Annotated in this window: 202 protein-coding genes, 6 tRNA genes and 3 pseudogenes (1 of these 211 cut by a window edge); 84 read left to right on the plus strand and 127 right to left on the minus strand. The window is 71.7% G+C overall.

The genetic code is table 11. The annotated features are described in order from the left end of the window. The coding region (locus tag ACZ5WG_RS11240) for an aggregation-promoting factor C-terminal-like domain-containing protein (protein WP_450315969.1) at positions 1-92 on the plus strand (92 nt) is incomplete at its 5' end. A gap of 122 nt (positions 93-214) precedes the next feature. Here ACZ5WG_RS11240 and ACZ5WG_RS11245 read toward each other — a convergent pair. Then, the gene (locus ACZ5WG_RS11245; RefSeq protein WP_468722309.1) at positions 215-1,384 is read right to left on the minus strand and encodes a steroid 3-ketoacyl-CoA thiolase; all 1,170 of its coding nucleotides are present in this window, start codon (positions 1,382-1,384) and stop codon (positions 215-217) included. A 241-nt stretch (positions 1,385-1,625) separates the two neighbouring features. On the opposite strand from ACZ5WG_RS11245, the gene ACZ5WG_RS11250 reads away from it, so the two are divergent. Together ACZ5WG_RS11250 and ACZ5WG_RS11255 are read left to right on the plus strand one after the other, a co-directional pair. Next, the gene (locus tag ACZ5WG_RS11250) at positions 1,626-2,870 is read left to right on the plus strand and encodes a cytochrome P450 (RefSeq protein ID WP_468722311.1); all 1,245 of its coding nucleotides are present in this window, start codon (positions 1,626-1,628) and stop codon (positions 2,868-2,870) included. 205 nt (positions 2,871-3,075) lie between these two features. After that, on the plus strand, positions 3,076-3,459 hold the full coding sequence (locus ACZ5WG_RS11255; RefSeq protein WP_468722313.1) for a DUF6193 family natural product biosynthesis protein: 384 nt from the start codon (positions 3,076-3,078) through the stop codon (positions 3,457-3,459). 141 nt (positions 3,460-3,600) lie between these two features. Here the strand turns inward: ACZ5WG_RS11255 and ACZ5WG_RS11260 are convergent, their stop codons facing one another. Then, positions 3,601-5,619: a bifunctional glycosyltransferase 87/phosphatase PAP2 family protein gene (locus ACZ5WG_RS11260; protein WP_468722315.1), complete on the minus strand. Its 2,019-nt coding sequence runs from the start codon at positions 5,617-5,619 to the stop codon at positions 3,601-3,603. 120 nt (positions 5,620-5,739) lie between these two features. Between ACZ5WG_RS11260 and ACZ5WG_RS11265 the strand changes: the two genes are divergently transcribed. After that, positions 5,740-6,066 carry an antibiotic biosynthesis monooxygenase family protein gene (locus tag ACZ5WG_RS11265; protein ID WP_468722317.1) on the plus strand — a complete coding sequence of 109 codons (327 nt, stop codon included), beginning with the start codon at positions 5,740-5,742 and terminating at the stop codon, positions 6,064-6,066. Positions 6,067-6,138: 72 nt separating this feature from the next. Here ACZ5WG_RS11265 and ACZ5WG_RS11270 read toward each other — a convergent pair whose 3' ends face one another. After that, the gene (locus ACZ5WG_RS11270; protein ID WP_266629627.1) at positions 6,139-6,534 is read right to left on the minus strand and encodes a nuclear transport factor 2 family protein; all 396 of its coding nucleotides are present in this window, start codon (positions 6,532-6,534) and stop codon (positions 6,139-6,141) included. A 106-nt stretch (positions 6,535-6,640) separates the two neighbouring features. Between ACZ5WG_RS11270 and ACZ5WG_RS11275 the strand changes: the two genes are divergently transcribed. Then, positions 6,641-7,174: a GNAT family N-acetyltransferase gene (locus ACZ5WG_RS11275; RefSeq protein ID WP_468722319.1), complete on the plus strand. Its 534-nt coding sequence runs from the start codon at positions 6,641-6,643 to the stop codon at positions 7,172-7,174. 47 nt (positions 7,175-7,221) lie between these two features. On the opposite strand, the gene ACZ5WG_RS11280 is transcribed toward ACZ5WG_RS11275, so the two are convergent. Beyond that, complete coding sequence (locus tag ACZ5WG_RS11280) at positions 7,222-9,288, minus strand: DHA2 family efflux MFS transporter permease subunit (RefSeq protein ID WP_468722321.1); 2,067 nt, start codon at positions 9,286-9,288, stop codon at positions 7,222-7,224. Between the two features lie 127 nt (positions 9,289-9,415). Between ACZ5WG_RS11280 and ACZ5WG_RS11285 the strand changes: the two genes are divergently transcribed. Together ACZ5WG_RS11285 and ACZ5WG_RS11290 are read left to right on the plus strand one after the other, a co-directional pair. Beyond that, the gene (locus tag ACZ5WG_RS11285) at positions 9,416-10,345 is read left to right on the plus strand and encodes a peptidoglycan-binding domain-containing protein (RefSeq protein WP_468722322.1); all 930 of its coding nucleotides are present in this window, start codon (positions 9,416-9,418) and stop codon (positions 10,343-10,345) included. A 128-nt stretch (positions 10,346-10,473) separates the two neighbouring features. Further along, positions 10,474-11,157 (plus strand): HAD-IA family hydrolase, encoded by a 684-nt coding sequence (locus ACZ5WG_RS11290; protein ID WP_468722324.1) that lies wholly within the window; start codon positions 10,474-10,476, stop codon positions 11,155-11,157. Positions 11,158-11,768: 611 nt separating this feature from the next. Here the strand turns inward: ACZ5WG_RS11290 and ACZ5WG_RS11295 are convergent. Both ACZ5WG_RS11295 and ACZ5WG_RS11300 read right to left on the minus strand, forming a co-directional pair. Next, positions 11,769-12,290, minus strand: a complete 522-nt coding sequence (locus tag ACZ5WG_RS11295) for a DinB family protein (protein WP_468723031.1) — start codon at positions 12,288-12,290, stop codon at positions 11,769-11,771. Between the two features lie 119 nt (positions 12,291-12,409). Further along, the gene (locus tag ACZ5WG_RS11300) at positions 12,410-13,003 is read right to left on the minus strand and encodes a TMEM165/GDT1 family protein (RefSeq protein WP_468722325.1); all 594 of its coding nucleotides are present in this window, start codon (positions 13,001-13,003) and stop codon (positions 12,410-12,412) included. Between the two features lie 547 nt (positions 13,004-13,550). Between ACZ5WG_RS11300 and ACZ5WG_RS11305 the strand changes: the two genes are divergently transcribed. The 4 genes from ACZ5WG_RS11305 to ACZ5WG_RS11320 all read left to right on the plus strand — a co-directional run bounded on the left by ACZ5WG_RS11305 (position 13,551) and on the right by ACZ5WG_RS11320 (position 17,628). Next, positions 13,551-14,213, plus strand: a complete 663-nt coding sequence (locus ACZ5WG_RS11305; RefSeq protein WP_468722327.1) for a GmrSD restriction endonuclease domain-containing protein — start codon at positions 13,551-13,553, stop codon at positions 14,211-14,213. Positions 14,214-14,376: 163 nt separating this feature from the next. Then, a complete protein-coding gene (locus ACZ5WG_RS11310) occupies positions 14,377-16,044 on the plus strand; it encodes an alkaline phosphatase D family protein (protein ID WP_468722329.1) in 1,668 nt (555 codons plus the stop codon). A 278-nt stretch (positions 16,045-16,322) separates the two neighbouring features. Further along, the gene (locus tag ACZ5WG_RS11315; RefSeq protein ID WP_468722330.1) at positions 16,323-16,943 is read left to right on the plus strand and encodes a DedA family protein; all 621 of its coding nucleotides are present in this window, start codon (positions 16,323-16,325) and stop codon (positions 16,941-16,943) included. Positions 16,944-17,118: 175 nt separating this feature from the next. Further along, on the plus strand, positions 17,119-17,628 hold the full coding sequence (locus ACZ5WG_RS11320) for a hypothetical protein (RefSeq protein ID WP_468722332.1): 510 nt from the start codon (positions 17,119-17,121) through the stop codon (positions 17,626-17,628). Between the two features lie 46 nt (positions 17,629-17,674). Here the strand turns inward: ACZ5WG_RS11320 and ACZ5WG_RS11325 are convergent, their stop codons facing one another. The 4 genes from ACZ5WG_RS11325 to ACZ5WG_RS11340 all read right to left on the minus strand — a co-directional run bounded on the left by ACZ5WG_RS11325 (position 17,675) and on the right by ACZ5WG_RS11340 (position 20,102). Then, entirely contained in the window at positions 17,675-17,914 is a 240-nt protein-coding gene (locus ACZ5WG_RS11325; RefSeq protein WP_468722333.1) for a DUF2277 domain-containing protein, read from the minus strand. Between the two features lie 15 nt (positions 17,915-17,929). Continuing rightward, complete coding sequence (locus ACZ5WG_RS11330) at positions 17,930-18,421, minus strand: TRADD-N-associated membrane domain-containing protein (RefSeq protein WP_468722335.1); 492 nt, start codon at positions 18,419-18,421, stop codon at positions 17,930-17,932. 222 nt (positions 18,422-18,643) lie between these two features. Next, positions 18,644-18,997: a hypothetical protein gene (locus tag ACZ5WG_RS11335; protein ID WP_468722336.1), complete on the minus strand. Its 354-nt coding sequence runs from the start codon at positions 18,995-18,997 to the stop codon at positions 18,644-18,646. Positions 18,998-19,340: 343 nt separating this feature from the next. Further along, on the minus strand, positions 19,341-20,102 hold the full coding sequence (locus ACZ5WG_RS11340; protein ID WP_468722337.1) for a hypothetical protein: 762 nt from the start codon (positions 20,100-20,102) through the stop codon (positions 19,341-19,343). A 406-nt stretch (positions 20,103-20,508) separates the two neighbouring features. Between ACZ5WG_RS11340 and ACZ5WG_RS11345 the strand changes: the two genes are divergently transcribed. After that, a complete protein-coding gene (locus tag ACZ5WG_RS11345; protein WP_468722339.1) occupies positions 20,509-21,405 on the plus strand; it encodes a hypothetical protein in 897 nt (298 codons plus the stop codon). 648 nt (positions 21,406-22,053) lie between these two features. Here ACZ5WG_RS11345 and ACZ5WG_RS11350 read toward each other — a convergent pair. Next, positions 22,054-22,230: pseudogene (locus ACZ5WG_RS11350) on the minus strand (YdcF family protein); the annotation flags it as partial. A gap of 1,516 nt (positions 22,231-23,746) precedes the next feature. Between ACZ5WG_RS11350 and ACZ5WG_RS11355 the strand changes: the two are divergent. Further along, positions 23,747-23,911: a hypothetical protein gene (locus ACZ5WG_RS11355; protein ID WP_468722340.1), complete on the plus strand. Its 165-nt coding sequence runs from the start codon at positions 23,747-23,749 to the stop codon at positions 23,909-23,911. A 23-nt stretch (positions 23,912-23,934) separates the two neighbouring features. Further along, a pseudogene (locus ACZ5WG_RS11360) lies at positions 23,935-24,579 on the plus strand (tyrosine-type recombinase/integrase); the annotation flags it as partial. 68 nt (positions 24,580-24,647) lie between these two features. Here the strand turns inward: ACZ5WG_RS11360 and ACZ5WG_RS11365 are convergent. Further along, a tRNA-Val gene (locus ACZ5WG_RS11365) sits at positions 24,648-24,722 on the minus strand. Positions 24,723-24,827: 105 nt separating this feature from the next. Between ACZ5WG_RS11365 and ACZ5WG_RS11370 the strand changes: the two genes are divergently transcribed. The 3 genes from ACZ5WG_RS11370 to ACZ5WG_RS11380 all read left to right on the plus strand — a co-directional run bounded on the left by ACZ5WG_RS11370 (position 24,828) and on the right by ACZ5WG_RS11380 (position 27,165). Next, complete coding sequence (locus tag ACZ5WG_RS11370) at positions 24,828-26,072, plus strand: hypothetical protein (protein ID WP_468722342.1); 1,245 nt, start codon at positions 24,828-24,830, stop codon at positions 26,070-26,072. Between the two features lie 71 nt (positions 26,073-26,143). Then, entirely contained in the window at positions 26,144-26,866 is a 723-nt protein-coding gene (locus ACZ5WG_RS11375) for a DUF4383 domain-containing protein (protein WP_468722343.1), read from the plus strand. A 95-nt stretch (positions 26,867-26,961) separates the two neighbouring features. Beyond that, on the plus strand, positions 26,962-27,165 hold the full coding sequence (locus ACZ5WG_RS11380) for an FmdB family zinc ribbon protein (protein WP_266629577.1): 204 nt from the start codon (positions 26,962-26,964) through the stop codon (positions 27,163-27,165). A gap of 34 nt (positions 27,166-27,199) precedes the next feature. Here the strand turns inward: ACZ5WG_RS11380 and ACZ5WG_RS11385 are convergent, their stop codons facing one another. The 4 genes from ACZ5WG_RS11385 to ACZ5WG_RS11400 are packed head-to-tail and all read right to left on the minus strand — an operon-like array spanning position 27,200 to position 32,443. Next, positions 27,200-27,862 carry an O-methyltransferase gene (locus ACZ5WG_RS11385; RefSeq protein WP_468722344.1) on the minus strand — a complete coding sequence of 221 codons (663 nt, stop codon included), beginning with the start codon at positions 27,860-27,862 and terminating at the stop codon, positions 27,200-27,202. Then, complete coding sequence (locus ACZ5WG_RS11390; RefSeq protein ID WP_468722345.1) at positions 27,859-28,713, minus strand: HAD family hydrolase; 855 nt, start codon at positions 28,711-28,713, stop codon at positions 27,859-27,861. The genes ACZ5WG_RS11385 and ACZ5WG_RS11390 overlap by 4 nt, the downstream gene beginning before the upstream one ends. Beyond that, on the minus strand, positions 28,710-31,241 hold the full coding sequence (locus ACZ5WG_RS11395; RefSeq protein ID WP_468722347.1) for a phosphoribosyltransferase: 2,532 nt from the start codon (positions 31,239-31,241) through the stop codon (positions 28,710-28,712). The genes ACZ5WG_RS11390 and ACZ5WG_RS11395 overlap by 4 nt, the downstream gene beginning before the upstream one ends. 35 nt (positions 31,242-31,276) lie before the next feature. Further along, on the minus strand, positions 31,277-32,443 hold the full coding sequence (locus ACZ5WG_RS11400; protein WP_468722349.1) for an HpcH/HpaI aldolase/citrate lyase family protein: 1,167 nt from the start codon (positions 32,441-32,443) through the stop codon (positions 31,277-31,279). Between the two features lie 204 nt (positions 32,444-32,647). Between ACZ5WG_RS11400 and ACZ5WG_RS11405 the strand changes: the two genes are divergently transcribed. Next, positions 32,648-33,427, plus strand: coding sequence for a TerD family protein (locus ACZ5WG_RS11405; protein ID WP_468722351.1), 780 nt, complete (start codon positions 32,648-32,650; stop codon positions 33,425-33,427). 84 nt (positions 33,428-33,511) lie between these two features. On the opposite strand, the gene ACZ5WG_RS11410 is transcribed toward ACZ5WG_RS11405, so the two are convergent. From ACZ5WG_RS11410 to ACZ5WG_RS11435, 6 genes are all read right to left on the minus strand, one after another. Further along, a complete protein-coding gene (locus tag ACZ5WG_RS11410; protein WP_468722353.1) occupies positions 33,512-34,252 on the minus strand; it encodes a TerD family protein in 741 nt (246 codons plus the stop codon). 132 nt (positions 34,253-34,384) lie between these two features. After that, on the minus strand, positions 34,385-35,500 hold the full coding sequence (locus tag ACZ5WG_RS11415; RefSeq protein WP_468722354.1) for a DUF475 domain-containing protein: 1,116 nt from the start codon (positions 35,498-35,500) through the stop codon (positions 34,385-34,387). A 25-nt stretch (positions 35,501-35,525) separates the two neighbouring features. Then, complete coding sequence (locus ACZ5WG_RS11420) at positions 35,526-36,101, minus strand: TerD family protein (protein ID WP_053688414.1); 576 nt, start codon at positions 36,099-36,101, stop codon at positions 35,526-35,528. A gap of 157 nt (positions 36,102-36,258) precedes the next feature. Continuing rightward, entirely contained in the window at positions 36,259-36,834 is a 576-nt protein-coding gene (locus ACZ5WG_RS11425) for a TerD family protein (RefSeq protein ID WP_030160471.1), read from the minus strand. Between the two features lie 167 nt (positions 36,835-37,001). Continuing rightward, positions 37,002-37,460 (minus strand): peroxiredoxin, encoded by a 459-nt coding sequence (locus ACZ5WG_RS11430; RefSeq protein WP_266633570.1) that lies wholly within the window; start codon positions 37,458-37,460, stop codon positions 37,002-37,004. Positions 37,461-37,610: 150 nt separating this feature from the next. Then, the gene (locus ACZ5WG_RS11435; RefSeq protein ID WP_383515902.1) at positions 37,611-38,036 is read right to left on the minus strand and encodes a DUF3052 domain-containing protein; all 426 of its coding nucleotides are present in this window, start codon (positions 38,034-38,036) and stop codon (positions 37,611-37,613) included. Between the two features lie 448 nt (positions 38,037-38,484). On the opposite strand from ACZ5WG_RS11435, the gene aceE reads away from it, so the two are divergent. Both aceE and ACZ5WG_RS11445 read left to right on the plus strand, forming a co-directional pair. Further along, a complete protein-coding gene (gene aceE, locus ACZ5WG_RS11440) occupies positions 38,485-41,217 on the plus strand; it encodes a pyruvate dehydrogenase (acetyl-transferring), homodimeric type (protein WP_468722355.1) in 2,733 nt (910 codons plus the stop codon). Between the two features lie 162 nt (positions 41,218-41,379). Continuing rightward, positions 41,380-42,198 carry a potassium channel family protein gene (locus ACZ5WG_RS11445; RefSeq protein WP_468722357.1) on the plus strand — a complete coding sequence of 273 codons (819 nt, stop codon included), beginning with the start codon at positions 41,380-41,382 and terminating at the stop codon, positions 42,196-42,198. On the opposite strand, the gene ACZ5WG_RS11450 is transcribed toward ACZ5WG_RS11445, so the two are convergent. Continuing rightward, positions 42,179-42,580 carry a peptidase inhibitor family I36 protein gene (locus ACZ5WG_RS11450; protein WP_468722359.1) on the minus strand — a complete coding sequence of 134 codons (402 nt, stop codon included), beginning with the start codon at positions 42,578-42,580 and terminating at the stop codon, positions 42,179-42,181. The two genes, ACZ5WG_RS11445 and ACZ5WG_RS11450, sit on opposite strands and share 20 nt — an antisense overlap. 379 nt (positions 42,581-42,959) lie before the next feature. On the opposite strand from ACZ5WG_RS11450, the gene ACZ5WG_RS11455 reads away from it, so the two are divergent. The 3 genes from ACZ5WG_RS11455 to ACZ5WG_RS11465 all read left to right on the plus strand — a co-directional run bounded on the left by ACZ5WG_RS11455 (position 42,960) and on the right by ACZ5WG_RS11465 (position 45,851). Continuing rightward, positions 42,960-43,604, plus strand: a complete 645-nt coding sequence (locus ACZ5WG_RS11455) for a TetR/AcrR family transcriptional regulator (RefSeq protein WP_468722361.1) — start codon at positions 42,960-42,962, stop codon at positions 43,602-43,604. A 168-nt stretch (positions 43,605-43,772) separates the two neighbouring features. Then, positions 43,773-44,924 carry an alpha/beta hydrolase gene (locus tag ACZ5WG_RS11460; protein ID WP_468723032.1) on the plus strand — a complete coding sequence of 384 codons (1,152 nt, stop codon included), beginning with the start codon at positions 43,773-43,775 and terminating at the stop codon, positions 44,922-44,924. A gap of 66 nt (positions 44,925-44,990) precedes the next feature. Beyond that, positions 44,991-45,851 carry a DUF4429 domain-containing protein gene (locus ACZ5WG_RS11465; protein WP_468722363.1) on the plus strand — a complete coding sequence of 287 codons (861 nt, stop codon included), beginning with the start codon at positions 44,991-44,993 and terminating at the stop codon, positions 45,849-45,851. Between the two features lie 108 nt (positions 45,852-45,959). Here ACZ5WG_RS11465 and ACZ5WG_RS11470 read toward each other — a convergent pair whose 3' ends face one another. Together ACZ5WG_RS11470 and ACZ5WG_RS11475 are read right to left on the minus strand one after the other, a co-directional pair. Beyond that, positions 45,960-46,976 (minus strand): aldo/keto reductase, encoded by a 1,017-nt coding sequence (locus ACZ5WG_RS11470; RefSeq protein ID WP_468722364.1) that lies wholly within the window; start codon positions 46,974-46,976, stop codon positions 45,960-45,962. Beyond that, positions 46,973-47,368: a MerR family transcriptional regulator gene (locus ACZ5WG_RS11475; RefSeq protein ID WP_266667342.1), complete on the minus strand. Its 396-nt coding sequence runs from the start codon at positions 47,366-47,368 to the stop codon at positions 46,973-46,975. Before ACZ5WG_RS11475 ends, ACZ5WG_RS11470 begins: the two co-directional genes overlap by 4 nt. 70 nt (positions 47,369-47,438) lie before the next feature. On the opposite strand from ACZ5WG_RS11475, the gene ACZ5WG_RS11480 reads away from it, so the two are divergent. Then, positions 47,439-48,257 carry a serine hydrolase domain-containing protein gene (locus ACZ5WG_RS11480; protein WP_468723034.1) on the plus strand — a complete coding sequence of 273 codons (819 nt, stop codon included), beginning with the start codon at positions 47,439-47,441 and terminating at the stop codon, positions 48,255-48,257. Between the two features lie 11 nt (positions 48,258-48,268). On the opposite strand, the gene ACZ5WG_RS11485 is transcribed toward ACZ5WG_RS11480, so the two are convergent. Continuing rightward, complete coding sequence (locus ACZ5WG_RS11485) at positions 48,269-48,922, minus strand: pirin family protein (protein WP_468722366.1); 654 nt, start codon at positions 48,920-48,922, stop codon at positions 48,269-48,271. 81 nt (positions 48,923-49,003) lie between these two features. Here ACZ5WG_RS11485 and ACZ5WG_RS11490 point away from each other — a divergent pair, with 81 nt between their 5' ends. The 5 genes from ACZ5WG_RS11490 (at position 49,004) to fabF (ending at position 53,908) form a co-directional block, all read left to right on the plus strand. Continuing rightward, positions 49,004-50,209 (plus strand): PucR family transcriptional regulator, encoded by a 1,206-nt coding sequence (locus ACZ5WG_RS11490; RefSeq protein ID WP_030291420.1) that lies wholly within the window; start codon positions 49,004-49,006, stop codon positions 50,207-50,209. A gap of 89 nt (positions 50,210-50,298) precedes the next feature. Then, a complete protein-coding gene (locus tag ACZ5WG_RS11495) occupies positions 50,299-51,231 on the plus strand; it encodes an ACP S-malonyltransferase (protein WP_468722367.1) in 933 nt (310 codons plus the stop codon). A gap of 19 nt (positions 51,232-51,250) precedes the next feature. Further along, on the plus strand, positions 51,251-52,255 hold the full coding sequence (locus tag ACZ5WG_RS11500) for a ketoacyl-ACP synthase III (RefSeq protein WP_363181318.1): 1,005 nt from the start codon (positions 51,251-51,253) through the stop codon (positions 52,253-52,255). Between the two features lie 59 nt (positions 52,256-52,314). Then, positions 52,315-52,563, plus strand: coding sequence for an acyl carrier protein (locus tag ACZ5WG_RS11505; RefSeq protein ID WP_385583237.1), 249 nt, complete (start codon positions 52,315-52,317; stop codon positions 52,561-52,563). A gap of 79 nt (positions 52,564-52,642) precedes the next feature. After that, positions 52,643-53,908 carry a beta-ketoacyl-ACP synthase II gene (fabF, locus tag ACZ5WG_RS11510; protein ID WP_468722369.1) on the plus strand — a complete coding sequence of 422 codons (1,266 nt, stop codon included), beginning with the start codon at positions 52,643-52,645 and terminating at the stop codon, positions 53,906-53,908. 159 nt (positions 53,909-54,067) lie between these two features. Here fabF and ACZ5WG_RS11515 read toward each other — a convergent pair whose 3' ends face one another. Beyond that, a complete protein-coding gene (locus ACZ5WG_RS11515) occupies positions 54,068-54,562 on the minus strand; it encodes a DUF3145 domain-containing protein (RefSeq protein WP_401448800.1) in 495 nt (164 codons plus the stop codon). Positions 54,563-54,811: 249 nt separating this feature from the next. Between ACZ5WG_RS11515 and ACZ5WG_RS11520 the strand changes: the two genes are divergently transcribed. Beyond that, entirely contained in the window at positions 54,812-55,708 is an 897-nt protein-coding gene (locus tag ACZ5WG_RS11520) for an SGNH/GDSL hydrolase family protein (protein ID WP_468722371.1), read from the plus strand. A gap of 91 nt (positions 55,709-55,799) precedes the next feature. Here ACZ5WG_RS11520 and ACZ5WG_RS11525 read toward each other — a convergent pair whose 3' ends face one another. Continuing rightward, positions 55,800-58,277: a beta-glucosidase gene (locus tag ACZ5WG_RS11525; protein WP_468722373.1), complete on the minus strand. Its 2,478-nt coding sequence runs from the start codon at positions 58,275-58,277 to the stop codon at positions 55,800-55,802. A 195-nt stretch (positions 58,278-58,472) separates the two neighbouring features. On the opposite strand from ACZ5WG_RS11525, the gene ACZ5WG_RS11530 reads away from it, so the two are divergent. Next, positions 58,473-59,051 carry a TetR/AcrR family transcriptional regulator gene (locus tag ACZ5WG_RS11530; protein WP_468722375.1) on the plus strand — a complete coding sequence of 193 codons (579 nt, stop codon included), beginning with the start codon at positions 58,473-58,475 and terminating at the stop codon, positions 59,049-59,051. A 98-nt stretch (positions 59,052-59,149) separates the two neighbouring features. Beyond that, a complete protein-coding gene (locus ACZ5WG_RS11535) occupies positions 59,150-59,863 on the plus strand; it encodes a carbon-nitrogen hydrolase family protein (protein WP_468722377.1) in 714 nt (237 codons plus the stop codon). 40 nt (positions 59,864-59,903) lie between these two features. On the opposite strand, the gene ACZ5WG_RS11540 is transcribed toward ACZ5WG_RS11535, so the two are convergent. The 3 genes from ACZ5WG_RS11540 to ACZ5WG_RS11550 form a co-directional block, all read right to left on the minus strand. After that, a complete protein-coding gene (locus ACZ5WG_RS11540) occupies positions 59,904-61,493 on the minus strand; it encodes a DUF2142 domain-containing protein (protein ID WP_468722378.1) in 1,590 nt (529 codons plus the stop codon). Between the two features lie 13 nt (positions 61,494-61,506). Beyond that, entirely contained in the window at positions 61,507-63,222 is a 1,716-nt protein-coding gene (locus tag ACZ5WG_RS11545; RefSeq protein WP_468722380.1) for a hypothetical protein, read from the minus strand. Positions 63,223-63,470: 248 nt separating this feature from the next. Next, positions 63,471-64,055, minus strand: a complete 585-nt coding sequence (locus tag ACZ5WG_RS11550) for a DUF1707 and DUF4190 domain-containing protein (RefSeq protein ID WP_468722382.1) — start codon at positions 64,053-64,055, stop codon at positions 63,471-63,473. Between the two features lie 163 nt (positions 64,056-64,218). On the opposite strand from ACZ5WG_RS11550, the gene ACZ5WG_RS11555 reads away from it, so the two are divergent. After that, positions 64,219-64,944 (plus strand): hypothetical protein, encoded by a 726-nt coding sequence (locus tag ACZ5WG_RS11555; protein WP_468722384.1) that lies wholly within the window; start codon positions 64,219-64,221, stop codon positions 64,942-64,944. A gap of 26 nt (positions 64,945-64,970) precedes the next feature. Here the strand turns inward: ACZ5WG_RS11555 and ACZ5WG_RS11560 are convergent, their stop codons facing one another. After that, the gene (locus ACZ5WG_RS11560; RefSeq protein WP_468722386.1) at positions 64,971-65,342 is read right to left on the minus strand and encodes a winged helix-turn-helix transcriptional regulator; all 372 of its coding nucleotides are present in this window, start codon (positions 65,340-65,342) and stop codon (positions 64,971-64,973) included. A 97-nt stretch (positions 65,343-65,439) separates the two neighbouring features. Here ACZ5WG_RS11560 and ACZ5WG_RS11565 point away from each other — a divergent pair, with 97 nt between their 5' ends. Beyond that, positions 65,440-66,336: an NAD(P)-dependent oxidoreductase gene (locus tag ACZ5WG_RS11565; RefSeq protein ID WP_468722388.1), complete on the plus strand. Its 897-nt coding sequence runs from the start codon at positions 65,440-65,442 to the stop codon at positions 66,334-66,336. A 33-nt stretch (positions 66,337-66,369) separates the two neighbouring features. On the opposite strand, the gene ACZ5WG_RS11570 is transcribed toward ACZ5WG_RS11565, so the two are convergent. From ACZ5WG_RS11570 to ACZ5WG_RS11580, 3 genes are all read right to left on the minus strand, one after another. Next, positions 66,370-67,218 (minus strand): EI24 domain-containing protein, encoded by an 849-nt coding sequence (locus tag ACZ5WG_RS11570; RefSeq protein ID WP_468722389.1) that lies wholly within the window; start codon positions 67,216-67,218, stop codon positions 66,370-66,372. Between the two features lie 81 nt (positions 67,219-67,299). Beyond that, the gene (locus ACZ5WG_RS11575) at positions 67,300-67,722 is read right to left on the minus strand and encodes an organic hydroperoxide resistance protein (RefSeq protein ID WP_266629515.1); all 423 of its coding nucleotides are present in this window, start codon (positions 67,720-67,722) and stop codon (positions 67,300-67,302) included. 64 nt (positions 67,723-67,786) lie between these two features. Further along, positions 67,787-68,806 carry an NADP-dependent oxidoreductase gene (locus ACZ5WG_RS11580; RefSeq protein WP_468722391.1) on the minus strand — a complete coding sequence of 340 codons (1,020 nt, stop codon included), beginning with the start codon at positions 68,804-68,806 and terminating at the stop codon, positions 67,787-67,789. Positions 68,807-68,906: 100 nt separating this feature from the next. Between ACZ5WG_RS11580 and ACZ5WG_RS11585 the strand changes: the two genes are divergently transcribed. Further along, positions 68,907-69,329 carry a MarR family winged helix-turn-helix transcriptional regulator gene (locus ACZ5WG_RS11585; RefSeq protein ID WP_053785306.1) on the plus strand — a complete coding sequence of 141 codons (423 nt, stop codon included), beginning with the start codon at positions 68,907-68,909 and terminating at the stop codon, positions 69,327-69,329. A gap of 47 nt (positions 69,330-69,376) precedes the next feature. On the opposite strand, the gene ACZ5WG_RS11590 is transcribed toward ACZ5WG_RS11585, so the two are convergent. Then, entirely contained in the window at positions 69,377-70,096 is a 720-nt protein-coding gene (locus ACZ5WG_RS11590) for an SCO2400 family protein (protein ID WP_468722393.1), read from the minus strand. 78 nt (positions 70,097-70,174) lie between these two features. Between ACZ5WG_RS11590 and ACZ5WG_RS11595 the strand changes: the two genes are divergently transcribed. After that, the gene (locus ACZ5WG_RS11595; protein ID WP_468722395.1) at positions 70,175-70,756 is read left to right on the plus strand and encodes a hypothetical protein; all 582 of its coding nucleotides are present in this window, start codon (positions 70,175-70,177) and stop codon (positions 70,754-70,756) included. Between the two features lie 24 nt (positions 70,757-70,780). Here the strand turns inward: ACZ5WG_RS11595 and ACZ5WG_RS11600 are convergent, their stop codons facing one another. Next, entirely contained in the window at positions 70,781-71,467 is a 687-nt protein-coding gene (locus ACZ5WG_RS11600) for an esterase/lipase family protein (RefSeq protein WP_468722396.1), read from the minus strand. A 220-nt stretch (positions 71,468-71,687) separates the two neighbouring features. Between ACZ5WG_RS11600 and ACZ5WG_RS11605 the strand changes: the two genes are divergently transcribed. Next, complete coding sequence (locus tag ACZ5WG_RS11605; RefSeq protein ID WP_383515838.1) at positions 71,688-72,725, plus strand: rod shape-determining protein; 1,038 nt, start codon at positions 71,688-71,690, stop codon at positions 72,723-72,725. Continuing rightward, positions 72,722-74,320 carry a sensor histidine kinase gene (locus tag ACZ5WG_RS11610; protein WP_468722399.1) on the plus strand — a complete coding sequence of 533 codons (1,599 nt, stop codon included), beginning with the start codon at positions 72,722-72,724 and terminating at the stop codon, positions 74,318-74,320. Before ACZ5WG_RS11605 ends, ACZ5WG_RS11610 begins: the two co-directional genes overlap by 4 nt. A 172-nt stretch (positions 74,321-74,492) precedes the next feature. On the opposite strand, the gene ACZ5WG_RS11615 is transcribed toward ACZ5WG_RS11610, so the two are convergent. Further along, on the minus strand, positions 74,493-74,936 hold the full coding sequence (locus ACZ5WG_RS11615; RefSeq protein WP_468722401.1) for an Lrp/AsnC family transcriptional regulator: 444 nt from the start codon (positions 74,934-74,936) through the stop codon (positions 74,493-74,495). A gap of 1,271 nt (positions 74,937-76,207) precedes the next feature. On the opposite strand from ACZ5WG_RS11615, the gene ACZ5WG_RS11620 reads away from it, so the two are divergent. From ACZ5WG_RS11620 to ACZ5WG_RS11630, 3 genes are all read left to right on the plus strand, one after another. Then, positions 76,208-76,708, plus strand: a complete 501-nt coding sequence (locus ACZ5WG_RS11620) for a hypothetical protein (RefSeq protein WP_468722402.1) — start codon at positions 76,208-76,210, stop codon at positions 76,706-76,708. 112 nt (positions 76,709-76,820) lie between these two features. Then, on the plus strand, positions 76,821-78,176 hold the full coding sequence (locus ACZ5WG_RS11625) for a carboxyl transferase domain-containing protein (RefSeq protein WP_468722404.1): 1,356 nt from the start codon (positions 76,821-76,823) through the stop codon (positions 78,174-78,176). Between the two features lie 55 nt (positions 78,177-78,231). After that, positions 78,232-78,876 (plus strand): hypothetical protein, encoded by a 645-nt coding sequence (locus ACZ5WG_RS11630; protein WP_468722405.1) that lies wholly within the window; start codon positions 78,232-78,234, stop codon positions 78,874-78,876. 131 nt (positions 78,877-79,007) lie between these two features. Here the strand turns inward: ACZ5WG_RS11630 and ACZ5WG_RS11635 are convergent, their stop codons facing one another. Continuing rightward, positions 79,008-80,282 carry an MFS transporter gene (locus ACZ5WG_RS11635; RefSeq protein ID WP_468722407.1) on the minus strand — a complete coding sequence of 425 codons (1,275 nt, stop codon included), beginning with the start codon at positions 80,280-80,282 and terminating at the stop codon, positions 79,008-79,010. A gap of 295 nt (positions 80,283-80,577) precedes the next feature. Here ACZ5WG_RS11635 and ACZ5WG_RS11640 point away from each other — a divergent pair, with 295 nt between their 5' ends. Then, the gene (locus ACZ5WG_RS11640) at positions 80,578-81,744 is read left to right on the plus strand and encodes a carboxylate-amine ligase (protein WP_468722409.1); all 1,167 of its coding nucleotides are present in this window, start codon (positions 80,578-80,580) and stop codon (positions 81,742-81,744) included. A gap of 189 nt (positions 81,745-81,933) precedes the next feature. After that, entirely contained in the window at positions 81,934-83,550 is a 1,617-nt protein-coding gene (locus tag ACZ5WG_RS11645; RefSeq protein WP_468722411.1) for an MFS transporter, read from the plus strand. A gap of 125 nt (positions 83,551-83,675) precedes the next feature. Here the strand turns inward: ACZ5WG_RS11645 and ACZ5WG_RS11650 are convergent. The 3 genes from ACZ5WG_RS11650 to ACZ5WG_RS11660 form a co-directional block, all read right to left on the minus strand. Next, positions 83,676-83,749, minus strand: a tRNA-Ile gene (locus tag ACZ5WG_RS11650). Positions 83,750-83,934: 185 nt separating this feature from the next. Beyond that, positions 83,935-84,007 (minus strand) — tRNA-Asn (locus tag ACZ5WG_RS11655). A 5-nt stretch (positions 84,008-84,012) separates the two neighbouring features. After that, positions 84,013-84,085 (minus strand) — tRNA-Asn (locus ACZ5WG_RS11660). Positions 84,086-84,230: 145 nt separating this feature from the next. Between ACZ5WG_RS11660 and ACZ5WG_RS11665 the strand changes: the two genes are divergently transcribed. The 4 genes from ACZ5WG_RS11665 to ACZ5WG_RS11680 all read left to right on the plus strand — a co-directional run bounded on the left by ACZ5WG_RS11665 (position 84,231) and on the right by ACZ5WG_RS11680 (position 89,882). Then, the gene (locus ACZ5WG_RS11665) at positions 84,231-84,533 is read left to right on the plus strand and encodes a YtxH domain-containing protein (protein WP_468722412.1); all 303 of its coding nucleotides are present in this window, start codon (positions 84,231-84,233) and stop codon (positions 84,531-84,533) included. Positions 84,534-84,616: 83 nt separating this feature from the next. After that, positions 84,617-86,071 (plus strand): FGGY family carbohydrate kinase, encoded by a 1,455-nt coding sequence (locus tag ACZ5WG_RS11670; protein ID WP_133898121.1) that lies wholly within the window; start codon positions 84,617-84,619, stop codon positions 86,069-86,071. Between the two features lie 158 nt (positions 86,072-86,229). Beyond that, the gene (locus ACZ5WG_RS11675) at positions 86,230-87,963 is read left to right on the plus strand and encodes an ABC transporter ATP-binding protein (RefSeq protein ID WP_468722414.1); all 1,734 of its coding nucleotides are present in this window, start codon (positions 86,230-86,232) and stop codon (positions 87,961-87,963) included. Beyond that, complete coding sequence (locus tag ACZ5WG_RS11680; RefSeq protein WP_468722416.1) at positions 87,960-89,882, plus strand: ABC transporter ATP-binding protein; 1,923 nt, start codon at positions 87,960-87,962, stop codon at positions 89,880-89,882. Before ACZ5WG_RS11675 ends, ACZ5WG_RS11680 begins: the two co-directional genes overlap by 4 nt. A gap of 151 nt (positions 89,883-90,033) precedes the next feature. On the opposite strand, the gene ACZ5WG_RS11685 is transcribed toward ACZ5WG_RS11680, so the two are convergent. Then, positions 90,034-91,179 carry an RNA polymerase sigma factor gene (locus ACZ5WG_RS11685; RefSeq protein WP_468722418.1) on the minus strand — a complete coding sequence of 382 codons (1,146 nt, stop codon included), beginning with the start codon at positions 91,177-91,179 and terminating at the stop codon, positions 90,034-90,036. Between the two features lie 114 nt (positions 91,180-91,293). Here ACZ5WG_RS11685 and ACZ5WG_RS11690 point away from each other — a divergent pair, with 114 nt between their 5' ends. Beyond that, positions 91,294-91,908, plus strand: coding sequence for a hypothetical protein (locus ACZ5WG_RS11690; RefSeq protein ID WP_468722419.1), 615 nt, complete (start codon positions 91,294-91,296; stop codon positions 91,906-91,908). Then, on the plus strand, positions 91,905-92,876 hold the full coding sequence (locus ACZ5WG_RS11695; protein WP_468722420.1) for a nucleotidyl transferase AbiEii/AbiGii toxin family protein: 972 nt from the start codon (positions 91,905-91,907) through the stop codon (positions 92,874-92,876). The genes ACZ5WG_RS11690 and ACZ5WG_RS11695 overlap by 4 nt, the downstream gene beginning before the upstream one ends. Positions 92,877-92,957: 81 nt before the next feature. Here ACZ5WG_RS11695 and ACZ5WG_RS11700 read toward each other — a convergent pair whose 3' ends face one another. The 3 genes from ACZ5WG_RS11700 to ACZ5WG_RS11710 form a co-directional block, all read right to left on the minus strand. Continuing rightward, positions 92,958-95,048 (minus strand): molybdopterin oxidoreductase family protein, encoded by a 2,091-nt coding sequence (locus ACZ5WG_RS11700; protein WP_468722422.1) that lies wholly within the window; start codon positions 95,046-95,048, stop codon positions 92,958-92,960. A 142-nt stretch (positions 95,049-95,190) separates the two neighbouring features. Next, positions 95,191-96,000 (minus strand): glucose 1-dehydrogenase, encoded by an 810-nt coding sequence (locus tag ACZ5WG_RS11705; RefSeq protein ID WP_468722423.1) that lies wholly within the window; start codon positions 95,998-96,000, stop codon positions 95,191-95,193. Between the two features lie 32 nt (positions 96,001-96,032). Beyond that, positions 96,033-96,716, minus strand: a complete 684-nt coding sequence (locus tag ACZ5WG_RS11710; RefSeq protein ID WP_468722425.1) for a SanA/YdcF family protein — start codon at positions 96,714-96,716, stop codon at positions 96,033-96,035. 330 nt (positions 96,717-97,046) lie between these two features. On the opposite strand from ACZ5WG_RS11710, the gene ACZ5WG_RS11715 reads away from it, so the two are divergent. From ACZ5WG_RS11715 to dnaG, 4 genes are all read left to right on the plus strand, one after another. Then, positions 97,047-97,793, plus strand: coding sequence for a sirohydrochlorin chelatase (locus ACZ5WG_RS11715; protein ID WP_468722427.1), 747 nt, complete (start codon positions 97,047-97,049; stop codon positions 97,791-97,793). Between the two features lie 65 nt (positions 97,794-97,858). Then, positions 97,859-99,199 (plus strand): deoxyguanosinetriphosphate triphosphohydrolase, encoded by a 1,341-nt coding sequence (locus ACZ5WG_RS11720; protein ID WP_468722428.1) that lies wholly within the window; start codon positions 97,859-97,861, stop codon positions 99,197-99,199. Between the two features lie 93 nt (positions 99,200-99,292). After that, positions 99,293-100,558, plus strand: a complete 1,266-nt coding sequence (locus ACZ5WG_RS11725) for an NAD(P)/FAD-dependent oxidoreductase (RefSeq protein ID WP_468722429.1) — start codon at positions 99,293-99,295, stop codon at positions 100,556-100,558. 77 nt (positions 100,559-100,635) lie between these two features. After that, positions 100,636-102,531: a DNA primase gene (gene dnaG / locus ACZ5WG_RS11730; RefSeq protein WP_468722431.1), complete on the plus strand. Its 1,896-nt coding sequence runs from the start codon at positions 100,636-100,638 to the stop codon at positions 102,529-102,531. 2 nt (positions 102,532-102,533) lie between these two features. On the opposite strand, the gene ACZ5WG_RS11735 is transcribed toward dnaG, so the two are convergent. Both ACZ5WG_RS11735 and cutA read right to left on the minus strand, forming a co-directional pair. Beyond that, positions 102,534-102,953 carry a gamma-glutamylcyclotransferase family protein gene (locus tag ACZ5WG_RS11735; protein ID WP_468722433.1) on the minus strand — a complete coding sequence of 140 codons (420 nt, stop codon included), beginning with the start codon at positions 102,951-102,953 and terminating at the stop codon, positions 102,534-102,536. Next, the gene (gene cutA, locus ACZ5WG_RS11740) at positions 102,950-103,273 is read right to left on the minus strand and encodes a divalent-cation tolerance protein CutA (RefSeq protein WP_468722435.1); all 324 of its coding nucleotides are present in this window, start codon (positions 103,271-103,273) and stop codon (positions 102,950-102,952) included. Before cutA ends, ACZ5WG_RS11735 begins: the two co-directional genes overlap by 4 nt. Before the next feature lie 249 nt (positions 103,274-103,522). Here cutA and ACZ5WG_RS11745 point away from each other — a divergent pair, with 249 nt between their 5' ends. The 4 genes from ACZ5WG_RS11745 (at position 103,523) to ACZ5WG_RS11760 (ending at position 107,039) form a co-directional block, all read left to right on the plus strand. Next, positions 103,523-104,230, plus strand: coding sequence for a hypothetical protein (locus tag ACZ5WG_RS11745; protein WP_468722437.1), 708 nt, complete (start codon positions 103,523-103,525; stop codon positions 104,228-104,230). Next, a complete protein-coding gene (locus tag ACZ5WG_RS11750) occupies positions 104,227-105,501 on the plus strand; it encodes an ATP-binding protein (protein WP_468722439.1) in 1,275 nt (424 codons plus the stop codon). The genes ACZ5WG_RS11745 and ACZ5WG_RS11750 overlap by 4 nt, the downstream gene beginning before the upstream one ends. A gap of 235 nt (positions 105,502-105,736) precedes the next feature. After that, positions 105,737-106,279: a hypothetical protein gene (locus ACZ5WG_RS11755; protein ID WP_468722441.1), complete on the plus strand. Its 543-nt coding sequence runs from the start codon at positions 105,737-105,739 to the stop codon at positions 106,277-106,279. Positions 106,280-106,418: 139 nt separating this feature from the next. Next, entirely contained in the window at positions 106,419-107,039 is a 621-nt protein-coding gene (locus ACZ5WG_RS11760) for a class F sortase (RefSeq protein WP_468722443.1), read from the plus strand. Between the two features lie 88 nt (positions 107,040-107,127). On the opposite strand, the gene ACZ5WG_RS11765 is transcribed toward ACZ5WG_RS11760, so the two are convergent. Further along, positions 107,128-107,904 carry a sulfite exporter TauE/SafE family protein gene (locus ACZ5WG_RS11765; RefSeq protein ID WP_383515788.1) on the minus strand — a complete coding sequence of 259 codons (777 nt, stop codon included), beginning with the start codon at positions 107,902-107,904 and terminating at the stop codon, positions 107,128-107,130. 294 nt (positions 107,905-108,198) lie between these two features. On the opposite strand from ACZ5WG_RS11765, the gene ACZ5WG_RS11770 reads away from it, so the two are divergent. The 3 genes from ACZ5WG_RS11770 to nirD are packed head-to-tail and all read left to right on the plus strand — an operon-like array spanning position 108,199 to position 112,426. Next, a complete protein-coding gene (locus ACZ5WG_RS11770) occupies positions 108,199-109,530 on the plus strand; it encodes an NAD(P)/FAD-dependent oxidoreductase (RefSeq protein WP_468722445.1) in 1,332 nt (443 codons plus the stop codon). A 2-nt stretch (positions 109,531-109,532) separates the two neighbouring features. Then, positions 109,533-112,085, plus strand: a complete 2,553-nt coding sequence (gene nirB / locus ACZ5WG_RS11775; protein WP_468722447.1) for a nitrite reductase large subunit NirB — start codon at positions 109,533-109,535, stop codon at positions 112,083-112,085. Further along, positions 112,082-112,426 carry a nitrite reductase small subunit NirD gene (nirD, locus tag ACZ5WG_RS11780; protein ID WP_468722449.1) on the plus strand — a complete coding sequence of 115 codons (345 nt, stop codon included), beginning with the start codon at positions 112,082-112,084 and terminating at the stop codon, positions 112,424-112,426. Before nirB ends, nirD begins: the two co-directional genes overlap by 4 nt. A gap of 29 nt (positions 112,427-112,455) precedes the next feature. On the opposite strand, the gene ACZ5WG_RS11785 is transcribed toward nirD, so the two are convergent. Further along, the gene (locus tag ACZ5WG_RS11785; protein ID WP_468722451.1) at positions 112,456-112,860 is read right to left on the minus strand and encodes a VOC family protein; all 405 of its coding nucleotides are present in this window, start codon (positions 112,858-112,860) and stop codon (positions 112,456-112,458) included. Between the two features lie 128 nt (positions 112,861-112,988). After that, the gene (locus tag ACZ5WG_RS11790; protein WP_468722453.1) at positions 112,989-113,453 is read right to left on the minus strand and encodes a group III truncated hemoglobin; all 465 of its coding nucleotides are present in this window, start codon (positions 113,451-113,453) and stop codon (positions 112,989-112,991) included. A 201-nt stretch (positions 113,454-113,654) separates the two neighbouring features. Here ACZ5WG_RS11790 and ACZ5WG_RS11795 point away from each other — a divergent pair, with 201 nt between their 5' ends. Continuing rightward, positions 113,655-114,815, plus strand: coding sequence for an alkaline phosphatase PhoX (locus ACZ5WG_RS11795; RefSeq protein ID WP_468722455.1), 1,161 nt, complete (start codon positions 113,655-113,657; stop codon positions 114,813-114,815). Positions 114,816-114,871: 56 nt separating this feature from the next. Here ACZ5WG_RS11795 and ACZ5WG_RS11800 read toward each other — a convergent pair whose 3' ends face one another. The 3 genes from ACZ5WG_RS11800 to dusB all read right to left on the minus strand — a co-directional run bounded on the left by ACZ5WG_RS11800 (position 114,872) and on the right by dusB (position 120,542). After that, a complete protein-coding gene (locus ACZ5WG_RS11800) occupies positions 114,872-115,924 on the minus strand; it encodes an ArsR/SmtB family transcription factor (RefSeq protein WP_468722456.1) in 1,053 nt (350 codons plus the stop codon). A 390-nt stretch (positions 115,925-116,314) separates the two neighbouring features. Further along, the gene (gene ppdK / locus ACZ5WG_RS11805) at positions 116,315-119,023 is read right to left on the minus strand and encodes a pyruvate, phosphate dikinase (RefSeq protein WP_468722458.1); all 2,709 of its coding nucleotides are present in this window, start codon (positions 119,021-119,023) and stop codon (positions 116,315-116,317) included. Between the two features lie 376 nt (positions 119,024-119,399). Next, positions 119,400-120,542: a tRNA dihydrouridine synthase DusB gene (dusB, locus tag ACZ5WG_RS11810; protein WP_468722460.1), complete on the minus strand. Its 1,143-nt coding sequence runs from the start codon at positions 120,540-120,542 to the stop codon at positions 119,400-119,402. 64 nt (positions 120,543-120,606) lie between these two features. On the opposite strand from dusB, the gene ACZ5WG_RS11815 reads away from it, so the two are divergent. Continuing rightward, entirely contained in the window at positions 120,607-122,061 is a 1,455-nt protein-coding gene (locus tag ACZ5WG_RS11815) for an MFS transporter (protein WP_468722462.1), read from the plus strand. A 24-nt stretch (positions 122,062-122,085) separates the two neighbouring features. Here ACZ5WG_RS11815 and ACZ5WG_RS11820 read toward each other — a convergent pair whose 3' ends face one another. Continuing rightward, positions 122,086-122,541, minus strand: a complete 456-nt coding sequence (locus ACZ5WG_RS11820; protein WP_468722464.1) for a MarR family winged helix-turn-helix transcriptional regulator — start codon at positions 122,539-122,541, stop codon at positions 122,086-122,088. A gap of 91 nt (positions 122,542-122,632) precedes the next feature. Between ACZ5WG_RS11820 and ACZ5WG_RS11825 the strand changes: the two genes are divergently transcribed. The 4 genes from ACZ5WG_RS11825 (at position 122,633) to ACZ5WG_RS11840 (ending at position 125,542) form a co-directional block, all read left to right on the plus strand. Beyond that, positions 122,633-122,977: a DoxX family protein gene (locus ACZ5WG_RS11825; protein WP_468722466.1), complete on the plus strand. Its 345-nt coding sequence runs from the start codon at positions 122,633-122,635 to the stop codon at positions 122,975-122,977. A 57-nt stretch (positions 122,978-123,034) separates the two neighbouring features. Further along, positions 123,035-124,063, plus strand: coding sequence for an aldo/keto reductase (locus ACZ5WG_RS11830; RefSeq protein ID WP_468722468.1), 1,029 nt, complete (start codon positions 123,035-123,037; stop codon positions 124,061-124,063). Positions 124,064-124,084: 21 nt separating this feature from the next. Beyond that, positions 124,085-124,678, plus strand: a complete 594-nt coding sequence (locus ACZ5WG_RS11835) for a TetR/AcrR family transcriptional regulator (RefSeq protein ID WP_468722469.1) — start codon at positions 124,085-124,087, stop codon at positions 124,676-124,678. 219 nt (positions 124,679-124,897) lie between these two features. Then, the gene (locus tag ACZ5WG_RS11840; RefSeq protein ID WP_468722471.1) at positions 124,898-125,542 is read left to right on the plus strand and encodes a VC0807 family protein; all 645 of its coding nucleotides are present in this window, start codon (positions 124,898-124,900) and stop codon (positions 125,540-125,542) included. An 83-nt stretch (positions 125,543-125,625) separates the two neighbouring features. Here the strand turns inward: ACZ5WG_RS11840 and ACZ5WG_RS11845 are convergent, their stop codons facing one another. Further along, complete coding sequence (locus tag ACZ5WG_RS11845) at positions 125,626-127,008, minus strand: glycine--tRNA ligase (protein WP_468722473.1); 1,383 nt, start codon at positions 127,006-127,008, stop codon at positions 125,626-125,628. 155 nt (positions 127,009-127,163) lie between these two features. On the opposite strand from ACZ5WG_RS11845, the gene ACZ5WG_RS11850 reads away from it, so the two are divergent. The 4 genes from ACZ5WG_RS11850 (at position 127,164) to ACZ5WG_RS11865 (ending at position 130,352) form a co-directional block, all read left to right on the plus strand. Beyond that, the gene (locus ACZ5WG_RS11850) at positions 127,164-128,126 is read left to right on the plus strand and encodes a metal ABC transporter substrate-binding protein (RefSeq protein WP_468722474.1); all 963 of its coding nucleotides are present in this window, start codon (positions 127,164-127,166) and stop codon (positions 128,124-128,126) included. Positions 128,127-128,149: 23 nt separating this feature from the next. Then, a complete protein-coding gene (locus ACZ5WG_RS11855; RefSeq protein ID WP_468722475.1) occupies positions 128,150-128,941 on the plus strand; it encodes a metal ABC transporter ATP-binding protein in 792 nt (263 codons plus the stop codon). Continuing rightward, the gene (locus tag ACZ5WG_RS11860) at positions 128,941-129,807 is read left to right on the plus strand and encodes a metal ABC transporter permease (protein WP_389409607.1); all 867 of its coding nucleotides are present in this window, start codon (positions 128,941-128,943) and stop codon (positions 129,805-129,807) included. The genes ACZ5WG_RS11855 and ACZ5WG_RS11860 overlap by 1 nt, the downstream gene beginning before the upstream one ends. Positions 129,808-129,914: 107 nt before the next feature. Further along, entirely contained in the window at positions 129,915-130,352 is a 438-nt protein-coding gene (locus ACZ5WG_RS11865; protein WP_468722476.1) for a Fur family transcriptional regulator, read from the plus strand. 6 nt (positions 130,353-130,358) lie between these two features. Here ACZ5WG_RS11865 and ACZ5WG_RS11870 read toward each other — a convergent pair whose 3' ends face one another. The 5 genes from ACZ5WG_RS11870 to ACZ5WG_RS11890 form a co-directional block, all read right to left on the minus strand. Continuing rightward, positions 130,359-130,904 (minus strand): YcxB family protein, encoded by a 546-nt coding sequence (locus ACZ5WG_RS11870; RefSeq protein WP_468722477.1) that lies wholly within the window; start codon positions 130,902-130,904, stop codon positions 130,359-130,361. A gap of 97 nt (positions 130,905-131,001) precedes the next feature. Beyond that, entirely contained in the window at positions 131,002-131,826 is an 825-nt protein-coding gene (locus ACZ5WG_RS11875) for an isoprenyl transferase (RefSeq protein ID WP_468722478.1), read from the minus strand. Between the two features lie 11 nt (positions 131,827-131,837). Further along, a complete protein-coding gene (recO, locus tag ACZ5WG_RS11880) occupies positions 131,838-132,584 on the minus strand; it encodes a DNA repair protein RecO (RefSeq protein ID WP_030162779.1) in 747 nt (248 codons plus the stop codon). Positions 132,585-132,670: 86 nt separating this feature from the next. After that, on the minus strand, positions 132,671-134,254 hold the full coding sequence (locus tag ACZ5WG_RS11885) for a nucleobase:cation symporter-2 family protein (RefSeq protein ID WP_468722480.1): 1,584 nt from the start codon (positions 134,252-134,254) through the stop codon (positions 132,671-132,673). 486 nt (positions 134,255-134,740) lie between these two features. Beyond that, complete coding sequence (locus ACZ5WG_RS11890; protein ID WP_266667189.1) at positions 134,741-135,436, minus strand: TerB family tellurite resistance protein; 696 nt, start codon at positions 135,434-135,436, stop codon at positions 134,741-134,743. Between the two features lie 203 nt (positions 135,437-135,639). On the opposite strand from ACZ5WG_RS11890, the gene ACZ5WG_RS11895 reads away from it, so the two are divergent. Then, positions 135,640-136,398, plus strand: a complete 759-nt coding sequence (locus ACZ5WG_RS11895) for an SDR family NAD(P)-dependent oxidoreductase (RefSeq protein WP_468722483.1) — start codon at positions 135,640-135,642, stop codon at positions 136,396-136,398. Positions 136,399-136,456: 58 nt separating this feature from the next. Here ACZ5WG_RS11895 and leuA read toward each other — a convergent pair whose 3' ends face one another. After that, positions 136,457-138,220: a 2-isopropylmalate synthase gene (gene leuA / locus ACZ5WG_RS11900; RefSeq protein ID WP_468722484.1), complete on the minus strand. Its 1,764-nt coding sequence runs from the start codon at positions 138,218-138,220 to the stop codon at positions 136,457-136,459. 365 nt (positions 138,221-138,585) lie between these two features. On the opposite strand from leuA, the gene ACZ5WG_RS11905 reads away from it, so the two are divergent. The 3 genes from ACZ5WG_RS11905 (at position 138,586) to ACZ5WG_RS11915 (ending at position 140,777) form a co-directional block, all read left to right on the plus strand. Next, on the plus strand, positions 138,586-139,650 hold the full coding sequence (locus ACZ5WG_RS11905; RefSeq protein ID WP_468722485.1) for a M4 family metallopeptidase: 1,065 nt from the start codon (positions 138,586-138,588) through the stop codon (positions 139,648-139,650). Positions 139,651-139,678: 28 nt separating this feature from the next. Further along, entirely contained in the window at positions 139,679-139,948 is a 270-nt protein-coding gene (locus ACZ5WG_RS11910) for a protealysin inhibitor emfourin (RefSeq protein WP_468722487.1), read from the plus strand. A 157-nt stretch (positions 139,949-140,105) separates the two neighbouring features. After that, positions 140,106-140,777 carry a class I SAM-dependent methyltransferase gene (locus ACZ5WG_RS11915; RefSeq protein WP_468722488.1) on the plus strand — a complete coding sequence of 224 codons (672 nt, stop codon included), beginning with the start codon at positions 140,106-140,108 and terminating at the stop codon, positions 140,775-140,777. 118 nt (positions 140,778-140,895) lie between these two features. On the opposite strand, the gene era is transcribed toward ACZ5WG_RS11915, so the two are convergent. The 3 genes from era to ACZ5WG_RS11930 all read right to left on the minus strand — a co-directional run bounded on the left by era (position 140,896) and on the right by ACZ5WG_RS11930 (position 145,292). Continuing rightward, positions 140,896-141,846 (minus strand): GTPase Era, encoded by a 951-nt coding sequence (gene era, locus ACZ5WG_RS11920; RefSeq protein ID WP_037635384.1) that lies wholly within the window; start codon positions 141,844-141,846, stop codon positions 140,896-140,898. Positions 141,847-142,805: 959 nt separating this feature from the next. Beyond that, positions 142,806-144,113 (minus strand): WxL domain-containing protein, encoded by a 1,308-nt coding sequence (locus tag ACZ5WG_RS11925; protein ID WP_468723036.1) that lies wholly within the window; start codon positions 144,111-144,113, stop codon positions 142,806-142,808. A 108-nt stretch (positions 144,114-144,221) separates the two neighbouring features. Further along, entirely contained in the window at positions 144,222-145,292 is a 1,071-nt protein-coding gene (locus tag ACZ5WG_RS11930) for a GlxA family transcriptional regulator (RefSeq protein ID WP_468722490.1), read from the minus strand. Positions 145,293-145,363: 71 nt separating this feature from the next. On the opposite strand from ACZ5WG_RS11930, the gene ACZ5WG_RS11935 reads away from it, so the two are divergent. After that, the gene (locus tag ACZ5WG_RS11935; protein ID WP_468722492.1) at positions 145,364-146,695 is read left to right on the plus strand and encodes an MFS transporter; all 1,332 of its coding nucleotides are present in this window, start codon (positions 145,364-145,366) and stop codon (positions 146,693-146,695) included. A gap of 34 nt (positions 146,696-146,729) precedes the next feature. Here the strand turns inward: ACZ5WG_RS11935 and ACZ5WG_RS11940 are convergent, their stop codons facing one another. From ACZ5WG_RS11940 to ACZ5WG_RS11965, 6 genes are all read right to left on the minus strand, one after another. After that, positions 146,730-147,086, minus strand: coding sequence for a cytidine deaminase (locus ACZ5WG_RS11940; RefSeq protein WP_468722494.1), 357 nt, complete (start codon positions 147,084-147,086; stop codon positions 146,730-146,732). Positions 147,087-147,272: 186 nt separating this feature from the next. After that, a complete protein-coding gene (locus tag ACZ5WG_RS11945) occupies positions 147,273-147,626 on the minus strand; it encodes an MmcQ/YjbR family DNA-binding protein (protein ID WP_468722496.1) in 354 nt (117 codons plus the stop codon). Continuing rightward, the gene (locus tag ACZ5WG_RS11950) at positions 147,623-148,921 is read right to left on the minus strand and encodes a hemolysin family protein (RefSeq protein WP_468722497.1); all 1,299 of its coding nucleotides are present in this window, start codon (positions 148,919-148,921) and stop codon (positions 147,623-147,625) included. Before ACZ5WG_RS11950 ends, ACZ5WG_RS11945 begins: the two co-directional genes overlap by 4 nt. Next, on the minus strand, positions 148,918-149,415 hold the full coding sequence (ybeY, locus tag ACZ5WG_RS11955) for an rRNA maturation RNase YbeY (RefSeq protein ID WP_468722499.1): 498 nt from the start codon (positions 149,413-149,415) through the stop codon (positions 148,918-148,920). Before ybeY ends, ACZ5WG_RS11950 begins: the two co-directional genes overlap by 4 nt. A 13-nt stretch (positions 149,416-149,428) precedes the next feature. Beyond that, positions 149,429-150,475: a PhoH family protein gene (locus ACZ5WG_RS11960; RefSeq protein WP_468722500.1), complete on the minus strand. Its 1,047-nt coding sequence runs from the start codon at positions 150,473-150,475 to the stop codon at positions 149,429-149,431. A gap of 142 nt (positions 150,476-150,617) precedes the next feature. Then, positions 150,618-151,715 (minus strand): carbohydrate kinase family protein, encoded by a 1,098-nt coding sequence (locus ACZ5WG_RS11965; RefSeq protein ID WP_468722502.1) that lies wholly within the window; start codon positions 151,713-151,715, stop codon positions 150,618-150,620. Positions 151,716-151,927: 212 nt separating this feature from the next. Between ACZ5WG_RS11965 and ACZ5WG_RS11970 the strand changes: the two genes are divergently transcribed. Beyond that, positions 151,928-153,247 (plus strand): MFS transporter, encoded by a 1,320-nt coding sequence (locus tag ACZ5WG_RS11970; protein ID WP_468722503.1) that lies wholly within the window; start codon positions 151,928-151,930, stop codon positions 153,245-153,247. Here the strand turns inward: ACZ5WG_RS11970 and ACZ5WG_RS11975 are convergent. The 6 genes from ACZ5WG_RS11975 to hrcA all read right to left on the minus strand — a co-directional run bounded on the left by ACZ5WG_RS11975 (position 153,244) and on the right by hrcA (position 158,748). Next, the gene (locus ACZ5WG_RS11975) at positions 153,244-154,149 is read right to left on the minus strand and encodes a ribonuclease Z (protein WP_468722505.1); all 906 of its coding nucleotides are present in this window, start codon (positions 154,147-154,149) and stop codon (positions 153,244-153,246) included. The genes ACZ5WG_RS11970 and ACZ5WG_RS11975 overlap by 4 nt on opposite strands. Positions 154,150-154,152: 3 nt before the next feature. Further along, entirely contained in the window at positions 154,153-154,512 is a 360-nt protein-coding gene (locus tag ACZ5WG_RS11980; protein WP_468722507.1) for a histidine triad nucleotide-binding protein, read from the minus strand. 100 nt (positions 154,513-154,612) lie between these two features. Then, the gene (locus ACZ5WG_RS11985; protein WP_468722509.1) at positions 154,613-155,359 is read right to left on the minus strand and encodes a 16S rRNA (uracil(1498)-N(3))-methyltransferase; all 747 of its coding nucleotides are present in this window, start codon (positions 155,357-155,359) and stop codon (positions 154,613-154,615) included. Beyond that, complete coding sequence (locus ACZ5WG_RS11990; protein WP_468722510.1) at positions 155,356-156,447, minus strand: nitronate monooxygenase; 1,092 nt, start codon at positions 156,445-156,447, stop codon at positions 155,356-155,358. Before ACZ5WG_RS11990 ends, ACZ5WG_RS11985 begins: the two co-directional genes overlap by 4 nt. Before the next feature lie 147 nt (positions 156,448-156,594). Continuing rightward, a complete protein-coding gene (gene dnaJ / locus ACZ5WG_RS11995; protein ID WP_468722512.1) occupies positions 156,595-157,731 on the minus strand; it encodes a molecular chaperone DnaJ in 1,137 nt (378 codons plus the stop codon). Further along, positions 157,732-158,748, minus strand: coding sequence for a heat-inducible transcriptional repressor HrcA (hrcA, locus tag ACZ5WG_RS12000; RefSeq protein WP_030297170.1), 1,017 nt, complete (start codon positions 158,746-158,748; stop codon positions 157,732-157,734). A gap of 149 nt (positions 158,749-158,897) precedes the next feature. Here hrcA and ACZ5WG_RS12005 point away from each other — a divergent pair, with 149 nt between their 5' ends. Both ACZ5WG_RS12005 and ACZ5WG_RS12010 read left to right on the plus strand, forming a co-directional pair. Then, the gene (locus ACZ5WG_RS12005; RefSeq protein ID WP_468722513.1) at positions 158,898-159,623 is read left to right on the plus strand and encodes an MBL fold metallo-hydrolase; all 726 of its coding nucleotides are present in this window, start codon (positions 158,898-158,900) and stop codon (positions 159,621-159,623) included. A 28-nt stretch (positions 159,624-159,651) separates the two neighbouring features. Further along, positions 159,652-160,452, plus strand: a complete 801-nt coding sequence (locus tag ACZ5WG_RS12010) for a DUF3097 domain-containing protein (protein WP_468722514.1) — start codon at positions 159,652-159,654, stop codon at positions 160,450-160,452. A gap of 6 nt (positions 160,453-160,458) precedes the next feature. Here the strand turns inward: ACZ5WG_RS12010 and ACZ5WG_RS12015 are convergent, their stop codons facing one another. From ACZ5WG_RS12015 to lepA, 4 genes are all read right to left on the minus strand, one after another. Continuing rightward, positions 160,459-161,013 carry a Uma2 family endonuclease gene (locus tag ACZ5WG_RS12015; RefSeq protein WP_468722515.1) on the minus strand — a complete coding sequence of 185 codons (555 nt, stop codon included), beginning with the start codon at positions 161,011-161,013 and terminating at the stop codon, positions 160,459-160,461. Positions 161,014-161,113: 100 nt separating this feature from the next. Next, on the minus strand, positions 161,114-162,346 hold the full coding sequence (gene hemW, locus ACZ5WG_RS12020) for a radical SAM family heme chaperone HemW (protein WP_468722517.1): 1,233 nt from the start codon (positions 162,344-162,346) through the stop codon (positions 161,114-161,116). Positions 162,347-162,436: 90 nt separating this feature from the next. Beyond that, positions 162,437-164,326, minus strand: a complete 1,890-nt coding sequence (locus ACZ5WG_RS12025) for an AMP-dependent synthetase/ligase (protein ID WP_468722518.1) — start codon at positions 164,324-164,326, stop codon at positions 162,437-162,439. A gap of 248 nt (positions 164,327-164,574) precedes the next feature. After that, positions 164,575-166,440 (minus strand): translation elongation factor 4, encoded by a 1,866-nt coding sequence (gene lepA, locus ACZ5WG_RS12030; protein ID WP_468722519.1) that lies wholly within the window; start codon positions 166,438-166,440, stop codon positions 164,575-164,577. Positions 166,441-166,651: 211 nt separating this feature from the next. On the opposite strand from lepA, the gene rpsT reads away from it, so the two are divergent. Further along, a complete protein-coding gene (gene rpsT / locus ACZ5WG_RS12035; protein WP_030159297.1) occupies positions 166,652-166,918 on the plus strand; it encodes a 30S ribosomal protein S20 in 267 nt (88 codons plus the stop codon). Between the two features lie 640 nt (positions 166,919-167,558). Here rpsT and holA read toward each other — a convergent pair. Then, positions 167,559-168,551: a DNA polymerase III subunit delta gene (gene holA / locus ACZ5WG_RS12040; RefSeq protein ID WP_266667139.1), complete on the minus strand. Its 993-nt coding sequence runs from the start codon at positions 168,549-168,551 to the stop codon at positions 167,559-167,561. Between the two features lie 76 nt (positions 168,552-168,627). On the opposite strand from holA, the gene ACZ5WG_RS12045 reads away from it, so the two are divergent. Further along, a complete protein-coding gene (locus ACZ5WG_RS12045) occupies positions 168,628-168,870 on the plus strand; it encodes a hypothetical protein (RefSeq protein WP_468722520.1) in 243 nt (80 codons plus the stop codon). 32 nt (positions 168,871-168,902) lie between these two features. Here the strand turns inward: ACZ5WG_RS12045 and ACZ5WG_RS12050 are convergent, their stop codons facing one another. The 14 genes and pseudogenes from ACZ5WG_RS12050 to ACZ5WG_RS12115 all read right to left on the minus strand — a co-directional run bounded on the left by ACZ5WG_RS12050 (position 168,903) and on the right by ACZ5WG_RS12115 (position 183,091). Beyond that, positions 168,903-169,784 carry a YceI family protein gene (locus ACZ5WG_RS12050; RefSeq protein WP_468722522.1) on the minus strand — a complete coding sequence of 294 codons (882 nt, stop codon included), beginning with the start codon at positions 169,782-169,784 and terminating at the stop codon, positions 168,903-168,905. 136 nt (positions 169,785-169,920) lie between these two features. Then, a pseudogene (locus tag ACZ5WG_RS12055) lies at positions 169,921-172,266 on the minus strand (ComEC/Rec2 family competence protein); the annotation flags it as partial. Between the two features lie 23 nt (positions 172,267-172,289). Then, positions 172,290-173,282 (minus strand): ComEA family DNA-binding protein, encoded by a 993-nt coding sequence (locus tag ACZ5WG_RS12060; RefSeq protein WP_468722523.1) that lies wholly within the window; start codon positions 173,280-173,282, stop codon positions 172,290-172,292. 98 nt (positions 173,283-173,380) lie between these two features. After that, a complete protein-coding gene (locus ACZ5WG_RS12065; RefSeq protein WP_468722524.1) occupies positions 173,381-174,226 on the minus strand; it encodes a DegV family protein in 846 nt (281 codons plus the stop codon). A 254-nt stretch (positions 174,227-174,480) separates the two neighbouring features. Continuing rightward, complete coding sequence (locus ACZ5WG_RS12070) at positions 174,481-175,233, minus strand: hypothetical protein (protein WP_468722525.1); 753 nt, start codon at positions 175,231-175,233, stop codon at positions 174,481-174,483. Between the two features lie 161 nt (positions 175,234-175,394). After that, positions 175,395-178,265 (minus strand): leucine--tRNA ligase, encoded by a 2,871-nt coding sequence (gene leuS / locus ACZ5WG_RS12075; RefSeq protein WP_468722526.1) that lies wholly within the window; start codon positions 178,263-178,265, stop codon positions 175,395-175,397. A 248-nt stretch (positions 178,266-178,513) separates the two neighbouring features. Beyond that, a tRNA-Ala gene (locus ACZ5WG_RS12080) sits at positions 178,514-178,586 on the minus strand. Positions 178,587-178,759: 173 nt separating this feature from the next. Beyond that, a complete protein-coding gene (locus tag ACZ5WG_RS12085) occupies positions 178,760-178,993 on the minus strand; it encodes a hypothetical protein (protein WP_008738908.1) in 234 nt (77 codons plus the stop codon). 144 nt (positions 178,994-179,137) lie between these two features. Continuing rightward, positions 179,138-179,210: transfer RNA gene (locus tag ACZ5WG_RS12090), tRNA-Ala, on the minus strand. 112 nt (positions 179,211-179,322) lie between these two features. Then, entirely contained in the window at positions 179,323-179,979 is a 657-nt protein-coding gene (locus ACZ5WG_RS12095; RefSeq protein WP_468723038.1) for a histidine phosphatase family protein, read from the minus strand. Then, positions 179,976-180,422: a ribosome silencing factor gene (rsfS, locus tag ACZ5WG_RS12100; RefSeq protein ID WP_030297201.1), complete on the minus strand. Its 447-nt coding sequence runs from the start codon at positions 180,420-180,422 to the stop codon at positions 179,976-179,978. The genes ACZ5WG_RS12095 and rsfS overlap by 4 nt, the downstream gene beginning before the upstream one ends. Before the next feature lie 120 nt (positions 180,423-180,542). Then, positions 180,543-182,213, minus strand: a complete 1,671-nt coding sequence (locus ACZ5WG_RS12105; RefSeq protein WP_468722527.1) for an LCP family protein — start codon at positions 182,211-182,213, stop codon at positions 180,543-180,545. A 24-nt stretch (positions 182,214-182,237) separates the two neighbouring features. Then, a complete protein-coding gene (nadD, locus tag ACZ5WG_RS12110; RefSeq protein WP_468722528.1) occupies positions 182,238-182,855 on the minus strand; it encodes a nicotinate-nucleotide adenylyltransferase in 618 nt (205 codons plus the stop codon). A 68-nt stretch (positions 182,856-182,923) separates the two neighbouring features. Beyond that, complete coding sequence (locus tag ACZ5WG_RS12115) at positions 182,924-183,091, minus strand: hypothetical protein (protein WP_037635354.1); 168 nt, start codon at positions 183,089-183,091, stop codon at positions 182,924-182,926. A gap of 141 nt (positions 183,092-183,232) precedes the next feature. On the opposite strand from ACZ5WG_RS12115, the gene ACZ5WG_RS12120 reads away from it, so the two are divergent. Next, positions 183,233-184,324 (plus strand): M48 family metallopeptidase, encoded by a 1,092-nt coding sequence (locus ACZ5WG_RS12120; RefSeq protein WP_468722530.1) that lies wholly within the window; start codon positions 183,233-183,235, stop codon positions 184,322-184,324. Here ACZ5WG_RS12120 and ACZ5WG_RS12125 read toward each other — a convergent pair. The 7 genes from ACZ5WG_RS12125 to ACZ5WG_RS12155 form a co-directional block, all read right to left on the minus strand. Continuing rightward, positions 184,308-185,456 carry an SCO2583 family membrane protein gene (locus ACZ5WG_RS12125; RefSeq protein WP_468722531.1) on the minus strand — a complete coding sequence of 383 codons (1,149 nt, stop codon included), beginning with the start codon at positions 185,454-185,456 and terminating at the stop codon, positions 184,308-184,310. The genes ACZ5WG_RS12120 and ACZ5WG_RS12125 overlap by 17 nt on opposite strands. 68 nt (positions 185,457-185,524) lie before the next feature. Continuing rightward, positions 185,525-186,073 carry an SCO2584 family spore wall biosynthesis protein gene (locus ACZ5WG_RS12130; RefSeq protein ID WP_468722533.1) on the minus strand — a complete coding sequence of 183 codons (549 nt, stop codon included), beginning with the start codon at positions 186,071-186,073 and terminating at the stop codon, positions 185,525-185,527. 77 nt (positions 186,074-186,150) lie between these two features. Then, on the minus strand, positions 186,151-187,428 hold the full coding sequence (locus tag ACZ5WG_RS12135; protein WP_468722535.1) for a glutamate-5-semialdehyde dehydrogenase: 1,278 nt from the start codon (positions 187,426-187,428) through the stop codon (positions 186,151-186,153). Positions 187,429-187,664: 236 nt separating this feature from the next. Then, positions 187,665-188,084, minus strand: a complete 420-nt coding sequence (locus ACZ5WG_RS12140) for a hypothetical protein (RefSeq protein ID WP_443047543.1) — start codon at positions 188,082-188,084, stop codon at positions 187,665-187,667. Positions 188,085-188,145: 61 nt separating this feature from the next. After that, on the minus strand, positions 188,146-189,273 hold the full coding sequence (proB, locus tag ACZ5WG_RS12145; protein ID WP_468722537.1) for a glutamate 5-kinase: 1,128 nt from the start codon (positions 189,271-189,273) through the stop codon (positions 188,146-188,148). A gap of 90 nt (positions 189,274-189,363) precedes the next feature. Next, on the minus strand, positions 189,364-189,786 hold the full coding sequence (locus ACZ5WG_RS12150; RefSeq protein ID WP_468722539.1) for a GtrA family protein: 423 nt from the start codon (positions 189,784-189,786) through the stop codon (positions 189,364-189,366). Positions 189,787-189,789: 3 nt separating this feature from the next. Beyond that, complete coding sequence (locus tag ACZ5WG_RS12155; protein WP_468722541.1) at positions 189,790-190,818, minus strand: glycosyltransferase family 2 protein; 1,029 nt, start codon at positions 190,816-190,818, stop codon at positions 189,790-189,792. Positions 190,819-190,976: 158 nt separating this feature from the next. Here ACZ5WG_RS12155 and ACZ5WG_RS12160 point away from each other — a divergent pair, with 158 nt between their 5' ends. Together ACZ5WG_RS12160 and ACZ5WG_RS12165 are read left to right on the plus strand one after the other, a co-directional pair. Then, the gene (locus ACZ5WG_RS12160) at positions 190,977-193,865 is read left to right on the plus strand and encodes a bifunctional glycosyltransferase/CDP-glycerol:glycerophosphate glycerophosphotransferase (protein ID WP_468722543.1); all 2,889 of its coding nucleotides are present in this window, start codon (positions 190,977-190,979) and stop codon (positions 193,863-193,865) included. Further along, on the plus strand, positions 193,862-195,055 hold the full coding sequence (locus tag ACZ5WG_RS12165; protein WP_468722544.1) for a glycosyltransferase: 1,194 nt from the start codon (positions 193,862-193,864) through the stop codon (positions 195,053-195,055). The genes ACZ5WG_RS12160 and ACZ5WG_RS12165 overlap by 4 nt, the downstream gene beginning before the upstream one ends. 84 nt (positions 195,056-195,139) lie before the next feature. On the opposite strand, the gene galE is transcribed toward ACZ5WG_RS12165, so the two are convergent. The 20 genes from galE to folC form a co-directional block, all read right to left on the minus strand. After that, positions 195,140-196,141, minus strand: coding sequence for a UDP-glucose 4-epimerase GalE (galE, locus tag ACZ5WG_RS12170; protein WP_468722546.1), 1,002 nt, complete (start codon positions 196,139-196,141; stop codon positions 195,140-195,142). Positions 196,142-196,220: 79 nt separating this feature from the next. Continuing rightward, positions 196,221-197,840 carry a glycosyltransferase family 2 protein gene (locus tag ACZ5WG_RS12175; protein WP_468722548.1) on the minus strand — a complete coding sequence of 540 codons (1,620 nt, stop codon included), beginning with the start codon at positions 197,838-197,840 and terminating at the stop codon, positions 196,221-196,223. 77 nt (positions 197,841-197,917) lie between these two features. Further along, the gene (obgE, locus tag ACZ5WG_RS12180) at positions 197,918-199,363 is read right to left on the minus strand and encodes a GTPase ObgE (protein WP_468722550.1); all 1,446 of its coding nucleotides are present in this window, start codon (positions 199,361-199,363) and stop codon (positions 197,918-197,920) included. Positions 199,364-199,540: 177 nt separating this feature from the next. Next, positions 199,541-199,795 carry a 50S ribosomal protein L27 gene (rpmA, locus tag ACZ5WG_RS12185; protein ID WP_008738950.1) on the minus strand — a complete coding sequence of 85 codons (255 nt, stop codon included), beginning with the start codon at positions 199,793-199,795 and terminating at the stop codon, positions 199,541-199,543. 13 nt (positions 199,796-199,808) lie between these two features. Then, the gene (gene rplU / locus ACZ5WG_RS12190; RefSeq protein ID WP_030159347.1) at positions 199,809-200,129 is read right to left on the minus strand and encodes a 50S ribosomal protein L21; all 321 of its coding nucleotides are present in this window, start codon (positions 200,127-200,129) and stop codon (positions 199,809-199,811) included. Positions 200,130-200,408: 279 nt separating this feature from the next. Next, on the minus strand, positions 200,409-204,416 hold the full coding sequence (locus ACZ5WG_RS12195; protein ID WP_468722551.1) for an Rne/Rng family ribonuclease: 4,008 nt from the start codon (positions 204,414-204,416) through the stop codon (positions 200,409-200,411). 234 nt (positions 204,417-204,650) lie between these two features. Then, positions 204,651-205,430, minus strand: coding sequence for a TIGR03936 family radical SAM-associated protein (locus tag ACZ5WG_RS12200; protein WP_468723039.1), 780 nt, complete (start codon positions 205,428-205,430; stop codon positions 204,651-204,653). 127 nt (positions 205,431-205,557) lie between these two features. Beyond that, positions 205,558-206,538: a hypothetical protein gene (locus ACZ5WG_RS12205; RefSeq protein WP_468722553.1), complete on the minus strand. Its 981-nt coding sequence runs from the start codon at positions 206,536-206,538 to the stop codon at positions 205,558-205,560. A gap of 48 nt (positions 206,539-206,586) precedes the next feature. Continuing rightward, positions 206,587-207,018 carry a PIN domain-containing protein gene (locus ACZ5WG_RS12210; RefSeq protein ID WP_468722554.1) on the minus strand — a complete coding sequence of 144 codons (432 nt, stop codon included), beginning with the start codon at positions 207,016-207,018 and terminating at the stop codon, positions 206,587-206,589. Beyond that, entirely contained in the window at positions 207,006-207,236 is a 231-nt protein-coding gene (locus ACZ5WG_RS12215; RefSeq protein WP_468722556.1) for a type II toxin-antitoxin system VapB family antitoxin, read from the minus strand. The genes ACZ5WG_RS12210 and ACZ5WG_RS12215 overlap by 13 nt, the downstream gene beginning before the upstream one ends. Before the next feature lie 159 nt (positions 207,237-207,395). Next, positions 207,396-209,321, minus strand: a complete 1,926-nt coding sequence (locus ACZ5WG_RS12220) for a TIGR03960 family B12-binding radical SAM protein (protein WP_468722557.1) — start codon at positions 209,319-209,321, stop codon at positions 207,396-207,398. A gap of 80 nt (positions 209,322-209,401) precedes the next feature. After that, on the minus strand, positions 209,402-210,925 hold the full coding sequence (locus tag ACZ5WG_RS12225; RefSeq protein ID WP_468722559.1) for a CYTH and CHAD domain-containing protein: 1,524 nt from the start codon (positions 210,923-210,925) through the stop codon (positions 209,402-209,404). Between the two features lie 82 nt (positions 210,926-211,007). Then, positions 211,008-212,207 carry a rod shape-determining protein RodA gene (gene rodA / locus ACZ5WG_RS12230; protein ID WP_468722561.1) on the minus strand — a complete coding sequence of 400 codons (1,200 nt, stop codon included), beginning with the start codon at positions 212,205-212,207 and terminating at the stop codon, positions 211,008-211,010. Between the two features lie 15 nt (positions 212,208-212,222). Beyond that, positions 212,223-214,400, minus strand: a complete 2,178-nt coding sequence (mrdA, locus tag ACZ5WG_RS12235; protein ID WP_468722563.1) for a penicillin-binding protein 2 — start codon at positions 214,398-214,400, stop codon at positions 212,223-212,225. Positions 214,401-214,413: 13 nt separating this feature from the next. Further along, positions 214,414-215,118: a rod shape-determining protein MreD gene (gene mreD / locus ACZ5WG_RS12240; protein WP_468722565.1), complete on the minus strand. Its 705-nt coding sequence runs from the start codon at positions 215,116-215,118 to the stop codon at positions 214,414-214,416. A gap of 12 nt (positions 215,119-215,130) precedes the next feature. After that, complete coding sequence (gene mreC, locus ACZ5WG_RS12245; protein WP_468722567.1) at positions 215,131-216,081, minus strand: rod shape-determining protein MreC; 951 nt, start codon at positions 216,079-216,081, stop codon at positions 215,131-215,133. A gap of 127 nt (positions 216,082-216,208) precedes the next feature. Beyond that, complete coding sequence (locus tag ACZ5WG_RS12250) at positions 216,209-217,228, minus strand: rod shape-determining protein (RefSeq protein WP_008738981.1); 1,020 nt, start codon at positions 217,226-217,228, stop codon at positions 216,209-216,211. Positions 217,229-217,521: 293 nt separating this feature from the next. Further along, entirely contained in the window at positions 217,522-217,935 is a 414-nt protein-coding gene (gene ndk, locus ACZ5WG_RS12255; RefSeq protein ID WP_266629291.1) for a nucleoside-diphosphate kinase, read from the minus strand. 75 nt (positions 217,936-218,010) lie between these two features. Then, on the minus strand, positions 218,011-218,355 hold the full coding sequence (locus tag ACZ5WG_RS12260) for a DUF4233 domain-containing protein (protein WP_468722568.1): 345 nt from the start codon (positions 218,353-218,355) through the stop codon (positions 218,011-218,013). Positions 218,356-218,358: 3 nt separating this feature from the next. Continuing rightward, positions 218,359-219,888: a bifunctional tetrahydrofolate synthase/dihydrofolate synthase gene (gene folC, locus ACZ5WG_RS12265; RefSeq protein ID WP_468722570.1), complete on the minus strand. Its 1,530-nt coding sequence runs from the start codon at positions 219,886-219,888 to the stop codon at positions 218,359-218,361. 117 nt (positions 219,889-220,005) lie between these two features. On the opposite strand from folC, the gene ACZ5WG_RS12270 reads away from it, so the two are divergent. Further along, positions 220,006-221,055: a rod shape-determining protein gene (locus tag ACZ5WG_RS12270; protein WP_468722572.1), complete on the plus strand. Its 1,050-nt coding sequence runs from the start codon at positions 220,006-220,008 to the stop codon at positions 221,053-221,055. A 6-nt stretch (positions 221,056-221,061) separates the two neighbouring features. On the opposite strand, the gene ACZ5WG_RS12275 is transcribed toward ACZ5WG_RS12270, so the two are convergent. The 4 genes from ACZ5WG_RS12275 to ACZ5WG_RS12290 all read right to left on the minus strand — a co-directional run. After that, positions 221,062-222,210 (minus strand): sensor histidine kinase, encoded by a 1,149-nt coding sequence (locus ACZ5WG_RS12275; protein WP_468722574.1) that lies wholly within the window; start codon positions 222,208-222,210, stop codon positions 221,062-221,064. 96 nt (positions 222,211-222,306) lie between these two features. Beyond that, complete coding sequence (locus tag ACZ5WG_RS12280; RefSeq protein ID WP_468722576.1) at positions 222,307-223,593, minus strand: glycoside hydrolase family 113; 1,287 nt, start codon at positions 223,591-223,593, stop codon at positions 222,307-222,309. A gap of 8 nt (positions 223,594-223,601) precedes the next feature. Continuing rightward, the gene (locus ACZ5WG_RS12285) at positions 223,602-225,050 is read right to left on the minus strand and encodes a glycosyltransferase family 2 protein (RefSeq protein ID WP_468722578.1); all 1,449 of its coding nucleotides are present in this window, start codon (positions 225,048-225,050) and stop codon (positions 223,602-223,604) included. A 21-nt stretch (positions 225,051-225,071) separates the two neighbouring features. Further along, positions 225,072-225,241, minus strand: the final stretch of a protein-coding gene (locus tag ACZ5WG_RS12290) for a hypothetical protein (protein WP_468722579.1). It continues 628 nt past the right edge of the window; the window shows 170 of its 798 coding nt (coding positions 629-798); the start codon falls outside the window, past its right edge; the stop codon is at positions 225,072-225,074.

The raw sequence follows: 225,241 nt of genomic DNA on the forward strand, positions 1-225,241 counted from the left end.
CCCAGATCAAGTGGGGCCTGGACTACATGAACTCCCGCTACGGCAGCCCGGTCGGCGCCTGGAACTTCTGGCAGGCCAACCACTGGTACTAAGCCACCAGTAGCCGCTCGGCACCGCGAGCAGTGCGAAGGCCCCGGTGGCCGGACCTCCCCAGGTCCGGCCACCGGGGCCTTCTGTTTCCCATCCCACAGGGTTCAGTGCGCGCCGCGCGCGCTCACAGCCGCTGGATGATCGTCCCGGTCGCCAGCGCGCCGCCCGCGCACATGGTGATCAGCGCGAATTCCTTGTCGCGGCGCTCGAGCTCGTGCAGCGCGGTGGTGATCAGCCGGGCTCCGGTCGCGCCGACGGGGTGGCCGAGTGCGATGCCGCCGCCGTTGACGTTGACCTTCTCCAGGTCCTGTTCGAAGACCTGGGCCCAGCTGAGGACGACGGAGGCGAAGGCTTCGTTGATCTCGACCAGGTCGATGTCCCTGAGGGACATCCCGGCCTTGCCGAGCACGGCCCGCGTCGCGTCGATCGGCCCGTCGAGGTGGTAGTGCGGGTCGGCGCCGACCAGGGTCTGGGCGACGATCCGGGCGCGCGGCTTGAGCTTGAGCGCGCGGGCCATCTTGCGTGACGCCCACATCACGGCGGCGGCCCCGTCGGATATCTGCGAGGAGTTCCCGGCGGTGTGCACGGCGGTCGGCATGACCGGCTTGAGCCGGGCCAGCGCCTCCATGCTGGTGTCGCGCAGCCCCTCGTCGCGGTCGACGAGCCGCCACATGCCCTGCCCGGCGGCCTGCTCCTCCTCCGTCGTCGGGACCTGGACGGCGAAGGTCTCCCTCTTGAACCGCTCCTCGGCCCATGCGGTGGCGGCCCGCTCCTGGGAGCGCAGCCCGAGCCGGTCGACGTCCTCGCGGGTCAGGCCCCGGTGGCGGGCGATCCGCTCGGCGGCCTCGAACTGGTTCGGGAGGTCGACGTTCCACTCGTCCGGGAAGGGCTTGCCGGGGCCGTGCTTGGATCCGGAGCCCAGCGGCACCCGGCTCATCGCCTCGACGCCGCAGGCGATGCCGATGTCCATGACACCGCCGGAGATCATGTTGGCGACCATGTGGTTGGCCTGCTGGGAGCTGCCGCACTGACAGTCCACGGTGGTCGCGGCGGTCTCGTACGGGAGGCCCATGGCGAGCCAGGCATTGCGCGCCGGGTTCATGGACTGCTCGCCGGCGTGGGTGACGGTGCCGCCGACGATCTGCTCGACGCAGTCGGGCTGGATTCCGGTCCGGGCGAGGAGTTCGCGGTACGTCTCGCCGAGCAGGTAGGCGGGATGGAGGTTGGCGAGCGCGCCCCCGCGCTTGCCGATGGGGGTGCGTACGGCTTCGACGATGACGGGTTCCGCGGCCATGAGCTCGTCCTCTCCTGCACTGTGCCGGCGCGGCGGGCCGTCCCGGCGCCCCGCCCGAACTAGTACGCGTTCTAGTTCCCCTCGCAGTCTTATGAACCGGAGGCCCGGCACGCAAGGGTCTTGCACGCGGCTTACACGGATTCCACACGCAACAGTTGACGCGAGGACCCTTGTCACTTCTAGAACTCGTTACTACCTTCAAGCCAACTTCTGATGGGCCGTCAGACTTTGGAGTCGCCCGATGCCCTGTCCCGCGCTGCCCGAAGGCTTCGACGCCACCGACCCCGACCTCCTCCAGGACCGGGTCCCCTTCCCCGAGTTCGCACAGCTGCGGCAGACCGCACCCGTGTGGTGGTGCCCCCAGCAGCGCGGCATCACCGGCTTCGACGACGAGGGCTACTGGGCCGTGACCCGGCACGCGGACGTCAAGTACGTATCCACGCACCCGGAGTTGTTCTCCTCCACCACCAATACGGCGATCATCCGCTTCAACGAGCACATCCAGCGCGAACAGATAGATGCCCAGCGCCTGATCATGCTGAACATGGACCCGCCGGAACACACCCGCGTACGCCAGATCGTGCAGCGCGGTTTCACCCCGCGGGCCATCCGCGGCCTGGAGGAGGCCCTGCGCGACCGGGCCCGGAAGATCGCCGCGCAGGCGCTGGAGGCCTCGGCCGACGGCAGCTTCGACTTCGTCACGCAGGTCGCGTGCGAGCTCCCGCTGCAGGCCATCGCCGAACTGATCGGCGTACCGCAGGAGGACCGCCTGCGCATCTTCGACTGGTCGAACAAGATGATCGCGTACGACGACCCCGAATACGCGATCACCGAGGAGGTCGGCTCCAACGCGGCCGTGGAGCTCATCGGCTACGCCATGAACCTCTCCGCCGCCCGCAAGGAGTGCCCGGCCAAGGACATCGTCACGCAGCTGGTGGCGGCCGAGGGCCAGGGCAACCTGGGCTCCGACGAGTTCGGATTCTTCGTGCTGCTCCTGGCGGTCGCCGGCAACGAGACCACGCGCAACGCCATCAGCCACGGCATGCACGCCTTCCTGACCCACCCCGACCAGTGGGAGCTGTACAAGGCGACCCGGCCGGCGACGGCCGCCGAGGAGATCGTCCGCTGGGCCACCCCGGTGGTGTCCTTCCAGCGCACGGCCACCCAGGACACCGAACTGGGCGGGCAGAAGATCAAGGCGGGCGACCGGGTGGGGCTGTTCTACTCCTCCGCCAACCACGACCCCGAGGTCTTCACCGACCCCGACCGCTTCGACATCACCCGCGACCCGAACCCGCACCTGGGCTTCGGCGGCGGCGGCCCGCACTTCTGCCTCGGCAAGTCCCTGGCCATCATGGAGATCGACCTGATCTTCAACGCGCTGGCCGACACCCTGCCCGGCCTGCGGCTGACCGGTGAGGAACCGCGCCGGCTGCGCGCCGCCTGGCTCAACGGCATCAAGGAGCTCCGGGTCAGCCACGGTTGAGCACGGGTCCGTGGCCGTACCGGTTCCACGGCGGCAGGGGCCGCTCCTCCCACGCCCCGGCCCCTGCCGTCCCTGGAATGCCGCCGGGGAACAAACGCCGGGGGTACGCCCGGCGCGCAGGTGGGGCGCATCAGGGGCGCACGTATGCCGGATCGTTGGCTTCCGGACCATTGTCCTGAGACCGGTGGGGCGTCACACTGCGCGGATGAACCTTCACGCTGCCGATACAGACACCGCTCACCGGGTGGATGCCCGCTGGCAGCGGCTGCCCACGACGTGGCGGCTGATCCAGGAGCGCGGCGGGTCCGAGACGCTCTGCCGCGGCGTCATCGACCTCATCGAGGCCGCCTCCGCTCAGCCGCAGCTGCGCCGGCTGTATCCGTTCACCCGCCAGTGGACCCTGTGGTTCAGCTCCCGCACCAGCCACCCCTTCGAGGTGGAGGCACCGGCCGCCGAGCCCACGCCCGACGGCCGCTTCCGGGTGCGCAGCCCCAGCCTGAACACCGTCATCGCCGAGACCGACACCGCCGAGGCCGCCATCGCGCTCGTCGTGGACCGGCTCTCCGCGGGCGGTGCGGAGGCCCGCTGATCGCCCCGGGTGGCGCAGGGGCCCGCGACGGCGGATCCTGACAGGACGCGGCGATCCACCGAAGGGGTGCCGGGACGGCCACACGGCCTGCCCCGGCACCCCTTCGCGTTGCGGAATCCGCCGCTCAGGGGGCGCGGCTGCTCAGGCGCGGCTGCGCGAGGCGGCACCCACCCGCTCCGGCTCGCGCGGCCGCGGCACGCCCAGCCCGGCCGGCAGGGCGGCGCCGCGCGGCCCCGACAGTACGTACACGAGCCCGAACCCACCGCCGATGACGACCGCGCCGCCGACCGCGTCGAGGACCCAGTGGTTGGCGGTGGCGACGATCGCGCACACCGTGATCAGCGGGTGCAGCGCCCCGAGGAGCTTCTGCCAGCCCTTCGGCGCGAGCGTGATGATCACGATCCCGCACCACAGCGACCAGCCGAAGTGCAGCGAGGGCATCGCCGCGTACTGGTTGGAGATCGCGGTCATCGCCCCGTACTGCGGATTGGCCAGATCCTGCGGCCCGTGCACGGTGTCGATGAAGCCGAGCGCGGGCATCAGCCGCGGCGGCGCCAGCGGGTACAGCCAGAAGCCGACGAGCGCGAGGACGGTGGCCAGGCCGAGGGAGGCGCGGGCCCAGCGGTAGTCGCCCGGCCTGCGCCAGTACAGGACCGCCAGGATCGTCAGCGGCACCACGAAGTGGAACGACGTGTAGTAGAAGTTGAAGAACTTCTCGAGCCAGGGCAGGTTCACGACGGCGTGGTTGACGGCGTGCTCGATGTCGATGCCCAGCGCCCGCTCGACGGCGTGGATCTGATTCCCGTGCCCCTCGGCGACGCTGCGGCTGCTCGGCGCGGCGGCCCGGATGTGCGAGTACAGCGAGTACCCCACCCGTATCAGCAGCAGCTCCAGCAACAGGTTGGGGCGCGACAGCACGCGCCGCCAGAACGGCAGCAGCGGCACCCTCGACCACCGTGCGGCGGCCGGACGGCTGTACGCCGTCGCGACGGGCTCGCGCCAGTACGGCGAGGAGCGCGGCAGGAACGGCACCGCGCAGGCCGCCGCCAGCGCGGCGAGGAGCAGCACGTTGTCCCGTACGGGGGCCAGCGCGGCCAGGTTGGGCAGCAGCACATCGCTGGGCAGCGTCATGGCGAGCACCACGGCCACCGGCCACACGGGCCGGTCCGCCGCCCGCTTGCCGACCTTGCCGGCCACCGCGAGCAGCACCCACAGCAGCTGGTGGCGCCAGCCGGCCGGCGCCACGGCGACGGCCACGCAGCCGGTGACGGCCACGGCGAGCAGCAGCTGGCCGTCGCGGGCGTAGCGGGCCGCGCGGCGCAGGCCGACCCAGGCGATCCCGGCCGCGAGGGCCACGTACAGCAGGATCTCGAGGGGGCCGCTCAGGCCGAGGCGCAGCAGCGCGCCGTGCACGGACTGGTTGGCGAGGCTGTCGGGGGCGCCGCCGAGGCCGGTGCCGGCCAGGTGGTGGACCCAGTACGTCCAGGAGTCGCGCGGCAGGGCCGCCCAGGACAGCGCGGTGGCTCCGGCGAACGTCACGGCGGCGGCCTTGGCGGTGGGGCGGCGGCCGGTCAGCCACAGCAGCGGCGCGAACAGCAGCAGGGCCGGCTGGAGCGCGGCGGCGAGGCCGACGAGGAAGCCGGCCGGGCGCTCGCCGGGCACCCGGAACACGGCCAGGAGCACCAGCAGCACGGGCAGGACGGCGGTCTGGCCCGGCGAGGCGGCCGCCCTGACGGGCAGCGACACCATCATCAGGGCGACCAGCACGGGCGCGGCGAGCAGCGCGGTGCGCCTCGGCACGGGGTCGGGCAGGCCGCGCGCGGCGACCAGCCCGACGGCGGCGACGAACAGCAGCGTCACACAGGTCCAGGCCACCTCCAGGGAGGGCGCCGCAAGGCTGAGGAACGGCCGCAGGACCATCCCGGCGAAGGGGGTCCCGGTGAACTGGCCGCCGTCGTAGAGCGAGCCGGGAAAACTGCTGGGGATCTGGAACTCGCCGAGCCACTCACCCGGTGGCACGCGCAGCACTGCGGCGGCCTGTCTGACGGCGAGGACACCGGCCAGCGCCCACAGGAGGAACCGTGCCGCCCCCAGTCTGCCGCTACCGCCTATGACCCCGGCATGTCCGTTCGCACCACTGTGCTCCGCCGCGTTAGCCACGCCTCGCCGGCCTCCCGCCCTGTTGACCGCAACCTTGACTTCGCCTGGCTGCCGCGTTTCATGCACCGCTTCATTACCTGGGAGGACGATATCCCGCACGGGATCCCTAGGATGGCGGGCATGAGCATCGTGAAGATCAACGCACTGACCGTGCCCGCCGAGCAGCGGGAAGTACTGGAGCAGCGGTTCGCCTCGCGGGCGGGCGCCGTGGAGGGTTCGGACGGGTTCGAGTGGTTCGAGCTGCTGCGTCCCGTCGAGGGGACGGACCAGTACCTGGTGTACACGCGGTGGCGGTCGGAGGAGGACTTCCAGGCGTGGATGGAGGGGCCCATGAAGGCGGCCCACCAGGGCGGGGGCTCGGGCGAGCGCCCGAAGCCGGCGGCCTCGGGGTCGGCGGTGTGGTCGTTCGAGGTCGTACAGCAGGCGGCGCCGAAGCCGCAGGGCTGAGCGCGGAAGCCGCAGGCCTGAGCCGGGGCTTCGCCGGGGCCTGCGCCGGGGCGGGGCGAGGAGGTCCGGGGGTCAGCCCCAGAAGCGGTCCTCCTCGTCGATGTCCTGCGTGCACTGGTCGACGTCGGTGATCTTCCCGCCGACGATCGTGAAGAAGAGGCCGCCCTGGATCTCGATCCCGTGGTCGCCGCGGTCGCCGCGCGCCGTGTGGAAGGTCATGGCGTGGCCGCGCCCGTCGACCAGCACCGAGTGCAGATCGACCTGGAACGTGCCGTTCGTCTCCTCGCCGAACCGCCGGTACAGGTCGAGGACGGCTTCACGGCCCTTGTGGTGCCCCGAGAGCGGGTTGCTGCCGGGCACGTGGTGGATGACGTCGGCCGTCATCAGCGTGCCCAGCGTCTCCATGTCGCCCTTGCCGAAGGCCTCGTAACCGCGGCGGATCAGGGCAGCATCAGGGTGCTCGGACATGGCGTTTCACGCCCTCCGTGTGAGTGATATGCGTCTTTTCCTATCATCGGCCCGTACCTGTGGATATTCCACGCGACGAGCCGCGCACGGACTCCACAATGGCGCCATGAACATCAACAGCACGACCAGCAGCTCCACCCCCGCCGCCGCCACCGCAGCGGGCGGCTGGACCGTCACCGCCGAGCACTTCGCCACCGCCGACGCCACCGCGCTGCGCCGCGCGTACTACGCGGAGGTCGCCGGCCGGTACTGGAAACGGTCCGTCACCGAGGCCGAGATCGACAAGGGCCTGCGGGACGACCCGGACGACGGGCTCGTCCCGCCGACGGGCCGGTTCGTCGTCGGCCGCTTGGACGGCACGCCCCGGGCCTGCGGCGGCATACGGCTGCTCGACCCCGTCACCGCCGAGCTCACCAGGGTGTACGTGGACCCTGCCGCCCGCGGCACCGGCGGCGGGGCGGCGCTGCTCGCCGCCCTGGAGGACGAGGCCCGCGCACTGGGCGCCGGGCGGGTCCGCCTCGACACCCGGTCGGACCTGGTCGAGGCCCGCGCGTTGTACGCACGGCACGGGTACGCGGAGATACCGGCGTACAACGCGGGCCGGTACGCGGAGCACTGGTTCGAGAAGCCCCTGGTCTGAGCCCGGCCGGCGCCCTGACCGACTGCCCCTCCGGCCGGCCGTCGGGGTCAGTGCGCGGCGTGGTCCCGGCGCGGCAGGGAGTCGTAGGGCTCCTCGGCGTCGGATCCGCAGAGCTCCGCGTTGATCTCCTTGACCAGCTTGACCAGGTCGGTCGGGCGGTCCGGGCCCCACCAGTCGCCGAGCAGCTCGGCGAGCGACTCCTCGCGGGCCGCGGCCAGCTTCTCGGCGTACTCCCGCCCGCGCCCGGTCAGGACCAGCGGCAGTCCGTCCCGTACGGCGAGCCCGCGCTCCTCGACCTGGCGGGCGGCGTCCGTGATCACCTTCAGCGGCACGGTGGTCCGTTCCGCGAGCATCGCGGGCTCGGTCGATCCGTACTTCTTGATCCGCAACAGCAGCCAGCTGGCCGCGGGCAGCAGGTCGAAGCCGGCCTTCTCGGTGATCTTCTCGTAGACGTGGCGGCGGCCCTCGCGGGTCCCGAGGACGGTCAGCGCGCGGGCGACCTCGTCGTGGGAGGAGCGGTGGACGGGGTTGGAGGCGAGGGTCTCGGTGACATCGGGCGCGGTGACCGAGCCGCGGAGCACGTCCTCCTTGAGGAACCAGGCGACGACGAAAGCGACGAGGACGACGGGCACGGCGTAGAGGAAGACGTCGGTGATGGAAGAGGCGTACGCGTCGAGCACGCGCGGCCGTACCTCGGCGGGCAGCCGTTCGACGGCCCGCGGATCGGCCTCCACCAGCGCGGCCGAACCGGGCGGCACCGGCAGCCCGGTGAAGGCGGTGGAGAGCTTGCCGTCGAGCCGGTTGGTGAAGACCGTGCCGAAGATCGCGACGCCGAAGGAGGCGCCGATGGAGCGGAAGAACGTGGCGCCGGAGGTGGCGACGCCGAGGTCGGCGTAGCTGACGGCGTTCTGCACGACCAGCACCAGCACCTGCATGACCAGACCCAGCCCGGTACCGAAGACGAAGAAGTAGATGCTCATCTCCCAGGTGCCACTGGTGCGCTCCAGCTGGTGCAGCAGGAGCAGCCCGATCGCGGTCACGGCCGTGCCCGCGATCGGGAAGACCTTCCACCGCCCGGTACGGCTGACGATCTGGCCGGACGCGGTGGAGGAGATCAGCATGCCGAGCACCATCGGCAGCATGTGGACGCCGGACATCGTGGGCGAGACGCCCTGGACCACCTGGAGGAACGTGGGCAGGTAGACCATCGCGCCGAACATCGCGAAACCGACGACGAAGCTGATCACCGAGCAGAGGGTGAACGTGCGGATCCTGAACAGCCCCAGCGGCAGGACGGGTTCGACGGCCCGCCGCTCGACGAGGAGGAACGCGGCGAGCAGCACGGCGCCGAGGACGGCCAGGCCGATGATCCGGGCCGAGCCCCAGCCCCAGGTGCCGCCGAGGGAGGCGACGAGTACGAGGCAGGTGGCGACGCAGGCGATGAGGAACGTGCCGAAGTAGTCGATGGTGTGCTTCGAGCGGCGCACCGGGATGTGCAGGGCCGCGGCGATGACGGCGAGCGCGACGAGACCGATGGGGAGGTTGATGTAGAAGACCCAGCGCCAGGACAGGTTGTCGACGAACAGGCCGCCCAGCAGCGGTCCGAGGACGCTGGTCGCGCCGAAGACGGCGCCGAAGAGGCCTTGGTACTTGCCGCGCTCGCGGGGCGGGACGATGTCGCCGACGATCGCCATCGACAGCACGATCAGTCCGCCGCCGCCCAGGCCCTGCAGGGCGCGGAACCCGATGAGCTGCGGCATGTCCTGGGCGATCCCGCAGAGCGCCGATCCGATGAGGAAGAGCACGATGGCGCCCTGGTACAGCTTCTTGCGTCCGTACTGGTCTCCGAGCTTGCCCCACAGGGGCGTGGCGGCGGTGGAGGCGAGCATGTACGCGGTGACGACCCAGGACAGGTGGGCCATCCCGCCCAGCTCACTGACGATCGTCGGCAGGGCCGTGGAGACGATGGTCTGGTCGAGGGCGGCGATGAGCAGGCCGAGCAGCAGCGCGCCGATGGAGACGAGGACCTCGCGGGAGGTGTGTTCGGCCGCCGGGCCGGACTTCTGCGGGTGGGGAGCGGGGTCCGCGGCGTCCGCGGTCACGTCCTGAGCCATCCGTTCCTCCTCGGGCCGGATCAACATGTCCATCCTGAGCGGTGTGGCCGGTTATGGCCTCTCGGGCGGGTTGGGCGGACCTCGGAGGGTCTGCATAATCGCAGGCAATGGCCAGGGAGGGATTCCAGTGAGCGCTGAGCGCTGTCCAGAATGCGGCGCCGTGGGCGTCGACTGCGGGTGTGCGCCGGTGGCCGGTTTCGAGCCACTGCGCATCCGTCCGTACGTGACGCTTCCCGACCCCGGCCAGTCCGACGACCCGCCGCCCACGCAGCCGGTGCGGGGCGTGGTGGCCGGTCCCGCGGGCGGGTACGCCCGTCCGGCCGAGGCGCCGCCGGGGGACGACACCCCGGCGTACGGCGTACCCGTGGCCTGGCCGGACGCGCCGCCGCAGGCGCTCTGGCCCGCCGAGACGGTCCAGCTCCGGGCGGCCACCCCGGCAGCCGGCACGAGGGGCGGGGGGAGGGGAGGGGGAGGGGGCCCCGAGAAGCGGACCGGCCCGTCCCGCCGACGGCGGCTCCCGACGGTCCTGGCCGGCGCGGGCACGGTGGTCGCCGTCGGCACGGCCGCCCTGGCGCTGGGGATGCTCCCGCGCTCCGGTGACAGCGACACCGTCCTGCTGGACGCCAAGCCCTCCGCGCCCGCAGTGAGCCTGGCTCCGGCCGGCCCGACGCAGCCGGCCGCCACGAGCAGCCCGTCCCGCTCGGCCTCGGCTTCGCCGTCACCGAGCGCCTCCAAGTCGGCATCCGCCTCGCCCACCGCCTCCCGCAGCTCGGCACGTCCGTCCCCGACCCCGTCGGCGAGCGCGAGCAGCAGCAAGCCGAGCGCCCCGGCACCACCTCCGCAGGCGCCGACACTGCGGTTCGGGGATTCGGGCCCGGAGGTGGAGAAGATGCAGCGGCTCCTGGCGGGGCGGGGCTACTACCGCGGGAAGATCAACGGCAGGTTCGACGGCCGCACGGAGGACGCCGTCTCGGATTTCCAGTGGCAGAACTACATCGACGAGGACTGGGGCGTCTACGGTCCGCAGACCCGTCGGGCACTGGAGGGCACGGGCTGATTCCTCGCGGAGTGGCGCGGACCGCCCCAGGTTTTGTATCGTGTGGAAACAAAGTGGTTCCGCCCGCACTCCCTGACCGGTGGGCGGAGCCGCTTGTTCTCTTTCCCGCCCCGTCTGGAGCACCGCCGATGCCGGCCAGCACCACCACCGCACCCGTCGTCCTCACCGCCAGGGCTCTGCTCCTGGACATGGACGGCACCATCGTCAACTCCGACGCGGTGGTCGAGCGCTGCTGGCGCGACTGGGCGGTGTCCCACGGGCTGGATCCGCAGGAGGCCCTCAAGGTGGTCCACGGCCGCCAGGGCTACGCCACGATGGCCATCCTCCTGCCGGAGCGCCCGATGGAGCTCAATTACGCCGAGAACACCGCGATGCTCGCCCGCGAGACCGCCGACACCGACGGTGTGGTCCCGGTCGGCGGAGCCGCGGAGTTCATGGCGGCGATCGGCGGACTGCCGCACGCCCTGGTGACCTCCGCCGACGCGGCCCTGGCCACGGCCCGGATGACCGCCGCCGCCCTGCCGATGCCCGAGGTACGGGTCACCGCCGAGTCGGTCCGGGCCAGCAAGCCCGACCCCGAGGGCTTCCTCAAGGGCGCCGCCGAACTGGGCATGGACCCCGCCGACTGCATCGTCTTCGAGGACTCCGCGGCAGGCATCGCCGCGGGCCTGGCTGCGGGCATGCGCGTGATCGGCATAGGCCCCCGGGCCGCGGCCCACGCCCCGACGGCCCACGTCCCCGACCTCACCTCGGTCCGCGTGACCACCACCCCGGACGGCTCGATCCAGCTGACGCTGACGCCGGGGGTCTGAGTCCGGGTCGGGGTGGGGGCTCGGGGACCGGGGTCGGCGTGAGCCGCCGGCTCGGCGACGGAGACGCCGGTGGGGGCTCCGGGGTCGGTCCGCGTACGCCGCGTTGAAAGCCGGCCGGGACCTCCGGGTCGGGGTCTTTGCACTCCGCGTCGCAGAAGCGTCCGGGGGCTTCCCGGCAGTCCACTGTCCTTCCGGGGCGGGCCGGGCAGTCAGGGGCGCTCCTGCGTCGCGTCGCTTCGCGATGACCTTCGGCCACCCCTGACTGCCCGGCCCGCCCCGGAATGCCACTAAGACTGCCGCGAAGCCCCCGAAGGACGGCCAGTGGGTTCGTGTTCCGATGAGGGCCGGTCAGAGATGCCGTCCGGCAGCCCCTGCCATCCGCACCCTGCCCAACAGGGGCACCGCGCCGGGCCGGTGAGCGGGCCGCGGGGAGGGGCACGGCCCGCTCAAGGGCCCATATGACACCCGTCCCGGGTCAGGGCGGGGTCGACCCGCACAAGACGGGGTCCAGATGCCCGTGCCGGTAGCCGCAGGTCCGCGGACGCAGCACATCGCTACGCGCTCCGCCCGGCTTGGCGTCCACCGGTCGTCCGGGGCCGGCCATGGGCCGGCTACTGCCCCACCCGTCCGTCGATCCGCTCGCGCAGGAAATCGGCATGGCCGTTGTGGCGGGCGTATTCCTCGATCATGTGGACCAGGACCTCGCGGAGCTCCATCGGCTGTCCGCCGCTGTCGCCCGTGACGTCGAGGTCGGGGGCCTCGGCCACCAGCTGTTCCGCGAAGGCGACCTCGGCCCGCCAGGTGGCCCACGCGTCCGCGACCACCGCCGGGTCGGCCACCGCCTCCGTGAAGTCCGCCGCCGGATCCTGCGCCGAGCGGTAGTGCCGTCGTACGTCCTCGCCCGCCATCACATGCCGGAACCAGTACTGCTCCACCCCTGCCAGGTGCCGTACGAGCCCCAGCAGGGAGAGGTTCGACGGTTCCACCGAGCGGCGGGCCATCGCCTCGGCGTCGAGTCCGGCGCACTTCAGCTCCAGCGTCAACCGCTGGTCGCGCAGGTAACCGGCGAGGACGGCGCGTTCGCCCCGGAAGCCGCCATCGGTACGGGTGTCCTCGTCGGGGTGGACGAACATGTTGGACCAGCCGAAGCGTCGGTCGGGCGCGGAGTCAGTGCTGTCGGTCACGCCCGCGAGCGTGCCCCGTACGTCCGCCAACCGCAACGGGATTTCCCCGCGCCCGGTCCGCACGCCCGTCAGCCCGCAATGGCCTCGTACAGCGAGAACGCGGCCAGCGCCGCCATCACGCCCGCTGCGACCTTCGTGATCAGGCGCAGCGGCACGTACTTCATGAGGGTCTTCCCGCCCAGGATTCCGATGCCCGCGACCGCCCACAGGGCGAGGACGGCGCCGATGCCGACCGAGACGGGGTTGTCGTAGCGTGCGGCGAGGTTGGCGGTCATGATCTGGGTCAGGTCACCGAACTCGGCCACCAGGATCAGCATGAATCCGGCCCCGGAGACCTTCCAGAAGGACTGGTCGGCAGGTGCCTTGACCTCCTCGTCCCCGTCGCTCTTCTTGAGGAGCAGCACGGCCGCGCCCGCGAGGAAGAGGACTCCGACGACGGCCTGGACGAGCCGGTGCGGGAGCAGGGTGAGCACGCTGCCTGCGGCGATGGCGAGTGCGACGTGTACGGCGAAGGCGGCGGCAACCCCGGCGAAGACGTACGAGGCGCGGTAGCGGGTGCCGAGCATCAGGCCGGCGAGGGCCGTCTTGTCGGGGAGTTCCGCGAGGAAGACGACTCCGAAGGCGATCGCCGTGACGGTGATGCTGAACGTGCTGCTGAACACGGGGGCGGAACCTCAATCGGTCGGGCAGGACGCCATCGACACCGAGAGACCTGGGGTTGTTTCAGGGGTCGCTTCGGCTCGGCGGCGCCCTGACTGCGTCCACGCACCCGTGTGTGGACGGGTGCAGATGAACCGGAACAGGACACTGCGGCCGAAGGTCTCGCTGGCCGGCCGCTGCGTGCGGCCTGCCTCCGGGCGCCGGCTGGGGTGACCCAGCAGTATGTCGACGGTCCGGCGAAGAGCTACTCCCCTTCTGCTTCCCACAGAATACGCGACGGTCGGCGGCGACCGGAATAGGCCCTTTGTCACATCCCGGCTCCATCCTGCTCGCCGCACCCGCCCGGTCACTCGGCCGTGCACCCGCCACCGCTCCGACTGGAAGTGCAACTTCCGCTTAATCCCGGCGAGTTGCCCGTGCACACATGTGACGTGCTCATGTCGCAAGCCTGTAACCTTGCGCCCGCCGCCACGCAATCTGGCGCCGCCACCATGGCCGCGCCCCTCCGGGGCTGACCGGCCACACCCCCCCACCCAGGGAGCCCCCGTCATGGCCCTCAAGACCCTCATATCCACTGTCTACGCGCGTCGAATCGGCGTGCTCGCGTCAGCAGCCACGCTCGCCGCCCTCACCTCCCTCGTGAACGCGCCCGTCGCCCAGGCCGCCCCGCCCACCCCCATCAGCGCCGCGGCCGCCCGCTCCTACCTCGCCACGGTCACCCCGAAGACCGAAGGCTCCCTCAGCGGCTACAGCCGCAGCCTCTTCCCGCACTGGAGCACCGTCTCCGGCACCTGCAACACCCGCGAGACGGTCCTCAAGCGCGACGGCGTCAACGTCGTCACCGACTCGGCCTGTGCTTCCGTGAGCGGCAGCTGGTACTCCGAGTACGACGGCGCCACCTGGACCGCCGCGGGCGACCTCGACATCGACCACGTCGTCCCGCTCGCCGAGGCCTGGCGCTCCGGGGCCAGCTCCTGGACCACCCCCCAGCGCCAGCAGTTCGCCAACGACCTCACCCGCCCGCAGCTCATCGCGGTCACCGACAACGTCAACCAGGCCAAGGGCGACCTCGACCCGGGCAAGTGGCTGCCGCCGCGGACCGCCTACCGCTGCACGTACGCCCGTATGTGGGTCCAGGTGAAGCAGTACTGGGCCCTGAGCATGGACTCCGGCGAGAAGACGGCCCTGGTGAACATCCTCAACGGCTGCTGATCCGCCGACGGGGCCAGGCCGGACCGGAAGCCGAACCGGCCACCCGGCCGGCTGCCGGCCCCGCCGCCGGCCATTCACCCGGCCTTTCCCCCGCCAGGGGGAGGCCACGCTCCCCCTGGCCGTCGTACCGTGATCGAAAGGGCTACGGAGGAGGGGGAGTTGCATGGCCGGATTGCGTCTGGGGCCGCTGCTTCGCTACGTCGACTGGGACACGGGCGGTTCGGCCACGATATGGGTCGAGGCCGATCGCCCGTGCACGGCCGAAGTGCGCTGCGCCGACGGGGCCGGCGGCAGCGTGCGTACCTTCCAGGTCGCCGGGCACCACTACGCCCTGGTGCCGGTGACCGGCCTGACCCCGGGGAGCACCACGGCGTACGAGGTGCTGCTCGACGGCGTGCACGTCTGGCCTCCGGCGGGGACGGCCTTTCCGCCGAGCACGATCACCACGCCCGCCGTCACGGCGGCCGGGCGGCCGGCCCCGGGGCTGCGGGTGACGTTCGGGTCGTGCCGGCAGGCTGCGCCTCCGGCCGGCCGGCACGGGCCGCACGGTCCGGATGCGCTCGACACCCTCGCGGCGCGGCTGGCCGCCGATCCGGACGAGGTGCGGCCGGATGTGCTGCTCCTGCTGGGCGACCAGGTGTACGCGGACCAGCTGTCCCGGGAGACCAGACAGTGGATCGCGGCCCGTCGGGACCTGCGGGATGCCCCCGGCGCGCAGGTCGCGGACTACGAGGAGTACACGCGGCTGTACTACGAGTCCTGGCTCGACCCTGAGATCCGCTGGCTGCTCTCCACCGTCCCCAGCCTGCAGATATTCGACGACCACGATGTCGTGGACGACTGGAACACGAGCGCTGCCTGGCTGGCGGAGATGCGGGCGACGCCGTGGTGGCAGGAGCGGGTGCTCAGCGGGCTGATGTCGTACTGGGTGCACCAGCACCTGGGGAATCTCTCGCCGGCCGAGCTCGCTGCCGACCCGCTGTACGAGGCCGTACGGGAGACCCCGGACGGTACGGATGCGCTGCGGGCGTTCGCCGCCGCGGCGGATGCCGATCCGGGCTCGGTGCGCTGGAGCTACCGGCGCGACTTCGGCCGGTCGCGGCTGCTGATGGTGGACACGCGGGCGGCGCGGGTGCTGGCTGAGGACGGGCGGGCGATGCTCGACCCGGCGGAGCAGCAGTGGCTCCGCGACAACGCCCTCGCCGGGCACGGCGGTTACGACCACCTCCTCATCGGTTCGTCGCTGCCGTGGCTGATGCCGCCGCTGATACACGACGCGGAGGCGTGGAATGCCGCGCTGTGCCGTGGTGAGCGGGGGACGCGGTGGGCGCGGATCGGGGAGGGGTTGCGGCGGCGCAGCGATCTGGAGCACTGGGCGGCGTTCCCGGCCTCGTTCGCGGCGCTCAGTGATCTGATCGAGGAGGTCGGGACGGGGCCGCGGGCGCCGGCGACGGTGTGCGTGCTGTCCGGGGACGTGCACCACGCGTACGTGGCCGAGCCCCGAATACCGAGTACGGCGCGGGTGTTCCAGTTGACGTGCTCGCCGGTGCACAACTCGATCCATACGGTGGTGAAGTGGGGCTTCCGTCTGGGCTGGTCGCGGGCGGGGCGGTGGTTGGGGCGCGGGTTCTCGCGGCACGGGCGGACGGGGCGTCCGCCGCTGAGCTGGCGTCGTACGGGTGGGCCGTGGTTCGGGAACCAGCTGATGACGCTGGCGCTGGCGGGCCGGTCGGCCCGGCTGCGGCTGGACCAGGCGCACAAGGCACGGAAGGGGCAGCAGGCGGCCCGGTTGGTGACGGTGCTGGACCGCGAGCTGACGGCCGCGGACTGAGTAGAGGGGCCGGACGGCACGGCCCGAGCCGGCAGCGCATGCGCGCCGGACTGCACGGACCACGCTGGCGGCACAACAGGCGCGAAAGCTGCACACCGCAACTCACAGACCGGGGCGGACAGACGGGGCTGACACACTGTGGCCCCGGGAAGCCCCCGGACGTACGGCGCACCAACGCCAGGCGTACGCTGTATGGCTGTCAAGCCGCCCCTGCCGCTCCCCCGCGACGTCGCGGCGCTTCACGCCGAAGCACGTCAATCGGACTGGGGAGTCCCGCTTTGTTTGAGACTCTGGGGTCGCTGACCACGAGCCCATGGATCTACGCCGTGGTGGCGCTGTCCGTCGTGCTCGACGTCTTCCTGCCGGTGCTGCCGAGCGGGGTTCTGGTGATCACCGCTGCGGCGGCTGCAGCAGCCGCAGGGGCGGCCGGGCCGGTGCCGGTTCCGGCGCAGGTGCCGGACATCATGGCGCTGCTGGTGATCGCCACGACCTCGTCCGTACTGGGTGACATGGCCGCGTTCCGGCTGGCCCGGCGCGGCGGGGCCCGGCTGGACCGCGCCATCGCCCGGTCCCGGCGCCTGACCCGGGCCCAGGAACGCCTGGGCGCGGCCCTGGCCCGCGGCGGCGGCGCCCTGGTGGTGATCGCCCGCTTCGCGCCGGCCGGCCGCTCGGTTGTGTCCCTGGGCGCGGGCAAGACCCACCGCAAGGTCATGGAGTTCCTGCCCTGGTCGGTGCTGGCCGGCATGGCCTGGGCCGGGTACAGCGTGGCCCTCGGCTACTTCGGCACCCAGTGGCTCGGCGCCGCCTGGCTCGGCACGGCGGTCTCCGTGATCGCCCTCTTCGCCGCGGGGGCCCTGGCGGCGTTCGTCGTCCGCCGCCCCGCCCCGGCACCGGCGTAGCCCGCAGCCCTCCCGTACCGATTCCCCCGGGCGGAGCAGCGGCTCACCCGTTCACCCGGCCCCGATCGCCGACCTGGTCCCGGGCTCCTAGCGTCCACAGCACGGTGCGCATCCGAATCCGCGTCACATCCGTGGCCTGGCCGTGCCGTTTCGAGGAGCCCGAGGAGTTCTCTCCATGCCCGCCAAGCCGCTCGCCCAGCTGCCGAACCACCGCCTCCTTGCGAGGGCCGCGGCTGCGACCCTCGTCCTCGCCGCGGCCACTCCCCTCACGGTCGTCCACGCCGCCTCCCCCTCCGCCGGCGTCTCCCCCACCGCCGTCGCCCCCGGCGGCCGGGTCAGCCTGAACGTCAGCGGCTGCGGGACCAAGACCGGACTTGCCTCGTCCAGCGCCTTCGGCGACGTACGGCTGACGCCGGGCAACCTCGAGGCCACCAACCTCTTCGGCAACGCCACCGTCTTCAGCAACGCCAACGCCGGCGCGCACTCCGTCACCTTCGAGTGCGGCGGCGCCGGCGGGCAGCGCGTCACCGTCTCCCTCCAGGTCACCACGGGCGCGGCCCGCGGCGGGCTGGGCGGCAGCATCGGCGCGATGAGCCCCGGTCAGATCGCCCTGGGCGCCGCGATGGCCGCAGGCGCGCTGGGCACCGGCGTCTGGGTACTGCGCCGCCGCTCCCGCATGTCCTGACCACCGGCACACGACGAGAACGGGTCCCAGCGGGGGCGGGGCGGACCTAGGCGGTGACGGTGGTGGCGGCCGCCACCCCGGCTCTGACCTGCAGCCCGTCCAGCAGGTCCCGCGTGGCCTCGGCGATCGCCTCCACGGCGGCCTCGAAGACCTCCTGATTGTGCGCGGCGGGCGCCCGGAACCCGGACACCTTCCGTACGTACTGCAGCGCGGCGGCGCGGATCTCCTCCTCGGTGGCCTTCTCGGGGATGGCGGGCGGGCGCAGGGTCTTAATGGAACGGCACATACCCCCACTATCGCGCTACTGCGGCAGCTCGGCCCCGGACAGTTTCATGATCAAACCGGCTTGCAGCCGCGCCCGCAGAACGGGATCCGTGACCTCGTCGAGCAGCTCGACGGCCTGTTGCATGGCGGCGGCGGCCCGCCGGTCCTCGCGCAGGGAGGCGGTCTGATCGGCCATGTGCCTGAGCGCGATGTCGGCCCGCCGGTGGAACAGCTGCCCGACGAGCGTGACGACGACGCCCACCGAGCTCATGACCACGCCGAGGTAGAGATCCCCGCTGCTCTCGGCCTTCCACACGGCCAGCGCCACCCCGAGCAGCAGTATGGCGGCGCCGGCCCCGGCGAACCGCTGGCTGGTGGCGAAGCTGCTGCGCGCCTGCGTCAGCCCGTACGCGTAGTACTCCACGAGCACGGAGGTGAACTCGGCGTCCCCGTGCCCCTCCCGTCCGGCCGGTATCCCCCCGACATCGGCGTACTTAGGATCCCCGGCGACCGCCGCAGGCTCCGCCACCCGCGCCAGCAACCGAGCCCGCTCATCATCCCGCCGCCGCTCAAAACTGCGGATCTCCCGCCCCCACCCGACCAACACCACGGCGACCAACAGAACCGCCGCCCCACCCACTGCCAGCCACTCCCCCATCCCCGCCCCCTCCCCCACCCAACAGCCCCCAAACCCCGCGGGGTTCGCCGGACTGTGGCTGAAGCATTCGGCCGCTGTGCGGTCACGCTGCCGTCACCCGACATTGCCGGACCCGTCAATGGAGCCGGGACCACCAGGCGCCCCATGAATTTTGAGACGATAGATGCCATCCAGGTCAGGCATGCCCGGGAAAACGCCGTCTCCGCCTCGGCCCGGGTCACTGTAGTCGGGACCGCCGGGTGCCCCATGGACCGTGAAGTGGTAAATGCCGTCTGCATCAGGAGCGTTGGGATCGCCATCCAGGAGGGGGGCCGCCATCGCCATCGCGTTCCCGGGGCACGGCGCGGCCGAGGCCGTGAAAGCGGCGGAGGACAGCGAGACACCTCCGACGGCCAGGCCGGCCGACGCGGCCAGCAGAACAAGACGCCGGGTTCGGTTGCGGGTCATGGGAATGCTCCTAGCGAGGATGGTCGGATGCGCCCCTGTCGGGCTGCGTGAACCTGTGCCTCCATTGAGCCCCGGCAAGCACATCGCGGTCATGCCCCTGGATATCGGGACTTGACACCCCCTGAACCACCGGCTCGCACGACCTCGACGAGGGACGCAAAAGACCCCCGGCCATGATCGGCCGGGGGTCTTCCCACCGGTGGGCGTGGACGGTTTCGAACCGCCGACATCTGCTTTGTACGCTCGCCCAGCCGCGAGCGGGGCCTGGGAGCGGCGACCTATTCCTTTGAAAGAGGCACCCCTACGGTCAGTACCAATCTACTCACGTCCGTTGCCGTTGCCGTCAACGACTGCCGTCAGGCATCGCGCAGAGCCCTGATCTGTTGCGATGGACATGGTCCAGAGAGGTCGGCATTATCCATTTGCTAATATTCATCACCGCGTCTCGTTCTGGCGACGTGCGCAGGATGAAGCGCTCCATGGAGATTTTAAGAAGCCTCCGATCTTCTACGCAATAAAGCACGAACGAGCGATCGTTATTACCCAGATAAGTGAGACCGCTGGCGGAGATCGATACTGATGCATCGGTCACTGAAATGATTTCACTGACAGGCTGAGCTCGAACATCAAAAAGCATCAAACCGGTGAGGCGGATCGGCGCTACCGCCTTACCCTCCGCACCCATTCTCCCTTCATCGCTCACGATTACATTTCCCTCATGCCCGGCCAGAAAAAGCGCTAGGAAGATGGCTAGCCCATACACCACCTCCCCCGCCCAGTTGAACGGGGTGAATTGCTGCTCAGCTCGCCTTGAGGAAAATATCCGAATCAGTTTGCGAAGCAACCCAAGTGCCAGCCACGTGAAAAGCACAGTGGTAAGCACCAATGCAGTTAGCACGATGATGGTTCCCCACGAGCGGACTAGGACGTCTGCCCGCGACATCCCTACATCCGTCGAGCTGATGCCGAACTCGCGATAGAACTCGTCATACATGCATGCCATGAACGCGAAAGACAACGCCGCCGAAATTGCGGCGACAACACGGTAATGCGGTGCGACTGACGCCCATAGCGACTTTTTCGGTGGCTTCGGAGCTTCCTCCATACCTAAACAGTGCCCCGATCGCATCCCGCCTTAGCCCCACGCCCTACTGTTTCACCTACCCAGCCGATCGACATCCGTCCAAGGGGCTATTTTGCAGGGATGGGCGGCTTCAGGCTCCCCCATAAGCAGTGGATCGCGATCAGGCGTTGAGAGCAGTCAGCGCATCGGCCATCGGCCACTGACTGCATGCCGAGCACCACGAGATCAGCTCCTGCCTCGGAAGGGTCAGCCTCGCCGGCGCTGTTTATTGTCACGCCTTCCTCGGGCCGTCGGCACACTCCTGGCAGGCCCCGAGGGTGGTGTCAGTGGTGTGAGCTACACGCTGTCACGACACCCATGCGGATGCTTCACAGATGCAGGAAAGGACTGATGTCCGTACCGTCGTTTCGGGAAGGAGGCGGGGAAGTTGGATTCACCAGCTGAAGATTCGAGCAGCCGTAGCGATCTGAGCGCCGGAGAGCGAGTTTCGCAATTTGCGCGGCGCAATGTACTTCTGGTGACTGTTTTCCTATTGTCCAACATGGTCACTTCTGTCAGCGCACTGGCCACGGCGCTAATCACATATCGGGATTCTCGATCCGACTGGCGGCCCACAGAGTACAAGAAGCTGAGAGAACTCCGCGCGGGATACTCGCTTGAAAAATTCAAAAAAGAGCTAGGCGTGCCCGCCTTTAGAATCCCCATGGGTACCGGCTGGAGCGGCGACCTTCCGAATGGCGAGTATACCAGGAATATCTTCCGACCTCGTCGAGAGTATTGGGTTGAGGTCATTTCTGATCGCGCGGGCGGGACCGTCACCTATTCAGTCACGAGCTGCCATGTAAATTTCAACCCGAAATTCTCCTTTCGCGGCGGAAAGGAGATGATCGGGGAGTATAAAGAGTTCCAGCTTACGCTCAACAAGACACCGATGTCGGATGTAATTCCTATCAATAGGGAGTTGCCGGTCTCGACGCAGGCATGGTTCGCGATCACAGGGGGGCGCGCCGGTTTCGTCGGCCAGAGCCTTGCTCTGGGCGAAGATACCGATTATCGAGAATTCAGCTGGGGGCTCAACGATGTCTGCAGGCCCTGGATTTACAGCGATTCGAAAGTTGACTCATTCTCGGCCTGGGATGATTGGTATGCGAAATATCGCTACTACACGGAGGCTGAACTACCATTCCCTGCAGCGGCACAGAAAGAGACTCGCAATCTAATGTCTCGGTCGCTGATCAACACCTATACAGAATCCGCTAAGGATGCGAATGTTCATCGCTTCTATCCCGGCTTGGTCGGTGTCAATCGGCTTGATGTGAGATAGGGTCACGCCGGCACGGCTCTTGGTCCAAGACTCCAGGTACCCGGGCGGTCGGCGCGCGACGCCGCCTTGGCAGCGGAAGCGCCCATGAAGGGAGACATGATTGTTGGGCCATGCAACCGAGACCACGGAAGACGGCTGGTGAAACCGTCGGCGCATAGACGCCCATATCGGCCAACACATCGTCAGGCACCGGGATGGCGACCATAAAGCCTTGTTTGGGATAGCTAGCCCAGCAGGGCGCACGACCAGGGGGATGACCACTCGCCCCAAGGAGCACGCACTCCCAGGGTCAGCACAGATCCGCTCGCGTCCGCTGCTGTTGCCGTCAGACACCTCGCCGCCGTGCACGCGGCTCCGGAGGGCACTCGCCGTCATCGAGATAGACGGCACCCACCTGCGGGAACACTCTACGGCGAGCTGCAAGTCAGAAGCCCCACTCGCCTCTCACGCACACGAGCCTGGGGCGCGTTCTACTCGGCTGAGCTCAGCGAAGGGATGGACGGCATGGGCGCCACCGTCCTGAATCGGTCCTGTACGTGGAGATGCTGCTGGTACCCGATAGCGGGGCGGGTGCCGCGGACGATGGGGTCAACGTACTGACGGCACGTCATTGAGGTTGAGGGCGCTGCCCATCTCAACCTCGGATCAGAGCTTCCGGGCCGTAGCGTATGCCCGGCGTTCCTCGTACGGCTTGCTGACCAGGAGGACGGACCCGGCCTCGACGCCCTTCTCCTCCAGGAGCGCCCAGGTGAAGTGGATGTTCTCACCGGTGTTCGTAGCCCTCGGTTCCGCGAGGACGGTGGCCGGGGGGACGCCGAGTTTGATCCGAAGGAACGCATTCATCTACTGGAACTCCTCGGGGCTCGACCGCCCGCCATCTGCACGCCTCAATCTGGCTCACAACCAGCAAAAACGGGGCACAAGAGAGAACCCTGGGGCCCCACTGGCGCGGGCCGTTGACTGCTGTTCCCCGCCCTGCCTGACCCATGGCTTGCGCGCCGCAGCGGCAGCAGGCCTTTGTCAGTGGATGGGTGTACTCTGCGCCGCCCGCGGCCTACCTGAAGCATGTCCATATTCTGATATACGCAAATCGACACCATTTGACTTCGAAGAGGTGTGCACCGCATCACCGATTCGATGTGACAAGCATCACATTCACATGGGCGCGAGCTCGCTGAGCAGGCCGTTTGTTGATCCGCCTTCACGCGTAATGCGTCTGCCCGGGTGATCGACATCCCTGTCGGTGTCGCTATCGACCTCGCACGCAAGGCAAGATGGGATCGCCGACTGAAGTATTGGTGACCTACGTCACACTTCCCGCTGCTCTGCTTGCGTGAGAAAGCCGCTGTTCCGGGAAGGGTGAAGGCCCCACCTCCCGTCGCCTGGCAGCAGCGGAGATGAGGCCCTCGGCAAACATCACATTGCAGTGAGGGGCCCCGGCCGTCAGGTCGGGGCTTTCCCTTACTGGCTCAGGAACTCCTTCACGATCTTGTAGACCGTGTAGATCGGTCCGAGCCAGCGGACGCGGTTGTAAGCCCTGTCCGCCTTACTGCTGTGGTGCCCCTCTGACTGTGGCGCCATCGGGCCGCCCCCTTTCTGGACCCACGACTTTCGCGGACCCCGCGGGGAAACCCACGACCGTACTCGGCCCCGGGGAGCGGTTGGCGACTTAGATTACCGGTGCCGCGCGACACCATGGTTCGGCCACCACAGTCGACGACTGGGGCACGCAGTGCCATGCAACTTCCGTGCACTGTGCGGGCATTGACGATCATTCATCCGACCTGGGATCTTCCTTCGCCAGGGGTAGGAACTGCGTGCCACTTTGGGGGCTTCAGTCACTTAAAACGCAGACGGCGTGTGTGCTGAGTCACCCAGGAAATTCGTCGCCGCGTTCGGTGTCGTAAGCGGTGGTTGTCCCGGATCATGCCTGCCACCTGCAGGAAGGCTGAATCTCTAGAGGTGCGGAATCCCGACCTAGGGTTGAGATGGCGTACTGGCAGGCAGCCCGAACACGGCCGGAGGTCGTTCAAACGGCTTTGGTCGGTGCTCTGTCCTGGCTGGCAACTCGGTCAGGTCTTGACGCGACGCGCTCATCGGCCAGAGTCGACGCGGAGCGTCCACGCCGGCCGACGCCACATCGCGGTAGCAGCTGCTCCCCGCCCGTTTCCGGTGGTGCGGTTGCCTGCGCACCCGTCATCCGCGATGCCGGGTGTACGACGCCCTGCCCAACTGGTCTCTGGTGGATGGCCGACCGTGTGCAAGAAGCCACCCCTTCCTCGGCGCTGGCCGCCTTTGGGTACCCCGTCCCCGCCGCAGTCGGCAGCGCTCCCGGCCACGCATGCCAGTGACGGTTGCCGCACACGCGCCGCGCATCCTGCGGCTGCGGCCCACCTCGACCGGCCTGGTGCTGCGGTTGAAACTCCGGCCCGGTCAGGACGCGTTCGGCTTCTCCGCCTCCTCGGAGCGGCTACGGCACTCCTTTGACCTCCACAACGTCGTCTAGCGTGAGATCCGCTCTGGCGTCCCAAGGTCCAGTCCCGCGAGATGTCGCCGTGGGAGCTGGACGAGACCCTCGACTTCCTCGCCGCCGCCCGCCAGGACCTGCTGTATCCCGCCTTCGTACTCGCCATCGCCCTCGGCCAGCGACGCGGTGAACTCGTCGGGCTCCGTTGGGAGAACGTGAACTTGGAGAAAGGGAGATCCGACTTCGGAGCCAGCGACAGCGTGTTCGTGGAGAGGCCTATGAGGACGACCCCAAGGGGCGCCGCCGCCGACAGCCCCTCCCCCTGCCCGGGATATGTCGCTCCCCTGCGCTGGCAGCGGATGAAGCAGGCCGAGATGCGGGCCAAGGCCGGGGACACCTGGCAGGAGACCGGGTACGTGTTCACCACGCGAACCGGGCGGCCCATCGAGCCGCGGAACGTCTACCGGTCCTTCACCCGCGTGGCCAAGGACGCCGGTTTGAGGGTCATTCGACTGCACGACGCGCGGCACGGGACAGCCACGTTGTTGACTGCCGCCGGCGTTCCGCCGCGGGTCGTGATGGAGATCCTCGGGCACTCTCAGATCGCGGTCACGATGAACGTGTACGCGCACGTCGTCCAGGACACGCAGCGCGAGGCGATCGGGCACATGGACCGGCTGTTGCGGCAACGTCCCGGCCGTACCTGACCGCTCCCGTTGATGTCACTTGTGGATGCAGAAGACCCCCCGCCACGATCGGCGAGGGGTCTTCTTGCTGGTGGGCGTGGACGGTTTCGAACCGCCGACATCTGCTTTGTAAGAGCAGCGCTCTACCCCTGAGCTACACACCCGTGGATGAGTGGACAGCCTACATGGCGGGCGCACCCCCCACGCAAACCCGTTCCCGTGGGAGAGAATGGACCGGGGCATGGCGGAGGCGGTACGGGAGAGGGATTGTGACGACGGCATCCCGGCGGTGGTTCGGCGGGCGGGACGAGAGTCGGCGGGCGGATGCGCAGGCGGCGAAGGATGCCGCCGCGGCCGCGTTCTACGAGCTGGATACCGCGCAGCGGGATCTGCGGATTTCCATGGAGACCATCGCGGCCGCCGACGGGTCGCCCGCGGCCCGGCAGGCCGGGGAGGGGTTCGCCGCGCTCGGGCAGCGGATCGACCAGGTCAGCCATGTGTACATCGAGGCCGTCGACGCGCACGACCTTGACCGGGTGGACCTCGAGGGGTCCGTCGCCGGGCGGGCGCGGGAGCAGCTGACGCGGGCACGGGACGAGCTCGTGCGGGTCAAGGGTGAGCTGGACCGGTTCGCGCAGGGGCTGCAGCCGCTGCTGGACAAGGCCGAGACGCAGCTGGCGCGGGTGGCGCCCGCCCGGGAGCGGGCCAGGGCCGCGCTGCTCGCGGCGAGCACGGCGCTGGACGACGTACGCGGCAAGGGGATGCGGGCCGACGAGTTCGCGGCGCGACTGGCGGCGCTGGGACCGGAGCTGACCCTGCTGAACCAGGGCGCCGCCCGGCACGGGGTGCAGGAGACCGTCCAGCGCGCTGACCGGATCCTGCGTGACGCGGAGGCGATACGGGCCGAGGTCACGCGGCTCCCGGAGCGGGCCGCGGAGATCGACCGGCGCCTGGTGAGCCTGCGGACCCGGGCGCAGGCGCTGCGCAACCGGGCGGACCGGGTGGACCCGGTCCTCAGTGAGCTGCGCCGGCGGTTCAGTGCCGCGTGCTGGCAGGACCTGCAGCAGGTGCCCGACCAGGCCGTACGCGACGTGGCGCGGGCCGAGGAGCAGCTGGGGGAGGCCGCGCGGGCGCGGGAGGAGCAGCGCTGGGCGGACGTCGGGGCGCTGGTCGAGTCGGTCCGGGGTGCGCTGGATGCGACCGACGAGGCGGTGTCGGCCGCGCAGGACCGGCTGTCGCGGCTGGAGGCGGTGGCGCGGGACCCGCAGGCGGAGGTTCAGCGGACCCGGTTCGCGATCCGGGATGCGCAGCGGCTGGCGATGGAGGGCCGCAGCGTGCCCGATCCTCGGCATGCGCGGCCGCTGGACGAGTCGGTGGCCCGGATGGAGCGGGCGCTCGCCGGGCTGGAGGAGCGGCATCCCGACTACTGGCATTTCCTTCAGGAGATGGAGCAGGTGCGGGGAGACGTGGGGCGGGTCGTCTCCGATATCCGCGGCAGGCGCGGGAGCGGCTGAGGCCCGCGCTTGTCGCGGGGTGGGCATGGGCGGATGCTGGAGGTGGCTGGCACAGAGCCTAGGAGGGCGTGATGGCTGCCCACACTTCGCATACGTCTCGTGCGCCCGGCGCACCGCGCGCGACCGCACCCCCCGTGACCGCACCCCCCGTGACCGCGCCGCATGCGGCCTACGGGTGTCACGAGCCCCATGAGCATTACGCGCCGTACGTGTCCCATGCGCCGATCGAGCTCCCCGCACCGCACGTCCCCTACCTGGTGCGGCGCATCGCGCATCCCGTCAATGCCCGGCTCGACGAGCACCTGCCCTCCGACCACAAGCTCAGCAAGGTGTACCGGGTGGGCGCGGGCCTGACGGGTCTGCTGCTGGTCGTCTTCGGGATCCTCGGGCTCATCGACCAGATCGGGTTCTTCGACACCGGCGGTGCCACGGTGCTCGCGCTGAACACCAACGGCGCGCTGAGCATCCTGTCGATCTGCATCGGGCTGCTGCTCTTCGCCGGGATGGTGATCGGCGGGAACTTCGCCTCCACCCTCAACATCGTGCTGGGCCTCGCCTTCATCGCCAGCGGGTTCGTGAACCTGGCCCTGCTGGACACCGGCCTGAACTTCCTGGCCTTCAGGATCCAGAACGTGCTGTTCAGCTTCGTCGTCGGCGTGATGCTGATGTGGTTCGGGATGTACGGGCGGGTGGGCAGCGCCCTGCCGCACGACAATCCGTACTGGCGCGCCCGCAACCCCCAGCAGGCCGCACGGGAGGACCGGGCACGCGCCGCCGTCCTGCACGGGATCTGAGGCTGTCGCCGGACTCCGAGGCTGTGACGGGAATCCGAGGCTGTCGCGGGACTCCGAGGCTGTGGCGGGGCCGTCCCGCTCTGTAGCCTTGGGCCATGCCTCGTTACGAATTCCGCTGCCGGACCTGCGACGACACCTTTGAGGTCAGCCGGCCCATGGCCGAGTCGTCCGCTCCCGCCGACTGCCCCGCCGGGCACGCCGACACCGTCAAGCTGCTGTCCGCCGTCGCCGTGGGCGGGACCAGCAGCGCCCCCGCGCCCTCCGGCGGGGGCTGCTGCGGCGGGGGCGGCTGCTGCTGACCCGGCGCTACCAGCGCTACCAGCGGTACCGGCGCTACCTGCGCTTGCGCGACAGGGTGATGCCGTCCGAGATCGCCAGCAGGACCGACTCCATGCGGGAGTCGGCCGCGACGTGGTCGTTGTAGGCGCGCACCCCCGCCGCCGAGCCCTTGGCGGACTCGTCCAGGACCGTGCCGTGGTACAGCGTGTTGTCCGTGACGATCAGCCCGCCCGGGCGCAGCCGCGGAACGAGCTCCTCCCAGTAGGCGATCTGGCTCTCCTTGTCCGCGTCCACGTAGGCCATGTCGATGTGCGGTTCCTGCGGCATGGCGCGCAGGGTGTCCAGCGCCGGGGCGATCCGCAGGTCGATCCGGTCGGCGACGCCCGCCGCCTTCCAGGCCTCGCGGCCGTACCCGGTCCACTCCTCCGAGACGTCGCAGGCGACGAGCGTGCCGTCCGCAGGCAGTGCCTGCGCCATCGACAGGGTCGAGAAGCCGGTGAAGGTGCCGATCTCGACGATGTGCCGGGCGCCCGTCAGCCGGACCAGGAAGGCCAGCAGCGGGCCCTGCTCCTCCGCCGACTGCATGCCGGCCACGTCCGGGAACTTCTCGTACGTCGTCGCCACCAGCCCCCGCTGGATCTCGTCCAGCGGGGGGTTGTGGTCGAGCATGTAGCGGTACAGCTCGTCGGTGATCTTGGTGCTGTTGCCCTTGGTCATGCGCCCAGTGTGCCGACTTCGCCGCCCGGCCGGACACCCTCCTGGGCGACCGCACGGGCGAAAGCGCGCACGATCTCCTCGCCGGCCAGGACACCCGCGGTGGCCAGGGGCGTGACCGTCGGCGCGGTCCAGCCCGCGTCGGCCAGCTCGCCGTGGCCCGGGCGCCAGGCCGCGTCCGCCGCCAGCAGCAGGTCCGCGTCCAGCAGGGAGTCGCCGGCGGCGAGGGTCGTGGACGCGCCGGTACGGCGGGCCACCTCGTGCATGGCCGCGCTCTTCGTCAGCGGGCGCGGCACGGCGTAGATCTTGCGGCCCTGGAGGGAGACCGTCCAGCCGCGCCCGTCGGCCCATTCGGTCAGCGCCTTGACCCACTCCTCGGGCACCAGGGCGCGTTCGACGACCAGGTAGGCGAACAGGTCCTCGGCGACCCGCGCCTTGCGCAGCCACGCCGGGTCCGCCGTGGCCAGCAGGTGCCCGTGCACCTCCTCCAGCGGGGCGCACTCCTCGGCCAGCCGCGCCGCCACCTGGCGCCTCCAGTCACGGTCCGGGACGCCGTCGACCAGCAGCTGCCCGCCGTTGGCGCAGATCGCGTACGGTGCAGGGCGCCCGGGGAAGCGTATGCGCTGGTACTGCTTGCGCGTACGGGTCGTGGTCGGGACGAAGACCACCTCGGGATCGGCGGTCAGCTCGGCCAGCAGCGCCGCAGCCGTCTCCGTCATGAACGACAGCGGCTTGCTCTCGTGCACCTCGACGCACAGCAGCCGCGGGGCCACCGGGTCGGGCATGGTCAGGCCGAGGGCGGCCGCCGAGTAGATGAGCGTGCGGTCGAGATCACTGGCTACCAGGACAGTCACTTGGAGGCCACAGCCTTTCCGTCGGCGCCCGTGGCGCCGCGCGTGAAGCGGGGGTGGATGAGTCCTACACACGTGTAGGGGAGCCCGTCGACCTCTTCCACCGGTACGCCGCGCTGCTCGGCGAGCAGCCGTACGTGGTCCAGGTCGGCCCCGGCGCCGCGCTGCGCCAGGATCTTCCACGGCACGCGCCGCAGCAGCACCCGCGTCGTCTCGCCGACACCGGGCTTGACCAGGTTCACGTCGTGGATGCCGTACTCCTCGCTGATCCGCTCCACCGCCGCCCAGCCCTCCCAGGTGGGTGTGCGGTCGGCGGCGAGCAGCTCCTTGACCTCGGCGTCGACCGCCTCGGCCACCTCGTCGAAGCGGGCGGCGACGGTGTCGATGAAGCCGGTGGAGACATCGGCTCCGGCGAGCTCGCGGTAGAACTTCGCGCCGTGGAAGTCGGCGGGCCCGACCAGGTCGGACCTGAGCACCGTACGCGAGATCAGTCCGGAAACGGTGGAATTGAGGCAGGCGGAGGGGATCAGGAAGTCCTCACGGGTGCCGTACGTGCGCACGCAGGAGCCGGGGTCGGCGAGGACCACGATCTCCGGATCGAAGCCCGGGCCCCCTGTTTCCTTCCCGTGCGCTGCCAGCGCGGCCGACAGCTCGCGCGTGATGGCGCCCTTGCCCGTCCAGCCGTCCACGAAGACGACGTCCGCGGGATCGTGGTGGGCGGCCAGCCAGCGCAGCGCGTTGGGGTCGATGCCGCGGCCGCGCACGATGGAGACGGCGTAGTGCGGCAGGTCCAGGCCGTGCCGGGCCTGGGCCCAGCGGCGCATGAGGACGCCGACGGGGGTTCCGGCGCGGGCCAGCGAGACGAGGACCGGGGAGGGGGACCGCTCGGCGAGGACCGTTTCGGTGACCGTGCCGACGGCCCGGGCTATGCGGGCGGCGGACGCCCCCAGCGCGCTCCGGTACAGCTCCTGGTACTGGGGGGACGGCTGGTACTCGACGGGCAGCGACTCGGCGTAGTGCGCGCCGCCCGCCTGGATGGCCTCCTCGCGCTCCTCGGTCGGGGCCTCGAGCGCCACGTCGGAGAGGTCCTGGAGCAGCCAGCCGCAGTCCTCGGCGGCGTACGAGGAGAAGGCGGGTCCGCGCAGGGGCTCGGGCAGGATCGGCTCGGGCATGATCGGCTCCCGCCGGTCGGAGGAAACGTCGGGGGTGTACGAGGGGACCACCGCGAGCAGGACCCGCCCGGTGTGCGGGGCCAGGCGGGCGAGGAGCCCGTCGGGGGCGTGCAGCGCACCGGTGTCACCGCGGGTGTCGACGACGGCGACGACGGTGTCGAAGCCGGCGCCCGCGACGTTGTAGGCGTACCGGTCGCCGGGCCCGTCGGCGGGGTCGTCGTGGGCGGGGAAGACGAGGCGGGTGCGGATGGCGTAGCCGGGGTCGTCGACGGCGAGCACGGGCGAGCGGGTGGTGGTCGAGAACCGGACCTCGGCCGCGGCACCCGACTCCTCCAGGGCCCGCGCGAGGCGCAGCGGCGCGTACATCAGCTCTTCGTTGCCGAGTACGAGGACCTTCCCGGGCTCGGCTCCGAGTGCGTCGGCGAGCTGCCGGGCCAGCGCGGGCAGGGCCGCTTCGAGCCGGGCGCTGTGCTCGGGGGTGAACCCGTGGCGGCCGCCGTCGGGAACCCCGTCGGGCCAGTCCAGCACGACCCGCCCGACCGGAGCGGCGGCCGGGGCCGATGCCGCAGCGGCCCCGGAAGAGCCCGCCCCCGCGCCCTGCTCCTCGTGCTCCTCGTACTTCTCGTACTCCTCGACCAGTGCCTGCCCCTTGGCCAGGACCCCGTCGGGGAGGTGCACCGTGCCGGAGGCCAGGGCTACCAGGTCGACCCGCGCGCCCAGCTCGGCTGCGAAGGCGGTGAGCCGGTCGCGGTCGGCCGGTGAGCGCATGTCGACGAGGGCGACGACCACGTAGTGCCCGCGGGGGTGGCGGGCGTGCAGGTCGCGGATGGTGTTCAGGACCGTGTTGCCGGTGGAGAACTCGTCGTCGACGAGGACCAGCGGCCCGCTGCCGGCCAGCAGCTTCGGGTCCTGCGGCAGCAACAGGTGCGAGGTGGCGTGCGAGTGGGCCTCCTCGAACCCGCCCGCGGGCTCCACGCCCGGCACGGGGCGGCGGGTGGAGTGCAGGTAGGGGGCCGCGCCAAGGCCGTCGGCCACGCAGTGGCCCAGCCCCGTCGCGGTCTCGGCGTACCCGAGGACCACCGCGGAGGCGGCATCGTCGCCCAGCAGGGCGCGGACCCGCTCGCCGAGTCCGTGTCCGGCGGCGTAGACGGCCTCCGGGGACTGCGGGACGTGCTTGCCCAGCACCTGCGAGACCAGCAGGTGGGCCCGCTTCGGGTTGCGCCGCAGCGCCAGCCCGAGCAGCTCGTCCAGCCGTGGCGATCCCGGGTCGCCGGCCTCCTCCAGGCGTACGCCCAGCCGGTCCGCGACCCAGGTTCCCGACCACACCGCGTCGATCGTCTTGCCTCTCTCCGTGTTCAAGCCGTTCGTACTCTCCGAGGGATGCGGGGGCCGGCTCACACCTGGAGCCCGGCCGTGAGCAGGTCGACGAAGCCGACCTCCTCCTTCGCCACGCCGAAGACCTCGGCGCGCAGCATGGTGCGCTCGGCCCAGGCCCGGTGCGGCTTCACTTCGTTCATCTTGTTCGTGTAGGCGGATCGCATGACTCCGCCGCCGCCGCGCTCGGGGCGCAGGATGTCCTGGGCGTCGCTGAACTCCTCGTGGGAGACCACCGACAGTGCGTGGACGGGCGTGACGTGGGCGGGGTGGATGCAGGTCTTGCCGAGGAGTCCGTTGGCCCGGTCGAGTTCGATCTCGCGCAGCAGCCCGTCGAGGTCGTGCTCGATGAGGGTGGTGCGCAGTTCCTCGGCGCCTTCCTGGAGGAAGGGGCTGCGGCGCAGCTGGGGCTTGAAGAGGCGCTGCTGGCTGCGGAAGTACTCCCAGACGGGTCCGGTCACCGTGAAGCCGGTGCCGTCGGCGCGGCTGAGCACGTTCACCACGTCGGCGATCACTCCGGCGACGATCTGGACGTCGTAGGCGGTCATGTCCGGCGTGCGGCGCAGTCCGTAGACCGAGCAGAAGTCGGTGACGCCGAGGCGCAGGGCCAGGACGCGGTCGCGGTACCGGTTGACCGTGCGGGATATGCCGGCGAGGGCTTCGACGCGGGTTTCGAGGTGGAGGAGGTCGGGGGTCTCCAGGACGGGCATCGCGTACAGCGGGTGCTGTCCGCTCTCCGCCTCCGCCTGGGCCACGGCGTCGAGAAAGGCGGTTCCGCGGTTCTCGGTGAATTTGGGGAGTACGAATCCGGCCAGTCTTCGTGCGGAGCCGCCGAGGCGGTGCACGAGGTCGGGTATCTGCTCGGGGGTCCGGACCCGGATGAAGAGGAGCGGGAGCTCCCCGCCGTCGGCGTCGAGGGTGGCGAACTGCCGGACGAGGTTGTCCTCGGCGTCCGCGACCTCGGCGTCGCTGATGGAATCCTCCAGGCAGAGGACCATGGAGACGACTCCGCGGCCGGCCTGCTTGTGGACGTCCCCGGCGAGGTTGGGGCGGGTGGCGGGGCTGTAGAGGGTGGCTCCGAGGGCGGCGGCGAGAATGCGTGCGGGCGAGGCGGCGGTGAACTCGGCCGGTTCCTGGTGGAAGAGGTCCTTACGGACGGTGGGCGATACGTGCCCAAAGTGACGCATGTGCTTCCCCCGTACTGCCTCGGCGGCCCAACTGGCATGGCCGGTAATAGCCGGTAATAGTACGTACGAATGTGAGTCAAGAGTTCCTCAAGCACATGAAGTTCAGGTAACCCTCTTGCACCATGCCCACGTCTTTCGTCCGGGACAAGGCCCTGCGGGGGGCCGCGTTGTTCCGCGCCGCCTCGGGAGGGCAGGATGACGGGCATGACGCACGCGATGCAGAAGGGCTCGAACATCCCGGTGACCGCCGTGGCGGTCCGGGCGGTGCTGCGCTGGACCGGCGGCCCCGAGGTGCCGGACGTCGATGCCTCGGCACTGCTCGTGGGCCCGGACGGGCGGGTGCGCTCGGACGAGGACTTCGTGTTCTACAACCAGCCACGGCACCCTTCGGGGTCCGTCTGGCGGCTCGGCAAGAAGCAGCTCGGCGACGGGATCACCGACGCCGTGCAGGCGGACCTGCGTGCGGTGCCGCCGGTCGTGGACCGGATCCTGGTGGTGGCCTCGGCCGAGGACGTGCCGTTCGAGCGGGTCGGGGACCTGCGGATCCTGCTGTACGACGCCACGGCGACCGGCGGCTCCGAGCCGCTGGCCTACTTCGACGTACGGCCCGAGACCGGCGCCGAGACGGCCCTGATCTGCGGGGAGCTGTACCGCCGCGGCGACGGGTGGAAGTTCCGCGCACTGGGCGAGGGCTACTCGAACGGCCTCGTCGGGCTGGCCACCGACCACGGGATCTCCGTCGACGAGAGCGCCGCCGAGGGCTCGTCCGGGTCCGCCCCTGCTGCCGGGCCGACCGCCGAGCAGACGGCCGCGATGCGCCCGCCGGCGCCGCCGACCCCGCCGGCGCCGCTGACGCAGGCCCCGCCGGCCGCGCAGCCGGCGTACGGGTACCCGCAGCCGGTGTCCCCGGCCCCGGTGCCGGTGCCGGGCGGCGACCCGACGTTCCGGCTGCCGGTGCAGGGCCCGCAGTTCATCCGCCGCTGACGACGGGCCCGACCGGGCTCCGCGCCGGGGCCCCCGCCCGGGGCCCCGTTCGGGGCCCCGTTCGGGTCCCGGCCAGGGTCCCGGTCAGGCCTTGGTGCTCTTGTAGCCCCGCCCCCACTGCAGGCCCCACCCGTACAGCCGGTCCAGCTCGGCCTGGAACCCGTACACGAACTTCACCTCGCGCCGCACGATCAGCTCGCCCTTGACGTGCTCCAGGGTGAGCACCGCGCAGGAGCGGGCCTGCGGCTGCCGCTCCTCCAGCGGGATCTCGATCCGCGGCCCGGTGATCGGGTACAGGGTGACCATGGCGTGCGTGCGGTCGAAGGCCGGGGTCTGGTCGTAGATGTAGACGAACACCAGCAGCCGCTTGATCTCGTCGGCGTGGTCGAGGTTGACGAAGACCGTCTCCCCGGAGGGCGCCCCGAACCGGTCGTCGCCGCTGAGCTTCACGTACGGCGGGCTGTTGATGTCGCCGTGCAGGTTGCCCAGCGGCTGGACGACGCCCCGGGTGCCGTCGGCCAGCTCGTAGAGGCAGCCGAGGTCCAGGTCGACGTTGACCATGCCCTGGGTGTGCGCCTGCACCATGTCGGGCTTGAACAGCTTGAACGGGTGGCGCAGGAGCCGGCCGCCCTCGCCGCCGCTGCGGCCGCCGATGTCCGAGCTGCGCATGCGCCAGGACAGGTTGACCCGGAGGTTGCCGTGGACCGCCCCCTGTTTGGTGAGCGACACCGTCGGATGCCTCTTGGTCAGCTCGATCGCCGCCGAGGCGCCGCCCGAGTCGAACTGCAGGGCCCGGCTGCCCCTGATCCCGTCGAAGAATCCCATTTCCCCTACCCCCCTCATACGGTGCGGACAGCGCTTTGCGGACAGCGCGGCCTACGCGGACGGGGCGGCCGGGAAGGTCCGCAGACCAGCCCGGCCGCCCCGCAGATGGAGCGTTCCGCATTACCGCCGTGATCATGCCTCGGCGGCGGAACCCTCCAGTTCCAAGCGCTTGTTGCGGCGCACCGAGGACCAGAAGGACCAGGCGATGAGCAGCACGCCGACGAGGCCGGTGATGACCTCGTGGATCTCGTACTGGATGGTGACGAGCAGGATCACGGCGAGCGCGCCGATGGCGTAGTGCGCGCCGTGCTCCAGGTAGACGTAGTCGTCGAGGGTGCCCTGGCGGACCAGGTAGACCGTGAGCGACCGGACGTACATGGCACCGATGCCGAGGCCGAGGGCCATCAGCACGATGTCGTTGGTGATGGCGAAGGCGCCGATGACCCCGTCGAAGGAGAAGGAGGCGTCGAGGACTTCGAGGTAGAGGAACATGAAGAAGGCGGCCTTGCCGGCCATGGCGACGGCCGAGACGGGCTTGCCGCTCTTCTTGGCCGCTTCCTCGGCGTCGTGCTCGGCCTCTTCCTCTTCTTCGAGGCGGTTCTCGAAGTAGCCGGAGAGGCCTCCGACGATCATGTAGGTGATCAGGCCGGCGATGCCGGAGACCAGAACGGTCTGCGCCTTGTCCACGTGGGCCCCGCCGTGCTGGTGGGCGTGGGCGGCGAAAGTCATGGACGTGATGAGCAGGACGATCAGCGCGATGCACGCCGACAGCATGTCGATCTTGCCGAGCTTGGCGAGCGGGCGCTCGAGCCACGCGAGCCACTTGATGTCCCGGTCCTCGAAAATGAAATCGAGGAAGATCATCAGCAGGAACATGCCGCCAAAGGCCGCGATCGCCGGGTGGGCGTCCGTGACCAGCTGCTGGTACATGTCCTTGTCGTTCAGCGCCAGGTCGACGGCCTCGATGGGGCCGATGCCTGCGGTGACCGCGACGATCACGACGGGGAAGACCAGGCGCATGCCGAACACGGCGATGAGAACGCCGACCGTGAGGAAGATCTTCTGCCAGAAGGCATTCATCTTCTTCAGGATTCCGGCGTTGACCACCGCATTGTCGAAGGACAGCGAGATCTCAAGGATGGACAGGATCGCCACGATCCCGAATCCGGTCCACCCCCCGTAGAACACCGCTGCGACCAGACCGAGCGCAGTGACTGCGAACGACCAGCCGAAGGTTTTGAGAACCACTGGCACCCCATCGTCTTGTACGGCTTTACGAAACGTTGACCCCGAAGTCTAGAGCGATGCCCCGGAGCCCCGACGCGTACCCCTGCCCCACTGCCCGGAACTTCCATTCACCGCCGTACCGGTAGACCTCGCCGAAGATCATCGCGGTCTCGCTGGAGGCGTCCTCGGTGAGGTCGTAACGGGCCAGCTCCTGGCCGTCCGATTCGTTCACCACGCGGATGAAGGCGTTGCTGACCTGCCCGAAGCTCTGGCGGCGGGCCTCCGCCTCGTGGATCGAGACCGGGAAGACGATCTTGTCGACCTCGACCGGCACCTTGGTCAGGTCGATGATGATCGATTCGTCGTCGCCCTCACCCTCGCCGGTGAGGTTGTCCCCCGTGTGTTCGACGGAGCCCTCGGGGCTCTTCAGATTGTTGTAGAAGACGAAGTACGCGTCCCCCAGGACCCGGCCGTCGCGGCACAGCAGCGCGCTGGCGTCGAGGTCGAAATCGGCCCCCGTGGTCGAGCGCGCGTCCCAACCGAGACCGACCAGGACCCGGGTGAGGTTCGGTGCGGCCTTGGAGAGGGAAACGTTGCCCCCCTTGGCGAGTGTGACGCCCATGTTGTGGTCCTCCCCGGACGACGTGGTGATCGCGGCGCGCCCGCATGGCGGGCCGGCGGTGAATCCCGGCCGGTGATCCCGGCCGGTGGATCGTTGCAAACCACGTCCGGCGCCGTACACACAGTGCACGGCGCCGGACGGGTGACTGCTGGCAGGCTCAGACGTTGACGCCGAAGTCCTGGGCGATGCCGCGCAGGCCGGAGGCGTAGCCCTGGCCGATGGCGCGGAACTTCCACTCCGCACCGTTGCGGTACAGCTCGCCGAAGACCATGGCGGTCTCGGTCGAGGCGTCCTCGGAGAGGTCGTAGCGGGCGAGCTCGGAGTTGTCGGCCTGGTTCACGACGCGGATGTACGCGTTGCGGACCTGGCCGAAGCTCTGCTGGCGGCTCTCGGCCTCGTAGATCGAGACCGGGAAGACGATCTTGGCGACATCGGCCGGGACGCCGGCCAGGTTCACCTTGATGGCCTCGTCGTCGCCCTCGCCCTCACCGGTGGTGTTGTCACCGGTGTGCTCGACCGAGCCGTCCGGGCTCTTCAGGTTGTTGAAGAACACGAAGTTCGAGTCGTTGGCGACCTTGCCCTGGTCGTTGGTCAGGATCGCGCTGGCGTCGAGGTCGAAGTCGACGCCGGTGGTGGTGCGAGCGTCCCAGCCCAGACCGACGATGACCGCCGTCAGATTCGGCGCGGCCTTGGTCAGCGAGACGTTTCCGCCCTTGCTGAGGCTGACTCCCACGGGTCCTCCATTGGGTTCATGTGTGGGGCGGTGCCCCGTCGTGCGGTTTCTACCGGGATCAACGTTTCGATCCTAGTGACGGGTTCCCGCCTGCCGGCGTCTTTCCCGGTGAACAGCTGCCGGAACCCGCTGGAAGTGCACCAAGTGCCCGAGGTTCCCGACGGGGCTCAGAGGCTGTCGAGGGCCTTGATGTACTCGTTCAGGTCACGCGCGTCGGGCAGGCCGTTGACGACCGTCCAGCGCACGATGCCGTCCTTGTCGATGATGAAGGTGCCGCGGACCGCGCAGCCCTTCTGCTCGTCGAAGACGCCGTACGCGCGGGAGGTCTCGCCGTGCGGCCAGAAGTCCGACAGCAGCGGGTAGTCCAGGTTCTCCTGCTCGCCGAAGACCCGCAGGGTCGGCACGGAGTCGTTGGAGACCGCGAGGAGCTGGACGTCCTCGTTCTGGAACCGCGGCAGCTGGTCGCGCAGCTCGCACAGCTCGCCGGTGCAGACCCCCGTGAAGGCGAACGGGTAGAAGAGCAGCACCACGGCCTTCTCCCCCCGGAAGTCGGAGAGCCGCACGGTCGCGCCGTGGTTGTCCTTGAGCTCGAAGTCCGGGGCCTTGCTGCCGACCTCGATCGCCATCTCTCGCATCCCTTCGTTCCTGCATCCCTGCATTGGGCTGTTCGGGTGGGTCCAGCCTATGGGGATCAGGTGCCCGGAACGCACGCACCCCGCCGACCGGGTTGGAATCCGGCCGACGGGGTGCGTGTCCGCTTGGCTGCGGGGCGCGGCTCAGCGCTTGGACTTGGCGGCCTTCGGCGTCACCAGCTTGGTGGAGGTCCACTCCTTGCCGACGGGCAGACCCTTGGCGAGGGAGAGGCCGGCGGTCTCGGCGGCCTCGCTGATGTCGCTGGCCTCGACGAAGCCGTCACGGCCCGTCTTGGGGGTCAGCAGCAGGATCAGTGCGCCTTCCTCGACCAGCTCGGTCGCGTCGACCAGGGCGTCCGTCAGATCGCCGTCCTCGTCGCGGAACCACAGCAACACCGCGTCGGCGACGTCGTCGTAGTCCTCGTCTGCGAGCTCGCTGACGAGCTTCTCGACGGCATCACGGAATTCCTGATCGACGTCCTCGTCGTAGCCGATCTCCTGGACCACCTGTTCGGACTGGAAACCCAGCCGGGCGGCCAGGCTCTCCGCGTGGTCCGCGGTCGCGCTCACGGGGTGCCTCCTGCTCATGTTCGGTGAATGTCTTCTGGCGGCGCGCGTACGCGCAGCATTGGGCGTAGTCCACACGGGCGCGGCGGATCGCGCAAGTACCCGGCCGTCGAGACCGTCGAAACGGTGACGATTACGGCCGTCTCGCCGCAACTTTCAGCCTTCCCGTGCGTACGTCTGGTGATTCATCCCACACCATTCCAGCTCATTCGGCATCATCGGCGACGCTAGACGGCTTTCCTACCTGTTTGAGGGACGAACGGCCTTACGAACCCACTGATCATCTTGGGCGTAGGGTTGCGGTTTGGCCGGACCGGCCGCCGACTGCGCCCCCAATCGCCGCGGACTCCGGTGATTACCCAGTGGTACAGGTGACGATTCCGACCGAGAGTAAGACGATGGGAGGCGGCGAAACCCCATGGCACGACTCCCCTGACAGCGAAGGAACAGCGTGGCTTCCGCATCCGATCGCAATCCGATCATCATTGGCGGCCTGCCGAGCCAGGTCCCGGACTTCGATCCGGAGGAGACGCAGGAGTGGCTCGACTCCCTGGACGCCGCCGTCGACGAGCGGGGCCGTGAGCGCGCCCGCTACCTGATGCTGCGGCTGATCGAGCGGGCCCGCGAGAAGCGCGTGGCCGTGCCCGAGATGCGCAGCTCGGACTACGTCAACACGATCGCCACCAAGGACGAGCCGTTCTTCCCCGGCAACGAGGAGATCGAACGCAAGGTCCTGAACGCCACCCGGTGGAACGCGGCCGTCATGGTCTCGCGCGCCCAGCGTCCCGGGATCGGCGTCGGCGGCCACATCGCCACCTTCGCCTCCTCCGCCTCCCTCTACGACGTGGGCTTCAACCACTTCTTCCGGGGCAAGGACGAGGGCGACGGCGGCGACCAGATCTTCTTCCAGGGCCACGCCTCGCCCGGTGTGTACGCGCGCGCCTACCTCCTGGACCGGCTCTCCGAGCAGCAGCTCGACGCGTTCCGGCAGGAGAAGTCGAAGGCCCCGTACGGCCTGTCCAGCTACCCGCACCCGCGGCTGATGCCGGACTTCTGGGAGTTCCCGACCGTCTCTATGGGCCTCGGCCCGATCGGCGCGATCTACCAGGCCCGGATGAACCGGTACATGGAGGCGCGCGGGATCGCCGACACCTCGAAGTCACACGTTTGGGCGTATCTCGGCGACGGCGAGATGGACGAGCCGGAGTCGCTCGGCCAGCTGTCGATCGCGGCGCGCGAGGGCCTGGACAACCTGACCTTCGTCGTGAACTGCAACCTGCAGCGGCTCGACGGCCCGGTGCGCGGCAACGGCAAGATCATCCAAGAGCTGGAATCGCAGTTCCGCGGTGCCGGCTGGAACGTCATCAAGCTGATCTGGGACCGCTCCTGGGACCCGCTGCTGGCGCAGGACCGCGACGGCATCCTGGTCAACAAGATGAACTCGACGCCGGACGGCCAGTTCCAGACGTACGCCACCGAGACGGGCGCGTACATCCGCGACCACTTCTTCGGCGACGACCAGCGGCTGCGGGCGATGGTCGAGAACATGAGCGACCAGCAGCTGCTGCACCTGGGCCGCGGCGGCCACGACCACAAGAAGATCTACGCGGCGTACGCGGCGGCCAAGGCGCACAAGGGCCAGCCGACGGTGATCCTGGCGCAGACGGTCAAGGGCTGGACGCTCGGCCCGAACTTCGAGGGCCGCAACGCGACGCACCAGATGAAGAAGCTGACGGTCGACGACCTCAAGCGCTTCCGCGACCGCCTGCACATCCCGATCACGGACGCGCAGCTGGAGGAAGGCGCCCCGCCGTACTACCACCCGGGCCGCAATTCGCCGGAGATCCAGTACATGCACGACCGCCGCAGCTCGCTGGGCGGCTACGTGCCGACCCGCGTGGTGCGCGCGAAGCCGCTGCAGCTGCCGGACGAGAAGACGTACGCGGCGGCCAAGAAGGGCTCGGGCCAGCAGTCGATCGCCACGACCATGGCGTTCGTGCGCATCCTGAAGGACCTGATGCGGGACAAGGAGATCGGCAAGCGCTTCGTGCTAATCGCCCCGGACGAGTACCGCACGTTCGGCATGGACGCGTTCTTCCCGAGCGCCAAGATCTACAACCCGCTGGGCCAGCAGTACGAGGCGGTCGACCGCGACCTGCTGCTCGCGTACAAGGAGTCCCCGACCGGCCAGATGCTGCACGACGGCATCTCCGAGGCGGGCTGCACGGCCTCGCTGATCGCCGCGGGTTCGGCGTACGCGACGCACGGCGAGCCGCTGATCCCGGTCTACGTCTTCTACTCGATGTTCGGCTTCCAGCGCACGGGTGACCAGTTCTGGCAGATGGCCGACCAGTTGGCGCGCGGTTTCGTCCTGGGTGCGACCGCCGGCCGGACCACCCTGACGGGTGAGGGCCTGCAGCACGCCGACGGTCACTCCCAGCTGCTGGCGTCGACGAACCCGGGCTGTGTGGCGTACGACCCGGCGTACGGGTACGAGATCGCGCACATCGTCCAGGACGGCCTGCGCCGCATGTACGGGCCCGAGGCCGAGGACGTCTTCTACTACCTGACCGTCTACAACGAGCCGATCCAGCACCCGGCCGAGCCGGCCGGTGTCGACGTGGACGGGATCCTCAAGGGCATCCACCGGGTGTCCGCGGGCTCGGCGGGCTCCATCGGGGCGCAGATCATGGCCTCGGGCGTGGCGGTGCCGTGGGCGCTGGAGGCGCAGCGGATCCTGGCCGAGGAGTGGAACGTCCGGGCGGACGTCTGGTCGGCGACCTCCTGGAACGAGCTGCGACGCGAGGCCGTCGAGGTGGAGGAGCACAACCTGCTCCACCCGGAGGAGGAGCAGCGCGTCCCGTACGTGACGCGGAAGCTGTCGGGTGCGGAGGGGCCGTTCGTGGCGGTCTCGGACTGGATGCGGTCCGTCCCGGACCAGATCTCGCGGTGGGTGCCCGGCGCGTACACCTCGCTGGGTGCGGACGGCTTCGGCTTCGCGGACACGCGCGGTGCGGCCCGGCGCTTCTTCCACATCGACGCGCAGTCGGTGGTGCTGGCGGTGCTGACCGAGCTGGCCAAGGAGGGCAAGATCGACCGTTCCGCGCTGAAGCAGGCCGTGGACCGGTACCGGCTGCTGGACGTCTCGGCGGCCGACCCGGGCGCGGCGGGCGGCGACGCGTAGCGCCTTGGCGCTCCGCGGGGCGGATGGCTGACGGCGGCGGGCCGGGGCGTGCAGGAGTGCGCCCCGGCCCGCTGCCGTTGCGCCGGCCGCTGCGGCGCTGCGCGGACCGCCGCAGCAGTGCGCTGGCCCGCTTCGCTTTACCTGTTCCTTACGATGCTCCGTATGAAGGAACCCTCCCGCCAGCTGCGGTGGGAGCGGCGGAGCCAGACCCCGCTGCTCGTGCTCGCCGCGGCCTTCACCGTCGCGTACGCCGTACCGATCGTCGTGCCCGACGCGGACGCGGTCGTGCACCGGGCGTGCACGCTCACCGAGTGGGTGGTGTGGGGCGCGTTCGCCGCCGACTACCTGATGCGGCTGGGCCTGTCGACGGCGAAGAAGGCGTTCGTCCGGACCCACTGGCTGGATCTGGGCGCGGTGCTGCTGCCGATGCTCCAGCCGCTGCGGCTGCTGCGGCTGGTGTCCACGCTGCTGCTGGTGGGCCGGCGGGCCCGGATGGCCCCGCAGATCCGGCTGACCACCTACGTGGCGGGGGCGGTGGTCGGGCTGCTGATGTTCGGCTCGCTCGCCGTGCTGAGCGTGGAGCGCGACGCGCCCGACGGCAACATCAAGAACCTGGGCGATGCCGTGTGGTGGAGCTTCACCACCATGACGACCGTCGGGTACGGGGACCACTCCCCCACCACCGGGCTCGGCCGGGTGCTCGCGGTGGGGCTGATGCTGTCGGGGATCGCGCTGCTCGGTGTGGTCACCGCCAACATCGCGGCCTGGTTCATCTCCCGCTTCGAGCGCGACGACCGGGTGGAGCGGGCGCAGACCGCCGCGATCGCCGAACTGGCCGCGGAGGTACGGGCGCTGCGTGCCGAGATCGGGCGCATCGGCGGGGCGGCCGCCCCGGGCACCGGGGCCGACGTACCGGCCCAGGTGCCCGAAGCCGCTCCGGCGGCGGGCGCCGCCGGACGGCCTAGCGCTCCCACACCTTGAAGGCCCTGACCAGGTAGGGCGATTCGGGCAGCCAGACCCCGTCGCCCGGGTAGGTCTGGAACTCGCCGGTCTCGGCGCACTCGGCCGACTGGTAGGTGGTCACCGGCCGCCCGGTGCGGTTGACCAGCGACTGGGCGCTGGTCCCGGCGGGCAGTGCGGTACAGCTGTTGATGTCCAGGGTGCTCAGCTCGTGGGCGTGGCGGGTGCCCTTGAACTCCGGCTTCGCCCACAGGCACAGCTGCCCGGTGGCGCAGGCGGGGGCCTTGCCCGGCGGCGGGCCGGCGGCGTGTGCGCTGCTCGCCGTGCTCGGGACGAACGCGGCGAGGGCCAGGACGGCCGCGGCGAGGACGGTGGTGGACCGTGCGGGTGAACTCGTACGCATGACAGGTCAACTCCTTGTGGACCGGGGCTCCCCGGACCGGTTCCGGAGTGCCTCGGACCCCACGCTGACCTGCGAGGACGGCCGGGCGGAAGGGGCTGCGGGCGGGTCCACCCTGATAGGCGACGGCCCCGCCGGAACCGGCCGGCGGGGCTCTCGTACGGACGCGGTTGACGCCTGCGCGGTGCGCTGCGGTGGCGGGGGCGGCTGCGCCGGCTGCCGGTTGTCCCCGATCGGGTTGCCGGCCGTGGCGGCCCCGGCTGCCGCTGCCCTCACCAACGGGTTAACGGGACGGTGGCCGCCGGGTCCGCCGCGGGTAACCTGACCGCTCACTCGGCGTCGGATTCGGCATGCGGAGCATGCGGGAAGGACACCCCCGGTGATGACCGACGAGCGGCCGGTGGCGGCGCCCGGGCTGCGCGAACGCAAGAAGCGGCGCACCCGGGACGCGCTGCTGCGCGCCGCCCTCCTCCTCTTCGTCGCGCAGGGGTACGAGCGCACCACCGTCGACGAGATCACCGACGCGGTGGACGTCTCCCAGCGGACCTTCTTCCGGTACTTCGCCAACAAGGAGGAGGCCGCCTTCGCCGTCCAGGACCTGGTCGAGTCGCACTTCGTCGCCGCGCTGCGCTCCCGGCCGCCCGCCGAGGGCCCGCTCGAGGCGCTGCGGGGCGCCGTGCTCGGTGCCTGGGACACCCTCGAGGAGGCGCTCTGCGATGTGGTCCCGGTCGACCTCTACATGCGCACGTACCGGCTCATCGAGTCGACCCCGGCGCTGCTCGCCGTCCACCTGCGCCGCTCCACCGGGCTGGAGGAGCGGATCGCCCGGCTGATCGCAGAGCGTGAGGGACTGGACGTCGACACCGACCCGCGGCCCCGGCTGGCGGTCGCCGCGTTCTACGGAGTGATGAGGGTCACCGGGCGTCTGTGGGGGCAGGGAGAGGACGCCAGCGTGGCCTCGATCCGGCGTATGACCGAGGCCTGCCTTGACCAGATCGGCCCGGCGCTGGCCGCGGACTGGCGCTGAACCCCCGTACGGGGTCCCACGGTCGGCCGTGAACCCGGTCACCCTGGCCGCCGTGCCCGGATCCGGTCTCCTACGCTGGTCCCAGTGAACCTGCCCGGCCTCGCCCACTCCACCGCCGTCGGCGCCGACCCGCGCCCCGCCGCCCTGCGCACCCTGCTCGCGCTCGCGGTGGTCTTCCTCATGCTGGCGACCACCGGCTGGACCGCCGTGCACCGGCCCGACGCGGGGACCTCCCTGCGCGCCGCCGCCCTCGCGTCCTGGTCCACGGCCCGGATCGACGGCCGGCCGGTGCCGCCCGCCGACGCCCCCGTACGGACCGTGGCCCGGTTCTTCGCCGAGCTCGACGGATCCCAGCGGGCCCGGCTCGCCGAGGGGTACCCCCTGGTCGTCGGGAACCTCGACGGGGCTCCGGCCGAGCTGCGCTACCGGGCCAACCTGCGCGCCCTGGAGCAGGCCGAGCGCGTGGAGGAGGCCCGCAGCCGGGACGTCAGCCTGACCCCGGCCGACCGCACCACGGCCGGCCGGCGGTCCCACCGCTTCGAATCCCTGGCCCAGCCGGGCCGGCAGATCCTCGCCTTCGACCCCACCGGCGGCGGCCGCGTCGCCGAGGTGTTCGGCGACCTCGACCGGGCCGGCCGGATCTCGGTGGTCGTCCCCGGAGTCGACACCGACGTGCTCACCTTCGAGCGCACGCAGCGCCGCCTCATCGCACCCGTCGGCATGGCGCAGTCGCTGTACGAGGCCCAGCGCAGGACGGCTCCCGACAGCCGGACCGCGGTCATCGCCTGGGCCGGCTACACCGCGCCCACCGGGGTCGGCATGGATGCGGCGACCGGCCGGATGGCGGTGGACGGGGCCGTACGGCTGGGGTCCCTGGCCGCTGCGCTGCCCGGCGACGCGAGCGTGGCGCTGTTCTGCCACAGCTACGGCTCGGTGGTGTGCGGGGTCGCCGCGCACGCACTGCCGGAGCGGGTGACGGACGTGGTGGTGGCGGGCAGTCCCGGGATGCGCGCGGGGTCGGTGGCCGAGCTGCACACGTCGGCGCGGGTGTGGGCGACGCGGGACGCCGGCGACTGGATCGCGGACGTACCGCACCTGGAGGTCGGCGGGGTCGGCCACGGGGCGGACCCGGTGTCGCCGGACTTCGGGTCGCGGCTGCTGTCCTCGGCCGGGGCGAAGCTCCACACCGGCTATTTCGAGCCAGGTACGGGATCCCTGGACAACTTCGCCAAAATCGGAACCGGTGCGTTCGGTTCCGTTGTGTGCGCGACCGGCGACGATGCGTGCCGCCGTGGAATTTCCGGGACAGACGGGGACTGACACGTGTAGAGCCTCGGAAAACGGGCTCTGCATCGAGGGGGACGCACAGGGGTACGTCCCCTTACGATGTGCCGCATGGGTGATGTACTGGCCGGAAACCATGCCGTCTGGGAGTTCGACTCGGACTCGGTGCTCATCCGCTTCGCACGGGGGATACGAACGCCGAGGACTCCGAGACTCCTGCACGCCCTCGGGGCGCGGCGGATCCCCTTCGAGGCGTTGTCGGGGGTGAGCGTGAACGCGACCGGGTCCGGGGGGAAACGGGACGCGGTGGTCCTGCATGCCGTGCCGCGGACGGGCGCGGATCCGCTGATGGAGGCCGCCGCCGGGCAGTTGCGGGCAGCCTGCGATCCGTACCGGCTGGTGCTGCCCGGGGACCGGGCCGCGCAGGCGGCCGAGTTCGCGGACGCCGTACGGGCCCGGCTGGGCCCGGATGCGGCCGATCCGGCGGAACGTTTCCTTGTCCAGGTGGCGCAGCCGCCGCTGCAGCTGAAGGCGTACGACGCGCGGCTGGGCTTCGACGGCTCGGCCGTCACCTTCCACTGGTCGCGCACGGGCGCCACGAGCACCAAGTGGAAGGCGGGCGACCAGCGTTACCCGCTGTCCGCGCTGACCGGCGTCGAGTGGAGCTCGCCGGAGGGGCCGGGCGGCCACCTGCGGCTGCTCCGGCGTGACACCACCGGCGACCCGCGGCCCGACCACGACCTGGCGGCCGCGGTGTTCGGCGTCGGGTACGGGGCGGTGCACGAGTCGCTGCCGTTCGCGGCGGCCGTCCTCGCCGCCCTGCGCGGCCGCACCCCGGTGGCCTCGGTCCCGGCGGCCCGCACGGACGAACGCCTGCACCACCTGAGCGAGCTGTACAGCGCGGGCCTGCTGACGGACGCGGAGTACGCGGCCCTGCGCGACCGCTTCGTCGCCGACGCCTGACCTCCGCCTGCCATCGCGCCGGGGGCCCCGGCGCGATGGCCGCCACCTGGTTCTCGCGGGCCCGGTTCTCGGCGGGCCTGGTTCTCGCGGGCCTGGTTCTCGGCGGGCCTAGTTCTCGCGTGCCGCCGACGTCGAGCTCATGTCCGGGTAGCGGTCGCCCGCGACCTGGGCGGCGATCGGCTCCAGCAGGGCCAGCTCCGCCGGCGTCAGGGTGATCCGGGTCGCCGCGGCGTTCTCCGCGAGGCGGCCCGGCTTGCGGGTGCCGGGGATCGGGACCACCGTCAGCCCGTGCACCTGCGCCTGCTGCTGCACCCAGGCCAGTGCGATCTGCGCCGGGGTCGCCCCGTGCGCCTGGGCGATCTGCCGTACCGGCACCAGCAGCGCCGCATTGGCCTTGGCATTCTCGCCGGTGAAGCGGGGCTGGGAGGCACGGAAGTCGCCCGCCGACAGCTCCGCCGCGTCCGCGAACGCGCCGGTCAGGAAGCCGCGCCCGAGCGGGGAGTACGGCACGAAGGCCACGCCCAGCTCCGCCGCCGCGCCCACCGCGCTGCGCTCCACGTCCCGGCTGAACAGCGACCACTCCGACTGGAGCGCCGCGATCGGGTGCACCGCGTACGCCTCGCGCAGCTCGGCGCCGGTGACCTCGCTGAGCCCCAGGTGGCGCACCTTCCCCTCCTGCACCAGCTCGGCCATCGCGCCCACCGATTCGGCGAACGGCACGGCCGGGTCGCGCCGGTGCATGTAGTAGAGGTCGATCACCTCGGTCCCCAACCGCCGCAGGCTGTCCTCCACGGCCCGGCGGATGTACGCGCGGTCGTTGCGGATGCCGCGGTACTGCGGGTCGTCGGTGCGCTCGATGGCGAACTTGGTGGCGAGGGTGATCCCGTCCCGGTTCGCCGCCACGAACGGCGCGAGGAACTCCTCGTTGCGGCCGCGCCCGTAGACGTCCGCGGTGTCGAAGAGGGTGATCCCGGCGGCCAGGGCCGCGTCCAGGGTCTCGCGGGCCACTGCCTCGTCGGTGTCCCCGTAGAACTCGCTCATGCCCATGCAGCCGAGGCCCTGGACACCGACCCGCGGGCCGCCCTTGCCGAGTTCGACCTGCTCGATGGTGGTGTTCTGCGTCATTGCTCTTTCGCCTTCCCCGCGGTCGTGACCGTGGCATACATGCCGATCTTGAAGTCCAGTACGGCGAGCGCGTCGGTCAGCTCCGTGATGCGCGTGCGCACCTCGCGCCGCGTCTGCTCCAGCAGTTCGCGCCGCTGGTCGACGGTGTGCTCGCCCTCGCGCACGAGTTCCGCGTAGCGGACCATGTCGGCCACCGACATCCCGGTGGCGCGCAGCTTGCCCACGAAGGCCAGCCAGTGGAGGTCCTTGTCGGTGAACCGGCGCTGTCCCGAGTGGGAGCGGTCCACGTGCGGCATCAGGCCGATCCGCTCGTACCAGCGCAGGGTGTGCTGGGTCAGACCGGTCCGGGCCTCGACCTCGCTGATCGTGTACCGCGTCTGCGTCAGGCTCATGGCGACCACGCTAAAACCTTGGAGTGCACTCCAAGCAAGTAGGCTCGGCCGCATGGAGAGCGTGGAAACCCTGCAGAGCCTGCGGATCATCGAGAACTGGCCGGTTCCGACCGCCGCGGCGGCCGTCGTACGCGCCGACGGGAGCCTGGCCGGCTCCCACGGACCCGTCGGCCACCGCTTCGCGCTGGCCTCGGTGACCAAGCCGCTCGCCGCGTACGCCGCACTCGTCGCGTACGAGGAAGGGGCGATCGAGCTGGACGAGCCGGCCGGGCCCGAGGGTTCGACGGTCCGTCACCTGCTCGCGCACACCAGCGGGCTGGCCTTCGACGAGCACCGCGCGATGGCGGCGCCCGGCACGCGCCGGCTGTACTCGAACGCCGGTTTCGAGGTGCTCGGCGACCACATCACCAAGGCCACCGGCATCCCCTTCGCGGAGTACGTGCACCAGGCGGTGTTCGAGCCCCTCGGCATGGCGTCGACCACGCTGGAGGGCTCGCCCGCCAAGGACGGCGTCTCGACCGTCTCCGACCTGGTCCGGTTCGCCGCGGAACTCCAGGCGCCCCGGCTGCTCGACGTCCGTACGGTCGCGGAGGCCACTTCCGTCGTCCACCCGGGCCTCAAGGGCGTGCTCCCGGGGTACGGGATCCAGTCCCCCAACGACTGGGGGCTCGGCCTGGAGATCCGCGACGGCAAGGCCCCGCACTGGACGGGCGCCTCGTCCTCGCCGCGTACGTTCGGCCACTTCGGGCAGGCCGGCACCTTCCTGTGGGTGGACCCGGACGCGCGCGCCGCGTGTGTGGCGCTGGCCGACCGCGCCTTCGGCCCGTGGGCCGTGGAGGCCTGGCCTCCGTTCACCGACGCGGTCCTCGCCGAGCTCGCCGGCCGCTGACCCGGCACTCCCTACGGCAGCTCCCAGATCAGCAGCTCCCCCGGGGATCCGGCGACGATCTCCAGGCCCGGCTCGCCGGTGATCCGCGCCGCGTCCCCGGGCCCGAGCTCTTCCCCGTCCAGACGCAGGTCCCCGCGGACCACGTGCAGGTAGACCCGCTCCGCCGCCGGTACGGCGACCCGCTCTCCCGCGCCGGGCCTGCGCACGTGCAGGACGGCGCCGGCCGCGGGGACCTCGTACGGGGCGTCGTCGCAGATCCCGCGCACGAGCGTGTACGAGGGCTCCCCTGCGGAGGCGAGGGGCGCGAGCCACATCTGCACGAAGCGCAGCGGCACCGCGCCGTCGTTGCGCTCGATGTGCCGGGCGCCGGATCCGGCAGCGAGGTGCTGCACGTCGCCGGGCCGCACCAGGGTGCTTTCGCCGGTGCTGCCCTTGTGCGTGAGCTCGCCCTGGACGACCCAGGTCACGATCTCGGTGTGGCTGTGCGGGTGCTCGTCGAAGCCGGCGCCCGGGGCGAGGGTCTCCTCGTTGCAGGCGAGGACCGGGCCGAAGCGCACGTTGTCCGGGTCGTAGAACCGGCCGAAGGAGAAGGCGTGCAAGGTGGTGATCCCGCTGTCCGGATCCCCGCCCCCGTACCGGTCGGCCCCGCGGCGTACGTCAATCATGGGGGTCACCGTAGCCCCCCGGCGGAACGCCGCCGTGGGACCGGACTCCGCGCCGCCGTCCCGATAAGGCAGTCTTGTCCCGTGCCCCAAGCCGAACGTGAGCATTCCCCCGCGCATCCCGCTCCCGCCCATCCGCACGCCGCGACGCTGCGCCGACTGGAGAAGTCCTCCGGCCGGCTCGCCGCCAACGCGATCGCCCGCATGGACGAGACCCTGCCGTGGTACCGGGCGATGCCCCCGGAGAACCGGTCCTGGATCGGCCTGGTCGCCCAGGCCGGCATCGCCGCGTTCACGGAGTGGTTCCGGCACCCGGAGACCCCGCAGGCGATCTCGACGGACGTCTTCGGGACGGCTCCGCGCGAGCTGACCCGGGCGATCACGCTGCGCCAGACCGTGGAGATGGTCCGTACGACGATCGAGGTCATGGAGGCCGCGATCGAGGAGGTCGCGGCCCCGGGCGACGAGTCGATCCTGCGCGAGGCGCTGCTGGTGTACGCCCGGGAGATCGCGTTCGCGACGGCCCAGGTGTACGCGCAGGCCGCCGAGGCGCGGGGGGCGTGGGACGCCCGCCTGGAGTCCCTCGTCGTGAACGCGGTGCTGTCCGGCGAGGCCGACGAGGGTGCGCTGTCGCGGGCCGCGGCGCTGGGCTGGAACTCGCCGGAGCACGTGTGCGTGGTGCTGGGCACCGCGCCGGAGGGCGACAGCGAGCTGACGGTCGAGGCGATCCGGCGCGCGGCCCGGCACCACAAGCTGCAGGTCCTCACCGGTGTGCTCGGTGACCGCCTGGTCGTGATCGCGGGCGGCAGCGACAACCCGATCCAGGTGGCGAAGTCGCTGATCGGGCCGTTCGCGGCGGGTCCGGTGGTGGCCGGTCCGGTGGTTCCGGACCTGCTGAACGCCACCAAGTCCGCGCAGGCCGCGGCGGCCGGGCTGAAGGCGTGCACGGCCTGGCAGGACGCCCCGCGGCCGGTGCTCGCGGACGATCTCCTGCCCGAGCGAGCGATCGCCTCGGATCCCTCCGCCCGTGAGCAGTTGGTGGAGGAGATCTACAGACCGCTGGAAGAGGCGGGGTCGGCGCTGCTGGAGACGCTGAGCGTGTATCTGGAGCAGGCGAGCAGTCTGGAAGGGGCGGCGCGGATGTTGTTCGTGCACCCGAACACGGTGCGCTACCGGCTCCGACGTGTGACCGACGTCACCGGCTGGTCGCCGTCCGATGTCCGCTCCGCGTTCACGCTGCGGATCGCCTTGATCCTCGGGCGTCTGGCCGACGGCGATCAGCAGTCCTAGACTTTTGTCGGACATCAACAATTACCCCGACGGTTCTTCGTCCCTGTCCCCACGGGCGGGCGGGACCATCCACAAGAGAGAGTGTGAGGGTGCTCGTACTCGTCGCTCCCGGCCAAGGCGCACAGACGCCCGGCTTCCTGACTCCCTGGCTCGACCTGCCCGGCGCCGCTGACCGCGTCGCCGAGTGGTCCGACGCCATCGGGCTCGACCTTGCCCACTACGGCACGAAGGCCGACGCGGACGAGATCCGCGACACGGCGGTGGCCCAGCCCCTGCTGGTGGCCGCCGGTCTGCTGTCCGCTTCCGCGCTCGCCCCTTCCCTTGAGCACAGCCGTACGGCTTTCGGTGCCGTCGCGGGCCACAGCGTCGGCGAGATCACCGCCGCCGCGTACGCCGGCGTGCTGTCCGACGCGGACGCGCTGTCGTTCGTACGGACCCGTGGCCTGGCCATGGCCGAGGCCGCCGCCGTCACCGAGACGGGCATGGCCGCGGTGCTCGGCGGCGACCAGGACGTGGTCGTCGCGCACCTGGAGAAGCTGGGGCTGACCCCGGCGAACATCAACGGTGCCGGCCAGATCGCGGCCGCGGGCACGATGGAGCAGATCGCGGCCCTGGTGGCCGAGAAGCCCGAGGGCTCCATGAAGGTCGTCGCCCTCAAGGTCGCGGGCGCCTTCCACACGCACCACATGGCTCCTGCGGTCGCCACGCTGGAGAAGGCCGCGCAGGCCCTCACCCCGGCCGACCCGGAGCTGACGTACGTCTCGAACAAGGACGGCCACGTCGTCACCGCGGGCGCCGACGTCGTCGCCCGCCTGGTCGGCCAGGTCGCGAACCCGGTCCGCTGGGACCTGTGCATGGAGAGGTTCCGCGAGCTGGGCGTCACCGGGATCATCGAGCTCAGCCCGGGTGGCACTCTGACGGGTCTGGCCAAGCGTGCGCTCAAGGGCGTGCCGAACGTGGCCCTGAAGACGCCGGACGATCTCGAAAAGGCCGCGGCACTCATCGCCGAGCACGCGGCCTGAGAGAAGGAGCCCACTCAGCATGTCGAAGATCAAGCCTGCCAAGGGCTCCCCGTACGCCCGTATCCTCGGCGTCGGCGGCTACCGCCCGACCCGCGTGGTCTCCAACGAGGTCATCCTCGAGACGATCGACTCGTCGGACGAGTGGATCCGCTCCCGCTCCGGCATCGCGACCCGGCACTGGGCCTCGCCCCAGGAGACCGTCGCCGCGATGTCCGTGGAGGCCTCCGGCAAGGCGCTGGCCGATGCGGGCATCTCGCCGGAGCAGATCGGTGCGGTGATCGTCTCGACGGTCTCGCACTTCAAGCAGACCCCGGCCGTCGCGACCGAGATCGCGCACCGGGTCGGAGCGGTCAAGCCCGCCGCGTTCGACATCTCCGCGGGATGCGCCGGCTTCGGATACGGGCTGACGCTCGCCAAGGGCCTCGTGGTGGAAGGTTCCGCCCAGTACGTCCTCGTCATCGGCGTGGAACGGCTGTCGGACCTGACCGACCTGGAGGACCGCGCGACGGCCTTCCTGTTCGGGGACGGCGCCGGCGCCGTGATCGTCGGCCCCTCGGACGAGCCGGCCATAGGCCCCACGGTGTGGGGTTCCGAGGGCGACAAGTCCGAGACGATCAAGCAGACCGTGCCGTGGGACGAGTACCTCGGCAAGGACGGCGGCGAGAAGTTCCCGGCCATCACGCAGGAGGGTCAGGCGGTCTTCCGCTGGGCCGTCTTCGAGATGGCCAAGGTGGCCCAGCAGGCGCTCGACGCGGCCGGGATCACCGCGGAGGACCTGGACGTCTTCATCCCGCACCAGGCAAACATGCGGATCATCGACTCGATGGTGAAGACTCTGAAGCTGCCGGAACACGTCACGGTCGCCCGTGACGTGGAGACCACCGGCAATACGTCGGCCGCCTCGATCCCGCTCGCTATGGAGCGGCTCCTGGCGACCGGAGCGGCGAAGAGCGGCGACACCGCGCTCGTCATCGGCTTCGGGGCGGGACTCGTCTACGCCGCGACGGTCGTTACCCTCCCCTAGGGCCCGGGATCCACATCCCGACCCTGCTTCACCCCAGTTAGCTATAGAAGGAGCGCCACATGGCCGCCACGCAGGAAGAGATCATCGAGGGTCTCGCGGAGATCGTCAACGAGATCGCCGGCATCCCCGTCGAGGACGTCGCGTCCGAGAAGTCGTTCACCGACGACCTGGACGTCGACTCGCTCTCCATGGTCGAGGTCGTCGTCGCCGCCGAAGAGCGCTTCGACGTCAAGATCCCGGACGAGGACGTCAAGAACCTCAAGACGGTCGGCGACGCCGCGGACTACATCCTGAAGCACCAGGCCTGAGCCTGACGAGCGTTTGTCGCCACCCTGCGGTGGCGCCGTGACAATTCAGCACCCCCTGAGACGTGGAGAAAGAATTCCTGTGAGCCCGACCAATCGCACCGTGGTCGTCACCGGTATCGGCGCAACCACTCCGCTGGGTGGCGACAGCGCTTCGACCTGGGAAGGTCTGCTCGCCGGTCGTTCCGGCGTCAAGCCCCTCGAGGGCGAGCGCTTCGCCGAACTCCCGGTCCGTATCGCCGCCCCGGTCGCCGTGGACCCGAGTGAGGTCCTGCCGCGCCCGCTGGCCCGCAAGCTGGACCGCTCGGCCCAGTTCGCCGTCATCGCCGCCCGTGAGGCCTGGGCCGATGCCGGCTTCACCGCCCCGGCGGGCGAGGACGCGGCCATCGCGCCCGAGCGCCTGGGCACCGTGATCGCCTCCGGTATCGGCGGCGTCACCACCCTGCTCGACCAGTACGACGTACTGAAGGAAAAGGGTGTGCGCCGGGTCTCCCCGCACACCGTCCCCATGCTCATGCCGAACGGCCCGTCGGCCAACGTCGGCCTGGAGGTCAACGCCCAGGCGGGCGTGCACACTCCGGTCAGCGCGTGCGCCTCGGGCGCCGAGGCCATCGGCTACGCCGTCGAGATGATCCGTACCGGCCGCGCCGACGTGGTCGTCGCGGGCGGCACCGAGGCGGCGATCCACCCGCTGCCGATCGCCGCGTTCGCCAACATGATGGCGATGTCCAAGAACAACGAGAACCCCCAGCAGGCCTCCCGCCCGTACGACAAGGCCCGCGACGGCTTCGTCCTCGGCGAGGGCGCGGGCGTCGTCGTCCTGGAGTCCGCCGAGCACGCCGCCGCGCGCGGCGCCCGGGTCTACTGCGAGGTGCTGGGCCAGGGCCTGTCCGCGGACAGCCACCACATCGCGCAGCCGGAGCCGACCGGCCGCGGTGTCGCGGCCGCGGTGCAGAACCTGCTCGACAACACGGGTCTCGACCCGGCCGAGCTGGTCCACGTCAACGCGCACGCCACGTCCACCCCGCAGGGTGACACGGCCGAGCTGAAGGCCCTGCGCAAGGTCCTGGGCGACGACCTCGACCACATCGCGATCTCCGCGACCAAGTCGATGACCGGTCACCTGCTGGGCGGCGCCGGCGGTATCGAGACCGTCGCGACCGTGCTCGCGCTGTACCACCGGATCGCCCCGGCGACCATCAACGTCGACGAGCTCGACGAGGGCATCGACGCGGACATCGTCGTCGGCGAGCCGCGCAAGCTGCCGGCCGACGGACCGATCTCCGCGATCAACAACTCGTTCGGCTTCGGCGGCCACAACGTGACGCTCGCGTTCCGTACTGTTTAGTGCGCCTGAACCGGCGCCGCTCTCGCGGACGTGGTTGCTCGCCGCGGGGCTTCCTCAATTGATGGTTGCGGTGTTCGTCGTTTCGAACACCGCAACCGCCGCAGCGCCATGACGAAGGCCCACCCGGGATCCCGGGTGGGCCTTCGTCGTACCCGGCGGCTAGACCACCTGGTGGAGCCAGCGGACCGGGGCGCCCTCGCCCGCGTAGCGGAAGGGCTCCAGCTCGTCGTCCCAGGGCTTGCCGAGCAGTTTGGCGATCTCCGCCTCCAGGTCGGTCTCGCCGCGCGCCGACCGGGCGAGGGCGGCGCGCAGCCGGTCCTCGGGGACCAGGATGTCGCCGTGCATGCCGGTGACGGCGTGGAAGATGCCGAGCTCCGGGGTGGAGCTGTAGCGCTCGCCCTCGGCGGTCGGGCAGGGTTCCGCGGTCACCTCGAAGCGCAGCAGGTGCCACCCGCGCAGCGCGGAGGCGAGCTTCGACGCGGTGCCCGCTTCGGCCTGCCAGGAGAACTCGGCTCTCCAGGTGCCGGGGGAGGCGGGCTGCCTGATCCAGTCGAGGTTCACCCGCACCCCGAGCACGCCCGCAACAGCCCATTCCACGTGCGGGCAGAGCGCGCGCGGTGCGGAATGCACGTACAGAACTCCACGTGTCGTCACCGGGACCTCCAGTGTGGGACGAGGTCGGGAATAAACTCCAGAAAACGGACAGTATGTGACGTGATGTAATGTAACGGAAATTATTTGACAATGCGCTACGGGACCTGCGGCCGAAACGCCACGGGAAAAAGCTACCGTGCGCCAGGGGTCATGGTGTGACGTACGGTCGGTCCGAGGCCGCCAAACCCAGAGCATTCACTCAGCAGGACGCCCCCGGAGGACGCGGGGCGACGAGGAGGGGACCACCCGATGTGCACCACCGCCCTGCGCCGCCGCGCGCGCCGGACTCTCGCGGGCGCGGGCGCGGCGACGGTCCTCCTGGCCGGGGCGCTGACCGGGTGTCAGTCGGGCGGGTCGGCCACGGAGGGTGAACGGGGAGCGCAGGCCGGGCCGCGCTGGAACACCGCGCCCGCATCGATCGCGGCCGTCGGCGATTCCATCACACGGGGTTTCGACGCCTGTTCGGTGCTGGCCGACTGCCCGGAGGTCTCCTGGGCCACGGGCAACGACCCCGCCGTCCACTCCCTCGCCACCCGGCTGCTCGGTGAGGGCGAGGTGCCCGCGCGCAGCTGGAACTACGCGGTGACGGGCTCGCGGATGGCGGACCTGGCGGGTCAGCTGGCCTCGGCCGCGGAGCACAAGCCCGACCTGGTCACGGTGATGGTGGGCTCGAACGACGCCTGCCGCCCGTCGGCTTCGTCGATGACGCCGGTGGCGGAGTTCCGCGCCGCGTTCGAGAAGGCCCTCACCGGTCTGCGGGCCGCCTCCCCCACCTCCCAGGTGTACGTCTCCAGCGTGCCGGACCTGCAGCGTTTGTGGGAGCAGGGCAAGGACAGCCCGATGGTGCGGCAGATCTGGAAGCTGGGGATCTGTCAGTCGATGCTGGCGGATCCGCTGTCGGCGGCGTCCGGGGCGACGGCCCGGCGCGAGCAGGTGCGGGCGCGGGTGGTCGAGTACAACGAGGTGCTCCGCGAGGTCTGCAAGAAGGACGCGCTGTGCCGCTACGACGGCGGCGCGGTGTTCCAGTACCCCTTCGCAGCCGACCAGTTGAGCCGCTGGGACTGGTTCCACCCGGGCAAGGACGGGCAGGCCCGGCTCGCGGAACTGGCGCACCGCCAGGTGACGGCGGCCGAGCCGCCGCGCTGACGGACCGACAGGGACGGCAGGGGACCGGGGGCGGGTGTCAGGGCCCGCCCCCGGTCCGGTTCATGGGTGTTTTCCGGCCAGCCCTGGAGTTCTAGAGGTCCAGGACCGCTGTCAGCCGCGTGTCACCGTGGGCGTGGCTTGCGCGGACCTCGTACGCGCCGCCGATCCGCTGCCAGCCACGGGCCTCCTCGTCCCAGATCTCGAAGGCCCGGGCGGGCAGGGCGATCTCGGCCTCGACGCTCTCCCCCGGGCCCGCCTCGACGCCCGCGAAGGCGGCCAGCCAGCTCGCCGGGCGCTCCACGGCCGCGTTCTGCGCGCTGCCGGACGCCGTGGCGACGGGGGCGAGGTAGAGCTGGACGACCTCGCGGCCGGGCCGGGTGCCGGTGTTGGTGACGCGGACCCGGGCCGTGGTGCCGGTGACCTCGAGGGACTCGTACGCCCAGTCGGTGTAGCCGAGGCCGTGCCCGAACGGGAAGGCGGGGGTGATGTCCTGCTGCTCGTACGCGCGGTAGCCGATGAAGAGGCCCTCGGTGTACTCCAGGCGCCCTTCGGCCGGGATCACCTCGGTGACCGGCGCGTCGGCGAACCGCGCGGGCCAGGTGGTGGGCAGCCGCCCGCCCGGCTCCGCGTGCCCGAGGAGTACGTCGGCCAGCGCGGCCCCGCCCTCCTGCCCGGGGAACCAGGTCAGGAGTACGGCGGCCACCTCGTCCCGCCACGGCAGTTCCACCGGGGAGCCGGCGTTGACGACGACCACGGTGTTCGGATTGGCGGCGGCGACGGCGCGCACGAGGTCGTCCTGACGGCCCGGCAGGGCGAGGTCGCGCCGGTCGAAGCCCTCGGACTCCACGCGCTCGGTGGTGGCGACGACCACGACGGCGGTGTCGGCGGCTCGGGCGGCGGCCACGGCCTCGGCGATCAGCTCGTCGGCGTCGCGCTGCGGGCCGAGGTGGAGCAGCGAGAACATGATCGCCTTGAGCGGCAGGGTGCTCGTGTCGGGGACCTGGAAGGTCAGCGAGACCTCGACGGCCTCGCCCTCGGCGAGCGTGACGCGGGCGCGTTCGCTGGGGGCGCCGAAGAAGGCCTCGAAGGGGTCGGCCTCGTTGCCCATCGCCTGGACGCCCTCCCAGCGGGTCTCGCCGGCGACGGCGAGGGCGAAGGCTCCGAGCCCGCGGGTGCCGAAGGTGTGCTCGCCGCTCTCGCGCGGCACGAACGTACCGGTGACCTCGATGCTCGCCATGGTCTCGTACGACACGCCCGCGGGCAGGTCGTCGCCGATCCACTGGACCTGGCCGGTCGGCAGACTGCCTTCGCCGAGGACGGCGCCGGAGGCGTCACGGCAGATCGCGCGGAGCTCGAAGCCCTTGTCGGCGGGGCCGGCTTCCTCGCTGGGGTCGGCTCCGACGGTGAAGGTCAGGGCCCCGTCCGGGAGGGCGGCGGCCAGGCCGTCCAACGGGGAGACGATCCGCTCGGGGAACACGGTGGCCGAGCCGCCGCCGAGGACGCGGGCGTCGCGGGCGGCGGCCCCGATCAGGGCGACGGTGCGGCCGGGGGCGGCGTCCAGCGGCAGGGCGCGCTTCCCGCCGGACACGGTCTCGTTGCGGACGAGGACGAAGCCGCGGGCGGCGATCTCCCGGGCGAGCGCCTGGCCGTCGATCGGTGCCGGGGGTTCGGTTACGGCGGCGGGGGCGCCCTCCAGGATCCCGACGCGGGCGGCGAGGCGCAGTACGTTGCGCACGGCCTCGTCCACGGCGGACTCGGGGACCTCGCCGGCCCGGACGGCCTCGGCGAGGGCGGCCCCGTAGACGGTCTGCGGTCCGGGCATGGCGACGTCGAGGCCGCCGAGGACGGCGCCGGTGGTGGAGCGGGCGGCCATCCAGTCGGAGACGTTGTACCCGTCGAAGCCCCATTCGCCGCGCAGGACTTCGTTCACGAGGTAGCGGTGCTCGCTCATCGTCGTGCCGTTGACCTGGTTGTACGCCGTCATGATGCCCCAGGGGTGGGCGTTGCGGGCGATGGCCTCGAAGGGGGCCAGGTACAGCTCGCGCAGCGGGCGCGGGGCGATGACGCTGTCGACGGTGAACCGCTCGGTCTCGGCGTCGTTGCCGACGAAGTGCTTGACGGTGGTGCCGACGCCGCCGTCCTGGACGCCGTTCACGTAGCCGGTGCCGATGGCGCCGGTGAGGTACGGGTCCTCGGAGTAGCACTCGAAGTGCCGGCCGCCGAGCGGGGAGCGGTGCAGGTTGACGGTGGGGGCGAGGAGCACGTGGACGCCCTTGCGGCGGGCCTCCTGGGCGAGGAGGCGGCCGGCGCGGCGGGCGAGCGCGGGGTCCCAGGCCGCGGCGAGCGCGGTCGGGGAGGGCAGGGCGATCGAGGGGTCGTCGGCGGTCCAGCGCACGCCGCGGACCCCGATGGGGCCGTCGGACATGACGAGCGACTCGAGCCCGATCCCGGGGACGGCGGGCAGGGACCACATGTCCTGGCCGGCCAGCAGCCGGGCCTTGGTGTCGAGGTCGAGTTTGCCGAGCGCCGCCTCTACGGCGTCGCTGCGGACCTGATCGGCATCGGTCACGGCCGTGCCTCCTCGTTGAGTGCGTGCGGGTGCATGCGGCGGGGTGCAGTGCGGGTGCCGCGGGGGTGTCCCCCATCGTGGACCCGTTACCGGTAGAGCGGTAGGGTTCGTAATGTGTTCGTGATATTCCGATAACGTACGGAGGACACTGCCGGCGAGGCGGGGCACGGCGTGAACGGGAGAGGTGCCGGGGCGATGGCCAGGGCGAGAAGCGAGGAGCGGCGCGGCGACATCGTGCGCGCGGCGGTCGAGGTGATCGCGGAGCGCGGCTACCGCGGTGCGTCGCTGGGCGCGGTGGCCGAGCGCGTCGGCCTGACCCAGCAGGGGCTGCTGCACTACTTCCCGACCAAGGAGGCACTGCTGGTCGCAGTGCTGGAGGAGCGCGACCGCTGGGACACCGGCGGCGGCTCGCGCGCCTCGGCCGGCGCCTGGCGCCTGGACCTGCTGGCCTCGCTGGTCGAGTACAACGCCATGCGCCCCGGGATCGTGCAGACCTTCTCGGCGCTGCTGGGCGAGAGCGTCACCGACGGGCATCCGGCGCGGGAGTTCTTCACCGAGCGCTACGCCCAGGTACGCGCCGAGATGACGCAGGTGCTGCGCGCCGAGTTCGGCGACCGGCTCCCCTCGGGTCTGACCCCGGAGGAGGCGGCCCCGCTGCTGACCGCGGTCATGGACGGCCTCCAGTACCAGTGGCTGCTCGCGCCGGAATCGGTGGACATGCCTGCCGCCTTCCGCTCGTTCCTGACCCTGCTGCGGGGGCCGGAACCGGGCTGACCGCGGCCTACGGGCGGCCCAGGAGCGGGTCGCGGACGGCGCAGGGCGGGCGCCGGGCCGGGGCGGGGACCCGGCGGCCGGGCTGGCATCCTGGACCCGTGAAGATCGCCGCAGCCCAGCTCACCTGCATCCCGGCCGACATACCCGCCAACACGGAGCGGAGCGTCGCCCTCGCCGCCGAGGCCCGGGAACAGGGCGCCGAGCTCGTCGTGTTCCCCGAGTTCACGCTCACGGGCTACGAGCTGGAGGCCATGGCCGCCGACCCCGGCCTGTGGATGGCGGACGCCGACGACCCCCGCCTGGATCCGCTGCGCTCCGCGGGCATCGCCGTCGCGGTCAATGTCGCGCTGCGCACCGCCGGGCCGCTGCCCGCCATCGCGACCCTGGTCTACGGCGCGGACGGCCGGCACCTGACGACGTACGCCAAGCAGCACCTGTACGGACACGAGCAGGGCGGCTTCGCGGCCGGCGGGAGCCAGGGCCGCTTCGAGCTCGGCGGGATCCGCTTCTCCCTCGGCGTCTGCTACGACAACCACTTCGCGCAGCTCACCGGCCGCGCGGCGGCGGACGGCTGCCGGGTCCACCTGGCGAGCTCCCTGTACGGAACGGGCGACGGGATCCGGGAGCGGGCCACCGTGTACCCCGGGATCGCCGGGGAGCACGGCCTGTACGTCGTCCTCGCCAACCACGTCGGCCCGGCTGGCCCGTGGACCGGCTGCGGCCGCGCCGCGGTCTGGGCCCCGGGCGGCGTGCTGCTGGCCGAAGCGGACGACCGCACGCCCTCCGTGGTGACGGCCGAGGTCGGCGCCTGACGGCCCGACAGTCGGCTCCGCCGCCCGGGGCCGACCGGGGTCAGCCGATCGCCGGCACCTTCGAGTGCCGTCCCGAGCGCGTGCTGCCGTCCCGCTCCGCGGGATCCCCCGGAGCCGGCTCGCGGTCCCGCACCAGCGCCGGGAGCACCAGGGCGAACGCCGCCGCCGTGTACACGCCGGTCCACAGCATCCAGCCGCCGGGCGGGGCCCAGTGCGCCGAGAACGGCACCCAGGAGCCGCTGGTGCCGACGGCGAAGCGCCGCAGCGTCCAGAAGAACGCCGCCGCGTTCGCCAGCGCGAGCCCGGCCGCGCCGAAGCCGACCAGCCTGCGCCACGGGAACCCCTGCCCGGGCGCCCGGCTCGCGCAGATCAGCACCGCCATCAGCGGCAGGCCCACGGCGAACGGCAGCAGGTAGCGGCCCTGCCAGACCATGCCGAGCTTCTCCGCCTGCGAGGCCTGGGCGACCACCGGCACCACCACGATCGCCACCAGCATGCCGATCAGCGCCACCGCCTCGCGCAGCCGGCCGTACGCCAGCCCCAGCGCGGTGAGCACCGCGATCACGCCGAGCCAGACCAGCCAGGTGAACGCGGGTGCCGGGGTGTCCAGCCAGCCGAAGTAGCCGAGCATCTGGTGGACGTACGTCTCGGCGTTGCCGAAGGTCTGCCGGGCGGCTTCCTTGGCGGTCAGCGTCTTGGGCGTGTTGATCACCGAGTTGTCGGGGTGCGCCCCGGCCCAGAGCAGCGCACCGGCCGTGGCCGCGCCGAGCAGCGCCGTCCAGACCCACAGGGCCTTGCGGCGCAGCACCGAGCGCAGGACGCCGCGGTGGGCGAGCAGCAGGCCGAAGAAGACCGCGCCGGCGAACCAGATCAGCCCGAGCGGGCGGATGTTGATCAGCACCAGCCCGCCGATGCCCACCCGGGCCAGCCGCCGGTTCAGCAGCCGTGCATCGGGCGACATCAGGATCGACAGCAGGCCGGTCCACACGAGGATGCCGGCGGCGATCTCACCGCCGCTGGGGTTGACCATGCCGGCCATGTACAGGGTCATCGGCGTGGCCGCGGTGAACACGCCGAGCAGCGCCACCGAGCGCCGTCGCCGCCACTCCGCGGCCGTGACCACGGCACTGGCCAGCAGCGCCGAGCAGAGCGCGGCCGACATCAGCCGCATCAGGTACAGCCCGTGCGGGCCCTTGACCAGCAGGCTCGGCCAGCCGGTCGCCAGGTAGTAGGCCGGGTGGTAGCGGCCGGCCGCGGTGGTGACCTGGACGGTCTTCTCGGAGTGCCCGAACTTCGGGGCGCAGGAGGCCGGCTTCTCCTCGTGCCAGGCGTAGCACTCGTGCTGCTTGGGGAGCTGCTCGTACCACTCCGGGAGCTGCACCCCGGTCTCGGCGAACTTCCCCTCGATGCCCGCCACCATGTGCGGAACCATCACCTCGGGGCCGCCGATCTGGCCCCGGGCGACGGCGGCCGCGCGGATGAAGTGGGCGTGCTCGTCGGGCGAACCGCCGAGCGGGGTGGCCGCGGACCAGGAGGCCGCGAGCGTGAAGAACAGCACGAAGGCGATGGCCCAGAGCCGCTTGGGGGTCCGGGCCGACCAGTCGGCCAGGCGCGTCAGTGCGGAGATCATCGCTTCCTTCTGATCATCGGACGTAGCTCAGCCAGCTCTGGTCGCCGTCCTTGGAGCACTCGCCCTTGGGCGCGAACTTCGGGCACTTGCCGTCCTGCTGCCGGATGGTGTGCGACACCCAGGGCAGGATCCGGTAGGTGCCGTCCTGGGCCGGCATGTACCGGTCGGACATCGAGGAGGAGACCGTGCCGAGGAGCAGCAGGAGGGCGCAGAGGGTTCCGATCACCGCGCCCTCGCGACCGGGGAAGCCCGGCGCGGTGCGGCCCGGGACGGGTGCGGATGCGGATGCGGATGCGGATGCGGGCTCCTCGGACGCGGTGCGCCGCTCGGCCAGCTTCAGCGAGACCAGGTGCGCCACCAGCGCGCAGAGGATCAGACCGCAGTAGAGCAGCTGGTTGTTGGTCCGCGTGTACAGCTGGACCGTCTGCGTCTCGTACATGTGCGAGGCGATGTACATGCGCATCACCCACGCGCTGATGAACATCGCGGCGATGGTGACGACCAGCGGCTTGCGCAGGCCCAGCCAGATCGCGGCGCCCAGGCAGAGGAAGGTCACGAGGGCGAACAGCCCGACCCCGCCGAACTCCCCGGGCGGCGGCCAGTCGCCCACCTTGCCGGGCATGTCCGTACGCCACATCAGGTAGTAGGCCGGGTCGGTGAAGTTGTCGAAGCGGAAGTTGTAGTCCTTGGTGGTCTGCCCCTCTTTGAGCATGACCATCAGGTAGCGCCCGGCCACCACGAGGAAGGCCGCCAGGGCCGTGCCCATGAACGCCGCGCCCTTGAGCCGGCCCGTCCGCCACGGGAAGTACAGCAGCGCGGCGAACAGCACGCCGGCCGCACTCCACAGGAACCAGCCCGAGTACGTGAGGAACAGCACGCCCAGCAGCACACCGAACCCGGCGCCCTTGAGCAGCAGCGGCCGCCAGCCCTCCGTGCCGCTGCGGCGCAGCGCCACCACCATCGCCACCAGCACCGGGACCAGCAGCACGAGCACGGTCTGGCTGTACGGCTTGTAGGAGTCGATCAGCGCGAACGCGGGCACGACACCGAAGGCGAGCGCCCGGACCGGGCTCAGCAGCATCCGCCAGGCGAGGTAGACCAGCGGCCCGAAAGCGGCGGCGCCGAGGATCTGCAGGTCCTTGAAGGCGTACGCGGTGTTACCGCCGTGGAACCACTCGGCGTAGTAGCCCAGGGTGTAGAGCGGCATCGGCGGGTAGACCGGCGAGCCCGAGGGATGTCCGTTCGCGACGGCGTGGGCCCATTCGACGATCCGGCCGCTGTCGCCGTTGAGGCCGAACATCGGCCACGGCGTGCCCAGCAGCGCGACGACCGCGCCCGCCGCGACGAAACCGCTGGCCAGGCCCGCGATGGCCGCGGCGGCCAGCCGGGTGGCCAGGTCGAAGTGGCGTCCGCCGCGCAATCGCATCGCCAGCACCACGGCGGCGACGAACAGCAGCCCGATCAGCGCGAACCGCAGCTGGATCGCGGCCAGACCGCTGACCTGCGCGATCCGGTTGAGCGGGTTGAGCTTGAGACCGCGCGCCAGGAGCGGGAGGACCAGTGCCGCGGCGAACGCCACGGCGGCCTCCAGCAGCAGGAGCCCACCGCGGGAGCGCAGTGCGCGCCGCGGGGCCGGGTCCGCGGACCCGGAGCTGCTGGGGGCGTGTGCGGCCGGTCCGCTCGGGGGGCCCGGGCGCACGGCCGCCGACCCCTCGGTACTGACTGTCACTGACGGTGTCCCTACTGCTGGTCGGTACGCGGCGCGACGGCCGGTCGTCGTTCTCGGCAAGCCACTGCCCGGCTCCGGGCCCACAGGTCCGCAGACCGGACGAGGGCGGCGGACTCAAGGACGGTGTGGGACGGCCTCGGCTCTTGCCGCCACGCATACTATCGGGCCGCCTGCGGCGAGCGGGGGTCCCGGGACGGCGGCCGGAACCGCCCGGGACCGGCCCGCGGCCCGGCGTAAGAAGGCGCAGGTCAGTCGAGGACCCCGAATCCGGCGAGCAGGAAGAGCAGCACCCAGCCGCCCAACGACAACCAGCCGAGCACCAGGCCGATCGTCGCGGGCCCGGCGCCCTCGTCGCCGCGCGCGCGGATCTGCGCCTTCGCGATGTGGCCGGTGATCACGGCGCCCAGGCCCGCGGCGCCGAGCGTCGGAAGGCTGAGCACGCCCAGCGCGAGCGAGGTGATCGCCATCCCGTTGACCGGGCGGGGCGGCACCGGCATGGGCAGCGGCCCCGGCACCGGCCCGTAGGCGGGCGGCAGCACCGGCACCGCGGCGCCGAACGGGGCCACCATCGGCCCGGCCGGCAGGTCCGCGACCAGCTGCGCGAGCTGCCCGTACGTCTGCGCCTTGTACGCCGCGTCGAAGCGCTGCCCGTACTCCTCGCGGGAGAGCCGGCCCTCCGCGTAGGCGGCCTTGAGCACGTCCACCGTCCGGTCGCGATCGGTGTGCGAGGCCCGCATCGCGGACTGCGGGGTGTGCGCGGGCTGCCACGGCTGCCCGTACGGCTGCTGCTGCGGGCGGACCGGATACGGCTGCCCCCACGGCTGTTCTGCCATCCGGCCACCTCCGAAGCCCCTGCGCGCGGTGCGCGTCCGTCCAGGATGGAGGACGAACGGGCCACGGCGATAGTTGCGGTGCCGCCGGCCCGGCGGCTGTGACGAGACCGATGCCTGCGCCGCGGGCGGCGGGTGTAAGGGCGGATGTGATGAGGTGGCGGGCATGACCGACTTCGAGACGATCACGGTTCCGAGCCACCTGTGCGGGTATCCCGGGGTGGCCTTCGGCGGCTACGTGGCCGGGGTGCTGGCCACGCGCGCGGCCGCGAAGACCGTACGGGTGGACTTCCGGCGGCCGGTGCCCACGGACGCCCCGGTCCGGCTCGCCCCGACCGCCGACGGCGGCGTCCGGCTGGTGGACGGCGAGCTCCTGCTCGCGGCGGCGACCCCGGCCGAGCCGGCCGTCGAGGCCCCCGGGGCGCCGTCCTGGGAGCAGGCGCAGGCGGCGGCCGACGCCTACCGGGCGACGCCTCCGGACGGAATGGTCGACTGCTTCGGCTGCGGTCTGCACCGCACGCCCGCCACGGGTCTGCGCCTGCACTGCGGCCGGGTGCCCGGCAGCGCCCTGGTGGCCGCGGCTTGGACCCCCGGTTCCGAACTCGGCGGCGCGGACGGTCTGCTGCCGCCCGAGCTGGTGTGGGGCGCGCTGGACTGCCCGGGCAACGCGGCCGGCCGGCTGCTCGACGACCGGCGGGCCGGTGCGGTCACGGCCGCCCTGACCGCGCGGCTGCTGCGGCCGGTGCCGGTCGGCGCGGGCCTCGTCTCGTACGCCTGGCTGCTCGGCAGCGAGGGCCGCAAGTACCGCGTGGGGACGGCCCTGGCCACCGCCGGGGGCGATCTGTGCGCGGTCGGCGAGGCCCTGTGGGTGGAACCCCGCGCCCAGCCCTAGCCCTGGCCCTGGCCCTGGCCCTAGCCCTAGCCCTGGGCCGAGACCCGGACCTGGGCCGGCTGCTCGGCCGGCCCGGGGAGAAGGTGCTTGGTCCCCCATGCCCCCAGGACCTCCAGGGCCGTGTTGAGCTCCTGGCCCAGCGGGGTCAGCGAGTACTCCACGCGCGGCGGGACCTCGTCGTAGACCTCGCGGTGGACCATGCCGTCCGTCTCCAGCTCACGCAGCTGGGCCGCGAGCACCTTCTCCGAGATCCCCGGGACCAGCCGGCGCAGTTCCCCGAAGCGGCGCGGCCGCTGCTCCAGCTCCCACAGGAGCGACACCTTCCATTTGCCGTCGATCACCGACATCGCCGCGGCCACACCGCAGTGGTCCGCACCGGGCCTTCGCGTCACCGACATCGCGCACCCCTCCCCACCTGCTCGCTCACCTGGGAGTAACCACCCACTCCGAAGTGCGTACTTGAGCGCCTCTCGGCCTGCCACCAGGCTAAACGGCATGACCGACAACACCGTGACGAAGCGCCCCCTGACCCTGCTCGGCCTCGGCGACATGGGCACCGCACTCGCCCGCACCTGGCTCGCCGCCGGGCATCCCCTCACCGTCTGGAACCGCACCGCCGCCAAGGCCGAGGCCCTCGCCGCCGAAGGCACCGCCGTCGCCGTCGCCGCGAGCCCCGCCGAGGCGGTGGCGGCGAACCGCCTGGTCGTGCTCTGCCTGCTGGACGACGCCAGCGTCGACTCGGCCCTGGACGGCATCGACCTGACCGGCAAGGACCTGGTCGACCTCACCACCGGTACGCCCGCCGAGGGCCGGAAGCGCGCCGCCTGGGCCGAGGCGCGCGGGGCCCGGTTCGTGGCCGGCGGGATCATGGCCACCCCGGCGATGATCGGCGCCCCGGCATCCGGTGCGTACGTCTTCCACAGCGGCTCACGCGCCCTGTTCGACACCCACCGCGCCGCCCTGCAGGTCCCGGCCGGCGCCCGCTTCGTCGGCGAGGACCCCGGCCACGCCGCGCTGTACGACATGGCGCTGCTGAGCGGGATGTACGGGCTGTTCGCCGGCATCTCGCACGCCTACGCGCTGATCGAGGGCGAGGACATCGCCCCGAGGGAACTGGCGCCGCTGCTGTCCGAGTGGCTGGGCGCGATGGGGTTCTTCGTGGGCAACGCGGCCGACCGGTTGACCTCCGGTGACTTCACGACCGGCGTCGTGTCGAACCTTGCCATGCAGGTGGCGGGCAGCGGCACCCTGCTGCGCACCGCCGAGGAGCAGGGCGTCAGCGCCGAGCTGATCACCCCGTACCTCGAGCTGATGCGGCGCCGTCTGGCCGCCGACCCGGCCGCGCACGCAGGCGAGGACACGGTCGGCGCGATCACCCTGCTGAAGCGGTAGCCCTGCGGGACCGGCGCGCTGCGAGCGAGCGGTCTACGAGTACGCGGGCGGCGGCGGTCCGAAACCTCCGGCCGGAGCCTGCGCGTCCCCGGAGGTGTCGATTCCGGTGTCGGTCTTCTGGTCGGCTCCGGCTTCCGGGGCTTCGTCCTCCCCGGTCAGCTCCCGGACCATGAGCGTCGCCCCGGCCACCGCGCCCGGCATCAGGAACACCGCCACCAGCGGCACCAGGAACGCCAGCACCAGCGGGACGCCGAAGCCGAGCACCAGCATCCGCCGCGTCCGCAGCAGGGCGAGCCGGTCGGTGAGTTCCACCCCGCGCCGCTGCAGCGCGACGGCGGTGAGCTCCTCGGCGAGGAAGAACCCGGACACGCAGAACCCGATCGCCGGGATCACGGTCTGCCCGATCACCGGGATGAACCCGAGCGCGAAGAGCAGGATCCCGTACAGCAGCACCCGGACCAGCACCTTCAGGCTGTCCCGGGCCGAGATCCACAGCTCGCGCCAGAGCGGGAGCCCGGACTCCGGGGCGTCGCCGCCCTCGCTGCGGTCGACCTGCTCCGAGAGGGACTCGTAGAACGGCTGGCCGATCAACAGGGTCACGGCGGTGAAGGTGATGACCGCGACGAAGAGCCCGAGGCAGAAGACCAGGCCGGTGAGGAAGCCCCGGAACAGCCCGAGCCACGGCGCGGACCAGCCGTCGGCGAAGGGGGTGGCCCAGGCGGTCAGGTCGTCGGCGCCGTAGCCGAGCCCGACCAGTGCGCCGGCGTACAGCACCAGCGAGACCAGCCCCGGCAGCAGGCCGAAGCCCAGCCAGCGGCCGTGTCGCAGCACCCATCTCTGTCCGGCCAGCAGGTAGCCGAATCCCCCCGCAAGATCACGCATGGGTCCAGTTTAGGACCGGTCGCACACGGCGAAGGCCGCACCCCGGGATCGGGGTGCGGCCTTCGCGGAGCGCGAGCCGGATCAGACGGCGAGCTCGACCGTGATGTTGCCGCGGGTCGCCTTGGAGTACGGGCAGACCTGGTGGGCCTTCTCGATCAGGTCCTTGGCGGTGGCGGCGTCCACGTTCGGGATCACGGCGGAGATCTTGACGATGATGCCGAAGCCCTCGTCGTTCTTGCCGATGCCGACCTCGGCGGTGACGGTGGAACCGGATATGTCCGCGTTCTCGTTGCGGGCGACGACGCCGAGGGCGCCCTGGAAGCAGGCGCTGTAGCCGGCGGCGAACAGCTGCTCCGGGTTGGTGCCGGCGCCGCTGCCGCCCATCTCCTTCGGCGGGTTCACGACGACGTCGAGCTGGCCGTCGTTGGTCGCGACGCGGCCGTCACGGCCGTTCTCGGCGGTGGCGACAGCGGTGTACAGAACGTCGGTCTGCTGGATGGACATGTAGAGAGATCCTCCTGGTAATCGCCGTGACTCGCGCCCACGATCACGACGGTGTGCAGTGAGCCTAACCGGTGAAGGAAACGATCATCTTTCCGGTGTTGTCGCCGCGCAGCATGCCGAGGAAGGCCTCGGTCGCGTTCTCCACGCCCTCGACCACGGTCTCGTCGGCCACGAGCTCGCCGGAGCGCAGCCAGCCGGCGACGTCCTGGACGAACTGCGGCTGGAGCCCGGCGTGGTCGCCGACCAGCACGCCCTGCAGGCGCAGCCGCTTGCCGATGACCAGGGCCAGGTTGCGCGGGCCGGGGGTGGGCTCGGTGGCGTTGTACTGGGCGATCGCCCCGCACAGGGTGGCCCGGCCGTGCACGTTCAGGGAGGAGATGGCGGCCTCGAGGTGGTCTCCGCCGACGTTGTCGAAGTAGACGTCGATGCCCTCGGGGGCGGCCTCCTTCAGCTGCTCGCCGACGGGGCCGTTCTTGTAGTTGAAGGCGGCGTCGAAGCCGTACTTCTCCGTGAGGAGCGTCACCTTCTCGTCCGAGCCGGCCGAGCCGATCACTCGAGCGGCGCCCTTGATCTTCGCGAACTGGCCGACGAGGCTGCCGACCGCGCCGGCCGCGCCGGAGACGAAGACGGAGTCGCCCTCCTTGAAGGAGGCCACCTCGAAGAGGCCGGCGTAGGCGGTCAGGCCCGGCATGCCGAGCACGCCGAGGTAGGCGGAGAGCGGCGCGAGCGAGGCGTCGACCTTGGTGGCGTGCTTGGCGTCCAGGTCGGCGTACTCGCGCCAGCCCAGGCCGTGCAGCACGTGGTCGCCGACCTCGAAGCCCTCGGCGGCGGAGGCCACGATCTCGCCGACCGCGCCGCCGTCCATCGGCTTGTCCAGCTGGAAGGGCGGGATGTACGACTTCACGTCGTTCATCCGGCCGCGCATGTAGGGGTCCACGGACATGTGCAGGTTGCGCACCAGGATCCGGCCGGGGGCCGGGGCCGCGACCTCGACCTCGCGCAGGGCGAAGTCCTCGGCTACGGGCCAGCCCTGCGGGCGGCGGACGAGGTGCCACTCGCGGCTGACGGCGGGGATCTGAGACATGGGGCGCTCCCGAATCGAGGAATCGACGAATACTTCAGTACGTGAAACAACCATGCGCCTGGATATTTCATGTTGTCAAGTAAATGGGTACTCTGGATCCATGCCCAGTCGTCGCGCAGATCCCCTGACCCTTGAGGTTGTCGAGCTCATCGGCACCGTCGTGGCCCGCTACCACGAGGAGTACGAGCACGCGGCAGCCAGCCACCAGCTCACCGGCGCCCAGGCCCGGGTGCTGAACCTGCTGTCGCTGGAGCCGATGCCGATGCGGCGGATCGCGCAGCAGCTGAAGTGCGAGCCCTCGAACATCACGGGCATAGTGGACCGGCTGGAGTCGCGCGGCCTGGTCGAGCGCAGGCCGGACCCGGCCGACCGCCGGGTCAAACTGGCCGCTCCGACGGAGGAGGGCCTGCAGACCGCGGACCGGCTGCGCGAGTCGCTGGACTTCGCGCGCGAACCGCTGGCCGGGCTGTCCACGGCCGAGCGGGCGGTCCTGCGGGACCTGCTCAAGCGGATGCTGGGCTAGGCCGCCTCTTTCGGATCTTTCCGGTCAAGCCCGCGTCGTCCGGTCGCTCAGCAGAAGAACCAGAGGAAGCAGCCCCCGGTCGGAGACGGGCTCGGGCTCGGCGCCGGGGACGGCGGCTGCGCCGTCCCGGAACCGCTCGGCGAGGGCTTCCCCGACTGACCCGGCTTTACGGACGGCCCGTGCCCGGTGACACCCTTCGTCGGCCCCGTCTTGCCCGACGCGGAGGCCGACGCCGACGGACCCGGCTCCGTCGTCCCCTCGGCAGACGCCCCGGGTCCGGCCGACTGCGTTCCGCCCGCGGTGGCCTTCGCGGCCCCCGAGGCCTTCACCGGCTTCAGCGCCGCAGGCGCGCCGGGAGTCCCTTTGCCGCTCGGCAGCGGAGCCGGGTCCTGCGGGCCGTTCCCGTCGGTGAGCACCACCTCGGCGGCCCGGTCGGTCTTCTGCCCCTCGGTGACGATCCGGGCGAGCGCGACCGTGCCGCCGACCGCGAGCACCAGACCCAGCCCGACCGTCAGCATGGTCCTGCGGCGCCGGCGGTGCGTGGCGCGGCGCCGCGCACCGGACCGGCCGCTGTGCGCTCCGGACAGCACGACGATCGAGTCCGCGAACGGGTCGGCGGGCTCCTCCGGCCGTGCGGAGCCGTAGGGGGCTGCGGGCACGGGAGGCCCACCGGCGGCGGCGGGCGGCAGGTACTCGGCAGGGGTTCCGCACCCGGCGCACGCCAGGGCGCCGTTGAGGTGCCTCCGGCAGGCGTGGCAGTAGTCCATGACGTCCGCACGCTACGTGGTTCCGCGCAACATCCGTATCGCGGGTTCGTGGAGGTCCTGTGTGGAATCGTGGCCTCCATGACTGCGTCAGCGCCCTCGGGACCCTTCGGTCCGGCCGCCTTCCAGCTGGTGCTGCTGCGCCGGATGGCGGACTTCCGGCCGGACCTCGCCGAGGAGGCGCGGCGGCGGCTGGGCGCCTCGCTCGCCGAGCAGCGGGAGGCGAACAAGCGCTGGCAGGCGATGGTCCGCTCCCCCCGCGCCCGCGGTGCGCTGGCCCGCTACCGCTCGGTGCTCGGCCCGCCGGAGTCCACGGCCGCCCGCACCATCGGCGACCTGGAGTGCGAGGCCCTGTTGTGGCCGGTGCCGCTCTGGCCGGACCTGCGCTTCGAGGTGCTGGCCGCGCCGGACGGGGCGGTGTGGAACGAGTGGCTGGTACGGGCCCCGGGCGCGCGGGGGCCCGTACTGGAGACGCCCGAGGACCTGCGGCCCTGGTCGGCCACGGTGGACGAGGTGGCGCGGGCCTTCGCCCCGGTGCGCCCGATGGAGGGCACCGCGCCGACCCGCTGGCGCCTCGCGTTCACCGCGCAGGGCCGGCCGTGCGTGGCGGAGTTCACGTACGGCCTGCTCCAGCGGGTCGCGGTCGACGGGATCGAGGTCTGAGCGGCAGGGTCCGGGCCGCGGGCCCTACGAGGCGAGGAAGGACCGGACGCCGGCGGAGGTGGCGTCGTCCCCCAGCAGGTCGTTGTGCCGGAGGCAGCCGACCGGCGTGTTGGCGGCCCCGGCGAGCGGGACGCTGCCGTCCGGGTTGATGACCTCGTCGCAGTTCGACCAGAAGGTCGCGTACTTCACCGCGCCCGGGGTCTCGTCCCCCGCGTTCAGGTTCTTCACGACGTACGAACCGGGCGTCATGTCCCGGCACGCCTGGTCCCACAGGGCGCAGGCCCACGCGGTGGAGGTGCCGTGGTTGGGGCCGGCCAGCGAGACCCAGTGGTCCACGGTCGCGGCGCCGCCGCCGAACTTCACGTACCAGCGGCCGACGAGCGAGCCGAAGGAGTGCGCCACGATGTCGACCCGGGCGGCGTTGGTCTGCCGGCGGACCTGGTCGACGTACGCGCCGAGCTGCCCGGCCAGCACCTCGTTGACGGACTGGTGCGTGTCGTAACCCCAGGAGAAGAGCTCCGAGTCGGTGTAGCCGGCGGCGCGCAGGTCCTCGCGCAGGCTGCCCCAGACGCCCGGGTCGGCGTTGTAGCCGTGGACGAAGACCACCGGGTTGTGCGGCTGCACAGCGGCGGCGGCCTGCGCCGGGAGGGGCGCGAGGAGCGCCAGGCAGAGCGCCAGGAGCGCCAACAGTCTCTGGCGGGACGTCAGCATCGGGTCCCCTTTACCTTGTTACGCGCGAGTAGCGCGGATGGTGCGGGCATCGTGGTGCCTGTCGGTACAGAAATCCACCCCCGTGCAGCACCTCTCACCCCGTGCGCCACACCCGGCCGGAGCAACCCAACGGGCGATATGCCCTATTCGCCCGAGAAGATATGAAGTGCAACCGGCAGTCGCCGGTCTTCTTGCGTCAGCGCTCTCGGGAGGATCTGCCGTGACCGTCAGTCTTGAGCAGTTGCGCCGCTGCCACGTCGCCGTCGACCTGGGAGCAGCCAGGACCCGCGTGTACGTCAAGGGCGCCGGCCTGGTCGTCGACGAGCCCAGCGTCGCCGCCGTGAACACCCGCACCGGTGCACTCATCGCGGTCGGGACCTTCGCCGAACGGATGACGGGCCGCACGCCCGACTACATCCGGGTCGTACGCCCCGTCTCCGGCGGCACCGTCGTGGACATCGAGATGGCCCAGCGGATGCTGCGCCACCTGCTCGGCGAGAAGCTGCGGCGCGCCCTGCGCCGCAAGCCCCGGCTGCGGGCCGCCGCCTGCACCCCGCACGACGCCGACCCGCTCGCCCAGCGGGCCGCCGTGGAGACGATGGTCGGGCTCGGGGCCCGGCGCGTCGAACTCGTCGACACCCTGATCGCGGCGGCCGTCGGCTGCGGCCTGCCCGTGGAGCAGCCGACCGCGACGATGATCATGGTGTGCGGGGCCGCCGCCACCCAGATCGCCGTCCTCTCCCTCGGCTCGATCGTCACCGCCCAGCGGATCCCGGTCGGCGGCGAGGCCATCGACCACGCCGTCGTCCAGCACCTGCGCCACGCGCACGAGCTGATGCTGCCCAGCCAGGCCGTCCGGCCGCTCCAGGTCGCCCTGCACGGCAACGGCATCACCGGCGGGGGCCCCACGTCCACCCTCATCCACGGCCGCGACGTGGCCACCGGGCTGGCCCGCTCGGTCCACGTCGACACCGCCGCCGTACGGGACGCCATCCACACCCCGCTGACCGCCGTGCTCGACGGCATCGGCAAGGTGCTCCGGGACTGCCCGCCGGACCTGGTCGCCGACCTGACGGACCGGGGGATCATGATGGTGGGAGGCAGCGCCCTGCTGCCGGGCCTGGACCAGATGCTGCGCGACGCCACCGGCATGCCCGTCGCCATCGCGGAACGGCCGGACGTGTGCGCCGTGCTCGGTCTCGGCATGATGCTCGAAGGGAAGATCGCCCCGATGGTCCTCAACCCGCTGGCCGAATGACGGACGCGGCGCCCGGGCCTGGCGGTCCGGGCGGTCTTGCCGCCCCGGCCGCTGCCGGGCAACGGGCCCGGCTGCCCGTACTCCTGGAGGCGGTGCTGAACGTCGGCTCCGATCTGGAGCGGCAGACCACCCTCCAGCACATCGTGGACTCGGCGACCGAGCTGTGCACGGCCCGGTACGGAGCGCTCGGGGTCGTCGACCCCGAGCGCCTCCGGCTGACCGAGCTGTACACGACCGGGCTGAGCGAGGCGGAGCGCGCCGCGATCCACCACCTGCCCGACGGGCGTTCGGGCCTGATCGGCGCGCTGGTCACCGATCCGCGCCCGCTGATGCTGCAGGACCTGTCGAAGGATCCGCGCTCGGCGGGGTTCCCGCCGGGCCATCCCCCCATGCGCAGCTTCCTGGGCGTCCCGATCCGGGTCCACAACGAGGTCTTCGGCAACCTGTACCTCACCGAGAAGCAGGGCGGCGGGCCGTTCACGGACGAGGACCTGGCGCTGGTGCGGGTCCTGGCCTCGCAGGCGGGGATAGCGATCGGCAACGCCCGGCTGTACGAGACGGCGCGCCGCCGGGAGCGCTGGATCGAGGGCGCCGCCGCGGTCACCACGACCCTGCTGGCGGGCCGGCCGGCCATGGACGCGCTGATGTGCGTGGCCGAACGGGCCCGGCTGCTCGCGGACGCGGCGGCCGGCGTGGTCCTCCAGCCGACTCCCGAGGGCGGCATGGAGATCGTGGCCGCCTCCACGCACGGGGACCCCGGGGACCTCGTCGGGACGGCGATCGCCCCCGGTTCGCCGGTGCTGGAACAACTCCTCGGCGGGGAGCCGGTCTTCATAGAGGACTCGGCGACGGACCCGCGGATGACGACGCATGTGCGGGAACGTTTCGGCCCGAGCATGATGCTCCCCCTCCAGAGCGGCGGCCAGCTGATCGGCACCCTCGCCCTGCCGCGCGCCCGGGGCGGGCGCCCGTACGACGCCGTGGACCGGCTGCTGGCCTCGCAGTTCGCCTCCCAGGCAGCGCTGGCCCTCGTACTGGCGGACGCGCAGCACGACCGGGAGCAGCTGGCGGTCTACGAGGACCGCGACCGGATCGCGCGGGACCTGCACGATCTGGTGGTCCAGCGGCTGTTCGCGACGGAGATGATGCTGGAGAGCACGAAGAAGCGGTCGGCGGCCGCGCCGTCCGGGGACACGGTGGGCGACGAACTCGGCCGGGCGGTGGACGAGCTCGACTCCACCATCCAGGAGGTCCGCACCGCGATCTTCGCCCTCCAGCAGCCGCCGACCGACGCCCCGACGACGTTCCGGGGCCGGATCCTGCGGGAGACGGGCGGGGCGGCGGTCCTGCTGGGCTTCCAGCCGTCGGTCCGGTTCGCGGGCGCGGTGGACGCCCTGCTCCCGGACCGGGTGGCCGGCGACCTCCTCTCCGCCCTGCGCGGCGCCTTGGCCGCGGCCCACCGCCGCTCGGAGGTCACCTCGATCGCGGTCGAGGTGGAAGCCACCCCGACCCGGGCCCGCCTGAAGGTCACGGACGACGGCCGCACGGAGTCGGGCACGCGGGGAACGACCCTGCGCTGGGAGTCGGCGCTTTAGGGGGTGTCGGCAACGTCCTGCCGGGCGCCCGAAGGGCGCGGCCCACGGCGTCCGGTGCCGTGCATCGCCGCGTTGTCGGGGAGCCCGAGTACGTCCGGTACGCGGGCGCCCCTCCGCCTTGCGATGCACGGCACCGGACGCCGCGGGCCAGGCAGGACTTTGCGGGCGCCTCCTAAGGGGTGCCGGGCGGCCGGTGGGCGGCCCGCAAGGCGATCCGGGTGCTGGACTGAGCCACCCCGGCCTCCCGCTTGAGCCGGCGCAGCAGCGCGTCGAGCGCGGCGGGATCGGCGGCCCGGGCCCGTACGAGGTAGTCGTACTCCCCGGTCACATGCACCACTTCGGTGATCCCGGGAAGCGCGACGACCCGCTCCTCGAACTCGTCATTGGAGGTGTCCTGCCGCAGGCTCAGATCAATGAAGACAACGAGCCCGCCCCGGGTGTCGGCGGCCGGGTCCACGATGACGGTGAACCCGCGGATCACCCCGTCCCGCCGCATCCGGCGCACCCGGTCGGCGGTGGCGTTGGCACTGAGCCCGACGCGCACGCCGAGGTCGCGGTACGAGATCCGCGCATCCTGCTGCAGGATGCCGAGGATTTCCCTGTCCAGGCGGTCCATACCGCGATTCTCGCAGTAAGGGCCGATATACGCCGCTGCGCGGATGCCCCCACCCCTCACCCTCCCGTTCCATGAGCGAATTCCTCTCCCCCGCGCTGTCGGGCGCGGTCGCGGGCCTGGGCGTGGCGATGCCGATGGGTGCGATGAGCGTGCTGCTGCTCCAGGAGGCGATGCGGAACCGCCGCACGGCGATGGCCGCGGCGGCGGGCATCGCCACGGTCGACCTCGCCTACGCGGCCCTGGCCACCGCACTGGGCCCCTGGGTGGCCTCCCACGTCACCCCGATCGAGGCCTGGATCCGCCTGGCCTCGGCGGCAATCCTCCTCGCGATCGCGGCCCACGGCCTCCACAACTCCGCCACTCCAACCCCACCACCGCTCGCGGCCCGAGGCCCGGTGCACGGCCCCGCCCCTTCGGACGCGTCGCCGCTCCAGGCGCCCGAGCCGGGGCGCAGCCCCGTTCCTTCAGCCCCACCGCTCAAGGCGCTGGACCCGGGCCGCGGCCCCGCCCCTTCGGACCCGTCGCCGCCTCAGGCGCCCGAGCCGGGGCGCAGCCCCGATCCTTCAGCGCCACCGGAGGCGCACGACGCAGGACACCCCGACCCGACGAGGACATCGCCGCTTGAGGCGCGGGGCCCGGGGCACACCTCCGCCCTTTCAGCCCTGCCTACGCTCGCGGCACTGGACCCGGGCCACAGCCCCGCCCCTTCGGACCCGTCGCCGCCTCAGGCGCCCGAGCCGGGGCGCAGCCCCGATCTTTCAGCGCCACCGGAGGGGCAGGACGCAGGACACCCCGACCCGACGAGGACATCGCCGCTTGAGGCGCGGGGCCCGGGGCACACCTCCGCCCTTTCAGCCCTGCCTACGCTCGCAGCACTGGACCCGGGCCACAGCCCCGCCCCTTCGGACCCGTCGCCGCCTCAGGCGCCCGATCCGGGGCGCAGCCCCGATCCTTCAGCGCCACCGGCGATTGAGGCGCGGGGTCTGGGGCGGAGCCCCGGTTTCGGGAAGGGGCGGGGTGGGGAACTGCCGCCCGCAGGGCCCGAACCCACCGACCGGCCTGACTCCCGGCCCGCACCGGAACCCCGGCCCGGAGCCGTGGCGGGCCCCGGGACGAGGCCCTGGGCCGGGTCAGGGCCCAAGCGTGACGCCGGGGCCGAGCCTGCGGCGGGCCCCCGGGCCGACCCCGAGCACGGGCCCGCGGCCCGGACTGCGGTCGAGGCCGAGCCCGGACGTGGGACCGGGCCTGGGACCGGGGTCCGGACCGAGCCTGTGGCGGGCCCCGGGGCCGAGCCCGAGCATGGGGCCGGGGCCGAGCCCGGGGCGGGGAGCGGGGCCGAGCCCGAGCATGGGGCCGGGGCCGGGGCCGGGGCCGAGCCCGGGCCTGGGCCTGGGACCGGGGTCCGGGCCGAGCCCGGGGCGGGGAGCGGGGTCGAGCCGCGGGCCGGGGCCGAGCCACCGGCCGGGGGCGGAGCCGTCGGGGCGTTCGGGCGGCTTGTCGGGCTGACCGCCGTCAATCCCACCACCGCCCTCTACTTCGCCGCCCTCACCACCGCCCAGGCTTCCACCCTCACCACCCCCACCACCGCCGCCGCCTTCCTCATCGGCGTCGCCGCCGCCTCGCTCCTCTGGCAGCAGACCCTCGTCGCCCTCGGCTCCTTCGCCGGCCGCAAGGTCTCCCCCGCCGCCCGCGCCTGGACCTTCCGCCTCGGCTACGGCCTCGTCGCGGCCTACGCCCTGAAGATCGCCCTCCCCCTCCCCCACCTGACATGACCGGCCCCGCCGAAGGTGCCCGGCCCCGCCCAACGGGGCTGCCCCCGCCCACCGGGACCGGCCCCGCCAACGCGACCTGCCCCGCCCGACAGCCACCCCCTAGGGTGATTCCGTGACGACGACCCGCCTCTCGGCCCGCGCAGCCATCGCCTCCGTGACCGACCCCGGCAGCTTCGCCGAACTTCCCGCCCCCCACCGGGAGCCGGCCCCCGACGGCCCCCTCACCTGGGCCGGCTACGACGACTCCCGCGCCCGCGCCGCCGCGCGGACAGGCGAAGAGGAGTCCGTCGTCACCGGAACCGCCCTCATCGGCGGCCGCCAAGCCACCGTGATCTCCTTCGAGTTCGGCTTCCTCGGCGGTTCCCTCGGCGAACGCACCGGAGACCGGCTCGAGGCCGCCTACACGTACGCACGCGAACACCGCCTCCCCCTCGTGTCCCTGATCGCCACCGGCGGCTCCCGGATGCAGGAGGGCATGCTCGCGCTGACCCAACTCCAGCGCGTGGCCCGCCAGTCCGTGCTCACCCGCGCCGCCGGGCTCCCGCAGATCGCCGTCCTCCGCGATCCCACCACCGGCGGTGGCTGGGCCACGCTCGGCGCCGGGGCGGACGTCGTGCTCGCGCTCCCGGGTGCGCAGGTCGGCTTCGCAGGCTCCCGGGTCCGGCCGCCGGACGCGGAACCGGCGGCGTACACCGCCGAGGGCCAGTACGCCGCCGGGCACGTCGACGCCGTCGTCCCCGCCGCCGAGCTGCCCGCGACCCTGGCCGGCTGGCTCCGCGTCCTGGCCGCGCCCCGCTCCGCCGAGCCGGTCGAACCGCCGGCGGCGCTGTCGGACGTACCGCCCCCGGCCACCGGCTGGGACGCCGTACGGCAGGCCCGCCACCCGGACCGGCCCCGCGCCGAGGCGTACCTGGACGCGTACTTCGCCCTCCGCCTCCCCCTCTCCGGGGACCGGGCGGGCGGCACCGACCCCGGGATACTGTGCGGATTCGGGCTGCGGGACGGGCGGTCCGTCGCGTACGCCGCCCAGTGCGGCACGGCGACCCGCCCGGCGGGCTACCGTACGGCGGCCCGCGTGATCCGCCTCGCGGACCGTCTCGGCATCCCCGTACTCACCCTGGTGGACACCCCCGGCGCGGCGAACGACGCCGCGGCGGAACACGCGGGCGCCGGTGCGGCCATCGCGGACACCTTCGCGGCGGTCGCGGCAGCCGGCGTCCCGGTGACCACCCTCCTGATCGGCGAGGGCGGCTCGGGCGGCGCCCTCGCACTGGCCGCGCCGGGGAACACCTGGGTCACCCCGGACAGCTACTTCTCGGTGATCGCCCCCGAACTGGCGGCGGCCATCCTCAAGCGCCCCCCGTCCGAGGCGCCGTCCACGGCGGACCAGCTCCGCATCCGCCCCCAGGACCTGGTCGCCCTCGGCGTCGCCCGCGGCGTGGTCGGGCCCGTGGCCGGGCCCGCCTGAGCGGACCGCCCTCGCCGGCCCCGCGTTGTCAGCGGCATCGGTCAGGATGTCCGTCATGACGGACGGAATAACCTGGCTGGCAGCCCCCCGATCGATCGCCTTCGGCGGATACAAAGTGGTGATGGCCCGCGGACTCACCCCGGAGGAACTCGTCGGGCGGCTCACGGAGACCGTGTTCGGTCCCACGCGCACGGCCGTACCGGTCGGGGACCTCACCGGAGACGGCCTTCTCGCGCTCATGGCCGACACGTACGGGGACGATTTCGACGGCATCGGCCTGCGCTACGGCCGGTGCGGCGACTGGTCGTACACGGTCGCCTACGGGGGCTGGATGGGTGAGTTCGGCGGCCGGCCGCCGCTCTCCCGGGGCGGCGTGGACATCTGCCACCTGGAGTTCGAGGAGGAGAACGGCAAGCCGGTCCCGCCCCAGTTCGCCTACGTCCGCGACGAGGTCGTACTGAGCGCCTTCAACCTGCACCTGGACGGCTCTTGGGGCTACGACGGTGTCGACGGCGACCCCGAGGTGGCCTCCCGTGTGCAGGCCGAGCTGACCGCCGCGGGCCTCCCGGACGAGGAAGCGGGCCACAGGGACGTCCACCGCACCGCCCTGGGGATCGTGGAGCGCCACTTCGGCCTCTCGCTGCCCCGGGACGAGATCGTGACCGGCACTCTTGCGGCCGTACTCCTGGAGCAGGCGTAACACCGAAGGACATCGCACAGCTCCGGCCGGACCGTGCGGCGACACCGGAAGACCGTCCCGGTCGACGGCGGGCGCGGGGCCGCTCCGGCCGGCGGGAGCCGGCCGGCCGGTCACCCGTCACCCGTCACCCGTCACGCCTGCGGCGACCTCGCGTCGTACTGGGCGAACCCGCGCCAGCGCAGGGCCAGCAGGAGCAGCACCAGCACGCACCCGAGCCCGCCGCCCGTGATCGCCACGGCCGGGGAGGTCCGGTCGGCGACGGTCCCGGCGAGGAAGTCCCCGAGCCGGGGCCCGCCCGCGACGACCACGATGAACACGCCCTGCAGGCGCCCGCGCATCTCGTCCGGGGTCGCGGCCTGCATCATCGTGGACCGGAACACCATGGAGATGGTGTCCGCGCAGCCGGCCAGGGCCAGGAAGAACAGCCCGAGCCACAGGTTCCGGGTGAGTCCGAAGACGGCGATGGCCAGCCCCCAGGCGGCCACGGAGACCAGGATGGCCAGCCCGTGCCGGCGGATGCGGCCCTGCCAGCCGGAGAACAGCCCGCCCAGCAGCGCCCCGACGGCCGGCGCGGCCACCAGCAGGCCGACGGTCTTGGCGTCGCCGCCGTACCAGAGCACGGCGATGGCCGGGAAGAGTGCCTTCGGCTGGGCCAGCACCATGGCGGCCATGTCGGAGAAGAAGGTCATGCGGATGTTCGGCCGCGTCCCGAGGAAGCGCAGCCCGTCCAGTACCGAGGCCCGCCCCCGCTTGCCGCCCTCCCGCTCGGGCAGCATCGCGGGCAGTCGCCACACCGCGTAGAGGGCGGCGCAGAACGTGACGGCGTCGATCAGGTACGCGGCCTGGTAGCCCCACCAGCCGACGATGAGCCCGCCGAGCACCGGGCCGATCATCGTCCCGGAGGTCATCGTCACCGAGTTCAGTGCGTTGGCGGCGGGCAGCTGCTCGGCCGGCAGCAGCCGCGGGATCATCGCGGACCGGGCGGGCCCGTTGAGGGCGCCGCAGACCGCCTGGAGCGCGACGACCGCGTACAGCAGCCAGACCCGGTGGTAGTCGAGCAGCGCGGCGCCGGCCAGCGCGATGGACAGGGCCGCCAGGCCGAGGGAGCTGTACAGACCGAGTTTGCGCCGGTCCACGGTGTCGGCGATGGCCCCGCCGTAGAGCCCGAAGACGACGAGCGGCACGAGGGAGAACAGTCCGACGAGCCCGACCGAGAAGCTGGACCGGGTGATGTCGTACACCTGGAGCGAGATCGCGAGGGCCGTCATCGCCTGGCCCATCCAGGAGATGGTGCTGCCGACCCACAGCCGCCGGTAGTCCGGGGACGTGCGCAGCGGGGTCAGGTCCGCGAAGATCCGCGTCGTGCGTCGGGTGGGGGTGGGCGTGGGGGTGCTCGTACCGGTCACAGCGGATGGTAACCGGCGGCCGTTCGACGGCCCCAGGCATTAATCCGGCCTCGAGCCGGGCCCGGCTCCGGCCAAGATCCCGGCCGGAGCCTGTCCGCACCCCGTCCGCACCCCGGCCGCACCCCGGCCGGTTCACGCACGCGCACCAGTCGCCCCACCCGGATCCGCGGTCTCAGGCCGGTCCGTTCCTTGCCGGTAACTCGCCACAGTCACCGGACATTTGACTGAATCGACGTGCGCTCCCCGCCTCGTGTTCAGCTCATGATGAAAAGACTCGTATGTCCAGGGAGGCGTAGTGATCGAACCTGGCAACAGCACCACGAGCACCGGCAGCGCGGACAACGGCGTCCACGCGACCCCCCTCACGGCCCCGCTGACCGTCGGCGTCGAGGAGGAGTTCCTCCTCGTCGACGCCCGCACCTTCCGGGTGGTCCCGGCCGCCCCGCTCGTCCTGGCCACCGCCGCGGGCCTGCCCCACGAAGTGCACCCCGAGGGCACCCGCTACCAGGTGGAGATCTCCACCCCGGTCGCCGACTCGGCGCCCGTACTGCGCGAGGAGCTCGCCACCCTGCGGCGTACCCTCGCCCGGGCGGCCCGCGCCCACGGCTGCCGGCTGCTGGCCGCGCCCTCGCCGGTCGTGGCCCTGGAAGGGCCGCTGCACCTGACCGACGACGAGCCGCGCCAGCGCGAGCAGCACCGCCGCTTCGGCTCGCTCACCGACACCCTCGTCAGCTGCGGCCGCCACATTCACATCGGCACCCTCGACGTGGACACGGCGGTGGCGGTCTCGAACCGGGTCAGACCATGGCTGCCCACGCTGATCGCGCTGGCCGCCAACTCGCCGTTCTGGGGCGGCCGTGACACCGGCCACGCCAGCTGGCGGGCGATGGCCTGGTCGGGCTGGCCCTCGGCGGGCCTGCCCCCGCACTTCACGTCCACGGCCCATTTCCGGCGCTCGGTGCAGACCCTGCTCGGCTCCGGGGCGGCCCTGGACACGAAGATGGTCTATTGGGACCTCCGCCCCTCCGGGCACTGGCCGACGCTCGAGATCCGGGCGCCCGACATGTCCCCGGACATCGACACGGCGATCCTCCAGGCCGAGCTGGTCCGCGCCCTGGTGGCGACCATCCTGCGGGACATCGCGCAGCAGCGTCCCGAACCGGCGCTGCGGGAGGACGTACTGCGCCTGGCGCGCTGGCGGGCGGCCCACGACGGGCTGGAGGGCTTCGGCCTCGACCCGTACACGGGGGCCGAACTCCCTGCGGCGAACCTGGCGGAGGCCCTGCTGGACCTGGTCGCCCCGGAACTCGCGGCGTCGGGCGAGCTCGACCACGCGGCCAAGACCCTGGGAGGCCTCTTGCGCGACGGCTCGGGCGCCCACCGTCAGCGCGCGGCATACGCCCGCCGCCAGGACCTGAACGACGTACTGCGCCACTTGGCGGACGAAACGGAGAACTTCTAGCCGGGCACCCCGATCCCCGGAGAACGCCCGAGCCGCAGGTGCGATCGGCTTCTGCACCTGCGGCTCGCAGGAGGCCGCGCGGGGCGGCCGCCGGCCCGGGCGCGGTGCCCGCCACGGCGCCGCCGCCGTCCGATTGACTGCGCGGCGGGTCGGCCCTGCGGGCCCATGGGCGGCTGGGAGCATGCGTCCATGTCATCCCGGGCAGGCACGGCCGAGAGTGCGCCGAAGGCGGGAGTCGTCCTGTTGACGCTCGCGTCCGGTCAGTTCCTGATGGCGCTCGACAGCTCCGTCATGAACGTCTCCATCGCCACGGTGGCGGAGGACGTGGGCACGACGGTGACGGGCATCCAGGGCGCGATCACCGCCTACACCCTCGTGATGGCGATGTTCATGATCCCCGGCGGCAAGGTCGGCGCGCTGATCGGCCGCAGACGCGCGTTCATGATCGGCTGCTGCATCTACGGGGCCGGCTCCCTCACCACGGCGCTCGCACCGAACCTCACCGTTCTGCTGCTGGGCTGGGCGTTCCTGGAGGGAATCGGGGCGTCGCTCATCCTGCCCGCGATCGTCGCGCTCGTCGCCGGCAACTTCGCCGTCGAACGCCGCCCCGCCGCCTACGGGCTCGTCGTGGCGGCAGGGGCGATCGCGATCGCGGTCGGGCCGCTCATCGGAGGCATCGCGACGACGTACTTCTCCTGGCGGTGGGTCTTCGCCGGGGAGGTTCTCGTGGTGCTCGGCATCCTCGTGCTCGCGCGCCGCATCGCGGACGCCCCGCCCGGTGAACGCCGGCGCATCGACTTCGTCGGCGCCGTCCTCTCCGCGCTCGGGCTCGGGGTCTTCGTCTACGGCGTGCTCCGGTCCGACGAATGGGGCTGGTTCCAGCCGAAGCCCGACGCGCCCGCGTGGCTCGGGGTGTCACTGACCACGTGGCTGATGCTCGCGGGTGTGGCGCTGCTCTGGCTCTTCCTCCGCTGGGAGGCCAAGGTCGTCGAGCGGAGCGGGGATCCCCTCGTCGATCCCGGCATGCTGCAGAACAAGCAGCTCACCGGCGGCCTGACGATGTTCTTCTTCCAGTACCTCGTGCAGATGGGCGTGTTCTTCGTCGTCCCGCTCTACCTGTCCGTCGCCCTGGGCCTGTCGGCGCTGGAGACCGGTGCCCGCCTCCTGCCGCTGTCGGTGAGCCTGCTGGCGGCCGCGACGCTGATCCCGCGTTTCCTCCCGGACGTCTCGCCGCGGCGAGTGGTGCGGCTCGGGATCCTCGCGCTGCTCGCGGGGGCGGTGGTCCTGATGGCCGCCCTCGACGCGGACGCCGGCGCGGAGATCGTCACCGTCCCGCTCCTGCTGATCGGGCTCGGCATGGGGGCGCTGGCGTCCCAGCTCGGGTCGGTCACCGTGTCCGCGGTGCCGCAGGCACAGAGTGCGGAAGTCGGCGGCGTACAGAACGCCGTCACCAACCTCGGCGCCTCGATCGGTACCGCACTCGCCGGATCGATCATGATCGCCGCGCTCACGTCCTCCTTCCTGACCAGCATCACGGCGAATCCGGCGGTCTCGGACAGCATCACGAGCCAGGCGACCGTCCAGCTCCAGAGCGGCGCACCGTTCCTGTCCGACGCCCAGCTCGAGACCGCCCTCGACGAAGCCGGCACGAGCCCGGAGGTGTCCCAGGCGGCACTGGACGCGAACGCCGACGCCAGGCTCGACGGCCTGCGCGCGGCGCTCGCCATCCTGGCCTTCGCCGCGCTCGTCGCCCTGTTCTTCACCCAGCGGATCCCGTCGGCCCAGCCACGCTCTCCGGAGCCGTAGCCACTGCCCACGCGCGTCCGGGCCGGCACCGGCCCGGAGCTTGAGCTCGGCCCGCCTGATGGCACGACAGACCCCGGAAACGCCGAAGCCGCAGGCGAGAACGTTTCTTCACCTGCGGCTCGCAGTGGGGCGGGTGGGACTCGAACCCACGGCCGACGGATTATGAGTCCGCTGCTCTAACCGGCTGAGCTACCGCCCCTTCACGGCGTGGCGCGTACATGTGTGCGCGCCGTCTGCCGCAGCATAGCCGCTCATACGATCTCCTGCCTCGGATGCCTCGCATGATCGGCTTCGCCTGCTGAGGGAGACCGTTCTGAGGGCTGCCCGGTTCCAGGACCAGGGCAAAAAAGAAAGAGGACCCGCACGAGGTCCTCTTTCTTCACGCTCCCCCGACTGGACTCGAACCAGTAACCTGCCGGTTAACAGCCGGCTGCTCTGCCAATTGAGCTACAGGGGACTGCGCTCCCCCGACTGGACTCGAACCAGTAACCTGCCGGTTAACAGCCGGCTGCTCTGCCAATTGAGCTACAGGGGATTGCTGCGGTGCGCCGAACAGCCCACCTCCGGCCTTGCCGGGGGGCGAGCGCCCGTTGCGAGTCATAGATTAGCGCAAGCAGGGGGGTGCTCCGCCAATCGGTATCGCCAGCCGGCCGGGCACCACACGACGAAGGGTGGCAGGCATGCGGTACAAGGTCACGTTCGTGGTCGGACTGGCCCTCGGGTACGTGCTCGGAACGCGCGCGGGGCGCGAGCGCTACGAGCAGATGAAGAAATCCGCGCGCGAGGTCGCGCAGAACCCGGCGGTGCGCAATGCCGCCGAGTCCGCCGGTCAGACGGGCCGCGCGTACGCCGGCAAGGCCTTCGCCGCCGTGAGCGACAAGGTCGGCAACGCGGTCCCCGCCTCGCTGGCCGGGCGGGTACGGGGTCTGCGCGACCGGGCCGGCGGCGGCTCCGAGGACGACTGGGGCACCAGCAACACCTGAGCCGGAAGGCTCCCCTCGAGCCGGCCGGGATCCGGCGCCTCCGGGCGGCGGATCCCGGCCCGGCGTGCGGCAGAATTCTCCGCATGGGGATAGTCGCCGGGCTGGACAGTTCTTCCGCCTTCACTCGCATCGTCGTCTGTGACACCGACACGGGTGCCGTGCTGCGCCAGGGGTACGCACCCCATCCGCAGCCGGCGGGCGATCCCGAGAGCGTCCACCCCCACGAGACCGACCCGCAGGCCTGGCTGCTCTCCCTCGGCGAGGCCGCCGGCGGCGGGCTCCTCGAAGGGGTCCAGGCCATAGGGGTCTCCGCGCAGCAGCACGGCCTGCTGCCCCTGGACCAGCAGGGCGCCCTCGTACGTCCGGCCCTGGTCGGCAACGACAAGCGCGGCCAGGTTGCCGCCGCCGACCTCATCGAGGCGCTCGGCGGCCGGCACGCCTGGGCCGAGGCCGTCGGGTCCGTCCCGCAGTCCGCGCAGCCGGTGGCGAAGCTGGCCTGGCTGGCCCGTGCCGAGCCGGAGGCGGCCCGGCGGGTGGCCGTGCTGATGTCCGCGCACGACTGGCTGGTCTGGCAGCTGCTGGGCCGGCCCGCCCGGCGGACCACCGACCGGGGCGGCGCCTCGGGCACCGGGTACTGGTCGGCGGCCACCGGTTCGTACCGTCCCGACCTGGTCGAGCTGGCGCTCGGACACATGGCGCTGCTGCCCGAGGTGCTCGGGCCGGCCGAGGCCGCCGGGATGACGCCGGAGGGGCTGCTGATCTCCGCCGGCACCGGGGAGACCATGGCCGCCGCGCTCGGGCTGGGCCTCGGGCCCGGCGACGCGGTGGTCTCGCTGGGCGCCTCCGGCTCGGTGATGGCCGTGCACCACGAGGCGCTGTCGGAGCCGGGCGGGCTGATCACCTCGCTGGCCGACGCCAGCGGCATGCACCTGCCGGTGGTGAACACCTCCAATGCCGTACGGGCCCTGCGCGGCACCGCCGAGCTGCTGGGCACCGATCTCGAGGGGCTGTCCGCGCTCGCGCTGAAGTCGACGCCGGGCGCGCACGGGCTCGTACTCCTCCCGTACCTGGAGGGTGAGCGGACGCCCAACCTGCCGCACACCGCCGGAACCCTGTCCGGGCTGCGGCGGGACTCGATGAAGCCGGAGCACCTGGCCCGGGCCGCGTTCGAGGGCATGCTGTGCGGGCTCGTCGACGCGCTCGACGTGCTGCGGCTGCGCGGGGTCGAGATCCGCCGGGTGTTCCTGCTGGGCGCGGCGGCCGAGCTGCCCGCCGTGCAGGCCGCCGCTCCGGGGCTGTTCGGCACGCAGATCGTCGTTCCGGCGCCGGCCGACTACGCGGCGCTCGGCGCGGCGCGCCAGGCGGCCTGGGCGCTCGGGGTGCAGCAGGGCACGCTGGCCCCGCACACCCCGCCGGTGTGGCCGGGCCCGGCGGCGCAGGTCTTCGAGCCGGGCGAGGAGTACCCGGCCTGGCAGGCGGTGCGCCAGCAGTACATCGCGACGCGGGAACAGATCCACCCCGGGGCGTTCCAGGGGTAGGGCCCGTCCTCCCCTCGGGCGCGGGACGTACTGCCCTCGCAGTAGGCCCGGCGGCCGGTCTACTCCTTTTGACCGGCCTTTGCGAAAAGCGGTGGGGATCGGAGCCGGGGTGGCCGAAGATGGGGTGAACCCCACGAACTGCCGACCGGAGCCTACGCGTGCTCATACGACTTCTGCGGACCCATCTGAGTCCGTACCGGAAACCGATCGCCCTCCTGGTCCTGCTGCAGCTGCTGCAGACCAGTGCGAGCCTCTACCTCCCCACACTGAACGCGGACATCATCGATAACGGTGTCGTCAGCGGGGACACCGCCTACATCCTGCGCTTCGGCGCCCTGATGCTCGGCGTCTCCCTCGTCCAGCTCGGGTGCAACATCGGCGCCGTCTACTTCGGCGCCCGTACCGCTGCCGCCGTCGGCCGCGACATCCGCGCGTCCGTCTTCGACCGGGTGCAGAGCTTCTCCGCGCGGGAGCTCGGCCAGTTCGGCGCGCCCTCGCTGATCACCCGTACGACGAACGACGTGCAGCAGATCCAGATGCTGGTGCTGATGACCTTCACGCTGATGGTCTCCGCGCCGATCATGTGCATCGGCGGCATCGCCATGGCGCTCTCGCTCGACGTGAAGCTGTCGGGCGTCCTGCTGGCCGTGGTCCCCGTCCTCGGCCTGTCGGTCGGCGCGATCGTCTTCAAGACGCGGCCGCTGTTCCGGAAGATGCAGGTCCGCCTGGACACCGTGAACCGGGTGCTGCGCGAGCAGATCACCGGCAACCGCGTCATCCGCGCGTTCGTCCGCGACGAGTACGAGAAGGACCGGTTCCGGGAGGCCAACGCGGACCTGACCGGGGTCTCCCTCGCGGCCGGCAAGCTGCTCGCGCTGATGTTCCCGACCGTGATCGTCGTCGTGAACATCTCCAGCGTCGCCGTCATCTGGTTCGGCGCGATGCGCATCGACAGCGGCGGCATGGAGATCGGCCAGCTGACGGCCTTCCTCGCCTACCTGATGCAGATCGTCATGTCCGTGATGATGGCCACCTTCATGTTCATGATGGTGCCGCGCGCCGAGGTCTGCGCCGAGCGCGTCCAGGAGGTCCTGGACACCGAGTCCAGCGTGGTCCCGCCCGTCGACCCCGTCCGGGGGCTCCTCGCCCGCGGGCAGCTGGAGCTGCGCGGCGCCGACTTCCGCTACCCGGGCGCCGAGGCCCCGGTGCTGCGCGGGGTGGACCTGGTGGCCCGCCCCGGCGAGACCACGGCGGTCATCGGCTCCACCGGCAGCGGCAAGTCCACGCTGCTGGGCCTGGTGCCCCGGCTGTTCGACGCGACCGGCGGCCACGTGCTGGTCGACGGGGAGGACGTACGCCGCATCGAGCCGGAGCTGCTGGCCAAGACGGTGGGCATGGTCCCGCAGAAGCCGTACCTCTTCTCCGGAACCGTCGCCTCCAACCTGCGGTACGGGCGTCCCGACGCCACCGACGAGGAGCTGTGGCACGCCCTCGAGGTGGCGCAGGCCAAGGACTTCGTGTCCGCACTGGAGGGTGGTCTGGACGCGCCCGTCACCCAGGGCGGAACGAACGTCTCCGGAGGCCAGCGCCAGCGCCTGGCCATCGCCCGCACGCTGGTGCAGAGCCCGGAGATCTACCTCTTCGACGACTCGTTCTCGGCCCTGGACTACGCGACGGACGCGGCGCTGCGCGCGGCGCTCGCCCGCGAGACCGAGGAGGCGACGGTGGTCATCGTCGCGCAGCGGGTCTCCACGATCCGCGACGCCGACCGGATCATCGTGCTGGACGAGGGCCAGGTCGTGGGCGAGGGGCGCCACCACGAGCTGATGGCCGACAACGAGACCTACCGGGAGATCGTGCTCTCCCAGCTGACGGAGGCGGAGGCCGCATGAGCGGGCCCGGAGGACGGATGATGATGGGGCCGGCCGAGCGGTCCCTGGATTTCAAGGGCTCGGGCAAACGGCTGCTGCGCCAGATCGCGCACGACCGGGCCAAGCTGTGGGGCATGGTCGTCGCCGTCGTCGGCAGCGTCGGCTGCTCGGTCATCGGCCCGAAGATCCTCGGCGAGGCCACCGACCTGGTGTTCGCGGGGATCGTCGGCCGGCAGATGCCGGCCGGGATCACCAAGCAGCAGGCGCTGGACGGGCTGCGCGCCAAGGGCGAGGGCGGCATGGCGGACATGCTGTCCGGCACCGACTTCACCCCCGGCGAGGGCATCGACTTCGGTGCCGTCGGCGTCGTGGCGATCTGGGCGCTGGTGGTCTTCACCCTCGCCGGCCTGCTGATGCTGGTCGCGACGCGGCTGTCGAACCACATCATGAACGGCACCGTGTACCGGATGCGCGAGGAGCTGCAGGGGAAGCTGTCGAGGCTGCCGCTGTCGTACTTCGACCGGCAGAAGCGCGGTGAGGTGCTCAGCCGGGCCACCAACGACATCGACAACATCGGCCAGACGCTGCAGCAGACGATGGGTCAGCTGCTCAACTCGCTGCTGACGATCGTCGGCGTGCTGGCGATGATGCTCTGGATCTCCCCGCTGCTGGCGCTGGTCGCCCTGCTGACCATTCCGGTCTCGGTCTTCGTCGCGGCGAAGATCGGCAAGAAGTCGCAGCCGCAGTTCGTGGCGCAGTGGAAGTCCACGGGCGCGCTCAACGCGCACATCGAGGAGATGTACTCGGGCCACGCGCTGGTCAAGGTCTTCGGCCGGCAGAAGGAGTCCGCGGCCGTCTTCGCCGAGCAGAACGAGGCGCTGTACCGGGCCTCGTTCAAGGCGCAGCTGGTCAGCGGGATCATGCAGCCGGTGATGTTCTTCATCTCGAACATCAACTACGTGCTGGTGGCGGTCGTCGGCGGTCTGCGGGTGGCCTCGGGCAGCCTGTCGATCGGTGACGTGCAGGCCTTCATCCAGTACTCGCGCCAGTTCTCGATGCCGCTGACGCAGGTCGCGTCGATGGCGAACCTGGTGCAGTCCGGTGTCGCCTCGGCGGAGCGGGTGTACGAGCTGCTGGACGCGGAGGAGCAGGAGCCGGACGCCGAGGTGCCGGAGCAGCCGGAGCAGCTGCGCGGCCAGGTCACGCTCGACAAGGTGGCCTTCCGGTACGAGCCGGACAAGCCGCTGATCGAGAACCTGTCGCTGACCGTCGAGCCCGGCCACACGGTCGCGATCGTCGGCCCGACGGGCGCCGGCAAGACCACGCTGGTCAACCTGCTGATGCGGTTCTACGAGGTCACGGGCGGCGAGATCGCCCTCGACGGGGTGGACATCGCGAAGATGACCCGCGAGGAACTGCGCAGCGGGATCGGCATGGTGCTCCAGGACACGTGGCTGTTCGGCGGCACCATCGCGGAGAACATCGCCTACGGTGCGGCGCGCGAGGTCACGCGCGCCGAAATCGAGGAGGCGGCGCGGGCCGCCCACGCGGACCGGTTCATCCGCACCCTGCCGGACGGCTACGACACCGTGCTGGACGACGAGGGCGCGGGCGTCAGCGCGGGCGAGAAGCAGCTGATCACCATCGCCCGGGCATTCCTGTCGGACCCGGTGATCCTGGTACTCGACGAGGCGACGAGCTCGGTGGACACGCGCACCGAGGTGCTGATCCAGAAGGCGATGGCCCGCCTCGCGCACGGCCGTACGTCCTTCGTGATCGCGCACCGGCTGTCCACGATCCGCGATGCGGACGTGATCCTGGTGATGGAGAACGGCTCGATCGTGGAGCAGGGCACGCACGAGGAGCTGCTGTCGGCGGACGGCGCGTACGCGCGGCTGTACGCGGCGCAGTTCGCGCAGGCGGTGGCCGAGGTCGACTAGTCGTCGGCCGTTCCGGCTGCGGCCGGCGGCAGGCAGTCGGCAGTCGGCAGTCGGCAGTCGGCAGTCGGCAGTCGGCAGTCGGCAGTCGGGCCAGGGGGTGCCCTCTCGTCAGGGGGGCACCCCTTCTCCGTACCGGTCTCCGGTCTCGTTCTCAGTCCAGGTAGCCGCGGAGCTGGTCGGCGAAGGCGTGGTCGCGCAGTTTGTTGAGCGTCTTGGACTCGATCTGCCGGATCCGCTCGCGCGTCACGCCGAAGATCCGCCCGATCTCCTCCAGGGTGCGGGGCCGGCCGTCGGCCAGGCCGTAGCGCAGCTGCACGACCTTGCGCTCGCGCTCGCCGAGGGTCGACAGCACGGCTTCCAGGTGCTCGCGGAGCAGGAAGAAGGCGGCGGACTCCATGGGCGAGGCCGCGTCCCCGTCCTCGATCAGATCGCCGAGGGCGACATCGTCCTCCTCGCCGACCGGCGCATGGAGCGACACCGGCTCCTGGGCGAGGCGCAGTACCTCCAGGACCCGCTCGGGGGTCAGCTCGAGGTGGACGGCGACCTCTTCGGCGGTGGGCTCGTACCCGCGTTCCTGGAGCATGCGGCGCTGTACGCGCACGACGCGGTTGATCAGCTCCACGACGTGCACGGGCACGCGGATGGTGCGGGCCTGGTCGGCGAGGGCCCGCGACATGGCCTGCCGGATCCACCAGGTGGCGTAGGTCGAGAACTTGTACCCGCGTGCGTAGTCGAACTTCTCAACGGCCCGGATGAGCCCGAGGTTCCCCTCCTGGACGAGGTCGAGCATGGTGAGCCCGCGGCCCACGTAGCGCTTGGCGACGGAGACGACGAGCCGCAGGTTCGACTCGATGAGGCGCCTCTTGGCCATCCGCCCCATGACGACGAGCTTGTCGAGGTCGAGGGCGAGCCGCAGGTCGAGGTCGGGGGTGTTGCCCAGCTTCTCCTCGGCGAAGAGTCCGGCTTCGACGCGGCGCGCGAGCTCGACCTCCTCGGCGGCGGAGAGCAGCGGGATCCTGCCTATCTCGCGCAGGTACTGCCGGAACAGGTCGGCGGAAGGGCCCGCTCCGCCGCTGTCCGCGCGCCGGCGCTGCTCGGGCACCTGCTCGATCAGCTCCAGCGCCTCGGGCTCTTCGGGTTCCTCGTCCACGGCTTCGGCCTCGGGCTCTTCACCCGCAGTGGCCTCGGTGTCATGGACGGGCGGGCTCACGTTGACGGTCAGGATCTGGGTCTGCACGGGGGCGACCTCCAGGGCTCCGAGGACGGGGGCACCGCACCTCAGTGTGGGGTACGACACATCGCTGCCACGAGGGGCGTGCGAGCACTTTCTGAGTCCGGTGCGTGACCGGATGGTTACCCCCCGCCGGGAATCCCGATGCGGATCGGACGCATGTCCGAGAAGATCGATGCCGTGTCTGAGTACGAAACCCACGTGACGGTGCGCTGCCCAGACCCGGGGGAACTGGCGCGGCTCGAAGCGTGGGCCGGGGGGCGGGGGTTGAAGGTGACGCACATCCTGCTGGCCCGGGGCCGGATGGTCTCGCAGCCGATGCTGACGCTGCCGGATCGCGACGGTCACGAGACCCTGGTGCCCCGGCTGCGGGCGGCGGGCTTCGACCCGGTCCGGGTCAAGGTGGAGACGGTCCCGTGGACCGCGGACCGCCCGGGTCCGGGCGGCGGCTACTTCGAGCACCACCTCAAGCTGCTGCTGCCGGCGGACTTCGGCCGGGCTGCCCTGGAGACACTGGTGACCCCGCACGGGGCGCACCTGTCGTGGAACGCGCGCCGGTCGCTGCGCGAAGGCCGACACGAGCGGTTCGTGACCCAGCGGTGGCGGGGCACGGCGGCGGAGGCGGCGGCGGCCTGCCAAGCCCTGATCGCGGACCTCGTGGACGCCGGGTATGAAATCCGCTCCGAGGAGCGGGAGTTCGTGCTGTACGACAGCAACGTGTCGGTGGACGACGGCTGGATCGGGGACGGGGCGGCGGGCGTGCGCGGCGGGGTTGTGGGAGCGGGGGCGCGATGAACACGTGGCAGGAGTTCGACTGGCGGAGCACCGAGCTGCCGCGGGAGCCGTTGGACGAGGAGACGCGGGCGAGGCGGGAACTGCCGCGTACGCTGCGGCCGGTGGCCGGGGACGACGTACGGCAGCGGCCCGTCTTCGACCCGTCCCTCAAGCACTTCCAGCAGGCCTACCGGGCAGGGGATCCGGTCTTCGACGACCCGGAGCGGACCGCCGCGTGGGTACGGGCGCGGCGGGCGGCGATGGACGCCGTGTTGCTGGCGGTCTCGGAGTCCGAGTGGGCGGACTCGCTGGTCCTGCGGGGCAGCGTGCTGCTCGCCGACTGGTTCGGGGAGGCCGCCCGGGAGCCGGGCGACCTGGACTTCGTGGTGGTCCCGGAGACACAGGCGATGGACAGCCGGCTCAGCGCACGGATGCTGGACGGCATCGCGGCGGCGGCCGACGGGCACGCCGGGATCAAGGCCTCGGGTGCGATCCGCGAGCGGATCTGGACGTACGACCGGGTGCCGGGGCAGCGGATGGTGCTGCCCTGGTCGGTGCCGGGGCTGCCGGCCGGGCAGGTCCAGCTGGACTTCGTCTTCAACGAGCACCTGCCGGCGCCGCCCGAACCGGTCGGACTCGGCTGTGGGGCCCTCGTACTGGCCGCGTCGCCCGCGCTCTCGCTGGCCTGGAAACTGTTGTGGATCCTCAGCGACGGGCATCCGCAGGGCAAGGACCTCTACGACGCGGTCCTGCTGGCCGAGCAGTACGCGCTGCCGTACGGGCTGCTCCAGGACGTGTTCCGGCTGGCGGGCGAATGGCCGGTGCCCAACCGGGAGGTGCAGCTCCAGGACTTCGCGAACCTGGCCGGGGCCGCGTACCCCGGCACGGAGTGGGAGCACTTCGAGGCCGAGTACCCCCACCTGGCATCGTCCGGCGAGGCGGCTTTCGTTGAGCGGCTGGTCGAGGCGCTGCGCCCGACGTTCTGCTAGGGGGCGCCTTGTGGATCATGCCGGGCTCGCGGCGTCCGGTGGACGCCGCTTCCTGATCCGGCCTGATCCACAAGACGCCCCCTAGATCCCCTCCCGGACGGGCTCGACGCGGACCGCGCAGACCTTGAATTCCGGCATCCGGGACACCGGGTCCAGGGCCGGGTTGGTCAGGGAGTTGGCGCGGCCCTCCCCAGGCCAGTGGAACGGCATGAAGACCGTGTCCGCGCGGATGGTGTCCGTGATGCGGGCCGGGGCCACGGCGCGGCCGCGGCGGGAGACGACCGCGAGCGGGGCGCCCTCGACCGCGCCGATACGGGACGCGAGGCGCGGGTGGAGTTCCACGAAGGGGCCGGGGGCGGCGGCGTTGAGCTCGTCGACGCGGCGGGTCTGGGCACCCGACTGGTACTGGGAGACCACGCGGCCGGTGGTGAGCAGGACGGGGTACTCGGCGTCCGGGATCTCGGCCGCGTCGCGGTGGGAGACGGGGACGAAGCGGGCCCGGCCGTCGTCGGTGGCGAAACGGTCGAGGAAGAGGCGCGGGGTGCCGGCGTGGGAGTCGTCCGGGCAGGGCCAGAAGACGCCCTGTTCGGCCTCGATGCGGGCGTAGGAGATGCCCGAGTAGTCCGCCGGGCCGCCGGCCGAGGCGCGGCGGAGCTCCTCGAAGACCTCCTCGGGGGCGGTGGGGAAACCCTTCTCGATGCCGAGACGGGCGGCCAGCCCGTGCAGGACCTCCAGGTCGGTGCGCACTCCCGGCGGCGGGGTCAGGGCGCGGCGGCGCAGCAGGACGCGGCCCTCCAGGTTGGTGGTGGTGCCGGTCTCCTCCGCCCACTGGGTGACGGGGAGGACCACATCGGCGAGGGCCGCCGTCTCGGAGAGGACCACGTCCGCCACCGCCAGGAAGTCCAGGGAGCGGATGCGGTCCTCGATGTGGGCGGCGCGGGGGGCCGAGACCACCGGGTTGGAGCCCATGAGGAGGAGGGCCTTCACGTCCGTGCCGAGGGCGTCGAGGAGTTCGTACGCACTGCGGCCGGGGGCGGGCAGGCTGTCGGGGTCGACGCCCCAGACCTCGGCGACGTGCGCCCGCGCCGCGGGGTCGGTGAGCTTGCGGTAGCCGGGGAGCTGGTCGGCCTTCTGGCCGTGCTCGCGGCCGCCCTGGCCGTTGCCCTGGCCGGTGAGGCAGCCGTACCCGGAGAGCGGGCGGCCGGCGCGGCCGGTGGCCAGGCACAGGTTGATCCACGCGCCGACGGTGTCGGTGCCCTTGGACTGCTGCTCGGGCCCTCGGGCGGTCAGGACCATCGCGGAGGACGGCGCGCAGAACAGGGAGACGGCCTCGCGGAGTTTCGGGACGGGCACGCCGGTGATCCGCTCCACCAGCTCCGGCCAGTGTGCCATCGCGGCGGCCCGGGCCTCCTCCCAGCCGGTGGTGCGCTCGGCGATGAACTCCTCGTCGGTGCGGCCTTCGGCGACGACCAGGTGCAGCAGGCCCAGCGCGAGGGCGAGGTCCGTCCCGGGGCGCGGGGCGAGGTGCAGGTCGGCCTGCTCGGCGGTCCGGGTCCGGCGCGGGTCGATGACGATCAGTGTGCCGCCGTTCGCCTTGAGCTCGGTGAGGTAGCGCAGGGCGGGCGGCATGGTCTCGGCCAGGTTCGAGCCGACGAGGACGACGCATCCGGTCTGCGGGATGTCCTCCAGGGGGAAGGGGAGTCCGCGGTCCAGTCCGAAGGCCCGCTGGTGGGCGGCTGCGGCCGAGGACATGCAGAAGCGGCCGTTGTAGTCGATCTGCGAGGTCCTCAGGGCGACCCGGGCGAACTTGCCGAGCGCGTAGGCCTTCTCGTTGGTCAGCCCGCCGCCGCCGAACACGCCGACGGCGTCGGGCCCGTGCGTACGGCCCGTGCGGGCGAGGCCCTCGGCGACGGTGTCGAGGGCCTCCTCCCAGGTGGCCGGTTCCAGCCGTCCGGCGTGGGTGCGGACGAGCGGCCCGGTCAGGCGCACCCGGGAGGAGAGCACGGCGGGGGCGGTGCGCCCCTTGCCGCACAGCGCACCCCGGTTCACGGGGAAATCCGCCCGCTCCTCCACCACGACGCTCGCGCCGCCCGGCTCAGGGCGGAGGGACATCCCGCACTGCAACGCGCAGTACGGGCAGTGCGTGGCGGTGGCGGAGTCCGGGGTGTGCATACGGCCCAGCCTGCGGCGGCGGTGTTACGCGGGCCGCCGCCTACGGTTACACCTCCCGTACGGGCGCCTCAGCGCCGCCACCGGCGCCCGGTGAGGCCCGCCGGCGCGCGGCCAGGGCCGGTGCTACTGGCCAGGGCCGGTGCTACTGGCCGGTGAGGGTCCGGACGGTCAGTCCGGCCGTCCAGCCGCCGTCCACAGCGAGTTCGGCGCCGGTCATGTACGCGGCGGCGTCGGACAGGAGGAAGGCGACCGCCGCGGCTATCTCCTCCGGAGCGCCGACGCGGCCCATCGGGGCGCCGGGGAAGTTGCCCTCGCCCGGCTGAATGCCGACCGGGGCGGTCATCGGGGTCAGCGTCATGCCCGGGTGCACCGAGTTGACGCGGATCCTCGCCTCGGCGAGCTCGACCGCGCCGATCTTCGACAGGCCTCGCACGCCCCACTTGGAAGCCCCGTACCCGGCGGTGAGCGCCAGGCCGGTCAGCCCGGCCGCGGACGAGATGTTGACGACCGAGCCGCCGCCGTTCGCCCGCAGCAGCGGTATCGCGGTCTTGATGCCGATGAAGGTGCCGACCAGGTTGATCTCCACGACCTGGCGGAAATGCTCGACGCTCTCGTGCTCCAGGAGCTGGCCGGTGGGTATGCCGGCGTTGTTCACGAGCCCGTCGATCCGGCCGAACTCGGCCACCGCGTGGTCGAGGGCGGCCTGCCAGTCGGCCTCGCTCGTGACGTCGTGCCGCAGGAACCGCGCCGCGCCGCCCAGCTTCGCGGCCGTCTCCGCGCCCTCCGCCTCGAGCACGTCGGTGATCAGCACGCTGCCGCCGCCGTCCACGACGGCCTGCGCCGCCGCCGCGCCCAGCCCCCGGGCGCCCCCGGTGATAACGACGGCCTTGCCGCTCAGATCCACAACAGCCACGGTTCCACACCCCTGACAGCGAGACGGACACACTGACATATGACTAATCGGCATAGGCAGCCGACGGCGCGTCAGTTTGCCAGAGCACCCAGGGCCCGCGACACCCCCGGCTCCTTCGGCCCCATGAAGCGCGGTTCCGGCTTCAAGGCCGCGTCCAGTGCCGCCTTGCCGGCCGCGAACACCTCGCGCGTGCCGCCGTAGTACCAGGTCGAGTCGTGCTCGTCGTCCACCCCGACCCCGTACGCCTCCACACCCGCCGCATCGCACAGCGCGACGGCCCGGCGTATGTGGAAGCCCTGGCTGATCAGCACGGCCCGCTTCACCCCGAAGATCTCCTTGGCCCGGACACAGGAGTCCCATGTATCGAAGCCGGCGTAGTCGCTGACGATCCGGTCGCCCGGCACCCCGTGGGCGGTCAGGTACGTGCGCATCGCGTCGGGCTCGTCGTACTCGGTACGGCTGTTGTCCCCGGTGACGAGCACGACCTTGGCCTTGCCGGTCCGGTACAGCTCGGCCGCCGCATCGAGCCGTCTGGCCAGATACGGGGTCGGCCGCCCGTTCCACAGCCCCGCCCCGAACACCACCGCCACCTCGGCGGCCGGCGCATCGGCCGTGCTCCGCAGCCGGTCCGCGGCCACCGCATGCGTCCACGCCGACGGCAGCAGCGCCAGCACGAACCCGGCCATCACCGCCTGGACGGCCCGCCGCCGCCCCGCCACCGTCCCCGTCCAACCCGGCGTCAGCTTCAGCTTCATGGTCGATCCCCCCGTTGCGCCTCACGTCGTTCGCACACATTGACGATCTACGCCCGGCCCCCAGTTCCCCCTCCCCCACCTTTCACCCGGACGAATGAGCGGGTGAGCACCCGGAAAACACCCGTCACCCCCGCGCAATGCCCACGCAACCTCCAGCCCGCAGGATCGGTTCATGACGGAGATGGTGCACCCTCCCGAGTCCCTGTCCCTCCCCTTTCCCCCCGCCACGGCCACGGAGCTGCTGACCCGGATCACCACCCAACTCGGCATGCAGCTCAGCGGACTGCGCCCATGGCACACCGCGGGGGACCGGTCCGACGGAGTCCGCCCATGCAGCCCACCCTCGTCGCCGTCGCCCACGGCAGCCGCGACTCCCGCGCCCTCCCCACCGTCCTGGCACTCCTCGACCGGATCCGCGAGCTCCGCCCCCGCCTCGACGTCCGGCTCGGACACGTCGAGCTGAACCGACCACTGCTCACGGAGACGCTTGCGGACACCACCGGCGCCGCCGTGCTCGTCCCGCTGCTCCTCGGCCGCGGCCACCACGTCAAGCGGGACCTCCCGGCGGCGGCCGCCCGCGCCGGCCACCTGGACACCCGCGTCGCCGCCCCGCTCGGCCCGCATCCCTTGCTGGTCGAGGCCCTGTACGAGCGCCTCCTCGAGGCCGGCTGGGCCCCCGGCGCGAGTACGGCAGTCGTACTCGCAGCCGCCGGCTCCCGCGACCCCGACTCGGCGGCCGACACCCACCGCACCGCCGCCCTGCTCCGCGAACGCCTCGGCGGCGCGGCTGTCGTACCCGCCTACGCCTCCGCCGCGGCCCCCACCGTCCCCGACGCCGTCCGCGCCCTCGCCGCCCGCGGCCACCACCGGATCGCGGTGGCCTCGTACTTCACCGCTCCCGGCCGCTTCGCCGCGCAGAGCGCCGCTGCCGCACCCGGCCCGGCGGCCGCCCCGCTCGGCGCCCATCCGGCCCTGGCCCGCCTCGTACTCCGGCGCTACGACGAGGCGCTGGCCCGGCAGCGGACCAGCCTGGCCTCCCCTGCTGCCCCGGCCGCCCTGAAACTGGCCACCGCATAAAGACCGCGTTGGCGCGGATTGCTCAGATTGGTCGCATTGTCGGTGCTTCCGGTTACCGTCTGAGCATGGAAGGCATGGAAGGCACCGCCAGCGCACCCGTCCGTCACCTCGACCCGAACGGCCCTTACGACGCTTCCGACACCGAGCGCTGGGCCCTCGAGCCCGACAAACGGCCCGGCCGGACCGCCTTCCAGCGCGACCGCGCCCGTGTACTGCACTCCGCCGCGCTGCGCCGCCTCGCCGGGAAGACCCAGGTGGTCACCCCCGGCAGCCGCTCGTACGACTGGGACGCCAGTCCCCGCACCCGGCTGACGCACTCCCTGGAGTGCGCCCAGGTCGGCCGCGAGCTCGGCGCGGCCCTCGGCTGCGATCCCGACCTCGTCGAGGCCGCCTGCCTCTCGCACGACATGGGCCACCCGCCCTTCGGGCACAACGGCGAGGAGGCGCTGAACGAGTTCGCCAAGGACTGCGGCGGCTTCGAGGGCAACGCCCAGTCGCTGCGCCTGCTGACCCGCCTGGAGCCGAAGCGGTTCGTGCCCGACCCGGCCGGCGGCGAGCCCGTCAGCGTCGGGCTCAACCTCACCCGGGCCTGCCTGGACGCCGCGACCAAGTACCCGTGGGCCCGCGGCGGCCACCCCACCGACCCCGACTCGGTCAAGTTCGGCGCGTACGACGACGACCTGCCGGTCTTCGAATGGCTGCGGCGCGGCGCGCCCGCGGACCGCAAGTGCTTCGAGGCCCAGGTGATGGACTGGTCGGACGACGTCGCCTACTCCGTCCACGACTTCGAGGACGGCCTGCACGCCGGACACCTCGACCCCAACCTCCTCTTCGCCGAACCCGAGCGCACCGCCATCTGGCGGGTCGCGATCGGCCGGTACGTGCCGGCCGACACCGAGCCGGAGGAGCTGCGCGAGGCCCTCGACCGGCTGATGGAGGAGGAGTGGTGGCCGCACGGGTACGACGGATCGGCCGTCGCCCAGGCCCGCCTCAAGGACGCCACCAGCCAGCTGATCGGCCGGTTCTGCCTGGCCGCCGAGGGCGCCACCCGCGAGGCGTACGGCTCCGGCCGGCTGACCCGGTACGCGGCGGAGCTGGTCGTCCCGCGCGAGGCGCGCAACGAGTGCGCGGTCCTCAAGGCCGTCGCCGACCTGTACGTGATGCAGCGCGACGAGCAGGAGCGGCTGCGCGCCGACCAGCGCATCGTCCTGGCCGAACTCGCCGAGGCGCTCAGCGCCCGCGCACCCGAGGGACTGGACCCGCAGTTCCGGGCGATCTTCGACACCGCGCCCGACGACAAGGCCCGCAAACGCGCGGTCATCGACCAGATCGCGGCGCTCACGGACGCCTCTGCGCGCTCCCTGCACGCCCGGCTCACGCGGCGCACGCGCCGGTCCGAAGGGTGAGCCGATCGGGCCACTCCCCCTTCACGCGGCAGGCTCAGTGCGGGACGCTCGCATGTGGTCGCATGTGGCGGAGAGGTTATGAGGAGGCATCAGGTGGTCGACGCACACCGGACATTCGTCATCGTCGGCGCAGGGCTTGCCGGAGCTAAGGCGGCCGAGACGCTGAGGTCCGAGGGGTTCACGGGGCGGGTGATCCTGATCGGCGACGAGCGCGACCATCCCTACGAACGGCCCCCGCTGTCCAAGGGGTACCTCCAGGGCAAGGAGGAGCGCGACAGCGTCTTCGTCCACGAGCCGTCCTGGTACGCCCGGGCCGACGTCGAGCTGCACCTAGGCCAGCCCGCGGTCCACCTGGACCGGGAGGCCAGGAAGGTGGTCCTCGGCGACGGCACGGCGCTGCACTACGACAAGCTGCTGCTGGCCACCGGGGCCGAACCGCGCCGCCTCGACATCCCCGGCACGGGCCTGGCCGGGGTGCACCACCTGCGCCGGCTCGCCCACGCCGAGCGGCTGAAGGGCGTACTGGCCACCCTGGGCCGGGACAACGGCCACCTGCTGATCGCGGGGGCCGGCTGGATCGGGCTGGAGGTCGCCGCCGCCGCCCGCGGGTACGGGGCCGAGGTCACCGTGGTCGAGCCGCTGGCCACCCCGCTGCACGCGGTGCTCGGCCCGGAGGTCGGCCGGCTCTTCGCGGACCTGCACGCCGAGCACGGGGTCCGCTTCCACTTCGGTTCGCGGCTCACCGAGATCGTCGGGCACGACGGCATGGTGCTCGCGGCCCGGACCGACGACGGGGAGGAGCACCCGGCGCACGCCGTGCTCGCGGCGATCGGTGCCGCGCCGCGGACCGCGCTCGCCGAGACCTCCGGGCTGGCCCTGGTCGACCGGCAGCACGGCGGCGGCATCGCCGTGGACGCCTCGCTGCGGACCAGCGACCCGGACGTGTTCGCCGTCGGGGACGTGGCCGCCGCGCACCACCCGCTGCTCGGGACCCGGCTGCGGGTCGAGCACTGGGCGAACGCGCTCAACGGCGGCCCCGCCGCGGCGCGGGCGATGCTGGGGCAGGAGGTGTCGTACGACCGGGTGCCGTACTTCTTCTCCGACCAGTACGACGTGGGCCTGGAGTACTCGGGGTACGCCCCGGTGGGCGGCTACGACCAGGTGCTGATCCGCGGCGACGTGGCCAAGCGGGAGTTCATCGCGTTCTGGCTGTCGGACGGGCGGGTGCTGGCCGGAATGAACGTGAACGTGTGGGATGTCACCGAGCACATCCAGGCCCTGATCCGGTCGAAGGCGCAGGTCAACCGCGAGGCACTGGCGGACCCATCGATTCCGCTTGACTCCCTGGTGGAGGGCTAGGGGGCCCGGCCCTGATCCGCCGGAGACCCCCTGGGGGGCCTGACGGGTTTGTCGGCGCCCGGCCGTAGACTTCACGGGTGGCAGGACGGATCAACGACGACGACGTGAAGGCGGTACGGGACGCGGTCCCGATCGACGCCGTGGTCTCCGACTACCTCCAACTGCGCAACGCGGGCGGCGGCAACCTCAAGGGCCTCTGCCCCTTCCACGACGAGAAGTCCCCGTCCTTCCAGGTCAGCCCCAGCAAGGGTCTCTACCACTGCTTCGGCTGCCAGGCGGGCGGGGACACCCTCGACTTCATCATGAAGATCGACCACCTGTCGTTCTCGGAGGCGGTCGAGCGCCTCGCGGGGCAGGCCGGCATCACCCTGCGGTACGAGGAGGGCGGCTACACCGCCGGCACCAGCGGCCGCGGCGAGCGCATCCGGCTCGTCGAGGCGCACAAGGCGGCCGCCCAGTTCTACGTCGAGCAGCTGGGCAGCGCCGAGGCGGAGATCGGCCGCCGGTTCCTCGCCGAGCGCGGCTTCGACCAGGCCGCCGCCGAGCACTTCAGCGTCGGGTACAGCCCGGCCGGCTGGGACCACCTGACCCGCTTCCTGCGCGGCAAGGGCTTCAGCGACAAGGAGCTGATCACCTCCGGCCTGGCCCAGGACAGCCGCAGCGGCAAGCCCATCGACCGCTTCCGCGGCCGGCTCATGTGGCCGATCCGCGACATCAGCGGCGAGGTCGTCGGCTTCGGCGCGCGCAAGCTGCGCGACGACGACAACGGGCCGAAGTACCTGAACACCCCCGAGACGGCGATCTACAAGAAGTCCCAGGTGCTGTACGGCATCGACCTGGCGAAGAAGGAGATCGCGAAGACCTCGCGGGCCGTGGTGGTCGAGGGCTACACGGACGTGATGGCCTGCCACATGGCGGGCGTGACGACCGCGATCGCGACCTGTGGCACCGCTTTCGGCGGCGACCACATCAAGATCCTGCGCCGCCTGCTCATGGACAACGCGACGGCCGAGGTGATCTTCACCTTCGACGGTGACGCGGCCGGCCAGAAGGCCGCGCTGCGCGCTTTCGAGGACGACCAGAAGTTCGCCGCCGAAACCTCCATCACCATCGCCCCCGGCGGCATGGACCCGTGCGACCTGCGCCTGGCGCAGGGGGACGCGGCGGTGTCCGGGCTGGTGGAGGCGCGGACCCCGCTGTTCGAGTTCGCGCTGCGGCACATCGTGGCCCGGCATGATCTGGAAAACCCGGCAGGGCGGGCGGCCGCATTGGAAGAGGCCGCACCGATCATCAAGAAGATCAAGAACGTCGCGATCCAGCACGAATCTGCGGTCCAGCTGGCGGGAATGCTGGGTATGCGGGACGAGCAGTTCGTGGTCAAAAGGATCGCGCAACTGGACCGCTGGGCACGCGAGCGGGGCAACCAGCCACAGCAACCACGCCGAGGCCACTCGTACGAGGACATCGCCGCACCGGCCCCCGCGCCCGCAGGCCCTGCGCTGAACCTGCGCAGCCCGGCCCACCGCACAGAGCGGGAGCTGCTCAAGCTGGCCCTCCAACGGCCGGCCCTCGTATCCCCCACCTTCGACGCCTACGGCATCGACGAGTTCACCGCACCTCCGTACGCGGCTGTCCGCCAGGCCATTCAAGACGCAGGAGGCACCTCTCCGGCAGATGAGGGCTACCTGACCCGCGTCCGCGAAGCCGCACCGAACGACACCGTCCGCGCTATGGTCACGGAGCTGGCGGTCGAGGCCATCCATCGCAAGACGGTGGACGAGATCTACGCGGGTGAGCAACTGGTCTCCGTCCGACTCCGTGCCGTAGAACGGCGGGTCCGGCAGATCCAAGGGACCATGACACGTCTTGGGCCACAGGCCCCGCCGGAACAAGTGGCGGCGGTCCAAGAGGAGCTCTGGGTCCTCCAGCAGTACTGGGAGCGCCTGCGCAACCGCGGCGCCGAGGGGCTGTAGGCCTAGCGCCGTCTGAACCAGTCGCCGCCCGGTATCTCGGTGCCTGACTCGCGCAGCCGGCGGGCCAGCAGCGGAGCCGCCAGGTAGACCCAGGCGGGGGTCCGGCTGCCGTCCGGGCGGACCGCGTCCCGGCGGACCCGGTCGTAGACGTTCAGCGGCCGGTCGGGGCCGTGGTACTCCTCCAGCCGGTCCAGTTCGGCCAGCAGCCTCCCGTACGCACCGGGCGCCGGGGTGACCAGCTCGCCGACGATCTCCGATCCCGGGTGCTGGACGGCGTACGGGTAGCCGGGGCCGTCGTAGAGGAGCGCGTCCGGGAGCCGCGCGGGCTCCTCGGCGGCCGTTCGGCCCCGCAGGAACAGGCCGTGGTTGACCTCCCCGGGGCGCAGGGTCCCGTACACGAAGAAGGGGAGCTCGGCGGTCATCCGGCCGTCACCTCCCCCGCGACCCACGCCAGGTAGTCCGCGCTGCCCCGCACCACCGGGGTGGCGATGATCTCCGGCGTGTCGTACGGGTGCCCGGCGGTCAGCCGGGCCTCCAGGGCCGGGTAGGCGGCCGCGGTGGTCTTGAACAGCACCTGCCACTCCTGGGAGGTCTCCAGCGCGTCCTTCCAGTGGTAGACGGAGGTCACCGGCCCGGAGATCTGCGCGCACGCGGCCAGCCGCGCCTCCACCGCGCCGCGGGCGAGCGCCGCGGCCGCCTCCGCCGAGTCGACCGTGGTCAGCACCGTGAGCACCCCGAGCACCGGATCCGGTGGCGTCTGTGGCCGCGACGGCCGCGACGGCCGCGACGGCGGTGATGGCGGTGATGGCCGATCGACTGATGTCACGGGAGCCCTCCCTCGGTTACGGCGGACAGCGCGCGGTCCGGGACCTTGGTCCCGAGTCTGCCTGCGCCCTTCCACCGTACGCACCGCTGTTACACAACCTCCCGGTGGCCGTGACCGGCGCCGTCTACCGTCGATTCGTCCTCCCTCAAACCCCTTTGGCCCCTCATGAAGCGACCCACCCGACAGCTCACCGCCGTCCTCCTGTGCGCCAGTACCTGTGCACTCGTCGTCGGCGGCTGCGCCGCACCCGGCGGGCTCGGCGCCGGTGAGCCCGCGCCGCCCGTGTCCGCCCAGCCGCAGCCCGAGTCGCTCTGGCCGCTGTGGACCGACCGCACCCCCGCGGCGCCCGGCAAGCCGGTCGGCACCCGGGAGCCCCCGCCGCAGCCGTTGAAGAACGCGCCGGAGGTGGGGCCCGACGGGCTGCCCGGGGTGAACGTGAAGGACGTCGTACAAGCCGACAAGCAGATGAAGCCGTTCGCCGTGAAGGGGTGGATCGACGCGCCCGGCAAGGCCGGGATCCGCCCGCCCCTGTACCGCGACCTCACGGGCGACGGGAAGCCGGAGCTGATCCTCGCCGCCGACGCGCAGACGGGGCGCACCGCACTGACCGTGTACACCGCGGAAGGCACCCGGATCGTCCCCGTCCTCTTCACCGTCGGCCGGCGGATGGCCGCCGAGTCCATCGGCGGCGACCTGCTGCTGCGCACCGCCGCCGACGACGGATCCGAGCAGGCCGTGCGATACCACTGGGACGGCGAGCGGATGCGGGTCGTCAGCGACGAGCGGCGGTACAGCAAGTCCTTGGCGGACTGCGACGGCGGGCAGGGCCCGCAGCCGAAGCACACCGACAGGTTCGGGCAGGTGTGCGAGTGAAGCCCCGCCTGATCCGCTGCCGCCACCTCCTGAGGGCCCTCGGCCTGCGCTGGAAGATCTCCGCCCTGCTCGCGGCCGGCTGCTCGCTCGTCGCGGTGACCATCGGCGTGCTGATCCACGAGGCGCGGGCCCGGCAGGTGGCCGACGCGGCGCGGGAGAGCGCCGTCGCACAGCTGATCCGCGTACGCCAGGTGTACGAGCTCACCGGGCGGCTGGACGACGACAAGGTCGGCGAGGCCGATGCATGGATCGACTGCCCCGGCCTGCCGGAGCCGCTGCGCCGGGCGGCCCTCGCGGGACAGCGCACCACCTACCTCGACCTGTCCGGGTCCGATCCGGCGGTGTGGGCCGCACGCCCGGTCGGCGGCGACCACGTGCTGTCCGTACGCCGGTCGCTGGCCGGCGAGCAGGCCGAACTGGCCGATCTGGACGAGCAGCTGGTGGCTTCCGGGGCGGGGGTCGTGACGCTCGCGGCGATCGGCGGGGCGCTGCTGGCGAGCCGGCTCAGCAAGGACCTGCGGACGGCGGCCGAGACGGCCCGCCGGATCAGCGAGGGCGAGCTGGACGCGCGGATCGGGGCGTCGGGCGTGCCTGGAACCCGGAACGAGGTCGCCGAACTGTCGTCGGCGGTCGACACGATGGCGGCCAGTCTGCAGCAGCGGCTGGAGGCGGAGCAGCGGTTCACGGCCGATGTGGCGCACGAGCTGCGGACACCGCTGACGGGGCTGCACACCGCGGCCGAGCTGCTGCCGGCGGGGCGGCCGACGGAGCTGGTCCGGGACCGGGTCGCGGCGCTGCGGACGCTGACCGAGGACCTGCTGGAGGTCGCGCGGCTCGACGCGCGCCGGGAGGAGGCGCAGCTGGGGGTGCATGCGCTGGGCCCGCTGGTCGCGACGATCACCCGGCGGGCGGAGGTGGCGGCCGAGGTGGTCGGGGCGGACTGCCCGGCTCCGGTCCGTACGGACGTCCGCCGCCTGGAGCGGATTCTGACGAACCTGCTGGTCAACGCCCGCCGTCACGGCGGTGACCCGGTCACGGTGACGGTCTCCGGGAACACGGTGACCGTACGGGACTGCGGTCCGGGCTTCCCGGCGAAGCTGCTGCGGGAGGGGCCGCAGCGGTTCCTGACGGGTGCGGCCGAACGGGGCCAGGGGACGGGGCTGGGCCTGACCATCGCCTTCGGCCAGGCGCAGGTGATCGGCGCCCGGGTGACCCTGTCCAACCCGGCCCCGGCGGGCGCGGCGGCGACGGTGACGCTTCCTGCAGGCTGAGTCCCGCCTGAGCCGAGCCCGGCTCAGGCCCCGCGGCCCCGGCCGGGGCCCCGTACGAGCCCTGGCCCGGACCCGCCCTCACCCGGACGGGGTGGGTCACCTGAACGGCCGAAGCAAGAGGCAGTGACCTGCGGCAACGGTCGCCCACCGAGCAGATCTGACGGAACATCAGCAGGCGGGCCGCGCCCCGGCCGGGTTTCCTCGGGAACACGACCCCGCGTCTCCAGGAGTCCCCATGCGCCGACGCACCGCCCACGTGCTCACCGCCACCGCGCTGACCGCCGCCGCGTTCACTGGCCCGGTCGCCGGCGCGGTGGCCGCCGCGGAACTCGGCGCGGCTGGCTTTGCGCCCGGCGACTTCGCGAAGCTGGAGGTGTGGCCGAAATCCGCCGCCCCCGGGGCCGGTGTCACCGTGAACACAACCGCGTGCGGCTCGGGCAGCCATGCCGACGGCGATGCCACCATGGTCGGCGGCGGCCGCTTCAAGCTGGTGCCCGGCACCCACAAAGAGGTGGTCATCGGGCAGTTCCAGATCGCCCGCGACACCCGCCCCGGCACCTACAACATCGGCGCGACCTGCGCCGACGGCAAGTTCGCCACCGGCGACCTGGTCGTCACCGAACGCGGCCCGCAGGGCCACGTCCGCACCGGGGTGGGTGGCGGGACGACCGCCACCGTCGACCCCACCAAGATCACGGCGGGAGCGGCCGTGCTGGCCGCGGCCGCCGTCGGCGGTACCTGGCTCCTGCGTCGCCGGGCGAGCGGCACGCGGAGCTGACGGGCGCCCACCGCGGCTGCGGCCGCGGTCCGACCGGTACCGTCCCCCGTCGCCCGCCCCGCGAGGTCCCCCCGTTCGCGGGGCCGGGCGACGGCCTGCCACACGGAACACGGACCCGGAACACAGCCAGGGGGCACCCATGGGCAGAGGCCAGGCCGGCCGCGGCGGGCTCGTCGCGCTCACCGCCTGTGTCGGCATCTGGCTCGTCGGCAGCGGATCCGGCCAGTCCGTCGGGCCCCCGCTGCCCTCCCCCGCAGAGGCGCTGACCGGCCGGGCGAGCTACCCCGGCAGCATCGCCCCGCTCCCCGGATCCCCGCCGACCCGCATCCGGATCCCGTCCATCCGGGTGGACGCCCCGCTGACCGGGCTGGGCCTGGGGCGTGACGGCAGCATCGAGGTGCCACCGCCCGCCCGCCGCGACCTGGCGGGCTGGTACCGGGACGGCACCACCCCGGGCGCCGTCGGCACCGCGGTGGTCGTCGGGCACGTCGACCACGCCACCGGCCCGGCGGTCTTCTACCACCTGGGCGCGCTGCACCGCGGAGCTGCGATCGAGGTGCCGCGCGCGGACGGACGTACGGCCGTGTTCACCGTGCACGCGGTCGAGGTCTACGAAGCCGAGCGCTTTCCGGACACTCGCGTGTACGGGCCCTCGCCGCGCGCCGAGCTCCGGGTGATCACCTGCGGCGGGGGCTTCTCGCCGCGTACCGGTTACCAGGGCAACGTGGTCGTCTTCGCCCACCTCACCGGCACGTACTAGTGCTGTGGCCGGGAAGGTTTGCCGGGCGCCGCGACCCGGCGGACCTTTGCGGCCGCAGCGCTGGACGGGAGGGGCGAGCGGGGAGCGGTCAGCCCCACTGCTCCAGACCGAGCTTGATCACCAGTGCGCCGACCACGGTCAGCAGCACGCCGCGGACGAACCCGCTCCCCTTCTTCAGTGCCATCCGGGCCCCGATCATGCCGCCGGCCAGGTTGAACACCGCCATCAGCGCGGCCAGCTGCCACAGCACCATGCCCTGGTACGCGAACATCGCGAGCGCCCCGGCGTTCGTGCAGCAGTTGACGATCTTGGCGGTGGCGGAGGCGGTGACCAGGTCGAGGTGGAGCAGTGCGGTGAGGGCGAGCACCAGGAAGGTGCCGGTGCCGGGCCCGATGAGCCCGTCGTAGAAGCCGATGCCGAGGCCCGCGAGCCCGATGGCGAGCAGCACCCGCTGCCGGCTGACGGGCGCGGTCGAGGGGGCGGTGCCGAAGCCCGGCTTGAAGATCACGACGCCCGCGACGACCACGAGCACCCCCATGATCAGCGGGCGGAGGGCGTCCTTGCTGATCCCGCCGGCCAGCGCGGCGCCGCCCATGGATCCGGCGAGCGCGGCCAGCCCGATCCGGACGGCGAGCTTCACGTCCACCGGGGCCTTGCGCACGTACGTCACCGCCGCGCCCGTGGTGCCGACGATGGCCACGGCCTTGTTGGTGCCGAGCACGGCGGCGGGATGGGCGTTCGGCAGGCCGAGGAGCAGGGCGGGCAGGAGCAGCAGCCCGCCGCCGCCCACCACCGCGTCGATCCAGCCGGCCGCGGCGGCGGCCACGCACAGCACGATGATCATGGTCATTGATATGTCAGGCACGCCCACGACCCTATGAAGCCGATCGGTGCAGCAACCATCAATCCCCGGAAACTTGCGCAAAGGTTGAGCTTTCCCGGCCCGCACAGGTACACGTCGTGCTCCGCCAGGTCCGGCCGCATCTCGCATGCGGATCACGCCAAGGGCCGCCCGAGGGCCGCTGAGCTGCCCGAACCGATCCCCAATCCGCCCTTGAGGGACGCCTCACCGACCCCTGACCAGGGCGCTGAGGTGCGCGTTCCGTCCGGGTAACAACGGCGATGCGGCGGGGAAACAGCGGCCGCGCACGCTCATGCCATGACTTCGGAGCAGCAGCGTGTGGTGGTGATCGGCGGCGGCCTCGCGGGCCTGCGGCTCGCTGCGCGGCTGAACGCGGGTGCCGGTGGCCGTGCCGGGGCCGGGGCCGGGGCCGGGGCCGGGGCCGGTACGGTCCTGACGGTCCTCGGCGAGGAGCCGCACGTCCCGTACAACCGGGTCCTGCTGGCGGACGTGCTGGCGGGCCGGTACGCACCGGAGGTGACCGCCCTCCCGGCCACCGGGCCGGCGCTGCGGCGCGGTGTCCGGGCGGTCCGCATCGACCGCGCCGACCGGACGGTCCACTGCGACGACGGCAGCACGGAGCGGTACGACACGCTGGTCCTGGCCACGGGCTCCAACGCGGTCCTCCCGCCGCTGCGCGGGCTGTTCGAGCCGGAGGGCCGGGAACTGCCCGAAGGGGTCCACGCGTTCCGCACGATGGACGACTGCCTGGCCCTGTCGGCTGCCGTGGCCGTACGGGAAGGTGTGCGCGCGGTGGTGATCGGCGGCGGCCTCCTCGGCGTCTCCGCGGCCCGCGCCCTGGCCGAACGCGGAGCCCAGGTGGTCCTGGCCCAGCAGGGCGAACGGCTGATGGAGCGCCAGCTGGACGCGGACGCCTCTGCGCTGCTGCACACCCACCTCACCGCCCTCGGCATCGAGATCCACACGGAATGCCGGGTCCGCGGCCTGACGACCACGCAGGACGGCAGCCGGCGACAGGTCACCGGGGTCGAGTTCGCCGACGGGTACCGGCTCGATGCCGATGTCGTCGTGCTCGCCTGCGGCGTGCGGCCGCGGACCGGGCTCGCGCTCGCCGCAGGGCTCGAGGTGCGCACCGGGATCGTCGTGGACGACCGGCTGCGGACCAGTGACCCCCGCATCCACGCCATCGGCGACTGCGCCGAGCACGCCGGGCGGGTGTACGGCCTCGCGGGCCCCGCGCTGGAGCAGGCCGACGCCCTCGCCGCGCAGCTCACCGGCACCACCGGCACCACCACCGGCACCGGCACCGGCAGCACCGCCCCCGGATACACCGGAACCCGCGCCCTCACCCGCCTCACCCTCGCCACCGCCGGAGGCACCGGCGCCGGCAGCGGCCCCCTCGATCTCGCCGCCTTCGGCGAGACCACCCCGCTCCCCGGCGACGACGTGGTCCGCCTCGCCGACGCCACCCGCCGGACCTACCGGAAGGTCGTCGTCCGCGGCGACCGCCTCGTCGGCGGCGTCCTCCTCGGCGAACTCTCCAGCGTGGGCGCCCTCGCCCGCAGCTGGGAGGACGAGGAGGACCTGACCGACCTGTTCCACCTGCTCACCGACGACGGAGGCTCCTGATCATGGCCGCAGCCACGCCCACGCCCACTCCCGCCATCGTGCTCATCGGCCACGGCATGGTCGGCCAGCGCTACCTCGAGGCACTCGCCGAGCGCGGGGCCACCGCCACGCACCGGATCACCGTGCTCTGTGAGGAGCCCCGGCCCGCCTACGACCGCGTGCACCTCACCTCGTACTTCTCCGGAAGCACCCCCGAGGACCTCTCCCTCACCCCCGCCGGCTTCATGGAGCAGCACGGGATCGAGCTGCACCTCGGCGACCCCGCCGAGTCCATCGACCGCGAGGCCCGTACCGTCACCTCCCGCTCCGGGCAGGTGTTCCCGTACGACGTACTCGTCCTGGCCACCGGCAGCTACCCCTTCGTGCCGCCCGTCCCCGGCAAGGACGCCCCCGGCTGCTTCGTCTACCGCACCATCGAGGACCTGTTCGCGATCGAGGAGTACGCGAAGACCCGCACCAGCGGCGCCGTCGTCGGCGGCGGCCTCCTCGGGCTCGAGGCCGCCGGCGCCCTGCAGGGCCTCGGCCTCGCCACCCGTGTCGTGGAGTTCGCCCCGCGCCTGATGCCCGTCCAGGTCGACGACGGGGGCGGCGCGGCCCTGCTGCGCACCATCGAGTCGATGGGGCTGACGGTCCACACCGGCGTCGGCACCCAGGAGGTCGTCACCGGCGAGGACGGCCACGTCAGCGGAATGCGGCTCTCCGACGGCTCCACCGTCGACACCGACCTCGTCGTCTTCTCCGCCGGGGTCCGCCCCCGCGACCAGCTCGCCCGCGACTCGGGCCTGACCGTCGGCGAGCGCGGCGGCATCGGCGTCGACGCCCGCTGCCGCACCTCCGACCCGCGCGTCTACGCCATCGGAGAGTGCGCGCTGGCCGCCGACGGCCGCGTCTACGGACTGGTCGCCCCCGGCTACGAGATGGCCGAGACCGCCGCCGAGGACCTCCTGGGCCGCGACAAGGAGTTCACCGGAGCCGACCTCTCCACCAAGCTCAAGCTGCTCGGCGTGGACGTGGCCTCCTTCGGCGACGCCCACGGCGCCACCCAGGGCAGCCTCGACGTCGTCTACTCCGACTCCCGCTCCGGCGTCTACAAGAAGCTGGTCGTCTCCCCCGACGGGGTGCTGCTCGGCGGGGTCCTGGTCGGCGACGCCGACTCGTACGGCCTGCTGCGCCCGCTCACCGGCAGCGTCCCGCCCGTCAGTCCCGACCAGCTGGTCCTGCCCGCCGGCCTCGGGGCGCCCGTGGCGCTCGGCCCGTCGGCGCTCCCCGACTCCGCGGTGATCTGCTCCTGCCACAACGTCACCAAGAAGGCGATCACCGCCTGCGCCACGCTTCCCGAGGTCAAGCAGTGCACGAAGGCGGGCACCGGCTGCGGCAGCTGCCTCAAGGTGATCGGCCAGCTGCTGCCCGCGCCCGCCGACAAAGGGCTGTGCGACTGCTTCCCCTTCACCCGCGCCGAGCTCTACGAGATCGTCCGTACCCGTCGGCTGACCTCGTACGAGCAGCTCCTCGACGGCCACGGCCGGGAGGCGGCCCGCGGCGGCGACGGCTGCGAGGTCTGCAAGCCGACCGTCGGGTCGATCATCGCCTCGCTCGCCCCCACCCTCGGCGCGAGCGGATACGTCCTCGACGGGGAGCAGGCCGCCCTCCAGGACACCAACGACCACTTCCTCGCGAACCTCCAGCGCAACGGCTCGTACTCGGTCGTCCCGCGCATCCCCGGCGGCGAGATCACCCCCGACAAGCTCATCGTGATCGGCGAGGTCGCCCGCGACTTCGGGCTCTACACGAAGATCACCGGCGGTCAGCGCATCGACCTCTTCGGCGCCAGCGTCGACCAGCTCCCGCGGATCTGGGCCCGGCTCGTCGAGGCCGGGTTCGAGTCCGGCCACGCGTACGGGAAGGCGCTGCGCACGGTGAAGTCCTGCGTGGGCCAGACCTGGTGCCGGTACGGGGTCCAGGACAGCGTGCGGATGGCCATCGACCTGGAGCTGCGCTACCGGGGCCTGCGCGCCCCGCACAAGCTCAAGTCGGCGGTGTCCGGCTGTGCGCGCGAGTGCGCGGAAGCGCAGAGCAAGGACTTCGGGGTGATCGCGACGGCGAACGGCTGGAACCTGTACGTCGGCGGGAACGGCGGGGCCACCCCGCGCCACGCGGACCTGCTGGCCCAGGACCTGTCCGATGCCGAACTGGTGCGGCTCATCGACCGGTTCCTGATGTTCTACATCCGCACGGCGGACCGGCTGGAGCGCACCTCGACCTGGCTGGACCGGCTGGAGGGCGGCCTGGACCACCTGCGGGACGTGGTCGTGCACGACTCTCTCGGGCTGTGCGCGGAACTGGAGTCGCTGATGGCCGACCACGTGTCGCACTACCGGGACGAATGGGCCGAGACGCTCCAGGACCCGGAGCGGCTGCGCCGGTTCGTGTCCTTCGTCAACGCGCCGGGCGCCCCCGACCCGACCGTGAAGTTCGTCCCCGAACGCGACCAGGTCAAGCCCGACCTGACCATTCTCAACATCCGGCCGCTGGAGGCCGTGGGAGGCACCCGATGACCGTGGAACTGCACGTGGCCGAAGGCTGGCTGACGGTGTGCGAGCTGTCCGAGCTGACCCCCGGGCGGGGGGTGGCGGTACTGCTGCCCGACGGGAGCCAGGCCGCGGTGTTCATCGGCCGCTCGGGCGGCATGTACGCCATCGACAACCAGGACCCGTTCACCGGGGCGGCCGTGCTCTCGCGGGGGCTGGTCGGATGCATCGACGGCAAGCCGTTCGTGGCCTCGCCCCTGCTGAAGCAGCGCTTCGACCTCGCCACGGGGCGCTGCCTGGACGACGAGGCGGCGGCGGTCCGGACCTATCCGGTGCGGACCGCCGTGACCTCCGGCGCGGTGGCGTAACGAGGGAGTGGCGCGGGCGCGGCGGAGCGTCAGCCCTGGACGGCCGCCGGGTCCATCCAGACGTACTCCCAGACGTGGCCCTCCAGGTCCTCGAAGGCGCGGCCGTACATGAAGCCGAGGTCCTGGGCCGGGCGGGGCTCGGTGCCGCCCGCCGCCAGGGCGGCGTCGACCACCTCGTCGACCTTCTCCCGGCTGTCCGCGCTCAGGGCGAGCATGACCTCGGTGGTCTTGGTGGCGTCCGCCACCTCCTTGGTGGCGAAGTCCTTGAACCGGGCCTCGGTCATCAGCATCGCGAAGATCGTGTCGCTGATGACGAGGCAGCCGGTCGCCTCGTCGCTGAACTGGGGGTTGAAGGAGTAGCCGAGCTTGCCCCAGAACGCCTTGGCGGCATCGATGTCCTTGACCGGCAGGTTGACGAAGATCATGGTGGGCATCTCGGTTCCTCTTCTCTCACGTGGTGTGCTTTCGAGAGTTAGACCGGGGGTGCCGGGAAAACTCATCGCTCCCGCGAAAATTCTTCCGGAGATCTCCGCGGGGCAGCAGGACAACCCGTCATCGCAGGTCAGGCCGTGGAGCGGAGCTCCAGCGCCGCCAGCGGTACGAACCCGCAGGCGTCCTGTCTCCGGAGCAGCGCGGGATCCGGCCCGGCCAGCCGCCGGTGCAGGGCCAGTGCGATCCGCTCGCCGGTCGCCTTCGCCCGCTCCGCGGTCGGCCCCCGGTGCAGGCCGTCGACGGTGGCGTGCCACAGCTGCACCCAGCGTCCGAAGTCCTCGGCGGTCAGCGCCCGCGCCGCGTGCAGGGCGGCGTGCGGGGCGAAGGCGTCGCGCCGGTAGTCGGCCGTGCGGAACAGGGCCCGCTCCCAGAAGTCGGTGATCCGGGACAGGTGGACCTCGAGGTCCGTCCCGGCGATCTCGGTGAAGAACGGCCCGATGCGCCGGTCGGCGAAGGCGGCGGTGTAGAAGCGGCGCAGCACGACGGCGAGGTCGGCGCGGCCGGAGATGTCGTGGTCCGCGGCGAACTGGTTCATTGCTTCACCATCCTCGCCGAAGCGGCGCCTCCCCGGGGCGGAAAGTCCCGCGGTTCGTCACATCAGGCGGATCGAACGGGAACCGGTCGCCCCCGCGTCACGCCGCGTTGGGACTGCGGCAATTCGGCGCTCGTAGGGTCCTGTGCGCGTGCGACTCCGCGCCTGACCGGGTGCGGGGCCCCTCCTCCCACAGGAGTGACCGTGGAACGTCGTACCTTCCTGCGCGGCGCCGTGATCGGCTCCTCGGCCGCCGCCTTCGGCGGCACATTGACGCGCGGGGCCGCCTACGCGGCGCCCGCCCAGCCCGGTGCGGGGCCCTACGGGGCCCTCGGCGCGGCGGACACGAACGGCATCCGTCTCCCCGCAGGCTTCAGCAGCCGGGTGATCGCCCGGTCCGGCCAGAACGTCGGCCCCACGACCTACAAGTGGCACAGCGCCCCCGACGGCGGCGCCTGTTTCCCGGACGGCGCCGGCTGGATCTACGTCTCCAACTCCGAGATCAATCCGTCCGGCGGCGCGAGCGCGGTGAAGCTCGACGTCTCCGGGGCGGTCACCGGCGCCTACCGGATCCTCTCCGGCACCCGGCAGAACTGCGCGGGCGGCAGGACCCCGTGGAACACGTGGCTGTCCTGCGAGGAGGTGAGCCTGGGCTACGTCTACGAGACCGACCCGTACGGGGTGAACGCGGCCGTGCAGCGGCCGGCGCTGGGCCGGTTCAAGCACGAGGCCGCGGCCGCCGACCCGGTGCGCCGGGCGATCTACCTGACCGAGGACGAGACCAACGGCTGCTTCTACCGTTTCCTGCCCACGACCTGGGGCGACCTGTCCGCCGGCACCCTCCAGGTGCTGGTGGCCGGCACCGCCGCCGCCGGCTCCTTCACCTGGGCCGACGTGCCCGACCCGGACGGCTCGCCGACCACGACCCGCACCCAGGTCTCCGGCGCCAAGCACTTCAACGGCGGCGAGGGCTGCCACTACGCCGGCGACACGGTCTGGTTCACCACCAAGGGCGACAACCGGGTCTGGCAGGTCGACCTGGCGGGCGGCACGTACGAGCTGGCCTACGACGACTCGCTCGTGCCCGGCGGCGCGGCCCCGCTGACGGGCGTGGACAACGTCACCGGGTCCTCGTACGGCGATCTGTACGTGGCCGAGGACGGCGGCAACATGGAGATCTGCGTGATCACCCCGGACGACGTGGTCGCCCCGTTCCTGCGGATCACCGGCCAGTCCTCCTCGGAGATCACCGGCCCGGCCTTCTCCCCCGACGGCACCCGGCTGTACTTCTCGAGCCAGCGCGGCACGACGGGCAGCTCCTCCGGCGGCATCACGTACGAGGTGACCGGGCCCTTCCGGGTCTGACGGTGGCCGCCCCCGGGCCCCGGACCGGGATTCCCGGTACGGGGGCCCGCGGGCGGCTACGAGGCCACCGCGCCGCCCTTGAGGAGCGCGGCCCCCAGCGGGGTCACCGTGTGCAGGACGGCGTTCCCCCGGCGCAGGGTGGTGACCAGGCCCGCCTCGCGCATCACGCAGGCGTGCTGGCTCGCGGAGGCCAGCGAGACCCCGGCCCGGCGGGCCAGCTCGCTGGTGGTGGCGCCGTCGCCGATGGCCCGCAGCACCACCGAGCGGGTGTGCCCGACGAGCTTGCCCAGCGTGCGCTGGCGCTGCTCCTCCAGGGGCCGAATCGATTCGCCGCCGGTGGGCGCCGAAGCCAGCTGCGCGGCGGCCGGGTAGACCAGCACCGGGGGCAGCTCCGGGTCGTGCAGGGTCACGGCGGTCTTCCGGCAGAAGAACGACGGCTGGAGCAGCAGCCCGCGCCCACGCAGCCGTACGTCGCGGTCCACGGGGTAATCGCATTCCAGGACCGGAGCCCGCCAGCGCAGCATCGGCGGCAGGGAGGCCAGCAGCTCGTCGGCGCCGCCGTCGAGCAGGGCCCGGCCGCGCGCGGCCCGCTCGGCCTCGATCTGGGCCTGGATGTGCGTCCAGTACGGCTCCACGGCCGCCCGGTGGTAGCCGCGCAGCTCGCCCAGCAGCCTCGGCATGTGCTTGGTGCCGCCGTCCATGAAGTCCCGCAGCCGCCGCGGGACCGACGCGTCGGCGCCTCCGCTCACGGCCGAGGGCATGCCGAACGCGGCTCCCACGCCCGTTCCCGCGCCCAGCAGCGTCAGCTCGCGCCGCATCCGCTCGGGTCGGATCCCGCGCAGGGCGTCGAGTCCCACGTCCCACCCGTACTGCCCCTCCACAGGGGTCAGGAAATCGGGAAAATAACCACGACTCGGTATGAGCGCACCAAGCAAACGTGTTTCACTATTCAACCTGCTCCGGGTTTCCGTACGCCATTCACCGAAGAGCCGGGCATCGCGCCGGTCTCTTAAGCGGTGAAAACTCAGAATCGTTTCCCACAACGCATCGGGACGCCCTGCCATCCGTACGCGTGCCAGGTCCACTCCAGTGAAATGGATACGCAGCACCGAACCCCCACCTGTGCAACCGCAATCCCCCCGCCCCATGAGTATGCATGCCGTCACACGTTGTCACCACGCCCTTTCGGCCACAGTTGAAACCCCTTTCGGCAGGGGCGTGACAACCGAAATCCTGTACTCCGCCAGGGACACTCCAGTGCGACCGAAACGCTCCGTGAAGGCCGTGGGGGGCTTTGCGGGGCCTGGCGGTCGGTCGCACCGGGAAGCGCCGACGTGCCTGGCAGATTGACAGCAGGCGGTGGACGGGTGGGGATCCGTCCACCGCCTGCTGGCGTAAAGATTTGTTGAACAACAAAAAATGGGCGCGTCCGCCCTCGGGGGTCAGGGAACCCGGGGGCGGACGCGCAGTCAGCGGGCCCTGTCAGGGCCGTGGAGGGGTCAGCGGCTGTCGCTGCCCTTCGCCTCGGCGGCGGCGCGGCCGGCCTCCAGGCGCGCCACCGGAATCCGGAAGGGCGAGCAGGAGACGTAGTCGAGACCCACCTCGTGGAAGAAGTGGACGGACTCCGGGTCTCCGCCGTGCTCGCCGCAGACGCCGAGCTTGAGGTCGGGGCGGGTGGCCCGGCCGGCCTGGACCGCGCTGCGGACCAGCGAGCCGACGCCGTCCTTGTCGATGGTCTCGAACGGCGAGACCCCGAAGATGCCCTTCTCCAGGTACGCGGTGAAGAAGCTGGCCTCGACGTCGTCGCGGGAGAAGCCCCACACCGTCTGGGTCAGGTCGTTCGTGCCGAAGGAGAAGAACTGCGCGGCCTCGGCGATCTGCCCGGCCGTGAGGGCGGCACGGGGCAGCTCGATCATCGTGCCGATGGTCAGCTTGAGGCTGGTGCCGGTGGCGGCCTCGACCTCGGCGATGACCGCGTCGGCCTCCTCGCGGACGATCTCCAGCTCCTGGACGGTGCCCACGAGCGGGACCATGATCTCGGCGCGCGGGTCGCCCTTGGCGTTCTTGCGCTCGGCGGCGGCCTCGGCGATCGCCCGGACCTGCATGGCGAACAGACCGGGGATGACCAGGCCGAGGCGGACACCGCGCAGACCCAGCATCGGGTTCTGCTCGTGCAGCTTGTGCACGGCCTGGAGCAGGCGCAGGTCGTTCTCGTTGGCGTCCTTGCGGGCCTCGGCGAGGGCGACGCGCACCGACAGCTCGGTGATGTCGGGCAGGAACTCGTGCAGCGGCGGGTCGAGGAGGCGGACGGTGACGGGCAGGCCGTCCATCGCCTCGAACAGCTCGACGAAGTCCTTCTTCTGCAGCGGCAGGAGGGCACTCAGTGCCTCCTCGCGCTCCTTGTCGGTGTCCGCGAGGATCAGGTGCTCGACCAGCTCGCGGCGCTCACCGAGGAACATGTGCTCGGTGCGGCACAGGCCGATGCCCTGGGCGCCGAAGCGGCGGGCGCGCAGCGCGTCCTCGGCGTTGTCGGCGTTGGCCCGCACCCGCAGCCGGCGGACGCGGTCCGCGTACGCCATGATCCGGTGCACGGCGGCGACCAGCTCGTCGGCGTCGTCGGCGCCGGCGTGCATGCGGCCCTCGAAGTACTCGACGACCGGGGACGGTACGACGGGTACCTCACCGAGGTAGACCTTGCCGGTGGAGCCGTCGATGGAGACGACGTCGCCCTCTTCGACGACCGTTCCGCCGACCGTCATGCGGCGGCGCTTGGTGTCGACCTCGAGGTCCTCGGCGCCGCAGACACAGGTCTTGCCCATGCCGCGGGCGACGACGGCGGCGTGCGAGGTCTTGCCGCCGCGCGAGGTCAGGATGCCCTCGGAGGCGATCATGCCGTCCAGGTCGTCGGGGTTGGTCTCGCGGCGGATCAGGATGACCTTCTCGCCGGAGCGGGACCACTTGACGGCCGTGTACGAGTCGAAGACGGCCTTGCCGACCGCCGCACCCGGGGAGGCGGCGATGCCGCGGCCGAGCAGGGTCGTCTTGGCGCCCTCGTCGAAGCGCGGGAACATCAGCTGCGCCAGCTGGGCGCCGTTGACGCGCTGGAGCGCCTCGGCCTCGTCGATCAGGCCCTGGTCGACGAGCTGGGTGGCGATGCGGAAGGCGGCGCCGGCGGTGCGCTTGCCGACGCGGGTCTGCAGCATCCACAGCTGGCCGCGCTCGATGGTGAACTCGATGTCGCAGAGATCCTTGTAGTGGGTCTCCAGCGTCGTCATGATCGTCATGAGCTGGTCGTACGAGGCCTTGTCGATCGCCTCGAGGTCCGCCAGCGGGACGGTGTTGCGGATGCCCGCGACGACGTCCTCGCCCTGGGCGTTCTGCAGGTAGTCGCCGTACACGCCGGCGTGGCCGCTGGCGGGGTCGCGGGTGAACGCGACGCCGGTGCCGGAGTCGGGGCCGAGGTTGCCGAAGACCATGGAGCAGATGTTGACCGCGGTGCCCAGGTCGCTCGGGATGCGCTCCTGGCGCCGGTAGAGCTTGGCGCGGTCGGTGTTCCACGAGTTGAAGACCGCCTCGACGGCGAGGTCCAGCTGCTCGCGGGCGTCCTGCGGGAACTCGCGGCCGGCCTGCTTGGCGACGATCTTCTTGAAGCGGGTGACCAGCTTCTTGAGGTCGGCGGCGTCGAGGTCGGTGTCGACGGTGACCTTCTTGGCGGCCTTGGCCTCGTCGAGGGCTTCCTCGAAGAGCTCGCCCTCGACGCCGAGGACGGTCTTGCCGAACATCTGGATGAGGCGGCGGTACGAGTCCCACGCGAAGCGCTCGTTGCCGGCCTGGGCGGCGAGACCGACGACGGACTCGTCGGAGAGGCCGATGTTGAGGACCGTGTCCATCATGCCGGGCATGGAGAACTTGGCGCCGGAGCGCACGGAGACCAGCAGCGGGTCGTCCGACTGGCCGAGCTTCTTGCCCATCTTCGCCTCGAGGGCGGCCAGGTGGGCGCTGACCTCGTCGCGCAGCGCGGCCGGGGCCTCACCGCTGGCGAGGTAGACCTTGCAGGCCTCGGTGGTGATGGTGAAGCCGGGAGGGACCGGCAGACCCAGGTTGGTCATCTCGGCGAGGTTGGCCCCCTTGCCGCCGAGAAGGTCCTTGAGGTCGCGGTTTCCCTCGGTGAAGTCGTAGACGAACTTCTGATCTTTGTTTTCCGACACGGGTCTCGACTCCTCGAGGACTCGGTGGCTGCCCTGACGGCCAGGAACATACCCAGATCGAAGGCTTCTGGGTACGTCCACTTGGTCGTCATACGGCTGTAACCACTCGTGCGCCAGCAGATCGAAAGTAACCGAGCAGTAGCCAGAACCTACGAAGAGCGTTCACCTCCCGAAGGATCAAGGGCCTCCTGAGGCTTGTTTGCGCTCGGATGAGCGATCATCGATACATTTGCGTTCAAGTCTTGAACAAACAAAGGGTGGCACCCAGTGCCACCCTTTGGAAGTCTTACCCGTGATTTTCGCGCTCATGTGAGCGCAACCCCACCCATGCGTGGCGTATGTCACGCCGCCGACGGCATAATTTGTCAGCTGTTTCTCAGCCTCCGGACGTGTCCAGTTCGGCGTCCTCGCTCACCCCGGCGCAGTCGTACGGATCCTTCAGCCAGCCGTCCGGCAGGACAACTCGGTTGTTTCCGGACGTCCGGCCGCGCGGGCCGTCCGCACTGTCGGGCCACGGCTGGTCCAGGTCGAGCTCGCTCAGATGAGCATCCAGCTCGGCCAGCGACGAGGTGACCGCCAGCTTCTTCCGCATCTCGGAACCCACCGAGAAGCCCTTGAGGTACCAGGCCACGTGCTTACGGAAGTCGATCACCCCGCGCGCCTCGTCGCCGATCCACTCACCCAGCAGCTCGGCGTGCCGGTGCATGGTGGCCGCGACCTCGCGCAGCGTGGGTTTGTGGAAGTCTTCCGGGCGCCCCTCGAAGGCCGCCACCAGGTCGTTGAACAGCCACGGGCGGCCCAGGCAGCCGCGCCCGACGACCACGCCGTCGCAGCCGGTCTCGCGGACCATGCGCAGCGCGTCCTCGGCGCACCAGATGTCGCCGTTGCCGAGCACGGGGATCTCCGGCACGTGCTCCTTGAGCCGCGCGATGGCGTCCCAGTCGGCGGTGCCGCCGTAGTGCTGGGCGGTGGTGCGCCCGTGCAGGGCGATGGCCGTGACGCCCTCCTCGACTGCGATCCGGCCGGCGTCCAGGTAGGTCAGGTGGTCGTCGTTGATGCCCTTGCGCATCTTCATGGTGACCGGCAGGTCGCCGGCGCCCGCGACGGCCTCGCGCAGGATGGCGCGCAGCAGGTTCCGCTTGTACGGGAGCGCGGAGCCGCCGCCCTTGCGGGTCACCTTGGGGACCGGGCAGCCGAAGTTCAGGTCGATGTGGTCGGCCCGGTCCTCTTCGACGATCATGCGGACCGCCTTGCCGACCGTCGTCGGGTCGACTCCGTACAGCTGGATCGAACGAGGCTTCTCGGTCTCGTCGAAGTGGATCAGCTGCATGGTCTTCTCGTTGCGCTCGACCAGGGCGCGGGTCGTGATCATCTCGCTCACGAACAGCCCCTTGCCGCCGCTGAACTCGCGGCAGAGGGTACGGAACGGGGCATTGGTGATGCCGGCCATGGGGGCGAGCACCACGGGGGGCTGCACGGTGTGCGGGCCGATCGCGAGCGGCGGGGGGAGCGTGGTCATCCCCCCATTGTCGCCCAGGCGAACCGCAGCACACATTTCGTTAGTTAGGCGTACTATCGTAACCATGTCCGAGTCGAGCCGCCGCCGGAGGATGCTGGTCCTGGCGATCTGCTGCATGAGCCTGCTCATCGTCGGCCTCGACGTGACCGTCCTCAACGTCGCCCTGCCCTCGATGCGCCGCGAGCTGGACGCCTCCGTCGCCGGTATGCAGTGGACGCTCGACGCGTACACGCTGGTCCTGGCCTCGCTGCTGATGCTGGCGGGCTCCACGGCGGACCGGATCGGGCGCCGCAGGGTCTTCACCGCGGGGCTCGTCGTCTTCACGGCGGGTTCGCTGCTCTGTTCGCTGGCGCCGACCCTGGAGTGGCTGATCGCCTTCCGGATGGTCCAGGCCGTGGGCGGCTCGATGCTCAACCCGGTCGCCATGTCGATCATCACCAACACCTTCACGGATCCGCGCGAGCGGGCCCGCGCCATCGGCGCCTGGGGCGCGGTGGTCGGCATCTCCATGGCCGTGGGCCCGCTGATCGGCGGGCTGCTCGTGGAATCGGTCGGCTGGCGCTCCATCTTCTGGATCAACCTCCCGGTCGGGCTGCTGGCCCTGGCGCTGACCCTGCGGTTCGTCCCGGAGTCGCGGGCCGGGCGCCCCCGGCGCCCGGACCCGGTGGGCCAGCTGCTGGTCATGACCCTGCTGGGGTCCGTGACGTACGGGATCATCGAGGCGCCGGCCGCCGGCTGGAGCTCGCCGGTCATCCTCGGCTGCACGGCCCTGGCCGTGGCCTCGCTGGCAGGGCTGCTGTTCCACGAGCCGCGGCGGGCGGAGCCGCTCATCGACCCGCGGTTCTTCCGGAGCGCTCCGTTCAGCGGCGCGACGGTGATAGCGGTCAGCGCCGTTGCCGCGCTGTCCGGGTTCCTGTTCCTCAACACCCTGTACCTGCAGGACGTACGGGGGCTCAGCGCGCTCGACGCCGGGCTCTACATGCTGCCGATGGCCCTGCTGACCTTCCTCTGCGCACCGCTGTCGGGCCGGCTGGTCGCCAACCGGGGGCCTCGGCCGCCGCTGCTGATCGCGGGGACGGGGATGGCGGCGAGCGGGGTGCTGTTCGCCGCCTTCTCGGCGGAGACCTCGACGCCGCTGCTGTTCACCGCGTACGTGCTGTTCGGGCTGGGCTTCGGCATGGTGAACGCGCCCATCACCAACACGGCGGTCTCCGGGATGCCCCGGGCTCAGGCGGGGGTCGCGGCCGCGGTCGCCTCCACGAGCAGGCAGACCGGCGGCACGCTGGGCGTGGCCGTGATCGGCGCGGTCCTGGCGGCCGGGACGGCGAGCGGCTCCGATTTCGTCGAGGCGACCCGGCCGGCCTGGTGGATCATCACGGGCTGCGGGCTGGTCACACTCGTCGTGGGCGCCGCGACCAGTGGCCGGTGGGCCATGGGGACGGCGGCGCGGACCGCCCGGAGCCTGGAGCAGACGGCCACGGTGTCCTCGCAGGCGGCCGGGGCCCCGCCGCGCGGCTGACGGCCGGGCGGGCCGCCCGCGCTCCTACTCGCTGCAGTTGTAGTCGTCGGCGTTCGAGTCGATCCGGGCCAGCAGTCCGCGCAGTACGTCCTGGTCCTGCTGCGAGAGCGCGGCGAACAGGGAGAGTTCGACCTCGTCGAGGGCTGCGTTCGTCTTGGCGAGGGCGGCCGATCCGGCCTCGGTGATGGCCACGTTGTGGCGGCGGCGGTCGGCCGGATCCCGGCGGCGGAGGGCGAGGCCCTCGCCCTCCAGGTCGTTGAGGATGCCGACCAGCACGCTCGGGTCCACCTCGAGCTGCTCGGCGAGTGCCCGCTGGCCGATGGGGCCGTCCTCCAGGCGCATCAGCGTCATCGCGTGCCGCGGGGTGAGCCCGGCCGCGCTGAGCGCCTTCTTCATGCGGGTCTCGGTGATCGAGCCGTGCCAGGCCAGCAGCAGGCCCAGCCGCTGCGGTGGGTGCGGAGACTCCTGAGCTGCCGTCATATCAGACATCGTAACAACCAGGGAATGGTTGCGGAGATTCGATCGTTGATGCTATTCAATGATTAACAATCCCCGATCGTTGGAGACCTTCATGTTCATTGCGTACGCCGTCGTCGCCGGTCTGCTCGCACTCGCCCTGGCCGCGTCCGCCACGCTCACGCTCCAGCGCAACGACGCGATCGTGGCGAGCATGCAGAAGGTCCAGGTCCCGGACACCTGGCTGCCCCGGCTGGCCGGCCTGAAGGCGGCCGGCGCGATAGGCCTGGTCGCAGGCCTTTGGGTGACTCCGCTGGGCGTGGCCGCGGCCGTCGGCGTGACCCTCTACTTCATCGGCGCGGTCATCAGCCACCTGCGCGTCAAGGACTTCGAACTGGCCCCGGCGGCCACCCTCGCCCTGGTCGCGGTGGCGGCGCTCGCGCTGCGGGTGGCGGCATAGCCACCCTGACGGGTGACAGATATTGAAATCTGTCACCCGTCATGCCATGGTTGTTCCATGACCAAGAACGAGAACACCCGCTCCCTCGGCTCGACCGGCCCGTCCGTCTTCCCCCTGGGGCTGGGCTGCATGGGTATGTCCGCGCTGTACGGGGAGGCCGACCGCACCGAGTCGATCGCGACCCTTCACGCCTACCTGGACGCCGTCCCCGACGGCGCGAGTGCGCTGCTCGACACCGGCGACTTCTACGGCATGGGGCACAACGAGATGCTCATCGGCGAGGCTTTGCGCACCGCGCCCGCCGCAGCCCGCGAGCAGGCACTGGTCAGCGTGAAGTTCGGTGCCCTGCGCACCGTCGAGGGCGGCTTCACCGGCTACGACGGCCGCCCCGAGGCCGTCAGGAACTTCCTGGCCTACTCGCTCCAGCGCCTCGGCCGGGACCACATCGACATCTACCGGATCGCCCGTGTCGACCCGGCCGTCCCGATCGAGGAGACCGTCGGCGCCATCGCCGAGGCGGTCGAGGCCGGGCACGTGCGGCACATCGGCCTCTCCGAGGTCGGCGCCGACACGCTGCGCAGAGCCGCGGCCGTGGCCCCGATCGCGGACCTCCAGATCGAGTACTCGCTCATCTCCCGCGGCATCGAGGAGGAGATCCTGCCGACCGCCCGCGAGCTGGGCATCGGCGTCACGGCGTACGGGGTGCTGAGCCGCGGCCTGATCAGCGGGCACTTCAGCCGCGACCGGGAGCTGACTCCGGGCGACTTCCGCGGGATGAGCCCCCGCTTCCAGGGCGAGAACCTGCAGCGCAACCTCGACCTGGTCGACGCCCTGCGCAAGGTCGCGGAGGGCAAGGGGGTCAGCGTCGCCCAGACCGCCATCGCCTGGGTGCTCTCGCGCGGCGAGGACATCGTGCCGCTGGTGGGCGCCCGCCGCCGGGACCGGCTGTCCGAGGCACTGGGTGCCATGGACGTGGAGCTGACCCCGGCGGACCTGGCGGCCGTCGAGGAGGCGGTCCCGGCGGGAGCCGCGGCCGGCGAGCGGTACCCGGCAGCGCAGATGGCCCACCTCGACAGCGAGCACTGAGCGGGCGGTACGGTCGTACTCATGCCCCCCGCTGCTGCCGAGCCCCTGACACCCGAGCGCATCCTCGAGACCACCGAGGAGGTGCTGCGCCGCTACGGCCCCACCAAGGCGACCGTGGTGGACGTGGCCCGCGCCCTGGGCGTCAGCCACGGCAGCGTGTACCGGCACTTCCCGTCGAAGGCGGCGCTGCGCGAGGCCGTCACGGACCGCTGGCTCGCCAAGAGCGTCGTCCGCCTGGAGGAGATCGCCTCCGCCCCCGGGTCGGCCGCGCCCTCCAAGCTGGAGGCGTGGCTGGAGGCACTCTTCGAGGCCAAGCGGCACAAGGCCGGTGACGACCCGGAGCTGTTCGCGACGTACACGGTGCTGCTCGCCGAGAACAGCGGTGTGGTGGACCATCATCTGAGCCAGCTGATCGACCAGTTGGGCCGGATCATCTCCGAGGGTGTCGAGGCGGGCTCGCTCAGTGCGCCCGATGTGCCGGCCGCCGCCCGGGCGGTGTTCGACGCCACCGGCCGTTTCCACGATCCGCAGTACGCGGCCGACTGGCTCTCGCCCACGATCATCACGGAGTTCGAGGCCGTCACCGCCCTCGTGATCCGGGGCCTGCGCGCCTGATCGGGTAGGCAACGCCCACGGCAACGTCCGGAATCAGCCACTCCGGACAGTTTGATGATCATTTTGGGCGCGTCTTCCTTGTCCGTACCCCGTCAATTCCATACGGTCCCCCTACCGCACTTCATCAGGCACGTTCCAGGGGGAACCTTGTCCGCTCAACCCACTCAGGCAGCACCGCCCGCAGCTCCGGCCCGTTCCGGCGGCGCCGCGGCGATCGGCTTGATCCTGACCATCACGCTCAACGTGGTCGCACCGATCGTCACTTACAACACCCTCCTCCACGACCACGGTTGGAGCGAGGCCTCGGCACTGCTGGCGAGTGGCGCCTGGCCCGTGCTCGAGAGCGCCGTCATGGTTGCCTGGCGGCGCAAGCTCGACGAGTTCGCCATCGTCACCCTGGCGTTCCTGGTGATCACCGCCGTGGTCTCCCTCGTGGGCGCCCAGTCCGCCCAAGCCCTGCTGGTCAAGGATTCCGCCGTCACGGGCCTGTTCGGACTCCTGTGCCTCGCCACGCTGCTCGCGCCGCGTCCGCTGATGTTCTACTTCGGCCGGAAGTTCGGCACGGACGGCACGCCGGCAGGCGTGGCGTACTACAACGACCTGTGGCGGTTCGAGGGTTTCCGCAACGCCCAGCGCCGCATGACCCTGGTCTGGGGCGTGGTCTACCTCATCGAGGCGGCGGTCCGGATCGTCCTGTCGTACGTCCTGGACACCTCCACCATGGTGACCCTCAGCCCGTTCATGATCTACGGGACGCTCGGCGGCCTGGCCCTCTGGACGGTCCGCTTCGTCAAGCGCAGCCAGGCGGAGGGCAAGAAGCGGGCCGCCGCGGCGGCCGCGCAGGCCGAGGGCTCCGCGGCCTGACCGGGCCGTCCGCGCTACAAGCGAAAAGACCGGTGGCCCGGTGCGCGATCCGCGCACCGGGCCACCGGTCTTTCAGACGGGAACTAGCAGCCGAGCAGGCGGCTGCCGAGGTAGCTCTGGATCTGGTCCAGGGAGACTCGCTCCTGCTTCATGGTGTCGCGCTCGCGCACGGTCACCGCGTTGTCGTCCAGGGTGTCGAAGTCGACGGTGACGCAGAACGGCGTACCGATCTCGTCCTGGCGGCGGTAGCGGCGGCCGATGGCGCCCGCGTCGTCGAACTCGATGTTCCAGTTCTTGCGCAGGTCGGCGGCGAGGCCCTTGGCCTTCGGCGACAGCTGCGGGTTGCGGGACAGCGGCAGGACGGCGACCTTGATCGGGGCCAGGCGCGGGTCGAAGCGCATCACGGTGCGCTTCTCCATGACGCCCTTGGCGTTCGGGGCCTCGTCCTCGTTGAACGCGTCGAGCATGAAGGCGAGCATGGCGCGGTTGACACCGGCCGCCGGCTCGATGACGTAAGGGGTGTAGCGCTCACCGGCTTCCTGGTCGAAGTAGGTGAGGTCCTGGCCCGAGGCGGCGGAGTGGGCCTTGAGGTCGAAGTCGGTGCGGTTGGCCACACCCTCGAGCTCGGAGAACTCGTTGCCGCCGAAGTTGAAGCGGTACTCGATGTCGGCGGTGCGCTTCGAGTAGTGGGACAGCTTCTCCTTCGGGTGCTCGTACCAGCGGATGTTCTCCTCGCGGATGCCGAGGTCGCGGTACCAGTTCCAGCGCTCCGCCATCCAGTACTCCTGCCACTGCTCGTCCTCGCCCGGCTTGACGAAGAACTCCATCTCCATCTGCTCGAACTCGCGCGTGCGGAAGATGAAGTTGCCCGGAGTGATCTCGTTGCGGAAGGACTTGCCCATCTGCGCGATGCCGAACGGAGGCTTCTTGCGCGAGGTGGTCTGCACCTGGGCGAAGTTGGTGAAGATGCCCTGGGCGGTCTCGGGGCGCAGGTACGCCTTCGAGCCGGTGTCCTGGGTCGGGCCGAGGTGGGTCTCCAGCATGCCGGAGAACTGCTTCGGCTCGGTGAACTGGCCCTTCACACCGCAGTTGGGGCAGTTGATGTCGGCGAGACCGTTGGCGGGCAGACGGCCGTGCTTGGCCTCGTACGCCTCTTCCAGGTGGTCGGCGCGGTGGCGCTTGTGGCAGGAGGTGCACTCGGTCAGCGGGTCCGAGAAGGTCGCGACGTGGCCGGAGGCCACCCAGACCTCGGGGGCCAGGATCACGGACGAGTCGATACCGACGATGTCCTCACGCCCGGTGACCATCGCCTTCCACCACTGGCGCTTGATGTTCTCCTTGAGCTCGACACCGAGCGGGCCGTAGTCCCAGGCGGCCTTGGAGCCGCCGTAGATCTCACTGCACGGGAAAACGAAGCCACGGCGCTTGCTCAGGCTGACGATGGTTTCGATCTTGTCGGCGGCCACGGTGCTCTCTTCATTACGAGGACGAACGGCGAAGACTCAAGGTTACCGGCGCCCGCACCCCCCCTTTCAAATCGGGACCCCCTTCCACGGCCCCTCCCCCGGGCTCCCACCAGGGTTTTTGACAACCGTTTCCATTTTTGATGAAAATGGATGTCATGAACGTACGCCGCCTCATACCCGCAGCCGCCCTCGCCGGAGCCGTCGCCCTCGGCGCCACGGCCCTCACCGCCTGCTCCGGAGCCTCGGCCGCCGGAGGCGGCAAGGACGGCAAGCTCGGCGTCACGGCGTCGTTCTACCCGATGCAGTTCCTGGCCGAGCAGATCGGCAGGGACCACGTGAAGGCCGCCACCCTGACCAAGCCGGGCGTCGAACCGCACGACCTGGAGATCACCCCGAAGCAGACCGGGCAGCTCGCCGAGTCCGACGTGGTCCTCTACCTCAAGGGCCTGCAGCCCGCCGTCGACAAGGCCGTCGCCCAGTCCGGCGTGAAGCACGTGGTCGACGCCGCCACCCTCACGAAGCTCGAGGTCCACGGCTCCTCCGGCCACGACCACGCCCACGAGGGCGAGGGCCACGACCACAGCCACGGCGAGGCCGGCGAGGACCCCCACATCTGGCTCGACCCGGTGAAGTACGCCGAGGTCGCCAAGGGCGTCGGCGCGGCCCTGGAGAAGGCCGACCCCGGGCACGCGGCCGACTACCGCAAGAACACCGACGAGCTGGTCGGCAAACTGACCGCGCTCGATGCGGAGTTCAAGGACGGCCTGAAGAACACCGCGTCCAAGACCTTCATCACCACGCACTCCGCCTTCGGCTACCTCGCCGAGCGCTACGGCCTCGACCAGGAGGGCATCTCCGGCGTCGACCCCGAGTCCGAGCCGAGCCCGGCCCGGATGAAGGAACTCCAGGCCGTCGCGAAGAAGGACAATGTCTCGACGGTGTTCTTCGAGACCCTGGCCAGCGACAAGACGGCCCAGACGCTCGCCGCCGACACGGGCCTGAAGACCGACGTCCTCGACCCGCTCGAGGGAATCACCGACAAGTCCCAGGGCGCTGACTACTTCGAGGTCATGCGGTCCAACCTGAAGAACCTGCAGAAGGCGCTCGGTAGCAAGTAATGGCAGTAACGGAGGCGCGTGCCATGGAGTCCCAGCCCGCCGAGGCGGCGGACCAGCCCGTCATATCCCTGCGCGGGGCCACCGCCTCGCTCGGCTCGCGCCCCGTGCTGCGCGGGGTCGACCTCACCGTCCGGCGCGGCGAGGTCGTCGCCCTGCTCGGCGCCAACGGCTCCGGCAAGTCCACGGCCGTACGCGCCGTCGTCGGCCAGGTCCCGCTGTCCGACGGCGAGCTGGGGTTGTTCGGCACCGACTTCAAGCGCTTCCGCGCCTGGTCGCGCATCGGGTACGTCCCGCAGCGCACCACCGCCGCCAGCGGCGTCCCGGCCACCGTCCGCGAGGTCGTCTCCTCCGGCCGGCTCGCCCGCTCCCGCTTCGGCATCCTCCGCAAGGCCGACAAGGCGGCCGTCGAGCGGGCCCTGGCCCTCGTCGACATGGGCCCGTACGCCGACGCCTCCGTCAACGCCCTCTCCGGCGGCCAGCACCAGCGCGTGCTCATCGCACGGGCGCTCGCCGTGGAACCCGAACTGCTGATCATGGACGAGCCGATGGCCGGCGTGGACCTCGCCAACCAGGAGGTCCTCGCGAACGCCCTGCGCGAGCAGGTCGCCGCCGGCACGACCGTCCTGCTCGTCCTGCACGAGCTGGGCCCGCTGGAGCCGCTGATCGACCGCGCCGTCGTCCTGCGCGACGGCTGCGTCGTCCACGACGGCGCACCCCCGGAGGCCGTGGGCCAGCACGCCCTGCCCGGCCACGACCACGTACACCCCCACGCGGCGCACGACGCCGAGCCGCTCCGGACGGGACTGCTGAGCTGATGGACCTCCTCACCTACGCCTTCATGCAGCGGGCCCTCCTCGCGGCCGTCCTGGTCGGCGTCACCGCCCCCGCGATCGGCACGTACCTCGTGCAGCGCCGCCAGGCCGTCATGGGCGACGGCATCGGGCACGTGGCCATGACCGGTGTCGCGCTGGGCTTCCTCCTCAACGCGAGCCCGGTGTGGATGGCGACCCTGGTCGCGGTCATCGGCGCGGTCGGCATGGAGCTGATCCGCTCCCGGGGCAAGACCAGCGGCGACATCGCGCTCGCCATGCTCTTCTACGGCGGCCTGGCCGGCGGCGTGATGATCATCAACCTGGCTCCGGGCGGCTCGACGGCCAATCTGACCAGCTACCTCTTCGGCTCGATCACCACGGTCTCCGCCGAGGACGTCACCGCGGTCGTGATCCTCGCGGCGTTCGTGATCGCCGTCACCCTCGGCCTGCGCCGCCAGCTGTTCGCCGTCTGCCAGGACGAGGAGTTCGCCCGGGTCACCGGCCTGCCGGTGCGGTTCCTGAACCTGCTGATCGCGGTCACCGCCGCCGTCACCGTGACCGTGGCCATGCGGATCGTCGGCCTGCTGCTGGTCAGCGCCATGATGGTGATCCCGGTCGCGGCGGCGCAGCGCGTCACCCGCGGGTTCACCGCCACCCTGTCGGTGGCAATGGTGATCGGCGTGCTGGTCTCGCTCTCCGGCACGGTCGCGACGTACTACATCGACGCCCCCTCCGGCGGCACCATCGTGCTGCTCGCCATCGGCGTCTTCATGGTGATGACCGCGCTGTCCACGCCGCTGGCCCGGCGCAGGGCGAATGCGGCCCGCGCCGCCGAAGAGGTCTGCACGCGCGATGATGTGAAGGTCTAGGGGTGTCCGGCGGATCATGGCCGGGCCCGGCCATGATCCGCCGGGCCATCCCCTGAGGGAGTCGGCCGCCTGGCACAATGGGCCGAGGCCGATACGAGGAGGAACCGGTGGCGACTGCGCCTGGCGAGATGAATACCGCGCCAGTACGAGGACGATCCACCCGGCAGCGGGCAGCCGTGGCGGCGGCGCTGGACGAGGTGGACGAGTTCCGCAGCGCCCAGGAGCTGCACGACATGCTCAAGCACCGCGGTGACTCCGTGGGCCTGACGACCGTGTACCGCACCCTCCAGTCGCTCGCCGACGCCGGCGAGGTCGACGTGCTGCGCACCAGCGACGGCGAGTCGGTCTACCGGCGCTGTTCCACCGGGGACCACCACCATCACCTGGTCTGCCGCAAGTGCGGCAAGGCGGTCGAGGTGGAGGGCCCGGCGGTGGAGAAGTGGGCGGAGTCGATCGCGGCGGAGCACGGCTTCGTGAACGTCGCCCACACGGTGGAGATCTTCGGCACCTGCGCCGACTGCGCGGCCGCGGACTCCTCAGCCTAGATCCGGCTAGATCCGGCGCAGGTTCGCGTCCAGGATCGCGCGCAGCCGGTCGACGTCCGCCGGGTCCTGGACACCGCGCTTGGGCAGGACCGTCATGGCCACCGCCCCCTTGTCGTCGCTGAGCATGACGAACGCGCTGTCCGTCTCCACGTACCTCGGCTGCGCGGCCCAGCCGATGCGCGTCTCGGAAGCCGCCGTCGCCGCGAGGACACCGGATCCATCGACGACGGTGCGGCACTCGCCCGCCTTCTCCAGCAGCCCGCCGAAGGCCCGAGCCTGGATCCGCGGGCTGAACAGCGCGAACGTCCACATCACCGCTGCGGCGGCGAGGAAGCCCGCGCCCCTGGCGGCGGAGTCGTCCCGCGCGATCGCCGACACGCCCATGATCAGTGCGAGTGTCCCGGCGACGGGGAACAGCCACCGCCTGCGGCGCCCGGCCGGCGTTCGGGAGTCCCTCGCGCGCACCGCGTCCGCGAGATCCGCCGTGGTGGCCCGGTAGACGAGTACGACCGCCTGCTCGACCGGCTGCACCGCTTCATCGTTCATGCTCATGACAGCGGACCCTACAGTCGGAGCGGATTCCGGGCGGTCACCGTCCGGACCCGGCCCGGACCACGCTCCCGTGCCCGTGACACGGGAGCGTGGAGGATCAGGCCGTGGCGCCCGGTTCCGCCTGGTTCGGGACCGCGCCGCCGAAGCGGCGGTCCCGCTGGGCGTACTCCAGGCAGGCCCGCCACAGGTCGCGGCGGTCGAAGTCGGGCCACAGCACGTCCTGGTAGACCATCTCGGCGTACGCGCTCTGCCAGATCAGATAGTTGGAAGTGCGCTGCTCACCACTGGGGCGCAGGAACAGGTCCACGTCCGGCATGTCCGGGTAGTACATGTACTTCGCGAAGGTCTTCTCGTTGACCTTCGACGGGTCCAGCCTGCCCGCCGCCACGTCCCGCGCGATCGCCTGCGCCGCGTCCGCGATCTCCGCGCGGCCGCCGTAGTTCACGCAGAAGTACAGCGTCATCGCGTCGTTGTCGACGGTCTGCTCCTGGGCGACCTGGAGCTCCTGGACGACCGACTTCCACATCTTCGGCATGCGGCCGACCCAGCGGATCCGGATTCCCAGCTCGTTCATCTCGTCGCGGCGGCGCCGGATGACGTCCCGGTTGAAGTTCATCAGGAAGCGGACCTCGTCGGGCGAGCGCTTCCAGTTCTCCGTCGAGAAGGCGTACAGGGAGAGGTTCTTGACGCCCATCTCCAGGCAGCCCTTGAGCACGTCGAGTACGACGCCCTCGCCGACCTTGTGGCCCTCGGTGCGCGGCAGGCCGCGCTCCTTGGCCCAGCGGCCGTTGCCGTCCATGACCACGGCGACGTGGTTCGGGACGAGCTCGCCGGGGATCCTCGGCGGGCGCTCACCGGACGGGTGCGGCTCGGGAACCTTGTACTCCCGGCGAGAGCGTCCCAGAATCCCGCGTCGTGCCATGTGCCCAGCTCCTATTTCTCGACGTATCGCAGGGAGCGTAGCCCGCGCTCCAGATGCCAGTGCAAATAGGCGGAGACGAGCCCGCTGCCCTCCCGCACGTACCGCGCCTCGCAGGCGTCCGCATGCCCCCAGTCGCCCGTCAGCAGCGCGCTGAGCAGGGCGATGGCCTCAGACGAGGGTACGACGCTGCCGGCCACCCGGCAGTCCCCGCAGACGACCCCGCCCGCGGCGACCGAGAAGTGCCGGTTGGGGCCGTGGATCCCGCACTTCGCGCAGTCCGTGAAGCTGGGCGCGTAGCCGTTGACGGCGAGCGAGCGCAGCAGGAACGCGTCGAGGATGAGGTTCGGCTCGTGCTCCCCGCGCGAGAGCGTGCGCAGGGCGCCGATCAGCAGCAGGTACTGCTGTACGGCGGGCTCGCCCTCGTTCTCGGTGAACCGCTCGGCGGTCTCCAGCATCGCGGTGCCGGCGGTGTAGCGGGCGTAGTCGGTGACGATGCCGTTGCCGTACGGGGCGATGATCTCGGTCTGGGTGCACAGCGGGAGGCTGCGGCCGATCAGCTCGCTGCCCCGGGCGAAGAACTGCACGTCGGCGTGGGAGAAAGGTTCCAGCCCGGCGCCGAACTTGGACTTCGTCCGGCGCACCCCGCGGGCGACGGCCCGCACCCGTCCGTGGCCTCGGGTCAGCAGCGTGATGATGCGGTCCGCCTCACCCAGCTTCTGGGTGCGCAGCACGATGCCGTCGTCGCGGAACAGACTCATGCGCCCATTGTCGCCTGTGCGGGCACAGTGACGGCCCTCCGCCCGGACACGGGTCCGGGCGGAGGGCCGTCACCCCCTTGGGAGGGTCAGGAGGCGGGCGGGGCCTGCTCGTCCGCGTCCGCCTTCGGCGCTGCGGCGGCGACCGCGGTCACGGCGGCGCCGACCGTGGCCTCGGCCACCGTCTCGGCCTCAGCCGCCGTCTTCGCCCCGGGAGCCCCGGGGGCCTCGCCCGCCTCGTCCGCCGCGTCCGCCGCGGTGTCGGCAGGGCCCACCGCCTGGGCGGGCACCACAGCCGCCACGGCGCTGTGCGCATCGTCCTTGCCCAGACCGTTGAAGATCAGGTTGAGCACGATCGCGGCCGTGGCACCGAGCGTCACGCCGCTGTTGAGGAGCGAGGAGAGGTCCGCGTCCATGTGGTCCTTGAAAAGCACCGGGACGGTGGCCGGGAGCAGCGCGAAGGCCAGGGAAACACCCACGACCAGAGCGTTCTTCTCCTCCTTGAGGTCGACCTTGGCCAGGGTCTGGATGCCCGCCAGGGCCACCATCGCGAACATCACCGTCGCCGCGCCGCCGAGCACTCCGTGCGGGACCGCGGCGACGACCGCGGCGGCCTTCGGGATCAGGCCGAGCACGATCATGAAGACGCCCGCGGCGACCACGACGAACCGGCTCTTGACCTTGGTCATGCGGACCAGGCCGACGTTCTCGGCGAAGGCCACGTACGGGAAGGAGTTGAGGACGCCGCCGAGGGCGGTCGCGGCGCCGTCGGCGCGCAGTGCGCGGGCCACGGTCTCGCTGTCGATGTCCTTGCCGACGATGTCGCCGACGGCGTACGTGTCACCGGTGGTCTCGACCATGGTGATCAGCATGACGATGAGCATCAGCAGGATCGGGAACCAGGCGAACTTCGGTGCTCCGTAGTGGAACGGGGTGGTGATGCCGATCCAGTCCGAGTTGCCCACGTCGCCGAACTTGGCGTCGCCCAGCAGGAAGGCGACGGCGGTGCCGCCGACCAGGCCGAGCAGGATGGAGATGCTGGAGAGGAAGGGCTTGCCGAGCTTCATCAGGACGAGGATGAAGAGCATCGTGCCGCCGGCGTACGCGAAGTTCTTCGGGTCGCCGAAGCCGGGGCTGCCGACGCCGCCCGCGGCGTCGTTGAGACCGACGGGGATCAGCACGATGCCGAGGACGGTGATCACCGTGCCGGTGACGACCGGCGGGAAGAGCCTCATGATCGTACGGAAGGCCTTGGGGGGCAGCCAGGCGAAGGCGAAGGTGGCGATGCCGGCCGTGATCACCGCGCCGTAGATGACGAGCAGGCCCGCCGTTCCGCCGCCGGCTCCGAGCCCGATGGCGATCATCGGGGAGACCGCGGTGAAGGTGACGCCCTGGATCAGGGGCAGGCGCGCACCGATCCGGCCGATGCCCCACGCCTGGATGATCGAGGCGATACCGCAGGTGAACAGGTCGGCGTTGATCAGGTAGACCAGCTGCTCGGTGGTCAGGCCGAGGGCACCGCCCACGATGATCGGGACGATCACCGCACCGGCGTAGAACGCGAGTACGTGCTGGAAGCCGTACAGCGCGAGCTTGGGGAGGGGGAGCACCTCGTCGACCGGGTGCGTGCTGGGCTCTCCGCTGTCGGTGAGCCGGGCGGCGACACGTGCCATCTCTGCCTTGCCCTTCAAGAGGTAGGTAATCGAGAGGAATCTGGTTATCCCTGGGCGGAGTGGGTCGCTATCCCGTTGGTCCGCCAGGGTTGTCAGTGCGTTCACGTGAATCGAAGCCCCGCTGTGTTACTGGCGGCGTCTCGTCGTGTGACCGGAATTGAACGCCTGTGGGGGTGCTCACAGATATCGTGGACTTCCACAAAGTGTTGACGTCTGGGGATGTCAGATCTGTAGGTATCTCCAGTGGCGGATGTCTCCGCAAGGGCGTAAAGCCGGCCGCCACGCAGCCCGTACGTGCAGGTCACGGGCCCGTACGGGTGTCCAATGGGTGGACGGCCGAGGCCGGAACATGCGAATCCCCCCTTCACGCAGCGTGTGAAGGGGGGCGTATTCAGCCGCACGAGGCCGGATCGTTACCTCGGCGAAGGCGTACCGAGCCCGTACCGAGGCCGTACCGAGCCCGTACCGAGGCCGTTTCGGCCAGGGTTACGGCGCCCGGACCGCCGACAGCAGCCGGGTCACCTCGTCGGAAGCCATCCGCAGTGCGGCGCCCACCGTGGCGAGCACCTCGCGCTCGGCGGGGGTGTACGGGCCGTCCGCGAGGGCGATCCGGGCGCCCTGCAGCAGGATCGATTCACGCCCGGGCGCGGCCAGGTGCGGAGCCAGCGGTTCCAGCGCCTCGTGGAGCTCTATCGCCAGCGCGGCGCCGCAGCATTCGGGGCCGTCGTACAGCCCGAGCCGGCCCTCGTCGGTGGCGAGCGCCTCCACCAGGGACTCCAGCTGCTCCTCCGTGCAGTCCTGGAAGCCCGCCGCCCGTACGGCCGACACGGCGGCCTCCAGCGCGCCGCGCGAGGCCGTTCCGCCCGCCGCGAGGACGGCCAGCGTCACGGTGTGCACGGCGTCGCGCAGCAGCGCCGAGAAACGGGTGGTGGTCAGGTGGTCGAGGACCTCGGTCTCGAAGCGCTCCCGGCAGCCCTGGCACTCGATGACGGGCCCGGCCGCCCCGCGCGGCAGCAGCGGGACACCGAGGACGGTGAACCGGCGGCGCCCGGTGCGCCTGCGGTAGTTGCGGTCACCACCGCAGTCGGGGCAGAAGAACTCCCCGTCGCCCACGGTGCTCCAGGTGGTACGGATGCCCCAGACCGTCAGCTTCCGGCCGTCCCCACCCCGAACTGGCAGCACGTCGCACCTCCGTCACTCCCCCGTGGCCCTGCGGGCACGGGCGGGAACCCCAGGCAGCTTCGCCGGGTTGGCGTGATGTTAGCCACATCGGTGAGGATGCGTCAGTCGTGTGACAAGACAACATGTCCCGCCGCCCGGACTTGGCCGGTCTGCATCCCTGCCGCCGTGCCCGCGGACGTCGCGTTTTCCCTACGCTCGCCCGCGTGAAGAACAAATCCTGTCTGGTCACGGGCGCGGCGAGCGGGATCGGCCGGGCCACCGCCCGGCTGCTGGCCCGCTCCGGCGCCCTCGTGACCGCGGCTGACATCAATGGCCCCGGCCTCGGGGAACTGCGTACGGAACTGGCCGCCGAGGGGTACGACATCACGGCCGTGGCCGGTGACGTCGCCGATCCGGAGGCCAACCGCGCGATGGTCGGGGCCGCGCTCGGGGCGTACGGGCGGCTCGACGTCGCCGTGGCGAACGCCGGAGTGCTCCCTCTTTCGGATGTACGGGAGACCAGCCCGGACGACTGGGACCGGGTCATGGCGATCGACGGCCGGGGGATGTTCCTGACATGCAAGTACGCCATCGAGGCGATGCTGGAACAGCCGGACCCCGGCGGGGCGCTGGTCTGCGTGTCCTCGGTGTCGGGGGTGGCGGGGCAGGCCCGGCAGGCGGCGTACGGGCCGGCGAAGTTCGTGGCGTCGGGGCTGACGAAGCACCTGGCGGTGGAGTGGGCGGCGCACGGGATCCGGGTCAACGCGGTGGCCCCCGGCACCATCCGTACGGAGCGGGTGCTGGCGCTCAAGGACGAGCCGGGCGGCCCCGAGTACCTGGCGGAGGTCTCCGCGGCCCATCCGATGGGCCGGCTCGGCGAGCCGGAGGAGGTGGCCCGGGTCATCGCCTTCCTGGCCTCCGACGCGGCCTCGTTCGTGACGGGCGCGATCCTGCCGGTGGACGGCGGCTACCTGGCCCGCTGAACGGCGCGGCCCCGCCCCTCCGGGTGGAGGGGCGGGGCCGGGGCTGCGAGGTGACGGGTCAGCGGCCTGCGCGGTTGACGGCGGAGATGACCGCCTTCAGGGAGGCGCGGGTGGTGTTGGCGTCGATGCCGATGCCCCACAGGACACGGCCGTCGATCGCGCACTCGATGTACGAGGCGGCCACGGCGGAGGCGCCCTCGCTCATGGTGTGCTCGGTGTAGTCCAGCAGGCGGGCGTCGACGCCGATGCCGGCCAGTGCGTCGAAGAAGGCCGAGATCGGGCCGTTGCCGGTGCCGTTCAGGACCGCCTCCACGCCGTCCACGACCGCCTCGACGGTCAGCGTGTCCGTACCGTCCTTGTCGGTGGCCGTCGAGCCCGAGCGCAGCTGGATGCGGCCCCACGGGTTCTCGGGGTTGGGCAGGTACTCGTCGCTGAAGACGTCCCAGATCGCCTTCGGCGTGACCTCGCCGCCCTCGGCGTCGGTCTTGGCCTGGATGATCCGGGAGAACTCGATCTGCATGCGGCGCGGCAGGTCCAGCTTGTGGTCGTTCTTCAGGACGTACGCGATGCCGCCCTTGCCGGACTGCGAGTTGACGCGGATGACCGCCTCGTAGGAGCGGCCGACGTCCTTGGGGTCGATCGGCAGGTACGGGACCGCCCACTCGATGTCGTCGACGGTCTTGCCGGCGGCGGCCGCGTCGGCCTCCATGGCGTCGAAGCCCTTCTTGATGGCGTCCTGGTGGGAGCCGGAGAAGGCGGTGTAGACCAGGTCGCCCGCGTAGGGGTGGCGCGGGTGGACCTCCATCTGGTTGCAGTACTCGCTGGTACGACGGATCTCGTCGATCTGCGAGAAGTCGATCTGCGGGTCGATGCCCTGGGAGAACAGGTTCATGCCCAGCGTGATCAGGTCGACGTTGCCGGTGCGCTCGCCCTGCCCGAACAGGCAGCCCTCGATGCGGTCGGCGCCGGCCATCAGGGCCAGCTCGGCGGCGGCGACGGCGGTGCCGCGGTCGTTGTGCGGGTGCACGGAGATGCAGATGTGCTCGCGGCGGGTCAGGTTGCGGGCCATCCACTCGAAGCGGTCCGCGTGCGTGGACGGCGTCGAACGCTCCACGGTGGCGGGCAGGTTCAGGATGATCTCGCGGCCCTCGGACGGCTGCCACACGTCGCAGACGGCCTCGCAGACCTCCAGGGCGAAGTCCAGCTCGGTGTCCGTGAAGATCTCCGGGCTGTACTGGTAGCCGAAGGTGGTCTCCGGGCCCAGCAGCTTCTCGGCGTACTCCATGACCAGGCGGGTGCCGTCGACGGCGATCTGCTTGATCTGCTCCTTGGAGCCGCGGAAGACGACCCGGCGGAAGGTCGGGGCGGTCGCGTTGTACAGGTGCACCGTGGCGCGCTTGGCGCCGATCAGCGACTCGACGGTCCGCTCGATCAGGTCCTCGCGGGCCTGGGTCAGGACGGAGATGGTGACGTCGTCCGGGATCGCGCCCTCTTCGATGATGGAGCGTACGAAGGCGAAGTCGGTCTCGCCGGAGGACGGGAAGCCGACCTCGATCTCCTTGTAGCCCATGCGCACCAGCAGGTCGAACATCTCGCGCTTGCGGGCGGGGGTCATCGGGTCGATCAGCGACTGGTTGCCGTCGCGCAGGTCGGTGGAGAGCCAGCGGGGGGCCTTGGTGACGCGGGCGTCCGGCCAGGTGCGGTCCTGGATGTCCACCTGCTCGTACCGGCCGTACTTGTGGATCGGCATCCCGGAGGTCTTCTGGGTGTGGGTCGCGTTCGTGATGGGCGTGGGGCGACCGACAAAAGGCTGCTGGCTCATGGCGTTGGGCTCCTCGCGTGTCCGCGTGTAGTTCGCTGGGACGGCCGACGGCGGTCGTAAGAACCGCAACACCAAACTCCGCGGGGAGGGGGTCGGCCTACGACTACAGGCCCTCGCCGCGGCAGCTAAGGAGAAGCAGCCCGAAACGCATGATGGGCCGAGCCTAACCGAGCCGCCCCGTAACGCGAGGACCTGTTTCAGTATGCAAGACCCCGCTGTCCGATTTGTACCTAATATGAGGTACGTCTCATTGCTCCACTACAGGTCCGGTCGAACCGTCAACGCGGCGCGACGGCTTTCAGACAACTGAATGAATCATGGTTGCAGGTAGTGACACCGCCATGACCCGCTGCCACATTGCCGGGATGGATGCCTCCCACGCTCACCGCCACCCCGTCTTCTGCACGGTGGTCCCGCCCCACCTGCTCGACAAGATCGCCCAGTCCGGGGACACCCGGCGCGCCGACGCCGCCCAGCGCACCCTCGAACAGGACTCCCTCCTGCGCACCCGGCGCCGGGTCACCACCGTCCGCGGGATCGCCCCTGCGCTGGGGACGCCCGTCTCCGACGAGCCCCGCCGGACGATCTACGACGCCCAGCACCGCACCCGGCTGCCCGGGAAGAAGGTGCGCGGCGAGGGCGAGGCGGCGTCCAAGGACGCCACCGTCAACCGCGCGTACGCGGGGCTCGGCGCCACGTACGAGCTGTTCCTGAAGGGTTTCGGCCGGCACTCGATCGACGGTTCCGGGCTCGCGCTGGACGCAAGCGTCCACTACGGCGAGGACTACAACAACGCCTTCTGGGACGGGCAGCAGATGGTCTTCGGCGACGGGGACGGGGATCTCTTCCTCGACTTCACCGTGTCGGTGGACGTCATCGGCCACGAACTCACGCACGGGGTCACCCAGTACACGGCGAACCTGGAGTACCACGGGCAGTCGGGCGCGCTGAACGAGTCGATGTCCGACGTCTTCGGCTCGCTGATCAAGCAGTACTCGCTCGACCAGACGGCCGAGGACGCGGACTGGCTGATCGGCGCCGGCCTGCTCGGCCCGAACGTCAGCGGGGTCGCGCTGCGCTCGATGAAGGCTCCGGGCACGGCGTACGACGACGACGAGCTCGGCAAGGACCCGCAGCCCGCGACGATGGACGACTACGTGGACACGGTGCGGGACAACGGCGGGGTGCACATCAACTCCGGGATCCCGAACCACGCGTTCTACCTCGTCGCCACCGAACTCGGCGGCAAGGCGTGGGAGCGGGCCGGGCTGATCTGGTACGACACGCTGACGGGCGGCGAGCTGGCCTCGGACGCGGACTTCAAGGACTTCGCCCGGCTGTCGGTGGCCGCCGCGGTGGCCCGGTACGGGGACGGCGGCGCGGAGCACCAGGCGCTGCAGAAGGCGTGGTCGACGGTCGGGCTCGGCTAGCCGGCCCATCCGGGACGGAAAGGCGGGCATGCGGATTCTGGTGGTGCGCACGGGCGGTTTCGCGGGCATCGAGCGCCGGGCCGAGGTGGACACCTCGGGCCGGCCCGACGAGGACGAGTGGCGGGCCCTGGCCCAGCTGGCGCTGCGGCCCGTCCCGGCCGCGCCCGGGTCGGAGCGGGTCCGGGACGGGTTCTCGTACCGGATCACGGTCGACGGGCGGACGGTCTCCTGCCAGGAGCCGAACCTGTCGGAGGCGCAGCGGACGCTGATCTCCCGGCTGCTGAAGGAAGGCGCCTGAGCCGGGCGCCTTGGCCTTCGGACGGGTGGCCGGAACCAGCCCTCGGCGGTCGTGGGCTGGTTCCGGCCGGTTTGCCGGATCGGCAACAAGGTTTGCCCGGGCGGGCGGGGCGGGCGCAGCATCGGTCGCATCGGCACCCGTACCGGAAGAGGAAGCCATGACCAAACACACGCACGCGCACACGCACGCCCAGCACTCCGCCGCAGCCGGGGCCTCGGCGGGCGAGGAGTTCTGGGACGGCCGCTACGGCGAGAGCGACCGCATCTGGAGCGGCGAGGCCAACGCCATGCTGGTGCACGAGGTGTCCGGCCTCGCCGCCGGGCGGGCCCTGGACCTCGGCTGCGGGGAGGGCGCCGACGCCGTCTGGCTGGCCCGCCGCGGGTGGACCGTCACCGGGACCGACATCTCCGGGGTCGCCCTCGGCCGGGCCGCCGAGCACGCGGCGGACGCGGGGGTCGCGGACCGCGCCACCTGGGCGCGGCACGATCTGACCGAGTCCTTCCCGGAGGGGGAGTTCGACCTCGTCTCGGCCTGCTTCCTGCACAACTACGGGGACTTCCCCCGCGACCGCGTCCTGCGCAGCGCCGCCGCGGCCGTGGCCCCCGGCGGCACCCTGCTGGTCGTCGGCCACGCGGGCTGGGCGCCCTGGCAGGAGGACCGGGAGGAGGCGCACTTCCCGACGCCGCAGGAGGTCGTCGCGCAGCTGGAGCCGGTCACGGCGGGCTGGGAGGTCCTGCGGGCCGAGGAGACCGAACGGATCCAGAACCAGCCCGACGGTACGCCCGGGACCCGCACGGACAACGTGGTGCGGATGCGCCGGCCCGCCTAGCGGGCCGGAGCCCGGAGCCCGGAGCCCGGGAGGCGCCCCCGGCGCCGAGCGGTGCGAGGGGCGCGCGGGGCGCGTCAGAAGGCCAGCAGGGTCAGAAGGGTCAGAAGGGTCAGAAGGGTCAGAAGCCGAGCTTGCGCAGCTGCTTGGGGTCGCGCTGCCAGTCCTTCGCGACCTTCACGTGCAGGTCGAGGAAGACCGGGGTGCCGAGCAGCGCCTCGATGTGCTTGCGCGACTTCATCCCGACCTCCTTCAGCCGGGAGCCCTTCGGGCCGATGATGATGCCCTTCTGGCTCGGCCGCTCGATGTAGACGTTCGCGTGGATGTCCAGCAGCGGCCGGTCCGCCGGGCGGTTCTCCCGCGGGATCATCTCCTCGACCACCACGGCGATGGAGTGCGGGAGCTCGTCCCGTACGCCCTCCAGCGCGGCCTCACGGATCAGCTCCGCGACCATCACCATCTCGGGCTCGTCGGTGAGGTCGCCCTCCGGGTACAGCGGCGGGCTCTCGGGCAGCAGCGGCGCGATCAGATCGGCCAGCAGCTGGACCTGGGTGTCGCCGACCGCCGAGACGGGGACGATCTCGGCCCACTCGATGCCGAGCTCAGCGCCGAGCTGGTGGATCGCGAGGAGCTGCTCGGCCAGGGCCTTGGAGTCGACGAGGTCGGTCTTCGTCACGATGGCGATCTTGGGGGTCTTCTTGATCCCCGCGAGCTCCTTCGCGATGAACTTGTCGCCGGGGCCGAGCTTCTGGTCGGCGGGCAGGCAGAAGCCGATGACGTCGACCTCGGCCCAGGTGGTCCGTACGACGTCGTTCAGCCGCTCGCCGAGGAGCGTGCGCGGCTTGTGCAGACCGGGCGTGTCGACCAGTACGAGCTGGGCGTCGGGGCGGTGCACGATGCCGCGGACGGTGTGGCGGGTGGTCTGCGGCCGGTTGGAGGTGATCGCGACCTTGGTGCCCACGAGTGCGTTGGTCAGGGTCGACTTCCCCGCGTTGGGGCGGCCGACGAAGCAGGCGAAGCCCGCACGGTGCGGGCTGGTGGACTCGGGGGAACGATCGCTCATACGGGCCATTCTCCCCGATGCGGGTCCCAGCGCCGACCAGGCTGCCGCGACGAAGGCCAGGGCGCCCGCCAGCGCGGCCGTCAGCGGGGGCCTGGCGGAGTAGGACGTGGCGGCCCGGGCGACGGCTCCCGCGGCCTCGGCGCGCACCGTGACCTCGGCCCATTCGACGGCGGGCGGGTGCTCCCACCTGGTGCTCAGCCGGACTTCCTGGCCGGGCAGCAGCTCGGCGGGCAGCCCGGTGAGCTCGCGGCCGAGGAGGCGCCGGCCGAGGGCCCCGGAGGCGGAGAGAGTGGCGTGGGGACGCAGGGTGACGTTGCCGAGGTTGTGGAGCGTGTACGAGATCCCGGTCCCGGAGGCCCGCAGCTGCTCGACGGCCAGCGCCGGGGCGGTGGGACCGGCAACCCGCAGGTACAGCCGGGCGGCGACGGCCTGTTGGACGCCGATCCGCCGGGCGGGAGCGGCCGTGCTCTCCTCTTTCTCCTCCTCCTTTTCCTCGAGGGCGACGATGGCTCCGGGGTGGTCGCCCGGTTCCGCCCGGTCGGGGACGGTGAGGGTGAAGGCGACGCTCACCGCTGCGCGGGCCGGGACGGTGACCCGCTCCTGCGCGAGCCGCGCCCAGGCGGCGGTGGCGCGGCGCGGCTCGTAGGGGCCGCGGAGCGCGAAGCCGCCGTCGCGGGCGGTGTTGTACGCGTCGGCGGCGTAGAGCCGGAAGGTGCGGGGGCGGTCGGTGCGGTTGGTGACGGTGACGGCGTCGGTGACGGCCTGGCCGGGGGCGGCGGCGAGGTAGAAGCAGGGCCGCCGGGTCACTGCGTTCGCTGCGGGCAGGACGGACCACTGCCCGTTGTCGGCGGCCGCTGCCGCCCCGCCGGGCAGCAGCAGCACGGCTCCGCAGATCACGCCGACGACCAGTGCCACGGCCCTGCCGGGCGGGGAGGGGAACCGGGGCGGGACCCGCGGAGCGGGGCGGCTCACGAGAGGGTCAGGGTCAGGACCGCCCGGTACGCGCCCGGCGGGGTGTACGGGGGGACCGTGAGGGCGACCGTCGCGTCGATCGTGAACGTCCCGCCCGCCGGCTCCGCGTCCGGCGCCGACGCCAGCACCGCTCCCTCCGGCCCGACCACCCCCGCACTGCCCGCCACGCACCGGCTCGGGCTGCCCTCCGCGGCCGTGCAGGACGGGGTCCAGCTCAGCGAGGCCCCCGGGATCCGGACCCCGCCCGGGCCCGTGAAGTCCGTGACCTTGCCGATGAGCGACCACCCCGCCGGTCCGCCCCGCGCGTCCTTGACCGTGACCGTGCCGATCCGGCCGGGGGCCGCGCCGCCTTCCCCGTACGGGACCGCGCCCAGCGCGATCGCCTCGCCCGCCTGGGTCATGGACAGTGCGCCCGGCTCCACCACCGCCGTCATCTCCTGTGTCCGCGCAGGCGTGGCCGCGAGAGGCGTGGCCGCGAGAGGTGCAGCCGCGATCACCGTGTACGCCGCCGGCCCCGAGCCCTCCTGCGCCGACCACGCCGTGCCCTCGTACGCCACCACCGCCGTGGTCGCCCTGTCCGTGACCGGCAGCTCCGCCAGGACCTCGCCCCGCTGGTCCGCCGTGGCCGCCACCCGGTCCGCGGTCTCGGCGGCGCCCGCCCGGCCGGTCACCGTCACGGCCGCGCCCGGGGTGAAGCCGACGCCCTTGACCTTGACCTCGGCGCCCGGCTTCCCGTACGCCGCGCCCAGCGCGACCGACCGCAGGTTGGCCCGGGGCAGTGGGGTCGCGGTGATTCGTCCGGACACCGGCGCCCCGGTGACGGCGCAGGCGGTGTCCAGGTCCAGCAGGTGGCTGGTGTGCAGCGTGTAGCCGCCCGGGGCCAGGGTGATCCCGCCGGGCCCGGTGACGGTGAACGTGCCGGTCATGGTGACGGCGGGCAGCCCCGCACCTGCCTGGACGGGATCGTTCCGCTTCGCCCCCACGACGGTGACCTCACCGCTCTGCGCGCCCCCCAGCAGGATCCGCCCGGTCGGGGTCAGCACATCGGCCGGGAGTTCGGCGCCGAGCGGGTTCACGGCAGGCGTCCGGGCCACCTGGTACGTCACGGTGACCGTGTCGCCGACCTTCGGCGCCGGGTCGTCGACGGTGATCCGGGCCGTGGTCGCCCCGTCGGCGGGCGGGAGTCCGGCCTCCTGCGGCGGCATGCAGTGCGTCGGGAACTCCACCTGCCCGGACGGCGCCTCCCCTTCGGCGGCGGCGGGCGCGCTCAGCGCACCCCCGGTCGTGGCCGCGAGCACCGCCATGCCGACGGCCACCGACCATCTCCTGCTGCCCGCCCGTGTTCGCACGGCCCGCCCCCTGGGTTCCCTCGCGCCGACAGGGGGCCATTCACGAGCGGGATGCAGGAGAAGTCAATGCACGGACCCGGCATCAACTGATGGCCCATCAGGAGATGACAGGCTCCCGCCCTCTCCGGCACCCCCACCGGCACCCCCACCGGCGCCCTCGCCGACGCCGCCCGTCGCACGGAACGTACGCCGGTACGCCGTCGGGCTCACCCCCAGCGCCGCCTGCACGTGCTTGCGCAGCGACTGCGCCGTCCCGAACCCCGTCTCCCGCGCCACCTGTTCCATCGGCAGATCCGTCCGCTCCAGCAGCCGCCGGGCGCGTTCCACCCGCTGGCCGACGATCCACTCGCCGGGGCTGACCCCGGACTCCTCCCGGAACCGGCGCGTGAACGTCCGTACCGACATGGCCTCCTGCCGGGCCAGGTCGACCAGCCGTACCGGCTCGTGCAGCCGGTCCAGCACCCACGCGCGGGCCGCCGCAGTGCTGGCCAGCTGCGGCTGCGGCACCGGACGGTCGACGAACTGGGCCTGCCCGCCGTCCCGGTGGGGCGGCACGACGGTCCGCCGGGCTACGTCGTTGGCGACGGCCGCGCCGTGGTCGCGGCGCACGATGTGCAGGCACAGGTCGATGCCGGCGGCGACCCCGGCCGAGGTCAACACGTCCCCGTCGTCGGTGTAGAGCACGCCGGCGTCCACCCGTACGGCCGGGAAGAGCCGCTGGAAGTGCTCGGCGTGGGCCCAGTGCGTGGTGGCCGGGCGGCCGTCCAGGAATCCGGCGGCGGCCAGGACGTACCCGCCCGTGCAGATGGAGACGAGCCGCGTCCCGGGCCGGATGTGCGCGAGCGCCGCGGCGAGCTCGTCGCTCAGCCTGCCCTCCTCGTACACCGGGCCCAGCTCGTAGGAGGCGGGCACCACCACGGTGTCGGCCGTGGCCAGCAGTTCGGGGCCGTGCTCGACCTGGACCGCGAAGTCGGCGTCGGTGCGCACCGGCCCGGAGGCGAGGGCGCAGGTGAGGATCTCGTACAGCGGCTCCCCGGCGGGATCCTTGGCGCGGCCGAAGATCCGGTGCGGAATGCCGAGCTCGAAGGGCAGCAGCCCGGTGAGCGCGAGGACGACGACACGGTGAGGGGCCATGGCCCAATCGTATCGAAGGGTGTCGGTCAGGCCACTGTCGTATGGGCCCCTCCGGGCCGGAAGCTTTCTGCGTGACGCAGACAGCCCCCAACCCCGCCCCCACCGCCACCCCCACCGCCACCGACCCGGCCCCGGCCGTCCCCGGCCGTATCCACCGCGCATGGTTCGTCGCGGCCGTCGCCTTCGTGACGATCATCGGCGCCGCCGCCTTCGCCTCCCTGCCCGGACTGCTCATCGAGCCGCTGCACGAGGAGTTCGACTGGTCGCGCGGCACGATCGGCCTCGCCGTCTCGGTGAACCTCGCGCTGTACGGGCTCACCGCCCCCTTCGCCGCCTCCCTGATGGACCGCTTCGGCATCCGCAAGGTGGTGGCCCTGGCCCTGCTGGTCATATCCGGCGGCACCGTGGCCACCTTGTGGATGACGGCGTCCTGGCAGCTGGTGCTGTTCTGGGGCGTGCTGGTGGGCCTGGGCAGCGGCTCCATGGCGCTGGCCTTCGCGGCGACGGTGACCAACCGCTGGTTCACCGCCCGGCGCGGGCTCGTCACCGGCATCCTCACCGCGGCCGGGGCCTCCGGTCAGCTGGTCTTCCTGCCGCTGCTGTCCTGGCTGGTGGAGCACCACGGCTGGCGCCCGGCGGCGGTGACGGTCTCGCTGGCGGCCCTGACCGTCGTCCCGTTCGTGTGGCTGCTGCTGCGCGACCACCCGGCGGACATGGGACTCGCGCCGTACGGGGGCACGTACGTGGAGAGGCCCGCCCCGGTGGCGGGCGCGGCGCGGCGGACGGTGGCGGTGCTGTTCAAGGCGGCCCGCACCGGCCCGTTCTGGCTGCTGGCGGGCACCTTCGCGATCTGCGGGGCCTCGACGAACGGGCTGGTCAAGACCCACTTCGTACCGGCTGCGCACGATCACGGCATGCCGGTGACCGCAGCGGCCGGGCTGCTGGCGGTGGTCGGCGTCTTCGACGTGATCGGCACCATCGCTTCCGGCTGGTTCACGGACCGCTTCGAGGCGCGCCGCCTGCTGGCGGTGTACTACGCCCTGCGCGGGATCTCGCTGCTGTTCCTGCCGATGCTGCTGGCGCCGTCCGTGCACCCGCCGATGGTCTTCTTCATCGTGTTCTACGGGCTGGACTGGGTCGCGACCGTCCCACCGACCATCGCGCTCTGCCGCGAGCACTACGGCGAGGACAGCGCGATCGTCTTCGGCTGGGTCCTGGCCTCGCACCAGGTGGGCGCGGCGGCGGTGGCCTTCCTGGGCGGTCTGGCCCGCGACGCCTTCGGCTCGTACGACCTGGTCTGGTACGCGTCGGGCGCGCTGTGCGCGATGGCGGCGCTGATGGCGATGGTGATCCGCCGCCGCCCTGCCGCTGTCGCCGGCGTCGCCGGCGTCGCCGCAGCGTAAGGCGTGGACAGGGTGGCCGCGGGCCCCCGCCGGGTCAGGCGCCTGCCGGGGTGGCGGACTTGAGGATGCCGTCCGGGCCGGCCAGGAGGACCGGGGTGTCCGGGCCGCCGAGGTCGCGGACCGCCGCGCGGTCGGCGTCGGCCACCGCCTCCGCCGAGCTGACCACGGCCGCGGCCTCCAGGGACTCGGCCCCGCTCGCCACCGCCATCGCGACCGCCGTCTGCAGCGCGCTCAGCTTCAGGGACTCGAGCTCCACCGTCACGGCGACGTACGTACGGCCCGTCTCGTCCCGCACCGCCGCACCCTCGGGCACCCCGTTGCGGGCCCGGGCGCTGCGCGCCAGCGTGATGATCTTGCTGTCCTCGGGGTTGATCCCGGTGGTGTCGGTCATGGGCGAAAGCATATGGAGCGTCTGGGCAGCGCCGCACAACGGCCCTGCCCAGACGCCCTCCCCTCCGCCCCCGCGTCCCCCCGGGATCTTGTGCCACGCGGGATCAAACCTAAGCGCTCAATAAGGAAATCCTGCGATCCAAAGGTCACAGAGCGCCGGGACCTTCGTCCCCTCCCCGTTCCGCCCTCACGGCCGGTCGAGCCGCAGCCGCTCCGCCCTCGGCAGGCCCGCGACCACCAGGTCGTACGAGTCCTCGATCAGCTCCCGCACCAGTGCGTCGGGCAGGCCGCCGACCGTCACCGTGTTCCAGTGCCGCTTGTTCATGTGCCAGCCCGGCACGATCGCCTCGTGCTCCTCCCGCAGCCGAACCGCCAGCTCCGGTTCGCACTTGAGGTTGACCTTCAGCGGGCCGGCGTCCAGCGCGGTCAGCGCGAACACCTTCCCCAGCACCTTGAACACCGAGGTCTCGGGCGTGAAGGGGAACTCCTCCACCGCCGCGTTGAAACCCAGGCAGAACGCGCGCAGCTCCGCCGGCGTCATTCGCCCTCCTCGCCCTCGCCCGCCGCCACCGGCTCCACCAACACCGTCACGATCTTGTTCCGCCGACCCGCCGGGGACTCGGCCGTCAGCCGCAACGGCCGCCCGTCCGGCAGCTCCACGACCGCCGAGGCGCCCGCGATCGGCACCCGGCCCAGCGCCTTCGCCAGCAGCCCGCCGACCGTCTCCACGTCCTCGTCGTCGTAGTCCTCGACCTTGAACAGCTCGCCGAGGTCGGTGATGTCGAGCCGCGCCGTCACCCGGTAGCTGTCCTCGCCCAGGTCCTCGACGGGCGCGAGCTCGCGGTCGTACTCGTCGGTGATCTCGCCGACGATCTCCTCGAGGATGTCCTCGATCGTGACGATGCCCGCCGTGCCGCCGTACTCGTCGATGACCACGGCCACGTGGTTGCGCACCTGCTGCATCTCCCGCAGCAGATCGCCCGCGTTCTTGGTGTCCGGTACGAACACCGCCGGCCGCATCGCCGTCGTGACCAGGTCGGCCTCCGCCTCCCGGCTGATGTGGGTCTTGCGGACCAGGTCCTTCAGGTACACGATGCCGACGATGTCGTCCTCGTTCTCCCCGGTCACCGGGATGCGCGAGAAACCCGACCGCAGCGCCAGCGTGGTCGCCTGACGGACCGTCTTGTACCGCTCGATGCAGACCAGGTCGGTGCGCGGCACCATCACCTCGCGCACGAGGGTGTCGCCGAGCTCGAAGACCTGGTGCACCATCCGGCGCTCCTCGTCCTCGATCAGCGACTCCTTCTCCGCGAGGTCGACCATCGCGCGCAGCTCGGCCTCGGAGGCGAACGGCCCCTTGCGGAAGCCCTTTCCGGGCGTGAGCGCGTTGCCGATGAGGATCAGCAGCTGCGGGATGGGCCCCATGACGCGGGCGAGCGGGACCAGGACGTACGAGGCCGCCGTCGCCGTGTTGAGGGGGTGCTGGCGGCCGATGGTGCGCGGGGAGACGCCGACGGCCACGAAGGACACGAGCACCATCACCGCGATCGCGATGAGCAGCGCCTTCCAGTTGTCGCCGAACTCGTCGAGGCAGACGTACGTGACGAGCACACCGGCCGCCATCTCGCAGGTGACCCGCACGAGCAGCGCCACGTTGAGGTAGCGGGTCGGGTCGGCGGCGACCTGCGCGAGCTTCGCGCTGCCGCGCCGACCCTCCCGTACGGCCTGCTCGGCGCGGAAGCTCGAGATCCGGGCGATCCCGGACTCGGCGCACGCCGCGAACCAGGCCACCACCACCAGCAGCACCGCGCCGGTGATCAGCTGCGGGGCGGTCACGAGACGGTCGGGGCCGGGGACGGACCGGTCATGCCGCGCTCACCGCGCCAGCCGTCGACGATGGCCGCCTGGAGGCCGAACATCTCGGCCTTCTCGTCCGGCTCCTCGTGGTCGTACCCGAGCAGGTGCAGCACCCCGTGGACGGTCAGGAGCTGGAGCTCCTCGTCCATGGAGTGCTGCGTCGGGGCGTCCTCGCCCTGCTTCTTGGCGACCTCGGGGCAGAGCACGATGTCGCCGAGGAGCCCCTGCGGGGGCTCCTCGTCGTCCTTCGCCGGCGGACGGAGCTCGTCCATCGGGAAGGACATGACGTCGGTGGGTCCGGGCAGGTCCATCCACTGGATGTGGAGCTGCTCCATGGCGTCCTCGTCGACGACGATGACCGAGAGCTCGGACAGAGGGTGGATCCGCATCCGGGTGAGTGCGTAGCGGGCGATGTCGAGGATCGCCCGCTCGTCGACATCGGTTCCGGACTCGTTGTTGACGTCGATCGACATGGTGCGCTGGGTTCTACTTCCGCTGGTAGCCGTTCCGGGACTGCTGGGCGTCCTGGCTGTCGTCGTACTTCTCGTACGCATCGACGATACGGCCGACCAGCTTGTGCCGGACGACATCCTCGGACGTGAGCCGCGAGAAGTGGATGTCGGGAACCCCTTCGAGGATCTCCTGCACCTGCCGCAGACCGCTCTTTGCACCACCGGGCAGGTCGATCTGCGTGACGTCACCGGTGACGACGATCTTCGAGTCGAAGCCGAGGCGGGTCAGGAACATCTTCATCTGCTCGGCGGTCGTGTTCTGCGCCTCGTCGAGGACGACGAACGCGTCATTGAGGGTGCGGCCGCGCATGTAGGCGAGCGGGGCGACCTCGATCGTGCCCGCCGCCATCAGCCGCGGGATCGAGTCCGGGTCGATCATGTCGTGCAGCGCGTCGTACAGCGGGCGCAGGTACGGGTCGATCTTGTCGAAGAGCGTGCCGGGCAGGAAGCCGAGCCGCTCGCCGGCCTCGACGGCGGGGCGGGTCAGGATGATCCGGCTGACCTGCTTGGACTGCAGGGCCTGGACCGCCTTGGCCATGGCGAGGTAGGTCTTGCCGGTACCGGCGGGGCCGATGCCGAACACGATCGTGTTCTTGTCGATCGCGTCGACGTACCGCTTCTGGTTGAGGGTCTTGGGCCGGATGGTGCGGCCGCGGCTGGAGAGGATGTTCTGGGTGAGCACCTCTGCGGGCGTCTCGTCCGGGCCGTTGCCGTTGCCGCTCGCCTTGAGCATGGCGATCGAGCGTTCCACTGCGTCCTCCGTCATCGGCTGCCCGGTGCGGAGCACCAGCATCATCTCGTCGAACAGGCGCTGGATCAGGGCGACTTCCGTCGCATCGCCGACCGCGCTGACCTGATTGCCCCGAACATGGATGTCGGCCTTCGGGAAGGCCTTCTCGATCACGCGCAACAGGGCGTCACCAGAGCCGAGCACCGCGACCATCGGGTGCCTGGCCGGAACGGTGAAGTGGGCTCGCGCCTGCCCCGGCGCCGGTGTCTGGGCTGTGGGTGTCTGAGTCATGGGCCGGCACTGTGGCCTGCACATACCTCCCGCTGAGGGGCCGCGCCGATCGACGACCTCCGGAGTACCAAGGGTACGACTCCGCCGCGCCATCCCCGAGGGGTTTTCCGGCGCCCCCGGAGCCCTCCCCGAGCCCTGCCCGCTACGCCGGGTGGCGGAAGCCGATGGTCGGGACCGCCCTGCGGCGGGAGGCCGGCTCGGTACCCGGCGGGACCAGCTCGTCCAGGAAGCCGTAGCGCGGCCGCAGGGCCTCGGGGGCCGTGCGCCACCAGTGGGCCACCTCCGGCCAGCCCGGGGCCGACAGCGAGCCGCCGAACTCCTGGACCGACAGGGCCGCCGTCAGGCCCGCGAAGGCCAGCCGGTCCGCCAGCGGCCACCCCGCCAGGGTGCCGGTGACGAAGCCCGCCACGAAGACGTCGCCCGCCCCCGTCGGGTCCAGCGCGTCCACCGTGATCCCGGGGACCTCCGCCTCCTCGCCGGTCCGCCCGTCCACCGCGTACGCGCCCTCCGGGCCCATCGTCACCACCGCGAGCGGCACCTTCTGCGCCAGCGCCCGCGCCGCCGCCCTCGGGCAGTCGGTCCGCGTGTACCGCATGGCCTCACCCGCGTTCGGCAGGAAGGCCTCGCAGTGCTCCAGGTCCGGCAGGTCCCCCAGGTCCCAGCGCCCGCTCTCGTCCCACCCCACGTCCGCGAAGATCCGCGATCCGCGCCGCGCCGCCTCCGCGATCCACGGGTCCGTCCGCCCCGGGCCCAGCGAGGCCACGGCTGCCCGGGTGCGCGGCGGGCACTGCGGGAACGGCCCGGGGGCCGCCGGGGGCGGGGCCTCGTGGCCGTGCGAGACCATCGTGCGCTCGCCCTCGTACGCCATCGAGACCGTGACCGGGCTGTGCCAGCCGGGGATGGTCCGCGACATCGACAGGTCGATGCCCTCGCCCTGCTCGAGCGCGTCCCAGCAGTACTCGCCGTAGTGGTCGTCGCCGAACGCCGCGGCCAGCGAGGTCCGCAGGCCGAGCCGGGCCAGCGCGGTGGCCATGTTGGCCACTCCCCCGGGGCTGGAGCCCATGCCGCGCGCCCAGGACTCCGTACCGCGTACCGGGGCGGAGTCGAGGCCGGTGAAGATGATGTCCAGGAAGACCGTGCCGGTCAGGAACACGTCGCACCACGGTTCCTGCGGGTCCCGCAGCGGACCGAGCGGGTCCACGGCCGGGGTGAGAGTGGTGGTGCTGTCCCGACTGGTCACGGTGTACTCCCCGTTTGATGCGAAGGGTCGTTTCTGCCTGCGGGTAATGCGGCGGAAAGCTGCCAACCCTGCCCTCCCCCGGCAGGCCCAAACACAGTGTGTCGCAGATCACGATCGGGTCGCTCTTCTCCGCATCGTGAACCACTTGATAGACAAAGGCGCCGCGGCTCCGCGGATCCTCTCGCCGCACCTGAGCACCACCGGGAACAGCCGTGTCCGACAACACCTCCGCGCCGCCCGCCGCCTGGCCCCTGGTGGCCCTCTTCACGGCCGGCTACGTCGCCCCGTACCTGCTTCCCACCGTCGTCGGACGGCTCGACGCCCATCTCCCGCTGAGTCCCGCGCAGGCGGGGCTCGTCGGCACGGCGCTGCTGCTCGGCTCCGCCACGGCCGGACTCACCCTGGCCTCCCGCATCCCCCGTCACGGACAGCGCCCGCTGGCCCGGCTCGGACTGCTGCTCGCCGCCCTCGGCTACGGCACGGCGGCCGCGACCACGCTGCTGCCGCTGGTGGTCGCGGGCGTGGTGGTCGGCGGCTTCGGCTCCGGAACCGCCACCGCCGTGGCCGCCTCGGGGATCGCCGGGCAGCGCGATCCGCACCGCACCTCCTCCCTCGGGCTGCTGTCGGTCTCGGCGACCGCGGGGGCCCTGTACCTGACCCTGCCGCGTCTCGGCGGCGGGCACGCGCTGCCGTTCGCGGCCATCGCCCTGGTCGCGGCCCTGGCCTGGCCCGCGACCGGCCGCCTCGGCGGGCCCACCCGCCCGGGCCCCGCCGTACGGGGCTCCGGGCGGCTGCCGTACCCGCGCGCCGGGGCGGTGCTGGCGGGCTGCCTGCTGCTCTGGTCGCTGACCCAGGAGGCCCTGTGGGGCGTCAGCGGCCGGATCGGCGCCGAGCAGGCGGGCCTGCCCGAGGCCACGCTCGGCGCCGTCTTCGCGGTGGCGCTGGGCGCGGGCCTGCTCGGGGTCACGGCCGCCTCCGCGTTCGGGGCCCGGCTGGGGCGGGCGGTCCCGATCGGCGCGGGCACGGCGGCCATCGCCGGCTGCGTGGTGCTGACCGCGTCCGCGGACGGGCTCGCCGGTTTCGCCGCCGGGGAGATCCTGTGGAACGCGGTCTACCCGGTCGTCCTCTCGTACCTGATCGGCCTCGCGGCGGCCCTGGACGCGCGCGGCCGCTGGGCGGTGCTCGCCGGCTCCGCCTCCTCGCTGGGCACGGCATGCGGGCCCGTGGCGGGCAGCCTGCTCGCCGAGGGGTTCGGCTTCCGGGGCATGGGGCTGGTGCTGGGCGCGCTGCTGCTGGTGGTGGCCGGCCCGATGACCGCGGTCGCACTGCGCGCCGGCGGGCGCGGGCCGGGTCCGGCCGAGGAGCCGGTCCGCCGCGGCGGCACCCCGGCCACGGCGGTCCGGCCCGGCCCCGCGACCGGACCGCAGCCGGCGGGCGCGTCCGTCCGCGTACGCCGCACCCCGCGCCGGGTGCTGCTGCTCTCCCCGGCGGCCCGCCGCTCCCGCGACCGGGAGCGCGAGCGGTCCCGCTAGCCTCGCTTGGGCAGGGGGACCCGTACGAGGTCCGCGGCGATCGTCAGTTCGCCCTCGAAGCCGGCCGCGCGGGCCTGGCGTTCGAACTCCTGCGGGTCTCCGTAGCGCTGCGAGAAGTGTGTCAGCACCAGGTGCCGTACGCCCGCGTCGCGCGCGACGCGGGCCGCCTGGCCGGCGGTGAGGTGCCCGTGGTCGGTGGCCAGCGCCTCGTCCTCGTCGAGGAACGTGGACTCGATCACCAGCATGTCGCAGCCCGCGGCGAGCTCGTCCACGCCGGGACACAGCCGGGTGTCCATGACGAAGGCGAAGCTCTGCCCCGGCTTGTGCTCGCTGACGTCGTCGAGCGTGATCCCGCCCAGCTGCCCCTCGCGCTGGATCCGGCCCACGTCGGGCCCCTTGATCCCGTGCTGCGCGAGCAGTCCGGGCACCATCCGGCGCCCGTCGGGCTCGGTGAGCCGGTAGCCGAAGGACTCGACCGGGTGCGAGAGCCTGCGGGCCTCGAGGGTGTACGAGGGCCCCTGGGCCAGCGTCCCGTCCTCGGCCACGGGTTCCTCGCGGAGCGGGACGGTCTCCCGGTAGGCGGTGGCGTAGCGGAGCCGTTCGAAGAACTTCTGCCCGGAGGCCGGGTAGTGCGCGGTGACGGGGTGCGGGACCCTGTCCAGGTTGATGCGCTGGATCACCCCGGCGAGGCCGAGGCTGTGGTCACCGTGGAAGTGGGTGATGCAGATCCGGTTGATGTCGTGCGCGGCCACCCCGGCGCGGAGCATCTGGCGCTGGGTGCCCTCGCCCGGGTCGAAGAGGATGCCCTCGCCGTCCCAGCGCAGGAGGTAGCCGTTGTGGTTGCGGTGGCGGGTGGGCACCTGACTGGCGGTACCCAGCACCACGAACTCTCGTACGGACACGGTCTATCCGGGGGGCCACTGGAGGCCGCGCCCGCCGAGGACGTGCGCGTGCGCGTGGAACACGGTCTGGCCTGCGCCGGCGCCGGTGTTGAACACGATCCGGTAGCCGTGGCCGTCGATCTTCTCCTCGGCGGCGATCTCTCCGGCCACGCGCAGCAGGTCGGCGGCGACGGCCGGCTCGGCGGCGGCGAGCGAGGCGGCGTCCGGGTAGTGCACGCGCGGGATCACGAGGACGTGCGTGGGCGCCTGCGGGTTGATGTCCCGGAAGGCGAACGTCGTCTCGGTCTCCCGGACCACGGTCGCCGGGATGTTCCCCGCGACGATCTTGCAGAACAGGCAGTCCGCCTGCGGTTCCCCGGCCATTGCTCCGCCTTCCGTGACAGTGGCGTTGACGGGCCGTCGACGCCGACGTTGATCAGCTCCGGCATCGTAACCGGCGCCGTCGGCGGCCTCATACGCGTTTTCAGGACCAGCGGCCGGTGCGCGCCAGCAGGACCGCCGTCGCCGCGGTGCCGGCGGTGGAGGTGCGCAGGACCGAGGAGCCCAGGCGGTAGGGGTGGGCGCCGGCTTCCGCGAAGACGGCCAGCTCCTCCGGGGAGACCCCGCCCTCCGGTCCGACGACCAGGACGATGGAGCCCCCGGCCGGGAGCTCGGCCGTGGCCAGGGCCCCCGAGGGCGCGTCCCGGTCCTCGTGGAGGACCATCGCCAGGTCGGCGCCGGCCAGCAGCGCCGCGACCTGCTTCGTGGACATGGCCTCCGCCACCTCGGGGAAGCGGACCCGGCGGGACTGCTTGCCCGCCTCCCGGGCCGTGGCCCGCCACTTGGCCAGGGACTTGGCGCCGCGGTCGCCGCGCCACTGGGTGATGCAGCGCGAGGCCTGCCAGGGGACGATCGCGTCCACGCCGGTCTCGGTCATGGTCTCGACGGCGAGCTCGCCGCGGTCCCCCTTGGGCAGGGCCTGGACGACCGTGATCCGGACGGCCGGCTCCGGCTCCTCCTCGATGGCGTGCAGGTCCGTGACGACCAGCCGGTCCTTGCCCTCGGCGGCCTTGACCACGCCCTCCGTCCAGTGACCGCGCCCGTCGGTGAGGACCACGTCCTCGCCCGGGTTCAGCCGTTTCACGGAGACCGCGTGCCGGCCCTCCGGGCCGTCGAGCACGAACTCCGGCCCCGCGGGGACCTCTTCGACCACGAACACGGGGGCGGTCATGACGTACTCCTCTTCTGCATTGCCTTCAACGCACTCTGGGCCTCGGCCAGTTCGGCCGCCAGCACCTCCACCAGCTCCCCCGCGGGCAGGGCCCGCGCCAGCCGGTGCCCCTGGCCCGCCCACAGGGCCATGCCCTGCGGGTCCCCGGCCGCGGCGGCGGCCTTGCGCAGCCCGGCGGTCATGTGGTGGATCTGCGGGTACGCGGCCGGGGCGTACGGCCCGTGCTCCCGCATGAAGCGGTTCACCAGGCCGCGGGCCGGCCGCCCCGAGAACGCCCTGGTCAGCTCCGTGTGGGCGAACAGGGGGTCCGTCAGCGCCTTCTTGTGCAGCGGGTGCGCCCCCGATTCGGGGCAGGCCAGGAACGCGGTGCCGAGCTGCGCCGCCTCCGCGCCCGCCGCCAGCAGCGCCGCGATCTGCGAGCCGCGCATCAGGCCGCCCGCCGCGATGATCGGGAGGGCCACGGCCTCCCGCACCTGCGCCACCAGCGCGAGCAGGCCCACGCCCGCCGTGCCGTCGGCCTGCGGGTCGTCGCGGTGGGTGCCCTGGTGGCCGCCGGCCTCCACGCCCTGGACGCAGACGGAGTCGGCGCCCGCGGCCTGTGCGGCGCGGGCCTCGTCCACCGAGGTGACGGTGACGACCGAGTACGTGCCCGCCTTGCGCAGGGAGGCGAGGACCACGGGCGTGGGGCAGCCGAAGGTGAACGAGACCACGGGAACGGGGTCTTCGAGGAGGATCGCGAGCTTGGCGTCGTAGCCGTCGTCGCTGGTGCCGATGATGTCCTCGTCGGCCAGGGAGATGTCGTACCAGCTGGCCTCGCCGGCCAGCTGCCCGCGGTACGCCTCCACGGCGGCCGGGTCCACGTAGCCGGTCTGCGGCATGAAGAGGTTCACGCCGAACGGGCGCCGGGTGAGCGCGCGCAGCCGTTTGATCTCCTGGTACATGCCGTCGGCGGTCTTGTAGCCGCCGGCCAGGAAGCCCAGCCCGCCCGCCTCGCACACGGCGGCGGCGAGCGGCGGACAGGAGGCACCGCCCGCCATGGGAGCCTGCACGATCGGGTACGGGGAGAGACCGTTCGGTGCGGAGGACATGCACTGCATCGTGCCATGTCCCGCTCACCGGGCCGAATCACGGCATTCGCCTGGCATAGTCCGCTTCAGCGGGCGCGGCCGGATCAATGCGCCGAGCCCGGTCCGGGGCATCCCCGGACCGGGCTCGTACGCGTGCTCGCGGGCCGGTCAGCGGCCGTTGAAGGCGTCCTTCAGGCGGCTGAACAGGCCCTGCTGACCCGGCGCGAACTGGCCCATGGGCCGCTCCTCGCCGCGCAGCTTGGCGAGCTGGCGCAGCAGCTCCTCCTGCTGGGCGTCCAGCTTGCCCGGGGTGGTGACCTCGACGTGGACGATCAGGTCGCCGCGGCCGCCGCCGCGCAGGTGCGTGACACCGCGCCCGTGCAGCGGGATCGACTGGCCCGACCCGGTGCCGGGGCGGATGTCGATCTCCTCCAGGCCGTCCAGCGTCTCCAGCGGGCACTTGGTGCCGAGGGCCGCGGCCGTCATGGGGATGGTCACCGTGCAGTGCAGGTCGTCCCCGCGCCGCTGGAAGGTCGGGTGCGACAGCTCGTGGATCTCCACGTACAGGTCGCCGGCGGGGCCGCCGCCGGGGCCGACCTCGCCCTCGCCCGCGAGCTGGATCCGGGTGCCGTTCTCGACACCGGCAGGGATCTTGACCGTGAGGCTGCGGCGGGAGCGGACCCGGCCGTCGCCCGCGCACTCGGGGCACGGGGTCGGAACCACGGTGCCGAAGCCCTGGCACTGCGGGCAGGGGCGCGAGGTCATGACCTGGCCCAGGAAGGACCGGGTGACCTGCGACACCTCACCGCGGCCACGGCACATGTCACACGTCTGCGCCGAGGTGCCGGGGGCGGCTCCCTCGCCGGAGCAGGTGGTGCAGACGACGGCCGTGTCGACCTGGATGTCCTTGGTCGTGCCGAAGGCGGCCTCGTCCAGCTCCAGGTCGAGGCGGATCATGGCGTCCTGGCCGCGGCGGGTCCGCGAGCGCGGTCCGCGCTGCGAGGCCTGGCCGAAGAAGGCGTCCATGATGTCGGAGAAGTTGCCGAAGCCACCCGCGCCGAAGCCGCCCGCGCCGCCACCGCCCGAGGAGGACAGCGGGTCGCCGCCGAGGTCGTAGACCTGCTTCTTCTGCGGGTCCGAGAGCACCTCGTAGGCCGCGTTGATCTCCTTGAAGCGCTCCTGCGTCTTCGGATCCGGATTCACGTCCGGGTGGAGTTCGCGCGCGAGGCGGCGGAAGGCCTTCTTGATCTCGTCCTGCGATGCGTCGCGGCGCACGCCGAGAACGGCGTAGTAGTCCGTGGCCACTTACGACTCCGCCAGGATCTGTCCGACGTAACGTGCCACTGCGCGTACCGCTCCCATCGTTCCGGGGTAGTCCATGCGGGTCGGTCCGACCACGCCGAGTTTGGCGACAGTTTCGCCGCCCGAACCGTAGCCGACCGAGACGACGGACGTGGAGTTCAGTCCCTCGTAGGCATTCTCATGCCCGATCCGTACGGCCATTCCCGACTCGTTGGCCTCGCCGAGCAGCTTGAGGAGCACGACCTGCTCCTCCAGCGCCTCGAGCACCGGCCTGATCGTCAGGGGAAAATCGTGTCCGAAGCGCGTGAGATTGGCGGTTCCGCCGATCATCAGCCGCTCCTCGGCCTCCTCTACCAGCGTCTCCAGCAGGGTCGCGAGCACGGTCGACACCGTGCTGCGGTCATCCGGGTCGAACGACTCCGGCAGGTCCTGCACGAGCTGCGGCACGTCCGTGAACCGGCGGCCGACGACCCGGCTGTTGAGCCGCGCCCGCAGATCGGCGAGCGAGGTCTCGCCGAACGGCGTCTGGCAGTCGACGAGCCGCTGCTCGACCCGTCCTGTATCGGTGATCAGCACGAGCATGAGCCGGGCCGGAGCGAGCGACAGCAGTTCGACGTGCCGGACCGTGGACCGGGTCAGGCTCGGGTACTGGACGACGGCGACCTGCCGGGTGAGCTGCGCGAGCAGCCGCACCGTACGGCCGACCACGTCGTCGAGGTCGACGGCCCCGTCGAGGAAGTTCTGGATGGCCCGGCGCTCGGGCGTCGACAGCGGCTTGACCCCCGCCAGCTTGTCGACGAAGAGCCGGTAGCCCTTGTCCGTGGGGATCCGGCCGGCGCTGGTGTGGGGCTGCGCGATGTAGCCCTCCTCCTCCAGCACGGCCATGTCGTTGCGCACGGTGGCGGGCGAGACGCCGAGGCGGTGCCGCTCGGTGAGCGCCTTGGAGCCGACCGGCTCCTCCGTCCCGACGTAGTCCTGGACGATGGCGCGCAGCACTTCGAGTCTGCGTTCGCTGAGCATCGCGCGCACACCTCCAGTTCTGGTCCGTTGTCTTGGTCGTTGCTTGTCGACTGGCACTCTGATCGTTCGAGTGCCAGAGATCCCCCGCTCAGTGTACGGCCGGGTAGTAAGACCCTGGCAAGGGAGGCCCGCCAGGGTAGCGTCGCGGCATGGACGTGCGTTGGGAAGAGGCGGGCTGGGAGCGGCTGACCGGGCGGACCGGACGGCGACGGCTCCCGGTGTGGGACTGCACCGTGGGACTGGTGGTGGGGGACGAGTCGGTGCTCCTGATCGACCCGGGTTCGTGCGTACGCGAAGGCACGCAGCTGCGGGCCGAGGCGGAGCGGCTGACCGGCCGGCGCGTGACGCATATCGCATTCACGCACGGTCATTTCGATCACGTACTGGGCGTGGCGGCGTTCGCCGGGGCCGAGGTGTACGGGGCGGTCGGGCTGGACGCGGAGCTGTCGACGGGCCGGGAGGAGCTGCGCGTCAGTGCGGTCCTGCAGGGTCTCGCGGAGGCCGAGGCCGCCGAGGCGGTGGACCTGCTGGTGGTGCCGGGGCATTCCGTGTCGGGCGAATGGACGCTGGAGCTGGGCGGGGTGCAGGTGCTGCTGGCCAACGTCGGGCCCGGGCACACCCGGTACGACCTGGCGGTGTTCGTTCCGGGCGAGCGCGAGACGGTGTTCTGCGGGGACCTCGTCGAGGAGTCGGGCGAGCCGCAGGCGGGCAGCGACGCGGTGCCGGCGCAGTGGCCGGCCGCGCTGGACCGGCTGCTGTCGCTGGGCGGGGACGACGCACTGTACGTGCCGGGTCACGGAGCGGTGGTCGATGCGGGCTTCGTGCGTGCGCAACGAGCCACACTGGCCGCCCGTTTCGGCGTGTCGGAGGCGTGATCGGCGCGCCTCTCCTAGTGTCGGCCGGATGCGTGAGTACTCCCCCGACCTGACCCCGCAGTGGAAGCGCCCCAAGGCCGTACCGGAGGTGGCGGCCGAGCCGGACCTGGTGGTCGAGGTGGCCGGTACGGACTTCTGCGGAGCGGTGGTGGCCTGCGAGGCGGGCACGGTGACCCTGGAGGACCGCTTCGGCAAGCGGCGGGTGTTCCCGCTGGAGCCGCGGGGGTTCCTGCTGGAGGGCGCCGTGGTGACCCTGACCCGCCCCGCAAGGGCCCCTTCGGCGCCCTTGCGCACGGCCTCGGGGTCCCTCGCCGTCCCGGGGGCGCGCGCCCGCGTGGCGCGCGCCGGGCGGATCTACGTCGAGGGCCGGCACGACGCGGAGCTGGTGGAGCGGGTCTGGGGCGACGACCTGCGGATCGAGGGCGTGGTGGTGGAGTACCTGGAGGGCATCGACGACCTCCCGGCGGTGGTCGCGGACTTCGCCCCGACGGCCGACGCCCGCCTCGGCGTCCTGGTGGACCACCTGGTCCCGGGCTCGAAGGAGTCCCGCATCGCGGCGTCGGTGACCTCGTCGGACGTCCTGATCGTCGGCCACCCGTACGTGGACGTCTGGCAGGCGGTGAAGCCGTCCGCGCTGGGCATCGCCGCCTGGCCGGTGATCCCGCCGGGCCAGGACTGGAAGACGGGCGTCTGCAGGGCGCTGGGCTGGCCGGAGAACACCGGGGCCGCCTGGCAGCACATCCTGTCCCGCGTGACGTCCTACAAGGACCTGGAGCCGGTCCTGCTGGGCCGCGTGGAGGAACTCATCGACTTCGTCACGGCGCCCTGACCCGAGCTACGGCAGGGTGCCGAACTCCGTGGTGTCGATCGTGACGCCGAGGACGTCGAGCGGCAGCGGCTCACCGAACTTGCTGGTCCGCTCGGTCCGGTAGTCGGCCTCTTCTCCAGCGCCGAAAGGTTCGGTGAGTACCACGCACTTGGCCTGGAAGGGATCGATGATCAGATACGTGGGGATGCCGCCCGCCGCGTAGATCGAGCGCTTCGTCACGTAGTCACGCAGCTTGCTGGTCTTGGAGACGACCTCGACCACCATCGCCAGGGTTTGGGCGGGCAGCAGACGACCCGACTCGGGCGCCGCGTCGGCCGGCAGGACCACGAGGTCCGGCTGCGGCTCGGACGACTCCGCCGGAATGTCCACGTCCTGCGTCTGGAGCGGATACCAGCGCCCCACGGGGATCTGCCGCTGAACGAACATGACGATCAGGTTGTGGACCAGGTCCGGCCCCGCCGTCATCACGATTTCCTCCCTGAGGAGCTCGACCTTGACCCCCTCGGGAGCCTCGAAGCTCTCGAAGTACTCGGTCATCCGGCGATCGTCCACAGCGGTCATCTCCGTGCCCTCCACTTCTGTCGCCGGGTATGCGACAGAAGGCTACGAACAGGCTAGGCCGCCCCTGCCCGTATCCGCATCGATTCACGCCTCCGAGTGGTCAGTCCACCAGGTCCCGGACCACCGCGTCGGCCAGCAGCCGCCCGCGCAGGGTCAGGACGGCGCGGCCCGCCTCGTACGGGGCGGCCTCCAGGAGGCCGTCGGACAGGGCGCGGCGGGAGGCCGCGAGGCCGGCCGGGGCCAGCAGGGACAGCGGGACGCCGTCCACCAGGCGGAGCTCCAGCAGGATCCGCTCCACCCGGCGGTCCTCCTCGGAGAGGAGCTCGCGGCCCGCGCCCGGGGAGCGGCCCTCCGCGAGGGCGGCGGCGTAGGCGCCCGGGTGCTTCACGTTCCACCAGCGGACCCCGCCCACGTGCGAGTGGGCTCCGGGGCCCGCGCCCCACCAGTCGGCGCCGCGCCAGTACAGCTCGTTGTGCAGGCAGCGGCCCGCCTCCGAGGTGGCCCAGTTCGAGACCTCGTACCAGGAGTACCCGGCCTCGGCCATCACCGAGTCCGCGATCAGGTACCGGTCCGCGTGCACGTCGTCGTCGGTCATCGGGACCTCGCCCCGCCGGATCCGCCGCGCCAGCTGGGTGCCCTCCTCGACGATCAGCGCGTAGGCGCTGATGTGGTCCGGCCCGGCGCCGAGCGCGGCGGCCAGGGAGGCCTGCCAGTCCTCATCGGACTCCCCCGGGGTGCCGTAGATCAGGTCGAGGTTCACGTGCTCGAAGCCCGCCGCCCGCGCCTCCGCGACGCACGCCTCCGGCCGGCCCGGCGTGTGCGTGCGGTCGAGCACCTTCAGGACGTGCTGCTTCGCGCTCTGCATGCCGAAGGAGATCCGGTTGAAGCCCCCGGCCCGCAGCTCCGCCAGGTACTCCGGGTTCACCGACTCCGGATTGGCCTCCGTGGTGATCTCGGCGTCCTCGGCCAGCCCGAATTCGTCCCGGATCGCCGCGAGCATCCGTACGAGGTCCGCGGCCGGCAGCAGCGTCGGCGTACCGCCGCCCACGAACACCGTGCGGACGGCCCGCGGGTCGTCGCCGAGCACCTTGCGGGCGAGGCGGACCTCGTCGATCAGGGTGTCGGCGTAGTTCTCCCGGGAGGCGAGCACGCCGCCGGTGCCGCGCAGCTCGGTCGCGGTGTAGGTGTTGAAGTCGCAGTACCCGCACCGCGTGGCGCAGTACGGGACGTGCAGGTAGAACCCGAGCGGCCGGTCCCCGCCGCCCGCCAGGGCATGCGACGGCAGCGAGCCGTCTTCGGGCATGGGTTCACCGTCGGGCAGTGCGGAAGGCATGCACCCATTGTCCCGCACCCCGGCCGGGGGCCCGGCCGCTCGCCGCCGCCCCTGGGCCCCTCGTACCTCCCGCTGCCGCCCGCTGCCGCGCTACGCCTCGCGCGAGCCCTCGTACATCTCGTCGATCAGGTGCTTGAACTCACGCTCGACGGCCGGCCGCTTCAGCTTCAGGCTGGGCGTGAGGTCGCCGTGCTCCACGTCGAGGTCGCGGGGCAGGATCCGGAACTTCTTGACCGTCTGCCAGCGCTGCAGGCCCTCGTTCAGGGTCTGGACGTACGTCTCGATCAGCCGGTTCGTCTCCGCCGCGGCCAGGACCTCGGCGTACGTCTTGCCCTCGAGCCCGTTCTCGGCGGCCCAGCCCATGATCGACGGCTCGTCGAGCGCGACCAGGGCGGCGCAGAAGTTCCGGTCGGCGCCGTGCACCACGATGCTCGACACGTACGGGCAGATCGCCTTGAACCGGCCCTCGATCTCGGCCGGGGCGACGTACTTGCCGTTCGAGGTCTTGATCAGGTCCTTCTTGCGGTCCGTGATGCGCAGGTAGCCGTCGGGCGAGAGCTCGCCGATGTCTCCCGTGTGCAGCCAGCCGTCCTCCTCCAGCACCTCCGCGGTCTTCTCCGGCTGCAGGTGGTAGCCCTGCATGATGCCGGGGCCGCGCAGCAGGATCTCGCCGTCGTCGGCGATGCGGACCTCGGTGCCGGGGAGCGGCTTGCCGACGGTTCCGGTGCGGTAGGCCTCGCCGGGGTTGACGAAGGAGGCGGCGCTGGACTCGGTGAGGCCGTAGCCCTCGAGGATGTGGATGCCGGCGCCGGCGAAGAAGTAGCCGATCTCGGGGGCCAGGGCGGAGGCGCCGGAGACGGCGGCGCGCAGCCGGCCGCCGAAGGCGTCGCGGAGCTTGGAGTAGACGAGCGCGTCGGCGACCTTGTGCTTGGTGGCGAGGCCGAAGGGGGCCGTGGCGCTGCCGGTGCGCCGGTAGTTGTCCTGGGTGACCTTGGCGTACTCGCGGGCCACGCCGACCGACCACTGGAAGATCTTGTACTTGGCGCCGCCGCCGGCCCGGGCCTTGGCCGCGACCCCGTTGTAGACCTTCTCGAAGATGCGCGGGACGGCCGCCATGTAGGTGGGCTGGACGACCGGCAGGTTCTCGATGATCTTGTCGATCCGGCCGTCGACGGCGGTGACGTGGCCGACCTCGATCTGGCCGGAGGTCAGGACCTTGCCGAAGACGTGCGCGAGCGGCAGCCACAGGTACTGGACGTCGTCGCTGGAGATCATGCCGGTGGCGACGGTGGCCTTGGCCATGTACGACCAGTTGTCGTGCGGGAGCCGCACGCCCTTGGGGCGCCCGGTGGTGCCGGAGGTGTAGATCAGCGTGGCGAGCTGGTCGGCGGTGATGGCCGCGATCCGCTCCTTGATCGCCTCGGGGTGCTTGGCGAGGTACTCCTTGCCGCGCGCCTCCAGGTCGGCGAGGGAGAGCACCCAGCCCTCCGGGTCGCCCTCGGCGGGTACCGCGTCGGCGGACTCCAGGACCACCACGTGGGCGAGCTCGGGCAGGTCGGCGCGGCGCTCGCGGGCCTTGGCCAGCTGGGCCCCGTCCTCGGCGATCAGCACGCGGCTGGCCGAGTCGGCGAGGATGAACGCCGACTCCTCGGCGTTGGTGCTCGGGTAGATCGTGGTCACGGCGCCGCCGGCGCACATGACGCCCAGGTCGGAGAGGATCCACTCGACGCGGGTGTTGGAGGCGAGCGCGACCCGCTCCTCGGGCTGCAGGCCGAGGTCCAGCAGGCCCGCGGCGATACCGAAGACCCGCTCGGCCGCCTGGCCCCAGCTCAGCGACTTCCAGTCGTCGGGGCCTGTGCCGCCGGCCGCGGGCACCGGGAACCGGTAGGCCTCGGCGTTCGGCGTGGCGGCGACACGCTCAAGGAAGAGTGCCGCCACGGTGGGCGGGCGGTTCTCGATCAAGGTCTGTGTGTCGCTCACGGACGTCCTCCGGACCACGCGGCAGGGCCTGTCATCCAAGGCGGTGGACGACGGCTTCCAACAGGGCTTGCAACCAGGGCTTGTAACTGGCGAGTAACCAACGGGCAGTGATCAGACTAGGGGCCCTCCGCCTGGCGCGTAAGGGCCCTTGAGACGCCGATTCATAACGAAACAGGCCCCCGCGCTGCTGCACGGGGGCCCGTTCCGTATACGGATCAAGGCGGTTCGAGGCCGCACACGGCCAAGGGCTACTTCTTCTTGCCGCCGGACTCGTCGCTGGAGAGGACGGCGATGAAGGCCTCCTGGGGCACCTCCACCGAGCCGACCATCTTCATGCGCTTCTTGCCTTCCTTCTGCTTCTCCAGCAGCTTCCGCTTACGGGAGATGTCACCGCCGTAGCACTTGGCGAGGACGTCCTTGCGGATGGCGCGGATGGTCTCGCGGGCGATGACGCGCGAGCCGACGGCCGCCTGGATCGGCACCTCGAAGGCCTGCCGCGGGATGAGCTCGCGCAGCTTGGCGACGAGCCGCACGCCGTAGGCGTACGCGGCGTCCTTGTGGGTGACGGCGGAGAAGGCGTCGACCTTGTCGCCGTGCAGCAGGATGTCGACCTTGACCAGGCTGCCGGACTGCTCGCCGGTGGGCTCGTAGTCGAGGGAGGCGTAACCGCGCGTCTTGGACTTCAGCTGGTCGAAGAAGTCGAAGACGATCTCCGCGAGGGGCAGGGTGTAGCGGATCTCGACCCGGTCCTCGGAGAGGTAGTCCATGCCGAGGAGCGTGCCGCGGCGGGTCTGGCAGAGCTCCATGATCGCGCCGATGAACTCGGTGGGCGCGAGCACGGTGGCCCGGACGACCGGCTCGAACACGTCCGAGATCTTGCCCTCGGGGAACTCGCTCGGGTTGGTGACCTGGACTTCCTTGCCGTCCTCCAGGACGACGCGGTAGACCACGTTCGGCGCGGTGGCGATCAGGTCGAGGCCGAACTCGCGCTCGAGGCGCTCGCGGACCACGTCCAGGTGCAGCAGACCGAGGAAGCCGACGCGGAAGCCGAAGCCCAGCGCCGCCGAGGTCTCCGGCTCGTAGACGAGCGCGGCGTCGTTGAGCTGCAGCTTGTCCAGGGCCTCGCGCAGGTCCGGGTACTCGGAGCCGTCGAGCGGGTAGAGGCCCGAGAAGACCATCGGCTTCGGGTCCTTGTAGCCGCCGAGGGCCTCGGTCGCGCCGTTGTGCAGGCTGGTGATCGTGTCACCGACCTTGGACTGACGCACGTCCTTCACGCCGGTGATGATGTAGCCCACCTCGCCGACGCCGATGCCGTCGGCCGGGGTCATCTCCGGGGAGGAGACACCGATCTCCAGCAGCTCGTGGGTGGCGCCGGTGGACATCATCCGGATGCGCTCGCGCTTGTTGAGCTGGCCGTCGACCACACGGACGTACGTCACGACGCCGCGGTACGAGTCGTAGACCGAGTCGAAGATCATCGCGCGGGCGGGGGCGTCCTTGACGCCGACCGGGGCCGGGACGGTGGCGACGACCTTGTCGAGCAGGGCGTCGACGCCGAGGCCGGTCTTCGCGGAGACCCGCAGGACGTCCTCGGGCTGGCAGCCGACCAGGTTCGCGAGCTCCTCGGCGAACTTCTCCGGCTGGGCGGCCGGCAGGTCGATCTTGTTCAGGACGGGGACGATCGCGAGGTCGTTCTCCATCGCCAGGTACAGGTTGGCGAGGGTCTGGGCCTCGATGCCCTGGGCGGCGTCCACCAGGAGGACCGTGCCCTCACAGGCGGCGAGGGAGCGCGAGACCTCGTACGTGAAGTCGACGTGCCCGGGGGTGTCGATCATGTTGAGGATGTGCGTCTGGCCCTGACCCTCACCCACGGTGGGCGCCCAGGGCAGTCGGACCGCCTGGGACTTGATCGTGATGCCGCGCTCACGCTCGATGTCCATGCGGTCGAGGTACTGGGCGCGCATCTGCCGCTGGTCGACGACGCCGGTGAGCTGGAGCATCCGGTCGGCGAGCGTCGACTTGCCGTGGTCGATGTGCGCGATGATGCAGAAATTGCGGATCAGCGCCGGGTCGGTACGGCTCGGCTCGGGCACGTGGCTGGGGATCGCGGGCACGCAGTGTCCTGATTCTCGGGTCGCAGTCGGAAGCGTTTCCGGCTCTCGTCGGATCTGTACGCAGGTTCCCATGGTCCCATGGACGGGGCGATGCGCTCGGTTTGGGCCGGTCGGAGCGTGCCTGGTAGCCTGGGCAGCTGTGTCTCGTATGCCCTCTCAGCTGTCGGGACACAATCCGAAGATCAAACTCTGAACCTGAAAAGGCTCTTTCGTGGCGAACATCAAGTCCCAGATCAAGCGGAACAAGACGAACGAGAAGGCGCGCCTGCGCAACAAGGCCGTCAAGTCTTCGCTCAAGACCGCGATCCGCAAGGCCCGCGAGGCCGTGGCCGCGGGTGACGTCGAGAAGGCCACCGTGGCTTCTCGCGCCGCCGCGCGTGCGCTCGACAAGGCTGTCTCGAAGGGTGTCATCCACAAGAACGCCGCCGCCAACAAGAAGTCGGCGCTGGCCACCAAGGTTGCCACCCTCCAGGGCTGAGCTCTGATGTGATCGCCGGAAAGGATCCAGCGGGCCCTCTCTCCCGCTCCTGACCGGCCCCCCGCGCCGCACACGAAGCGTTCGCCACGCGGGTGCGGTGCAACAAGAAGTAACCGAAGGCCCCGGCGCCACCCTTCCCCAGGGCGGCGCCGGGGCCTTCGCTTTCCCCTCAGAGCCCCACCGACCCACCCACCCCCGCCGACCCTCGAGGCACCCCCCTCAGCCCGTCGGCGCTCGAGGCACCCCCCCAGCCCCGCCGGCGCTCGAGGCACCCCCTCAGCCCCGCCGACCCTCGAGGCACCCCCTCAGCCCGTCGGCGCTCGAGGCACCCCCTCAGCCCGTCAGCCCCGCCGGCGTTTGAGGCGCGGGGGTTCGGGGGCGGCGCCCCCGACAGCGGCGCGGCAGCCGAACGGGGTCCGGGGCGGAGCCCCGGGGAACGGGCGAAGGGCGGGGAGGGGCAAGCCCGCGCAGCGACACCCAGCTCCGAATGCGAGTGCGAGTGCGAGTGCGGCTCCGGCTCCGGCTCCGGCTCCGGCTCCGGACCGCAACGGCCTGTCGGGGTCACGGGGGGGCACACGTGCCGAGGCCCCCGACCGGCAGGGCCGGAAGCCGGAGAACCCGAAAGCCAGCCGGCCGGAGGCTAGCGGCGCTGGGGCCGAGCCGCCCTGGCCACCGCCACGACGGCCTTCTCGAGCGCGTACCCGGGATCATCGCCCCCGCCCTTGACCCCGGCATCGGCCGCAGCCACGGCCCGCAGCGCCTCCGAGACCCCGTCCGCCGACCAGCCCCGCATCTGCTGACGCACCCGGTCGATCTTCCACGGCGGCATGCCCAGGTCCCGCGCCAGGTCCCCCGGCCGGGCCCCCCGCGGTGCGGAGGCGAGCTTGCCGATCGCCCGGACCGCCTGCGCCAGCGCACTGGTGATCAGGACGGGCGCCACCCCGGTGGACAGCGACCACCGCAGGGCTTCGAGGGCCTCCGCCGCCCGCCCCTCGACCGCCCGGTCGGCGACCGTGAAGCTGGAGGCCTCGGCCCGGCCGGTGTAGTAGCGGCCGACCACGGCCTCGTCGATCGTGCCCTCGACGTCCGCGCACAGCTGCGCGGCCGCACTCGCCAGCTCCCGCAGATCACTCCCGATCGCGTCGACCAGCGTCTGGCACGCCTCCGGGGTCGCCGAGCGGCCCAGCGTGCGGAACTCGCCCCGCACGAACGCCAGCCGGTCCGCCGCCTTCGTCATCTTCGGGCAGGCGATCTCCCGGGCCCCGGCCTTGCGGGCCGCGTCCAGCAGCCCCTTGCCCTTGACTCCGCCCGCGTGGAGGAGCACGAGGATGATCTCCTCGAACGGCGAAGCGAGGTACGCCTTGACCTCCTTGACCGTGTCCGCGGACAGGTCCTGCGCATTGCGTACGACCAGCACCTTGCGCTCGGAGAAGAGCGACGGGCTGGTCAGCTCGGCGAGCGTGCCGGGCTGGAGCTGCTCGGGAGCGAGGTCCCGCACGTCCGTGTCGGCGTCGGCGGCCCGGGCGGCCGCCACCACCTCCCGTACGACGCGGTCGAGCAGCAGGTCCTCCTGCCCCACCGCGAGGGTGAGCGGGGCGAGCGGATCGTCGGTGGGGTTCTTCCTGGTGGCCATCGCGTCCAGCATCCCATGCCGCACTGACAGCCCCCCGCACCGCGGGCCCCCTCGCCCCGTACCCGAGAATGGCCGCGTGAACGTGCGACATGTACTGGTGCTGCCCGACCGCGACGCCGCCGAGGAGGTGGCCCGGGAGGCCGTCGACCGCTTCGGCCTCCCCGAGGAGCCGCAGCTGGTCCGCGACGCGCTGGCCGGCGAGGACGACGCCGAGGACGCCCAGTGGCTGGTGGTCGTCGAGGACCCGCGGGAACGGCTCGACGCCACGGTGCTGGACGGCCTCGCCGCCGAGTACGAGGGCTGGTTGGAAACCCCGTAACACTCCGTCGGCCCGCGCTCGGGGATGCCCGGCTAGGCCTTGTGCACGATCTGGATGTCCAGCGCCACTTCCACGCTCGAGCCGATCGCGGCTATCCCGTGGGCCAGCACGGACTGCCAGTTCAGGGTGAAGTCCTCGCGGTGCAGCTCGGTGGTGGCCCGGCAGGCCGCGCGCGGTTCGCCCTCCAGCCCGGTGCCGAGGCCCAGGTACTCGGTGTCCAGGGTCACCGAGCGGCTGACCCCGTGCAGGGTCAGGGCGCCTGCCACGGTCCAGCGGCTGCCGCTGCGGTGGATGAACCGCTCGCTGTAGAACTCGACCGTCGAATGCCGTGCCGCGTCCAGGAAGTCGCCGGACCGCAGGTGGTCGTCCCGCAACCGCAGACCGGTGTCGATGCTCGCCGCGTCGATGATCACGTGCATGGAGGAGTCCTCCATGCGGTCGGCTATCCGTACGGCCCCGGCGAACGTGTTGAACCGGCCTCGGATCCGGGCGAAGCCGATGTGCTGGGCCGTGAAGGCGATGGACGAATGCGCCGGGTCGAGTTCCCAGTGGCCGGGCGCCGGCAGCAGCGGCGGCTCCACGGCGTCGAGGACGATCTCCGCGGTGCCGGGCTGCGCCGGGTCCCCCACCAGCGTCGCCCCGTGGAAGGCGGCGTAGCCCTCGGCGGTGACGGAGAGCCGGTACTCGCCTTCCGGAACGGCTGCGGTGAACCCGCCGTACGGGTCGGTCTCGCCGCTGACGATGCGCCGGCCGATCGGGTCGGTGACCTCGAACCTGGCCTGTCTGACCGGCTGGTGGACGGTGTCGAGGACACGACAGCTGAGCAGCCGCGCCGTATGAGGCAGCGTCAGTGTCGCGGATGTGTGGGGACTGGCGCTTCCGGCCGTCTCCATCCCCCTTCGGCGACCGAACATGGTTGATGCACCCCCGTGCTGTGTGGACTTGTACCGCTCTGGCGAAGACGCATTCGATCATGCTGTCGGGTTGTGGGCAAACAGAAAGACGGTGTCCGGTATGCCCGTGTCGGCGCCGCCTCCGGCGGGAGGGGAAGGCCTGTACCCGCGGGCCGCTCCCGGCGACGGCGATCGAGCCGTCGGTGTCGGTGCGCAGTACGGTCGCGCCCAGGGTCCTCAGGTGCGCGAGCGTACCCGGCGCCGGGTGCCCGTAGCGGTTGCCCGCGCCGACCGGGACGATCGCCAGCCGGGGCCGGACCCTCGCCTGCAGACCGGGGTCCTGGTGTGCGGAACCGTGGTGGGCGACCTTGAGTACGTCGACCGGCCCCAGTTCCGGATGGGCCGTCACAAGCGCCTGCTGCGAGGGCGGTTCGAGATCGCCGAGCAGGAGCAGGGTCAGGCCTGCGCCGCGGACCAGCAGGGCGACGCTGGCGTCGTTGGGCCCCTCCGGCCGCGGGCCGTCGGGCAAGGGCCACAGCACTTGCCACTCCAGGGGTCCGGCCCGGCGCCGCTCCCCTGCCGCGGCCGCCACGACGGGTACGTGGGCGGCCGCCGCGGTCCGCCGGACGAACTCGGCCTGGCCGGTCGGCTCTTCCAGCGTGGTGGTCTGAATCACACCCACGGCCCGCCCGCGCAGTACCCCGGACAGGCCGCCGACGTGGTCGGCGTGAAAGTGCGTCAGCAGGAGCAGCGGCACCCGGCGCACCCCCAGGGCGCGCAGGCATGCGTCCACCGGGCCCGGTTCGGGGCCGGCGTCCACCACCACGGCCGTGCCCGGCCCGGCGGCGAGTACGGCGGCGTCGCCCTGGCCCACCGCGCACTGGACGTAGCTCCAGTCGGGCGGCGGCCAGCGGGTGAGCGTACGGGTGAGCTGCGGCGGCCGCAGCACGGCCATGAGCAGGACCACGGCCAGGGCGGAGCACACCCACGGCCGGCGCCGGATCCGTGCGCCGACCGCCACGACGGCCAGGGTGGCGGCGGCCAGCAGCAGCCCCCCGGTGAGCCCGCCCGGCCAGGCCAGCTCCGCGCCCGGCAGCCCCGCCCCGGCCCGCGCCACGGCGGCGATCCACCCGGCCGGCACCCCCGCGCAGCGGGCGAGCAGCTCGGCGACGGGCAGGGACAGCGGCGCCGCCGCGAGCGCCGCGAAGCCGAGGACGGTCGCCGGACCCGCCGCGAGCTCGGCGAGCAGATTGCAGGGCACCGCCACCAGGCTCACCCGGGCCGAGAGCACGGCGACCACCGGAGCACAGACCGCCTGCGCGGCCGCGGCGGCACCCAGCGCCTCGGCGAACCGGGGCCGCATCCCGCGCCGCTGCAGGGCTTCGCTCCAGCGCGGGCCGAGCGTGAGCAGGGAGCCGGTGGCCAGGACCGAGAGCAGGAAGCCGGGGCTGCGGGCCAGCCACGGGTCGTGAAGCACCAGCAGCAGGGCGGCGGCCGCCAGGGCGGGGATCAGGGATCTGCGCCGCCCGGTGGCGATGGCCAGCAGGGTGATCGCCCCGCAGGCAGCGGCCCGCAGCACGCTCGGCTCCGGCCGGCACACCACCACGAACGCCAGTGTCAGCGCCGTCCCGCACAGGGCCGTTGCCCGCAGGGACAGCCCGAGGCGGGGGGCGAGCCCGCCCCGCTCGGCGCGCTGCGCGGAGGCGGGCGGGCCGATGAGCAGGAACAGCACCACGGTCAGGTTCGACCCGGACACGGCCAGGAGGTGCAGCAGGTCGGTGGACCGGAACGCCGCCTCCAGGTCGGGCGGCACCCTGGAGGTGTCCCCGACCACCAGCCCCGGCAGCAGGGCCCGGGCGTCCGGTGCGAGCCCGTCGGTGGCCTCGCGCAGGCCGGCCCGCAGCCGCCCGGCGAGCCGCTGGAGGGTGTCGGGGCCGCCGGTCACCCGGGGCGGGGTGTCCCCGGCAGGCCGCAGCAGCGCCACGGCCCGCTCCCCGCCCCGGCCAGGGGCCAGCCTGGCGACGACCTCCACCCGGGTGGAGGGCTGCAGCCGGGCCCACTGCGGATGCCCTGCCAGCACCCGTACGGGGGTCTCGACGCGGGTCTGCTTCCCGTCGGGTCCGGTCACCCGGGTCGCCACCGCATCCAGGACGACCACGGGCGGGCCGCTCCCGCTGCGCGCGGTCCGCGGGTCGGAGCCGACGGTGAGCTCGGCGAGGACCCGGGCGTGCTCCCCGGCCAGCCCCACGACCGGCCCGGCCCGCGCCTCGGCCCGCTGGAGGCCCGCCACCCCGGCACCGGCGGCCGCGCAGAGCAGGACCGCGGCCGCGGCCGTGGCGACCCGCCACAGCGACTCCGGACGCCGGCACCCGGCCAGGAGCAGCAGCCCCGCGCCGAGGACTGCGAGCCCGGCCCCGGCGGCGGCCCAGCCTGGCGGCGCGTCGAGGGCGAGGGCGGCCGCCGCCCAGGCGGCCAGCGCCGGTACCGCAAGGCGCAGATCCAGCGGGCCCGCGCTCTCGGGCCGGTTCACGGCCGGACCAGCTTGCGCAGGTCGGCGAACCGCCGCTCGCCGATGCCGTCGACCTGCCGGAGCTCCTCCACCGAGCGGAAACCGCCGCGGGCGGTCCGGAACTCCACGATGTGCTGCGCCAGGACCGGGCCGACCCCGGGCAGGCCGTCCAGCTGCTCCACCGTGGCCGTACCGAGGCTCAGCGGGCCGGCGGCGGAGCCGGGGCCGGCACCGGAACCCGGCCCGCCCGGAGCAGGCTGCGCCGGGACGCCCACCACCACCTGCTCGCCGTCGAGCAGGACCCGGGCCCGGTTGAGCCCGGTGGTGTCCGTACCGGGCCGCACTCCCCCGGCGGCGGACAGCGCATCCTCGACCCGCGAGCCGGCGGGCAGCCGCCGCACACCGGGGTCGCGGACCTTGCCGCTGACGTCCACCACGATCCGGGTACCGCCCCCGTCGGCGACGGGAGGTCCGGGGCTCGGCGACGGCGCCGGTGCCGTCGCCGGTGTGACCACCGCGGGCGCGGTCACCGGCTCCGGCCGGGCCGTCCAGTACTGCTGCGCACCGAAGGCGACTGCGGCGACGAGCACCACCGTCACGGCGGCCACCGTGCGCGGCTCCACCCCGCACCGGGCCTGCAGCCACATCGGCAGCCGCTCCCGCACGGCGAGCCGGAGCGCGGCTGCGCCGGACAGCGGGGTCTCCTCGGGCGGCGGATCGGCCACGGACCTGATCCCGGACCCCGTACTCGACACCGCCTCCGGAGGCGGCGCCTCCCGTAGCCGCGCCTCCCGTGGCGGCACATCCCGTAGCGGTGCCTCCGGCGGCCTGGCCTGCGGCGGGCCGCTGCCGCCGAGCAGGGCTTCGGCCCGGCGGCGCACCGCCGCCGGCTCGGGGTGGTGCGGGCGGGCGCGGCCCCGGCGGTGGCGCAACCGCCCGTCGGAGAGACGGGAACGGCCGGGTCCGCTGGTGGCTCCGGAAGCATGCGGGGTACGTGTGCGAAGAGTCATGTCACGACGGTAGGGACGAATCCCGGCCGCGGTCCGGATTTATCAATTCCGGTGGATATCCCGGTCGTTGTGGATAACCGGGTCACCCGTTCCGGTGATCAGCGGGGCGAGACGACCGCCGCCAGCAGCCCCGGCCCCGTGTGCGCGCCGATCACCGCACCGACCTCGCTGACGTGCAGCTCGACCAGGCCGGGGATGCGCTCACGGAGCCGCTGCGCGAGCTTCTCGGCCCGCTCGGGCGCCGCGAGGTGGTGCACGGCCACGTCGACGCTGCCCGCCCCGGCCCGCTCTACGGCCAGCTCTTCCAGGCGGGCGATGGCCTTGGAGGCCGTACGGACCTTCTCCAGCATCTCGATCCGCCCGCCCTCCAGCGTGAGCAGCGGCTTGACGGCGAGGGCTGAGCCCAGGAGGGCCTGGGCGGCCCCGATGCGGCCGCCGCGGCGCAGGTAGTCGAGGGTGTCCACGTAGAAGTACGCCGACATGTCCGCGGCCCGCTTCTCGGCGGCGGCCACGGCCTCGTCCACGGAACCGCCCGCTTCGGCCGCCTCTGCGGCGGCGAGGGCGCAGAACCCGAGGGCCATCGCCACCATGCCGGTGTCGACGACGCGGACGGGGACCGGGGCGGTCTTGGCGGCGACCACGGCGGCGTCGTAGGTGCCGGAGAACTCGGCGGACAGGTGCAGGCTGACGATGCCGGTCGCACCGGCCTCTGCGGCCGCCCGGTAGGCCCGTACGAACTCCTCCGGGCTGGGGCGGGAGGTGGTGACCGGCCGACGCTTCTGCAGGGCCAGCGCGAGGCTGCGGGCCGAGATCTCGGTGCCCTCCTCGAGGGCCTCGTCGCCGAGCACCACGGTCAGCGGAACGGAGGTGATTCCGTGCCGCGACATGGCCGGTTGGGGCAGGTAGGCCGTGGAATCGGTGACGATCGCGACATGGCGGGACATGAGCCGGAGGTTACCGCCAGTGGGGGTGGGACGGCAGCCCAGCCCCTGGCCGGAGGGGACGCAGTGGCTGCTGCGCCGCCGCCCCGGCTGCCTCGGGGTGTGCACCACCGCACATCCATCCGACCGCAGCTCCGGCGCCCGCCCGGCCGGCGCGGCGGTTCCACGCGGGCGCCCGCCGGGCCTGCCGGGCGCGTCCGGAAGCGACCGCCGCCGCGGCCACCGGCTCCGCCGCTCGCCCGCTCAGTGCCGGTGGCTCAGGTCGTCGTCTCCGGCCGCGGGGTCTTCTGCCACGGGTGTCGGGTCGGCGGGGCCGACGGGTTCAGGGCCGCCGGCTGCGGGTCCTGGGTGTGCCCGGGCCGCCCTGCCGGGGGCTCCGGGGCTCGCCCCGCGGACCCCGTCGGCGCCTGCTGGGCGTCCCACGCCGCTGCCGCCGCCGCGAGGTCGTCCACCGATTCGCGGGACCAGTCCCGCAGCGCCCCCGATTCGACCTCGATCTGCTCCGACAGCGCAGACAGGTCGTCCTCCGCGAAGCGCCGGGCCCGGTCGCGGGCCGCCCACCGCAGCGAGTCCGCGGCCTGCGTGATCTTGGCCGTCCGCTCCTTCAGCTCCGGCAGCATCCCGCCGATCCGCCCCCGGTCCGGCTCCTGCTCCAGCCGCTTCAGCTCGTCGTCCAGCTCGTGCCCGTGCGCGCTCAGCCGCTCGAACAGCCCGATCGACTCCTTCAGCGAGGCATCCGCCTGAACCCCCTGGTACAGCGCCTGCTGCGTGGCCCGCATCGACGTCCGCAGGTCCAGCCGCAGCTGCGCCAGCGCCCCCGCCACGCCCACCTGCCCGAAGCTCTTCGCCTTCAGCGCGGTGTCCTCCACGGTCCGGCGGGCCTGCGTGAGCGTGCGGTCCACGCCGCGCTTGGCCGCGCCGACAACCTTCACCGTGGCCCAGGCACCCAGCCCCAGGAAGGCGAACAGCACCAACAGGGCAAAGATGATGATCAACGCGCCCGCCTCCATGAGAGGCTCCCTTCCCCTGCCGATACCGTCCCCTCCACCGTAAACGCCACGGGCAGGTCGGGGGTTCCAAACGAACCCCCAACCTGCCCGTACGGGAACACCCCTAGATCAACCAGATCGACCGGATCGGCTCAGCCCGACCGGATCAGGGGCACGGCGCCTCAGACGACGATGTTCACCAGCTTCGGCGCGCGCACGATCACCTTGCGGATCTCGGCCCCGCCCAGCGCCGCCACGACCGCCTCGTCGGCCAGCGCCAGCTGCTCCAGGTCACCCTCGGAGATCGTCGGCGGCACCTCCAGGCGGGCCTTGACCTTGCCCTTGATCTGGACGACGCAGGTCACGCTCTCGTCCACGACGTACGCCGGGTCCGCGACCGGGAAGTCCCGGTGGACCACCGAGTCGCTGTGGCCCAGGCGGTGCCACAGCTCCTCCGCGATGTGCGGGGCCAGCGGGGCGATCAGCAGGACCAGCCGCTCCGCGACCGAGCGCTCCAGCGGGCGCCCCGCCTTGGTCAGCGCGTTGTTCAGCTCGGTGATCTTCGCGATGGCGGTGTTGAAGCGCAGCCCCGCCATGTCCGCGCCGGCCCCGTCGATCGCCTTGTGCAGCGCGCGCAGGGTGTCCTCGCCCGGCTCGCCGTCCACGACGGTGACCGCACCGGACTCCTCGTCCACGATGTTGCGCCACAGGCGCTGCAGCAGGCGGTACTGGCCCACCACGGCCCGGGTGTCCCACGGGCGCGAGACGTCCAGCGGGCCCATCGCCATCTCGTACAGGCGCAGGGTGTCCGCGCCGTACTCCTCGCAGATCTCGTCCGGCGTGACGGCGTTCTTCAGGGACTTGCCCATCTTGCCGTGCTCGCGCTTGACCGGCTCGCCGTTGTGGAAGTAGCCGCCGTCGCGCTCCTCGACCTCGGCCGCCGGCACGTAGACACCGCGCGCGTCGGTGTACGCGTAGGCCTGGATCATGCCCTGGTTGAACAGCTTGTGGAACGGCTCGGCCGAGGAGACGTGGCCGAGGTCGAACAGCACCTTCGACCAGAAGCGCGCGTACAGCAGGTGCAGCACCGCGTGCTCGGCGCCGCCGACGTACAGGTCGACACCGCCGTGCGGCGCGCTCTCGCGCGGCCCCATCCAGTACTGCTCGATCTGCGGGTCGACCAGCGCGGACCCGTTGTGCGGGTCCAGGTAGCGCAGCTCGTACCAGCAGGAACCGGCCCAGTTGGGCATGGTGTTGGTCTCGCGGCGGTACGGGCGCACCCCGCGGCCGTCGCCCAGGTCCAGCTCGACGTTGACCCACTCTTCGTTCCGCGACAGCGGGGTCTCCGGCTTGGAGGTGGCGTCGTCCGGCTCGAACGTGCGCGGCGAGTAGTCCTCGACCTCGGGCAGTTCCAGCGGCAGCATCGACTCGGGCAGCGCGTGCGCGACGCCGTCCTCGTCGTAGACGATCGGGAAGGGCTCGCCCCAGTAGCGCTGGCGGCTGAACAGCCAGTCGCGCAGCCGGAAGTTGACGGTGCCCTCGCCGATGCCCTGCTCGGCCAGCCACGCGGTGATGGCGGCCTTCGCCTCGACGACGCCCAGGCCGTCCAGGGAGACGCCCTCGCCCGTCGAGTTCACGATGGTGCCGTCGTACGAGGAGAACGCGTCGTCCCACTCGGCCGGGTCGGCGTCGCGGTCGTCCGAGGGCTCCACGACGCAGCGCATCGGCAGCTCGAAGGCGCGCGCGAACTCGAAGTCGCGGCTGTCGTGTGCCGGGACGGCCATGATCGCGCCGGTGCCGTAGCCCATCAGCACGTAGTCCGCGATGAAGACGGGGACCTGGTCGCCGCTGACCGGGTTGACCGCGTACGCGCCGGTGAAGACACCGGTCTTGTCCTTGGCCTCGGCCTGGCGCTCGACGTCCGACTTCCCGGCGGCCTGCTTGCGGTACGCGTCGACGGCCTCGCCGGGGGTCGCGGCGCCGCCGGTCCACACCTGGTGCGTGCCCTCGGGCCACTCGGCGGGGACGATCTTCTCGACCAGCCCGTGCTCGGGTGCCAGCACCATGTAGGTGGCGCCGAACAGGGTGTCGGGACGCGTGGTGAACACCGTGATGGCGTCGTCGCCGACCGCGAAGTCGACGCGCGCGCCCTCGCTGCGGCCGATCCAGTTCCGCTGCTGCAGCTTGATGGCCTCGGGCCAGTCCAGCGCGTCCAGGTCGTCCAGCAGCCGGTCGGCGTACGCGGTGATCCGCATGTTCCACTGGCTCAGCTTGGCCTTGAAGACCGGGAAGTTGCCGCGCTCGGAGCGGCCGTCCGCGGTGACCTCCTCGTTGGCCAGTACGGTGCCCAGCCCGGGGCACCAGTTCACGGGCGCGTCCGAGGCGTACGCCAGCCGGTATTCGTTCAGCACGTCGGCGCGCTCGCCCGCGGTCAGGCCGGCCCAGGCGCGGCCCCCGGGGACCTCACGGGAGCCGTCCTCGAAGGCGGCGACCAGCTCGGCGATCGGGCGGGCCTTGGCCGCGTCCGCGTCGTACCAGGAGTTGTAGACCTGCAGGAAGATCCACTGGGTCCACTTGTAGTAGTCCGGGTCGATCGTCGCGAACGAGCGGCGCCTGTCGTGGCCCAGGCCCAGCCGGCGCAGCTGGAGCTTCATGTTCTCGATGTTCGCCTCGGTGGACACGCGCGGGTGCGTGCCGGTCTGCACGGCGTACTGCTCGGCCGGCAGGCCGAAGGCGTCGAACCCCAGGGTGTGCAGGACGTTGTGGCCGGTCATCCGCTGGTGGCGGGCGAAGACGTCGGTGGCGATGTACCCCAGCGGGTGACCGACGTGCAGGCCCGCACCGGACGGGTACGGGAACATGTCCATGATGAACTTCTTGGGCCGCGCGACGACCGCCGCGTCCCCGGCCAGGTCACCGGTCGGGTTCGGGGCCTCGTAGGTGCCCTGCGCGTCCCATACGTCCTGCCAGCGTGCCTCGATGTCGGCGGCCATGGCAGCCGTGTAACGGTGCGCCTCGGCCGCCTCGGGGGCCGGGGTGTTCGTCTCGCTCATGATTTCTGAAGCTCCATCGATCGTCTCTGCCGTCTCTGCCTGCCCAAACGAAAAAACCCCTCGCACAGGAGGGGGCGCCGCGCCGATGCCGACCGTCTCGAAGGGTCGGCACTGATCAGCGCGGCTCGGTAAGCAGAAGGCGTACGGCACGCATGGCGCCAGGGTACCGCAGCGGGTCCGGCGGCCGCTCGACCGTTCCGCACAACGAGAAGCGGACCACCCGATCCGGGTGGTCCGCTTCTCTTCTGTGGAGCTAAGGAGAATTGAACTCCTGACCTCCTGCATGCCATGCAGGCGCTCTACCAACTGAGCTATAGCCCCTTGCTTCTTTGCCGCCGGGCCCCTGCTCGGTTTCCCTTGCCGGTTCCCCCTGGCGACATCGAGAACATTACACGGTCATGGCCCAGGTCCAAAAATCGATTTCCGGGCGTTCGGCTTCGCCCGGTTCATCCCGTTCCGGACCCGGCTCCTCATCCCCGTTCCGCGCCGCGGCCCTAGGCTCTGGCGAACTGGTAGAACCGCTTGAGCGTGCAGTGCTCGTCGAGCAGCCGGCCGTAGATCGGCTCCCCCTCCAGCTCGCGGTACGTCTCGATCGGGTCGCCTTTTATGATCAGCGCCCGCGCGCATTCCTCGCACCAGTACTGGTAGTCGGGGTTGACCGGGTCCATGTCCCGCACGATCGGCGTGCCGTTGTTGCACCAGTCGCACCGCCGCCGGTGTGCACCCATCCGTCAGCGACTCCCTCCCGCATCGGGCCGTCGACTCCCCCCTCCGGCGGTCCGATTCTGCCACGCGGGTACGGGGCAGGTCAGCAGGCACCGAAGGAACAAACGGAAGGATCCCGCCCCCTGTTGGGGACGGGATCCTGATTGTGGAGCTAAGGAGAATTGAACTCCTGACCTCCTGCATGCCATGCAGGCGCTCTACCAACTGAGCTATAGCCCCGCTCTCCGCTGCGCTCCCCCCGTTTCCGGTGTTCTGCGCTGCGAACAAGAAGAACTCTAGCCTGTGACCAGCCGGAAAGTGAAATCCGGGTGGGAGCCGCCCTGAGGCGGGCTCAGTCGTCGTCGCCGAGCACCGGTTCCGGCAGCGTGCCGGCGTTGTGCTCCATCAGACGCCAGCCGCGCGCGCCCTCGCCGAGGACGGACCAGCAGCAGTTGGAGAGCCCGCCCAGGCCCTCCCAGTCGTACGCCGCCAGGCCCAGCAGCCGGCCGATGGTCGTACGGATCGTCCCGCCGTGGCTGACCACGACGAGCGTGCCGCCCTCGGGCAGCCGGCCGGCGTGCTCGAGCACCACCGGCGCCGCCCGGTCGGCGACCTCGGTCTCCAGCTCGCCGCCGCCGCGGCGGACGGGCTCGCCGCGCTTCCACGCCGCGTACTGCTCGCCGTACTTCTCGATGATCTCGTCGTGCGTGAGGCCCTGCCACTCACCGGCGTACGTCTCGCGCAGCGCGGCGTCGTGGGTCACGGCCAGGCCGGTGACGGCGGCCAGCTCGCCGGCCGTGGCGGTGGCCCGCTTCAGGTCGGAGGCCACGATGGCGTCCGGCTGCAGCGAGGCGAGCAGCCGGGCGGCGCGGCGCGCCTGCGCCACACCCGTCTCGGTCAGCTCGATGTCCGTGGAGCCCTGGAAGCGGCGCTCCAGGTTCCACGAGGTCTGGCCGTGTCGCCAGAGGACGATCTTCCGGCCGGCCTTCCCGGTGGCGGTCGTGCTCAGAACAGATCACCGTCCAGCTCGTCATCGCCCGCCGCCTCGCGCAGCTTGGCGTGCTCCTCCGCCTTGCCCTTGGTGAGCTTGGCGTCCTCGGGCAGCTCGATCTCGGGGCAGTCCTTCCACAGGCGCTCCAGCGCGTAGAAGACCCGCTCCTCGCTGTGCTGCACGTGGACGACGATGTCGATGTAGTCGAGCAGGATCCAGCGGGCGTCGCGGTCGCCCTCGCGGCGCACCGGCTTGGCGCCGAGCTCCTTGAGCAGGCGCTCCTCGATCTCGTCGACGATCGACTTGACCTGGCGGTCGTTGGGCGCCGAGGCGAGCAGGAAGGCATCGGTGATCGACAGCACGTCGCTGACGTCGTACGCGATGATGTCGTGCGCGAGCCGGTCGGCCGCAGCCTGGGCGGCGGCGGTGATGAGCTCGATGGAGCGGTCCGTGGCGGTCACTGGCCATGCTTTCGGGTTGGCGGGCAGATCCTTACAAGGGTCTCATGTACCGCCGACCCCGCCCGCGCGCAGCGTCCCGCGCGGGCCGGGGCACCGCCCGGGGGCCTGGTCAGGCCCGGGTCAGGACGGTTTGTAGTCCTTGCCCAGGGTCACCACGACGTCGGCGTTCACGGCGTTCTCGCCCTTCTTCACGGCGGTCTCCGGCAGGCCCAGCGTCTTGGCGACCTCGACCGCCTTGGCGCGCTGCGCGTCGTCCTGGTACGTGATCTGCGTGGCGGGCTGGGTCTTGTCGGCCTTGCCGCCGTCCACGAAGGTGTAGCCGCCGTTGAGCAGGGCCGCCTTCGCCGCGACCTGCGTCTTGTCGTCGCCGGTGGCGTCCTTGAGGCCGACGCGCGGCGCGGTGCCGGCCTGGGCCGCCGTGAAGCTGCCGCCGAGCACCTCCTTGACGACGTTCTTGTTGGCGTCGTCGGTGAGCGTGCCGTCCGGCTTCACCGCGAGGACGTCCGTGCGGTACGCGTCGGTGCCCTCCTTGGCGTGCTCGCCGAGCCTGGCCAGGAGGGCGCCGAGGGCCTGGGCGTTCAGGGAGGGGTCGAGGATCTGGCCCATGCTCTCGACGGTGACGGTTGCCGACTTCGGGTCGCCGGGGATCTTGCGCAGCACGCCGTAGAGGACCTTGCCGAGGCGGTCCAGCTGCTTGGCCTCGGGCTCGCCCTGGGCGCGGTGGGTGGCGTACGCGACGGCCATCGCGCCGCTGAGGTGCTGCTTCTGGCCCTGGGCCACGGCCGGGGTCTTGGCGGCGTCGTCGGCCGGGACCGCGGTGTCGGTGTCGGTCTCGATGCCGCCGACGAGCTCGACCAGGTTCTCCAGGAAGGGGGTGTCCAGGCGCCAGGTGCCGCCGATGTGGGTGCCGAGCACCGAGTCGAGGGAGTCCCGTACGCCCACGCCGCCGTCCTCGACCGCCTTGCCGAGGGCCGCGGCGGTGCCGTCGTCCTTGGGGACGCCCAGCGTGTTCGGCAGCAGGACGGTGGCGCCCTTCTTGGTCGTGACGTTGTCGACGAGCAGCGCCGTGGAGGTGCCGCCCTTCTTGGTGTTGTGCAGGTGCACGACGATCATGTCGCGCTTCTGCGGTCCGGCGGCGGCCGCGGAGTCCTTCTTCTGCCCGGGGCCGTCGAGGAACGGCAGCTTGCCCGCGTACCAGAGGTAGCCGACGCCGCCGACGACGAAGAGGGCCAGGACGACGATCAGGGCGATCACCCGGTTGCGGCCGCGGCGGCGGGCCTCCTCGCGGCGCTCGGTCCGGCTCTCGGTGAACTTGAGCCAGTCGATGACGTCCTCGGAGTCCTCGTCCGGCTGGTCGATGAAGGCGAACTGCTCGGTGCGGTAGTCGGGGGCGGCCTGCCCGTCCTCCTCGGCCCGGCGCGGTTCGGGGACCTGGGCGGGGCGCGGGGGCTGCGGCCCGGCCGCGGGGGCCGGGGCGGGGGGCTCGGGTGCGGCCTGCTGCGGGATCCACTGCTGGGTCTGCTGCGTGTCGTACCCGTAGGCGGGGGCCTGGGTGTACTCCTGCTGCCCGTAGCCGGGGGCGGCCGGCTGCTGCGGCTGCTGCTGCTGCGGGTAGTACGCCTGCTGGCCGTAGCCCTGGTGGTCGTAGCCGTACTGCTGCTCGTACGCCTGCTCGTACTGGGCGGGCTGCGCGGGCACCTGGCCGTACACCGGCCGCCCGTACGCGTCGTAGCCGATGAGCTGCTGCTCCTGTGCGGCGTACGGGTCGTACGGCTCCTGTCGGTCGTTCACCGCGGGGCCCCTCTCTCCGGAAGCTCAGGCTCCCCGGTACAGCTCACGCTTGTCGATGTAGCGCACCACACCGTCGGGCACCAAATACCAGACAGGATCCCCCTGGGCGACCCGTGCGCGGCAGTCCGTGGACGAAATCGCCAGCGCGGGCACCTGCACCAGGGAGACGCCGTCCTCGGGGAGCCCGTCGTCGGTGAGCACGTGGCCCGGCCGGGTCACTCCGATGAAGTGGGCGAGCGAGAAGAGCTCGTCGGCGTTCCGCCAGGTCAGGATCTGGGCGAGGGCGTCGGCGCCGGTGATGAAGAAGAGGTCGGCGTCTTCGTTGAGCGCGCTCAGATCCCGCAGGGTGTCGATCGTGTACGTCGGCCCGCCGCGGTCGATGTCGATGCGGCTCACCGAGAACTGGGGGTTCGAGGCCGTCGCGATGACCGTCATCAGATAGCGGTCCTCGGCGGGGGACACGGCGCCCTGCGACTTCTGCCAAGGCTGGCCGGTCGGTACGAACACCACCTCGTCGAGGTGGAACAGGGCGGCCACTTCACTGGCGGCCACCAGGTGTCCGTGGTGGATCGGGTCGAATGTCCCGCCCATCACGCCGAGCCGGCGCTTGACCGGGCCGGTAGGCATCTCCTGCTCTCCCATGAGCGCAGAGCCTACTGGCCCGGCGGAGCGGTGCGGACCCGCATTCGAGCGTGTGCGCGAGCGCGGGTTCAGCGGTCGCGGTTCAGTCGCGTGGTCACCCAGAGCATCAGCAGCAGGATGAACAGCGCGCCGCCACCGGTCAGGTACGGGTTCAGGCTGTCGTGGTTGCCGCCGTGCTGCTCGGCGCCCTCCGACGCGAGAACGACCAGGTTGTGGGCGGTGGTGGAGAGGCTCATCAGGCAGATACCTATCGAGTCGGGGAGCGAGCGGAGACTTCGCTCACATCGTATGCGGGGGCCTGGGGCACGCTCACGCCGACTCAGGCGTTGGAGAGGATAGACGCAGAAGCGCACAGGCCGATCAAGGGGGAGGGCGTTATGACGGAGACCGGGTTCGAGAAGGTGCCGGCGCGGGACCGCAGGAGGTTTCCCGGCATTTCCTCGCGCGCGTACGAGCACCCGGCGGACCGCTCGGCGCTGGTGGCGCTGCGCAAGCTGAGCGGGTTCGACACCGTGTTCAAGGCCCTGAGCGGGCTGCTTCCGGAGCGGAGCCTGCGCCTGCTCTTCCTGTCGGAGTCCGTCCGGGTGGGCGAGACGCAGTTCCCGCACCTGTACGAGATGCTGCGCGACGCCTGTTACATCCTGGACCTGGAGAGGGTCCCGCAGATGTACGTGCAGCAGGACCCGAAGCCGAACGCCATGTGCATCGGGCTGGACGAGCCGATCATCGTGGTGACGACGGGCCTGGTCGAGCTGCTCGACGAGGAGGAGATGCGGGCGGTCGTGGGCCACGAGGTGGGCCATGCGCTGTCGGGGCACGCCGTGTACCGGACGATCCTGCTGTTCCTGACGGGTCTGGCGCTGAAGGTGGCGTGGATCCCGCTGGGCAATGTGGCGATCATGGCGATCGTGACGGCGCTGCGGGAGTGGTTCCGCAAGTCGGAGCTGTCGGCGGACCGGGCGGGGCTGCTGGTCGGGCAGGACGTGCACGCGTCGATGCGCGGCCTGATGAAGATCGCGGGCGGCAACCACCTCCACGAGATGAACGTGGACTCGTTCCTGGCCCAGGCCGAGGAGTACGAGTCGAGCGGCGATCTGCGCGACTCCGTCCTGAAGATCCTCAACGTGCTGCCGCGGACGCATCCCTTCACCACCGTGCGGGCGGCCGAGCTGAAGAAGTGGTCGCAGAACCGGGACTACCAGCGGATCATGGACGGCCACTACCCGCGGCGGGACGAGGACAAGGACACCTCGGTCACGGACTCCTTCCGGGAGTCGGCCTCGCACTACGCAGACGCGGTGCGCAGCAGCAAGGACCCGCTGTTCAAGCTGGTCGGCGATATCGCGGGCGGCGCGGCCGACGTCGGCGGCAAGCTGCGCGACAAGTTCACGGGCGCGGCCGGCGGCGCCGGTACGGGCTCGGGTGCGAGCGCCGAGAACAAGGGCGGCCCCGCTACGGAGCAGGGCTGACGGGGGCGGTCCCGGCGGCCGTCGGCGGCGCCAGTACGCCGCACAGCCCGGCGGTGCGCCGGGGGGTGCCGCTGGCGTACGGGTCGCTCGCGGCCGGGCCGACCGTGGTGGGTCCCGCCCCGGCCAGGACCGGGTGGAAGCCTTCGGCGGGATCGGTGGAGCAGTCCTGCGGACCGGCCATCACGTAGGCCGAGACCAGCTCCGCCCGCCGGACCGCGAGGTCTTCCCGGTCGAAGCGCAGCCGCAGCTCGCGCCGGACGGTGAAGAGCGAGGCTCCTTCCGCCGCGGCCGGGGAACCGGTGGCGGGGTGCACGGCGTACACGAAAGTGTGGTCGGTGATCACCTCGAGCACGTCCGCGGAGACCTCCTCGAAGGCGAGGGTTCCGTTCACCCGCACCCGGGTGTCGGCGACGACGGCCGTGCCCGGGTCGAAGCGGACCAGCCAGCCGGTGGCCGCGTGCCGCCCGTCGCCGGAGGGGGAGGTCATGCTGCGGTCGAACTGCGCCAGCTGGTCGGGGTCGAGCAGGACGCGCACGGGCCGGGTCGCGGCGCCGGCCAGTACGTCGGGGTCCAGCGAGGACTGCACCAGGTAGTCCTTGGCGATGGACAGGGCGGTGACGACCTGCCCGTCGGTGAAGTGGTGGGTGCGGCGCACGGCCGGCAGGGTGATCCCGGCCGCCCCGACCCGGTACTCGGCCGCCGGGCTCTTCGCGTACAGGTCGACGGGCCGCCCGCCGGGCACGGTGGTGCTGGGCGCAAGGGGCACGACCGTACTGCTCAGCGGACCGGTCCGGCTGGTGGACGGGGGTACGGCCGGATTGCTCAGGCCCATGTAGACGGCCGCGGCGAAGGCCACGGCGATGAGCAGCACCAGCAGCATGCCCTGGCGGGCTCCCCGGCCGGGCGTGCTGGTCTTGGGCCGGGAGGAGCCGCCGCCGGACCAGATGGACCGGCTGCGCACGGCCCGCGCATGCTCGCCCATCCGCTCCTGGGCGGAGAACTCCTGGAGCCGGGCAGCCCGGACGAAGTCCTCGTCGAACACCACCGATCGGTACTCGTCCGACCGGAACTCCTCGTCGCCCCCGCCGATGCCCTCGGGGGTGCCGTCGGGTGGATCTCCTGGCACGGCCATTGCTTCTCCCCGCTGTCCCCGCTTCAGAGAAGCCCCCAGCTCCGGCGAACGCGAGTGGGGTCGTACCTTCAGGGTTGGCGGCCGACGGGGTACATAAACGCTCCGGCGCCGCTGACTTCCGTGAGCGGGGTGCTGGCGGGCGCGGGAGCGTGGTCCGCGTCGCTCGAGGCGCTGCGGTAGACGGCGCTGAAGGCGAGGGCGACCATGCCGAGGCCCATCACGAAGGCGAGCACCCAGGCGACAGGGCGCAGCCAGGGCGAGCGGCCCCGGTAGGGGCGCAGGGCGCCGCCGTAGGCCCCGTACGGGCCCTCCGCATGGCTGGCGCCGTATTCCCAGCCGGGTTCGTCGATGCCGTACCCGTCGGGGCGGCCGTAGCCGTAACCGTCGTAGTCGTCATCGGACGTCCAGCCGCCGGCGACGGCGCGGGCGGCTTCCGCCTCGGCGCGCGCCCGGTCGGCGGCCCGCTGGCGTTCTGCGGCGCTCGGTTCATGGATCTCGGCGTTCCGGACGAAGTCCTCGTCGAACACCACGGAGGCGAAGTCCTGATCCGCGCCTCCGCGGTCGTCGTTGTCGGGCTCCCCGTCGTCCGGGAACTTGCCCCCCACGTCGTCCGGCACAGCAACAGCCTAGACCTGGGGGGCTGCTTTGGGCAGGGTGTGCGCCGAAATCCGGCCACCCGGTGTTCGAGGTCCGACTACCGAACGTGACCGTCACCCGTGACGATGTACTTGGTGGAGGTCAGCTCCGGGAGGCCCATCGGGCCGCGGGCGTGCAGTTTCTGCGTGGAGATGCCGATCTCGGCGCCGAAGCCGAACTGGCCACCGTCGGTGAACCGGGTGGAGGCATTTACGGCGACCGTGGTCGAGTCGACCAGCTGGGTGAAGCGGCGGGCGGCGGCCTGCGAGGTGGTGACGATCGCCTCGGTGTGGCCGGAGGTCCAGCGGCGGATGTGGGCGACGGCTTCGTCGAGGGAGTCCACGACGCCGGCGGCGATGTCGTAGGAGAGGTACTCGGCGGCCCAGTCCTCGTCGGTGGCGGGGAGCGCGGTGGCCTTGGAGTTCTCGGCGGCCGCGAGGACGCGGGGGTCGCCGTGGACGGTGACGCCGGCGTCGGCGAGGGCGTCGAGGGCGCGCGGCAGGAAGGCTTCGGCGATGTCCCGGTGGACGAGGAGGGTCTCGGCGGAGTTGCAGACGGAGGGCCGCTGCGCCTTGGAGTTGATGAGGATGTCCACGGCCATGTCGAGGTCGGCCTGGGCGTCCACGTAGACGTGGCAGTTGCCGGTACCGGTCTCGATGACCGGGACGATGGACTCCTCGACGACGGTCTTGATGAGGGAGGCGCCGCCGCGCGGGATGAGGACGTCGACGAGGCCGCGGGCGCGCATCAGCTCGCGGACGGAGTCACGGGACTCGCCGGGGACCAGCTGGATGGCGTCGGCGGGCAGGCCTGCGCTCTCGACGGCGTCGCGCAGGATGCCGACGAGGGCGGTGTTGGAGGCGTAGGCGGAGGAGCTGCCGCGCAGCAGGACCGCGTTGCCGGACTTCAGGCAGAGGGCGGCGGCGTCGACGGTGACGTTGGGGCGGGCCTCGTAGATGATGCCCACGACGCCGAGCGGGACGCGGATCTGGCGCAGGTCGATCCCGTTGGGGAGGGTCGAGCCGCGGACGACCTCGCCGACGGGGTCGGGGAGGGCGGCGACGTCGCGCACGTCGGAGGCGATGGCGCGGACGCGCTCCGGGGTGAGGGTGAGGCGGTCGATGACGGTCTCGCTGGTGCCGGCGTCGCGGGCCTTGTCGGTGTCGACGGCGTTGGCGGCGACGATCTCGGCCGTACGGGCCTCCAGGGCGTCCGCGATGGCCAGCAGCGCGGTGTCCTTGGCGGACCGCGGGAGGGGGGCGATGGCCGCGGCGGCGGTGCGGGCCGCTTGCGCGGTGGCGATCACGGGCGAGACGGGGGCGTCGAGCGAGGTCATGCCGCCCAGGGTAGTCCCCGGCCCCGCCCGGGCCGACGGGGTTCCATCCCGCGAGATGCCCTTGTTCGATGCACTGGCCGGGGTGCGGCTTGTGGGCCCTGCGGGACTCGCCCCCCTACCCGCCCTTCCACCGTTCCCCGGGCTCCGCCCCGGACCCCGAAAGACCCCGGGCTCCGCCCCGGACCCCGCGCCTCGAACGCCGGCGGGGCCGGGTGGTGCCGGTGGGCCGGATGCGGCTAGTACGGGTGGACACCCACCGGATGCGCCGGGGGCGGGCCGTAGCCCTCCGCTACCCGGAGGTGGTACGTCGCGCGGTCGATGACCTCCAGGCCGACGATCTCCCACGGCGGGAGCTGCGCCGAGGAGCGGTGTTCGCCCCACAGGCGCAGGGCGACGGCCGCGGCGTCGTGGAGGTCGCGGGCCTCCTCCCAGTACCGGATCTCCGCATGGTCGTCGGCGTACCGGCTGGTGAGGAGGAACGGGTGGTCGTGGGCCAGCTGCTCCAGCCCGCGTCGGACCTCCGACAGCGGCGCCGGCCTGCCCGAGACGCTCAGGGTGACGTGCCAGAGGCGGGAGGCTTCGTCCTGCTCGCCGTCCCCGCCGCCGCTGATGCTGGTCAGCGCTCGTCTCACCAGCCCGCCTCCTGTCTGCGCCATGCCTGTCCGCCCCTCACAGTTGACCAGTCCCCGGCCCGCCGCGCGGCGGTTTTACCGAACCTCAGCCCTGCAGCAGGACCAGATCGTCGCGGTGTACGACCTCGCGCTCGTACTCCGGGCCGAGTTCCTTCGCAAGCTCCCGGGTGGAGCGGCCGAGGAGCTGCGGGAGTTCCTTGGCGTCGAAGTTGACCAGCCCTCGGGCCACGGCGCGGCCGTCGGGCGCGCGCAGTTCCACCGGGTCGCCGGCGACGAACTCGCCCTCGACGGCGGCGATCCCGGCGGGCAGCAGGGAGCTGCCGCGCTCGGTCACCGCGCGTACGGCGCCCTCGTCCAGGACCAGGTGCCCCTGCGGGGTCGAGGCGTGCTGGAGCCACAGCAGCCGGTCCGCCGAGCGGCGGCCGGTGGCGTGGAAGTGCGTGCCGGTCAGCCGCCCGGCCAGGGCGTCCGCGGCCTGGCTCGCCGAGGTGAGGACGACCGGGATGCCGGCCGCCGCCGCGATCCGCGCCGCCTCGACCTTGGTGACCATGCCGCCGGTGCCCACGCCCGCCTTGCCGGCGCTGCCGATGGAGACGTGCGCGATGTCCTCGGGGCCGCGCACCTCGTCGATGCGGGTGGTGCCGGGCAGCGACGGATCGCCGTCGTACAGGCCGTCCACGTCGGACAGGAGGACGAGGAGGTCGGCGCGGACCAGGTGGGCGACGAGGGCCGCGAGCCGGTCGTTGTCGCCGAAGCGGATCTCGTCCGTGGCGACCGTGTCGTTCTCGTTGACCACCGGCAGGGCGCCCATGGCCAGGAGCTGGTCCAGGGTCCGGTACGCGTTGCGGTAGTGGGCGCGCCGACTGGTGTCGTCGCTGGTCAGCAGTACCTGGCCGACGCGGACACCGTACCGGGCGAAGGAGGCGGTGTACCGGGCGACCAGCAGTCCCTGCCCGACGCTGGCGGCGGCCTGCTGCCGGGCCAGGTCCGTGGGGCGGCGGCGCAGGCCGAGCGGGGAGAGCCCGGCGGCGATGGCTCCGCTGGAGACGAGGACGATCTCCTTCTCGCCGCCGCTGCGGGCCTTGGCCAGTACGTCGACCAGGGCGTCCACCCGGTCGGCGTCGAGTCCGCCGGCCGCGGTGGTCAAGGAGGAGGATCCGACCTTGACCACGATCCTGCGGGCGTCCACGACACCTTGCCTAGCCGCTGACACGTCTGTCCCCTTGCCCCTTGCCGGTACCGTCTGCCACCTCAATCTACGGGGTGCACCGGAGCGGCCGCTCCGGGGTTTCAGACGGTGGACTCAGCCCGCGGACCCGCTGCGGGCCGGCTCCGGGTTCTCCGTCCGTGCGGCGCCGCCCGTGACCAGGATCTTGCGGGACAGCAGGTAGGTGAACGGGATGGCCACGACGGCGGCGACGAGCGGGGCGATCCGGGTGTCGAGCCCGGCCCAGGTCACCAGGGCGTAGAGCCCGGCGGACTGGATCACGTAGTTCGTGACGTTCGTCAGGGGGAAGAGGAGGAACTTCTTCCAGGTGGGCTTGGTCCGGTAGGTGAAGTAGGTGTTCATGAAGAACGAGCCGACCATCGCCAGCAGGAAGGCGAGCGTGTAGGCGAGGAAGTACGGCATCCACGGGTGCAGCAGCAGGTAGATGGCGAAGAACGTGCCGGTGTTGACCGCGCCGACGAGGCCGAAGCGGAGGATCTGGCCCAGCTGGGTTCGCATGGTTCAGCGCACCTCGCGCTCGGCGGAGACCGTCAGGCGCGAGGCGGACAGGCCGCCGCGTTCGCGTTCCGCCTGGACCCGGGTGGTGTCGGGCCGGGCCTGCGCGTCGGCGCCGTGCGCCTCCTTGACCAGGAAGTGCGGGCGGCGCTTGGTCTCGTAGTAGATGCGGCCGATGTACTCGCCGATCAGACCCAGCATGATCATCTGAACGCCGCCGATGCCGACGATGATCGCCACGAGGGTGACGTAACCGGGTGCGTCGACCCCGTGGGTCATGGCCATGACCGCGATGTAGAAGGCGTACAGGGCGGTCAGCGCCACCAGGGACACGCCGGCCCAGATGCCGATGCGCAGCGGCCGGTTGTTGAAGGAGATCAGCCCGTCCATCGCGTAGTTCAGCAGGGAGCCGAACTTCCACTTCGTCTCGCCGGCCTCGCGCTGGGCGTTGCGGTAGTCGAAGTGGACGGTGTCGAAGCCGATCCAGGAGAAGAGGCCCTTGGAGAAGCGGTTGTACTCCGGCAGCGACAGCAGCGCGTCCACGGCCGGCCGGGACAGCAGGCGGAAGTCCCCGACGCCGTCGGTGAGCTCCACGTCGACCCAGCGGTTGACGCCCCGGTAGTAGAGGCGGCTCAGCGCGGAGCGGACCTTCTTGTCGCCCTCGCGGGTGCGGCGGGCGATGATCTGGTCGTGGCCCTGCCGGTAGTAGTCGAGCATGGTGGCGATGAGCTCCGGCGGGTGCTGGAGATCGGCGTCCATGATGACGACGGCGTCGCCGGTGGCCTCGCGCAGACCGGCGAGCATGCCGGCCTCCTTGCCGAAGTTGCGGCTGAAGGAGACGTACCGGGTACGGTCACCGTGTTCGGCGGCGATCTTGCGGAGCTTGGCGAGGGTCCCGTCGCGGCTGCCGTCGTCGACGTAGCAGACCTCGTACTCGACGGGCAGGGAGTCCAGGACCCTGCGGATCTCCACGTCGAAGCTGTCGATCACGGCTTCTTCGTTGTAGCAAGGGACGACTACGGACAGCTTCGTCATGAACACTTCCTGCTGGGTCCGAACGGGTGATTGTCGGCGACCGGACCCGCCACACACCTCTTCCTTAGAAGTATGCACGCCGAGGGTCGGCCTGCCGGATCCGCGCGCGGCACACGGTAGCTTTGACGGGTTAAGCGGAATGGAACGAAGGGATCGAGGTGCACGTGCCTGACGTCTCCGTGGTCGTCATCGTCTACAACGACGCAGAGCGTCTGCCGACAGCCGTCCAGTCGGTTTTGGACCAGACCCTGCACGGGGTGGAAGTCGTGATCGTCGACGACTGCAGCAAGGACCGGTCGTATGCGATCGCCCAGGAGCTAGAAGCTGCGCACCCGGGGAGAGTGCGCGCCTTCCGGCTGCCCGAGAACAGCGGCGGCTGCGGCGCCCCGCGCAACCACGGCATCCAGCAGGCCACCGGCACGTACGTCATGTTCCTGGACAGCGACGACGTGCTGGAACGAAACGCCTGCCGGAACATGCTGGCCGCGGCCGAGCGGACCGGCTCCGACCTGGTCTCCGGCATGTGCGTGCGCGTGCACCTCGACAACCGGTGGGGCAAGACCACCGAGTGGTACCCCTGGATCTACTCCCGCACGCGCACCCTGGAGTCGATCACCGAGGACCCCGACCTGCTGGTCTACGACACCCTCTCCACGAACAAGTGCTACCGGCGCGAGTTCCTGCTGGAGCAGGGCCTGGAGTTCCCGGTCGGCATCCACTACGAGGACCTGCTGTTCTCCGCGCAGGCCTACGTCGCGGCCCGCCGCATCACGCTGATCCCGAACCACGTCTACTACTGGAACGTGGCCGAGAAGGCCACGGCGAAGTCGATCAGCAACCGGCGCCACGAGATCGCGAACTTCGTCCACCGGATGGAGATCCACCGCCGCGTCGACGGGCTGCTCGCCGCCAAGGGCCACACGGACATCAAGTCCGCGAAGGACGCAAAGTTCCTCAAGCACGACCTGGTGCTGCACCTGCGCGACCTTCCCCTGCTGGGCGACGCGTACCGCCAGGAGTTCGCCCGCCTCGCCAACGGCTACCTGGCCGGCATCGACCCGGCCGCGTACGAGCACGTCACGTACCTCCAGGCGATCTGCGCGTACCTGCTGGGCAAGGAGGACTGGGACAACCTGCTCCCGGCCGCCGACGCCATGACCAACAAGGGCCGGCTGTCCTCGCCGCTCGCGGAGCGCGACGGGCGCGTCTACTGGTGCGCGCAGCACATCGACGACCCCGACAGCGCCGAGGCCGCCGAGGCACGCCGGATACTGGACGTCACCGAGCAGGGCTTCCACACCACCCCGCTCACCTCCCTCGCGCTGGGCAACCGGCTCACCGCGTACGAGGACGACGGGCGCGGCACCGTCACGCTCTCGGGCGCCGTGGTGAACCCGCTGGGCCGGATCAGCCCGGAAGCGGAACTGGGGGCCACGCTGGAGTTCCGGGCCCGCCGGCAGATCGGCGTGCGCTCCTTCAGCTTCCCGGTGGCAACCGTGCGCCATGCCGGTGACACGATCGAGTGGACCGCCACGGCCGACATCGCCGGCACCGTCCGTCCCCTCGGCATCATCGACGCCGTCTGGGACGTCCGCCTGAAGCTGACCGCCGGCGGCGAGCGCCTGACCACCCGCGTCTCCGTCGGCGGGGTCGACCTGGAGTCGGCGGCCCGCCTGCGCGTGCGCCCGCGGCTGACCCGGCTGGTCTCCGACCGCTTCGAGCCGGAGGTGACCAAGAAGGGGAACCTCTCCTACGTCCTGACGGCCGAGGGCGCCGCCGCCGTCCGCACCCAGACGCTGATCAGCAGCGCGATGCACGGCAAGGCCGCCGGCGTGGTCAAGCGGGGCCTGCGCAAGGCCCTGCGGGCCCGCCGCAACCTCGGCTCGGGCGAGCAGAAGGTGAAGGTCTACCACGAGGTCTTCTCGAAGCTGCCGATCAAGAAGGGCACGGTCGTCTTCGAGAGCCACATGGGCAAGCAGTACAGCGACAGCCCGAAGGCGATCTACGAGGAGATGGTCCACCAGGGCGTCCCGTTCGAGGCGATCTGGTCGTACGCGGGCGGCAAGCCCAGCGGCTTCCCCAAGGACGCCACCCTGGTGCGCCGCTGGAGCTGGCCCTACCTGCGCGCGCTGGCGCAGGCCGAGTTCTGGGTCGACAACCAGGGCTTCCCCCTCGCCCTGACCAAGCGCGAGGGAACCACGTACATCCAGACCTGGCACGGCTCCGCGCTCAAGCGCATGGGCTTCCACGAGCCCCGCACCAAGGCGCAGGGCAAGGCCGGCCAGGACCGCTTCCAGGCGGCCGTCAACCGCTTCGACCACTTCCTGATCCGCTCCGAGCACGACACCCGCACCCTCGCCAAGGGCTTCCGGCTGCGCGACGAGGTGCTGCTGCGCACGGGCTACCCGCGCAACGATGCCCTGGTCGAGGCGCAGCGGGCCGAGGCGCAGAGCGGGGAGCGGGTGCGCGGGCCGCTCGCCGCCGAGCTGGGCATCGACCCGGGGAAGAAGGTGCTGCTGTACGCGCCGACCTTCCGGGCGAACGCGGAAGGCGCGGTGGAGGGCTTCGAGTTCCCCTTCGACGTGGAGGAGTTCGCCGAGCGGCTCGGCGACCGCTTCACGCTGCTGGTGCGCACCCACTACCTCAACAGCGTTTCGCTGCCGCCGTCGGTCGCGGACCGGGTCATCGACGTGTCCCGGCACCACGACATCACCCCGCTGCTGGCGCTCGCCGACGGGCTGATCACCGACTACTCCTCCGTGATGTTCGACTACGCGGTGCTGGACCGGCCGATGCTGTTCTTCGCGTACGACTACGAGAAGTACGCGACCGACATCCGCGGCACGTACTTCGACCTGAAGGAGAAGGCCCCCGGCCCGGTGGTGGCCACGGCCGACGAACTCCTCCAGGCCCTCGCCGCCTTCGACGAGGCGGACGCCAAGTACGCGGAGGCGCGGCAGCGTTTCCTCACCGAGTTCGGCGAGTACGACCGCGGGGACGCGGCCCGCCAGATCGTCGAGAAGTTCTTCACCAGGAGCGGCAAGTGAGCCAGCAGACCGCCGAGTCCGGCGCGCGCGACGAACAGCCTGGCGGCCGTGACGTCTTCATCGTCTCCAACAGCGTCGACGAGCTCGGCGGCGTGACGACCTGGTCGCACCAGATGGCCCGGCTGTTCACCGACCGCGGTCACCGGGTGCACATCGTCGGCATCGCCCCGGTCGCCGAGGAGATCCGGCAGAAGCTGCCGCAGGACCTGCCGTACGCGATGACCACCCTGTACGACGCCCACCCGCCGAAGGCCCGCCGCATGCGCGGGATCAAGGGCCGGCTGAACGCCCCCGAGCGGCGCCGCCAGGCGGCCCGGCGGGCGAAGATGCGGGCCAAGGCGGAGACGCTGAACGAGCTGTTCCGTGCGGCCCGCCCCGGGGCCGTCGTGATCGTCACGCAGGTCTGGGCGATGGAGTGGGTGGCGCTCGCCGACACCAAGGGGCTCGGCGTCATCGGCATGAGCCACGAGTCGTTCGAGGCCAGCCAGAAGTCCACCCGCGGCGAGCGGGTCCGCCGGTACTACCCCGAGGTCGACCGGCTGCTGGTGCTGACCCCCGAGGACGCGGACCTGTGGATCCGGGCCGGCATGGAGAACGTGGGCAGCATGCCGAACCCGCTGCCGTTCATGCCGGACTCCCCCGCCCCGCGCACGGAGAAGGTCGTCGCCAGCGTCGGCCGCCTCGCCTTCGAGAAGGGCGTGGACCTGCTGCTCGACGCGTGGGCGGAAGCCGCCCCGCAGCACCCCGACTGGGTCCTGCGGATCTACGGAGCGGGTGTGGAGGAGCCGGCGCTGCGGGCGCACGCGACCGCACTGGGGCTGGACGCCTCCGTGCAGTGGATGGGCAGCACCGACGACGTGCTGGGCGCGCTGCGCGGGGCCTCGGTCTTCGCGCAGGCCTCGCGGGCGGAGGGCTTCCCGATCACCCTGCTGGAGGCGATGGCGACGGGCCTGCCGGTGGCCGCCTTCGACTGCGCGCCGGGCGTACGGGAGATCGTCGAGCACGGCGAGGACGGGCTGCTGGCCCGGCTGGGCAACACGATGGAGCTGGCCGGGCACCTCGACGTGCTGATGTCGGAACGCGAGCTGCGCGACCGGCTCGGCGACACCGCCTTCCGCAGTGTGCAGCGCTACTCCAGCACCGAGATCACCGACCGGTGGGAAGAGCTCTTCACGTTCCTGGAGCGCTGAGCCCGCGTACGCAGCACGAAGCCGCCCGCCCCGGAACGCATCCGGGGCGGGCGGCTTCGCGTTCGTCCGCTGCGGCGTACGGGCTCAGCGCTCGACGTGCGGCAGTTCGCCCTTGCGGTTGGCCTCCCAGCCCGCCCAGGCCGAGGTGATCATCTCGCGGACGTCGTGCTTGGCCTTCCAGCCCAGCTCCGCGGCGATCTTGTCGGCCGAGGCCACGACCTTCGCCGGGTCGCCGGGGCGCCGCGGGACGACGACGGGCTCGTACGTGTGCCCGGTGCCCTCGTTCAGCAGCTGCGCCATCTCCCGTACGGAGACGCCCTCGCCGCGGCCGATGTTGACGGTGAGGTCCTTGTAGTCCCCGGTCGCGCCCCACTCGACGAGCTTGCGGGCCGCAACCACGTGGGCCTCGGCGAGGTCCTCGACGTGGATGTAGTCGCGGATGCAGGTGCCGTCCGGGGTCGGGTAGTCGTCGCCGAAGATGCGGGCGCCCTCACCCCTGTCGAAGCGCTCGAAGACCATCGGGACCAGGTTGAAGACCCCGGTGTCCGCGAGCTCGGGGGCGGCCGCGCCCGCCACGTTGAAGTAGCGCAGGCATGCGGTGGAGATGCCGTGCGCCTTGCCGGCGGCGCGGACCAGCCACTCGCCGGCCAGCTTGGTCTCGCCGTACGGGCTCAGCGGCGCGCACGGGGTCTCCTCGGTGACGAGCTCCACGTCGGGCATGCCGTACACGGAGGCGGAGGAGGAGAACAGGAAGTTGCGGACGCCGGCGGCGGCCACCGCGCCCAGCAGGACCTGAAGGCCCTCCACGTTCTCGTGGTAGTAGAACAGCGGCTTCTCGACGGACTCGCCGACCTGCTTCTTGCCCGCCAGGTGCACCACACCGGTGATCTTGTAGCGCCGGAGGGTCTCGTCCAGGTTCAGCCGGTCCAGGACCGAGCCGATCACCAGCGGGACGCCCTCCGGGACGCGGTCCTCGTTGCCCGTGGAGAGGTCGTCGAAGACGACGACCTTCTCACCTGCGGCGAGCATCGCGCGGACGACGTGGGAGCCGATGTAGCCGGCGCCACCAGTGATCAGAAAAGTCATGCGTATCTCCCTGGGGTCCCCGGACCGAGTCCGGGGTCCTGTCCGAAATCTCGGGCGACCTTGCGGTCGCCGCCTGTCTTCACTCCGATCCGCGGCCTGCCCGGGCCCGGTGGAGACGGTTGCGTACCAGGCTCAGCGCGCCCGCGGCACCCGGCGCGAGCCGCAGGGCCAGTGATCCTCCGCCCGTGCGGAACGGCTGCGCCAGCAGAACACCGTACCTGCTGCTGGGCAGCGCCCGGCGGTGGAGGAGGTCGTCGAGGGGGCGCGGGGAGGTGACCAGGGAGCTCCCGTCGGCGAACTCCACGCCCACCTGGACGCCCCACGCCTGCATGCCGCGGCGGCCCTGGCGGCGCCCGGCGGCGGCCACGCCGGTGAGCCGGAACGGCAGCGCGGCGGTCCAGCCGTCACCGTCGGCGGCGGGGCGCAGCTCCACCGGCCGGTCGAGGACCGGCTGCCCGCCCGAGCGCGGTACGAAGCGCAGCCGGGCGGTGCGCGGTCCGGCCTCGGCGAGGCGCCCGTACAGGTCGCGTACCCGGATCCGGAGCCGGCCGGCGCCGACCGGTTCGGCGTCGATACTGACGGGCAGATCGGCCATCGGCAGCCCGGCCAGCCCGTCCAGGACCACCGGGAGCTCCTGGCTCCACACGGGCAGCCCGCCGGGGCCGGTCGCGTACGGGGGCAGCAGCCGCGGCGGCTCGGCGGCGAAGCGGGTGAGGCGCTCCACGTCGGCGGGCGGGGCCGGGGTCGCCAGCAGCAGCCGGACGATCCAGCGGGCGTGCGCCCCGGCGGCCTCGATCGCGGCCTCGTCGAACCCGGCGAGGTAGTCGCGGGTCAGCGTCCACCAGGCGGCCTGGTACTCGGGGTCCTTGCCGAGCTCGCGCAGGTACATGCGCAGGTCGTACTCCAGGAACTTCACCTGGCAGGCAAGGCCCAGCCGCGGGGAGGAGTCGGTGATGATCCGGCAGGCCGTGCGGTGGGCCTCGATCCGCGAGCGCCAGTTGCCGACGTCCTTGCGGTCCAGGGAGATCGACACCTGGGCGGCACTGCGGCGCACGTGCCAGACGTAGACGAGGTCGCCGATGACGGCGATGCGGGGCGCGGCGGCCAGCACGCGCGCGGTGAAGACGAAGTCCTCGTAGACGAACCGGCCGTCGGGAAAGCGGATCGCATGCTTTTCCAGGAAGGACCGGTCGTACAGCTTGTTGACGCAGAGGGTGTCGCGGACCAGCTCGGGCCGGTCCGCGGGCCGCTCGATCACATCGCCCGCGGTGTACAGCCCGGGCATCCAGGGCACGTCGTGGTACTGCGGCAGCTCACGGCGTACGCAGGCGCCGACGGTCACCGGCGCGCGGTGTTCCTCGGCGGCGCGCACGAGGGCGTCGGCCGCCCCCGGGGGCAGGACGTCGTCGCTGTCGAGGAAGAGGACGTACGGCGAGGTCGCGAGCGCGATCCCGTCATTGCGCGGGGTACCGCATCCGCCGCTGTTCTCCGTGCGGTGCACGACCTTGAGGCGGGGATGGGCGCCGGCCAGCTCGTCCAGCACCCGCGCGGTGCCGTCGGACGAGGCGTCGTTCACGGCGATCACCTCGGCGACCACCGGGCCCTGGGCGAGAGCCGATGTCACGGCCTCGCCCACGAGCACGGCGTCGTTGTACGCGATCACCACGACGGAAACGCTGGGAGTGTTGGTGCTGCTCACCCGTTGGATCCTAGGCGACCGGGGTAAACATCACTTCAACTCCGCCGTCCGGGGCACAAAAACGGCAAAGCAGCAGATCAGAAGGGCCGGAATTCGTCGTACTCCTGCTGCGCCGAGTCCCCGCGCTTGGCTTCCTTCTCCTTGCGGCGCTGGGTGGCCGGACGCGGGGCCTCCATACGGTGGTCCTCACCGCGGCGGCCCAGCATCTCGGCGCCGGCCATCATGGTCGGCTCCCAGTCAAAGACGACCGCGTTCTCGTCGGAGCCGATCGCGACGCCGTCACCCGCGCGGGCACCGGCCTTCCTCAGCGCGTCCTCGACACCGAGGCGGTTGAGGCGGTCGGCCAGGTAGCCCACGGCCTCGTCGTTGTTGAAGTCGGTCTGGCGGACCCAGCGCTCCGGCTTCTCGCCGCGCACGTTGTAGACGTCCTCGACCTCGTCGTACGTGACGGTGAAGCCGGCGTCGTCCACGGCCTTCGGGCGGATGACGATACGGGTCGCCTCCTGCTTCGGCTTGCGGGAGCGCGCCTTGGCGACGACCTCGGCCAGGAAGTAGGAGAGCTCCTTGAGGCCCGTACGGGCGACCGCGGAGACCTCGAAGACCTTGTAGCCGCGCGCCTCGAGGTCGGGGCGGATCATGTCGGCGAGGTCCTGGCCGTCCGGGATGTCGACCTTGTTGAGGACGACGAGGCGCGGCCGGGTCTCGAGGCCGCCGCCGTACTGCTTGAGCTCCTCCTCGATGACGTCGAGGTCGGAGACGGGGTCGCGGTCGGACTCCAGGGTGGCGGTGTCCAGGACGTGCACGAGCACCGAGCAGCGCTCGACGTGGCGCAGGAACTCCAGGCCGAGGCCCTTGCCCTGGCTGGCGCCCGGGATCAGGCCGGGAACGTCGGCGATCGTGTAGACGGTCGAGCCGGCCGTGACGACGCCCAGGTTCGGGACCAGGGTGGTGAAGGGGTAGTCCGCGATCTTCGGCTTGGCTGCGGAGAGCACCGAGATCAGCGAGGACTTGCCGGCGCTCGGGAAGCCCACGAGGGCCACGTCGGCGACGGTCTTGAGCTCCAGGACGATGTCGCCCGTGGTGCCGGGGACGCCGAGGAGCGCGAAGCCGGGGGCCTTGCGGCGGGCGGAGGACAGTGCGGCGTTGCCGAGGCCGCCGCGGCCGCCCTCGGCGGCCACGAAGGTGGTGCCCTGGCCGACGAGGTCGGCGAGGACGTTGCCCTCCTTGTCGAGGACGACGGTGCCGTCCGGCACGGGCAGGACCAGGTCCTGGCCGTCCTTGCCGGAGCGGTTGCCGCCCTCGCCGGGCTTGCCGTTGGTGGCCTTGCGGTGGGGGCTGTGGTGGTAGTCCAGCAGGGTGGTGATCGCCTGCTCGACGACCAGGATCACGTCGCCGCCACGGCCGCCGTTGCCGCCGTCGGGGCCGCCCAGCGGCTTGAACTTCTCCCGGTGAACGGAGGCGCAGCCGTGGCCCCCGTTACCCGCGGCGACATGCAGCTCGACGCGGTCCACGAAGGTGGTCATGGTTGTTCCTCCAGATACATACGGGAATGTCCCAGGCAGGCCTTGCTGCCCATTAAACGTGCCTAAGCGTGCCTATGTGCCAACGCGCCGAGGGCGGACCTCTCTTCCCGGCTTGCGCCGGGAAGAGCTGAGATCCGCCCTCGGGAAGTTACGTACCGCTGATCAGCAGAAGCTGGATCAGGCGGCCGGAACGATGTTGACGACCTTGCGGCCACGGTGCGTGCCGAACTGCACGGCACCCGCCTGCAGCGCGAACAGCGTGTCGTCGCCGCCACGGCCGACGCCCGCGCCCGGGTGGAAGTGCGTGCCGCGCTGGCGGACGAGGATCTCACCAGCGGAAACGACCTGACCGCCGAAGCGCTTCACGCCGAGCCGCTGGGCATTGGAGTCGCGCCCGTTCCGGGTGGACGATGCGCCCTTCTTGTGTGCCATGTCTCAGTCCCTCTTACTTCGCAGCCGTGGGGATACCGGTGACCTTGATCGCCGTGTACTGCTGGCGGTGACCCTGGCGACGGCGGTAGCCGGTCTTGTTCTTGTAGCGCAGGATGTCGATCTTGGCGCCCTTGTGGTGGTCCACGATCTCGGCCTGGACCTTGATCCCGGCCAGCACCCACGGGTCGCTGGTCACGGCGTCGCCGTCGACAACGAGCAGGGTCGAGAGCTCGACCGTGTCGCCAACCTTGGCAGTGGAAATCTTGTCAACCTCAACGATGTCACCAACAGCAACCTTGTGCTGGCGACCACCGCTGCGCACGATGGCGTACACGCGGATCTCTCTCTCACTCGGGACGGATGCTCCTGAAGCCAGCCGCTCAGGCAGGCCCCTCTTGCGGGAGGGGACGGCACAGATCCGGATTGGACGAGCGGCCTCTCCTGCGGGCGGTGCCCGGCCGGAGGAAGGTGCTCAGGAGCGCGACGCGCACTAGACGTAATCATCTAGGACATGCCGACGGTCTAGGTTACGGGGCCGGTTCCGGAGGGTCAAACCGGGCCCCGCACGGCCGTGGGCCCCGCCTCTCGGCGGGGCCCACGGCCGTGCAGCGGATCAGGCTTCGGCCGGAGCCGAGACGGACGGCTGCGACTGCTGCTCGGCCGCCGCGGTCTTCTTCGTCGCCCGCTTCGCGACGGTCTTCTTGGCCGTCGCCTTCTTCGCGACGGTCTTCTTGGCGGCCGTCGCCTTCTTGGCGGCGGTGGCCTTCTTCGCCGGGGCCTTCTTGGCGGCCGTCTTGCGGGCCGTCTTCTTGGCCGCCGGGGCGGCCTCCTCGGCCTCCGCTGCCTCGGCCGGGGCCGGGGCGGCCTCGGGCTCGGCGGCGGGAGCCTCGACGACCAGTACGGCAGCCTCCGCCGCGCCTGCCGGGGAACCGGCGGGTGCGGTGGCCTTACGGGTGGCGCGACGGCGCGGACGGGCCGGTGCGGCCTCCGCCACGGGGGCCTCCGCGACCGGCGCCTCGGCGACGGGCTCGGGCTCCGCCGGTGCGACGGGCTCGGGGGCGGCCTCGACGACCGGCTCGGGCTCCGGGGCGGCCTCGGCCGCAGCCGGGGCGCCCGCCGGGGCCGTGGCCTTGCGGGTGGCACGGCGACGCGTACGGCCCTTGGGCGCGGCCTCGACCGTCTCGGCGGCTTCCACCGCCTCGGCGACGACCTCGGAGGCCGGCTCGAGCACCGTGTCGGCCGCCTCGGTCACCGGCTCGGCCTCGGCCACCGGCTCCGCCGCGGGGGCGGCGACGGGCTCGGCCTCGGCCACGGGGGCCGGAGCCGGGACGGCCGGAGCCGCCTGGACGGCCGCACCGCGCGGGGCACCCGCCGGAGCGGTCGCCTTGCGGGTGGCACGGCGACGGTTGCGACGGCCGCTCAGGCCGGCCGCGGCCTCCGCCTCCGCCGGGCTGCCGTAGAGCTCCTCGTCCGCGACGAACGCCGGCTCGGGAAGCGCCACCGGCGCCGCGAGCTCGGCGGCCACCTCGGCCTCGGTCTCGGCTTCGAGCGCCTCGTGCTCGACGGTCGCAGCGCCCTCGATCTCGTGGTCGTGCTCGTGGCCACGGCCGCGACGCTTCGCGCGCTTGCCGTTGCCACCGCCGCCGACCGCGGTCGGCGTCTCCATGTGCACGATCACACCGCGCCCGTTGCAGTGCACGCAGGTCTCGGAGAAGGACTCCAGCAGGCCCTGGCCCACCCGCTTGCGGGTCATCTGGACCAGGCCCAGCGAGGTCACCTCGGCGACCTGGTGCTTCGTACGGTCGCGGCCCAGGCACTCCAGCATGCGCCGCAGGACCAGGTCGCGGTTCGACTCCAGGACCATGTCGATGAAGTCGATGACGACGATGCCGCCGAGGTCGCGCAGCCGCAGCTGGCGCACGATCTCCTCGGCCGCCTCCAGGTTGTTCCTGGTGACGGTCTCCTCGAGGTTGCCGCCCTGACCGGTGAACTTGCCGGTGTTGACGTCGATGACGATCATCGCCTCGGTCTTGTCGATCACGAGGGAACCGCCCGAGGGCAGCCACACCTTGCGGTCGAGCGCCTTGGCGAGCTGCTCGTCGATCCGGTACGTCGCGAAGACGTCGACCTCGGAGGTCCAGCGCGACAGCCGGTCGGCCAGGTCCGGGGCCACGTGCGAGACGTAGCCGTGGATGGTCTCCCAAGCGCTGTCACCGCTGACGATGACCTTCGAGAAGTCCTCGTTGAAGATGTCGCGCACGACGCGGACCGTCATGTCCGGCTCGCCGTACAGGAGGCTCGGCGAGGAGGTCGAGATCTGCTTCGACTTCTTCTGGATGTCCTCCCACTGGGCCTGCAGACGCTCGACGTCGCGGCGCAGCTCGTCCTCGCTCGCACCCTCGGCGGCGGTGCGCACGATGACGCCCGCGTCCTCGGGGACGATCTTCTTGAGGATGGTCTTCAGACGCGCGCGCTCGGTGTCGGGCAGCTTGCGGCTGATACCGGTCATCGAGCCCTCGGGCACGTAGACGAGGTAGCGGCCCGGCAGCGAGACCTGGCTGGTCAGGCGGGCGCCCTTGTGGCCGATCGGGTCCTTGGTGACCTGCACCAGGACGGACTGGCCGGACTTGAGGGCGGACTCGATGCGGCGCGGCCCGTTGGCCATGCCGAGCGCCTCGAAGTTGACCTCGCCGGCGTACAGGACGGCGTTGCGGCCCTTGCCGATGTCGATGAAGGCGGCCTCCATCGACGGCAGCACGTTCTGGACCTTGCCCAGGTAGACGTTGCCGACGTACGAGGTGGCTTCTTCCTTGTTGACGTAGTGCTCGACGAGCACGTTGTCCTCGAGGACGCCGATCTGGGTGCGTTCGCCGGACTGGCGGACGACCATCACGCGCTCGACGGCCTCACGGCGGGCCAGGAACTCGGCCTCGGTGATGATCGGGACGCGGCGGCGGCCCTGCTCGCGGCCCTCGCGGCGGCGCTGCTTCTTCGCCTCCAGACGGGTCGAGCCCTTGATGGACTGCACCTCGTCGGACGGCTCGGCCTTCTCGCGCGCCGGGCGCGGCTCGCGGACCTTGACGACGGTGCGTACGCCGTCCTCCTCGCCCGCTTCGCCCTCGGCCGTGACGTCGGCGGGCTCACCGCTGCGACGGCGACGGCGGCGACGGCGACGGCTGGAGCTGGAGCCCAGGGCGCCGGTCTCCTCGTCGTCCTCGTCAGCGGAGTCCTCTTCCTCTCCCGCCTCCTGCTCGGCGGCCTCCGCCTCGGCCTCGTCCTCGGCGGACTCGTCCAGGTCGGCGGTCTCGCCCCGGCGGCGGCGGCGGCCGCCACGGCGGCGGCGGCGGGACGGGCGCTCGCCCGTCTCGTCGCCCTCTTCGAACTCGGCGGCCTCTTCGTCGAGCTCGGCGGCCTCGGCCTCCTCCTCGACACGTTCCACGTCGGCCAGGGACACCGGCGCGGACTCGGCGGCCGGGGCGGCCTCGCCCGCACCGCGGCCGCGGCGGCGGCGACGGCCCGCCGGCTGCGGGGCGGGGGCCTGGACGGCCTCGGCCTCGAGCTCGTCCTCCTCCTCCTCGACCTCTTCCGCCGGGGCGGCTGCGGCGGCGGCCATGGCGGCCATGGCGGCGGTCTCCGGGGTCTGGAACATCGGCTCGGTGAAGACCGGGGCCTGGAACACGGCCACGGCGGGGCGCGCGGCGCGGCGGCCACGAGCCGGGGCGACGGGCTCCTCCTCGGCGGCGGGCTCCACCGCAGCGGCCTGGGCGGCCGGAGCTGCGGAGGCTGCGGAACGGGTGGCGCGGCGGCGGCCGCCGCGCTTCGGGGAGTCCACGGCGTCGGCGACGGTGACGGTGGCCTTGGGAGCGGCCTCCTCCACGACGGCCTCGGCGGCGGGCGCCTCGGGGGCGGCGACGGCTCGGGTGGCACGACGACGGGCACGCGGCGCGGGAGCCGCAGCCTCCTCGGCAACCGGAGCAGCCGGAGCAGCCGGAGCGGCAGCCTCGACGACAACCTCGGCGGCAGGCGCCTCGGGGGCGGCCACGGCACGGGTGGCACGGCGACGGACACGCGGCGCGGGAGCCGCAACCTCCTCGGCAACCGGAGCAGCAGCCTCTACGACGGCCTCGGCAGCGGCCGGAGCCTCGGGAGCGGCCACGGCACGGGTCGCACGGCGACGGACACGCGGCGCGGGAGCCGCAACCTCCTCGGCAACCGGAGCAGCCGGAGCAGCAGCCTCCACGACGGCCTCGGCAGCGGCCGGAGCCTCGGGAGCGGCCACGGCACGGGTCGCACGACGACGGGCACGCGGCGCGGGAGCCGCAACCTCCTCGGCGGCCGGGGCGACGGCCTCGACGACCTCGGCGGCGGGAGTCTCGGTGGCGGCCACGGCGCGGGTCGCGCGGCGGCGGGTACGGGCCGGGGCGGCGGCCGGAGCGGCCTCCTCGACGGCGGCGGGGGCGGCCGGAGCGGCCTCGGTCACCTCGGCGGCCGGGGTCGCGGTCGCACCGGGCGGGCCGGCGGGCCGCGACGCGGCACGGCGACGCCTGCGCGGAGGCAGGTTGTCGCTCGGGCTGCCGCTGTCGGCGCCACCGGTGGTGTTGTTGGTTTCGTTGTTGAGCATGCGGGCGGTTCTCCCGTCACGCTCCCGGGCGCCGCGGCTGACTTCCGGTCCGGCACGGCCCCGCGCGATCAGCGCGGAACCGGCCTCCGGGGCGCGTTCGCCACACGGGAGCTGTAGTCCATGGCCGCCGGTTCCGTACGTCTTGTCCGTACGGCCTGGCGGAAGTCTTCAGGTCAGTGCGCGGCCCGACCCAGGTGGCTCCCGAGTGCCAGGGCTGCGCGACGACGACGATCCCTACGCGGCGGGACCTTCCGGCGCCTTCGCGTCGGCGGCTACGGCGGCCGTGGGTGGGGCGGCCGTGACAGCCTCGCGGTCGGGCGCGAGCGGGTCGGTCACCGTGCCGGACTCCTCGTCGAAGAGCCCCTGCGCCAGCCTGGTCACCGCTGCGGGGACCGGCGGCGCCAGGTCGGCCACAGCTCGGAGACCGGACAGGACGTCGTCGGGTCGCACGGCAGGTGTCAGATGCCGAACAACCAGCCGCAGTATCGCACAGGCATTGTCCAGCGGCCTATCAGCCGGGGTGGGAACCGCCTCGAGGCTCACTACGGCGCCCCGGGTGTCGAAGCTGCGCATGCCGTTCTTGGTGCGGCGCTGCACCTCGACCGCCTCGGCGGCGAGGAAGGCCTCGACGGCGCGCTCGGCGTCGGCGACCTCCACGCCCTCCAGCCGCAGCTCCCACACGGAGGCCGTCAGCCGGTCGGCGAGCCCGGAGGTACGGGCCTCGACGGCCTCGATGATGTCGAGCCCGAGCGGCATCGACTCGTCGAGCAGCTCGCGGAGCTTCTCGGGGTCGCGGGGCTCGGCGAGGGCGATCTCGAGGTACTCGGCCTCGCTGCCGGTGCCGGTCGGCGCGGCGTTCGCGTACGAGACGCGGGGGTGCGGGGTGAAGCCCGCCGAGTACGCCATGGGCACCTCGGCGCGGCGCAGGGCCCGCTCGAACGCGCGCTGGAAGTCACGGTGGCTGGTGAACCGGAGGCGGCCGCGTTTGGTGTAGCGCAGTCGGATGCGCTGCACCACCGGTGCGGGGGGTGGGCCTTCGGGCTGTCGCTTGCCCAGTGGTTCTTCTCCTTGTGCGGGGCTCCGCGGCTCGCGCGTCGCCCTGAGGTCTGGTGAGCCTGCCGGCCACACCGTGCCCTCCGGCTCACCCCTGCTTCTGTTCGTGCAGGGAGATCTCGGGGGCGGGCGCGTTTTTGCCTGCGGCTGTCGTACTACCCAGAGTACGCGCCCGTGACCTCGCCGGTTCCCGGCCGGGGCCCCCGAACAGCACCTTTCGCACGTCGGCCCGGACCTCGCGGACGGTGGCGCGGACGGTGCGCCACACCTCCCGTACGACATGTCCGACCGGCGTCAGCACGTGCCGGTACACCTGCGACACGGGCCGGCCCACGAGCACCCACCCGACCAGCCGGACTCCCCGCCACACGGCCCGCACGATCCGCCCGGCGACGTACCAGGCCCAGACGAGCACCTGCCACAGGGGCACGAGCACGTACCGGTACACCCCGACCCCCACGGGCCGCAGCAGATACCGGTAGACCACGGACCCGATCACGGCCAGTCCATGCCCGACCGGGGTCATCACGTACCGGTAGAAAACAGCCCCCACCCACAGCAGCCCCCGCCCGACGGGCGCGAGCACGTACCGCCACAACCCCACCCAGGGCCAGACGAACAGGCTCATGCAGAGTGCCCACAGGGTCCACATCACGCCCTTGGCGAGCGGTGCGAGCAGATACCGCATCCCCCCGCGCCCGACCCAGGCCAGCGCCTCACCGAGCGGACGCAGGAGGTGTACGTACAGGAACCGCCCGACGGGAGCGACGAGGTACGCGTACACGGGCTGGAGCACATACCGCCACAACCCGACCCAGGGCCAGACGAACACCAGCTTGAGCAGCACCGTCAGCACCCAGCCGGTCCCGCGCAGCACCGGCTGGAGGACGTACCCGGAGAAGGGCCCCAGCACGTGCCGCTGGACGGCCCGCCCGAACGCGACGAGCAGATCCCAAACCACCCGTACGGGCAGTACGACGATCAGCGCCACGATCTTGACGGGTACCCGCACGACCCCCACGAGGCAGCCCTCGCCACTCCCCCCGTCCCGCGGCTTCTCAAGTTCCATAACCGTAAGGACACCCAGAACCCCCCGACCGTTGCGGCGGGGGCCGGCTCAGTCGATGGACCCCGGCTCGGCCAGCCACCGGGTGCGGAGGTCGATGTGCTTGGCCAGCGTCTCGAAGTCGCGGTCATAGTGGAGGACGGTCAGGCGATGCCTCGCCGCGGTGACCGCGACCACGAGGTCGACCACTCCCGCGGAGCGCACGCAGCCGGCCTGGGCCAGGGCCTCCTGCACGGCACCGACCCGGACCCACACGTCGTCCGGGATCCCGTGCCACACGTACAGGTCCGTGAATGCCTGCCGCATCGCGGCGTATTGGGCGGCCGACCGCGCGGAGTACAGCGCCTCGGCCTGCGTCGCCGCGCACATGCCGATGCGTCCGGCGGCGAGTGCCGGCCGCCAGGTGGAGAACGGCCCCGGCAGCGTGATGCGGTGAGCGGCGGAGGTGTCGATGAGGAACGTGCCCTCGGTCAGCTCCCCCACGGCCCCCGCACCTCCTCCTTGAATCCGGGTTCCCGCCCCTTGTCGAAAGCGCCTTCCTCATCGAGCTTGACGAGTGCTTCCAGCGCCCGCTGCCGACGCAGCCGTGCTCCTATTTCTTCGAGCGCGGCGTTGACCGTGTCCTTCTTGGTGGTGGTGCCGAGTGCCTCCGCCGCCAGGGCGAGTGCCTCTTCGTTGATGTCGATCACGGTCTTGGCCATGCCGGCCACCTCCTGGCAGCTGGGACAAAGTATTGCTCCACGCTCAATCCAGGATATCCGTGAGAGCCAATTGCAGAAACCTTCAACCGGCAGTCGAATGAATATGCCCCCCACCGTTCCGGGTGAGGGGCATACTCGAGGCGCGGTGTCGGCCGGTGACTACTTCACCACCGTCAGGGGGAGGAGCTTCTTGCCCGTGGGGCCGATCTGGATGTGCGTGTCCATCTGCGGGCACACGCCGCAGTCGAAGCACGGGGTCCAGCGGCAGTCCTCGACCTCTGTTTCGTCGAGGGCGTCCTGCCAGTCCTCCCAGAGCCAGTCCTTGTCGAGACCGGAGTCCAGGTGGTCCCAGGGGAGGACCTCCTCGTACGTGCGCTCACGCGTCGTGTACCAGGCCACGTCCACGCCGTACGCCGGCAGCGTCTTCTCCGCGGCCTCCATCCAGCGGTCGTACGAGAAGTGCTCGCGCCAGCCGTCGAAGCGGCCGCCCGACTCGTACACGGCGCGGATCACGTCGCCGATGCGGCGGTCGCCGCGCGAGAGGAGGCCCTCGACGATGCCCGGCTTGCCGTCGTGGTAGCGGAAGCCGATCGAGCGGCCGTACTTCTTGTCGGCGCGGATCTTGTCGCGGAGCTTGCCCAGGCGGGCGTCCGTCTCCTCGGCCGACAGCTGCGGCGCCCACTGGAACGGGGTGTGCGGCTTCGGCACGAATCCGCCGATCGACACCGTGCAGCGGATGTCGTTCTGGCCGGAGACCTCTCGCCCCTTGGCGATGACGTTGACCGCCATGTCGCCGATCTGGAGCACGTCCTCGTCGGTCTCGGTCGGCAGGCCGCACATGAAGTACAGCTTCACCTGGCGCCAGCCGTTGCCGTACGCGGTGGCCACCGTCCGGATCAGGTCCTCTTCCGAGACCATCTTGTTGATGACCTTGCGCATGCGCTCGGAGCCGCCCTCGGGGGCGAAGGTCAGACCGGAGCGGCGCCCGTTGCGGGTCAGCTCGTTCGCCAGGTCCACGTTGAACGCGTCCACGCGGGTCGACGGCAGGGACAGGCCCACCTTGTCGTCCGTGTAGCGGTCCGCGAGGCCCTTGGCGATCTCGGCGATCTCGGTGTGGTCCGCCGAGGACAGCGACAGGAGGCCGACCTCCTCGAAGCCCGTGGCCTTCAGACCCTTCTCGACCATCTCGCCGATGCCGGTGATGCTTCGCTCCCGCACGGGGCGCGTGATCATGCCGGCCTGGCAGAAACGGCAGCCGCGGGTGCAGCCGCGGAAGATCTCGACGGACATCCGCTCGTGGACGGTCTCGGCGAGCGGGACCAGCGGCTGCTTGGGGTACGGCCACTCGTCGAGGTCCATGACCGTGTGCTTGGACACGCGGTACGGGACGCCCGACTTGTTCGGGGCGACGCGCGCGATGCGGCCGTCGGGCAGGTAGTCGACGTCGTAGAAGCCCGGCACGTAGACCTGGCCGGTCTTGGCCAGGCGGAAGAGGACCTCTTCGCGCCCGCCCGGACGGCCCTCGGCCTTCCACGTGCGGATGATCTCGGTCATGTCGAGGACGGCCTGCTCGCCGTCGCCGATGACCGCGCAGTCGATGAATTCCGCGATCGGCTCGGGGTTGAAGGCCGCGTGGCCGCCCGCGAGGACGATGGGGTGGTCGACCGTACGGTTCCTGGCTTCCAGCGGGATGCCCGCCAGGTCCAGGGCCGTGAGCATGTTCGTGTAGCCCAGCTCCGTGGAGAAGGACAGGCCGAACACGTCGAAGGCACCCACGGGGCGGTGGCTGTCCACGGTGAACTGCGGCACCTTGTGCTCGCGCATCAGTTCTTCGAGGTCGGGCCACACGCTGTACGTGCGCTCCGCCAGCACGCCCTCGCGCTCGTTCAGCACCTCGTACAGGATCATGACGCCCTGGTTGGGCAGCCCGACCTCGTACGCGTCCGGGTACATGAGCGCCCAGCGGACGTCACACGAATCCCACGGCTTGACGGTGGAGTTGAGCTCACCGCCGACGTACTGGATGGGCTTCTGCACATGCGGGAGCAGAGCTTCGAGCTGTGGGAAGACCGACTCGGACATCACGCGACTTTCGTGAAGCGGGCAGGGGGCGACTCTCAAGCGTAACCCGAGGCGCAGCCGCCTCCTGCCGCCGAGATCACCGCCTAGGTGGCGAGGTCCGCCCGGAGCGCGGGGTCGCCGGCCTGCGCCCATACGTCCGGAAGCTCCCGTTCGCGCTGCTCGGCCAGGGCTTCCTCGCGGGCGTAGAGCACGCCCCAGCTGAAAGCTGACTCTCCCGCTCCGGCCGCTTGTGCGCCGAGGCCGTGCAGGGCCTCGCGGGCGACGACGCTGTCCTGGTGGTCGCCGAGCAGGGTCTGGACCGACTTCATGGCCTTGGCCAGCTGTTTTGCCGGTTTGCCGAGGGCGGGTTCGGCGGCCTCCGCCGCATAGCGGGCACGTTTGGCGGCCTTGCGGGCTTCGTGGAGGGCCAGGTCGCGCTCGTGGCCCGGTTCCAGGTCGAGGGCGCCCGCGACGCGGGTGGCGAGCCGCCCGTAGTCGCGCAGGACCGCCTTGGGCAGGGCCCGGGCGGCGGGCTTGGCCGCGCCGGGGAGCAGGGGCGGGTCGGCCAGCAGGGTGTCGAGGGAGTCGAGCAGGGCGGCGTACCGCTTGGCGTCGAGGGCGGCGAGGGCGCGGCGCCGGGTTCCCGAGCGGCGGGCGTTGTTCCACACCCGCAGGCGGCCGCGGACGGGTCCGTGCAGGAGGGTGCGGGGGAGCTCGGCGATGCGGGTCTGGATGCGCTCGGACAGGACTTCCTGGTCGCGGTCGAGACCGAGCTCGGCGGCAAGCCAGCGCAGCTCCTCGCCGAGGGGGTCGGTGGCGGTGCGGTCGAGGACCTTGCGGTGGGTCTTGAAGGCGCTGCGCATACGGCGGCAGGCGACCCGCATCTGGTGGACGGAGTCGGGCAGGTTGCGGCGGACGGCCGGGTCCTGGGCGACGAGGGCATCGCGCTGTTCGCGCAGGTACGCGAGGACGTGCGCGCCCGCGGTGCCCTCGGCGAGGGCGGGCCCGGGGCGGGGAGGCGGTGCGGTGCCGGTCTCGGTGAGGGCGCGGGCGAGTTTGGAGGGGGCGTCGGAGACGTGGAGTCCGGCTTTGCGGAACCTCTTCTCGACGGCGTCGAGGAGGGCGGGGTCGACGCCGTCGGCGAGTTCGACCTCGACCTCGGTCCAGGCTGCGGCGGCCTCGTCGCGCTCGGCGCGGACGTCGTCGGTGGAGAGTTCGGCGAGGAGGGTCCCGTCGGCGTCGAGGAGGTGGGTGACGCGGCGGGAGGAGAGCAGCCGGACCTGGGGTTCGAGGGGGGTGTCGCGGACGCGTGAGCGGACGAGGGCGGCGAGGGCGCGCGGGACGGTGTCGCTGAGGGGGGCGGTGACCTCGTCGCGGACGCCCGGGGAGACGGGCAGTTTGAGGTGCCAGCCGGCGTCGGCGCCGCCGGTGCGGCGTCTGAGGGTGAGGCCGTCGGTGGCGAGCCGCTGGTCGGGGGTGTCGTAGTAGACCGCGTCGAGGTCGACGGTGCCCCGGTCGGCGACGGCCGCGATCGCGGCCGTGCCGGTCAGGTCCGGGACTCCGCGGCGCGCAGCCTTGCTCGTCGTGAACTCGAATTTGCGCTCGATCTCGCGTTTCGTGTCCGCCATGGAACGAACTTAGTCCTGAACGGATCACGACGGCAGGGTGAACGGGGAATCGACCGCGCAAAGCGGCCGAAGATCGGCGCCGCTAGGCCGACATCGGCCGTTGCACCCTGATCGACTGCAGCAGTCCGACCGCCACCCACACAGCGAACATCGACGAGCCTCCGTAGGAGACGAACGGCAGCGGGAGCCCCGCCACCGGCATGATCCCGAGGGTCATCCCGATGTTCTCGAAGGCCTGGAACGCGAACCAGGCGATGATCCCGGCGCACACGATCGTCCCGTACAGCTCGGTGGTCTCGCGGGCGATCATGCAGGCCCGCCAGAGGATGATGCCGAGCAGGACCAGGATCAGCCCGGCGCCGAGGAAGCCCAGCTCCTCCCCCGCCACCGTGAAGACGAAGTCGGTCTGCTGCTCGGGCACGAACTGGCCGGTGGTCTGCGAGCCCTTGAAGAGCCCGGAGCCGGTCAGCCCGCCGGAGCCGATCGCGATCCGCGCCTGGTTGGTGTTGTAGCCGACGCCGGCGGGATCGAGTTCGGGGTTGGCGAAGGCCGCGAAGCGGTTGATCTGGTACTCGTCGAGTACGCCGAGCTGCCAGATCAGGATGGCCCCGGCCGCGCCGGAGCCCATCAGCCCCAGCACCCAGCGGTTGGAGGCGCCGGAGGCGAGCAGGACGCCGAGCACGATGATGACCATGACCATGACGGAGCCGAGGTCGGGCATCAGCATGACGATGCCCATCGGGGCGGCGGCCAGGCACAGCGCCTTGACCACGGTGCGGTGGTCGGGGTGGGCCAGGTCGCCCGCGTCCACCCGGGTGGCCAGCAGCATGGCCATGACCAGGATGATCGTGATCTTCACGAACTCGGAGGGCTGGAGCGAGAAGCCGCCGCCGATCACGATCCACGCGTGGGCGCCGTTGATGGTGGCGCCGAGCGGGGTGAGCACGGCGAGGATGAGCACCAGGGAGAGCCCGTACAGGACCGGCACGGCGCCGCGCAGGGTGCGGTGGCCGAGCCAGACGGTGCCGATCATCAGGACGAGCCCGATGCCGGTGTTCAGGGCGTGCCGGACCAGGAAGTAGTACGGGTCGCCCTGATTGAGCTGGGTGCGGTTGCGGGTCGCCGACCACACCAGCAGGGCGCCGATGAAGGACAGGGCGAGCGCCGAGAGGAGTATCGGCCAGTCGAGCCGGCGCAACACCGAGTCGCGCGAGGTCAGCTTGGCCATCGCGCCGCGCTCGGGCGCGTACCGGGATACGGAGAACTTGTTCGCGGTCTGCATGTCGGTTTTCGGTCCTCAGTCGGGCCGCACGGGGGACGCGGCGGGCGGCCCGGCGAGCACGGGGGCCGGCTCCTCCGGCGACGGTGGCACGTACGGCCGGATCTCGGGGGATTCGATGGAGCCGTCGGGGTCGATCTTGGGCAGTTTGGTCTCCGGTCCCAGCAGCAGGGCCTTCTTCAGGTCCTGCTTGCCCTCCATGTCGAGACCGTAGATGGCGTTGTAGAGGTTGCGGACCGCGGGGCCGGAGGCTCCGGAGCCGGTGCCGCCCTGGGAGATCGTCATGACGATCGTGAAGTCCTTGGTGTAGGTCGCCAGCCAGGACGTGGTCTGCTTGCCGTACACCTGGGCGGTGCCGGTCTTGGCGTGCATCGGGATCTTGTCCATCGGCCAGCCGATGAACCGCCAGGCGGCGGTGCCGCCCGGCTCGGCGACCGAGCGCAGGCCCTTGTCGAGGTTGCCGATGGTCTTGGCGTCGACCGGCAGCCTGCCGTGGGACTGCGGCTTGATCATCTCGATGCGCTTGCCGTCAGGACTGATCAGGGCCTTGCCGACCGTGGGGTCGTAAAGGGTGCCCCCGTTGCTGATCGCGGAGTAGACGGTGGCCATCTGGATGGGGGTGACGAGTACGTCGCCCTGCCCGATGGCGAAGTTGATGCTGTCGTAGGCCTTCAGCTGATTGCCTTCGAGGCAGCTCTCGTAGGCGATCTGCTCGACGTAGGTGCCGCCCTTCTTGCCCTGCTTGCACCAGGAGTCCTTGTTGGCCTTCCAGAAGCTCTGCTTCCACCTGCGGTCGGGGATACGGCCGGTGACCTCGTTCGGCAGGTCGATGTGGGTCTCGGCGCCGAGTCCGAACTCCCGGGCGGTCCGGTAGAACCAGTCGTGGGCGTCCTTCTTCGGCTTGAGGCCGCCGTCGCGCTGCCACTCCTTGTGCCCGAGGGCGTAGAAGACGGTGTTGCAGGAGAACTTGAGAGCTTCGCCCAGGGTGATGGGGCCGTGCCCCTTGGACTCGAAGTTCGCGAAGCTCCGGCCGCCCATGTTGTAGGAAGCGCTGCAGTTGTACTTGCCGTCGAAGTCGTAGCCGGCCCGCACGGCCGCGCTCGCCGACACCACCTTGAAGATGGAGCCGGCGGGGGCCTGGCCCTGGATGGCCCGGTTCAGCAGCGGGTAGTTGGAGTTCTTGCTGGTGAGCCTGGCGTAGTCCTTGCCGGAAATGCCGCCGACCCAGGCGTTGGGGTCGTAGTCGGGCTGGGAGGCCATCGCGACGACCCGGCCGGTCTTGGCCTCCATGACGACGACGGCGCCCGAGTCGGCCTCGTACTTGCGGCCGGTGATGTTGTCGGTCTCGTTGCGGACGGTCTTCATCGCCTGCTGGAGCTCGTACTCGGCGACGGCCTGGACCCGCGCGTCGATGCTGGTGAGGAGGGTGGCCCCGGCCACGCCCGGGTCGGACTTGGTCTGGCCCATGACCCGGCCGAGGTTGTCGACTTCGTACGAGGTGACTTCCGCCTTGCCGCGCAACTGCTTGTCATAGGTGCGTTCGATCCCGGAGCGGCCGACCTGATCGGAGCGCAGATGCGGCGAGTCGGTGTCCTTGGCCTTCTGGATCTCGCCGTCGGTGACCGGTGAGAGGTAGCCGAGCACCTGCGCGGTGCGGGCCCCGCCGGGGGCCGGGTAGCGGCGGACGGCGGTGGGCTCCGCGGTGATGCCGGGGAACTCCTCGGGGCGTTCGCGCAGCTGCAGCGCCTGCTGCGTGGTGGCTTCGAGGGTGACCGGAATCGGCTGGTACGGGGAACCGTTCCAGCAGGGCGCGGGGGTCTGGGAGTCGCAGAGCCGGACCTTCTCCATGACCTCCTTGGGGCTCATGTCCAGGACGTCGGCGAGGCGGGTCATGACGTCCTTGCCCCTGTCCTTCATCTTCATGAGCTTGGTGCGGCTGGCGGAGACGACCAGGCGGGTCTCGTTGTCGGCGAGCGGGACCCCGCGGGCGTCGAGGATCGAACCGCGCACGGCCGGCTGGACGACCCGCTGGACGTGGTTGCTCTTCGCCTCGTGGTAGTACTCCGCGCCGTCGCGGATCTGGAGGAACCAGAGCCGGCCGCCGAGGGTGAACAGCGTCGAGAAGACGAGGACCTGGATCATCATCAGCCGGATCTGCACCCGGGGGGTGCGACCGGTCTCCGGAACATTGGTCACGTCTGCTCCTCCCTCACAGCTTCTTGACGCTCTTCACACCCTTGATTCCCTTGACGCCTTTTATCCGGCCGGCCTTGTTGGCCCGGCTGCGGGCCGTCTTCAGCCGCAGGCCGCCGCGCTGGCTGCCGATGCGCAGGCCGGTGCCGCCGGAGAGCCAGCCGGAGGACACGTCGGCGGCCTTGGCCTGTCCGCCGTTCGCCTCGACGGCCATCGGGTCGTTCTCGGCGCGCCTGGCCAGCGCCATGATGAACGGCACGGTGAACGGTGCGAGCAGCAGGTCGTAGAGGGTCGCGGTGAACAGCAGCCCGGTGAGGCCGACGTGACGGGCGGCGGTGTCGCCGACGAGGGCGCCCACCCCGGCGTAGAGCAGGGTGGAGCCGATCGCGGCGGCGACGACGGTCAGCATCGGGCCCCAGGCGGAGCGGAACCGCCCGGAGTCGGGGCGGACCAGGCCGGCGGCGTACCCGATGACGCAGAGTACGAGCGCGTACCGCCCGGCGGCGTGGTCGGCGGGCGGGGCCAGGTCTGCGAGGAGTCCGGCGGCGAAGCCGATGAGCGCGCCGCTGAGGTGCCCGTACACGAGGGCGAGGGCGACGACGGTGAGCAGGACCAGGTCGGGTACGGCGCCGGGCAGTTGCAGCCGGCCCAGGACGGAGACCTGGACGACGAGGGCGACCACGACGAGCGTGGCCGAGAGCAGGATCCGGTTGAAGCGCATGAGGGTCAGCTCCTACTCGTCGGCCGGCTTGCCGGGCACGCTGGCGGACGGGGACGGTGACGGGGTGACCGTGACGGTGACCGTCGGGGTGGGCTTCACCTCGGGCTTGGGGGGCAGGACGGCGTCGCGCGGGTCCTCGCGCGGCGGCATGACGACGACGCCGACGATGTCCAGGCGCGAGAAGCCGACGAACGGGCGGACCCAGATGGTGCGGGTCAGGTCGCCGCGCGAGGGGTCGACCTTGACCACCTCGCCGATCGGGACGCCGGGCACGAACGGCTTGTTGCCGCGGGATCCGAACGTGACGAGCCGGTCGCCGGGGCTGACCTTGGCCTTGCCGTTGAGCATCTGCACGGACAGGGAGCGGTCGCCCTGGCCGGTGGCGAAGCCGAGCTCGCCGGTCTTCTCCAGGCGGGTGCCCACCGTGAAGTCGGGGTCGTTGGCGAGGACGACCGTGGCGGTGTCGGGGCCGACGGTGGCGACCCGGCCGACGAGCCCGTCCCCGTTGAGGACGGTCATGTCGCGTTCGATGCCGTCCTTGCTGCCGGCGTCGATGGTGACGGTCCAGGAGAAGCCCTGGGCCGCTCCTATGGCGATGACTTCGGCGCCCTTGATGCCGTACTGTCCGGCGCCGGCCCGCTTGAGCATCTCGTCGAGCTCGCGGATGCGGCTGCGGGTCTGGTCGTCGCTGCCCAGCTTGGCCTTCAGGGCGGCGTTCTCGCGCTCCAGCGTGGCGATGCGGTTGTGGCGCTCGCCGGAGTCGCGTACTGCCCCTATCGCGTTGGCGACCGGGTCGACCGCGGTCGCGACGCCCTTCTCGACCGGGCCGAAGACCGCTGCGGCGGCCTGCCGGGCGCCGTCGACCGGAGACTCCTCGCCTGCCCTGATGTCCACCGTGATCAATGCGAACGCGATGGCGATCAGGAGCACCAGGAGCAGCCGGCTTTCTCGTGTGTCCCTCACGTGCGGCGGCCGTGCCTTCCTTTTCGGATTCTTCTTCGTCTGTATATCAACGATCCGCCGCACGGGCGCGGCAGCACCCGTACGGCGGATCCTTGTGTTCCGCATGGCCCCCGGACGGGGGTCTGTATCAGCGCCGGGGCTGGGCGTCCAGGACCTGCTGGAGCGCCTCGAACTCCTCGACGCACTTGCCGGAGCCGAGCGCCACGGAGTCGAGCGGGTCCTCGGCGATGTGGATCGGCATGCCCGTCTCGCGGCGCAGCCGCTCGTCGAGCCCGCGCAGCAGGGCGCCGCCGCCGGTCAGGACGATGCCGCGGTCCATGATGTCGCCGGAGAGCTCCGGCGGGCACTTGTCGAGGGTCGTCTTGACCGCGTCGACAATGGCGTTGACCGGCTCCTCGATGGCCTTGCGGACCTCGGCTGCGGAGATCACGACGGTCTTGGGCAGGCCCGAGACCAGGTCGCGGCCGCGGATCTCGGTGTGCTCGTCCTTGTCGAGGTCGTAGGCCGAACCGATGGTGATCTTGATCTGCTCGGCCGTCCGCTCACCGAGGAGGAGCGAGTACTCCTTCTTGATGTGCTGGATGATCGCGTTGTCGAGCTCGTCACCGGCCACCCGGATGGACTGCGCCGTGACGATTCCGCCGAGGGAGATGACGGCGACCTCGGTGGTGCCGCCGCCGATGTCCACGACCATGTTGCCGGTGGCCTCGTGGACGGGCAGGCCCGAGCCGATGGCGGCGGCCATGGGCTCTTCGATGATGTGCACCTGGCGGGCGCCGGCCTGCGTGGACGCCTCGATGACGGCGCGCCGCTCCACTCCCGTGATGCCGGAGGGTACGCAGACCACGACGCGCGGACGGGCCAGGTAGCGGCGCTTGTGGATCTTGAGGATGAAGTACCGGAGCATACGCTCGGTGATCTCGAAGTCGGCGATGACGCCGTCCTTGAGGGGCCTGACGGCGACGATGTTGCCGGGCGTCCGGCCGATCATCTTCTTCGCCTCGGAGCCGACCGCCAGGATGCCGCCGGTGTTCGTGTTGATGGCGACCACGGACGGCTCGTTCAGGACGATCCCCCGGCCCCTCACGTACACCAGCGTGTTGGCGGTCCCGAGGTCGATCGCCATGTCACGGCCGATGAACGACATGTTGTTCCCCTTGTTCCCCATGAGGAGCGTCTGGCCTTCCACTTGATAGCGGCTGCTGTCAGGTCGGCGAGGTGGGTGTGTGGGTGGAGGCCCCATCGTAGTGCCGCAAGTATGAACACCGCGCGACGGGACTCCGGCAATCCCGCCGGAACGGAAACCCGCCCCCTTAGTGGTGACGACGTGTCCTGCCCATGCGTTCCCGCAAGTGCCCGCCAATACCGAAGGGCGACCGAAATTACTTCGGTCGCCCCAGGTCATGAGCGCTATTCGGCTGATGTTACGTCAGGAAGGACTCATCCGAGGGTGGGGAAGAACAGCTTCAGCTCGCGCTCGGCGGACTCCTCGGAGTCCGAGGCGTGGATGAGGTTCTCCCGGGTGATGGTGCCGAAGTCCCCCCGGATGGAGCCGGGCGCCGCGGCGATCGGGTCGGTCGGTCCGGCCAGCTGGCGGACACCCTCGATCACGCGTTCCCCTTCCACCACGAGGGCCACGATCGGGCCGCTCGCCATGAAGCCCATGAGGGGCTCGTAGAACGGGCGACCCACGTGCTCGGCGTAGTGCTGCTCCAGGATGCTCCGGTCGAGCGTACGCAGCTCCAGCGCCGGGATGCTCCAGCCGGCCTTGCGCTCGATGCGGCCGATGATCTCGCCCACCAGGCCACGCCTGACCGCGTCCGGCTTGAGCAGGACGAGCGTGCGCTGGGTCATGTTGTAACTCCTTGCGGCAAACGGGTGCGGTTACCCGAGGCTACAGGGGCCGGACCCGGCCGGCGCACGGGCCCGTCAGGCCTGCGCCTCGCTCTGCGCGGCCCACCGGGCCTTGATCGCGTCGATCTTGCCGCCGTAGTGCACCGAGCACCACCACAGCCCCGCGAACACCGCACCCAGGAAGAACATCATCGGCACGAAGAACCCGCTCAGGATCAGGCCGATCTGCAGGGCCCAGCCGATCTGTACCGCGCCGGGACGCGACAGCATCCCGCACAGCAGCACCGACAGCAGCATGGCGAGCCCGCAGACCGTCCAGACCGTGGCCTGGGTCAGATCCGGGTTCTTCATGGCGACCAGCCCCGCGAAACCGATCACGAAGAACTCGCCGATCAGCGTCGAAGCACACAGCGTGCGCATCCCTCAGCCCCTCTTCAGCAGCAGGCGGGCCTCGCCCACCGTGATCACGGACCCGGTCACCAGGACCCCGGCCCCTCCGTACTCGGCCTCTTCCTCCGCGAGGGTGATCGCCGCCTCCAGGGCGTCGTCCAGCCGCGGCTCCACCTGCACCCGGTCCGGCCCGAAGACCTCGACCGCGACCGCCGCCAGCTCGTCCGCGGACATCGCGCGGTGGCTGGAGTTCTCCGTGACCACGATCTCCGCGAAGATCGGCTCGAAGGCCTCCAGGACCCCCTTGACGTCCTTGCCCTCGCTCGCGGCCATGACCCCGATCAGCCGGCTGAAGCCGAAGGCCTCGGTCACCGCTTCCGCCGTGACCTGAGCGCCGGCCGGGTTGTGCGCCGCGTCCAGGACCACCGTCGGGCTGCGCCGCACGACCTCCATGCGGCCCGGCGAGGTCACCGAGGCGAAGGCCCTGCGTACGGTCTCCAGGTCCAGCTCCCGCGACTGCTGCGCGCCGACGCCGAAGAAGGCCTCGACCGCCGCCAGCGCCACCGCCGCGTTGTGCGCCATGTGGGCCCCGTACAGCGGCAGGAAGATGCCGTCGTACTCGCCGCCCACGCCGCGCAGCGTCAGCATCTGCCCGCCGACCGCCACCTCGCGCGCGACGACGCCGAACTCCATGCCCTCGCGGGCCACCGTCGCGTCGACCTCGACGGCCTTCTTCAGCAGCACCTGCGCCGCGTCCACCGGCTGCTGCGCCAGGATCACGGTGGCGTCCTGCTTGATGATGCCGCCCTTCTCCTGGGCGATCTCGCCGGGCGTCGCGCCGAGGCGGTCGGTGTGGTCCAGGCTGATGGGGGTGATCACCGCGACCGAGCCGTCGATCACGTTGGTCGCGTCCCAGGTGCCGCCCATGCCGACCTCGACCACGGCCGCGTCGACCGGGGCGTCCGCGAAGGCCGCGTACGCCATACCGGTGAGCACCTCGAAGAAGGACAGCCGGAACTCCTCGGCGGCGTCGACCATCTCCACGTACGGCTTGATGTCGTAGTACGTCTCGATGAAGCGCTCGGCGCTGATCGGCGCCCCGTCCAGGCTGATCCGCTCGGTGACCGACTGCACGTGCGGGCTGGTGTAGCGGCCGGTGCGCAGCTCGAAGGCGTTCAGCAGGGCCTCGATCATGCGGGCGGTGCTGGTCTTGCCGTTGGTGCCGGTGACGTGGATGGACGGGTACGCGCGCTGCGGTTCGCCGAGGACGTCCATCAGTGCGGCGATCCGGGTGACGGACGGCTCCAGCTTGGTCTCGCCCCAGCGGGTGGCGAGCTCCTGCTCCACCTCCTGCAGCGCCCTCATCACCTCCGGGTCGAGGGGGTGCGCGGGCACCGGGTCGCCCTGGGGCGGTCCGGCCTGGGCGCGCAGGGTGCGGCTGCCGGCCTCGATCACCGCCAGGTCGGGGTCGCGGTCGGACTCTTCGGCCACGATCCGGTCGAAGACCTCGAGGGTCTCGTCGCGGTCGTCGGGTCCGTTGCTCTCGGGCTGCTGCTCACTCACGGGGCCAGTCTACGGACGGGGGGCCCGGGGACTTTCGACCCGGCCGTTTCAGGACGTTCGGCGCCCGTTGCGACCGGATCGTTATGCAAGCCTTGCGGGCAGGAGATAGGGGAACAAATGCCGCAGGCCAGCAGTAACACGTCCGCTTCCAGCCGCGACATAGGGATCGATCTGGGGACCGCGAACACCCTGGTCTACGCCCGGGGGCACGGAATCGTCCTCAATGAGCCGTCCGTGGTGGCCGTGAAGGCGGGCACCACCACCGCGCTGGCCGTCGGGACCGAGGCCAAGGAGACCATCGGCCGCACTCCCGGCTCCATCACCGCGATCCGGCCCCTGAAGGACGGGGTGATCTGCGACTACGAGGCCGCCGAGGAGATGATCCGGCACTTCGTCCGCAAGGCCGTGCCCGGGCGGCGGCCGCGCACCCGGATGGTGATCTGCGTGCCCTCCGGGGTCACCCCGGTCGAGCGGCGGGCCATCGTCCACGCCTCGACCCGGGCCGGGGCCAGGGCCGTCCACCTGATCGAGGAGCCGATGGCGGCGGCGATCGGCGCGGGCCTGCCGGTGGCCGAGCCGCGCGGCTCGATGGTGGTGGACATCGGCGGCGGTACCACCGAGGTCGCCGTCATCTCGCTCGGCGGGATCGTCACGTCCCGGTCGCTGCGGGTCGGCGGGGACCGGCTGGACGCCGCGATCATGGACTACGTACGCAAGGAGCACGGACTGCTCATCGGCGAGCGCAGCGCCGAGGACCTCAAGGTCGGCATCGGATCGGCCTGGCCGGTGCCGGACCGGCCGGAGCTGGAGACCCGTGCCTTTACGGTGCGCGGCAGGGAGCGGGTCGGCGGCATGCCGAAGACGCTCTCGCTGGGCGCCACGGACGTTCGGGCCGCGCTCGACGAGCCGGTCGAGGCCATCATCGCCGCGGTGCGCGCCACCCTGGAGGAGTGCCCGCCCGAGCTGTCCGGCGACGTGATGGAGCACGGCATCGTCCTGACCGGCGGCGGCGCACTGCTGCCGGGCCTGGACCTGCGAATGGCCTCCGCAACGGGGATCCCGGTCTTCGTCGCCGACGCCCCGCTCGACTGCGTGGCCCTGGGCTCCGGCCGGTGCGTGGAGGACCTGGACACCCTGAACGGCCTGCTGGTCCCGGCGAAGGCCTGACCCCGGCTATCCGCGCGGGAGGGTGGCCACGACCGTGTACGAGTCCTCCGTGCGCGTCGCCGTCAGGGTTCCGCCCAGGCTGCGCACGCGCTCGGACATGCTCGCCGTGCCCGAGCCGGCCGAGACGGGGGCGCGCGTCGGCGTACGGGCGGGCAGGCCGTTACTGACCGCGATCCGCAGCTGCGGGCCGTCCGCCGCGATCGACACGTCGATGGTCTCCCCGCAGGCGTGCTTGGCCGCGTTGGTCAGGCACTCCTGCACCACCCGGTAGACCGCGGCCTGCCGGAGCGGCGACAGCCCGTGCACCTGCGGATCCAGGGCCAGTCGTACGGGGGAACCGGCCCGCCCGCTCTCCTCCGCGAGGGCCGGCAGCCCGTCCACCCCCGGGGTCGCGGCCCGCTCCCCGCGCTGCACGATGATCTCGTTGAGCACCAGATGGGCCCGGCGCGCGGTGTCGGCCAGCTCCTCGAAGTCCTTGGCGTGCGCCGACTTGCGCGCCCGCATCGACAGCACCTCGGAGCGCACCGTCAGCAGCGTCAGCTCCCGGCCGACGAAGTCGTGGACGTCGCGGGCGACCGAGGTGCGCTCCTGCTGGACCGCCTGCAGCACCGCCGATTCGGCCCGCCGGGCGGCCAGCTCGCGCACCAGGTCGTGCCGGTAGGCCGCGATGCCGACGGCCGAGGCGAGCACCCCGATGGGCACGACCAGACTCAGGAACGAGCTGAGGGTCTGGGCCCGCGGTTCGGGCCAGCCCGGGACGCTGAAGACGATCAGCGCGAACGCGATGTACCCGACGGTGGCGAGGACCGCGGGCCGGCGCCCCCGGTAGCGGCCGACCGAGTAGAGCGCGAACTGGATCAGCGTCAGCTCGTGCAGCCAGCCGATGAAGAGCAGCGCGGTGAGGTACGAGATCCAGGGCGCCCGGCGGCGCACCACCAGGCTCGAGCACCCGGCGGCGAGCACGACGGCCGCCATGGGGCCGCTGAGCGAGTTGTCCGCGGCGGCCAGGCCGGGCAGGTCCAACGCCATCATGCCGAGGCAGCTGAGTGCGGTGAGCACGTCAAGCGCCCGGGGAGACCCGGTCCAGCTCTCGGCGAGCCGGCGGCCGGTGGCCGCGGCCCGGCGGAGCACCGGGGCGACGGGCGGGACGTGCATGCCATCCATCATCCGTGCTCGCCGAGCGGGATCGGATCAGCCAACCGGGCCGAAAACGTGATGTCCGACACTCCGGACAACTCGGGACACAATTCCTCAGGGTGCGGGATCGGTGCCGGGGCCCGCGTAGTCGGAGCCGAAGCAGGACCGGATCTCCCGCTCGGTGTCCGGGCGGCCCGCGAAGTTGAGCCGGGACTCCGCCTCCTTGGGGGCGGCCCTGGGGTCGGAGTCGAAGTAGACCGACCACCAGTAGACGCCGGCCATCTTGCGCTCCCGGACGACCTGGCAGACCGCCTTGTACCAGTTGGCCTGCACCGCGGGGTTCAGCGTGCGCTTCGCGTAGAAGTCGCCGGGTGCGTGGTACGCCCCGTCCATGGCGCTGATGCCCGCCTCGGCCAGCACGATCCGCGGCAGCGCGCCCTTGCTCTTCTTGTCGAGCCAGCCGTTCCAGCCGTCGACGAGCTGGTCGACGGGTGCGTCGTCGGCGACCTTGACGGGGAAGTAGGCGTCGACGCCGAGCCGGTTGACGGGCACCGCGATGTGGCCGCTCACGTAGTTGTCCCAGTTCGCGTCGTAGGACACCTCGCCCTTGAACCGCTTCTCGGCCGCCGCGATCAGGGACTTCCAGCCCGGGTGGCCCTCCATGGAGTTCAGCTCCGTGCCGATCACGAACGTCGCCGCCTGCTGCCGCTGGGCCGCGTCGAGGTACGGGCCGAGCAGGGCCTCGTACGACTCGAACCAGGCCTCCTTGTCGGTCGGCTTGATGTTGCCGCGCCAGCCCTCCGGCGGCACGAGCGCGGCCTCGTCCAGGGTCGGGCGGACGGTGGTGCGCAGTCCCGCTTCGTGGAAGACGCGCAGGACCGTGTCGAGGTGCCCGGGCGTCGGGGTGCTCTTGCCGGCCGCGAGCTTCGTCGAGGTGCGGCCCTCGGTGTAGAAGGGGAAGGAGACGGCCACGGCGTTGGCCTTCAGTCCGACGAGGTAGTCGGCCTGCTCGCGCGCCTTCTTCTCGACGTACGCGTCGCTGTGTTCCTTCTTGTCCTCCCAGAAGACCTGGACGCCCCATTCGGGCATGCCGGCCTTCCAGGGCTTTTCCGCCTTCGGTGCGGGCCCGGCGGGCTTGGCCGCCTCGGCCGCGCCGCCGCCCCCGCCGGCGAGGACGGTGTCGTCGCCGCCCTTGGCGGGGGCGGAGTCGTGCAGGACCAGGATCGGCTTGGGGGAGCCCGACCTCCAGCGCAGGGGGTGGTCGCCGATCACGAAGGGCAGTCCGAGGACCAGGGAGGTCACGGTCACCGGGAGGATCGCGAGCAGGGGGACCTTGGAACGCTTCGTCTTCTCGTTCTTCTCGTACTTCTCGTTCTTCACGAGGGGCTCTCGGTTTCTCATACGGGTGCTCATGCGGGCTTGGCGATGACGACGAACTTGTTCTCCTCGCGCTTGATGAACTTGATCAGCCCGCGCAGGCCGCCGAGTCCTTCCAGCACGGAGAACAGCGGGATGAGGCCGAGCACGGCGAACGGCTCCCACCAGCGGCGCTTGCCGTTCGCCGAGACCAGGGCGTTGAGCCGCAGGCCTTCCCAGTACGTCCAGATGACGTACGCGAAGCTGAGCGACCACATGATCACGACGGACTGCGTCACGGGCGAGGTGTTGAAATCGCCGATGAACCAAGCCACCAGGAGCACGGTCGCGACGTGCTGGAGCGGGCCGAGGACCCAGCTGACCATGCAGAGCATCAGGAACCAGCGGTAACGGAACGGCACCGTGCGGTTGAAGCAGAGCGCGACCAGCCCCCACGCCCAGCGCTCGCGCTGCTTGATGAAGTCCCTGGTGGTGGCCGGGGAGGCGCCGTAGCAGCGGCCGTTGAACCAGTCGCTGCGGCCCGGGTACTTGCGGCAGAACGTCAGCGCGAGCTGGGCGTCCTCCACGATGGCCTTGGGCCCGAAGTCCCAGCCGATCGTCGCCTCGATGGAGGCGCGGAGCAGCAGCAGTTCGCCGTGCACCCCGGCGACCGGGGTGCCGAGACCGGTGAAGGCCCGGAAACGGGCTATGTCGTCGGCGGGGCGGACCGCGTCGGCCAGCCAGGTGAACCGGTTCACGGCGTTCTCGCGCGGGTAGGCGAGGATGCCCTGCGCCATGTGCTTGCCCGCGTCGCCCTCCCTGCGCTGGCGGTTCACGAACTGGGCCATGGACGCGGCGGTGTCGGGGCCGACCCCGGTGTCGTCGTCCATGTGCAGCACCCAGACGTCGTCGAGGGCCTCGCCCTCGTCGATCCGCAGCTCGTGCGCGTAGTGGTTCGCGCGGGCCTTGAACCGGGTTCCGTTCGCCGTCTCGTACACCTTGGGCACGGTGACCACGCGGATCAGGTCGTTCATCGCGGCCAGGTCGTCTATCCGCTCGGCCGCCTCGCAGCCCTCCTCCGTGAGGACGTCGACCCGCATCCGGGGGAAGTACGGGGGCAGGTGCTCCACGTAGCTGAGGACCGAACGCTCCAGCGCCGGATAGGTGTCGTGGCGGCCGATGGTCGGCACGAGCACGATGAGGAAGTCCTCCTCGACCGGCGCCGGCGGAACCATCTCGTGCGCCTTGCGCAGTCGGCGGCGGATCAGCAGGACACCCTGGAAGCCGACCATGACGCCGATGGCGGGCAGCGACCAGATGACCGACAGCGTCCAGCCGAGCGGGGTCGGGTTCGGCTCGAACACCCACAGGCCGAAGCTGACGAGGACCAGGAAGGGCAGCAGGAAGGCCAGCACGCTGGGCTTCCAGTCGGCATGGCGCTGCACCAGTTTCGCATCGCGACGGGACGTCGTCACGACCTCTTGTACGGGGGCGAGGGTCATGGGAAGGGTCCTTCGGGGTTCCTACTGCTGTTGCGGCGGCGACTGTTGGGGCTGCTGGGGCTGCTGGGGCCAGGAAGGCTGCCCCCCGTAGGGGCCGGGCCCGTAACCGGGCTGCGGCTGCTGGGGCTGCTGGGGCTGCGGCTGGGCGTAGCCCGTCTGCGGCACCTGGGGCCCGGGCTGCGCCGGGTAGG

The sequence above is a fragment of the Streptomyces sp. NPDC032745 genome, from assembly GCF_055579465.1.

Excerpts from the sequence above, each read along its gene's own strand:
- ACZ5WG_RS11755 (WP_468722441.1), top strand. The coding sequence starts at position 105,737 with ATGCGCCGACGCACCGCCCACGTGCTCACCGCCACCGCGCTGACCGCC.
- ACZ5WG_RS12010 (WP_468722514.1), top strand. The coding sequence starts at position 159,652 with ATGCGTGAGTACTCCCCCGACCTGACCCCGCAGTGGAAGCGCCCCAAG.
- ACZ5WG_RS12275 (WP_468722574.1), bottom strand. The coding sequence starts at position 222,210 with ATGCACGTCCCGCCCGTCGCCCCGGTGCTCCGCCGGGCCGCGGCCACC.
- hrcA (WP_030297170.1), bottom strand. The coding sequence starts at position 158,748 with ATGCTCAGCGAACGCAGACTCGAAGTGCTGCGCGCCATCGTCCAGGAC.
- ACZ5WG_RS11925 (WP_468723036.1), bottom strand. The coding sequence starts at position 144,113 with ATGGCGGTGCTCGCGGCCACGACCGGGGGTGCGCTGAGCGCGCCCGCC.
- ACZ5WG_RS11770 (WP_468722445.1), top strand. The coding sequence starts at position 108,199 with ATGACTTCGGAGCAGCAGCGTGTGGTGGTGATCGGCGGCGGCCTCGCG.
- ACZ5WG_RS11710 (WP_468722425.1), bottom strand. The coding sequence starts at position 96,716 with ATGAAGCTGAAGCTGACGCCGGGTTGGACGGGGACGGTGGCGGGGCGG.
- ACZ5WG_RS11630 (WP_468722405.1), top strand. The coding sequence starts at position 78,232 with ATGACGGACGGAATAACCTGGCTGGCAGCCCCCCGATCGATCGCCTTC.
- ACZ5WG_RS12120 (WP_468722530.1), top strand. The coding sequence starts at position 183,233 with ATGACGGAGACCGGGTTCGAGAAGGTGCCGGCGCGGGACCGCAGGAGG.
- ACZ5WG_RS11420 (WP_053688414.1), bottom strand. The coding sequence starts at position 36,101 with ATGGGCGTCACACTCGCCAAGGGGGGCAACGTTTCCCTCTCCAAGGCC.
- ACZ5WG_RS11340 (WP_468722337.1), bottom strand. The coding sequence starts at position 20,102 with ATGGAGGAAGCTCCGAAGCCACCGAAAAAGTCGCTATGGGCGTCAGTC.
- ACZ5WG_RS11475 (WP_266667342.1), bottom strand. The coding sequence starts at position 47,368 with ATGAGCCTGACGCAGACGCGGTACACGATCAGCGAGGTCGAGGCCCGG.
- mreD (WP_468722565.1), bottom strand. The coding sequence starts at position 215,118 with ATGCGCTTCAACCGGATCCTGCTCTCGGCCACGCTCGTCGTGGTCGCC.
- ACZ5WG_RS11325 (WP_468722333.1), bottom strand. The coding sequence starts at position 17,914 with ATGTGCCGTTCCATTAAGACCCTGCGCCCGCCCGCCATCCCCGAGAAG.
- ACZ5WG_RS11255 (WP_468722313.1), top strand. The coding sequence starts at position 3,076 with ATGAACCTTCACGCTGCCGATACAGACACCGCTCACCGGGTGGATGCC.
- ACZ5WG_RS12215 (WP_468722556.1), bottom strand. The coding sequence starts at position 207,236 with ATGGCCAAGACCGTGATCGACATCAACGAAGAGGCACTCGCCCTGGCG.
- hemW (WP_468722517.1), bottom strand. The coding sequence starts at position 162,346 with ATGCCTTCCGCACTGCCCGACGGTGAACCCATGCCCGAAGACGGCTCG.
- ACZ5WG_RS11945 (WP_468722496.1), bottom strand. The coding sequence starts at position 147,626 with ATGACGCCGGCGGAGCTGCGCGCGTTCTGCCTGGGTTTCAACGCGGCG.
- ndk (WP_266629291.1), bottom strand. The coding sequence starts at position 217,935 with ATGACCCAGCGCACGCTCGTCCTGCTCAAGCCGGACGCGGTCAGGCGT.
- ACZ5WG_RS11700 (WP_468722422.1), bottom strand. The coding sequence starts at position 95,048 with ATGCACACCCCGGACTCCGCCACCGCCACGCACTGCCCGTACTGCGCG.
- ACZ5WG_RS11290 (WP_468722324.1), top strand. The coding sequence starts at position 10,474 with ATGCCGGCCAGCACCACCACCGCACCCGTCGTCCTCACCGCCAGGGCT.
- ACZ5WG_RS11380 (WP_266629577.1), top strand. The coding sequence starts at position 26,962 with ATGCCTCGTTACGAATTCCGCTGCCGGACCTGCGACGACACCTTTGAG.
- leuS (WP_468722526.1), bottom strand. The coding sequence starts at position 178,265 with ATGAGCGAGACGAACACCCCGGCCCCCGAGGCGGCCGAGGCGCACCGT.
- holA (WP_266667139.1), bottom strand. The coding sequence starts at position 168,551 with ATGGCCACCAGGAAGAACCCCACCGACGATCCGCTCGCCCCGCTCACC.
- ACZ5WG_RS11610 (WP_468722399.1), top strand. The coding sequence starts at position 72,722 with ATGACGGACGCGGCGCCCGGGCCTGGCGGTCCGGGCGGTCTTGCCGCC.
- ACZ5WG_RS11855 (WP_468722475.1), top strand. The coding sequence starts at position 128,150 with ATGGAGTCCCAGCCCGCCGAGGCGGCGGACCAGCCCGTCATATCCCTG.
- ACZ5WG_RS11520 (WP_468722371.1), top strand. The coding sequence starts at position 54,812 with ATGTGCACCACCGCCCTGCGCCGCCGCGCGCGCCGGACTCTCGCGGGC.
- ACZ5WG_RS11250 (WP_468722311.1), top strand. The coding sequence starts at position 1,626 with ATGCCCTGTCCCGCGCTGCCCGAAGGCTTCGACGCCACCGACCCCGAC.
- ACZ5WG_RS11600 (WP_468722396.1), bottom strand. The coding sequence starts at position 71,467 with ATGCTGACGTCCCGCCAGAGACTGTTGGCGCTCCTGGCGCTCTGCCTG.
- ACZ5WG_RS11815 (WP_468722462.1), top strand. The coding sequence starts at position 120,607 with ATGTCCGAGTCGAGCCGCCGCCGGAGGATGCTGGTCCTGGCGATCTGC.
- ACZ5WG_RS11825 (WP_468722466.1), top strand. The coding sequence starts at position 122,633 with ATGTTCATTGCGTACGCCGTCGTCGCCGGTCTGCTCGCACTCGCCCTG.
- ACZ5WG_RS11320 (WP_468722332.1), top strand. The coding sequence starts at position 17,119 with ATGCCCGCCAAGCCGCTCGCCCAGCTGCCGAACCACCGCCTCCTTGCG.
- ACZ5WG_RS12280 (WP_468722576.1), bottom strand. The coding sequence starts at position 223,593 with ATGAGAAACCGAGAGCCCCTCGTGAAGAACGAGAAGTACGAGAAGAAC.
- ACZ5WG_RS11595 (WP_468722395.1), top strand. The coding sequence starts at position 70,175 with ATGACTGCGTCAGCGCCCTCGGGACCCTTCGGTCCGGCCGCCTTCCAG.
- ACZ5WG_RS11295 (WP_468723031.1), bottom strand. The coding sequence starts at position 12,290 with ATGTTCGTCCACCCCGACGAGGACACCCGTACCGATGGCGGCTTCCGG.
- ACZ5WG_RS11305 (WP_468722327.1), top strand. The coding sequence starts at position 13,551 with ATGGCCCTCAAGACCCTCATATCCACTGTCTACGCGCGTCGAATCGGC.
- ACZ5WG_RS11430 (WP_266633570.1), bottom strand. The coding sequence starts at position 37,460 with ATGGCGATCGAGGTCGGCAGCAAGGCCCCGGACTTCGAGCTCAAGGAC.
- ACZ5WG_RS11940 (WP_468722494.1), bottom strand. The coding sequence starts at position 147,086 with ATGACCGACACCACCGGGATCAACCCCGAGGACAGCAAGATCATCACG.
- ACZ5WG_RS11470 (WP_468722364.1), bottom strand. The coding sequence starts at position 46,976 with ATGACGCAGAACACCACCATCGAGCAGGTCGAACTCGGCAAGGGCGGC.
- ACZ5WG_RS11885 (WP_468722480.1), bottom strand. The coding sequence starts at position 134,254 with ATGGCACGTGTCGCCGCCCGGCTCACCGACAGCGGAGAGCCCAGCACG.
- ACZ5WG_RS11400 (WP_468722349.1), bottom strand. The coding sequence starts at position 32,443 with ATGCGTCACTTTGGGCACGTATCGCCCACCGTCCGTAAGGACCTCTTC.
- ACZ5WG_RS11790 (WP_468722453.1), bottom strand. The coding sequence starts at position 113,453 with ATGAACCAGTTCGCCGCGGACCACGACATCTCCGGCCGCGCCGACCTC.
- ACZ5WG_RS11410 (WP_468722353.1), bottom strand. The coding sequence starts at position 34,252 with ATGGGATTCTTCGACGGGATCAGGGGCAGCCGGGCCCTGCAGTTCGAC.
- ACZ5WG_RS12115 (WP_037635354.1), bottom strand. The coding sequence starts at position 183,091 with ATGAGCCTCTCCACCACCGCCCACAACCTGGTCGTTCTCGCGTCGGAG.
- ACZ5WG_RS11665 (WP_468722412.1), top strand. The coding sequence starts at position 84,231 with ATGCGGTACAAGGTCACGTTCGTGGTCGGACTGGCCCTCGGGTACGTG.
- ACZ5WG_RS12125 (WP_468722531.1), bottom strand. The coding sequence starts at position 185,456 with ATGGCCGTGCCAGGAGATCCACCCGACGGCACCCCCGAGGGCATCGGC.
- ACZ5WG_RS11280 (WP_468722321.1), bottom strand. The coding sequence starts at position 9,288 with ATGGCTCAGGACGTGACCGCGGACGCCGCGGACCCCGCTCCCCACCCG.
- ACZ5WG_RS11580 (WP_468722391.1), bottom strand. The coding sequence starts at position 68,806 with ATGTCTCAGATCCCCGCCGTCAGCCGCGAGTGGCACCTCGTCCGCCGC.
- leuA (WP_468722484.1), bottom strand. The coding sequence starts at position 138,220 with ATGAGCCAGCAGCCTTTTGTCGGTCGCCCCACGCCCATCACGAACGCG.
- ACZ5WG_RS11500 (WP_363181318.1), top strand. The coding sequence starts at position 51,251 with ATGTCGAAGATCAAGCCTGCCAAGGGCTCCCCGTACGCCCGTATCCTC.
- ACZ5WG_RS11670 (WP_133898121.1), top strand. The coding sequence starts at position 84,617 with ATGGGGATAGTCGCCGGGCTGGACAGTTCTTCCGCCTTCACTCGCATC.
- ACZ5WG_RS11985 (WP_468722509.1), bottom strand. The coding sequence starts at position 155,359 with ATGACCGCCCCCGTGTTCGTGGTCGAAGAGGTCCCCGCGGGGCCGGAG.
- ACZ5WG_RS11785 (WP_468722451.1), bottom strand. The coding sequence starts at position 112,860 with ATGCCCACCATGATCTTCGTCAACCTGCCGGTCAAGGACATCGATGCC.
- ACZ5WG_RS12195 (WP_468722551.1), bottom strand. The coding sequence starts at position 204,416 with ATGCTCAACAACGAAACCAACAACACCACCGGTGGCGCCGACAGCGGC.
- ACZ5WG_RS11735 (WP_468722433.1), bottom strand. The coding sequence starts at position 102,953 with ATGACCGCCGAGCTCCCCTTCTTCGTGTACGGGACCCTGCGCCCCGGG.
- ACZ5WG_RS12140 (WP_443047543.1), bottom strand. The coding sequence starts at position 188,084 with ATGGCGCAGACAGGAGGCGGGCTGGTGAGACGAGCGCTGACCAGCATC.
- ACZ5WG_RS11850 (WP_468722474.1), top strand. The coding sequence starts at position 127,164 with ATGAACGTACGCCGCCTCATACCCGCAGCCGCCCTCGCCGGAGCCGTC.
- ACZ5WG_RS11465 (WP_468722363.1), top strand. The coding sequence starts at position 44,991 with ATGTGCCGCATGGGTGATGTACTGGCCGGAAACCATGCCGTCTGGGAG.
- rpmA (WP_008738950.1), bottom strand. The coding sequence starts at position 199,795 with ATGGCACACAAGAAGGGCGCATCGTCCACCCGGAACGGGCGCGACTCC.
- ACZ5WG_RS12155 (WP_468722541.1), bottom strand. The coding sequence starts at position 190,818 with ATGACGAAGCTGTCCGTAGTCGTCCCTTGCTACAACGAAGAAGCCGTG.
- ACZ5WG_RS11560 (WP_468722386.1), bottom strand. The coding sequence starts at position 65,342 with ATGTCGGTGACGCGAAGGCCCGGTGCGGACCACTGCGGTGTGGCCGCG.
- nadD (WP_468722528.1), bottom strand. The coding sequence starts at position 182,855 with ATGGGAGAGCAGGAGATGCCTACCGGCCCGGTCAAGCGCCGGCTCGGC.
- ACZ5WG_RS11565 (WP_468722388.1), top strand. The coding sequence starts at position 65,440 with ATGACCGACAACACCGTGACGAAGCGCCCCCTGACCCTGCTCGGCCTC.
- ACZ5WG_RS11980 (WP_468722507.1), bottom strand. The coding sequence starts at position 154,512 with ATGGCCGGGGAACCGCAGGCGGACTGCCTGTTCTGCAAGATCGTCGCG.
- ACZ5WG_RS11875 (WP_468722478.1), bottom strand. The coding sequence starts at position 131,826 with ATGGCACGACGCGGGATTCTGGGACGCTCTCGCCGGGAGTACAAGGTT.
- ACZ5WG_RS11570 (WP_468722389.1), bottom strand. The coding sequence starts at position 67,218 with ATGCGTGATCTTGCGGGGGGATTCGGCTACCTGCTGGCCGGACAGAGA.
- ACZ5WG_RS11615 (WP_468722401.1), bottom strand. The coding sequence starts at position 74,936 with ATGGACCGCCTGGACAGGGAAATCCTCGGCATCCTGCAGCAGGATGCG.
- ACZ5WG_RS12085 (WP_008738908.1), bottom strand. The coding sequence starts at position 178,993 with ATGGGTGCACACCGGCGGCGGTGCGACTGGTGCAACAACGGCACGCCG.
- ACZ5WG_RS11355 (WP_468722340.1), top strand. The coding sequence starts at position 23,747 with ATGCCAGTGACGGTTGCCGCACACGCGCCGCGCATCCTGCGGCTGCGG.
- ACZ5WG_RS12270 (WP_468722572.1), top strand. The coding sequence starts at position 220,006 with ATGCCGCAGGCCAGCAGTAACACGTCCGCTTCCAGCCGCGACATAGGG.
- ACZ5WG_RS12150 (WP_468722539.1), bottom strand. The coding sequence starts at position 189,786 with ATGCGAACCCAGCTGGGCCAGATCCTCCGCTTCGGCCTCGTCGGCGCG.
- ACZ5WG_RS11990 (WP_468722510.1), bottom strand. The coding sequence starts at position 156,447 with ATGTCCTCCGCACCGAACGGTCTCTCCCCGTACCCGATCGTGCAGGCT.
- ACZ5WG_RS12060 (WP_468722523.1), bottom strand. The coding sequence starts at position 173,282 with ATGACTCTTCGCACACGTACCCCGCATGCTTCCGGAGCCACCAGCGGA.
- ACZ5WG_RS11270 (WP_266629627.1), bottom strand. The coding sequence starts at position 6,534 with ATGTCCGAGCACCCTGATGCTGCCCTGATCCGCCGCGGTTACGAGGCC.
- ACZ5WG_RS11645 (WP_468722411.1), top strand. The coding sequence starts at position 81,934 with ATGTCATCCCGGGCAGGCACGGCCGAGAGTGCGCCGAAGGCGGGAGTC.
- ACZ5WG_RS11760 (WP_468722443.1), top strand. The coding sequence starts at position 106,419 with ATGGGCAGAGGCCAGGCCGGCCGCGGCGGGCTCGTCGCGCTCACCGCC.
- ACZ5WG_RS11930 (WP_468722490.1), bottom strand. The coding sequence starts at position 145,292 with ATGGCCCCTCACCGTGTCGTCGTCCTCGCGCTCACCGGGCTGCTGCCC.
- ACZ5WG_RS11860 (WP_389409607.1), top strand. The coding sequence starts at position 128,941 with ATGGACCTCCTCACCTACGCCTTCATGCAGCGGGCCCTCCTCGCGGCC.
- ACZ5WG_RS11745 (WP_468722437.1), top strand. The coding sequence starts at position 103,523 with ATGAAGCGACCCACCCGACAGCTCACCGCCGTCCTCCTGTGCGCCAGT.
- ACZ5WG_RS12050 (WP_468722522.1), bottom strand. The coding sequence starts at position 169,784 with ATGTTCGGTCGCCGAAGGGGGATGGAGACGGCCGGAAGCGCCAGTCCC.
- ACZ5WG_RS11555 (WP_468722384.1), top strand. The coding sequence starts at position 64,219 with ATGACCGACTTCGAGACGATCACGGTTCCGAGCCACCTGTGCGGGTAT.
- ybeY (WP_468722499.1), bottom strand. The coding sequence starts at position 149,415 with ATGTCGATCGACGTCAACAACGAGTCCGGAACCGATGTCGACGAGCGG.
- ACZ5WG_RS11335 (WP_468722336.1), bottom strand. The coding sequence starts at position 18,997 with ATGACCCGCAACCGAACCCGGCGTCTTGTTCTGCTGGCCGCGTCGGCC.
- ACZ5WG_RS11585 (WP_053785306.1), top strand. The coding sequence starts at position 68,907 with ATGCCCAGTCGTCGCGCAGATCCCCTGACCCTTGAGGTTGTCGAGCTC.
- ACZ5WG_RS11505 (WP_385583237.1), top strand. The coding sequence starts at position 52,315 with ATGGCCGCCACGCAGGAAGAGATCATCGAGGGTCTCGCGGAGATCGTC.
- ACZ5WG_RS11275 (WP_468722319.1), top strand. The coding sequence starts at position 6,641 with ATGAACATCAACAGCACGACCAGCAGCTCCACCCCCGCCGCCGCCACC.
- ACZ5WG_RS11870 (WP_468722477.1), bottom strand. The coding sequence starts at position 130,904 with ATGAGCATGAACGATGAAGCGGTGCAGCCGGTCGAGCAGGCGGTCGTA.
- ACZ5WG_RS11695 (WP_468722420.1), top strand. The coding sequence starts at position 91,905 with ATGAACACGTGGCAGGAGTTCGACTGGCGGAGCACCGAGCTGCCGCGG.
- ACZ5WG_RS11820 (WP_468722464.1), bottom strand. The coding sequence starts at position 122,541 with ATGACGGCAGCTCAGGAGTCTCCGCACCCACCGCAGCGGCTGGGCCTG.
- ACZ5WG_RS11910 (WP_468722487.1), top strand. The coding sequence starts at position 139,679 with ATGCGGATTCTGGTGGTGCGCACGGGCGGTTTCGCGGGCATCGAGCGC.
- ACZ5WG_RS11405 (WP_468722351.1), top strand. The coding sequence starts at position 32,648 with ATGACGCACGCGATGCAGAAGGGCTCGAACATCCCGGTGACCGCCGTG.
- ACZ5WG_RS11450 (WP_468722359.1), bottom strand. The coding sequence starts at position 42,580 with ATGCGTACGAGTTCACCCGCACGGTCCACCACCGTCCTCGCCGCGGCC.
- nirD (WP_468722449.1), top strand. The coding sequence starts at position 112,082 with ATGACCGTGGAACTGCACGTGGCCGAAGGCTGGCTGACGGTGTGCGAG.
- ACZ5WG_RS11575 (WP_266629515.1), bottom strand. The coding sequence starts at position 67,722 with ATGTCCATCCAGCAGACCGACGTTCTGTACACCGCTGTCGCCACCGCC.
- ACZ5WG_RS11485 (WP_468722366.1), bottom strand. The coding sequence starts at position 48,922 with ATGATTGACGTACGCCGCGGGGCCGACCGGTACGGGGGCGGGGATCCG.
- ACZ5WG_RS12015 (WP_468722515.1), bottom strand. The coding sequence starts at position 161,013 with ATGACCGCTGTGGACGATCGCCGGATGACCGAGTACTTCGAGAGCTTC.
- ACZ5WG_RS11540 (WP_468722378.1), bottom strand. The coding sequence starts at position 61,493 with ATGATCTCCGCACTGACGCGCCTGGCCGACTGGTCGGCCCGGACCCCC.
- ACZ5WG_RS12225 (WP_468722559.1), bottom strand. The coding sequence starts at position 210,925 with ATGGCGGACACGAAACGCGAGATCGAGCGCAAATTCGAGTTCACGACG.
- ACZ5WG_RS11905 (WP_468722485.1), top strand. The coding sequence starts at position 138,586 with ATGGATGCCTCCCACGCTCACCGCCACCCCGTCTTCTGCACGGTGGTC.
- era (WP_037635384.1), bottom strand. The coding sequence starts at position 141,846 with ATGGCCCGTATGAGCGATCGTTCCCCCGAGTCCACCAGCCCGCACCGT.
- ACZ5WG_RS11310 (WP_468722329.1), top strand. The coding sequence starts at position 14,377 with ATGGCCGGATTGCGTCTGGGGCCGCTGCTTCGCTACGTCGACTGGGAC.
- ACZ5WG_RS11265 (WP_468722317.1), top strand. The coding sequence starts at position 5,740 with ATGAGCATCGTGAAGATCAACGCACTGACCGTGCCCGCCGAGCAGCGG.
- rodA (WP_468722561.1), bottom strand. The coding sequence starts at position 212,207 with ATGCAGACCGCGAACAAGTTCTCCGTATCCCGGTACGCGCCCGAGCGC.
- ACZ5WG_RS11550 (WP_468722382.1), bottom strand. The coding sequence starts at position 64,055 with ATGGCAGAACAGCCGTGGGGGCAGCCGTATCCGGTCCGCCCGCAGCAG.
- ACZ5WG_RS12250 (WP_008738981.1), bottom strand. The coding sequence starts at position 217,228 with ATGTCGTTCATCGGCCGTGACATGGCGATCGACCTCGGGACCGCCAAC.
- recO (WP_030162779.1), bottom strand. The coding sequence starts at position 132,584 with ATGAGTCTGTTCCGCGACGACGGCATCGTGCTGCGCACCCAGAAGCTG.
- ACZ5WG_RS12285 (WP_468722578.1), bottom strand. The coding sequence starts at position 225,050 with ATGACCCTCGCCCCCGTACAAGAGGTCGTGACGACGTCCCGTCGCGAT.
- ACZ5WG_RS11245 (WP_468722309.1), bottom strand. The coding sequence starts at position 1,384 with ATGGCCGCGGAACCCGTCATCGTCGAAGCCGTACGCACCCCCATCGGC.
- ACZ5WG_RS12260 (WP_468722568.1), bottom strand. The coding sequence starts at position 218,355 with ATGCGCACGCTGTGTGCTTCGACGCTGATCGGCGAGTTCTTCGTGATC.
- ACZ5WG_RS11715 (WP_468722427.1), top strand. The coding sequence starts at position 97,047 with ATGCAGCCCACCCTCGTCGCCGTCGCCCACGGCAGCCGCGACTCCCGC.
- nirB (WP_468722447.1), top strand. The coding sequence starts at position 109,533 with ATGGCCGCAGCCACGCCCACGCCCACTCCCGCCATCGTGCTCATCGGC.
- ACZ5WG_RS11915 (WP_468722488.1), top strand. The coding sequence starts at position 140,106 with ATGACCAAACACACGCACGCGCACACGCACGCCCAGCACTCCGCCGCA.
- ACZ5WG_RS11720 (WP_468722428.1), top strand. The coding sequence starts at position 97,859 with ATGGAAGGCATGGAAGGCACCGCCAGCGCACCCGTCCGTCACCTCGAC.
- ACZ5WG_RS12005 (WP_468722513.1), top strand. The coding sequence starts at position 158,898 with ATGGACGTGCGTTGGGAAGAGGCGGGCTGGGAGCGGCTGACCGGGCGG.
- ACZ5WG_RS11830 (WP_468722468.1), top strand. The coding sequence starts at position 123,035 with ATGACCAAGAACGAGAACACCCGCTCCCTCGGCTCGACCGGCCCGTCC.
- ACZ5WG_RS11835 (WP_468722469.1), top strand. The coding sequence starts at position 124,085 with ATGCCCCCCGCTGCTGCCGAGCCCCTGACACCCGAGCGCATCCTCGAG.
- ACZ5WG_RS11375 (WP_468722343.1), top strand. The coding sequence starts at position 26,144 with ATGGCTGCCCACACTTCGCATACGTCTCGTGCGCCCGGCGCACCGCGC.
- ACZ5WG_RS12135 (WP_468722535.1), bottom strand. The coding sequence starts at position 187,428 with ATGACCTCGCTCGACGCCCCCGTCTCGCCCGTGATCGCCACCGCGCAA.
- ACZ5WG_RS12070 (WP_468722525.1), bottom strand. The coding sequence starts at position 175,233 with ATGGAGGCGGGCGCGTTGATCATCATCTTTGCCCTGTTGGTGCTGTTC.
- ACZ5WG_RS11530 (WP_468722375.1), top strand. The coding sequence starts at position 58,473 with ATGGCCAGGGCGAGAAGCGAGGAGCGGCGCGGCGACATCGTGCGCGCG.
- ACZ5WG_RS11705 (WP_468722423.1), bottom strand. The coding sequence starts at position 96,000 with ATGTCAGTGTGTCCGTCTCGCTGTCAGGGGTGTGGAACCGTGGCTGTT.
- ACZ5WG_RS11590 (WP_468722393.1), bottom strand. The coding sequence starts at position 70,096 with ATGGACTACTGCCACGCCTGCCGGAGGCACCTCAACGGCGCCCTGGCG.
- ACZ5WG_RS11385 (WP_468722344.1), bottom strand. The coding sequence starts at position 27,862 with ATGACCAAGGGCAACAGCACCAAGATCACCGACGAGCTGTACCGCTAC.
- ACZ5WG_RS11960 (WP_468722500.1), bottom strand. The coding sequence starts at position 150,475 with ATGACTCAGACACCCACAGCCCAGACACCGGCGCCGGGGCAGGCGCGA.
- ACZ5WG_RS12205 (WP_468722553.1), bottom strand. The coding sequence starts at position 206,538 with ATGGAACTTGAGAAGCCGCGGGACGGGGGGAGTGGCGAGGGCTGCCTC.
- galE (WP_468722546.1), bottom strand. The coding sequence starts at position 196,141 with ATGACTTTTCTGATCACTGGTGGCGCCGGCTACATCGGCTCCCACGTC.
- ACZ5WG_RS12065 (WP_468722524.1), bottom strand. The coding sequence starts at position 174,226 with ATGTCCCGCCATGTCGCGATCGTCACCGATTCCACGGCCTACCTGCCC.
- ACZ5WG_RS11680 (WP_468722416.1), top strand. The coding sequence starts at position 87,960 with ATGAGCGGGCCCGGAGGACGGATGATGATGGGGCCGGCCGAGCGGTCC.
- ACZ5WG_RS11445 (WP_468722357.1), top strand. The coding sequence starts at position 41,380 with ATGAAGGAACCCTCCCGCCAGCTGCGGTGGGAGCGGCGGAGCCAGACC.
- obgE (WP_468722550.1), bottom strand. The coding sequence starts at position 199,363 with ATGACCACCTTCGTGGACCGCGTCGAGCTGCATGTCGCCGCGGGTAAC.
- dusB (WP_468722460.1), bottom strand. The coding sequence starts at position 120,542 with ATGACCACGCTCCCCCCGCCGCTCGCGATCGGCCCGCACACCGTGCAG.
- ACZ5WG_RS11455 (WP_468722361.1), top strand. The coding sequence starts at position 42,960 with ATGACCGACGAGCGGCCGGTGGCGGCGCCCGGGCTGCGCGAACGCAAG.